The 230,686-nt window shown below is 65.3% G+C and carries 183 protein-coding genes, 3 tRNA genes, 3 rRNA genes and 1 riboswitch (2 of these 190 cut by a window edge); of the genes, 88 read left to right on the plus strand and 101 right to left on the minus strand.

All coding sequences use genetic code 11. The features are described from left to right. Together argS and radC are read right to left on the minus strand one after the other, a co-directional pair. Positions 1–913 carry the 5' portion of an arginine--tRNA ligase gene (gene argS, locus ACNR9O_RS21435; RefSeq protein ID WP_473684942.1) on the minus strand. It extends 779 nt beyond the left edge of the window, so only the first 913 of its 1,692 coding nucleotides appear in the window; its start codon is at positions 911–913; its stop codon lies beyond the left edge, outside the window. Between the two features lie 494 nt (positions 914–1,407). After that, positions 1,408–2,079 (minus strand): RadC family protein, encoded by a 672-nt coding sequence (gene radC, locus ACNR9O_RS21440; RefSeq protein WP_473684940.1) that lies wholly within the window; start codon positions 2,077–2,079, stop codon positions 1,408–1,410. Positions 2,080–2,175: 96 nt separating this feature from the next. Here radC and coaBC point away from each other — a divergent pair, with 96 nt between their 5' ends. From coaBC to ACNR9O_RS21455, 3 genes are read left to right on the plus strand one after another with little or no spacing between them, the layout of a single operon-like run. Further along, positions 2,176–3,381, plus strand: coding sequence for a bifunctional phosphopantothenoylcysteine decarboxylase/phosphopantothenate--cysteine ligase CoaBC (coaBC, locus tag ACNR9O_RS21445; RefSeq protein WP_473684938.1), 1,206 nt, complete (start codon positions 2,176–2,178; stop codon positions 3,379–3,381). Between the two features lie 14 nt (positions 3,382–3,395). Continuing rightward, the gene (gene dut / locus ACNR9O_RS21450) at positions 3,396–3,851 is read left to right on the plus strand and encodes a dUTP diphosphatase (RefSeq protein ID WP_473700830.1); all 456 of its coding nucleotides are present in this window, start codon (positions 3,396–3,398) and stop codon (positions 3,849–3,851) included. 26 nt (positions 3,852–3,877) lie between these two features. Then, the gene (locus ACNR9O_RS21455) at positions 3,878–6,199 is read left to right on the plus strand and encodes a phosphomannomutase/phosphoglucomutase (protein ID WP_473684934.1); all 2,322 of its coding nucleotides are present in this window, start codon (positions 3,878–3,880) and stop codon (positions 6,197–6,199) included. A 68-nt stretch (positions 6,200–6,267) separates the two neighbouring features. Here the strand turns inward: ACNR9O_RS21455 and ACNR9O_RS21460 are convergent, their stop codons facing one another. The 3 genes from ACNR9O_RS21460 to ACNR9O_RS21470 form a co-directional block, all read right to left on the minus strand. Next, a complete protein-coding gene (locus ACNR9O_RS21460; RefSeq protein ID WP_473684932.1) occupies positions 6,268–6,906 on the minus strand; it encodes a hypothetical protein in 639 nt (212 codons plus the stop codon). 102 nt (positions 6,907–7,008) lie between these two features. Beyond that, the gene (gene pyrE, locus ACNR9O_RS21465; protein ID WP_473684930.1) at positions 7,009–7,656 is read right to left on the minus strand and encodes an orotate phosphoribosyltransferase; all 648 of its coding nucleotides are present in this window, start codon (positions 7,654–7,656) and stop codon (positions 7,009–7,011) included. A 25-nt stretch (positions 7,657–7,681) separates the two neighbouring features. Further along, positions 7,682–8,176: a GNAT family N-acetyltransferase gene (locus tag ACNR9O_RS21470; RefSeq protein WP_473684928.1), complete on the minus strand. Its 495-nt coding sequence runs from the start codon at positions 8,174–8,176 to the stop codon at positions 7,682–7,684. A 35-nt stretch (positions 8,177–8,211) separates the two neighbouring features. Here ACNR9O_RS21470 and ACNR9O_RS21475 point away from each other — a divergent pair, with 35 nt between their 5' ends. The 3 genes from ACNR9O_RS21475 (at position 8,212) to ACNR9O_RS21485 (ending at position 10,726) form a co-directional block, all read left to right on the plus strand. After that, positions 8,212–8,982, plus strand: a complete 771-nt coding sequence (locus tag ACNR9O_RS21475) for an exodeoxyribonuclease III (RefSeq protein ID WP_473684926.1) — start codon at positions 8,212–8,214, stop codon at positions 8,980–8,982. Beyond that, positions 8,972–10,285: an AmpG family muropeptide MFS transporter gene (locus ACNR9O_RS21480; RefSeq protein ID WP_473700683.1), complete on the plus strand. Its 1,314-nt coding sequence runs from the start codon at positions 8,972–8,974 to the stop codon at positions 10,283–10,285. The genes ACNR9O_RS21475 and ACNR9O_RS21480 overlap by 11 nt, the downstream gene beginning before the upstream one ends. Positions 10,286–10,420: 135 nt before the next feature. Next, the gene (locus ACNR9O_RS21485) at positions 10,421–10,726 is read left to right on the plus strand and encodes a hypothetical protein (RefSeq protein WP_473684922.1); all 306 of its coding nucleotides are present in this window, start codon (positions 10,421–10,423) and stop codon (positions 10,724–10,726) included. On the opposite strand, the gene ACNR9O_RS21490 is transcribed toward ACNR9O_RS21485, so the two are convergent. Continuing rightward, positions 10,718–11,836 carry an anhydro-N-acetylmuramic acid kinase gene (locus ACNR9O_RS21490; protein WP_473684920.1) on the minus strand — a complete coding sequence of 373 codons (1,119 nt, stop codon included), beginning with the start codon at positions 11,834–11,836 and terminating at the stop codon, positions 10,718–10,720. The genes ACNR9O_RS21485 and ACNR9O_RS21490 overlap by 9 nt on opposite strands. 14 nt (positions 11,837–11,850) lie before the next feature. Further along, entirely contained in the window at positions 11,851–13,293 is a 1,443-nt protein-coding gene (locus ACNR9O_RS21495; RefSeq protein WP_473684918.1) for an OapA family protein, read from the minus strand. Between the two features lie 181 nt (positions 13,294–13,474). Between ACNR9O_RS21495 and tyrS the strand changes: the two genes are divergently transcribed. The 8 genes from tyrS (at position 13,475) to ACNR9O_RS21535 (ending at position 21,508) form a co-directional block, all read left to right on the plus strand. Next, entirely contained in the window at positions 13,475–14,686 is a 1,212-nt protein-coding gene (gene tyrS / locus ACNR9O_RS21500; protein WP_473684916.1) for a tyrosine--tRNA ligase, read from the plus strand. Positions 14,687–15,127: 441 nt separating this feature from the next. Next, a 16S ribosomal RNA gene (locus ACNR9O_RS21505) occupies positions 15,128–16,672 on the plus strand. A 112-nt stretch (positions 16,673–16,784) separates the two neighbouring features. Next, positions 16,785–16,861, plus strand: a tRNA-Ile gene (locus ACNR9O_RS21510). A gap of 6 nt (positions 16,862–16,867) precedes the next feature. Further along, positions 16,868–16,943: transfer RNA gene (locus ACNR9O_RS21515), tRNA-Ala, on the plus strand. Positions 16,944–17,155: 212 nt separating this feature from the next. Continuing rightward, a 23S ribosomal RNA gene (locus ACNR9O_RS21520) occupies positions 17,156–20,035 on the plus strand. A gap of 119 nt (positions 20,036–20,154) precedes the next feature. Further along, positions 20,155–20,267, plus strand: a 5S ribosomal RNA gene (gene rrf / locus ACNR9O_RS21525). Together the 16S, 23S and 5S rRNA genes with 2 tRNA genes alongside form the textbook arrangement of a ribosomal RNA operon. Positions 20,268–20,488: 221 nt before the next feature. Next, complete coding sequence (locus ACNR9O_RS21530; protein ID WP_473684914.1) at positions 20,489–21,172, plus strand: rhomboid family intramembrane serine protease; 684 nt, start codon at positions 20,489–20,491, stop codon at positions 21,170–21,172. A gap of 9 nt (positions 21,173–21,181) precedes the next feature. After that, positions 21,182–21,508 carry a DUF1820 family protein gene (locus ACNR9O_RS21535; protein ID WP_473684912.1) on the plus strand — a complete coding sequence of 109 codons (327 nt, stop codon included), beginning with the start codon at positions 21,182–21,184 and terminating at the stop codon, positions 21,506–21,508. Positions 21,509–21,510: 2 nt separating this feature from the next. Here ACNR9O_RS21535 and ACNR9O_RS21540 read toward each other — a convergent pair whose 3' ends face one another. Together ACNR9O_RS21540 and tfpB are read right to left on the minus strand one after the other, a co-directional pair. Then, entirely contained in the window at positions 21,511–22,239 is a 729-nt protein-coding gene (locus tag ACNR9O_RS21540; RefSeq protein WP_473700831.1) for a glutamine amidotransferase, read from the minus strand. Between the two features lie 7 nt (positions 22,240–22,246). Next, on the minus strand, positions 22,247–24,067 hold the full coding sequence (gene tfpB / locus ACNR9O_RS21545) for a type IV pilus assembly ATPase TfpB (RefSeq protein WP_473684908.1): 1,821 nt from the start codon (positions 24,065–24,067) through the stop codon (positions 22,247–22,249). A gap of 93 nt (positions 24,068–24,160) precedes the next feature. On the opposite strand from tfpB, the gene glyQ reads away from it, so the two are divergent. Beyond that, complete coding sequence (gene glyQ, locus ACNR9O_RS21550) at positions 24,161–25,078, plus strand: glycine--tRNA ligase subunit alpha (protein ID WP_473684906.1); 918 nt, start codon at positions 24,161–24,163, stop codon at positions 25,076–25,078. After that, complete coding sequence (gene glyS / locus ACNR9O_RS21555; protein WP_473684904.1) at positions 25,075–27,222, plus strand: glycine--tRNA ligase subunit beta; 2,148 nt, start codon at positions 25,075–25,077, stop codon at positions 27,220–27,222. The genes glyQ and glyS overlap by 4 nt, the downstream gene beginning before the upstream one ends. 67 nt (positions 27,223–27,289) lie before the next feature. On the opposite strand, the gene ACNR9O_RS21560 is transcribed toward glyS, so the two are convergent. Then, a complete protein-coding gene (locus ACNR9O_RS21560) occupies positions 27,290–27,856 on the minus strand; it encodes a helix-turn-helix domain-containing protein (protein WP_473684902.1) in 567 nt (188 codons plus the stop codon). A gap of 298 nt (positions 27,857–28,154) precedes the next feature. On the opposite strand from ACNR9O_RS21560, the gene ACNR9O_RS21565 reads away from it, so the two are divergent. Together ACNR9O_RS21565 and ACNR9O_RS21570 are read left to right on the plus strand one after the other, a co-directional pair. Then, on the plus strand, positions 28,155–31,178 hold the full coding sequence (locus tag ACNR9O_RS21565; RefSeq protein ID WP_473684900.1) for a TonB-dependent receptor: 3,024 nt from the start codon (positions 28,155–28,157) through the stop codon (positions 31,176–31,178). Between the two features lie 342 nt (positions 31,179–31,520). Then, a complete protein-coding gene (locus tag ACNR9O_RS21570) occupies positions 31,521–32,396 on the plus strand; it encodes a DUF1481 domain-containing protein (protein WP_473684898.1) in 876 nt (291 codons plus the stop codon). An 86-nt stretch (positions 32,397–32,482) separates the two neighbouring features. On the opposite strand, the gene ACNR9O_RS21575 is transcribed toward ACNR9O_RS21570, so the two are convergent. From ACNR9O_RS21575 to mnmG, 4 genes are all read right to left on the minus strand, one after another. Beyond that, on the minus strand, positions 32,483–34,327 hold the full coding sequence (locus tag ACNR9O_RS21575; protein WP_473684896.1) for an autotransporter domain-containing protein: 1,845 nt from the start codon (positions 34,325–34,327) through the stop codon (positions 32,483–32,485). A 119-nt stretch (positions 34,328–34,446) separates the two neighbouring features. Continuing rightward, a complete protein-coding gene (locus ACNR9O_RS21580) occupies positions 34,447–36,783 on the minus strand; it encodes a Tex family protein (RefSeq protein WP_473684894.1) in 2,337 nt (778 codons plus the stop codon). Between the two features lie 172 nt (positions 36,784–36,955). Beyond that, a complete protein-coding gene (locus ACNR9O_RS21585) occupies positions 36,956–37,732 on the minus strand; it encodes an RDD family protein (RefSeq protein WP_473684891.1) in 777 nt (258 codons plus the stop codon). Positions 37,733–37,807: 75 nt separating this feature from the next. Then, on the minus strand, positions 37,808–39,682 hold the full coding sequence (gene mnmG, locus ACNR9O_RS21590) for a tRNA uridine-5-carboxymethylaminomethyl(34) synthesis enzyme MnmG (RefSeq protein ID WP_473684889.1): 1,875 nt from the start codon (positions 39,680–39,682) through the stop codon (positions 37,808–37,810). Positions 39,683–40,260: 578 nt separating this feature from the next. Here mnmG and ACNR9O_RS21595 point away from each other — a divergent pair. Beyond that, positions 40,261–40,446 carry a hypothetical protein gene (locus tag ACNR9O_RS21595; RefSeq protein ID WP_473684887.1) on the plus strand — a complete coding sequence of 62 codons (186 nt, stop codon included), beginning with the start codon at positions 40,261–40,263 and terminating at the stop codon, positions 40,444–40,446. A 45-nt stretch (positions 40,447–40,491) separates the two neighbouring features. Here ACNR9O_RS21595 and pepN read toward each other — a convergent pair whose 3' ends face one another. Then, complete coding sequence (gene pepN, locus ACNR9O_RS21600; protein ID WP_473684885.1) at positions 40,492–43,143, minus strand: aminopeptidase N; 2,652 nt, start codon at positions 43,141–43,143, stop codon at positions 40,492–40,494. Between the two features lie 66 nt (positions 43,144–43,209). On the opposite strand from pepN, the gene ACNR9O_RS21605 reads away from it, so the two are divergent. Together ACNR9O_RS21605 and ACNR9O_RS21610 are read left to right on the plus strand one after the other, a co-directional pair. Next, complete coding sequence (locus ACNR9O_RS21605; RefSeq protein WP_473684883.1) at positions 43,210–44,214, plus strand: aldose epimerase family protein; 1,005 nt, start codon at positions 43,210–43,212, stop codon at positions 44,212–44,214. After that, the gene (locus tag ACNR9O_RS21610) at positions 44,211–45,161 is read left to right on the plus strand and encodes a pyridoxal-phosphate dependent enzyme (RefSeq protein WP_473684881.1); all 951 of its coding nucleotides are present in this window, start codon (positions 44,211–44,213) and stop codon (positions 45,159–45,161) included. The genes ACNR9O_RS21605 and ACNR9O_RS21610 overlap by 4 nt, the downstream gene beginning before the upstream one ends. Positions 45,162–45,202: 41 nt before the next feature. On the opposite strand, the gene ACNR9O_RS21615 is transcribed toward ACNR9O_RS21610, so the two are convergent. After that, the gene (locus ACNR9O_RS21615; protein ID WP_473684879.1) at positions 45,203–46,084 is read right to left on the minus strand and encodes a DMT family transporter; all 882 of its coding nucleotides are present in this window, start codon (positions 46,082–46,084) and stop codon (positions 45,203–45,205) included. Positions 46,085–46,336: 252 nt separating this feature from the next. Between ACNR9O_RS21615 and ACNR9O_RS21620 the strand changes: the two genes are divergently transcribed. The 3 genes from ACNR9O_RS21620 to ACNR9O_RS21630 all read left to right on the plus strand — a co-directional run bounded on the left by ACNR9O_RS21620 (position 46,337) and on the right by ACNR9O_RS21630 (position 48,636). Beyond that, entirely contained in the window at positions 46,337–47,104 is a 768-nt protein-coding gene (locus ACNR9O_RS21620) for a hypothetical protein (protein ID WP_473684877.1), read from the plus strand. 133 nt (positions 47,105–47,237) lie between these two features. Next, complete coding sequence (locus tag ACNR9O_RS21625; protein WP_473684875.1) at positions 47,238–47,978, plus strand: MHYT domain-containing protein; 741 nt, start codon at positions 47,238–47,240, stop codon at positions 47,976–47,978. Positions 47,979–48,063: 85 nt separating this feature from the next. Then, positions 48,064–48,636: a DNA-3-methyladenine glycosylase I gene (locus tag ACNR9O_RS21630; RefSeq protein ID WP_473684873.1), complete on the plus strand. Its 573-nt coding sequence runs from the start codon at positions 48,064–48,066 to the stop codon at positions 48,634–48,636. Here ACNR9O_RS21630 and ACNR9O_RS21635 read toward each other — a convergent pair whose 3' ends face one another. Beyond that, the gene (locus ACNR9O_RS21635) at positions 48,637–49,800 is read right to left on the minus strand and encodes an alpha/beta fold hydrolase (RefSeq protein ID WP_473684871.1); all 1,164 of its coding nucleotides are present in this window, start codon (positions 49,798–49,800) and stop codon (positions 48,637–48,639) included. 84 nt (positions 49,801–49,884) lie between these two features. Beyond that, positions 49,885–50,187, minus strand: coding sequence for an ArsR/SmtB family transcription factor (locus ACNR9O_RS21640; RefSeq protein WP_473684869.1), 303 nt, complete (start codon positions 50,185–50,187; stop codon positions 49,885–49,887). A 104-nt stretch (positions 50,188–50,291) separates the two neighbouring features. Here ACNR9O_RS21640 and ACNR9O_RS21645 point away from each other — a divergent pair, with 104 nt between their 5' ends. From ACNR9O_RS21645 to ACNR9O_RS21655, 3 genes are read left to right on the plus strand one after another with little or no spacing between them, the layout of a single operon-like run. Further along, a complete protein-coding gene (locus tag ACNR9O_RS21645) occupies positions 50,292–51,179 on the plus strand; it encodes an MBL fold metallo-hydrolase (RefSeq protein ID WP_473684867.1) in 888 nt (295 codons plus the stop codon). Next, a complete protein-coding gene (locus ACNR9O_RS21650; protein ID WP_473684865.1) occupies positions 51,176–51,598 on the plus strand; it encodes a YeeE/YedE family protein in 423 nt (140 codons plus the stop codon). Before ACNR9O_RS21645 ends, ACNR9O_RS21650 begins: the two co-directional genes overlap by 4 nt. Beyond that, entirely contained in the window at positions 51,595–52,020 is a 426-nt protein-coding gene (locus tag ACNR9O_RS21655; RefSeq protein WP_473684863.1) for a DUF6691 family protein, read from the plus strand. The genes ACNR9O_RS21650 and ACNR9O_RS21655 overlap by 4 nt, the downstream gene beginning before the upstream one ends. On the opposite strand, the gene bioC is transcribed toward ACNR9O_RS21655, so the two are convergent. Genes bioC through bioB form a run of 5 tightly spaced genes read right to left on the minus strand, consistent with a single transcriptional unit; the run spans position 52,017 to position 56,713 of the window. Next, positions 52,017–52,898, minus strand: a complete 882-nt coding sequence (bioC, locus tag ACNR9O_RS21660; RefSeq protein ID WP_473684861.1) for a malonyl-ACP O-methyltransferase BioC — start codon at positions 52,896–52,898, stop codon at positions 52,017–52,019. The two genes, ACNR9O_RS21655 and bioC, sit on opposite strands and share 4 nt — an antisense overlap. After that, positions 52,895–53,665 (minus strand): pimeloyl-ACP methyl ester esterase BioH, encoded by a 771-nt coding sequence (bioH, locus tag ACNR9O_RS21665; RefSeq protein ID WP_473684859.1) that lies wholly within the window; start codon positions 53,663–53,665, stop codon positions 52,895–52,897. The genes bioC and bioH overlap by 4 nt, the downstream gene beginning before the upstream one ends. Next, positions 53,662–54,417 carry a sulfurtransferase gene (locus tag ACNR9O_RS21670; RefSeq protein ID WP_473684857.1) on the minus strand — a complete coding sequence of 252 codons (756 nt, stop codon included), beginning with the start codon at positions 54,415–54,417 and terminating at the stop codon, positions 53,662–53,664. The genes bioH and ACNR9O_RS21670 overlap by 4 nt, the downstream gene beginning before the upstream one ends. A gap of 25 nt (positions 54,418–54,442) precedes the next feature. Then, positions 54,443–55,636, minus strand: coding sequence for an 8-amino-7-oxononanoate synthase (gene bioF, locus ACNR9O_RS21675; protein WP_473684855.1), 1,194 nt, complete (start codon positions 55,634–55,636; stop codon positions 54,443–54,445). A gap of 30 nt (positions 55,637–55,666) precedes the next feature. Beyond that, the gene (bioB, locus tag ACNR9O_RS21680) at positions 55,667–56,713 is read right to left on the minus strand and encodes a biotin synthase BioB (RefSeq protein ID WP_473684853.1); all 1,047 of its coding nucleotides are present in this window, start codon (positions 56,711–56,713) and stop codon (positions 55,667–55,669) included. Positions 56,714–56,854: 141 nt separating this feature from the next. On the opposite strand from bioB, the gene ACNR9O_RS21685 reads away from it, so the two are divergent. Beyond that, positions 56,855–57,061, plus strand: a complete 207-nt coding sequence (locus tag ACNR9O_RS21685) for a hypothetical protein (protein WP_473684851.1) — start codon at positions 56,855–56,857, stop codon at positions 57,059–57,061. Between the two features lie 17 nt (positions 57,062–57,078). Further along, on the plus strand, positions 57,079–57,792 hold the full coding sequence (locus tag ACNR9O_RS21690) for a double zinc ribbon domain-containing protein (protein WP_473700832.1): 714 nt from the start codon (positions 57,079–57,081) through the stop codon (positions 57,790–57,792). A 58-nt stretch (positions 57,793–57,850) separates the two neighbouring features. Here the strand turns inward: ACNR9O_RS21690 and ACNR9O_RS21695 are convergent, their stop codons facing one another. The 6 genes from ACNR9O_RS21695 to ACNR9O_RS21720 all read right to left on the minus strand — a co-directional run bounded on the left by ACNR9O_RS21695 (position 57,851) and on the right by ACNR9O_RS21720 (position 68,857). After that, positions 57,851–60,778: a TonB-dependent receptor plug domain-containing protein gene (locus ACNR9O_RS21695; protein ID WP_473684847.1), complete on the minus strand. Its 2,928-nt coding sequence runs from the start codon at positions 60,776–60,778 to the stop codon at positions 57,851–57,853. Positions 60,779–61,031: 253 nt separating this feature from the next. Then, positions 61,032–62,558 carry a CehA/McbA family metallohydrolase gene (locus ACNR9O_RS21700; RefSeq protein WP_473684845.1) on the minus strand — a complete coding sequence of 509 codons (1,527 nt, stop codon included), beginning with the start codon at positions 62,556–62,558 and terminating at the stop codon, positions 61,032–61,034. Beyond that, positions 62,555–63,715 (minus strand): phosphatidylinositol-specific phospholipase C1-like protein, encoded by a 1,161-nt coding sequence (locus ACNR9O_RS21705; RefSeq protein WP_473684843.1) that lies wholly within the window; start codon positions 63,713–63,715, stop codon positions 62,555–62,557. Before ACNR9O_RS21705 ends, ACNR9O_RS21700 begins: the two co-directional genes overlap by 4 nt. Before the next feature lie 37 nt (positions 63,716–63,752). Beyond that, on the minus strand, positions 63,753–66,257 hold the full coding sequence (locus ACNR9O_RS21710) for a TonB-dependent receptor (protein ID WP_473684841.1): 2,505 nt from the start codon (positions 66,255–66,257) through the stop codon (positions 63,753–63,755). A 322-nt stretch (positions 66,258–66,579) separates the two neighbouring features. Then, on the minus strand, positions 66,580–68,124 hold the full coding sequence (locus ACNR9O_RS21715) for an MFS transporter (RefSeq protein ID WP_473684839.1): 1,545 nt from the start codon (positions 68,122–68,124) through the stop codon (positions 66,580–66,582). Next, on the minus strand, positions 68,117–68,857 hold the full coding sequence (locus tag ACNR9O_RS21720; RefSeq protein ID WP_473684837.1) for a 3-oxoacyl-ACP reductase family protein: 741 nt from the start codon (positions 68,855–68,857) through the stop codon (positions 68,117–68,119). The genes ACNR9O_RS21715 and ACNR9O_RS21720 overlap by 8 nt, the downstream gene beginning before the upstream one ends. A gap of 104 nt (positions 68,858–68,961) precedes the next feature. Between ACNR9O_RS21720 and ACNR9O_RS21725 the strand changes: the two genes are divergently transcribed. Then, positions 68,962–69,576 carry a TetR/AcrR family transcriptional regulator gene (locus ACNR9O_RS21725; protein WP_473684835.1) on the plus strand — a complete coding sequence of 205 codons (615 nt, stop codon included), beginning with the start codon at positions 68,962–68,964 and terminating at the stop codon, positions 69,574–69,576. 7 nt (positions 69,577–69,583) lie between these two features. On the opposite strand, the gene ubiA is transcribed toward ACNR9O_RS21725, so the two are convergent. Then, complete coding sequence (ubiA, locus tag ACNR9O_RS21730; protein WP_473700833.1) at positions 69,584–70,513, minus strand: 4-hydroxybenzoate octaprenyltransferase; 930 nt, start codon at positions 70,511–70,513, stop codon at positions 69,584–69,586. Between the two features lie 195 nt (positions 70,514–70,708). On the opposite strand from ubiA, the gene ACNR9O_RS21735 reads away from it, so the two are divergent. Then, positions 70,709–71,065, plus strand: coding sequence for a VOC family protein (locus ACNR9O_RS21735; protein ID WP_473684831.1), 357 nt, complete (start codon positions 70,709–70,711; stop codon positions 71,063–71,065). 102 nt (positions 71,066–71,167) lie between these two features. Here the strand turns inward: ACNR9O_RS21735 and ACNR9O_RS21740 are convergent, their stop codons facing one another. The 14 genes from ACNR9O_RS21740 to ACNR9O_RS21805 form a co-directional block, all read right to left on the minus strand. Beyond that, positions 71,168–73,699 carry a TonB-dependent receptor plug domain-containing protein gene (locus ACNR9O_RS21740; protein ID WP_473684829.1) on the minus strand — a complete coding sequence of 844 codons (2,532 nt, stop codon included), beginning with the start codon at positions 73,697–73,699 and terminating at the stop codon, positions 71,168–71,170. A 235-nt stretch (positions 73,700–73,934) separates the two neighbouring features. Beyond that, positions 73,935–75,488, minus strand: a complete 1,554-nt coding sequence (gene ilvA, locus ACNR9O_RS21745; RefSeq protein ID WP_473684827.1) for a threonine ammonia-lyase, biosynthetic — start codon at positions 75,486–75,488, stop codon at positions 73,935–73,937. Next, complete coding sequence (ilvN, locus tag ACNR9O_RS21750) at positions 75,485–75,733, minus strand: acetolactate synthase small subunit (RefSeq protein WP_473684825.1); 249 nt, start codon at positions 75,731–75,733, stop codon at positions 75,485–75,487. The genes ilvA and ilvN overlap by 4 nt, the downstream gene beginning before the upstream one ends. Before the next feature lie 11 nt (positions 75,734–75,744). Continuing rightward, positions 75,745–77,622 carry a biosynthetic-type acetolactate synthase large subunit gene (gene ilvB, locus ACNR9O_RS21755; protein WP_473684823.1) on the minus strand — a complete coding sequence of 626 codons (1,878 nt, stop codon included), beginning with the start codon at positions 77,620–77,622 and terminating at the stop codon, positions 75,745–75,747. 62 nt (positions 77,623–77,684) lie between these two features. Further along, positions 77,685–78,707 (minus strand): ketol-acid reductoisomerase, encoded by a 1,023-nt coding sequence (gene ilvC / locus ACNR9O_RS21760; protein ID WP_473684821.1) that lies wholly within the window; start codon positions 78,705–78,707, stop codon positions 77,685–77,687. Then, entirely contained in the window at positions 78,704–80,410 is a 1,707-nt protein-coding gene (ilvD, locus tag ACNR9O_RS21765; protein ID WP_473684819.1) for a dihydroxy-acid dehydratase, read from the minus strand. The genes ilvC and ilvD overlap by 4 nt, the downstream gene beginning before the upstream one ends. 180 nt (positions 80,411–80,590) lie before the next feature. Next, on the minus strand, positions 80,591–81,688 hold the full coding sequence (leuB, locus tag ACNR9O_RS21770; RefSeq protein WP_473684817.1) for a 3-isopropylmalate dehydrogenase: 1,098 nt from the start codon (positions 81,686–81,688) through the stop codon (positions 80,591–80,593). Continuing rightward, positions 81,685–82,269: a 3-isopropylmalate dehydratase small subunit gene (gene leuD, locus ACNR9O_RS21775; RefSeq protein WP_473684815.1), complete on the minus strand. Its 585-nt coding sequence runs from the start codon at positions 82,267–82,269 to the stop codon at positions 81,685–81,687. Before leuD ends, leuB begins: the two co-directional genes overlap by 4 nt. Next, entirely contained in the window at positions 82,266–83,681 is a 1,416-nt protein-coding gene (leuC, locus tag ACNR9O_RS21780; protein ID WP_473684813.1) for a 3-isopropylmalate dehydratase large subunit, read from the minus strand. The genes leuD and leuC overlap by 4 nt, the downstream gene beginning before the upstream one ends. Then, positions 83,678–84,619 (minus strand): branched-chain amino acid transaminase, encoded by a 942-nt coding sequence (locus tag ACNR9O_RS21785; RefSeq protein WP_473684811.1) that lies wholly within the window; start codon positions 84,617–84,619, stop codon positions 83,678–83,680. The genes leuC and ACNR9O_RS21785 overlap by 4 nt, the downstream gene beginning before the upstream one ends. Further along, on the minus strand, positions 84,616–86,223 hold the full coding sequence (locus ACNR9O_RS21790) for a 2-isopropylmalate synthase (protein ID WP_473684809.1): 1,608 nt from the start codon (positions 86,221–86,223) through the stop codon (positions 84,616–84,618). Before ACNR9O_RS21790 ends, ACNR9O_RS21785 begins: the two co-directional genes overlap by 4 nt. A gap of 703 nt (positions 86,224–86,926) precedes the next feature. Next, complete coding sequence (gene thrC, locus ACNR9O_RS21795) at positions 86,927–88,270, minus strand: threonine synthase (protein WP_473684807.1); 1,344 nt, start codon at positions 88,268–88,270, stop codon at positions 86,927–86,929. Next, the gene (locus tag ACNR9O_RS21800) at positions 88,267–89,250 is read right to left on the minus strand and encodes a homoserine kinase (RefSeq protein ID WP_473684805.1); all 984 of its coding nucleotides are present in this window, start codon (positions 89,248–89,250) and stop codon (positions 88,267–88,269) included. The genes thrC and ACNR9O_RS21800 overlap by 4 nt, the downstream gene beginning before the upstream one ends. Next, positions 89,247–90,311, minus strand: coding sequence for a homoserine dehydrogenase family protein (locus ACNR9O_RS21805; RefSeq protein ID WP_473700834.1), 1,065 nt, complete (start codon positions 90,309–90,311; stop codon positions 89,247–89,249). Before ACNR9O_RS21805 ends, ACNR9O_RS21800 begins: the two co-directional genes overlap by 4 nt. Before the next feature lie 253 nt (positions 90,312–90,564). Between ACNR9O_RS21805 and ACNR9O_RS21810 the strand changes: the two genes are divergently transcribed. Together ACNR9O_RS21810 and ACNR9O_RS21815 are read left to right on the plus strand one after the other, a co-directional pair. Then, entirely contained in the window at positions 90,565–90,723 is a 159-nt protein-coding gene (locus tag ACNR9O_RS21810) for a hypothetical protein (protein ID WP_473684801.1), read from the plus strand. 56 nt (positions 90,724–90,779) lie between these two features. Then, the gene (locus ACNR9O_RS21815) at positions 90,780–91,313 is read left to right on the plus strand and encodes a DUF2501 domain-containing protein (RefSeq protein WP_473684799.1); all 534 of its coding nucleotides are present in this window, start codon (positions 90,780–90,782) and stop codon (positions 91,311–91,313) included. A 238-nt stretch (positions 91,314–91,551) separates the two neighbouring features. Here the strand turns inward: ACNR9O_RS21815 and ACNR9O_RS21820 are convergent, their stop codons facing one another. After that, complete coding sequence (locus ACNR9O_RS21820; protein ID WP_473684797.1) at positions 91,552–93,534, minus strand: bifunctional 2',3'-cyclic-nucleotide 2'-phosphodiesterase/3'-nucleotidase; 1,983 nt, start codon at positions 93,532–93,534, stop codon at positions 91,552–91,554. A gap of 213 nt (positions 93,535–93,747) precedes the next feature. Between ACNR9O_RS21820 and ACNR9O_RS21825 the strand changes: the two genes are divergently transcribed. Further along, a complete protein-coding gene (locus tag ACNR9O_RS21825) occupies positions 93,748–95,451 on the plus strand; it encodes an LTA synthase family protein (protein ID WP_473684795.1) in 1,704 nt (567 codons plus the stop codon). A gap of 110 nt (positions 95,452–95,561) precedes the next feature. Here ACNR9O_RS21825 and ACNR9O_RS21830 read toward each other — a convergent pair whose 3' ends face one another. From ACNR9O_RS21830 to napE, 7 genes are all read right to left on the minus strand, one after another. After that, positions 95,562–97,583: an alkaline phosphatase family protein gene (locus ACNR9O_RS21830; RefSeq protein WP_473684793.1), complete on the minus strand. Its 2,022-nt coding sequence runs from the start codon at positions 97,581–97,583 to the stop codon at positions 95,562–95,564. A 109-nt stretch (positions 97,584–97,692) separates the two neighbouring features. Beyond that, entirely contained in the window at positions 97,693–98,292 is a 600-nt protein-coding gene (locus ACNR9O_RS21835; RefSeq protein WP_473684791.1) for a NapC/NirT family cytochrome c, read from the minus strand. A 1-nt stretch (position 98,293) separates the two neighbouring features. Next, positions 98,294–98,872: a nitrate reductase cytochrome c-type subunit gene (locus ACNR9O_RS21840; protein WP_473684789.1), complete on the minus strand. Its 579-nt coding sequence runs from the start codon at positions 98,870–98,872 to the stop codon at positions 98,294–98,296. A gap of 10 nt (positions 98,873–98,882) precedes the next feature. Further along, a complete protein-coding gene (gene napA / locus ACNR9O_RS21845) occupies positions 98,883–101,378 on the minus strand; it encodes a nitrate reductase catalytic subunit NapA (RefSeq protein ID WP_473684787.1) in 2,496 nt (831 codons plus the stop codon). Next, positions 101,375–101,668 (minus strand): chaperone NapD, encoded by a 294-nt coding sequence (locus ACNR9O_RS21850; protein ID WP_473684785.1) that lies wholly within the window; start codon positions 101,666–101,668, stop codon positions 101,375–101,377. The genes napA and ACNR9O_RS21850 overlap by 4 nt, the downstream gene beginning before the upstream one ends. After that, a complete protein-coding gene (gene napF / locus ACNR9O_RS21855; RefSeq protein ID WP_473684783.1) occupies positions 101,665–102,171 on the minus strand; it encodes a ferredoxin-type protein NapF in 507 nt (168 codons plus the stop codon). Before napF ends, ACNR9O_RS21850 begins: the two co-directional genes overlap by 4 nt. A gap of 2 nt (positions 102,172–102,173) precedes the next feature. Beyond that, positions 102,174–102,332: a periplasmic nitrate reductase, NapE protein gene (gene napE, locus ACNR9O_RS21860; protein WP_473684781.1), complete on the minus strand. Its 159-nt coding sequence runs from the start codon at positions 102,330–102,332 to the stop codon at positions 102,174–102,176. Between the two features lie 252 nt (positions 102,333–102,584). Between napE and ACNR9O_RS21865 the strand changes: the two genes are divergently transcribed. Continuing rightward, entirely contained in the window at positions 102,585–103,082 is a 498-nt protein-coding gene (locus ACNR9O_RS21865; RefSeq protein ID WP_473684779.1) for a molybdopterin-dependent oxidoreductase, read from the plus strand. 16 nt (positions 103,083–103,098) lie between these two features. On the opposite strand, the gene nagA is transcribed toward ACNR9O_RS21865, so the two are convergent. The 4 genes from nagA to ACNR9O_RS21885 all read right to left on the minus strand — a co-directional run bounded on the left by nagA (position 103,099) and on the right by ACNR9O_RS21885 (position 107,740). Then, on the minus strand, positions 103,099–104,259 hold the full coding sequence (gene nagA / locus ACNR9O_RS21870) for an N-acetylglucosamine-6-phosphate deacetylase (RefSeq protein WP_473684777.1): 1,161 nt from the start codon (positions 104,257–104,259) through the stop codon (positions 103,099–103,101). After that, positions 104,259–105,293 carry an SIS domain-containing protein gene (locus tag ACNR9O_RS21875; RefSeq protein WP_473684775.1) on the minus strand — a complete coding sequence of 345 codons (1,035 nt, stop codon included), beginning with the start codon at positions 105,291–105,293 and terminating at the stop codon, positions 104,259–104,261. The genes nagA and ACNR9O_RS21875 overlap by 1 nt, the downstream gene beginning before the upstream one ends. Positions 105,294–105,332: 39 nt before the next feature. Further along, a complete protein-coding gene (locus ACNR9O_RS21880; protein ID WP_473684773.1) occupies positions 105,333–106,415 on the minus strand; it encodes a LacI family DNA-binding transcriptional regulator in 1,083 nt (360 codons plus the stop codon). Between the two features lie 92 nt (positions 106,416–106,507). Then, entirely contained in the window at positions 106,508–107,740 is a 1,233-nt protein-coding gene (locus ACNR9O_RS21885; RefSeq protein WP_473700835.1) for a sugar MFS transporter, read from the minus strand. 522 nt (positions 107,741–108,262) lie between these two features. Here ACNR9O_RS21885 and glk point away from each other — a divergent pair. The 5 genes from glk to ACNR9O_RS21910 all read left to right on the plus strand — a co-directional run bounded on the left by glk (position 108,263) and on the right by ACNR9O_RS21910 (position 117,635). Further along, entirely contained in the window at positions 108,263–109,312 is a 1,050-nt protein-coding gene (glk, locus tag ACNR9O_RS21890; protein ID WP_473684769.1) for a glucokinase, read from the plus strand. A 111-nt stretch (positions 109,313–109,423) separates the two neighbouring features. Then, positions 109,424–112,147 carry a TonB-dependent receptor gene (locus ACNR9O_RS21895; RefSeq protein ID WP_473684767.1) on the plus strand — a complete coding sequence of 908 codons (2,724 nt, stop codon included), beginning with the start codon at positions 109,424–109,426 and terminating at the stop codon, positions 112,145–112,147. 247 nt (positions 112,148–112,394) lie between these two features. Further along, positions 112,395–114,737, plus strand: coding sequence for a family 20 glycosylhydrolase (locus ACNR9O_RS21900; RefSeq protein WP_473700684.1), 2,343 nt, complete (start codon positions 112,395–112,397; stop codon positions 114,735–114,737). Further along, positions 114,734–115,804, plus strand: a complete 1,071-nt coding sequence (locus tag ACNR9O_RS21905) for an acyltransferase family protein (RefSeq protein WP_473684763.1) — start codon at positions 114,734–114,736, stop codon at positions 115,802–115,804. The genes ACNR9O_RS21900 and ACNR9O_RS21905 overlap by 4 nt, the downstream gene beginning before the upstream one ends. An 85-nt stretch (positions 115,805–115,889) precedes the next feature. Continuing rightward, positions 115,890–117,635, plus strand: coding sequence for an alkaline phosphatase family protein (locus ACNR9O_RS21910; protein ID WP_473684761.1), 1,746 nt, complete (start codon positions 115,890–115,892; stop codon positions 117,633–117,635). Between the two features lie 52 nt (positions 117,636–117,687). On the opposite strand, the gene ACNR9O_RS21915 is transcribed toward ACNR9O_RS21910, so the two are convergent. After that, a complete protein-coding gene (locus ACNR9O_RS21915; protein ID WP_473684759.1) occupies positions 117,688–118,743 on the minus strand; it encodes a hypothetical protein in 1,056 nt (351 codons plus the stop codon). Positions 118,744–118,838: 95 nt separating this feature from the next. Between ACNR9O_RS21915 and ACNR9O_RS21920 the strand changes: the two genes are divergently transcribed. The 9 genes from ACNR9O_RS21920 (at position 118,839) to ACNR9O_RS21960 (ending at position 133,086) form a co-directional block, all read left to right on the plus strand. Further along, complete coding sequence (locus ACNR9O_RS21920; protein WP_473684757.1) at positions 118,839–119,621, plus strand: AraC family transcriptional regulator; 783 nt, start codon at positions 118,839–118,841, stop codon at positions 119,619–119,621. Positions 119,622–119,795: 174 nt separating this feature from the next. Beyond that, complete coding sequence (locus ACNR9O_RS21925; protein ID WP_473700836.1) at positions 119,796–122,060, plus strand: TonB-dependent receptor; 2,265 nt, start codon at positions 119,796–119,798, stop codon at positions 122,058–122,060. An 86-nt stretch (positions 122,061–122,146) separates the two neighbouring features. Continuing rightward, positions 122,147–123,241, plus strand: a complete 1,095-nt coding sequence (locus ACNR9O_RS21930; protein WP_473684753.1) for a glycerophosphodiester phosphodiesterase — start codon at positions 122,147–122,149, stop codon at positions 123,239–123,241. 63 nt (positions 123,242–123,304) lie between these two features. After that, a complete protein-coding gene (locus ACNR9O_RS21935) occupies positions 123,305–124,633 on the plus strand; it encodes an alkaline phosphatase family protein (RefSeq protein WP_473684751.1) in 1,329 nt (442 codons plus the stop codon). A gap of 445 nt (positions 124,634–125,078) precedes the next feature. Further along, the gene (locus ACNR9O_RS21940; RefSeq protein ID WP_473684749.1) at positions 125,079–127,361 is read left to right on the plus strand and encodes a TonB-dependent receptor; all 2,283 of its coding nucleotides are present in this window, start codon (positions 125,079–125,081) and stop codon (positions 127,359–127,361) included. 190 nt (positions 127,362–127,551) lie between these two features. Further along, a complete protein-coding gene (locus ACNR9O_RS21945) occupies positions 127,552–128,292 on the plus strand; it encodes a lysoplasmalogenase (RefSeq protein ID WP_473684747.1) in 741 nt (246 codons plus the stop codon). Then, entirely contained in the window at positions 128,289–129,533 is a 1,245-nt protein-coding gene (locus tag ACNR9O_RS21950) for a sterol desaturase family protein (RefSeq protein ID WP_473684745.1), read from the plus strand. Before ACNR9O_RS21945 ends, ACNR9O_RS21950 begins: the two co-directional genes overlap by 4 nt. A 79-nt stretch (positions 129,534–129,612) precedes the next feature. Then, positions 129,613–131,046: an amino acid permease gene (locus ACNR9O_RS21955; RefSeq protein ID WP_473684743.1), complete on the plus strand. Its 1,434-nt coding sequence runs from the start codon at positions 129,613–129,615 to the stop codon at positions 131,044–131,046. A gap of 141 nt (positions 131,047–131,187) precedes the next feature. Continuing rightward, positions 131,188–133,086: a M61 family metallopeptidase gene (locus ACNR9O_RS21960; protein ID WP_473684741.1), complete on the plus strand. Its 1,899-nt coding sequence runs from the start codon at positions 131,188–131,190 to the stop codon at positions 133,084–133,086. Positions 133,087–133,173: 87 nt separating this feature from the next. On the opposite strand, the gene ACNR9O_RS21965 is transcribed toward ACNR9O_RS21960, so the two are convergent. Then, positions 133,174–133,767 carry a porin family protein gene (locus ACNR9O_RS21965; RefSeq protein WP_473684739.1) on the minus strand — a complete coding sequence of 198 codons (594 nt, stop codon included), beginning with the start codon at positions 133,765–133,767 and terminating at the stop codon, positions 133,174–133,176. A gap of 268 nt (positions 133,768–134,035) precedes the next feature. Here ACNR9O_RS21965 and ACNR9O_RS21970 point away from each other — a divergent pair, with 268 nt between their 5' ends. The 3 genes from ACNR9O_RS21970 to ACNR9O_RS21980 all read left to right on the plus strand — a co-directional run bounded on the left by ACNR9O_RS21970 (position 134,036) and on the right by ACNR9O_RS21980 (position 137,569). Then, positions 134,036–135,934 (plus strand): M61 family metallopeptidase, encoded by a 1,899-nt coding sequence (locus ACNR9O_RS21970; RefSeq protein WP_473684737.1) that lies wholly within the window; start codon positions 134,036–134,038, stop codon positions 135,932–135,934. 182 nt (positions 135,935–136,116) lie between these two features. Then, positions 136,117–136,193, plus strand: a tRNA-Arg gene (locus tag ACNR9O_RS21975). A 161-nt stretch (positions 136,194–136,354) separates the two neighbouring features. Beyond that, the gene (locus tag ACNR9O_RS21980) at positions 136,355–137,569 is read left to right on the plus strand and encodes a tyrosine-type recombinase/integrase (RefSeq protein ID WP_473684735.1); all 1,215 of its coding nucleotides are present in this window, start codon (positions 136,355–136,357) and stop codon (positions 137,567–137,569) included. 353 nt (positions 137,570–137,922) lie between these two features. Here ACNR9O_RS21980 and ACNR9O_RS21985 read toward each other — a convergent pair whose 3' ends face one another. Further along, entirely contained in the window at positions 137,923–138,261 is a 339-nt protein-coding gene (locus ACNR9O_RS21985) for a helix-turn-helix domain-containing protein (protein ID WP_473684733.1), read from the minus strand. Positions 138,262–138,448: 187 nt separating this feature from the next. On the opposite strand from ACNR9O_RS21985, the gene ACNR9O_RS21990 reads away from it, so the two are divergent. From ACNR9O_RS21990 to ACNR9O_RS22000, 3 genes are all read left to right on the plus strand, one after another. Beyond that, positions 138,449–139,489 (plus strand): toxin-antitoxin system YwqK family antitoxin, encoded by a 1,041-nt coding sequence (locus ACNR9O_RS21990; RefSeq protein ID WP_473684731.1) that lies wholly within the window; start codon positions 138,449–138,451, stop codon positions 139,487–139,489. Between the two features lie 149 nt (positions 139,490–139,638). Further along, positions 139,639–140,595, plus strand: coding sequence for a DUF932 domain-containing protein (locus tag ACNR9O_RS21995; RefSeq protein ID WP_473684729.1), 957 nt, complete (start codon positions 139,639–139,641; stop codon positions 140,593–140,595). 13 nt (positions 140,596–140,608) lie between these two features. After that, positions 140,609–141,061, plus strand: a complete 453-nt coding sequence (locus ACNR9O_RS22000; RefSeq protein WP_473684727.1) for a hypothetical protein — start codon at positions 140,609–140,611, stop codon at positions 141,059–141,061. Positions 141,062–141,562: 501 nt separating this feature from the next. Here the strand turns inward: ACNR9O_RS22000 and ACNR9O_RS22005 are convergent. Then, positions 141,563–142,972 carry a DUF3987 domain-containing protein gene (locus ACNR9O_RS22005; protein ID WP_473684725.1) on the minus strand — a complete coding sequence of 470 codons (1,410 nt, stop codon included), beginning with the start codon at positions 142,970–142,972 and terminating at the stop codon, positions 141,563–141,565. A gap of 7 nt (positions 142,973–142,979) precedes the next feature. After that, complete coding sequence (locus ACNR9O_RS22010) at positions 142,980–143,336, minus strand: hypothetical protein (protein WP_473684723.1); 357 nt, start codon at positions 143,334–143,336, stop codon at positions 142,980–142,982. 385 nt (positions 143,337–143,721) lie between these two features. Between ACNR9O_RS22010 and ACNR9O_RS22015 the strand changes: the two genes are divergently transcribed. The 7 genes from ACNR9O_RS22015 to ACNR9O_RS22045 all read left to right on the plus strand — a co-directional run bounded on the left by ACNR9O_RS22015 (position 143,722) and on the right by ACNR9O_RS22045 (position 157,062). Beyond that, positions 143,722–143,916 carry a helix-turn-helix transcriptional regulator gene (locus ACNR9O_RS22015; RefSeq protein ID WP_473684721.1) on the plus strand — a complete coding sequence of 65 codons (195 nt, stop codon included), beginning with the start codon at positions 143,722–143,724 and terminating at the stop codon, positions 143,914–143,916. Between the two features lie 178 nt (positions 143,917–144,094). After that, positions 144,095–145,384 (plus strand): YagK/YfjJ domain-containing protein, encoded by a 1,290-nt coding sequence (locus ACNR9O_RS22020; protein WP_473684719.1) that lies wholly within the window; start codon positions 144,095–144,097, stop codon positions 145,382–145,384. A 241-nt stretch (positions 145,385–145,625) separates the two neighbouring features. Then, positions 145,626–148,508, plus strand: coding sequence for an SNF2-related protein (locus ACNR9O_RS22025; protein ID WP_473684717.1), 2,883 nt, complete (start codon positions 145,626–145,628; stop codon positions 148,506–148,508). A gap of 31 nt (positions 148,509–148,539) precedes the next feature. Next, positions 148,540–151,335, plus strand: a complete 2,796-nt coding sequence (locus tag ACNR9O_RS22030) for a TrlF family AAA-like ATPase (RefSeq protein ID WP_473684715.1) — start codon at positions 148,540–148,542, stop codon at positions 151,333–151,335. 11 nt (positions 151,336–151,346) lie between these two features. Further along, on the plus strand, positions 151,347–153,044 hold the full coding sequence (locus ACNR9O_RS22035) for a site-specific DNA-methyltransferase (RefSeq protein WP_473684713.1): 1,698 nt from the start codon (positions 151,347–151,349) through the stop codon (positions 153,042–153,044). Between the two features lie 94 nt (positions 153,045–153,138). Further along, a complete protein-coding gene (locus ACNR9O_RS22040; protein ID WP_473684711.1) occupies positions 153,139–155,868 on the plus strand; it encodes a DEAD/DEAH box helicase in 2,730 nt (909 codons plus the stop codon). 15 nt (positions 155,869–155,883) lie between these two features. Next, positions 155,884–157,062, plus strand: coding sequence for a hypothetical protein (locus ACNR9O_RS22045; RefSeq protein WP_473684709.1), 1,179 nt, complete (start codon positions 155,884–155,886; stop codon positions 157,060–157,062). Positions 157,063–157,292: 230 nt separating this feature from the next. Here the strand turns inward: ACNR9O_RS22045 and ACNR9O_RS22050 are convergent, their stop codons facing one another. From ACNR9O_RS22050 to ACNR9O_RS22060, 3 genes are read right to left on the minus strand one after another with little or no spacing between them, the layout of a single operon-like run. Further along, on the minus strand, positions 157,293–158,198 hold the full coding sequence (locus ACNR9O_RS22050; protein WP_473684707.1) for a plasmid partitioning protein RepB C-terminal domain-containing protein: 906 nt from the start codon (positions 158,196–158,198) through the stop codon (positions 157,293–157,295). Beyond that, entirely contained in the window at positions 158,195–159,094 is a 900-nt protein-coding gene (locus ACNR9O_RS22055) for a plasmid partitioning protein RepB C-terminal domain-containing protein (protein ID WP_473684705.1), read from the minus strand. The genes ACNR9O_RS22050 and ACNR9O_RS22055 overlap by 4 nt, the downstream gene beginning before the upstream one ends. After that, the gene (locus ACNR9O_RS22060; protein ID WP_473684703.1) at positions 159,091–160,647 is read right to left on the minus strand and encodes a recombinase family protein; all 1,557 of its coding nucleotides are present in this window, start codon (positions 160,645–160,647) and stop codon (positions 159,091–159,093) included. The genes ACNR9O_RS22055 and ACNR9O_RS22060 overlap by 4 nt, the downstream gene beginning before the upstream one ends. Before the next feature lie 505 nt (positions 160,648–161,152). Between ACNR9O_RS22060 and ACNR9O_RS22065 the strand changes: the two genes are divergently transcribed. After that, positions 161,153–161,581, plus strand: a complete 429-nt coding sequence (locus tag ACNR9O_RS22065) for a hypothetical protein (RefSeq protein ID WP_473684701.1) — start codon at positions 161,153–161,155, stop codon at positions 161,579–161,581. Here the strand turns inward: ACNR9O_RS22065 and ACNR9O_RS22070 are convergent. The 7 genes from ACNR9O_RS22070 to ACNR9O_RS22100 form a co-directional block, all read right to left on the minus strand. Continuing rightward, positions 161,560–162,138 (minus strand): GIY-YIG nuclease family protein, encoded by a 579-nt coding sequence (locus ACNR9O_RS22070; protein WP_473684699.1) that lies wholly within the window; start codon positions 162,136–162,138, stop codon positions 161,560–161,562. The genes ACNR9O_RS22065 and ACNR9O_RS22070 overlap by 22 nt on opposite strands. Before the next feature lie 750 nt (positions 162,139–162,888). Beyond that, a complete protein-coding gene (tsaA, locus tag ACNR9O_RS22075; protein ID WP_473684697.1) occupies positions 162,889–163,299 on the minus strand; it encodes a tRNA (N6-threonylcarbamoyladenosine(37)-N6)-methyltransferase TrmO in 411 nt (136 codons plus the stop codon). A 33-nt stretch (positions 163,300–163,332) separates the two neighbouring features. Next, positions 163,333–165,120, minus strand: coding sequence for a GGDEF domain-containing protein (locus ACNR9O_RS22080; RefSeq protein ID WP_473684695.1), 1,788 nt, complete (start codon positions 165,118–165,120; stop codon positions 163,333–163,335). Between the two features lie 57 nt (positions 165,121–165,177). Beyond that, the gene (locus ACNR9O_RS22085; RefSeq protein WP_473684693.1) at positions 165,178–165,474 is read right to left on the minus strand and encodes a hypothetical protein; all 297 of its coding nucleotides are present in this window, start codon (positions 165,472–165,474) and stop codon (positions 165,178–165,180) included. Between the two features lie 194 nt (positions 165,475–165,668). Then, the gene (locus tag ACNR9O_RS22090) at positions 165,669–166,478 is read right to left on the minus strand and encodes an SAM-dependent methyltransferase (protein WP_473684691.1); all 810 of its coding nucleotides are present in this window, start codon (positions 166,476–166,478) and stop codon (positions 165,669–165,671) included. A 160-nt stretch (positions 166,479–166,638) separates the two neighbouring features. After that, complete coding sequence (locus ACNR9O_RS22095) at positions 166,639–167,763, minus strand: hypothetical protein (RefSeq protein ID WP_473684689.1); 1,125 nt, start codon at positions 167,761–167,763, stop codon at positions 166,639–166,641. Between the two features lie 440 nt (positions 167,764–168,203). Then, positions 168,204–168,458, minus strand: a complete 255-nt coding sequence (locus ACNR9O_RS22100; RefSeq protein ID WP_473684687.1) for a hypothetical protein — start codon at positions 168,456–168,458, stop codon at positions 168,204–168,206. 1,023 nt (positions 168,459–169,481) lie between these two features. On the opposite strand from ACNR9O_RS22100, the gene tviB reads away from it, so the two are divergent. Together tviB and ACNR9O_RS22110 are read left to right on the plus strand one after the other, a co-directional pair. Continuing rightward, positions 169,482–170,759 carry a Vi polysaccharide biosynthesis UDP-N-acetylglucosamine C-6 dehydrogenase TviB gene (tviB, locus tag ACNR9O_RS22105; RefSeq protein ID WP_473684685.1) on the plus strand — a complete coding sequence of 426 codons (1,278 nt, stop codon included), beginning with the start codon at positions 169,482–169,484 and terminating at the stop codon, positions 170,757–170,759. Beyond that, positions 170,759–171,769, plus strand: a complete 1,011-nt coding sequence (locus ACNR9O_RS22110; RefSeq protein WP_473684683.1) for an NAD-dependent epimerase — start codon at positions 170,759–170,761, stop codon at positions 171,767–171,769. The genes tviB and ACNR9O_RS22110 overlap by 1 nt, the downstream gene beginning before the upstream one ends. A 45-nt stretch (positions 171,770–171,814) precedes the next feature. Here the strand turns inward: ACNR9O_RS22110 and ACNR9O_RS22115 are convergent, their stop codons facing one another. The 3 genes from ACNR9O_RS22115 to ACNR9O_RS22125 form a co-directional block, all read right to left on the minus strand. Next, positions 171,815–172,393, minus strand: coding sequence for a hypothetical protein (locus ACNR9O_RS22115; protein ID WP_473684681.1), 579 nt, complete (start codon positions 172,391–172,393; stop codon positions 171,815–171,817). 145 nt (positions 172,394–172,538) lie between these two features. Then, positions 172,539–173,363, minus strand: a complete 825-nt coding sequence (queF, locus tag ACNR9O_RS22120; protein ID WP_473684679.1) for an NADPH-dependent 7-cyano-7-deazaguanine reductase QueF — start codon at positions 173,361–173,363, stop codon at positions 172,539–172,541. Between the two features lie 42 nt (positions 173,364–173,405). After that, entirely contained in the window at positions 173,406–174,398 is a 993-nt protein-coding gene (locus ACNR9O_RS22125) for an aldo/keto reductase (RefSeq protein ID WP_473684677.1), read from the minus strand. Between the two features lie 118 nt (positions 174,399–174,516). Here ACNR9O_RS22125 and ACNR9O_RS22130 point away from each other — a divergent pair, with 118 nt between their 5' ends. Further along, complete coding sequence (locus ACNR9O_RS22130) at positions 174,517–175,419, plus strand: LysR family transcriptional regulator (protein ID WP_473684675.1); 903 nt, start codon at positions 174,517–174,519, stop codon at positions 175,417–175,419. 33 nt (positions 175,420–175,452) lie between these two features. Here the strand turns inward: ACNR9O_RS22130 and ACNR9O_RS22135 are convergent, their stop codons facing one another. Next, a complete protein-coding gene (locus tag ACNR9O_RS22135) occupies positions 175,453–175,842 on the minus strand; it encodes an acyl-CoA thioesterase (RefSeq protein ID WP_473684673.1) in 390 nt (129 codons plus the stop codon). Positions 175,843–175,899: 57 nt separating this feature from the next. Between ACNR9O_RS22135 and ACNR9O_RS22140 the strand changes: the two genes are divergently transcribed. The 3 genes from ACNR9O_RS22140 to ACNR9O_RS22150 all read left to right on the plus strand — a co-directional run bounded on the left by ACNR9O_RS22140 (position 175,900) and on the right by ACNR9O_RS22150 (position 179,159). Next, complete coding sequence (locus tag ACNR9O_RS22140; protein WP_473684671.1) at positions 175,900–176,256, plus strand: SMR family transporter; 357 nt, start codon at positions 175,900–175,902, stop codon at positions 176,254–176,256. Continuing rightward, complete coding sequence (mdtI, locus tag ACNR9O_RS22145) at positions 176,246–176,578, plus strand: multidrug/spermidine efflux SMR transporter subunit MdtI (protein WP_473684668.1); 333 nt, start codon at positions 176,246–176,248, stop codon at positions 176,576–176,578. Before ACNR9O_RS22140 ends, mdtI begins: the two co-directional genes overlap by 11 nt. A 262-nt stretch (positions 176,579–176,840) precedes the next feature. Then, positions 176,841–179,159 (plus strand): S9 family peptidase, encoded by a 2,319-nt coding sequence (locus ACNR9O_RS22150; protein WP_473684666.1) that lies wholly within the window; start codon positions 176,841–176,843, stop codon positions 179,157–179,159. 196 nt (positions 179,160–179,355) lie between these two features. Here ACNR9O_RS22150 and ACNR9O_RS22155 read toward each other — a convergent pair whose 3' ends face one another. The 3 genes from ACNR9O_RS22155 to ACNR9O_RS22165 are packed head-to-tail and all read right to left on the minus strand — an operon-like array spanning position 179,356 to position 182,735. Beyond that, a complete protein-coding gene (locus ACNR9O_RS22155) occupies positions 179,356–180,243 on the minus strand; it encodes a hypothetical protein (protein ID WP_473684664.1) in 888 nt (295 codons plus the stop codon). A gap of 34 nt (positions 180,244–180,277) precedes the next feature. Continuing rightward, entirely contained in the window at positions 180,278–182,347 is a 2,070-nt protein-coding gene (locus ACNR9O_RS22160) for a M56 family metallopeptidase (RefSeq protein ID WP_473684662.1), read from the minus strand. 1 nt (position 182,348) lies between these two features. Further along, positions 182,349–182,735 (minus strand): BlaI/MecI/CopY family transcriptional regulator, encoded by a 387-nt coding sequence (locus ACNR9O_RS22165; RefSeq protein ID WP_473684660.1) that lies wholly within the window; start codon positions 182,733–182,735, stop codon positions 182,349–182,351. Positions 182,736–183,131: 396 nt separating this feature from the next. Here ACNR9O_RS22165 and ACNR9O_RS22170 point away from each other — a divergent pair, with 396 nt between their 5' ends. The 3 genes from ACNR9O_RS22170 (at position 183,132) to ACNR9O_RS22180 (ending at position 185,043) form a co-directional block, all read left to right on the plus strand. Further along, positions 183,132–183,329: a hypothetical protein gene (locus tag ACNR9O_RS22170; protein ID WP_473684658.1), complete on the plus strand. Its 198-nt coding sequence runs from the start codon at positions 183,132–183,134 to the stop codon at positions 183,327–183,329. A gap of 4 nt (positions 183,330–183,333) precedes the next feature. Beyond that, a complete protein-coding gene (locus ACNR9O_RS22175; RefSeq protein ID WP_473684657.1) occupies positions 183,334–184,215 on the plus strand; it encodes an SPFH domain-containing protein in 882 nt (293 codons plus the stop codon). A gap of 165 nt (positions 184,216–184,380) precedes the next feature. Continuing rightward, positions 184,381–185,043, plus strand: a complete 663-nt coding sequence (locus ACNR9O_RS22180; RefSeq protein ID WP_473684655.1) for a DUF2076 domain-containing protein — start codon at positions 184,381–184,383, stop codon at positions 185,041–185,043. A gap of 174 nt (positions 185,044–185,217) precedes the next feature. On the opposite strand, the gene ACNR9O_RS22185 is transcribed toward ACNR9O_RS22180, so the two are convergent. From ACNR9O_RS22185 to ACNR9O_RS22200, 4 genes are all read right to left on the minus strand, one after another. Next, complete coding sequence (locus tag ACNR9O_RS22185; RefSeq protein ID WP_473684653.1) at positions 185,218–186,222, minus strand: ribonucleotide-diphosphate reductase subunit beta; 1,005 nt, start codon at positions 186,220–186,222, stop codon at positions 185,218–185,220. A gap of 29 nt (positions 186,223–186,251) precedes the next feature. Beyond that, a complete protein-coding gene (locus ACNR9O_RS22190; protein ID WP_473684651.1) occupies positions 186,252–186,479 on the minus strand; it encodes a hypothetical protein in 228 nt (75 codons plus the stop codon). A gap of 16 nt (positions 186,480–186,495) precedes the next feature. After that, positions 186,496–188,997: a ribonucleoside-diphosphate reductase subunit alpha gene (locus ACNR9O_RS22195; RefSeq protein WP_473684649.1), complete on the minus strand. Its 2,502-nt coding sequence runs from the start codon at positions 188,995–188,997 to the stop codon at positions 186,496–186,498. A gap of 155 nt (positions 188,998–189,152) precedes the next feature. Beyond that, positions 189,153–189,374, minus strand: a riboswitch (cobalamin riboswitch). 175 nt (positions 189,375–189,549) lie between these two features. Next, the gene (locus ACNR9O_RS22200; protein WP_473684647.1) at positions 189,550–189,930 is read right to left on the minus strand and encodes a hypothetical protein; all 381 of its coding nucleotides are present in this window, start codon (positions 189,928–189,930) and stop codon (positions 189,550–189,552) included. Between the two features lie 65 nt (positions 189,931–189,995). Here ACNR9O_RS22200 and ACNR9O_RS22205 point away from each other — a divergent pair, with 65 nt between their 5' ends. Continuing rightward, positions 189,996–190,841: an alpha/beta hydrolase family protein gene (locus ACNR9O_RS22205; protein WP_473684645.1), complete on the plus strand. Its 846-nt coding sequence runs from the start codon at positions 189,996–189,998 to the stop codon at positions 190,839–190,841. Between the two features lie 5 nt (positions 190,842–190,846). Here the strand turns inward: ACNR9O_RS22205 and ACNR9O_RS22210 are convergent, their stop codons facing one another. The 4 genes from ACNR9O_RS22210 to ACNR9O_RS22225 all read right to left on the minus strand — a co-directional run bounded on the left by ACNR9O_RS22210 (position 190,847) and on the right by ACNR9O_RS22225 (position 194,408). Continuing rightward, positions 190,847–191,449 (minus strand): glycoside hydrolase family 25 protein, encoded by a 603-nt coding sequence (locus ACNR9O_RS22210; protein WP_473684643.1) that lies wholly within the window; start codon positions 191,447–191,449, stop codon positions 190,847–190,849. Positions 191,450–191,516: 67 nt separating this feature from the next. Next, on the minus strand, positions 191,517–192,635 hold the full coding sequence (gene zapE / locus ACNR9O_RS22215) for a cell division protein ZapE (RefSeq protein ID WP_473684641.1): 1,119 nt from the start codon (positions 192,633–192,635) through the stop codon (positions 191,517–191,519). A 59-nt stretch (positions 192,636–192,694) separates the two neighbouring features. Continuing rightward, complete coding sequence (locus tag ACNR9O_RS22220) at positions 192,695–193,705, minus strand: lysozyme inhibitor LprI family protein (RefSeq protein WP_473684639.1); 1,011 nt, start codon at positions 193,703–193,705, stop codon at positions 192,695–192,697. A 4-nt stretch (positions 193,706–193,709) separates the two neighbouring features. After that, entirely contained in the window at positions 193,710–194,408 is a 699-nt protein-coding gene (locus ACNR9O_RS22225; protein WP_473684637.1) for an alpha/beta hydrolase, read from the minus strand. A gap of 57 nt (positions 194,409–194,465) precedes the next feature. On the opposite strand from ACNR9O_RS22225, the gene ACNR9O_RS22230 reads away from it, so the two are divergent. Next, entirely contained in the window at positions 194,466–195,053 is a 588-nt protein-coding gene (locus ACNR9O_RS22230; RefSeq protein ID WP_473684635.1) for an acyl carrier protein phosphodiesterase, read from the plus strand. A gap of 129 nt (positions 195,054–195,182) precedes the next feature. On the opposite strand, the gene ACNR9O_RS22235 is transcribed toward ACNR9O_RS22230, so the two are convergent. Continuing rightward, positions 195,183–195,704: a c-type cytochrome gene (locus ACNR9O_RS22235; RefSeq protein WP_473684633.1), complete on the minus strand. Its 522-nt coding sequence runs from the start codon at positions 195,702–195,704 to the stop codon at positions 195,183–195,185. Between the two features lie 368 nt (positions 195,705–196,072). Between ACNR9O_RS22235 and ACNR9O_RS22240 the strand changes: the two genes are divergently transcribed. The 5 genes from ACNR9O_RS22240 to ACNR9O_RS22260 all read left to right on the plus strand — a co-directional run bounded on the left by ACNR9O_RS22240 (position 196,073) and on the right by ACNR9O_RS22260 (position 204,929). After that, positions 196,073–197,338: an efflux RND transporter periplasmic adaptor subunit gene (locus tag ACNR9O_RS22240; protein WP_473684631.1), complete on the plus strand. Its 1,266-nt coding sequence runs from the start codon at positions 196,073–196,075 to the stop codon at positions 197,336–197,338. Positions 197,339–197,443: 105 nt separating this feature from the next. Next, complete coding sequence (locus ACNR9O_RS22245) at positions 197,444–200,689, plus strand: efflux RND transporter permease subunit (RefSeq protein WP_473684629.1); 3,246 nt, start codon at positions 197,444–197,446, stop codon at positions 200,687–200,689. 208 nt (positions 200,690–200,897) lie between these two features. Then, a complete protein-coding gene (locus tag ACNR9O_RS22250; protein ID WP_473684627.1) occupies positions 200,898–204,035 on the plus strand; it encodes an efflux RND transporter permease subunit in 3,138 nt (1,045 codons plus the stop codon). Positions 204,036–204,135: 100 nt separating this feature from the next. Then, the gene (locus ACNR9O_RS22255; protein WP_473684625.1) at positions 204,136–204,429 is read left to right on the plus strand and encodes a LysM peptidoglycan-binding domain-containing protein; all 294 of its coding nucleotides are present in this window, start codon (positions 204,136–204,138) and stop codon (positions 204,427–204,429) included. A 14-nt stretch (positions 204,430–204,443) separates the two neighbouring features. After that, complete coding sequence (locus ACNR9O_RS22260) at positions 204,444–204,929, plus strand: hypothetical protein (RefSeq protein ID WP_473684623.1); 486 nt, start codon at positions 204,444–204,446, stop codon at positions 204,927–204,929. Positions 204,930–205,007: 78 nt separating this feature from the next. On the opposite strand, the gene ACNR9O_RS22265 is transcribed toward ACNR9O_RS22260, so the two are convergent. Then, entirely contained in the window at positions 205,008–205,511 is a 504-nt protein-coding gene (locus ACNR9O_RS22265) for a cupin domain-containing protein (RefSeq protein WP_473684621.1), read from the minus strand. Between the two features lie 311 nt (positions 205,512–205,822). Here ACNR9O_RS22265 and ACNR9O_RS22270 point away from each other — a divergent pair, with 311 nt between their 5' ends. Beyond that, complete coding sequence (locus ACNR9O_RS22270) at positions 205,823–208,054, plus strand: NADP-dependent isocitrate dehydrogenase (protein ID WP_473684619.1); 2,232 nt, start codon at positions 205,823–205,825, stop codon at positions 208,052–208,054. 55 nt (positions 208,055–208,109) lie between these two features. On the opposite strand, the gene ACNR9O_RS22275 is transcribed toward ACNR9O_RS22270, so the two are convergent. Beyond that, entirely contained in the window at positions 208,110–209,183 is a 1,074-nt protein-coding gene (locus tag ACNR9O_RS22275; RefSeq protein ID WP_473684617.1) for a zinc-binding dehydrogenase, read from the minus strand. Between the two features lie 84 nt (positions 209,184–209,267). On the opposite strand from ACNR9O_RS22275, the gene ACNR9O_RS22280 reads away from it, so the two are divergent. Together ACNR9O_RS22280 and ACNR9O_RS22285 are read left to right on the plus strand one after the other, a co-directional pair. Further along, positions 209,268–210,173, plus strand: coding sequence for a LysR family transcriptional regulator (locus ACNR9O_RS22280; protein ID WP_473684614.1), 906 nt, complete (start codon positions 209,268–209,270; stop codon positions 210,171–210,173). Between the two features lie 85 nt (positions 210,174–210,258). Then, the gene (locus ACNR9O_RS22285) at positions 210,259–210,942 is read left to right on the plus strand and encodes an ArsR/SmtB family transcription factor (protein ID WP_473684612.1); all 684 of its coding nucleotides are present in this window, start codon (positions 210,259–210,261) and stop codon (positions 210,940–210,942) included. 59 nt (positions 210,943–211,001) lie between these two features. On the opposite strand, the gene ACNR9O_RS22290 is transcribed toward ACNR9O_RS22285, so the two are convergent. Continuing rightward, complete coding sequence (locus tag ACNR9O_RS22290) at positions 211,002–211,928, minus strand: DUF2167 domain-containing protein (protein WP_473684610.1); 927 nt, start codon at positions 211,926–211,928, stop codon at positions 211,002–211,004. A gap of 127 nt (positions 211,929–212,055) precedes the next feature. Then, the gene (locus ACNR9O_RS22295; protein ID WP_473684608.1) at positions 212,056–213,009 is read right to left on the minus strand and encodes a LysR substrate-binding domain-containing protein; all 954 of its coding nucleotides are present in this window, start codon (positions 213,007–213,009) and stop codon (positions 212,056–212,058) included. 208 nt (positions 213,010–213,217) lie between these two features. On the opposite strand from ACNR9O_RS22295, the gene ACNR9O_RS22300 reads away from it, so the two are divergent. From ACNR9O_RS22300 to ACNR9O_RS22310, 3 genes are read left to right on the plus strand one after another with little or no spacing between them, the layout of a single operon-like run. After that, positions 213,218–214,324 carry a DmsE family decaheme c-type cytochrome gene (locus ACNR9O_RS22300; protein ID WP_473684606.1) on the plus strand — a complete coding sequence of 369 codons (1,107 nt, stop codon included), beginning with the start codon at positions 213,218–213,220 and terminating at the stop codon, positions 214,322–214,324. A gap of 12 nt (positions 214,325–214,336) precedes the next feature. Beyond that, a complete protein-coding gene (locus ACNR9O_RS22305; protein WP_473684604.1) occupies positions 214,337–216,934 on the plus strand; it encodes an MtrB/PioB family outer membrane beta-barrel protein in 2,598 nt (865 codons plus the stop codon). An 11-nt stretch (positions 216,935–216,945) separates the two neighbouring features. Beyond that, positions 216,946–217,653, plus strand: a complete 708-nt coding sequence (locus ACNR9O_RS22310; protein ID WP_473684602.1) for a c-type cytochrome — start codon at positions 216,946–216,948, stop codon at positions 217,651–217,653. Between the two features lie 3 nt (positions 217,654–217,656). Here ACNR9O_RS22310 and ACNR9O_RS22315 read toward each other — a convergent pair whose 3' ends face one another. The 5 genes from ACNR9O_RS22315 to ACNR9O_RS22335 all read right to left on the minus strand — a co-directional run bounded on the left by ACNR9O_RS22315 (position 217,657) and on the right by ACNR9O_RS22335 (position 222,000). Then, positions 217,657–219,066, minus strand: a complete 1,410-nt coding sequence (locus ACNR9O_RS22315) for a DUF2867 domain-containing protein (protein ID WP_473684600.1) — start codon at positions 219,064–219,066, stop codon at positions 217,657–217,659. 65 nt (positions 219,067–219,131) lie between these two features. Further along, positions 219,132–219,461 (minus strand): metalloregulator ArsR/SmtB family transcription factor, encoded by a 330-nt coding sequence (locus tag ACNR9O_RS22320; protein WP_473684598.1) that lies wholly within the window; start codon positions 219,459–219,461, stop codon positions 219,132–219,134. A gap of 79 nt (positions 219,462–219,540) precedes the next feature. Further along, positions 219,541–220,260 (minus strand): pseudouridine synthase, encoded by a 720-nt coding sequence (locus ACNR9O_RS22325; protein ID WP_473684596.1) that lies wholly within the window; start codon positions 220,258–220,260, stop codon positions 219,541–219,543. Positions 220,261–220,267: 7 nt separating this feature from the next. Then, positions 220,268–221,044 carry an ABC transporter permease gene (locus ACNR9O_RS22330; RefSeq protein WP_473684594.1) on the minus strand — a complete coding sequence of 259 codons (777 nt, stop codon included), beginning with the start codon at positions 221,042–221,044 and terminating at the stop codon, positions 220,268–220,270. Further along, positions 221,041–222,000: an ABC transporter ATP-binding protein gene (locus tag ACNR9O_RS22335; RefSeq protein ID WP_473684592.1), complete on the minus strand. Its 960-nt coding sequence runs from the start codon at positions 221,998–222,000 to the stop codon at positions 221,041–221,043. Before ACNR9O_RS22335 ends, ACNR9O_RS22330 begins: the two co-directional genes overlap by 4 nt. A gap of 91 nt (positions 222,001–222,091) precedes the next feature. On the opposite strand from ACNR9O_RS22335, the gene ACNR9O_RS22340 reads away from it, so the two are divergent. Together ACNR9O_RS22340 and ACNR9O_RS22345 are read left to right on the plus strand one after the other, a co-directional pair. Then, on the plus strand, positions 222,092–222,838 hold the full coding sequence (locus ACNR9O_RS22340; RefSeq protein WP_473684590.1) for an FAD-binding oxidoreductase: 747 nt from the start codon (positions 222,092–222,094) through the stop codon (positions 222,836–222,838). 319 nt (positions 222,839–223,157) lie between these two features. Next, on the plus strand, positions 223,158–223,490 hold the full coding sequence (locus ACNR9O_RS22345; RefSeq protein WP_473684588.1) for a hypothetical protein: 333 nt from the start codon (positions 223,158–223,160) through the stop codon (positions 223,488–223,490). 14 nt (positions 223,491–223,504) lie between these two features. On the opposite strand, the gene ACNR9O_RS22350 is transcribed toward ACNR9O_RS22345, so the two are convergent. The 5 genes from ACNR9O_RS22350 to ACNR9O_RS22370 all read right to left on the minus strand — a co-directional run bounded on the left by ACNR9O_RS22350 (position 223,505) and on the right by ACNR9O_RS22370 (position 229,745). Continuing rightward, complete coding sequence (locus ACNR9O_RS22350) at positions 223,505–224,440, minus strand: fimbrial protein (RefSeq protein ID WP_473684586.1); 936 nt, start codon at positions 224,438–224,440, stop codon at positions 223,505–223,507. A gap of 108 nt (positions 224,441–224,548) precedes the next feature. After that, on the minus strand, positions 224,549–225,580 hold the full coding sequence (locus tag ACNR9O_RS22355) for a fimbrial protein (RefSeq protein ID WP_473684584.1): 1,032 nt from the start codon (positions 225,578–225,580) through the stop codon (positions 224,549–224,551). After that, positions 225,580–228,339, minus strand: coding sequence for a fimbria/pilus outer membrane usher protein (locus tag ACNR9O_RS22360; RefSeq protein WP_473684582.1), 2,760 nt, complete (start codon positions 228,337–228,339; stop codon positions 225,580–225,582). The genes ACNR9O_RS22355 and ACNR9O_RS22360 overlap by 1 nt, the downstream gene beginning before the upstream one ends. After that, complete coding sequence (locus tag ACNR9O_RS22365) at positions 228,336–229,073, minus strand: fimbrial biogenesis chaperone (RefSeq protein ID WP_473684580.1); 738 nt, start codon at positions 229,071–229,073, stop codon at positions 228,336–228,338. The genes ACNR9O_RS22360 and ACNR9O_RS22365 overlap by 4 nt, the downstream gene beginning before the upstream one ends. Positions 229,074–229,205: 132 nt before the next feature. Then, positions 229,206–229,745, minus strand: coding sequence for a fimbrial protein (locus ACNR9O_RS22370; RefSeq protein WP_473684578.1), 540 nt, complete (start codon positions 229,743–229,745; stop codon positions 229,206–229,208). 441 nt (positions 229,746–230,186) lie between these two features. On the opposite strand from ACNR9O_RS22370, the gene ACNR9O_RS22375 reads away from it, so the two are divergent. Next, a protein-coding gene (locus tag ACNR9O_RS22375; RefSeq protein WP_473684576.1) for a hypothetical protein crosses the window boundary here: on the plus strand, positions 230,187–230,686 show its 5' portion. It continues 109 nt past the right edge of the window; 500 of the gene's 609 nt are visible here — the first part of the coding sequence; its start codon is at positions 230,187–230,189; its stop codon lies beyond the right edge, outside the window.

The following is a 230,686-nucleotide window of genomic DNA, read 5'->3' on the forward strand; positions in this document are numbered from 1 at the left end:
TGTCGTCGCCGAAATCGGTGGAACGCAGCCACAGTGCGCCACCTTCTTCATAGGTGTGACCGTGGGCGACAAGTTCGCGCACGGTCTCTTCCACCTTGCCGTCGATGTACAGCGAAGACTCCAGGAAATAGGTATCGAAGCCGACGCCGAAGGCCTTCAGGTCCAGATCCTGTTCGCGGCGCAGGCTGGCCACGGCGAAGTGACGGATGGCGTCGAGGTTGTCGGCATCCTTGGCGCCGGTGACCGTCTGGCCATCGGCCACCACCGATTCGCCGGCCATGTAGGCGCGAGCCACGTCGGCGATGTAGTCGCCGCGGTAGCCGTCCTCCGGCCAGCCGGCATCGCCCGGGCCCAGGCCGCGTGCGCGCGCCTGCACCGAGATAGCCAGGTTCTGGATCTGCACGCCGGCGTCGTTGTAATAGAACTCGCGCTTCACGTCCCAGCCGTTGGCGTCGAGCAGCCGGCTCAGGCAGTCGCCGATCGCCGCCGCGCGGCCGTGACCGACGTGCAGCGGACCGGTGGGGTTGGCCGAGACGAACTCGACGCCCGCGGTGATGCCCTTGCCGCTCTGGTTGCGGCCGTAGGCATCGCCTTCGCCGAGGATGCGGCGCAGCTCGGCATGGTAGGCGGCCGGCGCAAGGAAGAAATTGATGAAGCCCGGGCCGGCGATCTCGACCTTTGCCACCTGTTGGTTGGCGGGCAGGGCAGCCACCAGCTTCTCGGCCAGCTCACGCGGCTTGGCGCGCGCCGGCTTGGCCAGCAGCATGGCCGCGTTGCTGGCGAAATCGCCGTGGTCGCGGTTGCGCGTACGCTCGATCACGAAGCTTGGCACTTCGAGGTCGGCGGGCAGGGTGGAGTCGTTCTGCAGGGCCTGGATGGCCTGCAGCAGCAATTCGCGCAGCGCTTGTTTCACGGGCGTGGTCTGGCTTCGATGGAACCGGCAATCCTAGCAGAGCCGGCCCACCCTCTCCGAGGGGCGCGCAGCCCCGTGCGGCGGGCTTTCCCGGCATGCTGCGGCGCGCCGTCCCGCCTGTGGATAACTCTGTGGGGAAAGTACGGCGCTCTTGGCGTTACGACGATCTTCGCGGCATGGAAACCTGGATGTCACGTAATTTTGCAGCTTAAATCAATGGCTTGAATGACACTCTTGATGGTCTTCGGCGAAGTGCTCTCTAAAAGCCCTTTCAAGGCCGATGTGCATAAGTCGCGCCGGCCGCATGGCGTGAAGGGGCCGCCAAGACGTCACGCTCCTGTCATGCCGCGTCGCGACAATGGCGCCCGTACCCCAAGCACCCTCCCCGCTGGCGGGTACGCGAGATGCCGTCACTCTCACCCTCCCCAAAAACGGCCTGACGGCGCGGTCCCCACCGCGCCGTTATTTTTTTCCGGATCAAACGTTGCGCTCTCTCAGAGCATGCCGAGGGCCGCCATGGACACTGGCTCTTCCGCGCCGATCACGAGATGGTCCAGTACGCGCACTTCGATCAGTTGCAAAGCCTCGCGGAGGCTGCGGGTAATGGCCCGGTCGGCCCCGCTGGGCTCGGCCACGCCGGATGGATGGTTGTGCGCGAGGATTACCGCACTGGCGTTGTGCTTGAGGCAGGCGCGCACCACTTCGCGCGGATGCACACTGGCACCGTCGACGGTGCCACGAAAGAGCTCTTCGTAGGCCAGCACGCGATGGCGGTTGTCGAGATAGAGGCAGGCGAACACCTCGTATGGCAGGTGGCGCAGCTTTGCGCGGAGGAATTCGCCGCTGTCGCGCGGGTTTTTCAATGAGGTCCGCGCCGCCAGTTGTTCGTTCAAGGAGCGGCGCGCCAGTTCCAGCGCGGCGATGAGGCGTGCGCGCTTGGCCGGCCCGATGCCGCCAAGGCGTGCGGTGGCGCCGGGATCGGCCAGCAGCGCATGCAGACCGCCGGCCTCGGTGAGCAGCTGGCGGCCAAGGGTGAGTGCATCGGCTCCGGCGACGCCGCTACCCAGCAGTACCGCCAGCAACTCCGCGTCCGACAAGGCCGCCGTGCCGCGGTCCAACAGTTTTTCTCGGGGGCGTTCGCCCTCGGGCCAATCGCGAATGCTCATTCGTTCACGATGCCGCAACGGCGCCGACGCTTGGAGCGGAGGACGGAGTCGATTCCGGTAAGCTAGGCGTCTGCCAGTTTGTCAGGCCAGTCCTACATGCAACTCGCCAACCGTCGCATCCTCCTCGGCGTGTCGGGCGGCATCGCCGCCTACAAAGCCTGCGAACTGGTCCGCCGCCTGCGCGACCTGGGTGCACAGGTGCGTGTGGTGATGACGGAAAGCGCCACGCATTTCGTCAGCGCCACCACCTTCCAGGCCCTGTCCGGCGAGGCCGTGCGGGTCAGCTTGTGGGACGAGCAGGCGGAGATGGCGATGGGCCATATCGAGCTGGCGCGCTGGGCGGAGCGAATCATCATCGCACCCGCCAGCGCGGACATCATCGCGCGCCTCGCTCATGGCATGGCCAACGACCTGCTCACCACGCTATGCCTGGCCAGTGCCGCACCGCTGTACGTGGCGCCGGCGATGAACCAGCAGATGTGGGCGCATCCGGCGGTGCAGGAGAACGTGGACACGCTGCGCCGCCGTGGCGTGCATCTGCTGGGTCCGGCCTCGGGCGACCAGGCCTGTGGCGATATCGGCTCCGGCCGCATGCTCGAGCCGTTGGAGTTGCGCGAGGCTCTGGTCACTTCCTTTGGCAGCGGTGCGCTGCGTGGTCTTAAGGTGGTGGTGAGCGCGGGGCCGACCTACGAGGACATCGATCCGGTCCGCTTCATCGGCAATCGCAGCTCGGGCCGCATGGGTTTCGCGGTAGCCGAAGCGGCCGCGCAGGCCGGCGCCGAGGTGACCCTGGTGGCCGGACCGGTGCACCAGGCGACGCCGCCGGGCGTGGCTCGCCGCGTGGACGTGCGCAGTGCGGCGCAGATGCACGCGGCGGTGCTGGCCGCCGCGGCCGGCGCGGACATCTACGTGGCCGCCGCCGCGGTAGGTGACTACCGGCCGGCGAGCGTGGCCGGGCAGAAGATCAAGAAGCATGACGGCGTCGGCCTGACCCTGGAGCTGGCCGAGAATCCGGACATCCTGGGCAGCCTGTCGGCGCAAACCGTGCACCCTTTCCTGGTCGGATTCGCCGCGGAAACGCATGATGTGGCGGCATACGCGCAGGACAAACTGCAGCGCAAAGGATTGGACATGATCGCCGCGAACCAGGTGGGGGACGGCCTCGGGTTCGAGGCCGCGGACAACGCATTGAACGTGTACTGGCCGGGCGGTGGCGCCGAGCTGCCGCGCGCTGGCAAGGACCAGCTGGCGCGCCAGCTGGTGGAGCGGATCGCCGAGCGCTACAAGGCGGTGCGCTCATGACGGGTCGGCCGGGTATGGTCGACGTCGAACTGAAGGTCCTCGATCCACGGCTGGGCGACACCATCCCGCTGCCGCAGGCAGCAACCGTCGGCAGCGCGGGCATGGACCTGCGCGCCGCCGTCGAGGTGCCGCTGACCCTGGCGCCCGGCGAGAGTGCGCTGGTGCCCAGCGGGATCGCCATCCATATCGGCGATCCGGGCTGGTGCGCGCTGATCGTGCCGCGATCCGGGCTGGGACATAAGCATGGCCTGGTGATGGGCAACCTGGTGGGCGTAATCGACGCCGACTACCAGGGGCCGCTGATGATTTCCTGCTGGAACCGCGGCGCGCAGCCGTACACCATCGGCGTGGGCGACCGCATCGCCCAGTTGCTGCTGGTACCGGTGGCGCAGGCTCGCTTGAACGTAGTGACGGAATTCGCGCCTTCACAGAGGGGTGAGGGCGGCTTCGGTTCGACCGGCGTGAAGTGATACGCCTGCAAGAGGGGACACTGGGCATGGCGATGGACATCGCGAGGGGGATGCGCGAGCGGATGTTCGACTGGCGGCGCCTGTTGCCGCTGGCGGGCGGAACGCTGCTGGTCGCAGGCGGCCTGTTCTGCGCCTGGCAGACATGGCTGGTGGCAGACGAGAACAATGCCATCGAAGGCGTGCATCGCGCACAGGATCTGGCCGTGCAAGCGGTGGCCGGCGAAGTGTCGCGGCAGCGCCATGTGTTGCAGCAGGCGCTGGATACACTGGACCCGTCCGTGGTTCAGGCTGATCCGGCATATGCCGCGACACTGCTGAAGGGCAAGCTCCCTCAAGCGGACAAAGTGGAGTTCTACAGCGGCGCGCTGGATGAGGTGCTGCACGCCAACTACCGCGAGTTCGGCTACGCCAAGGCCGCCCAGCTGATGGCCGCGCAAACGGCCGATGGCGAGACGCTGGCGCAATCGCTGCCGACGGATGCGCATGGTCGCCGGCTCACTTTCGTGCTGCCGATGGGCGCGCGCCAGCGGCCCAGCGCCTGGGTGTGGTTCGAGCTTCCGTTCGCTCCGATCGAGGAACGTTTCAACACCGTTCCGCCGGCAGGCGGCAGACTGGAACTTCGCCAGGGCGATGATCGCGGCGACCTGCGGCTGCTCGCCAACGGTGCCGCTTCCGCTTTGAGCGAAGCGGCCGGCAAGACGGTGGCCGGAAGTAACCTCAGCGTGGTGGCGGCCCTGCCCGGGGCTTACATCGTGCTGCCGCGATCATGGCCCCTGGACGCGCTGTTGACGCTGCTGTGCCTGGGGGCCGGCGCATATTTGTTGTGGCTGCGCGCCCACCCGCGTGGCCTGGGCAAGCTACCAACCGAGGAACCGATTTTGTCCGACCTGATCGAAAATAACCCCGAGCCGGCCAAGCCGGAGGCCCCGCGTCCCGCCAAGCCGGTCGCGGCCGCTCCTGCGCCGGTCACGGTGGATCCGACCATCTTCCGCGCCTACGACGTGCGCGGCATCGTCGGCAAGAGCCTGACCAAAGATGTCGCCTTCCTGCTCGGCCAGTCCGTCGGCACGGTGATGCGCGAGAAGGGATTGCGCGAGATCGTGGTGGGCCGCGACGGCCGACTGTCGGGCCCGGAGCTGGCCGGTGCGCTGTCAGATGGTCTGCGCGAGGCCGGCATCGATGTGATCGACGTGGGCGCCGTGCCGACACCGGTCGTCTATTACGCAGCCTATCGCTTCAATACCGGCAGCGGCGTGGCCGTTACCGGCAGCCACAATCCGCCGGACTACAACGGCTTCAAGATCGTAGTGGGCGGCGAGACCTTATCCGAAGGCGCCATCCAGGATTTGTATCGCCGCATCGCGGCGGGCGAGCTGGAGCGCGGCGGCAAGGGTAGCCTGCGCCATATCGATGTGGTGCCGGACTACATCGAGCGCATCACCTCCGACGTGCAGGCGGGTCGCCGCATGAAGGTCGTGGTGGACTGCGGCAACGGCATCCCAGGCGCGGTGGCGCCGAAGGTGCTGGAGGGGATCGGCTGTGAAGTGATCGAGCTGTACTGCGATGTGGACGGTACCTTCCCGAATCATCATCCGGATCCGTCGGACCCGCATAACCTGGAAGATCTGATCGAGGCCGTGCGCGCCACCGGCGCGGACCTGGGCGTGGCCTTCGACGGCGACGGCGATCGCCTGGGCGTGGTCACCAAGACGGGCGAGATCATCTTCCCCGACCGCACGCTGATGCTGTTCGCGCGCGATGTGCTGTCGCGCCAGCCCGGCGCGACGATCATCTACGACGTGAAGTGCACCGGCCACCTGAAAGGCCAGATCCTCGACGCCGGCGGCAGCCCGCTGATGTGGCGCACCGGTCACTCGCTGATCAAGAGCAAGATGCGCGAGACGGGCGCGGAACTGGCTGGCGAGATGAGCGGCCACTTCTTCTTCAAGGAGCGCTGGTACGGCTTCGACGACGGTATCTACGCCGGCGCCCGCCTGCTGGAGATCCTTGCCGGCGACCTCGACGAGCGCACGCCCGAGGCGATCTTCGCGACCTGCCCGAAGGGCGTGTCCACGCCTGAGCTGAAGATCGAGATGAAGGAAGGCGAGCACTACCAGTTCATCGAGAAGTTCCGTCAGAGCGCGAGCTTCGGCGACGCTGCCCTCACCACGATCGATGGTGTGCGCGCCGACTGGCCGGATGGCTGGGGCCTGGTGCGCCCGTCCAACACCACGCCGATCCTGGTGCTGCGCTTCGATGCGGACAACGAAGCGGCGCTCAAGCGCATCCAGGCGGTGTTCCGCGAACAGCTGCATGCGGTAGATCCGTCGCTCAAGCTGCCGTTCTGATTGGCCGCTCTCGGGAACAAAAAAACGCCACGCAATGCGTGGCGTTTTTTTTAGAAAGCGCGACGGCTTTACTTGTCCTTGGCCTGGGCTGCCTTCAGCTCGCGATAGTGCTGGAGCTGCTGCTCCATCCTGGTGCTGGCCGCGTCGCGGGCCGCCTGCTGGCGATCCAGCGTGGCGCGCTGGCCGGCGACCACGTTGCGCTGCTTGGCGATGCTGTCGGTGAGGAACTTCGGCACCGGTTGCTTGGCGCGTTCGAGATCGCCGGCGCGCGTGAGCAGGTCGGTCAGCGCTTTTTCCTGGCTATGCAGGTTGATCTGCGTGGTGCGGATCTGCTGGTCGATATTGTCCACTTCCTGCTGCAGCGTGGCCTTGTAGTCGTTCTCGTTGGGATAGGCGGCCAGCATCTGCGAATCGCCGCGGGCGCGATCCTGCGCCGCGCGATCCTGAGCGGCCTTCTCGTCCGCGGCTTTGCGGGCCGCGGCGCGTTCTTCGGGATTGAGCTGGCGGTCGACGTGCTTGATCACGAGGCCGCGGTCGTTGACGACGTCGTAGCCGTACTTGATGGCCTCGCCGGTGAGGCTGTCGCTGTAGTGCGGCAGGCCTTGGGCGTCGCGCCATTTGTAGCGCACGCCGTTGTTGTCGTTCTGCGCCGCATGGGCGCAGCTGCCCGCCAGAATGGCGGCGAGGATGAGGCTGGTTTTACGCATGGACTTCCCCCTGGAGAGCGGAAGTATAGCCTTCGTATGGGTATCGTCCGATGCGGACGTGTTCGCGGATGTGACGCGGTTCGCCACGTGACGCGCGAGGCCTCAAGCGGCCACGCCGTAGCGTTCCCGGTAGGCCTGCAGGCGCTGGAATTCGTCGGCCAGGTCGGGGCGTTCGCCGGCATAGGCCATGACATCCGCCAGGCTGGTGATGGCGATCACCGGGATGCCGTAATCGGCCGCCACTTCCTGTGCGGCGGACAGCTCGCCCTGGCCGCGCTCCTGGCGATCGAGCGCAATCAGCACGCCTGCCGGCGTCGCACCCTGGGCGCGGATCAGCCCCAGCGACTCGCGCACGGCCGTGCCGGCGGTCATCACGTCGTCCACGATCAACACGCGGCCCTGCAGCGGCGCGCCGACCAGCACGCCGCCTTCGCCGTGGTCCTTGGCCTCCTTGCGGTTGTAGGCCCAGGGCAGGTCGCGGCCATGCTGATCGGCCAGGGCGATGCCGGTAGCCGCAGCGAGCGGGATGCCCTTGTAGGCGGGGCCGAACAGCATGTCCACGGCCAGGCCGGAGTTGACCAGGGCGGATGCGTAGGCGCGGCCGAGGCGGGCCAGCGCGGCGCCGGAGTCGATGCGGCCCATGTTGAAGAAGTAAGGGCTCTGGCGGCCGGACTTCAGGGTGAAGTCGCCGAAGCGCAGCACGTCGCGCTGCAGAGTGAGTTCAATGAAATCGCGCTGGTAGTCGTGCACGGCGGGTCTCGCTGCGGTCGGGGTCTTAAGGAAGAGGGCGCCACATCAGGTGTTGCGGCCCGGAGCGGCCGCCATGGTACAGCTCGCCGCTGTCGACGAACCCGGTCCGGCGGTACAGCGCCAGGGCGGCGAGGTTGCGGCAATTCACGGTGAGCACCAGCAGGCGGGCGGAGGAATGACGGGTTGCCACGTCGGCGAAGATCGCCTCGAGCGCGGCGGTGGCGAAGCCCCGGCCCTGCCATGGCAGGCCGATGAAGAACGAGCGCAGGCCGAGCGCGGGCACCTCGAAGGCGCGGCCGGCCACCGTTGCCGCGTCGTGCTCGATCCGATAGAAGCCGACCGGCATGTCTCCATGGAGGATCGCCATGGGCGTGCTGCCGTGCGACTGCTCGGCATCGGCCAGCGAGGCGTCGATCGGGCTGACGAAGGCGTACTGTTCGGCGTGGACGCGCAACGCGAGCACGCCTTCCCGCAACGAGGCCGTGACCGGCGCGACATGGATGGAGGAGGACTCGGACATGGTTGCTATGATGGCCCATCACACGAGGAACCCGCATGCGCATCGTCAGCCTGAACGCCAATGGCATCCGATCGGCCGCCAACAAGGGCGTGTTCGAATGGCTACGCAAGCAGAAGGCCGATGTGGTCTGCCTGCAGGAGACCAAGGCGCAGGAAGACCAGCTCAGCGATCCGATGTTCCGTCCCGACGGGCATCACTGCTTTTATCGCGACGCCAGCACCAAGAAGGGGTATAGCGGGGTGGCCATCTACGCCCGCAAGGAACCGGATCAGGTGCTCACCTCGCTGGGCTGGGCGCCGTTTGATGACGAAGGGCGCTATATCGAGGCTCGCTTCGGCAATCTGAGCGTGGTGTCGCTGTATATCCCGTCCGGTTCCTCGGGCGACGAACGTCAGCAGTTCAAGTTCAAGGTGATGGAGTGGCTCACGCCGATCTTCCAGAAATGGCTGGAGAGCGGGCGCGACTACGTGCTGTGTGGCGACTGGAACATCGTCCACACCAAGAACGACATCAAGAACTGGACTTCCAATCAGAAGAACTCCGGCTGCCTGCCCGAGGAGCGCGCCTGGCTGGATCTGCTGTTCAAGGAGCGCGGCTGGGTGGACAGCTTCCGTGCCGTCAAACCCGACGCCGTGGAATACACCTGGTGGTCCAATCGCGGTCGTGCCCGTGAGAACAATGTGGGGTGGCGCATCGATTACCAGGTGGTGACACCTTCGCTGCGCGAGCGGCTGAAGGCATGTTCGGTCTATCGGGACGAGCGCTTCTCCGATCATGCGCCGTATACGGTCGACTATGCCGACTGAGGCGGGTACGGAGGCCGCGGGCAAGGCTTCCATCTGGCGTGCGTTCGCGCAGCCGTCGGCATGGACGATGTGCCTGCTGGGCTTTTCCTCGGGCCTGCCGTTTCTGCTGGTGTCCTACACCTTGTCGTTCTGGTTGAAAGAGAACGGCATCGTGCTGAAGGACATCACGATGATCGCCAGTGCGGGCATGACTTACGCGTTCAAGTTCGTCTGGGCTCCGTTGCTGGACCACTGGCGCCTGCCGCTGTTCGCACGGTTGGGGCAGCGGCGTGGCTGGCTGCTGCTGGCCCAATTGGGCGTGGTGATCGGCTTGCTTCTTATGGCGTCGCTCACGCCGACACAGCTGGTGCCGTTCGTCGCGGCGACATTGCTGGTCGCATTCATGGGAGCCACGCAGGACATCGCAGTCGATGCCTATCGCATCGAGATCGCGCCGCCTTCGGCGCAGGGTGCCTTGGTGGCCACGTACGCGCTGGGTTATCGGCTGGGGCTGCTGGTATCTGGCGCGCTGGCGCTGATCATGGCCGACCATATCCATTGGGCGCAGATCTACGTGCTGATGGCAGCGGCAATGCTCGTGCCTATCATCACTACGTTGCGGATGCGCGAACCGGAGGTGCGAAGGGTGGTGCCTTCGTCGTGGGGCGAGGCGATGCGCGAGAGCGTGATCGACCCGTTCACCGATTTCTTCCGGCGTTACGGCTGGACCATCGCCTTGCTGACGCTGCTTTTCATCCTGCTGTTCAAGATCCCCGAGCAGGCGATCATCGGTGGCGTGATGGGGCCATTTTACCGCGATATGGGCTTCTCCAAGACGGAGATCGGCGCTGTCACCAAGATCTATGGCATCTGGATCGGCATCCTTGGCGCCTTCGCCGGCGGCGCCGCGGTGGCGCGCTTCGGTGCTTGGCGGACGCTCGGCGTATGTATCGCGCTCGGCGCAGTCAGCAATCTGCTCTATCTGTTCCTGATCGCCCATCAGGGTGAGCTGGCCATGTTGACTTTGGCCATTTCCGGCCAGAACTTCTTCGAAGGGATGTTGGGGCCGCCGACGGTTGCATTTCTATCGACGCTGGTGAATCGCCAGCACACCGCGACGCAGTACGCCTTGCTCAGTTCATTGGTGAACCTGCCGGGCAAGGTGCTGGGTTTCTTCGCCGGAGGCATCGTCGCTGCGTCGGGATATGGCGGGTATTTCGTCATTACCGTGCTGGCCGCGCTTCCAGCGATGCTCTTGTTCGCCTATCTGTGGTCGTTCCACCGGGGAGTCGAGCGGGAGAGGGAGGCCGAGGGCGGCGGCTAGCCGGCGTCGGTGGATCGGCTGCCGGGTTTGCCAACCATTGCGCGGATTTGGCCGATCGGCCGACTTGCCAGGCGGCGAGCCGCTGTCCACCATGTGCTCCGTCAGGGGGCTCATGCGTGGAACGGAGAAACGCCTGTGCCGGACATCGTAATTCGCCATATTGACAGCCTGATGGCCGAGCGCATCAAGTCGCTGGCCAAAGAGCGGCAGTGGTCGATCAATGACGTGGTGCTGCATGCGCTGCGCCATGGCCTTGGCATGGCCCAGGGCAACGTGTTCGCTGAAACGCTGCTCGATCCGGGCGAGCTGACCGTGCTCAGCGGGCAGTGGGATGCGCGGGAGAAGGCCGCCTTTCAGGAGGCCATCCAGGCCTTGTCGATGACGCGGCCGACCCAGCTGTCGCCGGCGAATCTGTCGTTGGCGGAGGAGCCCCTAGGCTGAAGCGGGATAGAGCGCACCCAGCACGCGCGGGCCGCGCGCACCGGTCACCGCGGGTAGATTGCCAGGGCGCTTGAGCAGGCGCTGGCGGGCCAGCCATGCGAAGGCCGTGGCTTCCAGGTAATCCGGATCGATGCCTTCTTCGGCGGTGCTGCGCATCGCGCAAGGCGACAGCAGTGCGGCCAGCCGTCCCATCAGCACGGCGTTATGCACGCCGCCGCCACAAGCCAGTACGTCCACCGCACCAGGCGCATGGGCCGTGATCGCTTCGACCACGCTGCGGGCAGAGAACTCCAGCAACGTGGCCTGGACGTCGGCAGGGCCAAGCGTGGCCACCCGCGAGTGGCGATCGAGCCAGGCCAGGTGGAAATGTTCTCGTCCGGTGCTCTTCGGTGGCGGCAGGGCGAAATACGGATCGGCGAGCAACTCAGCCAAGAGAGGTTCGTCGACCTTGCCGCTGCGGGCGAATGCCCCGTCGCGGTCAAAAGCTTCGCCTTGATGGCGCAGACACCATGCGTCCATCAGGCCATTGGCGGGACCGGTATCGAAGCCGAACACATGGCCGTCCGCGCGCAGCACCGTGATGTTCGCGATGCCGCCGAGATTGAGCACCACGCGGGTTTCGCCCTGCCGGCCAAGCAGCATGGCATGCACGGCCGGCAGCAGGGGGGCGCCTTGACCTCCTGCGGCCACGTCCGCGCGCCGGAAGTCCGCCGCCACATCGATGCCGCAGCGCTCGGCGATGACTGAAGGGTCGCCCACTTGCAGCGTAAAAGGGTGGTCGCCATGTGGCCGATGGCGCAGTGTCTGTCCGTGCGAGCCGATCGCATGCACGGCCCGGGGCGACGTGCCGCTATGGCGCAGCAGCTGGAGTGCCGCCTCGGCGAAACGCTGGCCGATGGCTACATCCAGGCGACCGTAGGCGTCGAGATCGAGGCGGGTTTCGTCCTGCGCGACAGCGAGGATCTGGCTCCGCAGATCCGCCGGCCAAGGATAAGTAAGCGCGGCGACGAGTTGCGGTTTGTCCAGTTCGAAGCGGACCAGCGCGGCATCGATACCGTCCGCGCTGGTGCCAGAGATCAGGCCGATATAGAGCGCCGCGGCGTCATTCACGCAGAGATCGCGGCTCAATCGTCGTTGCGCTTGGCGCCGTCCACGCGGGCCAGCTTGATGTTGGCGTCCAGCGCTTTCAGACGCGCCAGCTGCGGCTGCACGACCTGGGCCTTGAACTTGGCCAGCTGCGCGGCGGGAAGTGGTTCCGGCTTCGGCAGGGTGACCTTCTGCGGATCGCGCTGGACGTTGTTGACGCGGAATTCGTAATGCAAATGGGGCCCGGTGGCCAGGCCGGTCATACCTACGAAGCCGATCACCGAACCCTGGCCCACATGCTGGCCCACCTTGATGTTGGCGAACTTCGACATGTGGCCGTAGGCCGTGCTGATGGAGCTGTTGTGCTGAACGATCACGAAGTTGCCGTAGCCGTTCATCCAACCCTTGAACTTCACCACGCCGTCGCCCGCCGCATGGATCGGCGTGCCGGTGGGGGCGGCATAGTCCACGCCCTGGTGCGCGCGCATGCGGCCAAGGATCGGATGCATGCGCGCCGCGCTGAACTGCGAAGAGATCCGCGTGAAGTCCACCGGAATGCGCAGAAACGATTTCTGCAGCGGGCGTCCGTCCTCGCTGAACCAGCCGTAGTTGCCGTCGTCCTTCTTGAAGCGATAGGCCGTGTAGCGCTCACCCTGGTTGACGAACTCCGCGGCGACGATATCGCCTTCGCGCAGATAGGCCCCGTCGCGATAGATGTCGTCATAGATCACGGTGAAGGTGTCGCCTTCGCGCAAGTCCTGCACGAAGTCGATGTCGTATTTGAAGAGGTCGGCAAGCTTGAGCACCATCGCCGTACTCATGCCAGCCTTGGCGCCGGCGGCGAACAGCGAACTGTCGATGCTGCCATGCGAGACATGCTCGCGGCGCTCGACCTCGCGCGCCTGCGCGGTGACCGCGGCCTTGTCGCCCTCGAAGCGGACGGTCACACGGCTGGCTTCGTCCTTGTCGAAGCGCACGCCGCGCAGGCCGCCATCGCTGCCGAGGAGGAAATCGAATTCCTGGCCAGGACGAATGTTGTGCAACGCCTTCGATGCGTCGCCCGCTTCGTCCATCACTTTCTGCAGGTCGGCGAGGCTCAGGCCCTGGCCTTGGAAAATGTCGGAGAGCGTCTGACCGGGCTGCACCTGCACGATGTGCCAATCCTCGACCGTCGGTGCATGCACCGTCGTGGGCAGCGCCTTGGGCAGGGCGAGCGGAAGAAGGGCATGAGCGGTGGAAGTCGGATCGGGCCGCATCGCGCTGGCCCAGGCGGGGATGATGAAGCCGGACAGTGCGGTAATCAGCAACGCGGTGCCTGCCAGCATCCAGCGTTCGCGATGCCAGCGGATCGGCTCGGCATCGGTGTGATTGCAGAAGGACCAATGAGAGAAGCGTTCGTAGAAGTGAGAGTGCCGGCGCTGTGCCTTGCGGCGGATAGCCTGCTTGCGCGCCGCGCGCGCGATCTTTCTTGCCTCTCCCATGCCCTGCGTGCCCCGCGGTACAAATTTATGTAATGCGGCGTACCATAACGGCCCTGTGCAAAGGGCGTCAATGCCTTTTCTATCAAGGGTTTGCGCGATCTTTCCGATTAACGCACAATTAACGGCAAGCGGGCGGCCGCCACTTCCCTGGCCGCCTCAATAACCACGATTTGAGGCATACATGAGCGAGCTCGAGCAGGCGCTGGCGACCATTGCGCGCGGCGCCGACGAAATCATCAAGCAGGAAGAACTCATCGAGCGGCTGAAGACAGGGCGCCCGCTGCGCATCAAGGCGGGCTTTGATCCCACTGCGCCGGATCTCCATCTGGGGCATACCGTACTGCTGAACAAGATGCGGCAGTTCCAGGATCTGGGCCACCAGGTGATTTTCCTGATCGGCGACTTCACTGGAATGATCGGCGACCCGACCGGCAAGAACGTCACCCGCAAGCCGCTCACCCGCGAAGACGTATTGGCTAACGCGGAGACCTATGCGGAGCAGGTCTATAAGGTGCTGGACCGCGACAAGACGGAGCTTCGCTTCAATTCCGAGTGGTTCGGCCAGATGAGCGCGGCCGACATGATCCGGTTGGCCGCACAGCACACGGTCGCGCGCATGCTGGAGCGCGACGATTTCGCCAAGCGCTATGCGTCGCAGCAGCCGATCGCGATCCATGAATTCCTTTATCCGCTCGTGCAGGGCTACGACTCGGTCGCGCTCAAGTGCGACGTGGAACTGGGCGGTACTGACCAGAAATTCAATCTATTGATGGGGCGGGCGTTGCAGGAGCACCACGGTCAGCCGCCGCAGATCGTCCTGACGATGCCGTTGCTCGAAGGTCTGGACGGTGTCAACAAGATGTCCAAGTCGCTGGGCAACTACATCGGCATCAATGAGCCCGCCATCGACATCGTCACCAAGACCATGAAGGTCGACGATGACCTGATGTGGCGCTGGTTCGAGCTCCTCAGCTTTGAAGTCTCATTGGACGAGCTAGCCCGAATGAAGCAGGCCATTACTGGCGGCGCCCTGAACCCCCGCGACGCCAAGCTGCGCCTGGCGCGCGAGCTGGCGGCACGCTTTCATGGTGCCCAGGCAGCTGAGCAAGCCATTGCGGGCTGGCACGCCGTGGTACGAGGGGAGGGCGACACGAGCTTGCTCCCGTTGATGGAGATCATCGTGCCGGCGGAGGGCTTGCGGCTTGCGGCGCTGCTAACAGCGGCGGGACTCACCGCCAGCAATTCAGAGGCGAATCGCAAGCTCAAGGAGCGCGCGGTACGTATTAATGCCGAGGTAGTTGAGGACGCGCAGCGCTCGTTCGAGGCTGGCTTTGAGGCTGTTCTGCAGGTGGGCAAACGCAACTTCGCTCGAGTTCTCCTCAAGAACGCTTGATATGAGAGGTCAAAACAGTCGCCTTCAGGCGACTGTTTGCCGGCTAAACAAATAGTTAGCAAAAAGATCGAAAAAAGTTCACGAAATCGCTTGCCAGAGCAGGGGCTCCTTCCTATTATTCGCCCCCCGCCGCTGGCCAACGCCTTCCGACGGCAACACAACGAAGCAGAAAATCTTCTTCGAAGGTGTTGACGGATAGGAAAGACGATGTATAGTAAGCGGCTCACCCGGGACGAAACGCCTCGGGGCGATCTGAAGAAAGGATCGCAAGTGATTGATCTTTGACAGTGTGCGCAGGTGACTTGTGTGGGCGCCTTGCGGTGGATGGGAAATCTGTCCATATATGCAAGCGTCTAACCTAAGAGTCAATTCAAAAGCTTGACGTTTTACGGTTAGGACAACGCTTCAGAAAGATAGATCGACTTCGGTTGATCGAAAACTTAAGTGAAGAGTTTGATCCTGGCTCAGATTGAACGCTGGCGGCATGCCTAACACATGCAAGTCGAACGGCAGCACAGTGGAGCTTGCTCCATGGGTGGCGAGTGGCGGACGGGTGAGGAATACATCGGGACCTGCCCAGACGTGGGGGATAACGTAGGGAAACTTACGCTAATACCGCATACGTCCTACGGGAGAAAGCGGGGGATCTTCGGACCTCGCGCGGTTGGATGGACCGATGTTCGATTAGCTAGTTGGTGAGGTAATGGCTCACCAAGGCGACGATCGATAGCTGGTCTGAGAGGATGATCAGCCACACTGGGACTGAGACACGGCCCAGACTCCTACGGGAGGCAGCAGTGGGGAATATTGGACAATGGGCGAAAGCCTGATCCAGCAATGCCGCGTGTGTGAAGAAGGCCTTCGGGTTGTAAAGCACTTTTATCAGGAGCGAAATGCCATTGGCTAATACCCGGTGGAGCTGACGGTACCTGAGGAATAAGCACCGGCTAACTTCGTGCCAGCAGCCGCGGTAATACGAAGGGTGCAAGCGTTAATCGGAATTACTGGGCGTAAAGCGTGCGTAGGCGGTTTCTTAAGTCTGCTGTGAAATCCCCGGGCTCAACCTGGGAATGGCAGTGGATACTGGGAAGCTAGAGTGTGATAGAGGATGGTGGAATTCCCGGTGTAGCGGTGAAATGCGTAGAGATCGGGAGGAACATCAGTGGCGAAGGCGGCCATCTGGATCAACACTGACGCTGAGGCACGAAAGCGTGGGGAGCAAACAGGATTAGATACCCTGGTAGTCCACGCCCTAAACGATGCGAACTGGATGTTGGTCTCAACTCGGAGATCAGTGTCGAAGCTAACGCGTTAAGTTCGCCGCCTGGGGAGTACGGTCGCAAGACTGAAACTCAAAGGAATTGACGGGGGCCCGCACAAGCGGTGGAGTATGTGGTTTAATTCGATGCAACGCGAAGAACCTTACCTGGCCTTGACATGTCTGGAATCCTGCAGAGATGCGGGAGTGCCTTCGGGAATCAGAACACAGGTGCTGCATGGCTGTCGTCAGCTCGTGTCGTGAGATGTTGGGTTAAGTCCCGCAACGAGCGCAACCCTTGTCCTTAGTTGCCAGCACGTAATGGTGGGAACTCTAAGGAGACTGCCGGTGACAAACCGGAGGAAGGTGGGGATGACGTCAAGTCATCATGGCCCTTACGGCCAGGGCTACACACGTACTACAATGGTCGGTACAGAGGGTTGCAATACCGCGAGGTGGAGCCAATCCCAGAAAGCCGATCCCAGTCCGGATCGAAGTCTGCAACTCGACTTCGTGAAGTCGGAATCGCTAGTAATCGCAGATCAGCTATGCTGCGGTGAATACGTTCCCGGGCCTTGTACACACCGCCCGTCACACCATGGGAGTGAGTTGCTCCAGAAGCCGTTAGCCTAACCGCAAGGAGGGCGACGACCACGGAGTGGTTCATGACTGGGGTGAAGTCGTAACAAGGTAGCCGTATCGGAAGGTGCGGCTGGATCACCTCCTTTCGAGAACGACAGATCCTCCTCCGCAAGACGTCCACACAAGACACCTGCACATCCCGCATGCCGACTGGCATGCCTGGCCCATCCCATCTGATGTGGGGGCCTATAGCTTTATGGGTCTGTAGCTCAGGTGGTTAGAGCGCACCCCTGATAAGGGTGAGGCCGGTGGTTCGAGTCCTCCCAGACCCACCACTTTATGGGGCCATAGCTCAGCTGGGAGAGCACCTGCTTTGCAAGCAGGGGGTCGTCGGTTCGATCCCGACTGGCTCCACCAGTGACCAGGCTGTAAGCGGATGTGTAGCGCACACGACAAGATTTGAAACGAGACGGCACTGTGGCCGGTCTTGTGTTCTTTGAAAATGTAAACGAGTGACAAGCGTCTTGGTTCGAAACCGAATCGAGATGTGTCGTTGAGGCAATTAAGCGAACGCGTTGTTTGGCATGCCATTCGAAAGAATGGAGCCCTGAGGCGACTTGGGGTTATATGGTCAAGCGACCAAGCGTATACGGTGGATGCCTTGGCGGTCAGAGGCGATGAAGGACGTGGCAGCCTGCGAAAAGTGTCGGGGAGCTGGCAACAAGCTTTGATCCGGCAATGTCCGAATGGGGAAACCCACTGCGTAAGCAGTATCCAGCACTGAATTCATAGGTGTTGGAAGCGAACCCGGGGAACTGAAATATCTAAGTACCCGGAGGAAAAGAAATCAACCGAGATTCCGTCAGTAGCGACGAGCGAACGCGGACTAGCCCAAAAGCACAGCATGTTTTAGCCGAACGGTTTGGAAAGGCGGCCATAGCAGGTGATAGCCCTGTAGGCGAAAAGGCACGTTGTGTGAAATTGAGTAAGGCGGGGCACGTGAAACCCTGTCTGAACATGGGGGGACCATCCTCCAAGGCTAAATACTCCTGACCGACCGATAGCGAACAAGTACCGTGAGGGAAAGGCGAAAAGAACCCCGGAGAGGGGAGTGAAATAGACCCTGAAACCGTATACGTACAAGCAGTGGAAGCCCGCAAGGGTGACTGCGTACCTTTTGTATAATGGGTCAGCGACTTACTGTCAGTGGCGAGCTTAACCGTCTAGGGGAGGCGAAGGGAAACCGAGTCTGAATAGGGCGCATAGTCTCTGGCAGTAGACCCGAAACCGAGTGATCTATCCTTGGCCAGGTTGAAGGTGCGGTAACACGCACTGGAGGACCGAACCCACATCTGTTGCAATAGATGGGGATGAGCTGAGGATAGGAGTGAAAGGCTAAACAAACTCGGAGATAGCTGGTTTCTCCTCGAAAGCTATTTAGGTAGCGCCTCGTATGTATCTTCCTGGGGGTAGAGCACTGTTATGGCTAGCGGGTCATCGCGACTTAGCAAACCATGGCAAACTCCGAATACCAGGACAGACTGTACGGGAGACACACGGCGGGTGCTAACGTCCGTCGTGAAAAGGGAAACAACCCAGACCCGCAGCTAAGGTCCCAAAGTTAGTGCTAAGTGGAAAACGATGTGGGAAGGCATAGACAGCCAGGAGGTTGGCTTAGAAGCAGCCACCCTTTAAAGAAAGCGTAATAGCTCACTGGTCGAGTCGGCCTGCGCGGAAGATTTAACGGGGCTAAGCACTACACCGAAGCTCGGGGTGCACACGCAAGTGTGCGCGGTAGAGGAGCGTTCCGTAAGCCTGTGAAGGTGGGTTGAGAAGCCTGCTGGAGGTATCGGAAGTGCGAATGCTGACATGAGTAACGATAATGCGGGTGAAAAGCCCGCACGCCGAAAGCCCAAGGTTTCCTCGCGCAACGTTCATCGGCGCAGGGTGAGTCGGCCCCTAAGGCGAGGCAGAAATGCGTAGTCGATGGGAAGCCGGTTAATATTCCGGCACTTGTCTGCAGTGCGATGTGGGGACGGAGAAAGTTAGGTCTACCGGGCGTTGGTTGTCCCGGGGAAAGGCGGTAGGTGGTGATCTTTGGCAAATCCGGGATCACATACACCGAGCACCGAGACGAGCCCTTTTGGGCGAAGTGACTGATACTACGCTTCCAGGAAAAGCCACTAAGCTTCAGCTGCAGAGAAACCGTACCGTAAACCGACACTGGTAGGCAGGGTGAGAATCCCAAGGCGCTTGAGAGAACTCGGGTGAAGGAACTAGGCAAAATGGCACCGTAACTTCGGGAGAAGGTGCGCCCTTTTTGGTGGCTACATGCGTAGCTGAGCTGAGAAGGGTCGCAGTAACCTGGCCGCTGCGACTGTTTATCAAAAACACAGCACTCTGCAAACACGAAAGTGGACGTATAGGGTGTGACGCCTGCCCGGTGCTGGAAGGTTAATTGATGGGGTCAGCCGCAAGGCGAAGCTCTTGATCGAAGCCCCAGTAAACGGCGGCCGTAACTATAACGGTCCTAAGGTAGCGAAATTCCTTGTCGGGTAAGTTCCGACCTGCACGAATGGCGTAACGACAGCGGCGCTGTCTCCACCCGAGACTCAGTGAAATTGAAATCGCTGTGAAGATGCAGCGTTCCCGCGGCAAGACGGAAAGACCCCGTGAACCTTTACTACAGCTTCACACTGAACGTTGAGTTCTTCTGTGTAGGATAGGTGGGAGGCTATGAAACCGAGACGCTAGTTTCGGTGGAGCCATCCTTGAAATACCACCCTGAAGTGCTTGACGTTCTAACCTAGGTCCGTAATCCGGATCAGGGACCGTGTGTGGTGGGTAGTTTGACTGGGGCGGTCTCCTCCCAAAGAGTAACGGAGGAGCACGAAGGTACGCTCAGCGCGGTCGGACATCGCGCACTGTGTGCAAAGGCATAAGCGTGCTTGACTGCGAGATCGACGGATCAAGCAGGTACGAAAGTAGGTCTTAGTGATCCGGTGGTTCTGTATGGAAGGGCCATCGCTCAACGGATAAAAGGTACTCCGGGGATAACAGGCTGATACCGCCCAAGAGTTCATATCGACGGCGGTGTTTGGCACCTCGATGTCGGCTCATCACATCCTGGGGCTGTAGTCGGTCCCAAGGGTATGGCTGTTCGCCATTTAAAGTGGTACGCGAGCTGGGTTCAGAACGTCGTGAGACAGTTCGGTCCCTATCTGTCGTGGGCGTTGGAGATTTGAGGGGGGCTGCTCCTAGTACGAGAGGACCGGAGTGGACGTTCCGCTGGTGTTCGGGTTGTCATGCCCATGGCATTGCCCGGTAGCTACGAACGGAAGTGATAACCGCTGAAAGCATCTAAGCGGGAAGCACGCCCCAAGATGAGATCTCCCGAGTCCCAGAGACTCCTTAAGGCCCCATCTAGACTAGGTGGTTGATAGGCGCGGTGTGGAAGTGCAGCAATGCATTGAGCTTACGCGTACTAATGAGCCGTGCGGCTTGACCATATAACCCCAAGACGCTTCGTGAGACGTCGCTTCAACTCACATCCCGATTCACCAGACGCTTGTCACTCGTTTACCCCTTCTGCCGGACCGGCGCTCATAGCGCTGTCCTGCACCCTTTCCCTGGCGACGATAGCGCTGTGGCCCCACCCGATCCCATCCCGAACTCGGAAGTGAAACGCAGCTGCGCCGATGGTAGTGTGGCTTGCCATGCAAGAGTAGGTCATCGCCAGGGGCTTTATCCTTAAAACCCTCACCTCATCGGTGAGGGTTTTTTCTTGGGCGCTACCACGCTGCTTTGCACGGCACGGCGCAAAAATCCGATCAGCGCTGAGATGAGGCCTAACGCTTATTCAAGCGAACGGAGATTGTTGATCCTGCATAGCCTGTCTTGTCGCCTTGCGCGCGTGTCCTATGATGCTGCTGACCCAGGCGCTCTGACCAAGGGAGTCCCGCGTGTTCGTTCAAGTCGAAACCCGGCGTCGCCAGCGGGTGCAGTGGGTCACCATGCTGCTCGTGTTGCTGTGCGTCCTCAGTTTTATCGGCTTGGCGCTGATGCCGCCACGGCAGCGGCTTTCGATACTTCTGGAATGGGGCACGGTTCCGGCAAATATCTTCGACGCCCACGAACCTATTCTGGCTCAGCTTCACGATCCTTCGTTGCTGCGATTGGTGACGGCCCTGTTCATCCATGTGGCGTGGTTGCATGTACTGGGCAACATGCTGTTCCTCGTGATCTTCGGATTGCCTTCGGAGCGCACGCTAGGTTCAGCTCGCTTCTTCCTACTGTTTTTGCTGGGAGGCATCGTGGCCAACCTCGTTGGCGCGTTGTCACTGGCTGGTGTGCATTCGCCCATCATCGGATGCAGCGGCGCCGTATCAGCCGTACTCGGGGCATATATCGCGTTATTTCCCCGCGAGCGTCTTGGCTTGGTCCTGCCGCTCGGACTGTATCTGGAGTTCGTACGTGTACCGGCGTTCCTGCTAATTGGTATCTGGGTATTGCTCCAGTTACTTTTCAGCTACGCCGGCCCTCGTTATGGAGCCGTCGTCTGGTGGACTCATATTGCGGGATTCCTCTTCGGCGTGGTTTTCGCTTTGCTATCGCGCGAAGCCGTCGTCCGCCGGTTGCGGAGATAACATCGAATCATGCGCGGCAAGAAACTTTTCAAGGTCACCTTTCTGCATCTCGGGAAGAGCTACGAGCTATATGCCAGGCATGTGGCATCGAGCGCTCTATGGGGATTCACCGAGGTTGGCGAACTGGTGTTCGAGCCGGCAGGCGAGGGCCTCGTGGTGGACCCCACGGAGGAAAAGCTGCGTGAGGAGTTCAAGGACACGCGTGTGCTGCATCTACCAATGCAAGCGGTGGTGCGCATCGAAGAAGTCGAACGCAGGGGCGCCTTGGCCATTCGCGATGCCAGCGATGGCCAGAAGGTCACTCCCTTTCCCATGCCTCCCCGTAGCGGCCGCTAATATCAGCGACGGCCTATTGCCATGCCGTGATGACGGGAAAAGTGGCGAAGGAATCGCCTGGCGATCGGCGTGGCGGCCACCTGGCGAAAGGTGTGGTGCGGGTCGAACCCTTCCCTGTGCATATCCGCGCGCTTGCGCCGAATATAGGCGCGCATCACGTCGGCATTGAATTCCGGATGGAACTGCACACTCACGGCGTTCTTTCCGTACCGGAGCAGGTGATGAGGGTCGCGAGCAGAACCGGCCAGTACCGTGGTGCCCTTGGGAATCTCCAGAACGCTCTGCTCATGCGTCGTATGCGCGCGAAATAACGAGGGGAGCGCCACCGCCAGCGGATCCTGCGCCGCCTGCTCGGCCACATGGATCGGCACCGTGCCGATCTCGCGCCCGCCAGGCAGATAATCCACCCGTCCACCCAGTGCATGCGCCATCAACTGATGGCCGTAGCAGACGCCGAACAGCGGCAATTCGGCATCCATCGCATCGCGGATCCAGCCGGCCGTGCGTTCGCTCCAAGCCGCGCGTTCCGTCACCATGGCGGCCGAGCCGGTAATCCAGGCACCCGCGACTTCCGCAGGCGGCGGCAATGCCTCGCCGGCCGCTACATCGATGATTCTTATGCGTTCGGGCGCGAGCGCTGCACCCAGGCGAAACCAGTGCGGAAAATCGCCGTATCGGGCGCGGATGGGATCGGGCGCGCGACCGGTACGGATAATGAGAACGGACTTCATAGGCGGTTTAGTGGGATTGGCCTTCAGGCAATTCAATTGGCGGTAGCACGGTCAGCACTTCCTGGACGGTGGTCAGGCCGCGCGCGACCTGGGTTGCTGCCGAAATGCGCAAGGGACGCAGGCCTTCGGCCAGCGCCGAGTCGCCGAAGCGGCCGAGGTCGAGCTGAGCGGAAATCAGTCCGCGCAGTCGCGGCGACAGCGTCATCATCTCGTAGATGCCGGTGCGGCCCATGAAACCGGTATTGCGACATTCCAGACAACCCACCGGCTTGAACACGGTTTCCGGAAGCGGAACTGACCAGCCGTGAGTCAGCGCGGTCCACTCGTGCGAATCCTGCTGTGTGGGCTGCTTGCAATGCGGACAAAGCGTCCTGACCAGACGCTGTGCCACTACACCCGTGAGCGTCGATTGGATGAGGTAATGCGGCACGCCAAGATCCAGCAGGCGAGTCACCGCACTGGGTGCATCGTTCGTATGCAGCGTGGAAAGCACCAGATGGCCGGTCAGCGATGCCTGCACCGCCATCTGCGCCGTTTCGAGATCGCGGATTTCGCCGATCATGATGATGTCCGGATCCTGGCGCAGCAGCGTGCGCACGCCCGCCGCGAAATCCAGATCGATCGATGCCTGCACCTGCATCTGATTGAGCTCGGGCGAGACCATTTCGATCGGGTCCTCGACCGTACAAACATTCAACTCGGGCGTGGCCAGATGCTTGAGCGTCGAATACAGCGTCGTGGTCTTGCCCGAACCCGTGGGACCGGTCACCAGCACGATGCCGTGCGGCCGCTCCACCATGCCGCGCCAGCTGGCGTCCTCTTCCGGTGAGAAACCGAGCTGTGAAAAGTCCTTCGCCACAATGTCCGGATCGAAGATACGCATCACCACTTTCTCGCCGAACGCGGTCGGCATGGTCGAAATGCGCAGCTCCACTTCGCGGCCGCCGGACGAACGCGTCTTGATGCGGCCATCCTGCGGCCGACGTTTCTCCGCCACGTCCATGCGCGAAAGGATCTTGATGCGCGCGGTGACGGCCGTCATCACCGGCGGCGGCAGCTCGAACACCTTGTGCATCACGCCGTCGATGCGAAAACGCATCTGCCCCGCCTCGCGGCGTGGCTCCAGATGGATATCCGAGGCGCGCTGTTCGAAGGCATACTGCAGCAGCCAGTCCACGATGTGGACGACGTGCCGATCGTCCGCGCCCACTTCGCCGCTCTTGCCCAGTTCGACCAGCTGTTCGAAGTTGAGAATGGCCGACGAGTCATAACCTGTGGTCTTCGCATCCTGCGCCAGCTGGATCGAGCGCTGCACGCCGTAGAACTCGAGCAGGTAGCGGTTGATGTCCAACGGATTGGATACCACGCGCTTCACGTCGCGACGGATCATGTGCGCCAGGTCGGCGGCCCATCCCGCATCGAAAGGTTCGCAGCTGGCGAAGGTCACCTCGCCAGGCGAGGCAGCCACCGGCAGGATGCGATGGCGGGTGGCATAAGCGTGGCTGACTACCTGTGTGACGACGCCGACGTTGATCTTCATCGGGTCGATCTTCATGTACGGCAGGCCGGCATGCGTCGCGAGCCATTCGGTCAATGCTTCCAGGCTCAGCGGGCGGCCTGGATCGCGTTGATTCGGAAGCTTGGCATTGGCGATCAGCACCAGCGGATGCAGCTCGACCGTCGAGCGGCCGCCACGCACGCCCATGCGCACCTGCTTGGCGTCATCCGCCAGCAGGAACCCGTCCACCACCAGGGCGGCCAGCACGTCATCGAGCGTGAGCTTGCCCCTTCTGCCGAGCAAGGAAGCGATTTGGGGTGAGGCGGCCATGCAGCGGATTCCCCTCGGTTTTTGGCGCGCGATCGGGCCAGCGAGCAGGCCCGCCGCTATACTAACCCGCTTTATTCCAGGTCACGGAAAGCCATGTCCGCACGCACCTTCCAGGATGTGATCCAGACCCTCAACCGCTACTGGGCGGCGCAGGGTTGCGTGTTGCTGCAGCCGCTCGATACCGAGGTCGGCGCCGGCACATTCCATCCCGCCACCTTCCTGCGCTCACTGGGTCCGGAGCCCTGGGCCGCCGCCTATGTCCAGCCCTCGCGCCGCCCCACCGACGGCCGCTATGGCGAGAATCCCAACCGCCTCCAGCACTACTACCAGTACCAAGTGGTGATGAAGCCCAATCCCGAGAACATCCTGGAGTTGTACATCGGCTCGCTGAAAGAGCTTGGGCTCGATCCGCTGGTACACGATCTGCGCTTCGTCGAGGACAACTGGGAGTCCCCCACCCTGGGCGCCTGGGGCCTGGGCTGGGAGGTATGGCTGAATGGCATGGAAGTCACCCAGTTCACTTACTTCCAGCAGGCCGGCGGCCTGGAGTGCCGGCCTGTAACGGGCGAGATCACCTACGGTCTCGAGCGTCTGGCGATGTACTTGCAGAACGTGGACAACGTCTACGACCTGGTCTGGACCGACGGCCCCCATGGCACGGTGACCTATGGCGACGTTTTTCATCAGAACGAAGTCGAGCAGAGTACGTACAACTTCGAGCATGCCAACGTCCCCGAACTGCTGCGCTGGTTCGATGTGTGCGAGGGCGAGGCCAACAAGCTGGTCGCTGCCGGTCTGCCGTTGCCGGCTTATGAGCAGGTCATGAAGGCCAGTCATACCTTCAACCTTCTCGACGCGCGTCGCGCGATCAGTGTGACCGAACGTCAGCGCTACATCCTGCGGGTGCGTACGTTGGCCCGCAGCGTGGCCGAGACCTACGTCGCGCAGCGCGAAAAGCTCGGTTTTCCGGGCCTCAAGAACCACAAGCTGTCCAAGGAGCAGGCCGCATGAGCGCCGCCAAGTCACTGCTGATCGAATTGGGCACCGAGGAACTCCCACCCAAGGCGCTGGACGAACTGGCCGCTGCCTTCCAGCGCGGCATCTGCGACGGACTGGCCAAGCGCGGCGTGGAAGCCGGGCTCGACCTCGCCGCCACTTACGCGTCGCCGCGACGCCTGGCGGTGCACATTCCGCAGGTGGCGGTGAACCAGCCGGAGCAGACCATCGAGCGCCGCGGCCCGGCGGTGAACGCCGCGCTGGATGCCGACGGCAACCCGAGCAAGGCCCTGCAGGGTTTCGCGCAGTCCTGCGGCGTTTCCGTGGAGCAGCTTGAGAGGTTGGAGACGGACAAGGGCACCTGGTTCGTTTTCCGCGCGGTGAAGCCGGGCCAGCCGGTCGCCGTTTTGCTGCCGGAAATCGTCGAGGAGGCGCTCAAAGGTTTGCCCATTCCGAAGCCGATGCGCTGGGGCGATCACGATTACAGCTTCGTGCGTCCCGCGCACTGGCTGGTCATGTTGCACGGCGCCGACATCATCGATGGCGAAGTGCTCGGGCTGGCCAGCGGCCGCAAGTCGCGCGGTCATCGCTTCATGCATCCGCACCCGGTCCACGTCGCCGATGCCGACAGCTGGCTCGATGCGATGCGTGCCGCCAAGGTGCTGGCCGATCCGGCCGAGCGCCGCCAGCGCATTCATGAGGAGGTGGCCAAGGCCGCCAGGCAGACCGGCGGACAGCCGCAGCTGGACGAAGCGCTGCTAAATGAAATCGCCAACCTCACCGAGTGGCCGGTGGCGATTGCTTGTGCGTTCGAGCGCGAGTTCCTCGCGGTCCCGCCGGAGGCGTTGGTCACCACGATGGAGACCAACCAGAAATTCGTGCCGGTGTTCGACGCCGCCGGCAAGCTGACGGAGCATTTCATCGGCATCGCCAATATCGAGAGCAAGGATCCGGCCGAGATCCGCAAGGGCTACGAGCGTGTGATCCGTCCGCGCTTCGCCGACGCCAAGTTCTTCTGGGACGAAGACCTCAAGACGCCGCTCGCCGGCTACCAGGACCAGCTGAAGAACGTCACCTACCAGCAATCGCTGGGCAGCCTGTGGGACAAGAGCGTGCGCGTGGCGGAACTGGCCCGGATCGTGGCCAACCGGGTCGGCGTGGACGCCGGCCAGGCGACCCGCGCGGCGGCCCTGTGCAAATGCGATCTGCTGACCCGCATGGTGGGCGAATTCCCCGAGCTGCAAGGCGTGATGGGGCGTTACTACGCGCATGGCCACGGCGAAGCGCCGGCGGTCGCCGATGCACTGGACAGCTACTATCAGCCGCGTTTTGCCGGCGACGCCATCGCCGAAGGCAAGGTCGGGCAAGTGCTCGCGGTGGCTGAGCGCCTGGATACGCTGGCCGGCATCTTCGCGGTGGGTCTCAAGCCCAGCGGCAACAAAGATCCCTTTGCATTGCGCCGCGCCGCGCTCGGCATGGCACGCACCCTGGTCGAGGGCCGGCTGGATCTCGACCTCAAGGCGATCTTCACCGAAGCGCTGGAATTGATACCGGAGACCGCCCTCGTCGCCGGTCTCAAGCCCGGCAAGGACGGCAAGCCGCCCGCGCTGGACGCCGGCAAGCGCCGGGTCATGCTCGTCGAAGAGCTATACGACTTCGTGATCGAGCGCCTGCGTGGCTATTACGCCGAACAGGGATTCACTGGCGAGCAGTTCGAGGCCGTGTTGGCGGTCGCTCCGGCATCCCTGGCCGATTTCGATCGCCGTCTGCGCGCGGTAGCCGAATTCGGCCGTCGCCCGGAGGCGCTCAGCCTGGCTGCGGCCAACAAGCGCGTAGCCAATATTCTGCGCAAGCAGGCTGAAGAGGCTGGCGCTCCCGCCGTCGGCGCGGCGGTCGATCCGGCTCACTTCCAGGCGGATGCCGAGCGCGATCTGGCAGCGGCGCTTCAGGCCGCCAAGGCGGAGACCGCTGTGGCTCTGGCCGATGGCGACTACACGGCCGTGCTGGCAAGGCTCGCCCAGCTGCAGTCTCCTGTCGATGCGTTCTTCGACAGCGTACTGGTCAATGCGGAGGAGCCCGCCGTGCGAGCCAATCGCCTGGCGCTGCTGGGCCAGCTGCAGGCGCAGTTCACGGCGATCGCCGATATCGCCCGGCTCTGAGTCGACTAGGCCGGGCATAGAAAAACGGCAGCCTTTCCAGGCTGCCGTTTTTCGTTTGGGAAATCGCTCAGACCGCGTGGCGGTCGCGCTTCAGGCGATCGGCCAGTCGATGGTTGAAAGCGACCATCGCCGTGGCGTCCACGTCGTTGCCGCCCGGCCCGAGGATCTCGTAGAGATCGGCCAGCAGATCGGCATTGTCCGCCAGGGACAAGTGGCTCTCGGCAAGGTCCAGCTCCGATTGCAGGATCCGCAGCGCTGTATTGAGACGGTGAGGGTCCATGGCCACGCCGCTGGCATGCAGCGTATCGGCGGCGGTGCGCAGCTTGCTGCGCTGGCGATTAACGAGCGACGTCTCGGCGCCGGATTCCTCGCCCGAGGTGATGGCCTCGGACTGGATCATCGAGCCCTCGCCGGCAACCAGCCAGACCAGGGAAATTCCCATCGTCTTGGCCAGGGTCACGCAGCGGGCGCGGGAGGGATCGGTATTGCCGTCGCGCCAGCTGCGCACGACGCCTTCGGAGAAACCGCACATTCGCGCGATTTCGGTAACGCTGCCCACACGCTGGATCAGCACTTTGACGCGATCTGCAAAAGTGCCCCCGGACGGCGGCGTCGTAGTTAATTGCGTGGCCATGGGGCTCTCCTAGGCGGTTCGGCAGTTGACTTTTACAAAAAATGCTTTCGAAACCCTTACACCGAGGCGAAATAAGCCACGGCAAATTGTTACGGAGTTGTTGACCTTCATGTGATCTTCATCTAGCTTCGTAATTTCATACGGGATGGATCCGTAAGAAAAATCAATCTCTGAGCGGGGAAACGCACGAGTCTCGATCTGGAGTACTCGGTCGGCGCAGGGATTGCGGTTGCGGCGCTAAGCCGCCGCGTTTGGGGTCGGCTTTTGGCCGGCTCGTCTTCAAAGGGGAGAAAATCGAATGCTTTCTCGCAACACGTCTGCCGTTTATCGGCTGCGTTATGCTGCCTTGGCCGCAGCCGTCAGTCTGAGCCTGGGGGCGGGAACCGTCCTGGCCCAGTCCACTTCCGGCGACATCGCCGGTACCGCCACCTATGCCGCCGGCGAGACGGTGGTGATCAAGAACCTGGACTCGGGTCTGTCGCGCTCGGTGGCCGTGCCGGCCGATGGCAAGTTCCGCGCGTCATCGCTTCCGAGCGGGCGATATGAAGTGCAGCTCATGCAGGACGGCAAGGTCATCGGCACCACCAATATCACCGTGGTCGCGGGCCAGACGGCGCAGGTCAATCTCGCGACCGCCTCCGAGCATCAGGCGACCAGCCTTTCGAGCGTCACGGTGACGGCCAATGCGATTCCGGCGATTGACGTGAGTACCATTGAAAGCCGTACGACGTTTACGGCCTCGCAGTTGAACTCGCTGCCGGTGCCGCGCGATATCGTCAGCGTGGCGACGCTTGCGCCCGGCGTGGTCAAAGGTAACGCGATATTCGGCAATCTGCCTTCGTTCGGCGGCTCTTCCGTTGCCGAGAACAGCTATTACGTCAACGGCTTCAACGTCACCAACCTTTACAACAATCTGTCGTTCGGTCAGGTGCCCTTCCAGGCAATCGATCAGCTCGACGTGCAGACAGGCGGCTACGGCGCGCAGTACGGGTTTTCCACCGGTGGCGTCACAAGCGTCAATATCAAGCGCGGTACCAATGAGTGGAAAGGCGGCGCGAGCTGGGCCATCGTGCCGGCATGGACACGCGAGAACCAGCCGACGGTCAAGCGGAGCAACGGCACGACCTTCCGCAACTACGAGAAGAATTCCAGCGACAGCAACGTGTACTCAGCTTGGTTGGGCGGTCCGCTTATCAAGGACAAGCTGTTTCTTTTTGCAATGGGCGAGTTCACGAGGGCCAGGACGACCACCTACGGTGCAGCCAGCACGACCAGTCGTAGCAACACGTTCAACAATGGCAGCGCTTATGACTCCACGACGGATAGCCCGTACTGGGTAGTCAAGCTTGACTGGAACATCAACGACAGCAATCACCTCGAATACACCGGTTTCAATAACACCGACAACACCAAGTACAACTACTACAGTGCGGCCTATCGGGATGGCGTGCCCACCAAGACGGGTTATGTCGGCGACATGCACACCAAGTTCGGTGGGCTCACCAACATCCTCAAGTACACGGGCTACTTGACCGACACGCTCACGCTCACCGGTCAGTACGGCAAGATGGACAGCAAGAACTCCACCTATACCGTGAGTCCGGACGGCACGGAAACGAAGTACAGCGGCAATATCAATGCGCCTGATGTCGGCTGCCCGTATGTGGTCTACAACGGCACTCCCTGGGGGCCACGCGGCTGCTACATCACCAGTGACTTCGGCCTTTATGGCGGCAATGACCAGCGCAAGGCATGGCGCCTCGATGTGGACTGGAAGCTGGGCAGCCATGACATCGGCTTCGGTTATTCCGATGAGCAGTGGAGTTCCGACGCCGGTACGGCGTACTCGGGCGGCCACTACTATCTGTATCTGGACCCGCCGACCGCCGACGGTCCGGGCACGGTGGACGACATCGTGTTCAGCACGGGAGGCAAGGTCAAGGTCAGCCAGAAGTCGTGGTATGTCGAAGACCACTGGCAGATCAATGATAAGTTCATGCTGTACGCAGGTATTCGCAACGATAACTTCGACAACAAGAACGGTGATGGCGAGACCTTCGTCAAGCAGGACAATATCTGGCAGCCCCGCTTGGGTTTCTCGTGGGACGTGCTGGGCGATTCGTCATTCAAGGTCTTCGGTAGTGCGGGCAGATATTCGCTGCCTTTGGCCGCAAACGTGGCATTGCGTGCAGCGACCGCTTCGTACTTCGTCGAGCACTACAGCTTGTACTCCGGCATCAATCCTGATGGTTCGCCGATCCTTGCCGGTCCCCGTGGCGGCGAAGGCATCTATGTCAGCAACGGCGAGGATGGAAGCACGCCGGATCCGAAGTCGGTCAGCAGCAAGGGGCTGAAGCCATATGTGCAGGATGAGTACATCCTGGGCTTTCAGAAGACCCTCAATAGCGACATCAAGTTCTTCGATAACTGGACCTTGGGTGCCAAAGCCACCTACCGCAAGCTGCGCAATTCCATCGACGACACCTGCGATTCACGGCCGCTCTATGCGCTCGCGCAGCAGCAGGGATTGGATGGTGCGTGGGACAACGAGTGGTCTGTGCCGAGCGGTATGCCGGGTTGCTGGATCTTCAATCCTGGCAGCTCGCTTAAGCTCACGACTTCGCTGGACGGTACATCCAAGAAGTTTGACGTGACGATTCCCGGCAACCAGCTCGGTCCTGCGGCTAAGCGTTCTTATCAAGGTATTGAGCTGAGCGCTGAAAAGACCACGGACAAGTACTACGTTAATGTGTCTTACACATGGTCGCGTAGCTACGGCAACACCGAAGGTCTGGTGAAGTCGAACAACGGCCAGGATGACACCGGCACCACAGCTGATTTCGATTTTCCGGAAATCATGCAGGGTGCCAATGGCTATCTGCCCAACGATCGTCGCCATAGCTTTAAGCTGTTCGGCGGCTACAAGTTCACACCCGAATGGTCGGCCGGTCTGAACATGCTGGTGCAGTCGGGCACGCCGATTAGCTGCTACGGTGGCGGTCGCGGGTCGCTGGATACCCAGTTTGGCTATGGTGCCCAGTTCCACGTCTGCAATGGCAAGATCCGGCCGGAAGGCGGCGAGGGTCGCACTCCATGGATCTGGACCGTCAGCCCGAACGTAATGTATTCGCCGTCGTGGGCGAAGGGGCTGAGCATGCAGCTGTCGGTGATCAACCTGTTCAATAACGACAAGCCAGTCTTCGTTTACGAGCAGTATGAGAACCTCAATAACGGTTCCAAGTACACCAATTACAAGCTGCCGAAGTACTTCAACACGCCGCGCTACGCTCGGTTCCAGGTGCAGTACGACTTCTCGCTCTAAGTACGTCACGTCCTAGACGTCGAAAGGCCGCCGGATGTCCGGCGGCCTTTCCTTTTGTCAGGAGAAGCATTCTTCCGTGTATTCAAGCGGATAGGGGGCGAAAGACAGGGAGGGGGAGCGAGTCGCTTAACCAGTATTTTATGGACGTCCAAACGCTTCGGCCCGGCTTAGGGCGCCTGCGCCTGTCTCCCTCCGTAACCGTATGGAAGTCAAAGCTCCTATTGACTTTTCTGCCTGCTTATTTTTCCGGTATGCTTCGAGCCTCCCCCGCGAAATACTCTGCTGGCGCCTGACGCCGAATGCTGTTTCGCGCCCTTGTTACTAGATCGATTGAGGTTCCACATGCGCAGGTTGGTTTGGTCGCTGGTGTCGGTAGCAGCGCTGGCTCTCGCCGGTTGCAATTCGTCTGATTCGTCGCAGCCCGCGGCACAGGGTGGCGAGTCCGCGCCGGCGGCTTCGGCGCCCGGCCAGCAGCCGACCAAGGCCAATGCGGTGAGCGGTACCGTTGCGCTGCGTGATGCTGGCGCCCAGGTTTCTCCGCAGGCCAAGCTCGAGATCAAGCTGCTCGATCCGGCGCAGGAAGGCACGCCGCTGGCCAGCAAGACGATCGATCCGGTCAGCAGCCTGCCGCAGTCGTTCGAGCTGGAGTTCAATCCTGCCGACGTCAACCCGAACAGCATGTACATCGTGCAGGCCGTGCTGACCGACGGCGATCGCCGCTACACCGCGCCGCTGCAGTCGCCGGTGCTGACCAAGGGGGCGGGCAACCAGGTCTCCATCCAGCTGGTGGGCGAGCAGACCCCGGGCGAGAAGGAGCTGGCCGCGTTCAGTGCGGTGCAGAAGCAGATCGGCGGCATGAAGATCACCAACGGCACCAAGCTCGAGGACAAGGTCTCCCGCGGCTGGCAGGTGTTCCGTGAAGCGGGCGAAGTGAAGTTCATCCGTGAGCAGGTGGACTACGGCGACAAGGGCTTCACCACCACCGACTATGCCTACAAGGACGGCAAGCCGTGGGTCGTGGTACAGCAGAAGAAGTCCAGCAAGGACGCCAAGGCCAGCTCCACCGAGCGCGCGGGTTGGAACAACGAAGGCGCACTGGTGCTGAAGCAGCAGCAGGCCGGCAGCAAGACCGAAGCGCTGAGCGACGATGACGCCGCCAGCCTGCAGAAGCAGGCCGTGGCCATCCTTAGCCTGGCGACCGGCGGCAAGAACAAGTAAGTCGCCCGGGCTAGAGGTCAAAGAAAAAAAGCCGTCCGCGCAAGCGGACGGCTTTTTTTGTTTCCTGTCGCGTGGGAAGAGCCGGCTCAGAAGCCGACTTTCACACCCAGGTTGACGCTGTTGTACTTCTGACTGTTGTCGCTGAAGCGACCGCTGTAGCCGAGCCAGCCAGTGACGTTCTCGCTGAACTGCGCGGACACGCCGACATCGGCGCTGCCCCAGGTCTTGTCTGGCGTGAAGCCGGCAAGCGCAAAGGTGCCCGGCATGCTGTTGACGCCAGCCGTGATCAAGCGCGGATCGGCTTTGCTGTCGTGGTTCCATGCCACTTCGGCGTACGGCGACAGCATCATGCTGCCGGCTTGCCAATGACCCTGCAGGCGCCAGCCAAGGGTGGAGATCAGCGCGTCACGCTGCTGGCGTCCGAACCACATCGCCGTGCTGTCGTCGCCGCTCTCGCTGTAGCCGTTGACCTTGATCGTCTGCCATTCGACCGTCGCGAACGGACCGGTGCGCAGCGCGTCGAAGTTGAACCACCAGCCACCGGTGAGGCCGCCGCCGAGGCGATTGCCGTCGGCCTTGCCGCTCTCGCTGCGCGACGCATTGCCCAGCTGGATGCGACGGTCGATATCCGAGAAGTTCGACTGCGCGAAGTTCACGTAGCCGCCGACGTAGCCGCCGCCGTTGTGATAGGTCAGGTAGCCCAGGCCGCTGATGTCCTGCAGCTTGTAACCGCCGCCGCCGGTGAAGTCGGCGTTGTGCTGCCCGATGCCAAGCGCCACGCCGAAGTTGAAGTGCTCGCTGGCGCGCACGTCGGCGCCCACGGTCAGATTGACGTTGTTGCTGGTGGTCTTGGGCGAGCTGCTCTGCTGGTCGAAGCGCTGGTGGGCATAGTCGACATTGGCGAAGAAGCGCGTGTCGCTGCCGATCGCATCGGCCAGCATCTCGTTGCGGATGGCGCGGGTCTGCGCAGCGGCTGCCGCCAGCGGCGCTTCGCCGAGCATCGATACCTGGCCCGGAGCCTGGATCAGCGACACCACGTACTGGCTGAGCATGGCGTGCGCGGCGGTCGTCGGATGCACGCCGTCGGCGAACAGGTAGGTCTTGTCCGTGCCCGCCGCATAGCTGAAGGGCAGGCCGGACCCGGCCGGACCGCACTGTACCGAACTGCCGTTGCAGGCAGGCGTGGTGACATTGGTGAAACCGTAGGCGGACGGATTGGCGATCACCTCGTTGAGCAACTGGAAGGTGTTTACCGGAATCACGTTCAGGCCGTTGTTGCTCAGCTGGGTGATGCCAGCACCGAGCACGCCGTTGAAGGCCAGGGAGAGCTGGGTGGCACCGGCCGAAGCGGCTGGGCCGCCGGCCAGGCCGGACGGCGTCTTGCCGATATCGGGGAGGTTGTAGACCACCACGTACTTGGCACCAGCGGCCTGCAGCTGACCGAGCAAACCGACCTCGGTCTGCGCGGCCGACACGGCGCCGGCAGCGAGCACGTTCGGATTCGTCGTCGAAGAGGTCAGGTAGAAGATGTCGTTGGCGCCGCCCCAGACCTGGTGCAGGGCATTGGGATCGGCCTTGCCGCCGTTGGCGGCCAGGTACATCTGCAGCTGCTGCGGCAGCAGCGGCACGCCGGCCGGCGTGCCCGGCGAGTTGTGCTGCAGGCCGGCGCCGCCGAAGGCGTAGTCGGTGCCGCCGGAGAGCGACGCGGTGACCGGCATGCCCAGCGCCGCGGCGACGTTCTCCGCGGTCGTGGTGCCCGGATTGGTGGTGAAGCGCAGCGGCACCGGCGAGCCGGACAGCTTCGCGATGTTGCCGGCGTCGCTGAGGCTGTCGCCGATCACGACGACCTTGCTGAAGTCGGCAGCCGAAGCGGCGGTACTGAGAAGCAGGCCGGCGGCGATGGCGCCGGCGAGATGGCGGATGCGGGGCATGTTGGTAACGCTCCTTGAGCCGGGATGGCCTTTGTTATTCCTGCGTTACGTTAATGCAAGCCCATACGTAAGCGCATGCTGCGCTGCATCGCAGCGCAGCATGGTCCAAACCGCTTGGCTCAGCGCTTCATGGCGCGCGAGAACGCATCCGCGAAAGCGCTGTTGGAGGGGGCCGGGGCCTGTTTCGGCTGGCCGCCGCCGGGCCGCTGGCCACCGCGGCCGCTGTCGCGCTGGCCACGCGCGTCGCTGTTGCCGCCACCACCGGCACGTCCGCCGCGGGCCTGGCCCGGTTCGTCGTCCAGGCGCATGGACAGGCCGATGCGCTGGCGCGGCAGGTCCACCTCCATCACCTTGACCTTGACGATGTCGCCGGCCTTCACCGCGTCGCGCGGGTCCTTCACGAAGGTATGCGACAGCGCGGACACATGAACCAGACCATCCTGGTGTACGCCGATGTCCACGAACGCGCCGAACGCGGCCACGTTGGTCACGCGGCCTTCCAGGATCATCCCGGGGCGCAGATCTTTCAGTTCCTCCACGCCTTCGGCGAAGCTCGGTGCGACGAATTCCGGGCGCGGGTCGCGGCCGGGCTTCTCCAGCTCCTTCAGGATGTCGCGCACGGTCGGCACGCCGAAACGCTCATCGGTGAACTGTTCGGCCTTCAATCCGCGCAGGAAGCCGGTATCGCCGACGATGCTTTTCACCTCGCGGCCGCACTGGGCCATGATGCGCTCCACCACGGGATAGGCTTCCGGATGCACCGAGCTGGCGTCGAGCGGGTTGTCGCCATTGGGAATACGCAGGAAGCCCGCGCACTGCTCGAATGCCTTCTCGCCCAGCCGCGGTACCTTGAGCAGGGCCACGCGATTGGCGAAGGGGCCATTGGCGTCGCGATGCTTGACCACGTTCTCCGCCACGCTGGCCGACAGGCCGGCCACGCGCGAGAGCAGGGCGGCCGACGCGGTATTCACGTCCACGCCCACCGCGTTCACGCAGTCTTCCACCTTCGCGTCCAGCGCGCGCGCCAGCTTCACCTGATTGACGTCGTGCTGGTACTGGCCCACGCCGATCGCCTTGGGCTCGATCTTCACCAGTTCCGCCAGCGGATCCTGCAGGCGGCGCGCGATGGAGACCGCGCCGCGCAGGCTCACGTCCAGCCCGGGGAATTCCTTGGCGGCGATTTCCGATGCGGAGTACACCGAGGCGCCCGCTTCGCTCACCACGATCTTGGACAGCTTCAGGTCGGCGTGCTTCTTGATCAGCTCGCCGGCCAGCTTGTCGGTTTCGCGCGAGGCGGTGCCGTTGCCGATCGCGATCAGGTTCACGCCATGCTGCTTGCCCAGCACGGCGAGGCGGGCGATGGACTGGTCCCACTGATTGCGCGGCTCGTGCGGGTAGACGGTGTCGGTGGCGAGCACCTTGCCAGTCGGATCGACCACCGCGACTTTCACGCCGGTGCGGATGCCCGGGTCCAGCCCCATCACCGTCTTGGCGCCGGCCGGTGCAGCCAGCATCAGGTCCTTGAGATTGTCGCCGAACACGCGGATCGCCTCGTCCTCGGCGCTTTCGCGCACGCGTCCGAACAAGTCCAGGGTGAGGTGCAGGTGCAGCTTGACGCGCCAGGTCAGGCGCACGGTCTCACGCAGCCATGCATCGGCCGGCCGGCCACGGTCATGGATACCGGCATGGGAAGCCACGCGGCCCTCGCCTTCGAGATGGCCTTGCTCGGCCTCGAGGGCGGGCAGGAGGTCCAGTTCGATGACGCCTTCGTTGCGCGCACGCATCAACGCGAGCAGGCGATGGGACGGGATCTTCGCGATCGACTCCATGTGATCGAAGTAGTCGCGGAACTTCGCACCTTCGTGCTCCTTGCCCTCGACCACCTTGGCGCGGATCTGGCCTTTGTCCCACAGCCAGTCGCGCAGTTCGCCCACAAGGTGGGCGTCTTCGGCGATCGTTTCCATCAGGATCGCGCGTGCGCCGTCGAGCGCGGCGCGCACGTCGGCCACACCCTTCTCCGCATCGACGAACGAGGTGGCGAGCGCCTCCGGCGACTGCGAAGGATCGTTGCGCAGGCCCGTGGCCAGCGGCTCGAGCCCGGCCTCGCGGGCGATCTGCGCCTTGGTGCGGCGCTTGGGTTTGTAGGGCAGGTACAAGTCTTCCAGGCGGGCCTTGGTGTCCGCTTCGAGGATGTCTTTCTTCAGTGCGTCGGTGAGCTTGCCCTGTTCCTCGACGCTGGCCAGGATCGCGTCGCGGCGTTCTTCCAGTTCGCGCAGGTAGCGCAGGCGCTCTTCCAGCAGGCGCAACTGCGTATCGTCGAGGCCGCCGGTGACTTCCTTGCGGTAGCGCGCGATGAACGGCACGGTCGCGCCGCCGTCCAGCAGGTCGACGGCGGCGACGACCTGATCCGGCTTGGCGGCGATGTCCTGGGCAATGCGTTGTTCGATGCTGAGCATGAGGCTGTAACGATTCCTTGAGACGACAAAGGCGGCGCGGTGCGCCCGCGCCGGGCGTGGAACCCCGGATGATAACAAGCGGGCCGTCACGCGCCGCCTCGTTGATACGGGGCGGCGATCTGAGTGGACGCGTGGATATCGCAAGCCGCCGGCGAGGCGCCGGCGGCACGCTTCATGCGTTGAACGAGCCGCGATCCTGATCGCTCTGGCCGTTGGCGGCCGAAGGCTGCTTCGAGGCCGCCAGCTCGCTGGCGCGGCCGTTCAGCACCAGGGTGTTGGCGATCAGGTCGTGCAGGCCTTGCTTGCGCTGGGTGAAGGCCACCATCAGATAGCCGATGCACAGGATCATGCCACTGAGGATCTTGGCGAAATGGCGGCCCGTGGCGCGCAGAAAGCTGATGCGGCCTCCCTGCATGTCCACCACGCGGATACCGATGGCCAGCTTGCCCAGGGTGGCCTGCCAGGCCGAGCTTTCGCACAGGGCGAAATACAGCCAGGCGAGAACGGTCTGGATCAGGATCGCCGGCAGCATGGCGCTGTAGAACGCAGCGTAGGCCGACAGCATGTTGTGCGGATCGCTCTGCACGCTCTGCATCAGTGCCTGTTCCGCCGCGGCCGAACCGAGCATTTTGCCGATCAGCAGGTTGGGGATGTACAGCACGATGCCGTCGATGATGTAGGCGGCCACGCGCTTCCAGAAGCCGGCGTAATCCTCCAGCGCCTGGGCGCGGTCGGGTTCGCCCTGCAGCGGCGCCTTGGGTGGTGTATAGGCGCGCTCGAGCGCGGGCGGTTCCTGGGGAAACAGTTTCGACAGCGGCTGCCAGTCGCTCAGTCCCTCATGCCAACCCAGGTCCTGCGGGCTGAGCCGACCGGTGCGCAACCATTCGCGCACGTCGGCTTCCGAATAAGGGCCGTGACGCTCGCCATCCCGGCCGATCCATACTTCCATTTTCGTGCTCCCGTCGGTGGAGCGCGCATGATGCCATGGCTCGGCGCCAGGCACGGGACGACCTTGAACAGGCTCTCAGGCGGCGCGGCGCTTCAGGTGCACCAGCAGCAGCGAGATCGCCGCGGGGGTGACGCCGCTGATCCGGGAGGCCTGGCCGATGGTCTCCGGCCGCGACCGCTTGAGCTTGAGCAGTACCTCGGCCGACAGCCCGCGCACCTTCTCATAGTCGAAATCCGCGGGGATCGCGGTCTGCTCGTGGCGGCGCTGGCGCTCGATCTCCTCGCGCTGGCGCTCCAGGTAGCCGGCGTACTTGGTCTGTACTTCCACCTGTGCCGCCACATCGGCGTCCGCGACGCACGGGCCGAGTTCGTCCACGCTGGCGAGGCGGGCGTAATCCAGTTCCGGGCGGCGCAGCAGATCCAACGCATTGGTTTCGCGGCTCACGGCGATGCCCAGGCGCCGCTCGATCGCTGCGCCCAGCGCATTGTTCGGCGCCGCCCACAGCGCGCCCAGGCGCTGCGTTTCCCGCTCCACCGCCTCGCGTTTGGCGCGCAGCGCGTCGAAGCGCGCCTGCGGCACCACACCAAGCGCGTGGCCGGTCTCGGTGAGGCGCAGGTCGGCGTTGTCCTCGCGCAGGTGCAGGCGGTATTCGGCGCGCGACGTGAACATGCGGTAGGGCTCGATGGTGCCGTTGCTGGTCAGATCGTCGATCAGCACGCCGATGTAGGCCTCGTCGCGGCGTGGATACCACGGCGCCTTGCCCTGCGTGGCGAGCGCAGCGTTGAGGCCGGCGATCAGTCCCTGCGCGCCGGCTTCCTCGTAGCCGGTCGTGCCATTGATCTGGCCGGCGAAATACAGCGCGGGAATGGCCTTGGTTTCCAGCCACGGATGCAGGCCGCGCGGATCGAAATAGTCGTACTCGATCGCATAGCCCGGGCGCGTGATGTGCGCGCGCTCGAACCCCTTGATCGAATGCACCAGTGCAAGCTGCACGTCGTAGGGTAGCGAGGTGGAGATGCCGTTCGGATAGATCTCGAACGTATCCAGGCCTTCCGGCTCGATGAAGATCTGATGCGAGTTCTTCTCGGCGAAGCGCACCACTTTGTCCTCGATCGAAGGGCAATAGCGCGGGCCCACGCCTTCGATCTGGCCGGTATAGAGCGGCGAGCGATCCAGTGCGCCGCGGATGACCTCATGCGTGCGCTCGCTGGTGTGGGTGATCCAGCAACTCACCTGGCGCGGATGTTCGTCGCGCGAGCCGAGGTAGGAGAACACCGGCGCCGGGTCGTCGCCCGGCTGCTCTTCCAGGCCGGTGAAATCGATGCTGCGCAGGTCGATGCGCGGTGGCGTGCCGGTCTTCAGGCGGTCCGCCGCCACCGGCAACTCGCGCAGACGCTGGGCCAGGGTGGTGGCCGGTGGGTCGCCCGCACGGCCGCCGGCGTACTGCGCCTGGCCGATGTGGATCTTGCCGGCGAGGAAGGTGCCCGCGGTCAGTACCACGGCACGGGCGTGGAAGCGCAGGCCCATCTGGGTCACCACGCCGGCGACGCGGCCGCCGTCGAGGATCAGGTCGTCCACCGCCTGCTGGAACAACTCCAGGTTGGGCTGGGTCTCCACGATCCGGCGGATCGCCGCCTTGTAAAGCGAGCGGTCCGCCTGGCAGCGAGTGGCGCGCACGGCCGGTCCCTTCGAGGCGTTCAGCGTGCGCCACTGAATGCCGGCGCGATCCGCCGCATGCGCCATGGCACCGCCCAGCGCATCGATCTCCTTCACCAGATGGCCTTTGCCGATGCCGCCGATGGCCGGGTTGCAGCTCATCTGACCGATGGTCTCGATGTTGTGGCTGAGCAGCAGTGTGCGCGCGCCCGTGCGGGCGGCGGCGAGGGCGGCTTCGGTGCCGGCGTGGCCGCCACCGACCACGATGACGTCGTAGTGGGTCGGATGAAGCATGGGAAAGGCCGCCTCGGTGGCGGGAAATAACTGTTGATGGGGCGATATGGTAACCCGGTCAGTGCCTTATGACGCCGATAAGGCGAGCTGGCACGGAACCTGCTTTTGTCGTAGGGCACTTTCACCGGGCAGACGCTGCGCGGAAACGCGCGCCGAGGCCGAACGGACAGGGGTTCGGTCGCGTGCCGGGGAGAGGAAGCAAGACGGCGCCCCTCGGGGCGCCGTCGTTTTTTCTGCCGTTTGTATATCCGCGGCCAGATTAAGATCTGGCGCCCGGCGGTCTCAGGAACAGGGGGAATCCAGGATGACCGTGTTGCCGGGCGCCAGAAACCGTGAATGCGGTGGGCGCAGGCGGCGTCTGCCGCCTCGTCGTGCGGTGGATATTTACCCCTCCAGCGTGAACATGGGGTGACTAAAACGGAGGTTTGTGCCGGATCGCGGCATGAGCTGACGCATTACGTCATTTCGTGATCTGCGCCCAGAAATTTCGTGACTCAGTTCCGAGCCGATCACGCGGCCGATCACATGGCATGCCCGTTGCTTCGTTGCCTTATGCCCGGCTTCGAAGGAGCAAAGCCATGGACGTGTCCCCCAATTTGCGTCAGTTCTATCCGCACCACGACCTGCTGATCGAAATCGGCCGGGTCGAAATGGCCATGGATCATCTGCGGCAACGCGCCGAGGATGAGCAGCGCACCCTGCGTCCGCGCCTGGAGTCGCGCATGGATCGCCTGCGCGACGAGCTGGCCCATCTGGAAGTCTGAGATCTAGGGGGCGCTGCGCGACTACGCCGGCGACGCCCCTTAATCTCAATCGTGCAGCATGCTTTGCACGATCTCCATCAGGTTGCGCGACAGGCCCGGCCGTTCCGCCAGCGACGCGATCGCTGCGCGCGCCTGCATTCGGCGCCCCGGTTCGAGCCGCCGCCAACCGTTGAGCACGGTCGCCAGCCGCGCGGCGATCTGCGGGTTGAGCGCATCGAGCTGGCCCAGGCGATCGGCGAGCAAGCGGTAGCCCGCGCCATCGGCGCGATGGAAGCCTGAGGGGTTGCCACGTGCCCACGCACCGAACAGCGCGTTGACGCGGTTCGGATTCTTCAGCGTGAAGGCCGGATCGCGCTCCAGCGCTTCCACCGTCGCGAGCGCCGGCGTTCCGGGGTGCTGAGTCTGCACCGAGAACCATTTGTCCAAGGCCAACGGATTGTCCGCGTAACGCTGGCGGAAATGCGCGAGCGTGTCCGTCGCCTGCGGCGCGCCGGTGCGCACCAGCACCGACAGCGCGGCGAGCCGGTCGGTCATGCCAGGCGATCGCTCGTATTGCTTCGCGGCGCATTGTTGTGCCCGCGCCACATCCAGCAGCGCGATCAATTCAAGCACGCGGCGCTTCAACCGGCGCTGCGCCTGGCTTGTGGCATCCAGGCTTTGCGTCGTGGCATCGGCCAGCGCCTGATAGCGAGCGGCCAGCGCGTCGCCGCCGATGCGTTCGGCCAATCGCAGCTGCAGTTGTTGACGCAAGGCATGGATGCGCTCGGGGTCGGCCTCCAGCTCGCGTTCGGCCAGCTCCACCTCGCCGGGCGGCGTCATCAGTTCCGCCAGCAGCGCGTCGTCCACCGCGCCTTCGATGAAGAGGCTGGCCAGGGCGTCGCACCAGGCGTGCACCGCATCTTCGCCACGACCGTCGCGCAACGCCTGGTAGGCGCAGCCGGCCAGCTGCTGCCCGGCCTGCCAGCGATTGAAGCCATCCACGTCGTGACGCAGCAGCAGGGCCAGCTCCATGGCGCTGTCCAGGCCTTCGAGGATCACCGGCGCGGAGAAGCCGCGCAGCAGCGAAGGCACCGGTTCGCTTTCCACATCGTGGAACACGATCTCCTGCTCCGCCCGATCGGCGACCACGACCAGTTCGCTCTCGCCCGATGCCGGGTGGCCTTCCAGGTGCAGCGGAAGCATCCGTCCGTCGCGCGCGAACAGCGCCAGCTTCACCGGGATAGGCAGCGGCTGCTTCTCTGTCTGTCCGGGTGTCGGCGGCGTGTGCTGCGCGAGCGTGAGCGTGTAGCGGCGCGACGCCGCGTCGTAGCGGCCGCTGGCGCGCAGGCGCGGCGTGCCGGCCTGGGCGTACCAGGCCAGGTAGGGCGAGAGATCGGCACCATTGGCTTCGCCCAGCGCGGCGAGGAAATCCTCCAGCGTCGCGGCGCGGCCGTCGTTGCGCTCGAAATAGCGGTCCATGCCGCCACGGAAACCGTCATGGCCGAGCCGTCCCGCGATCATGCGCACCAGTTCGGCGCCTTTCTCGTACACCGTGGCGGTGTAGAAGTTATTGATTTCGCTGTACTGCGCCGGTCGCACCGGATGGGCGAGCGGACCGGCATCCTCGGGGAACTGCGCGCGCCGCAGCAGCGCCACGTCCTCGATGCGCTTGAGCGCGGGCGAATTCATGGCCGCCGAGAACTGCTGCTCGCGGAACACGGTGAGTCCCTCCTTGAGCGACAGCTGGAACCAGTCGCGGCAGGTCACGCGATTGCCGCTCCAGTTGTGGAAATACTCGTGCGCCACCACGGCCTCGACCGCACGGTACTCATCGTCGGTGGTGGAGTCCGGGTCGGCCAGCAGGTACTTCGCGTTGAAGATGTTGAGGCCCTTGTTCTCCATCGCACCCATGTTGAAATCATGCGTGGCCACGACATGGAACACGTCCAGGTCGTAGTTGCGCCCGTACGTGCGTTCGTCCCAGCGCATGCAGCGCTCCAGTGCCTCCATCGCATAGTGGCAGCGATCGATCACGTTCGCCTCGGACCAGATCACCAGCGTCACCGGGCGGCCTTCGGCGGTGACGTAGTCGCGCTCGATCTTTTCCAGTCGTCCGGCGACCAGCGCGAACAGATAGCTGGGCTTGGGATGCGGATCGACGAAACGCGCCCAATGGCGACCATCGGGCAACTCGCCGGCGCCGTCCGGATTGCCGCCGGCCAGCAGCACGGGAAAGCGCGTCCGGTCTGCGCGGAGCGTCACCGTGTAGCTGGCGAGCACATCCGGGCGGTCGGGAAAGAAAGTGATGTGGCGGAAGCCTTCGGCTTCGCACTGGGTGAGCAGGAAGCCGGCGTCGCGCGAGCCGGACAGGTACAGGCCTTCCAGCGCCGTGTTCGCCGCCGGTTTCAAGCGTACGCGGGTTTCGAGCACGCTGCCGTCGCGCGCGCCATCCACTTCCAGACCGGCTTCGTCCTGACGGTAGCGCCCGGCTTCCACCGGCTGGCCGTCGAGCACGATGGACAACAGTTCCAGTCCCTCGCCATCGAGCCGCAGCGGTTCCAGCTGTGTGGGATCGCGGCGCAGGTGCAGGCGCGAGATCACCTCGGCGGCATCGATACCGAGGTCGAACTCCAATTCGACCCGCTCCACGCGCCAGGCCGGCGCGCGGTATTCGCTCAGGCGGATCAGGGGCGTGGAAAGCTGGTCGCGTGCATTCATGGCGAGAAAGAATTCGGGAGAGATGGTTCAGGCTAACATGCGGTGTTTCCTTGGCAGGACAAGCCGATGGCGGCATACCGTACCGAGCGGGGCACCGTGGGGCCCCATGAGATCGTCACGCTGGAAGACCCCGCGCGCGGGCGCCGGGTGCGCATCGCGCGCCGCGGCGCCACCGTGATCGGGCTAGAACAGACCCTGGGCGCGGCCACGCTCGACCTCGCCGACGGCTATCGCGACGCGGCCGAGCTGGACAGCCGCCCGAGCTCGCGCTTCGCCATCATGGCGCCGTTCGCCAACCGCATCGCCGATGCGCGCTACGTTTTCGACGGCCAGCCGTACGATCTGCAGCCGGGCGTGGAAGGCACTCAGCGCGCCGCGCGACATGGCTTCGTGCGCGGTGTCGATTTCGAACTGGCCGCGCATGGCGCCGACGAGCTTGGCGCACGCGCCGAATTCCGCACCAGCGCGATCCGGCCCGGTGTGCATCCGGGCTATCCCTTCGCGATCGACCTGACGATCGGCTATCTGCTCGACGAACACGGGCTGACGCTGGAAGCACGCATGCGCAACGTCGGCGATATCGCCGCGCCCTGCTTCTTCGGCTGGCATCCCTATTTCCGCCTCGGCGATGCGCCGATCGACGGCTGGGAACTTCAAGTGCCGGCGCAGACCCTGGTGCGCACCGATGCTGACTACATTCCGCTGCCGGGTCCCCAGGCGCACGTGCTCATGCAAGAGGAGCCCGCGCTCGATTTCCGTCGTCCGCGTCCGATCGGCACGCACGAGATCAATCACGCCTACGCGCAGTTGCAGGTGGATGAGGATGGCCGCGCGCGTACGCGCTTGCGCGATCCGGCGAGCGGGCTGGGCCTGGCGGTGTGGCAGGAGTCGGGCGTGATGCTGGTGTTCACCGCGGACACGGTCACGCGCGACGTGCGCCGCGCCGTGGCGCTGGAGCCGATGGAGAGCTGGGCCGATGCGTTCAATCGGCCCGACTGCGCGGATGCGATCCGCCTCAAGCCCGGCGCGGAGCGCCGCTTCCGTTGCGGTGTGGAGATCGAATTGCCATGAGCCTGGCCTTGCCCGAACTGGAACAGATCCGCGACGCCGCGGCACGCATCGCGCCCTACGCGACGGTGACGCCGGTGCTGCGCAGCGCACGCCTGGATGCGCTCGCCGGTGCGCAGCTGCACTTCAAGTGCGAAAACCTGCAGCGTGGCGGCGCCTTCAAGTTCCGCGGCGCGTGCAACGCGGTGTGGTCGCTGGACGACGACCAGGCCGCACGCGGTGTGGTCACCCATTCTTCCGGCAACCACGGCAACGCGCTTGCCATGGCGGCGGCTACGCGCGGCATTCCTGCTCACGTGGTCGTACCCGAGGGAGCCGTGCGCGCCAAGCTGGAAGCGATCGAGCAGGCCGGCGCGGTACTGCATCGCTGCGCGCCGACGCAGGACGCGCGCGAAGCCGCGGCGGCGGAGATACAGCGGCAGACGGGTGCCGAAATGGTGCATCCCTACGCGGATGCGCGCGTGATGGCCGGCCAGGGCACGATCGTGCTCGAGCTGCTGCGCCAGGTGGAGCGGCTGGATGCATTGATCACGCCGATCGGCGGCGGCGGCCTCGGTGCCGGTTGTGCGATCGCCGCGCATGGACTGGATCCGGACATCGCCATGTTCGGCGCCGAGCCCGCCGGTGCCGCCGACACGGCGGCCTCGCTGGCGCAGGGTTCGCGCATCGACGGCTTTCATCCGGACACCGTCTGCGACGGCTTGCGCGCACTGATCGGCGAGCCGAACCTCGCTGCGTTGCACGCGCATCGCACCCAGGTGGTGACCGTAAGCGACGAGGAGACCATCGCGGCGATGAAGCTGCTCTGGCGCGAACTGAAACTGGTGGTCGAAGTCTCCAGCGCGACCGTGCTCGCCGCGGTCCTGAAGCAGCCGGAGCATTTCGCCGGCCGCCGCGTCGGTCTCGTCCTCACGGGCGGCAACGTCGATCTCGACGCGCTGCCCTGGTGATGGCACGCGTCCCGTAGGCCAGGGCGGACGTCCGCCCCGGTCTATCCCCTGCGTATCCGCAGGCCGGTCACGGCCATGAGACCCGTCAGCACGAACACGATGCCCACGCCCTCCATCGTCGAGGGCCGTTCGTGCAGGATCGCCCACGCCAGCAACACGCTGACGATCGGCACGCCCAGGCTGGACAAGCTGGCCACCGCAGTGGGCAGGCGTTGCAGCACCAGCAGCCACAGGCCCCAGGCGATGCTCGAGGCAAACACCACGCTGTAGGCCAGTCCGGCGACGAAGCCCCAACTCCATTCGATCGGCCGCTGCGGCACCAGCAGTGCCACGACGCAAAGGCCGAGGGCACCGAACAGCATCTGCCACGCGGTGAGATTGAGCGGTGTCGGACGATGCCGCTGGAACATGCGCTTGCTCAGCACCGTGCCCATCGCCCAGGCCGCGCCGGCGCCGATGGCCAGCAGGCTGCTGCCGCCGCCACCCAGGCCGCGCCACGGCTCGATGATGCAGACCAGGCCTAGCGCGGCGAGCACGAGGCCGACCCAATGCCGCGCCGTGGGTTTTTCGTGCAACAGGATCCAGGCCAGCAGCACCGCCCAGAACGGCATCGTGTAGGCGAGCAATGCGACACGTCCGGCGCCGCCTTCCACCAGGGCCCATTGCCCGAGGCCCTGGAACGCGGCGGTCTGGCACAAACCGATCAACGCCGTCGGCAAGACCGGCGGCGGACGCAGCGATTGCCGCGTCGCGAGCAGCGCGCCGAACAGCACGAGCGCGCCGAGCAGATAGCGCAGCGCGGAGAATTGAAACGGGCCGGCGTGCTGCAGCACCTGTTTCATTACCACCCAGCTGTAGGCCCAGATCAGGATGGTGACGAGCATCGCGACGATGGCGCCGCGTCGGGAAACATTCGTGGACATGAAGTGGTCGCGAGAAAGTGCGGCGTATGTTGCCGCCGTGCGCCGCGAAGAGCGAGTGCGTCAGCGCGTCGAAAGCTTAGCGAATGATCAGCGCGAGGCGCCGTGTGAAGGCGGTGTGTAGACGTTGCGCCCAGCCCACCATTGAAAAGCGATACGCGATGCGCGTTTCTAGAGAAGCATCACACTTTGATGCAGCCGCATGCCGCATGTTGCCGTTCACAATAAAAACCAGCATCGACCACAGGGGGACGAATGATCGAGCTGGAGGTGCAGGTCCTGTCGGACCGCCGCGAAGGATTGCTGGTGGAACTCGGCCGCGTGGTGGTCGCCAACGGCTATACGCTGTTACGTCAACGCTTGTCGCAAGACAGCCGCGGTGCGTGGCTGACCATGATCGTGCGCGGTCCAGGCGAGCGGCAGCTCGCGCTCGAGGAAGCGCTCGCCACGCATAGCCGCGTGCTGAGTTTCGAGGCCAGTCTTTCCGAAGGTGGATCCGCACCGGCGCCGGCCATGCAGGCCGCGCCGCGGCCCGCACCGGCCGCGACCATGGCGCCGCCAGCGACTACGCCTTCGGCCGGTCCTGACGTGAATCAGGTCGAGAGCACGCTGCCGCAGCTGGCGCGCGATTACCCGAAGATCTATCCGTGGTTGCGCAGCCTGGAGCATGCCGTCGCGCCCGAGGCGCGCGAGGCTTCCCTGCTGCTCGCGGGGCGTCGTACCGGAGCATGGGTCTTCAAACGCGACTACGCCATGGGCGCCAAGCTCGGCCTGGTCGACGCGATCAAGCGCATCGCCGTGCCGGCCATGCGCGAACTGGCCACCGTCGATTGGCGTGACGGCCAGCTGCATATCCAGAACAGCCCGCTGTGTTCGCCCGGCAGCCATTCCGGCTGCCGCTTCTTCAGCGGCTATCTCGAAGGGGTGCTGGGGGGATCGGTAGCACCGCAGACCGTGTTCGTACGCAGCCTGTTCTGCCGCAGCAGCGGCGCGGCGAGCTGCATTCTCGAAATCTCGCACTGAGTTCGACAGGTACGACCGAGTACGACAGGGGGTCCGGCGCACCCGGCGGCCGGGTCCATGGCAGGGACGGACCGGCGCATCGCGCCGGCGGCGAAGTGTTCTTCATTTTTCACGCGACACTAGGAGAAGCGCCATGGCTGCGCATCAGAGCTACAACTGGTTGCTGGTCATTCTTTCGTATCTGATTTCGGTGCTCGGTTCGTACACCGCGCTGCAACTGGCGGTGGGCATCCCGATGGCGCAGGGACGCCAGCGCACGATGGCGATCCTCGCCGCGGGCGCCGCGATGGGCGTGGGCGCGATCTGGGCGATGCACTTCATCGCGATGCTCGCCTGCGATATGGGCATGCCGGTGACCTACGACCTGGCGCGCACCGCCTTATCGGCGGTGCTTGCCTTCGCGGCGTGTTCGGCGGGGCTCGCCATCGCCGGCAGCGGCGCCTTCAACTGGCCGAAGCTGGTGGCCGCCGGTGTCTGCATGGGCCTGGGCGTGGCGGGCATGCATTACCTGGGCATGGCGGCGGTGCTGATGGGCGCCTTCATCACCTACGACGTGAGCATCGTGGCCACTTCCGTGCTGATCGCGGTGGTCGCCTCGATCGTCGCGTTGTGGCTGGCTTTCAACCTGCGCGGCATGGCACAGATGATCGGCAGCGCGCTGGTGATGGGCGTGGCGGTGTGCGGCATGCATTACACCGGGATGTCCGCGGTAAACCTCGAAGACAACGGCGGCCAACTGCCCGCCGCCTACGCCAGCGGGCTGCGCGGCGACAACCTTGGCATCGGCATCTTCGCCGTGGCGCTGGTGCTGCTGGTGGTCGTGCTGGTGCTCAACCATATGCGCCAGCGGCGGCGCGAGGCGATCACGATCTGAGTGGGTGAGCGGGCCGCCGCGTCCTGGTGCGCGGCGGCCCGCTCGATCCCGCTATGCTGAGTGCCTTTATACGGAGGCACGACGCATGGCCGACCACCTCCATCGCTGCGCCTGGGCCAACGGCAGCGATATCGAACGCGAATACCACGACACCGAATGGGGCGTACCGGTGCACGACGACCGTGCGCTGTTCGAGTGCCTGATTCTGGAAGGCGCGCAGGCCGGCCTGTCCTGGCGCACGGTGCTGGCCAAGCGCGAGCGCTATCGCGAGGTGTTTCACGGCTTTGAGATCGAGCGCGTGGCCGCAATGAAGGATCGCGAGCTGGAAAAACTCATGCTCGATCCGGGCATTGTGCGCAATCGCCTCAAGCTTTCGGCCACGCGCGGCAATGCGCAGGCGGCGCTCAAGCTGATGGACGAAACCGGCAGCCTCGACGTGCATCTGTGGTCATTCGTCGGTGGCGAGCCGGTGAAGAACCGCTGGCGTGATCGCGGCCAGGTGCCCGCGAGCACGCCCACGTCCGACGGCATGAGCAAGGACCTGAAGAAGCGCGGCTTCCGCTTCGTCGGCACCACCATCTGCTACGCCTTCATGCAGGCCACCGGCATGGTGGACGACCACATCGTGGGCTGTTTCCGCCACCCTTCCGGGAAGTGATCATCCTCGTTCCGGCTCCAGCGCCTGCAGCCGCTGCCTGGCGTGCTGGTTGGCCGGATTGAGCTGCAGCGAATGCCGGTAGTTGGTGATGGCCTGTGCCTTGTCACCGATCGCCTCGTAGCCTTCGGCAAGGCTGTCGTAGACATTGGCGCTGCCGGGATAGAGCGCCGCGGCGAGCTGGAATACGTCGACGGCGATCCGCTTGTCGCCGCCGGCCAGCAGCTGATAACCCCAGGTATTGAGATCGTTCTCCGAATGGCGCCGCTTGCTCTCGCGCTGCAAGGCCTGGTCGGCCGCGTCGAGGTTGTAGGCAAAGCTGCGTTCCAGCAGGGCCTGCCGCGCTTTTTCATCCAGCGTGGAGGCATACATCTTCGCAATGGCGTTGACGACCAGCGACGGATTCGCCTTGTAGACGTAATGCGCGCTGCCATGGGCGACGATGCTTTCGCGGTTGTCCGCGGCCGCAGCGAAACTGCGATGGCAGGTCTGCCAGCGCGCTTCGTCGGCCTGCCCGGGAAAGGTTTCCTCCGCGACGATGTCGATGACCGGCACCTGCACGGGGAACGGCGTCGCCCGCATCAGTTCCACGCTGTGGGCGAACTCCAGGGACTGGTAATAAAGGCCGGGTCGTGTCTCCTTGTACGTCGCGCGCTTGCGCTCGTCTTCCGCGCGCAAGGCATCCATGAAGGCCGGGGTGAAGTAACAGGCGACATTGGCGTCGATCATCACGGCGCCCTGCACGCGGTCGGGATGGCGGGCCGCATACAGCGTGGCGAAGAAGCCGCCCAGCGAATGCCCGACCAGGATTACCTTGCCGTCGTAGCCCAGACGCTGCAGGCCCGTCTCCAGCGCCGCGATGTTGTCGAGCATGCGTGGCCGACGGGGATCGAGGCCGCTCTGGCCGAACCCCGGCCGGTCGTAGGCGATCAGCGTCGCCCCAGTCACCTCGGCGACCGCCGGCAGCAAGTCGTTCCAGACGGTCGCGTCGTCGCCGCCGCCGGTTTCGAACAGGATCGGCAGGCCCTGACCTTCGACGATGTGGAAATGCAGCGCATAGCCGCCGACGCCGACCAGCCGATCCGATGCCGTGGTGGCGGCCGATGCGGCAGCCGGATACAGCGCCGCGGCCGCCAGCAGCGGCCAGAGCGAGAGCAGTCTGTTCATGTCGTGCGGCCTTTCCCACGGGAGTGAACCCACCCGGAAAGGGATGCCCTTGATCGATCCAGGGTTTAAAGCCGAGCGTCGCCCTCAGCGGCGACGCGGCCCGCCGCAATAGGCATCGTGCAAGGCCTGCATCACGCCGAGCGCGGGACTGGACCGCAGCGAGTAATACACCGCTTGCGCCTGCCGGCGGGTGTCGACCAGGGCTGCCTCTCGCAGCACTGCCAAATGCTGCGACAAAGCGGACATCGACAGGCCCGACAGCGTCTGCAGCTCCGACACGGTCGCTTCGCCTTCCACCAGCCGGCACAGCACCAGCAGGCGCGCGGGATGCGCCAGCGACTTCAGCAGGCCGGCGGCCGCCTCCGCATGGCCGGACATGCGAGCCATGTCGGTTTTCCGGAGGTGGAGGGGCGTGGTGGCAGGCATGGCTTGACTGAGGCTTTAGGTGAATCTAATTTAGATAAATCTAAACAAAGGCGCAAGGCTCCACGATGTCCGCAACCGATCAACCGATCCGTCCCGAGGTCAAGGCGTTCTTTCACGCCGATACCTGCACGTTCACCTATGTCGTACATGAGGGCCGCTCGGCGGTCGTCATCGATCCGGTGCTCGATTACGACGCGGCGGCCGCGCACATCTCCACGCCTTCGGTCGATGCGCTGCTGGCCTACGTGAGCGAACACCGGCTCACCGTCGAATGGATTCTGGAAACGCACGCCCACGCCGATCACCTGAGCGCGGGCGACCATCTGCGCGACGCGCTCGGCGCGCGACTGGCGATCGGCGAAGGCATTACCGGCGTACAGGCGCGCTTCAAGACACTGTTTGGCCTGGGCGATGAATTCGTGCCGGACGGCCGCCAGTTCGATCGCCTGCTGCGCGACGGCGACACGCTCCACGTCGGCGTAATGGAGATCCGCGTCATAGCGACGCCGGGCCATACCGACGACAGCCTCACCTATCTGATCGGGGACGCCGCCTTCGTCGGCGACACCATCTTCGCGCCAGAGATGGGCACCGCCCGGTGCGATTTCCCGGGGGGCGATGCGGCGCGGTTGTATGCCTCGATCCAGAAGATCCTCGGGCTGCCGGCGGACACGCGCCTGTTCCTCTGCCACGACTATCCGCCCGCCACGCGCGCGCCGGAACCGGAAACCAGCATCGATGCGCAGCGCCGCGGCAACGTGCACATAAAGGATGGCGCCAGCGAAGCTTCATACGTCGCGATGCGCACCGCGCGCGATGCGACCTTGCCGGTGCCGCGACTGTTGCTGCCCGCCCTGCAGGTCAACATCCGCGGCGGCCGCCTGCCGCCGATGGAAGCCGATGGCGTGCGTTACCTGCGCTTGCCGCTCAACCGTTTCGGAGCCAAGCCATGAGTGCATGGCTTTCCGCTCTGGCCGGCGGAGCATTGATCGGCGTGGCGTCCACATTGCTGCTATGGCTCAACGGGCGCATCGCCGGCATCAGCGGTATCGCCTTCGGGCTGTCGATGCCGGAGCCAGGCGCACGCGGCTGGCGGATTGCATTCCTGCTGGGTTTGCTCGGGGCGGGTGGCCTCGCTTTTCGCGCCATCCCGCAGGTGTCATCGCGGGAAGGGTTTCCGCCGCTATGGCTGGTGGCGGCCGGCCTGATGGTCGGCATCGGTACCGCGATGGGTGGCGGTTGCACCAGCGGGCATGGGGTGTGCGGGCTGGCGCGCCGGTCCGCGCGTTCGCTGGTCGCGGTACTCATATTCATGGCGACGGCGTTCGCCACGGTGTATGTCGTGCGGCACGTGCTGGGAGCAGCCAGATGATGGCCCGCTGGTTCGCCGCCCTCGTCGCCGGCTCGCTGTTCGGACTCGGTTTGGTGATGTCGCGTATGAATGATCCGCGCGTCGTCCTGGGCTTCCTGGACGTGGCTGGTGCGTTCGACCCGACGCTGATCTTCGTGCTGGCCGGAGCGGTGGGCGTGGCCACGGCCGGTTTCCGGCTCGTGCTGTGGCGTCCGCGTCCGGTTCTGGACGATGCATTCCACTTGCCTGCGAAGCGCGCGATCGATGCCAGGCTGATACTGGGGACCGCCATGTTCGGCGTGGGCTGGGGGCTGGCCGGCTACTGCCCGGGGCCGGCGCTGGTCGGATTCGGTAGCGGCCTGCGCGAGGCGCTGTACTTCGTGCCGGCGATGCTTGCCGGTGGCATGGGTTATCGCTGGTGGGCGGCGCGGCGCGCTTTTTAGCGCCGCCGCGAACCGCGCAGGCTGTCCACCGAGAAGCTGGCGATCTCGCCGCCGCCCTTCATGCGGCGTGACTGGCCGGACGCAGGGCCCCATGCGTGCGCGGTCACCACTTCCCAGGTAGCGGGAATGCGTCCGTCGACGCGCATCGCTTCGTAGGCCTCCAGCATCTGGCGGTAGTGCCGCTTGCCGGTGAGGCCGCGCTCACGCGTGGTGTCGGCATTGGTCGCGCCCAGGCCCCGCAGTTCCTTGAGCAAGAGGCGCGGCTCGCTGTAGGTGAGGGTGTAGCGGTCCACGTCCAGCACCGGGTCGCGCAAGCCGGCGGCGATCATCGCGTCGCCCAGGTCATGCATGTCCAGGAAACGGCTCACGTGCGGCTGGCGGTCGGCGCTGGCCCAGGCGGCGCGCAGCTCCTTGAGCGTGTCCGGGCCGAAGGTGGAAAACACCAGGAGGCCACCGGGCTTGAGCACGCGCACGCATTCGCCGAACAGCGCGCCGAGATCGTCGATCCACTGAAAGCACAGGTTCGAATGCAACACATCCACGCTGTGGTCCGGCAACGGCAGCGCCGTGGCTTCGGCGCATACGCGCTGGAACGGCTTGAGCCAGCTGGCATGCTGCCTGGCCGCGCGCAGCATCGGCAGCGCCAGGTCCATGGCGATGACCTGCGCCTTGCCATAGCGCTTCTTGAGCAGCGCGCTGCCGCGGCCGGTGCCGGCGCCGACATCGATGACCCGCTCGGGCGTTTCCAGATAGAAGTCCAGACGCTCCAGCAGCGTGGTCTGCACCTCGCGCTGCAGCGCGTCGTGTTGCTCGTAGGTGCGGGCGGCGCGGCCGAAATTGCGGCGCACCTGGCGCTTGTCGATATGGAACTCGCTCATCGCCAGGTATCCAGCAGCGGGGAAAGGGCCTGGGCCACGGCGTCGGCATAGCCGATGAAGGGCGCATGGCCGGCGCGTTCGATCTCGCTGAAACGGCCACCGCACTGCGCGGCGGACCATTGCATGGCCTGCGGATGCACCAGGCGGTCGCGGCGGCCGGCCATCCACGCGCTGGGCACGGCCAGGTCGGGCAAGGCCGCGCGGCGATCGGCCTCTTCGAGGATGCGGATGCCTTCCTGCAGGATGCGCAAATCCGGCTCGCCGCGATCGAAGGTCAACGTGCGCAGGTGACGCAGTTCGGCGCGCGGGTTCGGACTGCCCATCGCTTCCAGCGCGAGGAAGCGTTCCAGCGTCGCGTGGTAGTCGGTTTCCAGGTCGGTCGCCAGCTGATGCACCAGGGCGGCGTCGTTGCCGTAAGGCCAGGCACCGTCGCGCACGAACTTCGGCGTGGCGCACAACATGGCCAGGCCGCGCACGTGGCGCGGCCGATCCAGCGCCGCGGTCAAGGCGATCAGCCCGCCCAGCGACCAGCCAAGCCACAGCGCCGGCGGCGTCGCCGCGGCGATTGCCGCGGCACAGGCCGAGGGCTCCAGCGGCACGCCGCAATCGCGCGAGTAGCCGTGTCCCGGCAGATCGACCACATAAACGGTGCAGCGCTCCTCCAGCGCTTGCGCCAGCGGCGCCATCACGCCGCCATGCATGGCCCAGCCGTGCAGCATCACGACCGGCACGGGGCCGTTGCCGCGCGTTTCGACGTACAGGCTCATGCCTCGGGCTCTCCGTCGGGAAGTGCGGCCGGCAGCAGCGTCTTGTCCACCGCGCCGCGCTCGTCGAACACGAAACAGTCGCCGCGCCAATGCGCGCCGTCGGTTTCCTCGAAATATTTCAGAATCCCGCCTTCCAGCTGGAAGACGCGTTCGATGCCCAGGTCCTGCATGTGCAGCGCGGCCTTTTCGCAGCGGATGCCGCCGGTGCAGTAAGACACCACGGTGCGGCCTTCGAAGCGCGCGCGGTCCGCGGCGACGGCAGCGGGGAATTCGGTGAAGCTGGCGATGCGGTAATCCACGGCGCTTTCGAACAGGCCCACATCGGTCTCGTAATCGTTGCGCGTGTCCAGCAGCACCAGCTCGCGACCTTCATCGTCGCGGCCCTGCGCCAGCCAGCGGCGCAGCGTAGCCGGCGCGACCGCCGGCGCACGGCCGCCTTCAGGCCGGATCGTCGGCATGCGCATGGTGATGATTTCCTTCTTCAGGCGTACGCGCATGCGACCGAACGGCACGCCATCGGAAAGCGACTCCTTCGGCACCATGTCGGCGAAGCGCGCGTCCTCGCGCAGCCACGCCATGAACGCATCCACCGCCTCGCGCGATCCGGCCAGAAACAGATTGATGCCTTCGGGCGCCAACAGGATCGTGCCCTTCAGCGCCAGCGCATGGCAGCGTTCGAGCATGCGTTCGCGCAGCCCGGGAGGATCGTCCAGGCTGATGAACTTGTAGGCGGAAAGATTGACGATCGACATGGGGACGGCTGCGGCAAGCGCGCCATTATACGGGCGGGGTGCCGATGCCGCCCGCTACCAGACCGCTGAGCGCTTCCAGCAGCAGGTCCACGTGCTCTTCCTCGTGAGCGGCCGACAGGGTGATGCGCAGCCGCGCCTTGCCCGCCGGCACGGTGGGCGGGCGGATCGCGCCGACCAGCAGGCCGCACTCCTCCAAAGCCCCGGCAGCGGCCATCACGAGAGGGGCATCGCCCAGCAGCAGCGGCTGGATGGCGGTATCCGAGGGCATCAATGGCAAGCCCAGCTCGCCGGCGCCGGCGCGGAAGCGGCGGATCAGCGCGGCGAGCTTCTCGCGCCGCCAGGTTTCCGCGCGCGCGATCCGCACCGCGGCCAGCGCGGCGGCGGCGACCGCCGGCGGCATCGCGGTGGTGTAGACATAAGTGCGCGCGCATTGCAGCAGGCCTTCGATCAGGCCGGCGGCGCCGGCGACGAAGGCGCCGTGGCAACCCAGCGCCTTGCCCAGCGTGGCCATCAGCACGGGGACATCGCGCTGGCCGAGGTCGAGCATGCTCAAGCTGCCGGCGCCGTCTTCGCCGAGGACGCCCAGGCCGTGCGCGTCGTCGACCATCAGCGTGGCGTCTTCGCGCTCGCACAGATGCGCCAGCTCGCGCAGCGGGGCGAGGTCCCCATCCATGCTGAAGACGCCATCGGTAGCGAGCAGCGCGCCGGCTTCCGCGCGGCTGCCGAGCTGACGCGCGGCGCCATCCACGTCACCGTGCGGATAACGCTTGAGTTCCGCGCCCGCCAGCGTGGCGCCATCGAGCAGGCAGGCGTGATTGAGCTTGTCCTGCACGCACACGTCGCCGCCGCGCAGCAGCGCTTGCATCACGCCGAGGTTGGCCATGTAGCCGGTGGAAAACAGCAGCACGCGCTCGCGGCCGGTCCAGTCGGCCAGCGCTTCTTCCAAGGCCGCGTGTTCGGCGCGATGGCCGCAGATGAGGTGCGCGGCCGTGCTGCCCACGCCTTCATCGTCGGCCGTGCGCTTGAACGCGGCGATCACCTGCGGGTGCTGGGCCAGGCCGAGGTAGTCGTTGCCGCTGAAGCCGAGCAGGCGTCGGCCGCCGCTTTCCAGCCACGGGCCTTCGACATGCTCGACCGTGCGCAGCCGGCGCAGCAGGCCGGCCTGCGCGCGGTCGTGCGTCGACTGGATCAGCCGTGCGGAAAGGGACGGGCGTGACATGGGAAGCCGGGCCGGATCGGCCCGAAACCGTCAGGCCGCCACGCCGCAGCCGCAGCCCGAGCCGCAACCTCCGGCTGCTGCCGTCGACTCGAACAGATCCGCGTGCGCGCTGGCCTGTTCCTCCACCAGCTCCAGCGGGCGCAGATCCAGCCGCTCGAACAGCTCGCGGTCATGAGCCACATCCGGGTTGCCGGTGGTAAGCAGCTTCTCGCCGTAGAAGATCGAGTTGGCACCGGCGAAGAAACACAGCGCCTGCAATGCATCGTCCATCTGCTGGCGCCCGGCGGACAGGCGCACTACCGAGGCCGGCATCAGGATGCGCGCGACCGCGACGGTGCGGACGAACTCGAACGGATCGATCGGCTCGCGGCCTTCCAGCGGCGTGCCGGGAATCGCGATCAGCTGGTTGACCGGCACCGACTGCGGATGCTCGGGCAAGGTGGCCAGCGTGTGCAGCAGGCTGGCGCGCTGCGAGCGTGTCTCGCCCATGCCGACGATGCCGCCGCAGCAGGTCTTGAGGCCCGCCGCGCGCACGTTCTCCAGCGTGTCCAGGCGATCCTGGAATTGCCGGGTATGGATGATCTGGCCGTAGAACTCCGGTGCCGTGTCCAGATTGTGGTTGTAGTAGTCCAGGCCAGCCTGCTTGAGCGTCTGCGCCTGACCGCCGCTGAGCATGCCCAGCGTCACGCAGGTTTCCATGCCGAGCGCTTTCACCGCGGTGACCATCTCGGCCACCTTGGCGACATCGCGGTCTTTCGGGCTGCGCCACGCGGCGCCCATGCAGAAACGGCTGGCGCCGGCCTGCTTGGCGGCACGCGCGCGCTCGACCACGGCCTCCACCTCCATCAGCTTTTGCGCCTGCACGCCGGTGTCGTAGCGGGCGGCCTGAGAGCAGTAGGCGCAATCCTCGGGGCAGCCGCCGGTCTTGATGGAGAGCAGCGTCGAGATCTGCACGGCGTTGGGATCGTGATGCTCGCGGTGCACCGTGTGGGCGCTATGCAGCAGTTCGTTGAACGGCAGCGCGAACAGCGCGGCGACCTCGTCGCGGGTCCAGTCGTGGCGGAGGGCTTGAGTCATGGGGATGGCTCTGGCGAGAAAGGGCGACAGTCTGGCAGCGTCGTGCCGTCTGTCAACCATGAAGATGGTCATAAGGTTGACGATGCGGGTACGTATGGCTGCGCTACGATCAGTGCCATTCGCCCCTCCCGGAGCCATCGCATGACCACCGGACAAGGCAGCACCGGCAACGTCCTGGCAGCCATCTGCAGTTTCTTCATCCCCGGCCTTGGCCAGCTGGTGCAGGGGCGCCTGCTGATCGCCATCGTGATGTTCGTGCTGGCCGGCGTGCTGTGGATCGTGTGGCTGGGCTGGATCATCCACCTGTGGTCCATCCTCGACGCGGCGATGTTCAAACCCAAGAGCTGAGGGCACTGCCCATGCGCATGGATGCGCCCTTCCGTTTGCTTGGCGCCGGCCTGCACGGCCTGCTGCTGCCGTGGCGCTGCCTGCTGTGTGGTGCGCCGGGCGGACAAGGCCTGGATGTATGTGAGGCATGCGCGCGCGACCTGCCGCGCAACCGCCGCTGCTGCGCGCGCTGCGCCCTGCCGCTGCCGGTCGCCGCCGAGCGCTGCGGCGAATGCCTGCGCCGCGAGCCGCCATGGGATGCCGCCTGGGCGCCCTTCCGCTACGGCTGGCCGCTGGACCGGCTGGAAACCCGCTTCAAGTTCGCCGAGAGCCTCGCCGCCGGGCGCTCGCTCGCCACGCTTTGGCTGCGCGAACCCGCGCCGGCGGAACTCCCCGAACTGATCGTGCCGGTGCCGCTGCATCGCGCCCGCCTGCGCCGGCGCGGCTACAACCAGGCACTGGAACTGGCGCGCCCGCTGGCCCGGGCGCTGGGCATACCTTGTCGCTTCGATCCGCTGAGCCGCGAGCGTGACACCTCCGCCCAGACCGAACTGGACCGCGCCGCCCGCCGCCGCAACGTCCGCGGCGCGTTCCGCCTGCGATCCGGCATCGCCTTGCCGGCCCATGTCGCCCTGCTTGACGACGTGATGACCACCGGCGCCACGCTGGCCGAATGCGCGCGCGTACTCAAGCGCGCCGGCGTGAAGCGGGTGGACGTGTGGGCGCTGGCGCGCGCACCGGCCGGGCGCTAGCCCATAAAAAAGGGCCGGGAGAACCCGGCCCTTGTCGAATGCGGCGAACCGCGCGTGCTCAGAAGTTGTAATTGATGCCCGCGTAATAGCTGCGACCGAGCGCATCGTACAGCGCCGAACCGAAGCCCGTTCCGAACAGGTTCACCGGTGGCTTGCGGTCAAACACATTGGTGATACCAAGGTAAGCCTGCAGGCCGCTCTTGCCGAAGGTGTAACTGGCCTTCACGTCGTTGAAAAAGCCCGAGCTGGCGCGGATCGGCGTGGTTTGGCGTGGGTTCGACTGATAGCTCTCATTGCTGACACGCAGCATCGAGGAGAAGTAGCGCGCATTCCAATTGAAGATCCAATCGTTGAGCGTGTAGGTCGCGCGCAGCGAGGCCTTCCACTTGGGATAGCCCAGCGTGCCGTTGTCCTGCACGGCATTGCTCGGATCGTCCTGGAACGGGTGCTCGGTGTAGGCGATTACCTTGGTCGCATCGATCGCCCAGTTCATCTTGCCGCCGAACAGCGGATGCGAGTAATACGCGCCGAGATCCACGCCAGAGGTACTGAGCGAAGAGATGTTCTGGTTGATCGAGCGGATGAAGGTCAGCTCGTGCGTATCCGGATCGCGCAGTGCGTTCTGGCAGTACACGTTGCCGATGCCGGTGGTTGAATCCACGCAATGGTTGGCGGTATCGGAACCGCTCGGGGCGGAGATCGCATCGGTCAGCTTGATGTTCCAATAGTCGGCGGTCAGGCCGAAGCCACTCAGGAATTCAGGCGTGAACACGAAGCCGGCGGTCCAGGTGCGACCCACCTCGGCCTTGAGGTTCGGGTTGCTGCCGGATACCCCGTCGATGGTCGCGCCATTGCTGGACTGCCAGCCGGCGGGGATACCCAGCGCCAGGCAGTTGGCCGCGCGCACCTGGGGATTCGGCGCGTTCTTCAGCTGCAGCACCGAACAGGGATCGGTGATACTGAAGAAGTTCTGCGACTGGCCGCTATACAGTTCGCCGATGTTAGGCGCGCGCACCGCACTGGACACCGTTCCGCGCAGGCGGATGTTATTGTCGATCGCCCAGTCCAGGCCCCAGCGCCAGGCTTTGGTGTGGCCGACGGTGCTGTAGTCCGAGAAACGCGCGGCCGCGTCGAAGGTGAGGCTCTGCGCGAACGGCCGGCCGGTCAGCAGCGGCAGCGCGGTTTCCACGTAACCTTCCTTCACGTCGTACGCTCCGCTGGAGGGCGGGATCGCATTGAGGAAGGTCAGGCCGGACACGTCCAGCGGGTCGGTGACCTGGCGGCTGGTCTCGCGGCGGAACTCAACGCCTGCGGCGACGCTTGCCGCGCCCGCCTCGAAAGGCATCTGGAACAGGTTGTTGTTGGTCACCGAGCCGCCGCCCACGAACTGGGTCAGGCGCGAGGTGGTCGTGGTAGTGGTGTTGAACCACGCGGCAGCGGCGGGATTGATCGCGCCGGCGCCGAAGATACTGGTCGGCACGCAGCCGCCGCCCAGTGCGATCGGATCGAGCGGACCGCCTGCGTTCGGATTGATCGCGTTCGGGTTCAGCGTGGAACGGCAAACGATATTGCCTTTACTGTCGCGAACTGCGTCGATCGACGCATAGAAACGATCGTTGATGCGATTGTTGAGGTTGTGGCGGGTCTCATCGGTGACGCCATAGTTCACCGAAGCATCGTATTCCCAATCGCCGGTGATCACGCCCTTGGCGCCGATCACGCCTCGGGTAGTGTTGCGTTTGGTGTCTTCGCCGCGCAGTCCGGCGTCCACGTCGAAGCGGGCCACGCGGATGCTCTTCTTGCCGTTGGCGTCCATCAGTGCCGCTAGGCCAGGCGAGATGAAGGCATTGTCGCGGGTGATGATGTACGCACTGCCGCCGCTGCCGAACGCGGGCTGGCCGTAGCTCTTCACGTCGACATGGCTGTAGGTGCCTTCGGCGTAGAGCTGGTGCTCCGGCGTGATGTTGAAGCTTGCCACGGTGCTGAGGGTGGTGCGGCCGTAGCGTGGCTCCAGCTGGGCGATGTGGTTGGCATCCAGACGATCGCAATCGGAACAGCGCCCGGTGTTGTCGTAGATGCCGCCGAAGCGCTGCTTGCGCACGCTGCCATCGGGATCGAACACGTAGCGCTTGGAAACGTCGGTTGACGAGCCCAGCGAGAACGTGCCGCCATCGGTGATGGTGTAGCTGCCAGCGTTGGGGAACAGGGCGGTGTCGGTCGGGCCGTTCGGCGTCTTGATGGTGGCGTAAGCCTGATGGCCGTATACGTCGCGGAGCCAGAGTTGGTCCTGGTTGCTGTGCTCGACGGACACGGCGACATTGCCGCGGTCCTGCGCAAAATTCATCCCGCCGGTCAGCGAGATCATTTTCTTGTCGAAGCCGCCGTGCTCGGAGGTGCCGTACTGCACGTGCAGGTTGGCGCCCTTGTAATTCTTCTTGAGAATGAAGTTGACCACGCCCGACACGGCGTCGGCGCCGTACACCGCCGATGCTCCGCCGGTGATGATCTCCACGCGCTCGACCCAGTCGGCAGGAATCAGGTTTACGTCCACGCCGGTGTCGCCAGCGCTGGAGCCGACGAAGCGGCGGCCGTTGACCAGCACCAGAGTGCGGTTGGTGCCCAGATTGCGTAGATCCTGCTCGGCCACGCCCGCAGTGCCGATGAAGCGGCCGGAGTTACCCATCGTGAACGTGGTGGCCAGCTGCGGCAGCGTGGTCATCAGGTCGCCGATATTGATCGCGCCGGTGGCCTTGATGTCGGCCGCGCTGATCACGCTGATCGGCGTGGGTGAAATGATGTTCGGGTTCGAAATGCGGCTGCCCGTGACCGTGACGGTCTCCAGGTTGGTTGCCTTCTTCTGAGCGTCGTCCTGCGACGGCGCTTTATCCTGCGCCATCACCGGACCGGCACCGAGCGCGGCGACGCAGGCGAGCGCCAGGATATTGCGGACAAAGGGGTGCTTCTGAGCAGACGGGTTGGAAACCACGGCACGTTCTCCCTACGGCTGGTTTTCGATGGCAGCGACGCCATGGGCAGCTCGTAGAGGGCGTCCATGCCGTCACCGGGGGATCACGCAGCTGTCATGGGGGTGACAAGTTCCTGCGTGTTTCACATAACTAACACGCGGAACTGACGTCAAACTTGCGGCAAAAACTTGCGACGGAGCCGTGTCCGCCTCACCTTCTCTCCGCTCCAGCGTTGCCAAGGGCGGCTCGGCCGCATGGCGCGCGGAAGCTGCGCTATCGCAAAGGATTCAGATAGATCGGATTCCCCACCAGCAGCGGCTTGCCCGCCGCGTCGCGTACTTCGACGCGCAGCCAGTGCGGCTTGCCGTCGCTGTGCCAGGTGAAGGCGCGGCGCAGGTCGTCCATTTCGATCCGCGCGTCGACCGCTGTCGCCAACGGCTTGCCGTCGAGCAGCACGGCAAGCGTGGCGCCCTTGGCGTGGGCGATATGCGCCTCGAACGAGGCGGAGGCGTCCGCGGGTACATGCAGGGCATCGCCCATGATCGCCTTCGCGCCATTCGCTTCGCCGCTCAGCTCCAGCAGGCGATCCCGGCTGCCTTCCGTGTCGACGAATACGTGGCCGGCGCGGATGCCATCGAGGATCGCCGGCATCGACAGCTCGCGCGCATACACCACGGTGGCGGGCACGCCGGTCGGATTGGTGCCGACGCGCTGCTCGTTCTGGAACGCTTCGTGGTTGTCGCTGCCGCCGATCGCGGTGAGGCGATAGCCCTTGGCCAGCTGCGATTCCCAGAACGGCAGGCCGGAAATCGCCGTACCCGCATCGCTGCCGTTGACGGCCTCGATCGCCTGCACCAGACCGAGGTCCGCCGGCGGCTGTGCGACCCAGCCGCAGCCCATGCACACCTCGCCGCTGGGGCGGATCGCATGGTTGATGGAAATGACGCCATGCAGCGGCGCGATCGCCTTCAGCAGCGCATTCCAGTCCGGCACGTCCTTGCTGCCCACGCGGAAGTCCACCGACGCCGTCGTGCCGAACAGATTGGCGTGGCCGGTGAACGTGGTGATCTCGCGGCCGGGAATCAGCAGCAGCTTGTCGAAATACGGTTGCAGCTCGCGCATGGCATTGGCATGCGAGACGGTGTTGTGGTCGGTGATGGCGATGAAATCCAGTCCGCGCTGCGTCGCCGCCTGCACGGTGAAGAACAGCGGGCAGGGCACGCGCTGGCCGCCCTGGCTCTTGCAGCCGCCGTCGCTGTGCGCGGTGTGCATGTGCAGATCGCCGCGGTACCAGCCGGCCTCCTGGCGCAGCGGCGGATGCAGCACCGCCGGTTCCCATGCGGGATCGTTCGCATGGCCGAACCAGATGTTGGCGGTGTAGCTGTCGTGGCTGTCCTTGCGAATATTCGGGATGCCCAAAAGCAGCTGCCAGCGGCCAGGCCGGATCGCGCCGGGCAGGTACGACGGCGTGGCATCCGTGGCCGACACGGTGAACAGTTTCTTGGTGCCGCCGCTCCAGCCGCGGAAACCGTCCTGGCCGCGAAAGCCGTCCGGACCCAGCAGGCCCAGGTCCACCGTGGTCTTTTCTTCGCGGCCGCTGTAGTCGAACTGCACGGTGATGCGGGTGACGCCGGCCGGCACCACGAAGGGCAGCATGCGGTAGGTCTGGTTGTCCTTGCCGCTCAACTCGCCGCGCAGCACCACGTCGGGTTTCTCCGCTTCCGCCGCGTAAAGGGTGGCGGCGGGGAGCAGCATGCAGGCGAAGGAGAGAACCAGGCGGCGAAACCAGCGGATGCTCATGGCGTAGCGGAACCTTGCGATGAATGGCAATCGGGAAGCCGGACAGGATTGCAGCGCGCGACCGCGCCGCCGGGCAGGCGCACGCGATAGTCGCCCAAGCGCGCGTCCGGATGCATGTAGTCGGTGGAAACGTACTGCGCGCCGCCGGCAAAGGCCGCTTCGCGTCGCGTGGTGTCGTTGCGTCGTGCTTCGGCGGTATCGGCGTCGGCACGCGTGCGCACCAGGAAGCCCGCCGCCACGTCGCGACGGATACGCTCGCCGTCGCGCACCGGATCGTTGAGCGTGAGGTAGGCGGCGGCCGGCGAGGATTCGTCGGTGTTGACGAACATGACGCGGCCCTCCAGCGAACGGCGCCGGCCGCGGTACAGCGCCACCTTGGCTGCGTCTTCGTCCAGCACGAAGAACACCTTGCCGCGCGCGGCACCCAGTGCAGGCCATGCGCCGGCGCGCACGGCCTCGCGCAGGCTGCCGTGCCGGCCCTGCACGTCATCGGGCGTGATGAGTTCGGCAGGCGCGAACACCGCGCGCGCTTCGGCGTCCAGCGCGTCGAACGCCCGCTCGTCGAACGGCATCGGCGTGGCTGCGCCAGGGCCGCCGTGGCCGTCCTTCGCATTGAGCAGGATCATGATCGGCACGTGCCGCGGGTGCGCGCGCGACCAGTCGCGGATCTGCGTCAGGCAGACAACGAACGTCTGACAGCTGCTGCGGAAATCGATATCGGCCAGGTGCATCACCTTGAAGCCCGGGCGCAGCATCTGCGCGGCCTGCTCCAGTGGCCATGGTGGCGTGGCATAGCCTTTGCGCAGCGCGCCGGGCGGGTGGGCGAAATGGCCGCCTTGCGGGTCGTAGTAGACGTCGAGCTCGATGGTGCGCGCGCCTTCGTCGAGCTGAGCGGGCAGCGGCGGGTGCGCGTAATCGATGCCATCGGCGCCGGCCGCGTCGAGCGCGCGGTGCGCCGCCAGTTCGGCCGGCGGCATCGCCTGCTTGTAGCTGTTGTGCGTACCGACGGTCTGCAGGTCGTTCAAATGGAGCTGGCGATCGAGCGCGGCCAGATCACAGCCCGGGCCACCGCGCTCCAGGTCGCAGGTCGCGGCCTGGAGGGGCGCCGAGGCGAGCATCGCCGCGGCGAGAAGGTAACGAAGCGAAGTCCTTGGCATGGAAAGCAAGGGCCTGGCTCGTGCCCGGCCCATCGGCTCAGAAGCGGTACATGATCGCCGCGCGATAGGCGCGACCCAGGATCGGACGGGCGATGAAGGTGTTGGCGCCCGCATCGGCGCTCGCCAGCTCGCCCGCGCGCGGGTTGCCTTCGGTCAAGCCCAGCGAGTTGGTGATGTTGTCCGCGTAGAAGAACAGCGAGCACATCTGCGAGATGTCATAGCGCGCGCTGGCGCTCCACACGTCGTACGAGGGCAGCTTCACCGAGTTGGCCGTGTCCACGTAACGCTGGCCTTCGTATTCGTAAGCGATCTGCAGACGCAGCTTGCCGCCCAGCAGGTTCACGCCCGGCACCACGCGGTAGCTTTGCTTGGGTACGCGGATCAGCTGGTTGCCCTCGTAGTCGCGCAGCACCGGCGCGCCGGAGACCAGCTCGGTGTAGCGCAGGCCCTTGTACTGCGGATCCTGCACGGTGGCGGTCACCTGCACGTCGAACCAGTCCACCGGATACCAGGTGCCTTCCAGCTCCAGGCCCTTGGTCTTGGTATCGGCATAGCCTTGCTGCACCGTCGACGTGTTGCCGTTGGCATTGAAGACGTAGTTGCTGAAGCCGACGTTGTTGTACTTGGTGTAGAACGCGGTGGCGTACAGGTCCAGCTGGCGATCGGTGTACTTGTAGCCGATTTCGCCCAGCTTCATGGTCTGGGTCACCGGCGTGGCGGTGGGGTTGGTGATGTAGGTGCTGAGATTGGGCAGGCGGAAGGTCGGCGTCCAGCGCGCGAACACGCCCGAGCGCGGCGAGAACTGCCAGTTGGCGCCCAGCGTCCAGCCCAGTTTGTTGAAAGTGTGGTCCCACGGCACGAACTGCCCGGTGCCAGTGATGATCTGGTTCGCCGGTGCCGGTCCAAGGTTCACCGTCTGCTTGGTTTCCGTCTTGCCCCTGGTGTTGACCTGTTCCCAGCGCGCGCCGCCGTCGATGCGCAGCTCATCGGTGACCTGCCATTCGTCGGAGAGGTACACGGCGTTGGTGGTCGAGGTGCCGGTGGCGTTCTCCCATTCGTAGCCGTAGCGGGTGATGCCGTGGTCGGACAGCGTGGAGACCGGCTGGCCGGCGGCGTTTACCGCCACCACGTCGAGCAGGCGTGCGTTGTTGGTGGCGTCCAGCAGGGCGACCGAGGAGTAGCGGCTGAAATCCTGGTCGAAGCGGGCGTAGTAATAGCCCAGCGTCACGTCGTGGCTTTGGCCGCCGATATCGAACTTGCGCAGCAGACGCGTATCGTTGATGAACTCCTTCACCGGCATGGTCACGCCGCGCAGGCCACCGACCACCACCAGGCCGTTGCCGTTCTGGTTGGCGTTGTTGAACACCTGGTCGGGATTGTCCACGTAGCGCAGCTGCAGGCCGGCGGCGCCAGCCGGCACGGTCTGCTGCGAGAGGTACTTGGTGGCGCTCATCAGCGAGTTGGGGAACACGCCGTTGCGCTGCGTGTGGGTATCGTCGTAGCGCAGCGACTCGGCCAGCTTCCAGCCGGCACCCAGGTCGTAGTCGAACTTGAGCGTGAGCTGGTCGCGCTTGACGTGCGTGCCTTCGCTGTTGTCGAAGTTGTACAGCCCGCCGTTGCCCATCTTCATCAGCACATGCTCGGTCTCGGGGCCGGCCAGCGTGCCGTAGTTGCCGTCGAAGCCGGGCACCGCGCGGATGTCGCCGTTGGCCGTGGTGCGCATCGGGATGCCCAGGTACAGCGCCACCTTGTCGTCCATGTGCTTGACGTCGGCGCTGAAGCTGCCGCGCTCGAAATCCTTGGACAGGTTCAGGCGGATCTGGCCGCCGTCGTTGGCATTGAACTTTGGATCGCGGATGCCGCTGTCGGTGCGGTAGAAGCCGCCCACGCCGAGCTTCCAGCCGTCGCCGACCGGCGTGCCGGCCCAGAAGTCGCCGCGGGTGAGGCCGTAGTCGCCGACGGTGAACTTGACCAGGCCTTCGGCCTTGTCGCCGACCTTGCGCGGAATGAAGTTGATCGCGCCGGCCGGCGCGTTCGAATAGAACACCGAAGACGGACCGCCGCGTACCACTTCGATGCGCTCGATCGTCTCGTCGAGACGGAATGCCTGGTCGGCATTGAGATAGCCCAGCGCCGGGTCGTGCTGCACCGGCACGCCGTCTTCGAGCAGGTTGACCGAGCCGAAGCCGTCCACCGGGATACCGCGCGCGCGGATGTTGCCGCTGGCTTCGCCGCCGGAGGCTTCCACCCAGAAACCCGGCACGGACTTCATCGCTTCGGTCACCGACGTCGGTGCCTGCATGCGCAGCCGATCCTCGTCGATGGTGGTGATGGAGTAGCTGGTCTCCGCCTTGGTACGAGTCTCCACACCGGAGCGCGCCGTCACCACGATGCCGTCGAGGTTCTTGGCCTTGTCGGCGGCGGGTTTGCTTGCGTCCGCCGCGGTGCCGTTGTCCTGGGCAAGCAGCGTGGGAGAGAGGGCGCCGAGAAGGCCGCCGAACAGGGCCAGGCCGATGGCGCGGCTGATGATCGAGGTACGCAAGGGAGTCGCTCCGGATAGTCAGTCGGCGAGCCATGCGCGATCGGAAAGCAGCGATGCCGGCGGCGACCCCCGCCGTCGGCATTCCTATCGATAGAGAGGCATCCCTGCCTGCGTTGCGATCCCAATCTCTACACAGGCTCTTAACAACAGGCTAGGGGATATGCGTGACAGCGAGACTCCGCACAGATGACCGAACGTCGACGAAAACGTTTAGACGTCTAAAAACGGTCATGTGGGCGGAAGAAACCGACGCCTAGATGACAGAAACGGTGTCGACATCGCGTGCATGCGGCGGGGACGCGATGCACCTGGACGCCCTCGGTCAGCCCGCCGAGCAGGATTCACCGGCGATCCGCGGCGCCGCCGCACGCGGACGGCGCAGCAGCACGAACGAGAGCAGAGCCAGCAGCAAGGTCAGCGCGGCGAGCCCGGCGAGCAAGCTGCCGAACGCGCCGGCATAGCCGTTGAGCAAGGCATCGCGGCCGATCGCGGGCGCCACCTGCGTCGCATGCGCCATGCTGCCGGTGGCGAGGTTCGCCGCTGCCGCCAAGGCCTGTTCGTGCGACGCCGGCGCGAGGCGCGCCTCGATCAGGCCAGTCAGCACGGTGCCGGCGGCAGCCATCGCGACCGCTTCGCCCGCCACGCGCATGGTGGTGAAGAAGCCGGTCGCCATGCCGGCGCGTTCCTTCGGCACCACGCTTACCGCCAGATCGTCCATCAGGCCCCAGGGCAACCCCGAGCCGGCACCGATCAGCAACAGCGGCCACGCCAACGCATCCCAACCGGCATCCGGTACCGCCGCAGCGGTGCGCAGCCACAGCAAACCCGCGGTCGCAACGCCCAGGCCGATGGCGCAGAGCAGCCCGGCCGACAACCAGCGCGTCAGCAACGCGCCGACAAAGGGCACCACCAGCATCGGCGCCGACAGCGGCACCATCAGCAGACCGGCAGCCACCTCGCCGCGTCCTTCCACGCCGACGAAGCGCAGCGGCAGAAAGATCAGCAGCACCACGTAACACAGCGCCGTGGCCAGCGGCAGCGCCTGCGCGCCGAGGAAGCGCGGGTTGCGGAACAGCGACAGGTCCAGCATCGGGCGGCGCGCGCGCCGCTCCACCCAGACGAACAAGCCGAGCATCGCCGCCGCCGCGCCGGTCAGCAGCAGCGGCAGATGCCCGCCCTGTGCATGGCGCGGTGCCTCGATGATGCCGAACGTAAGCAGGGCCAGCGCCGCGGTGAAGCTGAGACTGCCTGGCAGATCCAGCCCTTGTGCCTGCGGATCGCGCGTCTCGCGCATGCGCGGCACGCCGACCAGCAGCACCAGCGTGCCCAGCACGGCCGTGGCGAGAAAAACCGCGCGCCAGCCCAAGGCCTCGATCAGCCACGCGCTGAGCAGGGGGCCGAACGCCAGCCCCAGCCCGAACGTGGTGCCGAGCAGGCTATAGGCGCGGGTTCGCGCGTGACCCTCGAATTCCTGTGCCAGCGAAGCGGCGCCGGCCGACATGGTCAGTGCCGCCGCGACGCCTTGCGCCGCGCGCCCGAGATCCAGCCACCACAGGTTGCGCGCCAGCGCCAGCACGATCGACAGGCCGGTGAACAATGCGATGCCGAGGGTGAAGATGCGCTTGCGGCCGTACTGGTCGGCCAGCGCACCGGCTGCCATGACGCTGCCGCCGAAGGCGAGGATGAAAGCGTTCACCGTCCACGACAGCAGCAGCGGATCGCTGCCCAGCGCTCGCCCGATCGCGGGCAGGGCAATGGCCGGACCGGTGAAGCTCAGCGGCATGCCCAGCCCTGCCAGGCACACCGCTGCCAGCACCAGCAGCCGATCGGTCAGGCCATGCGGCCTGGCGGCGTGCGGCTCAGGCATTGGCGCCACCGTCGATGGTGAATGCCGCGCCGTTGGCAAAGCGGCCTTCCTCGCTCGCCAGCCAGGCCACCATGCCGGCGATGTTGGCGGCGTCGCCGTAGCGCTTGATCGCCATGCGCGCGCGCTGCTCTTCGGCGTGCGCACCGTCGGCCGGGTTCATGTCGGTGTTGGTGGAGCCGGGTTGCACCAGGTTCACCGTGATGCCGCGTTCGCCGAGATCGCGCGCCAGGCCCTTGGTGAAAGCGGTCAGTGCCGACTTGCTCATCGAGTAAAGGGTGATGCCCGCCGACGGCACGCGCTCGGCCAGGCAGCTGCCGATGCTCACGATGCGGCCGCCTTCGCCCATATGCCGCACCGCGGCCTGCGAAGCGACGAAGACCGCGCGCACGTTGACCGCCATGGTGCGCTCGTAGTCCTCCAGGGTGGTGTCCTCGAACACGCCGCCGAGGAAAATGCCGGCGTTGTTGACCAGAATGTCCAGCCGCCCGAAGTCCGCGGCGGCGCGATCGACCGCCGCGCGCAGCGCCGCCGGATCGCCCGCGTCGGCCTGATAGGCGCGCGCCTTGCCGCCGGCCGCTTCGATCTCCTGCGCCAGGGCCTGGGCCTTGTCCGGGGAGCTGACGTAGGTGAATGCCACCGCCGCGCCGTCCCGCGCCAGCCGCCTGACGATCGCCGCGCCGATTCCGCGCGAGCCGCCGGTTACCAGTGCCACCTTGCCATCGAGAGTGCTCATGCGCCTGCTTCCTTTTATGTAGTGATCGATACATAAATAGGAGCAGTCCTTGACGGGGGCTGTCAAGAACTTTATGTATTGACCGCTACAGAAAGGTGCGCCCGATGATGGCTACGACGAAAGAGCGGGGACGCCCGCGCAAATTCGACCGCGACCAGGTTCTGCGCCAGGCCATGGAGGTGTTCCTGGACCGCGGCTATGACGGGGCTTCGGTGGGCGACCTCACCGCGGCCATGGGCATCAACGCCCCGAGCCTCTATGCGGCCTTCGGCTGCAAGGAGGCGCTGTTCCGCGAGGCGCTGGATCTGTACGTGACCGCATCGGGCCCGCGCACGCTCGATCAGCTGGAAAAGCGCGGCGTCTCCACGCGCGCCGCGGTGGAAGCGATGCTGCGCGAGGCCGCGCGCAGTTTCGGCAATGGCCGCGGGTGCCTGGTCGTGCTCGGCGCGACGCATCGCACGGCAGACAACGAGGCGGTGTTCCAGGACCTGGCCGAGCGCCGCAACGAAACGCAGGCCTTGATCCGACGCCGCCTGAAGCAGGGCATCGCCGACGGCGACGTGCCGGCGGCGACCGACGTCGGTACCGTCGCCGCCTTCTACAGCACCGTGCTCAACGGACTCTCGCTGCAGGCGCGCGACGGCGCGTCGCGCAAGCAGCTGATGGGGGTGGTGGATTGCGCGATGAAGGCGTGGGACGGATTGGTCAGCCCGGCCTAGGCAGGCGTCACTTCACCGCCAGCGCCAGCACGATCCCCACCCACAGCACCATGCCCAGCCAGTTGTTGTTGCGGAATGCCCACAGGCAGGCCGCGCGCTCGCGCGTGCGGATGCGCCACAGCTGCCAGCCGAACAGCCCAACGGCGCCGGCCAGGCTCAGCCAGTAAGGCCAGCCCAGCATGGCGCGCTGGCCGACGAACAGCATGGTCAGCACGAACGTGCCGCACAGGATGCCCAGGATCGGCAGATCCGCGTCGCCGAACAGAATGGCCGTGGACTTGGCGCCGGCCTTCAGGTCGTCGTCGCGGTCCACCATGGCGTACTGCGTGTCGTAGATCACCGACCACAGGATATTGCCGATGAACAGCAGCCAGCCCAGCGGCGGCACGGTGCCGCTCACCGCGGCGAAGGCCATCGGGATCGACCAGCCGAACGCCGCGCCCAGTACCACCTGCGGCATATAGGTGTAGCGCTTGGTGAACGGATAGAGCGCCGCCAGCGCGGCCCCGGCGAAGGACAGCTTGATGGTCAGCGCATTGGTGAACAGCACCAGCACGAAAGCGAACGCCAGCAACGCGGCGAACACGATCAGCGCTTCGCGCGGTGTCACCCGGCCGGCGGCGATCGGCCGGCCGGCGGTGCGCTCCACCTGCGGGTCCAGCTTGCGATCGGCATAGTCGTTGATGGCGCAGCCGGCGGCGCGCATGGCGAACACGCCCAGGGTGAAAATCACCAGCGCCTTCGCCGGCGGGAAATCGCCGGCGGCGAGCCATAGCGCCCACCATGTCGGCCATAGCAGCAGCAGCGCGCCGATCGGACGATCCATCCGGGTCAGCACCAGGTAGTCGTGCGCCTTCTCGCGATAGCGTGGCGGCAGCCATTGCAGCAGCACGTCCAGGACGCGCGCGGCGCGGGTGGAGCTGTCCGCCGGACGTATCGGCTGGGGAGCGGCCGGACGCGGCCGCGCCGTGCCGGTGGAGGGAGTGCGCCGCTGGCGCTTGCGGGAAGACGGTGAGGCCATGCGCTTCAGTTTAACGTGCGATCCCGCCGGGAGAGGCGTGACCCGCGCCCTGAAACGGATTTGTCACCCGCTTCGCGCGCATACTCTGCCCGGTCCGCCCGAGGAGCCGCCATGCCCAAGGCCATCAGCCACATTGCGTTGATCGTGCACGACCCCGACCAGACCGCGCGCCTGCTCACTGCGGTGTTTCCCGATGCGCGTGTTGTGGAAGTCGACCATGACGGCGCCAGCCACCATCAGGAAACCCACGTGGAGCTGGCCGGTATCCGCTTCGCGCTGGTCAAAGGCATGGGGCCGGCTACCCGCCACGGCGACCACATCGCCTTCGCCGTGCCACCGGACGAACTGCGCGTCTGTGCCGAGCGCCTCACGGTGCTCGGCGTGGAGTATCAGCTGGCGCGCGGCGAGCGCGCGCTGTACTTCAGTGACTACGACAACCACGTGTTCGAGCTGGACGCCGATACATGACGCGCAGGTCGGGGTGAGCCATCGGCGAACCCCAACCTCGCTACCTTCAAGCGCCACGCATGCTGCGGTTCGCCAGGGGCTCACCCGACCTGCGCGTGCGTTTCAGAACTTGAAATCCAGACGCGCGTAGTAGTACCCGCCGTTCACGCCGAACGGCAGCGTCTCCCAGCCATAGGTAAAGCCCAGTTGCGGGAACGGCGCGCCCGTTTTCGGATTCCATTTGTCGGGATACGTGTCGAACACGTTGTCCGCGCCCACCGTCAGCTTGGCATTGGCGGAGAAGCGATAGCCCACCGCCACGTCGGCCAGCCATTTGCCGCTCCAGGTCTGCTTGACGCCCGGCGTGAAGCCTTCGCCGCTGACCGGACCGAAGTAGTTGCCGCGCAGGGTGAAGTCCCACGGCCCCGTGCGGTAGATGCCCTGCAGCACGTGGTGCACGCGCGGCTGGCCCTGCTCGATCAGCGTCACTTGCGTGTCGTCGAACAGCTTGTCCGGCGGCAGGATGGCCGACTGCGACTTGCGTTTGGTGACATCGGTCTTGTTGTAGTTGAGCAAGGCCGTGAGATCGAGGACGGAAGCATCGTCGAAGCGGAAGCCCTTCTGCGCGACCACGTCCACGCCCTTGGTGCGGGTATCGATGGCGTTGGTGAAGAACAGCACCTGGCCCACGCCGAACGGCGCCAGGATCGCCCGGATCGGGCAGTTGGCATTGTTCGCCGCGCAGGCGTTGCCATCGGTGCCCACGCTCTCGGGCACGATATTGCTGGAGAAGATGATGCGGTTCCTGATGTCGATGCGGAACACGTCGACGGTGAGGGTGAAGTCGTTGCCCGGCTTGTAGACGATGCCCGCGGTGCCGCTGCGCGAGGTCTCCTGCTTAAGCGGCTGGATGCCGAAGGCGCGCGTCACCGCGCTGTCCTGTCGCGCGGTCAGCGTGTCGGTCAGCTTGCCGCTGGGGTCGAGGTTGGTGGAGCGCTGGCTGTAGAACAGCTGCTGCACGCCGGGCGCGCGGAAACCGCTGGCGAGCGTGCCGCGCACGGCGAACGTGTCGTTCGCGTCGAAACGCAGCGACAGCTTGCCGGTGGTAGTGCCGCCGAAGTCCGAATAGTGCTCGTGCCGGACGGCCGCGCCCACCAGCAGGCGCTGGGTCAGCTGCGACTCGGCATCGACATAGAAGGCGATGTTGTGGCGCCCCAGGTTCACCGCCTCGTTCGGCGAGAATCCGGGGAAGCCTTGCATGCCCGGCTGGGCGATGTCCCCGGTCTGGCCATAGATGGGGATGTTGCGATTGTCGGTGCGGCCGTAGGTGTAGGAGACCGGGTCGCCCGGCAGGATCTGGTAACTGTCGCGGCGCCACTCGAAACCGGCGGCGAGATTGAGCGCGTCGTGGCCCACGCCCCAGTCGATCGGGCCGCGCACGTCGGCGTTGAAGGTGGTTTCGTTGAGGCGCAGCGTGCCGGTGTTGGCGGCGGTCGGCGATTGAGCGTAGATGCCCGCGGCCGGATTGGCGGGATCGCGCGGCTCGTACCACCAGCTCACGTTCGCCGACCGGCGTTCGTCGAAGCCGAACTGGCTGCGGCCGTGATTGAGCGAGACATCGTAGTCCCACTTGTCGCCGAGCGGCCCGCGGAAGCCCACGGCCAGCGATGCGTCCTTCACGTTCGTCGCGATATTGGGCAAGAAGCCATCCGGATACAGCGCGGGAATCGTGCGGTTGTCGGCGGCGGGGCGGAAGAAGCCGAACGAATCACCCTTGCGCTGCGAGATGCCGCCGAACCAATACAGCTCGCCGCGCGCGATCGGCAGGCCGCCGTTGAGCCAGAAGTAGGCGTCCTTGGTGTCCGCGTCGCCCAGTTTCTGGGTGACGCGCGGCGGATCCACGCGCAGCGTATCGGGGCCGGCGCGGTTGGTCGGATCGCGATGGCGATACTCGGCGGTGAGGTTGAGATAACCGTCGCGGCCCAGGCGCACGCCGGTATTGATGCCGCCCTGGCGCGTGAAGCCATCGCCCTTGTAGGTCTTGCCGCCGGTCAGCGACACGTCGGTCTCGCCGACCTGCTTCTTCAGCACGATATTGATGACGCCGGAGATCGCATCCGAGCCGTACTGCGCCGCGGCGCCATCGCGCAGCACTTCGATGCGCTCGATCGCCGAGATCGGAATCGCATTGATGTCGGTGCCGGCCGAGCCGCGGCCGATGGTCTGTTGCACATTGACCAGCGCCTGCTGGTGCCGCCGCTTGCCGTTGACCAGCACCAACACCTGATCGGGGCCCAGGCCGCGCAGCGTCGCCGGGCGGATGGTGTCGGTACCGTCGCTGACGAAGGTGCGCGAGAAATTGAAGCTCGGCTCCAGCATCTGCAGCGCCTGGCCGACCTCGACCACGCCGGCGCTCTCCAGCTGCTCGCGTCCGATCACATCCACCGGCGCCGGCGTTTCGGCCGCGGTGCGGTCCTTGGCGCGCGAACCGACGACCTGCACACCTTCGAGCGTCTTGGCTTTCTGCTGGTCGGCCGGCGCGGCATCCTGCGCATCGGCGGCGAGCGCCATCGACAGACCGATGAGTGCCACTCCCCATTGGCGCGCACTGATCCACGCGCGTCCTTGCGGACGCGACATATAGCGACGTGACATGCATGACTCCCATTGAACGTCGTGCGAGACGACGACCGGGCGGCCGCGAAAACGCAGCCACCGCCTCCCGGGCCCGAACCTGCGCCGCAGGAAAATGCATGTCAACGCGAACATCGTCAAAGCGCGAACGCGATCATCAAACACCGGCATGCTTCACGTTGCCGCGACGAAATGCGTTCGTGCTTACATATTCATGTTCGCGCACGCGCGCGCGAAAAGCGCTGTAAGCCCCGCGTCAGCCGCCGAGCAGCAGGCGATACGCTTCGTTGGCGCTCTCGTTGCAGTGCGGATAGCCCAGCGTGGCGAGAAAGGTCTCGAACATCGCACGCTCGTGCACTGGTACCTGGATGCCGACCAGGATGCGGCCATAGTCCGCGCCATGGTTGCGGTAGTGGAACAGGCTGATGTTCCAGTCCGGATGCATGTGGCCGAGGAAACGGGTGAGCGCGCCGGGGCGCTCGGGAAATTCGAAGCGGTAGAGCAGCTCGTCGCGCGCCAGCGGCGAACGGCCGCCGATCATATGGCGCAGGTGCAGCTTGGCGAGCTCGTCGTCGGTGAGGTCGAGCACGCCGAAGCCTTCGGCGACGAACGCGGCTGTCAGTGCTTCCCGCTCGTCGCGCTGGCGGATCTGGATACCGACGAAGATATGCGCGCGCTCAGCGTCGCCGATGCGGTAGTTGAACTCCGTGATCGAACGCTGGCCTAGCGTCGCGCAGAAGCGGCGGAAGCTGCCGCGCTCCTCGGGGATGCTGACGGCGAACACCGCTTCGCGCTGTTCGCCCACCTCGGCGCGTTCGGCCACGAAGCGCAGCCGATCGAAGTTGAGGTTCGCGCCGGACACGATTGCGACCAGCGTTTCGTCGCGCAGTCCGTGTTCGATGGCGTACTGCTTCAGGCCGGCCAGGGCCAGCGCGCCGGAAGGCTCCGGTACGCAGCGGGTTTCCTGGAATACGTCGCGGATGGCCGCACAGATGGCGTCGGTATCGACGCGCACCATCGCATCCACGTGGCGGCGGCACAGCGCGAAGGTCTCCGCGCCCACACGCTTGACCGCGGTGCCGTCGGCGAACAGGCCCACTTCGTCCAGCGTGATGCGTTCGCCATGCTCCAGCGAACGCGCCATGGCATCCGAATCGACCGTCTGTACGCCGATCACCTTCACGTCGGGGCGCAGGGTCTTGATATACGTCGCCACGCCGGCGAGCAGGCCGCCGCCGCCTACCGGCACGAATACCGCATGCAGCGGGCCCGGGTGCTGGCGCAAGATCTCCATGCCCACGGTGGCCTGGCCGGCGATCACGTCGGGGTCGTCGAAGGGATGCACGAAGGTGTAGCCGTGCGCCTGTTCCAGTCGCGCCGCTTCCGCCTGGGCATCGCTATAGGAGTCGCCGGCCAGCACGACCTCGACCCCGCTGCCGCCGAGGCGGCGCACGGCATCGATTTTCACCTGCGGCGCGGTCACCGGCATGACGATGGTCGCGTGCAGGCCGAGCTTCGCCGCCGCCAGCGCCACTCCCTGCGCGTGATTGCCGGCCGATGCGGCGATCACGCCGCGCGCACGCTGCGCCGCATTGAGGCCGACCATTTTGTTGTAGGCGCCGCGCAGCTTGAACGAGAACACCGGCTGCTGGTCTTCGCGCTTGAGCAGCACGCGCTGGCCGAGGCGGGCCGACAGCAGCGGCGCGGCTTCCAGCGCCGATTCGCGCGCTACGTCGTAGACGCGTGCACCGAGCGTGCGACGGAGCAGGTCGTGGTCGTCTGCCGCCGGAGGGGCGGCCACGGCGTTCACTGCAGCGCCTCCGCGGCCGGATGGCTGACCTCGATCACATCGACCAGCTTGCGCGTCTGCTTGATGAGCTGATCGACCGCGTCGTCGGCGGCGTGCATCACCAGGGTCAGCTGCGAGACCGCCGGATCCTGCGTGGCGGCCACGGTGAGCGAGTCGATATTGAAGCCGCGCGCAGAAAACAGCCCGGCCACGCGCACCAGTGCGCCGGCCTCGTTTTGCAACAGGATGGAAAGCGTGTGTTTCATGGCCGTCTCGCTCAAAACATGTCGCTCGCGGCGCCATCGGTATTCACCGCGTCGCGCGAGGCGATGTGGTCGCCGGTGATCATCTGCGCATAGGTCGCGCCGGGACCGACCATCGGGTACACACCGGCATCCGGGTCGATCATCACTTCCAGGAAGGCCGGGCCAGGGTGTGCGAGGAAGTCGGCGATCGTGGCGGCCAGCTCCTCCTTGCGCTCCAGTCGCCGCGCCCATTCGAATCCGTCGGCCTGCGCGGCCTTGATAAAATCCTTGCGATGCAGGCTCTTGTCGGAGGACGCGAAGCGGCCGCGGAAGAACAGCTTCTGCCACTGCCGCACCATGCCGTCGCCGATATTGTTGAGCACGACCACTTTCACCGGCAGGCCGTAGGTCGTGACGGTTTCCAGCTCGCCGAGATTCATGCGGATGCTGGCATCGCCATCGATGTCGATCACCACCGCGTCGCGCCGCGCGAACTGCGCGCCGATCGCCGCGGGCAATCCGAAGCCCATCGTGCCCATCGAGCCGGAACTGAGCCAATGCCGCGGCTCGCGGAAGTCGAAGTACTGCGCCGCCCACATCTGGTGCTGGCCGACGCCGGTGCTGATCACCGCGCGGCCCTGCGTATGACGATTGATCTCTTCGATCACCGCGTAAGGCTGGATCAGCGGGCTGGCGCGGTCGTAGTCGAGGGCGTGGGCGCGCTTCAGCTCCGCCACATGGCGGTGCCACGGTGCGTAGCGTTCGGCCAGCCGGTCGCGCCAGCCGTGACGCTCGCCCCACGCACGCAGCTGGGTGAGGGTGCGCGACAGGTCGCCGGTGTGATGCCAGTCGATCGCCTTGACCTTGCCGATCTCGGCGGGATCGATATCGATCTGCGCGACGAACCTCGCCAGCGGCGCGAACTTGTCCGGCACGCCGGCGACGCGATCGTCGAAGCGTGCGCCCAGCGCGAACAGGAAATCGCAATCCTCCACCGCGTAGTTGGCGTAGGCCGTACCGTGCATGCCCAGCATGTGCAGCGCGAGAGGTTCGGTCGTGTCGTACGCACCCAGGCCCATCAGGGTGGTGGTGACGGGCAGGCCATAGTCGGCGACGAACGCGCGCAAGGCCTCGGCGGCTCCGGACGCGATGACGCCGCCGCCGGCGTAGATCAGCGGGCGCTTCGATTGCGCCAGCGCTTCGAAGAATGCCGTGCATTGCGCGTCGTCCAGGACGGACTGCTCCAGCCGTTGCAGCCGTGCGCGATAGCCGGGCATCGGCAGCAGGCCCTCGCCGTGGAACGGCAGCAAGGTGTTCTGCACGTCCTTGGGGATATCCACCACCACCGGGCCGGGCCGGCCGCTGCGCGCGATTTCGAAGGCGGTGCGCAGCGTGGCTTCCAGCTTTTCCGCGTCGGTGACCAGGAACACGTGCTTGGCACACGCGCTCATGATGTTGGAGATCGGGGCCTCCTGGAACGCATCCGAACCGATCGCGGTGGTCGGCACCTGGCCGCACAACACCACCATCGGCACCGAATCGGACATCGAATCGCGCACCGGCGTGACCATGTTGGTGGCGCCGGGCCCGGAGGTGACGATGGCCACGCCGACTTTGCCCGACGCGCGCGCATAACCGGCGGCCATGAAACCCGCACCCTGTTCGTTGGCCGGCACGATCAGCGGCATCGGCTCGCCGCCGTTGGGCCCGATGTGCGTGGCGTTGTAGCGGAACACGGCGTCGTATACCGGCAGGATCGCGCCGCCGGAATAGCCGAACAGCACGTCCACGCCCTCGTCAGCCAGTACCTGTACCACCACCTCGGCGCCGCTCATACGCAAGGCATTGAGGGGATGAGTGGCGTCGTCGGCGTGCATGGCGTCGGCGATGTCCGGCAGCAGGGCGTTCATGGTGTCGCGAATCCTCATCGAAAAAGAAAGCCCCTCGCCGTCGTGGCGAAGGGCGGGGCGGGTCAACCGGTTTTCTTCAGCGGTTCGGCCGCGGGCTTGGCCGCCGCGGCGCCGGCCTGCAGCCACGACATGCGCGCGCGCAGCTTGGCGCCGACCTGCTCGATCGGGTGCTCCAGGTCCGCCTGCTTGAAGCGCTTGTAGTTGGGCAGGCCCGCCTGGTACTCGGCGATCCAGTTGCGCGCGAAGGTGCCGTCCTGGATGTCCTTGAGCACGTCCTTCATGCGCGCCTTGGTGCCGGCGTCGATCACGCGCGGGCCGCTGACGTAGTCGCCGTACTGCGCGGTCTCGGAGACGAACTCCAGCATGCGCGCGATGCCGCCTTCGTAGAACAGGTCCACGATCAGCTTCAGTTCGTGCAGTACTTCGTAGTAGGCGATCTCCGGCTGGTAACCGGCTTCCACCAGGGTCTCGAAGCCGGCCTGCACCAGCGAGCTGGCGCCGCCGCACAGCACGGCCTGCTCGCCGAACAGATCCGTTTCGGTCTCTTCCTTGAAGTCGGTCTTGATCAGCAGCGCGCGACCGCCGCCGATGCCGTCGGCGTAGGCCTTGGCCTTGGCTTCGGCTTCGCCGGTGACGTCCTGGTGGATCGCCCAGATGCTCGGCACGCCGCGGCCGATCTCATACTCGCGACGCACCAGCGCGCCGGGGCCCTTCGGCGCGACCAGGATCACGTCAATGTCCTTGCGCGGCTCGATCTGCTTGAAGTGCACGTTGAAGCCGTGCGCGAACAGCAGCGCCGCACCGGGCTTGATGTTCGGCTCGATCGCTTCCTTGTAAAGCGCCGGCTGCACCATGTCGGGCGTCAGCACGGCGACCAGGTCGGCACCGCGCACGGCGTCGCCGGGCTCGGCCACGTTGAAGCCCTCGGCGCGCGCCTTCTCCCACGAAGGGCCGCCCTTGCGCAGGCCGACTACGACGTCCAGGCCGGAATCGCGCAGGTTGAGGGCGTGCGCGCGGCCCTGGCTGCCGTAGCCGAGCACCGCGATGCGGGCACTGGCCAGGGTGTTGTTGGAAGACGTGCTCATGCGGTGACTCCTTCGGTAGCGGTGACTTGGACGTGTTTGGGGGTGGAGACAGCGGTGTCGGGATGGGTGGTGGCGCCGTCGGAGGCGGAGCCGACCAGACGCGCGTACTTGGCCAGCGCGCCGGTAGTGACCTTGGGCGCGGGCGGCGTCCAATGCTTGCGTCGTTCGGCCAGATCGGCGTCGGTCTCGATCTCGCGCAGGCCGGCATCGATGCGGATGCGATCGCCGTCGCGCAGCAGCGCGATCGGGCCGCCGCGCACCGCTTCGGGCGCCATGTGCCCGACCATGAAACCGTGCGTGGCGCCGGAGAAGCGGCCGTCGGTGATCAGCGCCACGTCGTCGCCCAGGCCACGTCCGATCAGCGCGGCGGTCACGCCGAGCATCTCGCGCATGCCGGGGCCGCCGGCAGGTCCTTCGTTGCGGATCACGACCACGTCGCCCTTGGCGATGCGGCCCTGCTGCACGGCGGCGAAGGCATCCTCTTCGCTTTCGAACACGCGCGCGGTGCCTTCGAAATGCGTGGCGCCCTTGCCCGCAAGCTTGAGAATGCAGCCCTCCGGCGCGAGGTTGCCGTACAGGATCGAGTAGCCGCCGCGCGGCTTCAGCGGCTTGGCGATCGGATGGAACACATCCTGCTGTTCGGCGCGCGGCGCGGCGGCGGCTTCCTCGAACAGGCTGCGGCCGGTGACGGTCGGCGCGTCGTCGAGCATGCCGGCGGCGATCAGCTCCTGGGCCACGCGCGCGCTGCCGCCGGCACCGAACATCTCCACCGCGGTGTAGCGTCCGCCCGGCAGCAGGTCGGCGATCACCGGGGTGTGCCTGGAGGCCGGCTCGAAGTCTTCCAGTGTCCACCGCGCGCCAGCCTCGCGGGCAATCGCCAGCAGATGCAGCACGGCGTTGGTGGAACCGGCCGTCGCGGCGACCATGCGCGCGGCATTGCGCAGCGAGGTGCGATTGATCAGCGCGCGCGGCGAACGCTGCTCGCGCAGGCAATCCATCACCAGTTCGCCGCAGCGGCGTGCTGCCGCGGCCTTGGCCGGATGCGTGGCGGGGATGTCGTTGAAGCCCATCGGCGACAGGCCCAGCGTGGTCAGCACCATCGCCATGGTGTTGGCGGTGAACTGGCCGCCGCAGGCGCCGGCGCCGGGACAGGCGTCGCGTTCCACCGCGGTGAGCTCGGCATCGTCGATCTTGCCCGCGCCGTGCGCGCCGACCGCCTCAAACACTTGCTGGATGGTGATCGGATGGTTGTCGTGCGTGCCATGCGCGATGGTGCCGCCGTACAGCGCCACCGCGGGGATGTCCAGACGCGCCATCGCCATCGCGGCAGCCGGGATGGTCTTGTCGCAGCCGCACAGCACCACCATCGCGTCCAGACAGTGGCCATCGACGGCCAGCTCGATCGAGTCGGTAATGACTTCGCGGCTGATCAGCGAGGCACGCATGCCCGGCGTGCCCATGGCGATGCCGTCGGTCACGGCGATGGTGTTGAACTCGATCGGCGTGCCGCCGGCGGCGCGGATGCCTTCGGCGACGTGCTCGGCCAGCTCGCGCAGGTTGAGGTTGCAGGGGCTGACGTTGGACCAGGTATGCACCACCGCCACCAGCGGCTTGGCGATGGCGCCGTCGTCCAGTCCGGTGGCGCGCAGCATGGCGCGCGCGGGGGCGCGGCCGGCGCCGGTCTTGATGAGGTCACTGCGCATGGAAAGAAAAACTCCCGGTTGCATAACAGCGTGTGGCGGGAAAGGTTGCTCCCCCTGCGCGCAGGGGCACGCGGGACAGGGCGCGGGGAGTGGCGGTCACTCGGGGCGGAGTGAGCGGCGCCCTCGATTCCCGCTGCGCGCAGGGAGAAGCAGACGGCGCGGAGGCCGCGTGGGCGAACGTCAGCCGCACGCGCGTGCTCCGCTGAAAAAGGCTTCCGAGTTGGCGACGTGTTCGTCCAGCGCCGCCACGACCGCTTCGCGGATCGCCGCGGTGCCGGCGTCGCCACCGATGTCGCGGCTGCGCGGGCCGTGTTCCAGCACGTGCTCGATCGCCGCCTCCACGGCCCCGGCCTCTTCTTCCAGGCCCAGCGAATGGCGCAGCAGCATCGCGGCGGACAGGATCGCGCCGACCGGATTGGCGACGCCCTTGCCGGCGATGTCCGGCGCCGAGCCATGGATCGGCTCATAGAGACCGCGCGTGCCGTCGCCCAGCGAAGCGGAAGGCAGCAGTCCCAGCGAGCCGGCCAGCGCGGCGGCTTCGTCGGTGAGGATGTCGCCGAACAGGTTCTCGGTGACCACCACGTCGTAGTTGGCCGGCTGGGTCAGCAGCAGCATCGCCATCGAATCGACCAGCTGATGTTCCAGCTTCACATCCGGATACTCGGCAGCGATGCGCTGCACCGTGCTGCGCCACAGGCGCGAGGTTTCCAGCACGTTGGCCTTGTCCACCGAGGTGACTTTGTGGCGGCGGCCGCGCGCCAGCTCGAAGGCACGGCGCACCACGCGCTCGACCTCGGCCACGGTGTACTTGCACTCGTCGGTGGCGGTGTCGGCGGTGCGCGTCTTGGCGCCGAAGTAAGCGCCGCCGGTGAGTTCGCGCACGAACAGCACGTCGACGTTGCGCAGCTTGTCGTTCTTCAGCGGCGACAGCGCAGCCAGCGCCGGGTGCACCTGCAGCGGACGCAGATTGGCGTACACGCCCAGGGCGGCGCGCAGCGCGAGCAGGCCCTGTTCGGGGCGCACCTGCGCCGACGGATCGGACCACTTCGGACCGCCCACCGCGCCCAGCAACACCGCGTCGGCGGACTGGCAGGCGGCCAGCGCGGCGGCCGGCAGCGGTTCGCCGGTGGCGTCGATGGCGCAACCGCCGATCAGGTGCTCTTCGTACTCGAAGCTGTGGTCGTAATGAGCGGCGACGGCGTCCAGCACAGCCACGGCGGCGGCCGTGACTTCCGGGCCGACGCCGTCGCCGGGCAGGGTGACGATGCGAGCTTTCATGCGGCTTGCTCCAGATGCTGTTCGTAACGAGTGATGGCGTCGCCGTGCTGCAGCAGGTAGCCCAGCTGGTCGACGCCGTTGAGCAGGCAATGGCGGGCGAAGGGTTCGAGCTGGAACGGAATGCGCCCGCCGTCGGGCAAGGCGATGTACTGGCCTTGCACGTCGATGGTCAGCTCGGTGCCGGGATGCGCCAGCAGCCAGCGGTGCTCGGCGTCGGACACCACGATGGCCAGCAGGCCGTTCTTCAGCGCGTTGTTGCGGAAAATGTCGGCGATTTCGCTGCACAGCACCGCCTGGATGCCGTAGTCGAGCAGCGCCCACGGCGCGTGCTCGCGCGACGAGCCGCAACCGAAGTTGCGGCCGGCGACCAGGATCGAGCAGCCCTTGGCTTGCGGCTGGTTGAGCGGAAACGCCGGGTTGTCGCTGCCGTCGGGCAGATAGCGCCAGTCGTTGAAGCACAGCTTGCCCAGGCCGGCGCGTTCGGTGGTGGTGAGGAAGCGCGCGGGGATGATGCGGTCGGTGTCGATGTTCTCGTCGGCCAGGACCGCAGTGCGGGAATGGATGCGGGTGATCGGCTTCATGCGGCGGCGGCCTCATTCATGTATTCGCGCGGATCGGCGATCGAACCGGCCAGCGCGGAAGCGGCGGCGGTGGCCGGGCTGGCCAGCACGGTGCGCGCGCCCTTGCCCTGGCGGCCTTCGAAGTTACGGTTGGAGGTGCTCACCACCAGCTGGCCCGGCTGCGCCAGGTCGCCGTTCATGGCGATGCACATCGAGCAGCCCGGCACACGCCATTCGGCGCCGGCCGCGGTGAACACGTGATGCAGACCTTCGCGCTCGGCATCGCGGCGCACCGCTTCGGAGCCGGGCACCACCAGCATGCGCACGCCATCGGCGATACGGCGGCCGCGCAGGATTTCGGCGGCTTCGCGCAGATCCGACAGGCGCGAGTTGGTACAGCTGCCGACGAACACTACGTCCACCGGCGTGCCCTGCATCGGTTTGCCCGGCTGCGCGCGCATGTAATCCAGCGCGCGGGTTTCCTGCGGCGAACGCGCGGCCGGCACGGGCGCGTCCATGGCGATGGCCATGCCCGGGTGTGTGCCGTAGGTGACCGTGGGCTTGACCTTGCTGGCGTCGATGCGCACTTCGCGGTCGTAGCTGGCGCCGGCATCGGTGCGCAGCGTTTTCCATCGGGCGACCGCCGCCTCCCACGCCGCGCCCTGCGGCACGCGCGGGCGGCCCTTGAGCCAGGCGAAGGTCGTGTCGTCCGGTGCGATCAGGCCCGCGCGCGCGCCGGCTTCGATCGACATGTTGCATACCGTCATGCGCTCTTCCATCGACATCGCTTCGATGGCTTCGCCGCGATACTCGATGACGTGGCCGGTGCCGCCGTCGACGCCGATCTCGCCGATGATGTGCAGGATCAGATCCTTCGCGCCCACGCCGCGGGGCAGTTGGCCGTCGACGTAGATCGCGAGCGTCTTGGCCTTGCGTTGCAGCAGGCACTGCGTGGCCATCACGTGGCCCACTTCGGTGGTGCCGATGCCGAAGGCCAGGGCGCCGAAAGCACCGTGGGTGGAGGTGTGGCTGTCGCCGCAGACGATGGTCATGCCCGGTTGCGTCGCGCCCAGCTCGGGGCCGATCACATGCACGATGCCACGCTCGCTGCTGTCCCAGCCGTGCAGCTCGACGCCGAACTCGCGGCAGTTCGCTTCCAGCTGCGCGACCTGGGCCTTGGCCTCGTCGTTCGCGTAGGGGCGCTCGCCCTTGTCGTTGGCGGGCAGGGTCGGCGTGGAGTGATCGAGCGTGGCCAGCGTGCGGTCCGGGCGGCGCAGCTTCAGGCCACGCTCGCGCAGTTCGCTGAAAGCCTGCGGCGAGGTGACTTCGTGCACCAGGTGCAGATCGATGTACAGGATCGCCGGCGTATCGGCGGTTTCGGGCGCGACCAGATGCGCGTCCCACAGCTTCTCGAATAGAGTGCGTGCGCTCATGCGGCCACCTGCTCGGCGGCGTGCGCGTGCACGGGCGTCAGCCAACCCCAGCGGTCATCCGTCGTGCCGTCGAACAGGCCGAAGAAGGCTTCCTGCAATGCGCGGGTGATCGGGCCGGGACGGCCGGTGCCGACGGGCTTGCGGTCGACCGAACGCACCGGGGTGATCTCGGCGGCGGTGCCGGTCATGAACACTTCGTCTGCGGTGTACAGCGCTTCGCGCGGCAGGTCGCGCTCTTCGACCTTGATGCCCAGATCCTCGGCCAGGGTCATCACCGTGTCGCGAGTGATGCCGGCCAGGATGCCGGCGCTGGTCGGCGGCGTCAGCAGCTTGCCATTCTTCACCACGAACACGTTCTCGCCGGCGCCTTCGCTCAGCAGGCCGTTGTGGCCCAGCGCGATGCCTTCGGCGTAGCCGCCGCGGCGCGCTTCCAGGCCGATCAGCTGGCTGCTCAGGTAATTGCCGCCGGCCTTGGCCCAGCTCGGCACGGTGTTCGGCGCCGGACGCTGCCACGAGGACACGCACACGTCCGCGCCCTGTTCGCGCGCATCGCCCAGGTACGCGCCCCATTCCATCGCCATGATCGCCACGTCCACGGGCGCGCCGGGCTTGGGCAGCACGCCCAGGCCGCCAGCGCCGCGGAACACGATGGGACGCACATAAGCGGACCCCATGCGGTTGGCACGGATCACTTCCATGCAGGCTGCATTGATTTCGTCTTCGCTGAAGCCGATCTCGATTTCGTACACGCGTGCCGATTCGAACAGGCGGCGCGTGTGATCGGCCAGGCGGAAGTAGGCCGGCCCCTGCGGCGTGGCATACACGCGCTCGCCCTCGAACACCGAGGAACCGTAGTGCAGCGCGTGCGTGCTGACGTGGACGGTGGCTTCGGTCCACGGCTTGATGTGGCCGTTGTGCCAGAGGAAAGGCGTGGTCATGCGGTGACTCCTTGGGCTTGCGGTTGCGTGGCGGGCGCCGGTGGCGCTTGTCGCTCGATGCGGTTGACGATGGAAAGCGCGGCCAGCGCGGTGGCCTCGACGATGTCGGTACTGACGCCGTTGCCGCGCCAGTCGCGGGTGGCATGGCGGGCGGTGAGCTGGGCCTGGCCCTGCGCGTCGCCGCCTTCGCTGACGGCGCGCACCTGGAACTGGGTGAGCTCCAGGCCGGTGCCGGTGGCGCGTTCGATCGCGCGCAGCACCGCGTCGACGGGACCGTCGCCGATCGCCGCTTCGCCGATCTCGCGGCCGTCGTCGTGAGCCAGGCGCACTGATGCTGATGCGCTGCCGCCCAGGTGCGACGTGGTGTTCAGCTGCACGATGCGCCACGGACCGGCGGCGTCCGGATCCTGGCCCAGCGCCAGGGCTTCCAGGTCTTCGTCGTGGACTTCGCGCTTTTTGTCGGCAAGCGTCTTGAAGCGGGCGAAGATGCCGTCCATCGCCGCTTCGTCCGGGCTATGGCCCAGTGCCTGCAGGCGCGAGCGCAGCGCATGGCGGCCCGAATGCTTGCCCAGCACCAGCTTGGTCTCGCCCATGCCCACGTCTTGCGGACGCATGATTTCGTAGGTGCCGCGATGCTTGAGCATGCCGTGCTGGTGGATGCCCGATTCGTGCGCGAACGCGTTGTCGCCGACAATGGCCTTGTTGCGCGGCACGGCCTGGCCGGTCAGCTGGGTCAGCAGGCGTGAAGTCTGGTACAGGCGGCGCGCATCGATGCGCGAATCCACGCCGAAGTACGGGCCGCGCACGCGCAGCGCCATCACCACTTCTTCCAGCGAAGCATTGCCGGCGCGCTCGCCGATGCCATTGATGGTGCATTCGATCTGCCGCGCGCCGGCGCTCACTGCGGCGAGGCTGTTGGCGACGGCCATTCCTAAGTCGTCATGGCAGTGCGAGGAGAACACCACGCGCTCGGCGCCTTTCACGTGCTGGCGCAGATAAGCGAAACGCTCGGCGATCTCGGCGGGGGTGACGTAGCCGACCGTGTCGGGCGCGTTCACCGTGGTGGCACCGGCGGCGATGGCGGCGCTGAACACTTCGGCCAGATAGTCCGGTTCGGTGCGCATCGCGTCTTCGGCGGAGAACTCGACCTCGTGGCACAAGGCTTTCGCGCGTTCGACGGCGGCGACGGCCGTATCGATCACCTGCTGCTTGCTCATGCCCAGCTTGTGCTCGCGGTGCAGCGGGCTGGTGGACAGGAACACATGGATGCGCGAGTGATGGGCCGCCTGCAGCGCGCGGCCGGCCGTGTCGATATCGCCAGGCTGGCAGCGCGCCAGGGCGCAAACGGTGGAGTGGCGCACGGCCCTGGCGATCTCGGCGACGGCGGCGAAATCGTCGGGCGACGCCTGCGGAAAGCCGGCTTCCATCACGTCCACGCCGAGCGCTTCGAGCGCATGCGCCATGCGCAGTTTGGCGCGTCGGTCCATGCCGAAGCCGGGCGCCTGTTCGCCGTCGCGCAGGGTGGTGTCGAAGATGCGCACGCGATCATCGGCTACTACGCCGTCCTCGCTGCTGTCGTTGCTCTGCTGGGTTTCGTGGTTCATGTCGGCTCCGCTGCTGGCGCTTCGCCGAGGGCAACAAAAAACCCCGCATCCTTGTCGGGTGCGGGGTTCTTTGGGGTATCTAGGTCAGTTTTGCTTTACCTGGACACACGCCCTCAGCCCGCACCTCCGTTGGTAATAAGGAGTACGAGTACAAGGGCAAGAAGGAGGTTGCCGCGAAGCCGCAGCAAGCCACCCGCCGTCGGAGGACGGCTCTTCTTGGGGGTGCTGGCGGTGGTGTTGCGATGCGACATGCAGTCGACCCTAAGGGGCCGGTCCGGGTGTGTCAACAGTTTCTTATGAAATAATCAAAAAAAGTTTGCTCGATCACATTTGGACGTCCAGATGGCTGGATGAGCATCCGCGACACTCGACGTCATCTATGGGGTACGTACCGTGGCGTACGTAGAAAGTGCTGAAAATCCCGGGGAATGGCGCGAGGCGCGCCGGAGGATCGCTGGTCAATTCGCCGTGGATCAGCAGCTTGCCAGGATTGGTACGGCAGGTTTTGGCGCGGTCGAACGAGACCGGCCATCGTCTTGGAAAGACCAAATCCGGCATGCCGGGCGGGGCTGCCGCGGAGCACAAAATAAAGCCCCGGCCGATATCGGCCGGGGCGCAGGTCGAACATCAGGCCGGGGCTCGGTGCCTGGCCGCGCGGTCGTTCACCAGAACCAGGGTTGGAGATCGCCCATCATGAGTGCTCCTACGAGTTCGCCGAGACGTGCATCCTGACCGGCGCGCGTGCCGTGGTCATATCGAGCAACCAGGCCTTCAGCGCTTCGTCGCTGGCCTCCAGCGGTTCGGCGTGCGCTGGCCGGGCGAGCATAGCGGCAAGTGCGGGCGGCGTGGGCACGCTGCGTCCGATCAGCGGTTCGATGACGCTTTCGAACTTGGCCGGATGCGCGGTCGACACCACGGCCCAGTCGTCCTGGCGCTCACGCTGGTCGAGCTGGTGCATGGCGGTGGCCGTGTGCGGGCAGAACACTTCGCCGTGCGCGGCGTGCTCGAGCACGGTGGCGCGAATGGTCGCGTCGTCCACGCTGTGGGAAGAAAGTCGACGGCGCAGTTCCTCATCGTGCGGAAAGGTCCAGCGCAGGCGTTCGAAATTGCTCGGCGCGCCGACGTCCATGGCATTGGCCAGCGTCGCCACTGCCGGCCGCGCCGCATAGGCGGTGCCGGCGAAGTAATCGGGCAGCGTGCGGTTGGCATTGCAGGCCAGCTCGATCGCGCCAACCGGCAGTTCCATCTCGCGCACCCAGGCGCAAGCCAGCGCATTGCCGAGGTTGCCGGTGGGTACGATGAAGTTGAGCGGACGGCGATGCTCGCGCCACCAGCGCAGCGAGGCGTGCGCGTAGTAGGCCATCTGCGGCAGCAGACGGCCGAGGCTGATGCTGTTGGCGGACGACAGCGGTCGACGCGCCTGCAGTCGGGCATCGTTGAGGGCGGCCTTGACCATGCGCTGGCAGTCGTCGAAGCGACCGGCCACGCGCAGCGCGCGCACGTTGTCGCCGAAACAGCCGAGCTGGTGTGCCTGGCGTGGCGAGACGAGGCCGTCCGGGTAAAGGATCACCACTTCTACACCAGGCTGACGATGGAACGCGGCCGCCACCGCCGCGCCGGTATCGCCGGAGGTGGCGACCAGGATGGTCAGCGGCGGCGCACCGGCCGAGCGCAGGCGGCGGAAACAGCTGGCCAGAAAGCGCGCGCCGAAATCCTTGAACGCCGCGCTGGGCCCGTGGAACAGCTCCAGCATCGCCGCGCCCGGGTGACGGGCGAGCGGGCGCAGCGGTGCATCGAAGGAGAACGCCTCGCGGCAGATCGCCGGCAGTTCGGCCGCCAGCGGATGGCCGGCGAAGAACGGCCGCAGCAGCTGCGCTGCGGTATCGGCGAGGCTTGCGTCCGGGTCGAAGCTGGCCGGATCGAGCCGCGGCAGCGCCTCTGGCACGTACAGTCCGCCGTCCGGCGCCAGGCCCGCGGCGATCACCTCGCCGATGCCGGCGTCGCCGGCCGCGCCGCGCGTGCTGTGATAAAGCAAGGGTTCGCTCATGCGCCATGCTCCGCGTCGACCAGCGCGGCGGCCGGTCCGTTGATCGGAGACACCAGCGTGTCGCTGCCCAGGCCGGCCTCGGCGAAGGCGGCGGCCATGGCCGCCGCGGCCGCCTGCGCTTCCTCGCGCCGTTCGAACCAGCCGAACACGCTGGGGCCGGCGCCGGAGATGCTGGCGCCCATTGCGTGATGATCCATCGCCGCCTGCTTGACCCGCGTGAAACCGGGGATCAGCGGCGCACGGCGCGGCTCGACCAGCACGTCCTCCAGGCCCTCGCGCACCAGGGTGGCGTCGCCGCGCCAGCAGCCGGCCAGCACCAGTGAGAGGTTGGCGCTCTGCGCGACGAACTCCTTCAGCTCGTACGCACCGGCCAGCGCCGCGCGCGCCTTGCGCGTCTCCAGCACCATGTGCGGATGGACCAGCGCGCAGTGCCATGCCTCCGGCACCGGTACGCGTACAAGGCGGTCGCGCGTGGCCAGCACCAGGCCACCCAGCAGCATGGGGCCGACGTTGTCGCCGTGGCGGCCGCCACTGGCCACCGCTTCGCCTTCCAGCGCGAAGCCGTAGAGCGCTTCGGCCGGCAGTGGCCGTTCCAGCAGCGCGTTGGCGGCGACTAGCGCGGCCACGCAGGAAGAGGCCGAGCCGCCCATGCCCGAACCCAGCGCGATGCCCTTGTGCAGCACCAGCTCGAAACCGTGGCGCAGACCCAGCGCCTTGCGCAGCGCCATCAGCGCCATGCCGGCGGTGTTCTGCGCGGCGTCCAGCGGCAGGTCGCGCACGCAGCCTTCGATGGCGGCGATGCGCACCACCGGCTCGTCGATGCGGCGTACTTCGGCGCGGTCGCCGGCGCCGGCCACGCTGTGGCCGAGAATGTCAAAGCCGATACCCACGTTGCCGACACTGGCCGGCGAGAGGGCTTGGGCGGAAAGAGCGCGGCGGGGTGAGCGGGCCATCGGTTCCATCATCAGTTGAGCGTTCATGCGCGCGCCTCCAGCGACTCGGCGATGCGCAGCAGGTCGCCGAACACGCCGGCAGCCGTCACTTCCGGCCCGGCGCCCGGTCCCTGCACCAGCAGCGGATTATCGTGGTAGCGGCGCGTGGTGAATTGCACCACGTTGTCGGTCAGCCGCGTGTGCGCGAACGGGTGAGATGCGGGCAGCACGGCCAGTTTCACGCTGGCGCGGCCGGCGCGATCCAGGCTGGCGACGTGGCGCAGCACGCCACCTTCGGCGCGCGCGCGCGCCAGGTGCGCCGCCATCGGCGCGTCGAGCTCGTGCAGGCGAGCCATGAAGGCTTCGGCATCCAGCGCGGCCAATTCGGCCGGCACCAGGCTCTGCACGTCCACGTCGCCCAGCGACAGCGCCCAGCCCGCTTCGCGCGCGAGGATCACCAGCTTGCGCGCCACATCCAGGCCGGAGAGGTCGTCGCGGGGATCAGGCTCCGTATAGCCCAGCGCATGCGCTTCGCGCACCAGCGCCGAGAACGGATGCGCACCATCGTGGCGGTTGCACAGCCATGCCAGCGTGCCGGAGAACATGCCATCGACGGCGAGCAGCTCGTCGCCGGTATCGAGGAGGTCGCGCAGCGTCTGCACGACCGGCAGACCCGCGCACACCGTGGCTTCGTAGCGCAGGCGCGCGCCGGCGCGGCTGGCGGCGCGGATCGCATGCCAGCGCTCCAGCGGGCCGCTGGCGGCGAGTTTGTTGGGGGTGACCACGTGAACGCCCTCGGCCAGCCATTGGGCGTAATACGAGGCCACTTCTTCATTGGCGCTGCAGTCGATCAGCATGGCGTGGCGTCCGTCGTCGCCGAGTACGTGCCGCGCGAACTGGCGCAGGTCTGCGGGACGCCAGGTCTGGGCGCGGTCGCAGCGATAGTTGAGGTCCGGGTCGTCGCAGTCCAGCCACATGCGCTTGCTGGCGGCGACGCCGCATAGTTTTAGTTCCAGGCCGGCTTCGGCGAGGCGACCCTGCGCCGCACGCAGCTGAGTGAGCAGGGCGCTGCCGACACGACCGGGGCCGATCAGACCCACGGCCAGCATGCGGCGGCGGGGAATGGTCGTCGGCAGCGCCCGGGCAAGCACGGGCTGTTTGGGATGTTCCAGTTGAGGGGCGAGGGCGTTCACGGTGGTCTCCTTGGGTCGGGAGCCCCGTTTCTCGCTGGCGGTTCGGTGTGGGCCGGCCCGCCTCTTCGAGAGGGCGGGGCCGTTGCGTGTGAGAGGTTACTCGCGCGCGGACACCCACCCGTGGCCGGTGGTACCGGTACCGGTGGTAATGGTCGTGGCGGAGGAAATCATGGCGCCGGCCAGCGGCATGCGCCCGGTGCGAACCGGGTTCGAAGGCATGCGAGCGGGCGAAAGAAGAGGCGGCATGGAATCGACCATACGGGTCATGCTGCACCGCAGTCAACAGGTGCAGTTGAAACTTTACGTGTACGAATGTGTTCCGGCCTGACACGGACATAACGGGTCCGGGTGTTGAATGCGCGCACCTTGTGGACGGAGAGACCCATGAAAAAGCGCATCGGCAGCGTCGCCACGGCCGGCCTGGCCCTCGTTCTCGGCCTGGCCTGCGGGACGGGCAGCGCGCAGGACCTCGGCAAGCTCGGCGGACTGCTCGGCGGCGGTGGCGGTTCGATGGCGTCGGGCAGCATGGGCAACGTCGCCGGCCTGCTGCAGTACTGCGTGAAGAACAACTATCTCGGCGGCGATTCCGGCGCGTCGGGCATCAAGGACCAGCTGCTCGGCAAGCTGGGCGCAGGTGGAGGCGCGGCCTCCAGCAGCAACGCCTCGTCAGGCGGCAGCGACATGCTCGGCAGCCTGATGGGCGGCAAGAAAAAGAAGGGCGCGAGCGCCTCGTCGGGCGGCGATCCGACCCGTGATCCGAGCTATCTCAGCGGCGCCAAGGGCATCCTGCAGGGCAGCAACGGCAAGAGCCTGGACCTGTCCAGCGTGGGCGGCGGCTCGAGCGACCTGAAGTCGCAGCTCACCACCAAGGTGTGCGACACGGTGTTGAAGCAGGGGAAGGGGTTTCTGGGGATGTAAGGCGGTCCGGCGTGAAATCCTTCTCCCCTCCGGGGAGTACGCGGGGAGAGCACATGGATGTGCTCTGCTCTGAGGAGCGAGGAAGGTGGCGGCAGCCGGATGAGGAGTGGGTGCTCGAGAAAGAAGTTCTACGGAGCGAGGCACGCTCAGGCGTTCCCGCTTCTACGCTCCGTAGGTCCCCCTCACCCCGACCCTCTCCCCGCAGGGGAGAGGGTGGTGGAGGGCGGGGCTCGGTTGCTTACTTCGACAAATCGATCGCGTACACGGCCGTGCCGTCGCCGTTGTCCTTCAGCTGGCGCACGTTCTTCAGGCCGACTTCCCGCGCCACCTCTTCCTTGCCGGCGGCGCCCTTGAATACCACCGGGCCGCGCGTCTTCACCGGCGCGAAGCGCCAGGACGTCTTCGGCAGGCTCTTCGCATCGAGCGTGTGCTGGCGCTCCAGCCATTTGGCCAGGATCTCGCGCGTGCCATCCGGCGCGGCGAGCACGACGTTCTTGCCGTCCAGGCCGGGGAAGTTGCCGCCGCCGCTGGCGCGGTAGTTGTTGGTGACCACCACGAACGGCTGTTTCGGATCGACCTTCTTGCCCTTCCAGCGCAGGTCGACGATGCGTTCGCCTTCCGGCCGCGTCACGTCGATGACGTAGCTGATGTCGCCCTGCAGCTGGTCGAAGTTGTAGCCGGGCATGCGGTCGTTGAGCAGCGGCTGCTCGCCGGCGGCGGCCGGATCGATGCGGCGGAAGCGTTCGGCCGATTTCTCCAGCCACGCCTTCAGCCCGGCGCCGTCGGTTTTCACCGCGGCCAGGGTGTTGGGATAGAAGTACAGATCGGCCGCGCTGCGCAGGCTCAGCGGGCCGGCCGGCACGTCGGTGTAGTCGTCCGGGCCGCCGAAGCCGGTGCGGAACGCGGCGGCGGATGCCACCACCGGCACGCCGGCCAGTTCGGGATGAGTCTTGGGCAGTTCCGCCTGCACGTAGTCGCGCTGCGCGGCGTTCACCGCGGCCAGCGCGGTCATGTTGCCCACGTCGGCGAAATAGCTGCTCAGGCGCAGGCGGGTTTCGCCGATCGGCGTGCTGACATGGGCCACCGCCGCTTCGTGCGCCTTGGCCACCAGCGGAGCGATGGCCGGGTCGGCCGGCACGCAATCGTTCTTCTTCGGGCAGATCGGACGCACTTCGCTGTGGGTGTTGTCCTTATCGATCGTCCAGTGGCCGTCGCGGCGCGCGAGCGCCAGCTTGACCACGCCCAGGTCCTTGCCGAAGAAGCCGCCCATCACCGCCGGCACGCCGCGCACGAAACCGCGCTCGGCATCCACATCCTGCATGCCCTTGTAGTGCGGCCCCGGGAACTCGGTGTGCGAGTGGCCCAGCAGCAGTACGTCGATGCCCGGCACCGCGGCGAGGTACCAGCCGCCGTTCTCCATCTCGGAGGTGTAGGTGGCCGTGTTGAGGCCGCCGTGCAGCACGGCGACGATCAGATCGGGATGCTGCGCTTGCAGTTCCGGCAGGTATTTCTTCGCCGCTTCCACCACGCCGGTGACGGTGACCTTGCCTTCCAGATTCTGCTTGTCCCATTCCAGGATCGGCGGCGGGGTGAAGCCGATGATGCCCACCCGCAGCGGCACGCTGCGTTTGCCGTCCGGCGTATCGACCTGGATGGTCTTCTCCACTACCGCCCACGGCTTGAAGATCGGCGCGCCGTCGCGGGCGCTGAACACGTTGGCCAATACCAGCGGGAAGTGCGGACCGGCGCAGCGATCGGTGCGGCCGCCATCCACGTTCATCGCCGTGCCGGTGACCTGCGACAGGAACGGCAGGCCATAGTTGAACTCGTGGTTGCCGGCCGTGCCGCCGTCGTAGCCGACGGCGTCCATGGCCGCGTACATCGCCAGCTCCTCGCCGCAGCCCACCGGCTTCACCTGGGCCTGGTAGTCGGCCAGTACGCTGCCCTGGATGGTGTCGCCGCTGTCGAACAGGAAGCTGTTCGGAAACTGCTGGCGCGCCTGGCGGATCAGGGTGGCGGTGCGCTCGTAGCCCACCGAGGTGTCCGGCTTGAGCTTGTAGTAGTCGTAGCTCAGCACGTTCGAATGGATGTCGGTGGTCTCCAGGATCGCCACCTCGGCGCGACTGCCGTCCGGCAGGCTCACAGGCTTGGTCGCCTGGCTGGCGCAGCCGGCCAGCAGCACGGCGGTGAAGGCGGCGAGGGGGAGGCGGCGGAACGGCATGGTGGATTCCCTTGAAGACGAACAAGCCGGCCAAGCTAGCAGATCGGCATGTCCGGCGACGCTCCGTCGCTGGCAACGGCGGCTGAACCCTTTCCTGGCGCGGCCTGACCGTTACCTCCGGTTCTGTCTGTGAAGGAAATGAGAACGTAAGATGGCGCCCCGATGACACGCCGGCCGGAACAGGGGGCCACGCAACCTATGTCGAGAATCCCGTTGCGCCTCACGCGGAACAGCGTGGCGTGGCTGTGCGCGACCCTGTTCTTCGCCGGCTGCGTGCGCGCCACCGCCGGCCAGGAGCCGGTGCTGCAGCAGCAGGGCTTCGTGTTCGCGTTGATGCTGTGCACCTTCGGGGTGCTGCTGTTCGCCTTCGCCCGCGTGGCCACCGCGCTGGTGGTGAGCGGCGCGCTGTTCCTGGGTCTGGATTTCATCTCGGAGCTCAAGCAGCAGTATCTCGACGCGCCGCTGATGCCGTCGGATTTCGTCTATTACCTGCGTTCGAGCCTGGTCGAGACGCTGGCGCACTATCCGCATCTGTGGGAGCTGGCGCTGGGCGTGGTGATCCTGGTCCCGCTCGGGTTGTGGCTGGTGTGGCGCGGCGATCGCCACATGCTGGCCGGCCTGTCCAGGCCCAGGGCGTTCGCCGTGCGCCTGGGCGGCGCGGCGGCGTGCGCCCTGGCGTTCTGGGTCTGCCTGCTGCCGAACGGGCCGTTCGCCCAGGTGCACGCGAGGAACGCCTGGCAGAAGCTGTCCGACGAAGCGCAGCTGACCAACTTCTTCGTCAACCTGCAGGACTCCAACGTCACCCTTCCGCCCATGACGGACGACGCGCTGGCCGAGCAGGAATGGGGCGCCACGGCTCATGGCGGCCCCGGCGCGGCGCAGCCGCCGTATCCGGACATCGTGCAGGTGCTGGAGGAAAGCACCTTCGATCCCTCCAACTTCACCGCGTGCGACGTGCCGCAGTGCCGTGCGCAGATGTTCAAGCCGGACCAGCGCACCGTGGCGCACGGCCCGCTGCGCGTGCATACCTTCGGCGGCGGCACCTGGGTGAGCGAGTTTGCCGTGCTCACTGGCATGCCGCAGGACATCTTCGGCCCCGGCGGCATGTACGCACCCTACGTGCTGTCGCCGCACGTGCGCGACGCGCTGGCGCAGCAACTGCAGCGCCTGGGTTATCTCACCGTGGCGATCTATCCCACCAACGGTGCCTTCCTCAACGGCCGCAACGCCTATACCGCCTATGGCTTCGACCAGTTCTACGACGCCAAGGACCTGGGCCTGGACGAGTGGGAGGAAACCGATGCGCAGATGTTCGAGGCGGCCAAGCGCGCCTACGACAAGGTGAAGAAGCCGGGACAGCCGGTCTTCATGATGATCCTCACCCTGGCCCAGCACGGCCCGCACGACCTGGATCCGCTATCCACGCTGCCGGCGCCGTTCAATCGTCCGCTGCTCAAGAGCCTGGCCGAAAAGCCATCGTTGAACTTCAACACCTATCTTTCCAACCTGCGCCAGTCGGATCTGGCGATGACGCAGCTGGAGAAGATGTTCCTGGATCGCCCCGAGCCCACCGTGCTGATGCACTTCGGCGACCATCAGCCGTCCTTCAACGGGTTGATCCGCGAGATGGCGCGCACCTGGCCGGCGCCGCTGCAGTCCTACAAGGACTACCTGACCTACTACATGATCAAGAGCAACGTCCCCGGCCGCCGCCTGCCGGATTACCCGATGCTCGACATCGCGCATCTGCCCAACATGGTGCTGCAGGCGGCCGGCGTGCCGATGGATCCGTACTTCTCGGCTGCGACCGTGCTGCGCGAGCGCTGCAATGGCCTGTACACCGACTGCATCGACCAGGATCTGGTCAAGTCGTACCACGCGTGGACGTTCAATCACCTGCACGTCTACGAAGAATGAGCCGCGCTTCGCGTAGGGTGGGGTGAGCCGAGGGCGAACCCCAACGCGAAAGCCTCATCTATATCGCCATGTTGGGGTTCGCTTACGCTCACCCCAACCTACGCGATGCGTCAATGCCGCTCGGGCTTGGCGTAGTCGAAATACGTCCAGCGCTTGCCGTCCGCACTCTCCAGCTGCTTGAGCTGCAGCGTGAAGCTGTAGCTGGAACCCGACAGCGCCGTGCCGTCCACACGCTGCATGCTGAGGCCGGTAGCGGGTTGGGCGGGATGCAGCGCCGTCGGCGTCACGCGGTAGCTGTCCGCCGTCTTGCCCTGCGCACCGCTCAGCGCTTCCTGGAGCACGCGACCTTGCGCCTGCGGCAGCTTCAGGCCCAGCAGGGCGGCGATGGTCGGCGCCACGTCGACGTTGCCGCTGGGCAGCGTGTCGCGGAAGCCGCCGCGGAAATTCGGGCCCGCGGCGAGCAGGGTGTTGTGCACGTCGATCGGGCTGAAGCTGCCGTGCTCGCCGCGCTCGCTGGGCGACTCGGGAAACACGGTGGAGTACTCGGTACCGCGGAAGCCCTGGATCGTCGCGTCGGCATCCCAGGCGTAGCTGACGATGATGTCCGGGCCGCGCGGTGCGTTCTCCAGATGCACGTTCTCGGCCGGCAGCGTGCCGGGCAGGTTGCCGTAGCGCTTGGCCACGAACACCGCCGCCACGTATTCGCGCGACTGCAGGAAGCGCACCGCACGCTTCACCACGTCGGCATTGTGCTCGGGCTGGTAGAAGTACTCGGTACCGCCGTTCGGCGCGGTCACCAGCGCGCCCTTCGGCAGAGTCTCGGGCACCACGTAGCTGGGCGTGGTGTACGGACCGGGCTTGCCGCAGAGGCGACCGTCGTCGTCGAAACGCGTCGGCACGAGCTGCGTGCCGTCGGCGCGGATGCCGCTCATCACCGGCGAATAGACGCAGCCCAGGCCGTCGAAGGCGGGAATGCCCGCGCGCGTGGTCAGTTCGTGCGCCATGCGGATGCCGCCGGAGACCGAATAGCCCCAGTCGTTGTCCACGCCGGCGACGCGGCCGTCGTTGATCTGGCGTAGCGGAAACAGATCGCGCGGACCGGCGATGTTGCTGTGGCCATGATCGGAGACCACGATGACGTCGGTGTCTTCGGCCATCCCCAGCTCGCGCAGCTTCGCCTCCAGCTGGCCGAGCAGCGCATCCTGAGCCTGCAGTGCGAGATGGAATTCCGGCGAGCCGACGCCGTAGATGTGCTGGGTGGTGTCAGGGTTGCGCATCCACACCACGCTGAGGTCCGGCTTGTGCCGCGGCAGCACTTCGTCGAGGTAGACCTTCATCATCCAGGCGTTGGCCGCGGTAGGCGGCGTGTCGCCGCCGGCAGTAGCGTCGCTGGTGGCGCCGTCCTTGAGCTTGGCGGCCTTGCCGCGCTCGGTCGGGTCTTCGTTCTCTTCGCGCAGGGCGACCTCGCCGTCGGCGTAGACGTTCGGCGTGGTCTTGGGCAGCGGATAGCCGGCCTGCTGCAGTTCCTTGGCGAACGACAGCGGCAGCGCGGTCTTCTCGTCGAGCAGCAGGCCGACCTTGTCCGGATCGCCATGGTTGGGCAGGCGGTAGTTCTGCAGGAAAGCCGCGCCGGATTTGCCGATCGCCGCGGTCTTCAGCCCCGCCTTCTGCGCGGTGGCGAACAGCGTGGGCAGTTCCAGCAGATCGCCCTTGCTGGCCTTGTCGATGGCGCGCAGCACCAGGTCGTCTTCCACGTAAACCGCATTGCGGAAGTTCACGTCCTCGCCGCCGGAGGTACGGGTGCTGGGTGTGGTCTTCAGGCCGGTCTCGCGCGCCGCCCAGAAGCGGTTGCCGTAGAAGCCCAGCGGACCGGGAAAACTGCCCGTAGCGAAGGTGGAGGCGTTGGCCATGGTGAAGGTGGGATAGGTCGAGTGGTTGTCCTCGAACCAGGTGCCGCGCTTGGCCAGCGCCAGCAGGTTGGGAGTGTCTTCTTCGCTGACCGCGTCAGGGCGCATGCCGTCCCAGACGAACAGGATCACCCGGTGCGGAGCCGCCAGGACGGGGCTTGCGGCCGCAGTGGCCAGCAGGACGGTGGCCGCGGTCTTCAGGGCGCGGCGGCAGAGCGGAGACATCGGAACCTCGGCGGTGAGAAGCGGAGCCAGCCGGCCATGCTGGGCAAGGCATGTTGCAGTTTGGTGTCGGTAGGTGAGTCCTTCTCCCCTCCGGGGAGAAGGAACGACGCTACCCCTGCGGTATGCCCCGCATGTCCGGCAGGTGATGCGCGATGCCCTTGTGGCAATCGATGCAGGTTTTCTCACCCGTGCCGAGCCAGCGTTTGTGGATCGCGGCCGAGCGCGGCGATTGCCGTGTCAGGTCCATCGACGCGTAATTGTGGCAGTTGCGGCATTCGAGCGAGTCGTTCGCTTTCAGCCGCGCCCATTCGTGTTCGGCCAGCACGAGCCGTTCGTCCAGGAATTTCTGCCGCGTATTGATGGTGCCGAAGATCTTGCCCCAGACCTCCTTGGAGGCCTGCATCTTGCGCGCGATCTTGTTGGTCCACTTATGCGGCACATGGCAGTCGGGACAGGTGGCCCGTACGCCGGAGCGATTGCTGTAGTGGATCGTGCTCTTCAGCTCCTGGAACACGTTGTCGCGCATCTCGTGGCAACTGGTGCAGAACGCTTCGGTATTGGTCGCTTCCAGCGCCGTGTTGAACGCGCCCCAGAACATGATGCCGGCGATGAATCCGCCCAGCGTAAGGAAGCCCAGGCTGTAGTGGACGCTGGGCCGGCGCAGCGTGTGCCAGAAGGCGATCGCCCATCGCTTGATCCATGCCCACATGTCAGTTCGCCTTCTGCTCGGACAGCACGGTGTCGATGTCCTTGAAGCCGTTCGCCACCAGCGGCTTCGCATCGGTCTGCACGACGTGGCACTGGTTGCAGAAATAGCGGCGCGGGGAAATGGTGGCGAGGAACTGGTCGTCGCGGTCCATGTAATGGGTGACGCTGATCGGCGGCGCCTGGAACTTGTCGGCGTTGGCGCGCGCGTGGCAGAGCATGCAGCGGTTGGAGTTGCGGTCGATCTGGTAGTTGTCGATGGTGTGCGGGATGGTCGGCGGCTGCATCGGGTAGGCGCGGTTGCGCTTGATGTCGGCGTTTTCCACCCGCGCCATCGGCGGCGGCGCGATCTCCTGGTCGAGGGGCGCGCCGCGGCGGAGCGCATCGAGCCCCGCACCGGCCGGCACGGCGGTGCCGGGCGGCGCCTGTGCCACCGGCGCGGCGGAAGCGGCCGCGCCGGGCACGGCGGCCTCATGCGGTGCACCGGCAGGGCCTATGGGTTTGTGCGAAGCCACGAAGGCCAGGACCGAAGCCAGTGCGAGGACCACGACGGCGCTGGCGACCAGGCGAGACGTTTTGGACATCGGGGCATCCTCAGGCGGGCAGGACCTTGACGGCGCACTTCTTGTAATCGGTCTGCTTGGAGATCGGATCGGTGGCGTCGAGCGTGACCTTGTTGATCAGCTGCCCCGCGTCGAACCACGGCACGAATACCAGTCCGCGCGGCACGCGGTTGCGGCCGCGCGTCTCGATGCGCGACAGCATCTCGCCGCGCCGCGACACCACGCGTACTTCGTCGCCGCGCTTGAGGCCGCGGGCGACCGCGTCGTCGGGATGCATGAACACCACGGCCGCGGGGAAGCTGCGGTAGAGCTCCGGCACGCGCATGGTCATCGAGCCGGAGTGCCAGTGTTCCAGCACGCGGCCGGTGCACAGCCACAGGTCGTACTCGGCATCGGGCATTTCCGCGGGCGGCTCATAGGGCAGCGCCCAGATCACCGCGCGGCCATCCGGATTGCCGTAGAACTGGAAACCGGTGCCGGCCTTGACGTACGGGTCGGCGCCTTCGCGGTAACGCCAGCGCGTCTCCTTGCCGTCGACGACCGGCCAGCGCAGGCCGCGCGCCTGGTGGTACGCGTCGAACGGTGCCAGATCGTGGCCATGCCCGCGGCCGAACTCGGCGTATTCCTCGAACAAGCCTTTCTGCACGTAGAAGCCGAACGCGGCGGCCTCGTCGTTGTGGAAGCCCGCTTCGATGTCCGCCACCGGGAACTTGTCCACCTTGCCGTTGCGGTAGAGCACGTCGTACAGCGTCTTGCCCTTGAACTGCGGGTTGGCGGCGAGGATATCGGCTGGCCAGCACTCGTCGGTGGTGAAGCGCTTGGCGAATTCCATCAGCTGCCACAGGTCCGAACGTGCGCCTTCCGGTGCGCTTACCAGCTGGTGCCAGAACTGCGTGCGGCGTTCGGCATTGCCGTAGGCGCCTTCCTTCTCCACCCACATGGCAGCGGGCAGGATCAGGTCGGCTGCCTGCGCGGTGACGGTGGGGTAGGCATCGGAAACCACGATGAAGTTGTCCGGGTTGCGGTAGCCCGGATAGGTCTCCTCCAGCATGTTGGCGCCGGCCTGCATGTTGTTGTTGACCATGACCCAATAAGCATTGAGCTTGCCGTCGCGCAGCGCGCGATTCTGCTCCACTGCGTGATAGCCGGGCTTGGGATCGATGATGCCGTGCGGGATATTCCAGATCTCCTCGGCGTGCCTGCGGTGTTCGGGGTTGGTGACCACCATGTCCGCCGGCAGGCGGTGGCTGAAGGTGCCCACTTCGCGCGCGGTGCCGCAGGCGGAGGGTTGGCCGGTAAGGGAAAACGGGCTGTTGCCGGGCGTGGAAATCTTTCCGGTCAGCAGGTGGATGTTGTAGACCATGTTATTGGCCCATACGCCGCGCGTGTGCTGGTTGAAGCCCATGGTCCAGAACGACGTGACCTTGACCTTGGGATCGGCGTACAGCTCGGCCAGCTGCTCCAGCCAGCCGCGCTCCACGCCGGTCATCTGGACCGCCTTCTCCAGCGTGTAGGGTGCGACGAAGGCGGCGAATTCCTCGAAGGTGATCGGCTGACCGTCATTGGCGTCCTTGGCATGCCTGGCCTTCAGCTCCAGCGGATGGTCCGGCCGCAGTCCGTAGCCGATGTCGTCGTTGCCGCGCTTGAAGCTGGCGTACTTGCCGACGAAATCCTTGTTGACCCGTCCGGACTTGATGATGTGGTTGGCGATGTAATTGAGGATGACCAGATCGGTCTGCGGCGTGAACACGATCGGGATGTCGGCCAGCTCGAAACTGCGGTGCTCGTAAGTGGACAGCACCGCCACCTTCACGTGCGGGTTGGACAGGCGCCGGTCGGTCACCCGCGTCCACAGGATCGGGTGCATCTCGGCCATGTTCGAGCCCCACAGCACGAAGGCATCGGCGGCCTCGATGTCGTCGTAGCAACCCATCGGCTCGTCCATGCCGAAACTGCGCATGAAGCCCATCACCGCCGAGGCCATGCAGTGGCGCGCGTTCGGATCGAGATGGTTGCTGCGGAAGCCCGCCTTCATCAGCTTGTTGGCGGCATAGCCTTCGAAGATGGTCCACTGGCCGGAGCCGAACATGCCTACCGCGCCGGGGCCCTTGGCCTTGAGCACCTTCTTGAACTGCGCGGCCATCACGTCGAAGGCCTCGTCCCACGATACCGGCGTGAACTGGCCTTGCTTGTCGTAGACGTCACCGGTCTTGCGCAGCAGCGGCTGGGTGAGGCGGTCGGCGCCGTACATGATCTTGGAGAGGAAGTATCCCTTGACGCAGTTGATGCCGCGGTTGACCTCCGCGTGCACGTCGCCGTGGGTGGCCACCACGCGGCCGTCCTTCACCGCCACGTTGACGCCGCAGCCGGTGCCGCAGAAGCGGCACGGCGCTTTGTCCCACTTCAGCTGGGTGAGGTCGCCTTCGGTCACCACGTTGCTGGCGGTCGCGGGCAGCGCGATGCCCGCGGCGCTGGCCGCGGTGGCGACCGCCGTGTTGCGGATGAATTCGCGTCGCGTCAGGGTCATGCGTCGGCTCCTTGCAGCGGGCGCGCGGGCATCGGGCGTTCGAGCTCGGCGCGGGGTTCGGCGTGGTGATAGATCAGCGAGACATTGATGACACCGGGCAGGACAAGCATGGCGTTGATCAAGTCGAGCACTTCGCGCTGGTGACCGGTTTCGCACAGCAGGACGCAGCGATGGTCGCCGCGCGCGGCGATCTCCACGGCGGCATGCACGGCGACGAAGGCCTCCAGCGCCGGCATCGCCTCCGGCCTGTGCTGGACCAGCAGGCTGGAGATATGCAGTTCGTCATTCATGGCGTGGCCTCCGCGGCCAGGCTGACCGCCGTGACGGGACAGGCGCCTACGCAGGCGCCGCAGCCGGTGCAGGCCGCCGCATCGACCATGGGGGTGCGCCGCGCGCCCACGGGGGGATCGAAACGGATCGCGCGTTCCGGGCAGGCATCCTGGCAACTGGCGCAGATGATGCCCTGTGCGGCGAGGCAGGCTTCGCCGCGCACTTGCGCCCGCAAGGACCAGGGCGGGGTTGCCTCGGCGCGATCCAGCGCCTTGCTGGCGCAGACACCGGCGCAGGTGCCGCAGAACGTGCATTCACCACGCGCGGGATCGAATTCGGGATAGCCGCCGGCGCCTACGACCAGCACCTGTTGAGGACATTGCCGCACGCAGTCGCCGCAGCGCGTGCAGGCGTCGAGGAAATGCGGTTCAGCCAGCGCCCAGGGCGGCCGATGAACGGGCGGTGCGTGCATGCGCCCGCGCAGAAAAGCGCGTCGTCCCGCATGGAGCGTATCGGCAGGCACGGTCAGCCGCCCGGCGGGCCGTTGAACATTTGCCAGACCCACACGGCAAAGCCGTAGGACGCCACCAGCAGAACCGCGAGAATGGGGAACAGCGCGACGGTGAGAAGCAGGAACACCATGCGTTCCTGGCCTTTGCCGGCGTGCTCCGTTGGCCGTTCCATAGACACCCCTCATGGGCGGGTTCGCCATGCCGGCGACCGGCCCGATGTTACCGGCGGCTGGCCGGCATGCCCTTGATGCCGATCAAGCGGGAAACGTTCGGGGAGCTACTGTGCCGTCGCGTAACGTGCATGCTTTGTGAAGCACCGGCCATCTCGGCATGATCGCCATGCGGCCTGGACATCCGGAACGATGCCGGCTGGACGCCGGGTCCGCGACGCAGAACCCCATCGATGGCAACGGAGAGCAGGATCGTGACGTTCCGACCCTATAGATATGCGTGGTTCGTACTCGGCTGCCTGCTGGCATGCGCGGTGCACGCGGCCGAGCCCGCCCCGGCGATCCGCCTGGTGGTGGACGGCAAGACGACTGCCTTCGATCAGGCCGCGCTGGCGAAGCTGCCGCAGGCCCAGGTGACGGCCGCGGTCCACGACGAAAAACCCGCCGTGTGGTCGGGCGTCGCCCTGGATGAGCTGCTGCGCCGCGCCGGTGCGCTGGACAAGCCGTTGCGCGGCAAGGCGCTGACGCGTTTCGTGCGCGTCAGCGCCAGCGACGGCTATCAGGCGGTCTTCGCGCTGGCGGAGCTGGATCCTTCGATCGGACACAAGACCGCGTTGCTGGCCGGCGCGCGCGACGGCCAGCCGCTGGCCGGCGACGGCCCGTTCCGCCTGGTGACGCCGGACGACAAGCGCGCCGCGCGCTGGGTGCGTGGCGTGGTCGCGATCGAAGTGGTGGACGGCGCCGCGCCATGAGCGGGCGCCGGATGGATCAGGCCGCGTAGCGCACGCCGCCGATCCAGGTCTCGTGCACGACGAAGTGATCGTCGAGCACGGCGAAATCCGCACGCTGGCCGGTCACGATGCGGCCCTGTTCGCGCTCCAGCCCGAGCCATGCGGCGGGATAGGCGCTGGCCATGCGCGACGCTTCGGGCAGCGCCACGCCCACCATCTCGACCAGGTTGCGCACGCCCGTGGCCATGTCCAGCGCGGAGCCGGCCAATACGCCGTCGTCGCTCTGGCAGATGCCGTCACGGGCGACGATGGTCTGCCCGTTGAGCACGTAGGTCGGATCGTCCGAACCCACCGGCGGCATCGCGTCGGTGACCAGCACGCTCTTGCCGCGCGCTTTGGCCGCGATGGCGACACGCAGGCTGACCGGGTTCACATGATGGCCGTCGACGATCAGGCCGCACCAGCTGTGCGGATCGTCCAGCGCTGCGCCGACCACGCCCGGCTCACGACTGCCCAGCGGCGTCATCGCGTTGTACAGATGCGTGAAACCGCTGACGCCCGCATCCAGCGCGGCTCGGGTGGCGGCGTAGTCGGCGGCGGTATGCCCGGCGACCACGATCACGCCGGCGGCGGCGAGCTGGCGGATGGCCTCCAGCGGTACGCGCTCGGGCGCGAGCGTCATCATCACGACGCCACGGTGCTTCGCCGCGATCGCGGCGATATCGGCCGCATCCGGCAGGCGAAACAGGCCGGCGTCGTGGATGCCCTTGCGTCCCGGCGCGAGGAATGGCCCTTCGAGATGGATGCCCAGGATGCCGGGCACGCCTTCGGCGATGGCCGCATCCACCGCATCCAGCGCGGCGTGCATCACTTCGGCGGTATCGGTGATCAGCGTCGGCAGCAGGCCGGTGGTGCCGAACTTGCGGTGCGCCGCGGCGATGCCGCGCAGCGTGTCTACCCTGGGCGCGGCATTGAACAGCAGTCCGCCGCCACCGTTGACCTGCACGTCGATGAAGCCGGGCAGCAGCAGGCGGCCTTGCAGATCGTGGCGCTCGGCGCCGGCGATGGCCGGATCGCCGGCCGGCACCAGCGCTTCGATGCGGGCGCCGCGCACCAGCACGGCGAGATCGTCGCGCAGCCCGTGGTCCGCCATGACGCGACCGTTGACCAGGGCGAGGAGAGGTTGCGTCGCACCCATTACACGGTCTCCGTCACCTTGCGCAGATGCGGCGGCACGTCCGGATCGAAGCCGCGCGCCAGCGCCAGCGCGCTGGCCGCGCGATAGAAGCTCTGCACCGCCAGCAGCGGCGTCACGATCGAATCCATGCCCGCCGGCAGCGGCAGCATGTCCGCGCCGCTGGCGCCGGGCTTGGCGACCCACACGCGCGCGCCGCGCGAACGGAATTCCTCGGCCACGGCCAGCGTGCTGTCCAGCGTGTCGTCGCCCTGGGCGAAGAACAGCACCGGGAAGCCTTCGCCGACCAGCGCCATCGGGCCGTGCTTCACTTCGGCGGCGCTGAACGCCTCGGCGTGCAGGCCGCAGGTTTCCTTGAGCTTGAGCGCCGCTTCCAGCGCCGCGCCGAAACCGTAGCCGCGGCCCACCACGAACAGGCTCTGCTTGTCGCGCAGGCCATCGCTCAGTGCGCTCCAGTCGGCGTCCCAGCCGCGGCGCAGATCGGCCGGCAGGCGCGCGACGTCGGCGTGCAGCGTGTCGTCGCCGCTCCAGTGCGCGGTCAGCTGCAGGATCGCCGCCAGCGTGGCGAGATAGCTCTTGGTCGCGGCCACGCTCACTTCAGGACCGGCGCGCAGCGGGATCACCGTATGCGCCAGGGCGGCCAGCGGCGAGTCCTCCACATTGACCATCGCCACCACCAGCGCGCCGGCGTCCTTCGCCGCCTGTGCACTGCGCAACAGGTCGGGGCTCTTGCCCGATTGCGAAATGGCCAGGAACAGCGCGCCGTCCATCTTCAGGTCGGCATCGTAGATCGAGGCGATCGAGGGCGAGGCCGAGGCGGTGATCAGGCCGAGCTTGGTCTCGAACACGTACTTGGCATACGCCGCCGCATGATCGGAACTGCCGCGCGCGCAGGTGACGATGAACCGTGGCGGCTCGGCGCGCAGCCGCTCGCCGAGCGCCTTGAGCACGTCGGCATTGGCGGCGAGCTGGCGCTCGACCACGTCGGCGGCCTCGTGGGCCTCACGGAACATCAGGGTATCGCTGGCTTGCTTCATGGATGGCGTTCTCGGTGGCGTGCGCAACGCCGCGCGGCTTCAGGCCTTGCGCGACGTCGCCTCGCGGGGTGGCGATTTCTTGGGCGTGTTGTTCTTCGGCGGGGCGGTCGAGCCGCGCACCACCAGTTCGGGGACAAAGCATTCGTTCGGCGGCTCCGTCGCGGCGTCGCCGTTCTCGCGTTGCAGGTCGGCCATCAGGTGCAGCGCGGCGTGGCGGCCGATCTCGCCGGTGGACTGGCGCGCGGTGGTCAGCGCTGGCCAGGCCTGCTTGGAGAACGGGCTGTCCTCGAAGCCGGCGATGGACAGATCCCACGGCACGTCCAGTCCGCTGGAGCGTGCCGCGGCGAGCACGCCGGCGGCGATTTCGTCGTTGCTGCCGAAGATCGCGGTCGGCGGATCTTTCAGCGCCAGCAGTTTGCGCGCGCCGCGGAAGCCGTCGTCGAAGGCATAGCGGCCGGGCAGCACCAGCTTCTTGTCGAGCGGGATGCCGTAATCCTTCAGCGCATCGGCATAGCCCTGGTAGCGCTCCGGGCTGGAGCGGTGATGCGGCTCGCCCCACAGGAAGCCGATGCGCTTGTGGCCGAGCTGGATCAGGTGTTCGGTGATCGCGTAGGCCGCGCTGCGGTCGTCCACGTAGACGCAGGGCGAGCCGTCGTGCGGGTCCTCGCGCGAGGAAATGATGCGCACCAGGTCGATGCCGTGCTTGGCCAGCGTGCCCACCAGCTCATGCTGCTCGGACATGGGTGGCGCCAGCACCAGGCCGGCCAGGCGATTGCGCTCGACCAGCGCGATCAGTTCCTTCGCCAGGCCGGGCGACGAGGAGTCGCAGGGATGGATCTGCAGGCCGAAGCCGCGCTCGCGACAGGCCGACAGCACGCCTTCCTGCATGCTGATGACGTAGTGCGCATTGGGATTGTCGTAGACCAGGCCGATCGCATACGCATGCGTGCTGCGCAGGCCGCGTGCGGACGGATTCGGCTGATAGCCGAGCGCTTCGATCGCGCGCTCCACCTTCTCGCGCGTGTCGGTGCGCACCGAAGCCTCGCGGTTGATCACGCGGGAGACCGTCTTCAGCGAGACGCCGGACCATTTGGCGACGTCCTTGATGGTGGGGTTGCGCAACGGAAGGAGCTCCGGGAAAACGGGATGGGCATCGTAGCCCAGCGGAACGCGGCGAGGATGGCGAAGCCGTGACAGCGGCTCCGCCGCCGGCCTCACGAGGCGTGCTGACCCACGCGGTGTCCGCGCAGTCCGTAAAACAGGATGTACAGATAGCAGGGCACCATCAGCAGCATGAAGACCAGCTGGAAGTCGTAGTGCTGCTTCAGATGCACGAAGGCCTGCGGCACCAGCGCGCCGCCGACGATCGCCATGATCAGCAGCGCCGAGCCGGCCTCGGTCCAGCGGCCCAGGCCCTTGATCGCCAGCGGGAAGATCGCCGGCCACATCATGGCGTTGGCGAAGCCCAGCGCCGCCACGAACGTCACCGAGGTGTAGCCGGTGGTGAGCCAGGCACCCACCGTGAAGATCGCCCCCAGCACCGCCGACACCGCCAGGTAGCTCTGCTGCGAGATCACCTTCGGAATCAGCACCAGGCCGGCCAGGTAACCCAGCAGCATCGCGAACAGGGTGTACGACGTGAAATGCTTGGTCGCGTCCAGCGGAAGGCCCAGGCCCTGGCCGTAGGTGCCGATCGCGTCGCCGGCCATCACCTCCACGCCCACGTACAGGAACAGGCACAGCACGCCCAGCCACAGATGCGGGAAGCTCAGCAGGTTGCCCTTGGCGTGGCCGATCTCTGCTTCGCTGTTGGCGCCGGACGGCTTGATCTCCGGCAGCGGCGAGCGCAGCACCCATACCGCCAGCACCACCAGCAGGCCGGCCATGGCCAGGTAGGGCATGTGCACCTTGGCGGCGAATGTGTTGAGCAGCGCTTCGCGCGCTTCCGGTGTCGGCGCGGCCTTCACCTGTTGGTCGAAGGTATCGATGCCGCTGAGTACCAGCCAGCCGAACACGAACGGTGCCAGCGCACCGGCCACCTTGTTGCAGATGCCCATGAAGGCGATGCGCTGCGCCGCGCTGTCGATGGGGCCGAGAATGCTGATGTAGGGATTGGAAGCCGTCTGCAGCAGCGCCAGGCCCGCGCCGATCACGAACAGGCCGGCGAGCGCGCCGCCGTACACGCGCATCGATACGAACTGGCCGAACAGCACCGCGCCGACCGCCATCACGAACAGGCCCAGCGCCATGCCTTTTTTCATGCCGGTGCGCTTGAGCACGGCCGACGAAGGCAGGGCGAGAAAGAAGTACGAGCAATAGAACACCATCGGCACCAGGAAGGCGTTCACGTCGTCCAGAGAGAACGCCAGCTTGACGAAGGTGATCAGCGGCCCATTGAGCCACGTGACGAAGCCGAAGATGAAGAACAAGAGGCCGATGATCAGCATCGGCACGAAGTTCGAATGGGGCGAAGCCTGCGATTGGCCCGCGGCCAGCGTTGTGGACGACATGAAGTGACTCCCCGAGTGTGCCGATGGCGGCGCCGGCCCTGCGAACAGCCGCAAAGGCCGCGTGCCGCGTCTCCCGTCCCGTTTTATCGGCGCTAACTAGCAACGTTGTCAATCAGCGGCGGGGAGAGAGCTTCCGCCGGGCCGCGGCGAGTCTCGGGTGCCGGTCGCGGTTTCGCGGGGGATGCCGCAGCGCGGCAACCCCTGCAGGAACCCGCCGAAAACTATGCCGAACGGCTCGGTGGCGGGGTTTTTGGCGGGTCCCGGCAGGCCGGCGCGAAACCTGTCGCGGCTGCTTTGTTGCGGCGCGGGGCAAGACCCGGACGACTAGGAAAGAGGATCAGTTGACAACGTTGTCATCACGCTCCCATATTCCGCGGCATCCGGGGGCTGTGACAGGCGCATGACGCCGGCATGACGGCTTCCATATCGCCAAGAGCGACAAGGAAAAGGGGAGGGGTTGTGGCGGAACTGGCCAATCAAGGCAGCGGGCTCAACGGTGCTTCGCTGGGCGCGCCTTTCCTTGCGGCGGACATCGGCGGCACGCATGCGCGCATCGGCCTGGTGAGCCGGCGCCCCGACGGCGTGCGTCCGGTCGACGTGCTGCAGTACCACCGCTACGCCTGCGCCGAATGGCCCAGCCTCACCGCGGTGCTCAAGGATTTCGTCAGCCAGCTCGGCGGCGCCGTGCACGTGGACCAGTGCGCGGTAGCCAGCGCCGGCTACGTGCTGGGCGACGCCATCGTCAACGACAACCTGCCCTGGCCGGTGTCCATCCGCGACATCCGCGACAGCCTGGGCATCGAGCGGCTGGCGGTGGTGAACGATTTCGAGGCGGTGGCCTATGCCACGCAGTTCCTCGCCCAGGCCGACACCACGCCGGTGATCGAGGCGGTGACGCCCGGCGGCGCCGGCCCGGTGCTGGTGATGGGCCCGGGCACCGGTCTCGGCTCGGCCGTGCTGCTGCCCGGCAAGCCGCACGCCACCGTGCTGGCCACCGAGGCGGGGCAGATCGCCCTGTCGCCGGGCAACGACCGTGAAGTGGAACTCCTGCGCCTGCTGGCGAAGGACCGGCCCTACGTGTCGTTCGAGCATGCGCTGTCCGGCCCGGGCCTGCTGAATCTTTATCGCGCACTGTGCGTGCTGCGCGGCAAGCCGGCCGTGCTGGCCAAGCCCAGCGACGTGACGCGCGCGGCGCTGGAGTACAGCGACGACGCGGCGGTCGAGGCGCTGGACGTGTTCTGTGGCCTGCTCGGCAGCTTCGTCGGCGACCTCACCCTGCTTTACGGCGCGCGCGGCGGCGTGTTCCTCGCCGGCGGCATCCTGCCGCAGATCCGCGAGGTGCTGCTGGCCAGCAGCTTCCGCGAGCGCTTCTTCAACAAAGGCGTGATGCGCGCCTTCTTGCAGCAGGTGCCCGTGCGCCTGATGGAACACGGCCAGCTCGGCGTCATCGGCGCCGCTGGCATGTACCTCGACGGCCAGGCGCCGGCGGGGGACGCAACCAGGCAGTGAATACGAAGGAAGCAGTACCACGAGGAAACCGGGGGCCAAGGCCCGACAGTCACACCGCGCCAGGGCTCTCGGCCGTTGCGCGGAACACATAAGCCTTTGAGGGAGGTTTACATGTCGCACCGTAGAACAATGCTTGCCGCCAGCATCATCGCCAGCCTGTGTATGGCCGGCGCGATCCATGCCCAGGACGCCAGCGCGCAGAACAAGAGCAGCCAGACGCAGCAGGCTGACCAGAGCAAGGCTCAGGACCTGCAGGGCGTGACCGTCACCGGCATTCGCGCCAGCCTGCAGCAGTCGCTGGACACCAAGCGCAACGCCGACGCCGTGGTCGAGGCGGTTACCGCCGAAGACATCGGCAAGTTCCCCAACACCAACGTCGCCGAGGCGATGGCGCTGATTCCGGGCGTGACCATCGACCGCCAGTTCGGCCAGGGTGACCGCGTCAGCATCGACGGTACCGACCCCAGCCTCAACCTCACCTTCCTCAACGGCCAGCCGATCTCGCAGACGCCGTGGCAGTACGGCGCGCAGCCGAACCGCGGCTTCGACTTCACCATGCTGGCACCGGAAATCGTCGGCCGCCTGGAGGTGTACAAGAGCCCCGAGGCGCGCCTGACCGAAGGCAGCCTGGGCGGCACCGTGCTGCTGCACACGCTGCAGCCGCTGGACCTGGCGCCCAATACCTGGCGTGGCTCGTTCGGTCTCAACTACAACGACCAGGCCGAGAAGCATCGTCCGTCCGGCTCGCTGCTGTACAGCTGGCACAACGATGCCAAGACCTTCGGCGTAATCGCCTCGGCGCAGCACTTCGAAGAGAAGATCGACCGCCAGGGCATCGAGATCTTCGGCTACCACCCGGTCTCCGACTACGCCAAAAGCCCGGCCGTCGCCGCCGGCATCGCCAACGGTTCGCTCAACCCCAACGCGCAGGTGCCGGACGAGATCAACTCGGCCTTCTTCCAGCAGGAGCGCAAGCGCGACACGGTGACGCTGGGCTTCCAGCTCCGCCCGACGAACAACTGGGACATCGACTTCACCAGCCTGTACGTGCGCGAGAACTTCAACAACTGGAACCAGTCGCTGTATCCGTTCACGCACGCCACGCCGGGCCAGATCACCAGCTTCACGCAGAACGGCAACATGGTCACCGGCGGTCATGTGTGCGGCAAGCTGGATGATCCGACCTGCGGCGACATCGCCCAGGGCACGTTCGACAGCAACATCCGCCACTCGGTCGTGCGCACCACCGCGTTCGATCTCAAGAGCACCTATCGTGGCGAGGGCTGGACCATCGGTGGCGCGGCCGGCTACAGCAAGGCCAACAACAACGACATGTCGCAGGTCGCCATCGAGCCGGTGTACGGCGGCGGCTACACCTGGGATATCAATCGCGGCTTCAAGTTCGACAGCCCCAACCTCGCGCGCGATCCGGCCAACTGGCACATCGGCGACACGCCGGGGCTGGGCGGCTGGCCGGGCAACTACGGCGTGTTCCGCGCCAATGCGAAGGACTACTACGGCCAGCTCGATTTCACCAAGGACTTCGACAGCTTCGTCAACACGGTGCTCGCGGGTGTGCGCTACAACCGCCATGAAGAGAGCATGGTGCAGCACGTGTATGGCCCGAACGCGCCGATCTCGCTGGCCGACCTGGGCACCTGGGGCTTCACCGATACGCTTGGCGGCTTCTCCGGCATGCTGCCGGACGCGCGCAGCCACGTGCAGCCCGATCGCGATGCCGAATGGAACTGGGTGCGCAAGACCAATGGCGGCAACGACGATCCGGGTTCCTACCTCAACGGCACCTGGAAGATCGTGGAGAAGACCACGGCCGCGTATCTGCAGGCGGACTTCGGTTCCGGTCCGTTCCGCGGCAACGTCGGCGTGCGCTACGTGCACACCGTAGACGACGGTAGCGGCTTCAATTACAGCGGCGCTCCCGTGTACCCGGCACCGGCCGGCTGGTGGCAGACCCAGTCGACCACGCATAACGATTTCCTGCCGTCGCTGAACATGTCCTACGACGTGACCGACAGCGTGGTGCTGCGCTTCGCGGCGGCCAAGGTCATTGCCCGCGCGCCGTACAACATGCAGGTGAACAACCTGTTCCTCAACGATTCGGTGCTCAGCGGCTCGGGCGGCAACTCCAAGCTCAACCCGTACAAGTCGACCAACTACTCGGTCTCGGCAGAGTGGTACTTCGCGCCGCAGTCCGTGCTGGCCCTGACCGGCTTCTACAAGAACATCGGCAACTACATCTTCATCGACTCGGCTGTCGAGCAGCATTACAACTCGGCCCGCGACAACGATCCGACCACGTTCGCGCGCCTGGTCGCCAACGGCCAGTGCACGGCCGACGGTTTCTGCGGCTATGACATCAGCCGTCCGCGCGACGTCGGCGGCGGCAAGGTGAAGGGTTTCAGCCTGTCCTACCAGCAGCCGTTCGCCGATACCGGCTTCGGCGTGGTGGCCAACTACACCTATGCCGATGCCAAGCTCGACAGCGGCGGCGCGCTGCCGTACAGCTCGAAGAACTCGTACTCGCTCAGCCCGTACTACGAGAAGGGTCCGTTCAGCGCCCGCCTCACCTACAACTGGCGCAGCTCCTACCTCGCCGGCGGCTACATCGCCGGTGCGCCGCCGGCCACCACCGGTTCGTACAAGGATCTGGGCGCGTCGCTGGGCTACAAGCTCAACGAGAACATCTCGTTCACCCTGGACGGCATGAACCTGCTCAACTCCAAGTACGTGCAGTACCTGCAGACCGAGTCCATGCCGCTCAACAAGTACACGACGGGCCGCCGCTACATGCTCAGCGCCCACGTGAACTTCTGACGGTTGCCGCGTGCCGGGCGCTGCGCCCGGCACGCGCATCCGCCGCAGCTCCCCAGGGAACGACTGGCCAGGATGGCCCGCTCGATGTGGAAACAGCCGCCTTTTGAGGGGCGGCGCGCCGCTGTGGTGAGCGGTGCGCCGGAGGCGGTGCCACCGCCACGTCGAACGGAAGGCTTGCCGGTGGCAGACTGAGCGACAAAGCTCCCCATTTGGGCCCGGCATGTCCGGGCCCTTCTTTGGGAGGCGCATGAGCTATCGAAAAGAAGGAATACAGCCAGTGACTTTCACTCCACGCCTTGGCCGGGCCCTGTTGCTCGCCGCGCTGACCCTCCTTCCGCCGCTCGCCCTGGCGGCTCCCGGGCAAAGTTCCGACGCTCCTCTGTCGCTGATTCCGCTGCCGGCGAAAGTCGAGCGCGGCAAGGGCGCGCTCGTCGTCCGCGCCGATACCGTGCTGGTGGCCCGCGACGCCGACGATCGCCGCACCGCGACCTGGCTGGCCGAGCAGATCAAGCACAGCCTCGGCCTGGATCTGCGTATCGTGGACAAGCCTGCCGGCGCCGGTGCGATCGTGTTGCGACACGACGCCAGATCGTCCACGCCGCCCGGCGGCTACGTGCTGGATGTCGACGCGAAGGGCGTAACGATCGCTGCGCACGATGGCGAAGGCGTCTTCCATGGCGCAGTCACGCTGTGGCAAATGCTGACCCAGGGCGATGCGCAGGCCGCGGCGCCGTTCGTGCATGTCGAGGATGCGCCGCGCTTCCGCTGGCGCGGCCTGATGCTGGATTCGGCGCGCCACTTCCAGAGCGTCGCGGAGATCCGCGCGCTGATCGATCAGATGGCGCTGCACAAGCTCAACGTGCTGCACTGGCATCTCACCGACGACCAGGGTTGGCGCATCGAGATCAAGCGCTACCCCGAGCTGACCCGCATCGGCGCCTGGCGCACGCCGCCGGATGCCGGCAAGGACGGCGAGCCGACGCGTTATGGCGGTTTCTACACGCAGGACGAGATCCGCGCGCTGGTCGCCTATGCGCAGGACCGTCACATCACCATCGTTCCCGAACTGGACATGCCCGGCCACGCGCAGGCGGCCGTCGCCTCGTATCCGGAGCTCGGCGTGACCGGCAAGCGCCCGCCGGTGTCGGTGGACTGGGGCGTGCACACGTATCTGTATAACGTGGACGATGCCACCTTCACCTTCATGCAGCACGTGCTGGACGAAGTGATGGCGCTGTTCCCCTCGCACTACATCCACGTCGGCGGCGACGAGGCGGTGAAGGACCAGTGGCAGGGCTCGCCCGCGGTGCAGGCAAAGATGCGCGCGCTCGGCATCAAGAGCGAGGACGCGCTGCAGGGCTGGTTCATCGCGCGCATCGGCACGTATCTCAAGGCGCACGGGCGCAGCCTGGTCGGCTGGGACGAGATCCTCGAGGGCGGCGTGCCGGCTGACGCCACGGTGATGTCGTGGCGCGGTATCAAAGGCGCGATCGAGGCGGCGCAAAAGGGGCACGACGTGATCTCGTCGCCCTCGCCCGATCTCTATCTCAACCAGTTGCAGAGCGCGCGCGCCGACGAAGGCGCCGGCCGCGAACCGGTGCAGGACCTGGCCAGTGTGTACGCGTTCGAAGCGGTGCCCAAGGAGCTCGATGCGGCGCAGGCGCGTCACGTGCTCGGCGCCCAGGCCAACGTGTGGACCGAATACATCACCAGCGATGCGCACCTGCAGCACGCGATCTATCCGCGACTGGATGCGCTGTCCGAAGTGCTGTGGTCGCCCGCGTCCACGCGCGACTGGAAGGGTTTCCTGGCGCGCCTGCCGGCGCAGCTGGCGCGCTATCGCGCGCAGCGCGTGGCCTATGCCGACAGCGCGTTCGCACCGTCGGTCGAGGTGGACCGCAACGCCGCGCTGGCCAGTGGCAAAGCCACCATCAGGCTCGCCAACCAGACGAAGTTCGGCGCGCTCCATTACACGCTGGACGGCAGTGCGCCCACCGCGCAGTCGCCGCGCTACGAAGCGCCGTTCGAGGCCGGGCTACCCGTCACCGTGCGCGTCGTCGCCGTGGATGCGGCGGATCAGCCGCTCGCCGCGCCGCGTGAGCGGGTGCTGGATCAGGCCCATCTGCTGACGCGCGAGAACGTCGATCTGCCCAACTGTCCCGGCAGCGACTTCCGCCTGCGCGTGCAGCCCATGCCCGACGCCACCAGCATGCTGCCGGCTTACGGCGTGAACATCTTCGACACCTGCCAGCGCTATCCCGAGGCGCGCCTGGACGGCATCGCTTCGATCCAGGTCGAAACCGTGCGCCTGGAGCGCAACTTCCAGCTCGCCCATGAAGCGAAGCTGGTCGTGTCGCGTCCGGCCAGCACCGCGCATGGCGAGCTGGTGATACATGGCGATCGTTGCGACGGCCCCGTGCTGGCCACCGTGCCGCTGCCCGATCCGTCCGGCCCGCGGCGCTTCCGGCTCGATGCCGCACTGCCCGCGCAGAAGGGCGTGCACGATCTCTGCCTGATCTTCACCGCGCCCACCACCGGCCCGCTGTACGGCATCGAGAGCGCCAGCCTGGTGCCGGCATCGAAGCGGTGAACGCGGCGCCCCGCTTCGCCTCGGTCGACGCGCTGCGCGGCTGCACCGTGGCGGCGATGCTGCTGGTCAACGATCCGGGCGACTGGGGCCACGTGTTCTGGCCCCTCGAGCACGCGGACTGGCACGGCTGCACGCCGACCGACCTGGTGTTCCCGTTCTTCCTGTTCGTGGTCGGCGTGTCGGTGGCGCTGGCGATCGCGCCGCGCATGGAACAAGGTGCCGAGCGTTCCGCCTTGATGCGTGCCGCGCTGGTGCGCGCGCTGCGCATCGTCGGGCTCGGCCTGCTCATCAATATCGCCGCGTGGCTGATCTTGCCGGAGGCGCCTTTGCGCATCCCCGGCGTGCTGCAGCGGATCGGCGTGTGCTTCGCGGCGGTCGCGGCGTTCCAGCTTTACGCCGGCAGTCGCGCGCAGTGGGGCGCGATCGCGATCCTGTTGGCCGGCTATGCGGCGTTGCTCGCATTCGGCGGCACGCTGGAGCCCTTCGCGAACATCGTCAGCCGTACCGATACCGCGATCTTCGGCCGCTTCGCCTATCGCTACTTTCCGGCCACCGGCCTGGGCCACGATCCGGAAGGCCTGCTCGGCACGCTGCCCTCCATCGCCACCGCGCTGCTCGGCGTGCGCGCCGGCCACTGGCTGCGCCGCGACGACAAGCGCGCACTGCTGCTGAGCGGCGTGGCGTTCGTGCTTCTCGGCGCGCTGTGGTCGTTGCTGCTGCCGCTCAACAAGAATCTGTGGACGCCATCGTTCGTGCTGTGGACCGCCGGCTGGGCGACGCTGGCGTTGCTGCTGTTCCACCGGCTGGTGGACGAGCGCGGCTGGCCCGCACTGGGCCGGCGCTTCGGCGTCAACGCGGTGGCGGCTTATGCGGGTTCGGAATTCATGCAGATCCTGCTGCCGGGGCTGGGCATCCAGGAGCCGCTGTATCGCCATGCCTTCGCGAGCTGGATCACGCCGCTGGCAGGACCTTACGTCGCATCGCTCGCTTACGCGTTCGCCTTCGTCGCCGTGTGGTGGGGCATCGTGCGCGCGATGGATCGCCGGCGGATCTACCTCAAGCTCTGATCGAGCCGCGCCTTCCTGCCACCCTTCGCGCTTGGGCTATCATCGCCCGCTTGCTGACTTGAAGCTGACGATGAAGGGGTAAGCCATGATGCGTTCCATGCCCGCGCGCCGCGGACTGATGCTTTGCGTGTGTGCGCTGCTGACCGCGTGCGCCAGTCAGGCGGTGACGCCGCCGGCGCAGAACCACGCCGCTGCCACGGTCGAGGTGCCGTCGATCAAGCGGCCCGAGGGCGAGACGCCGCAATGGTGGTTCCGCAACGGCGCGGCGCAGGCGGCGCAGGTGTCGGCGCAGGCCGATGCCGGCGGCCAGCAGGCGAAGAACGTCATCGTGTTCCTCGGCGACGGCATGAGCATTCCCACCATCGCGGCCGCGCACGTGCGCGCGGGCCAGCGCAAGGGCGTGGATGGCGAGAGTTATCGGCTCAGCTTCGAGCAGTTTCCCTTCAGCGCTCTGAGCCGCACCTACGAGACCGACCAGCAGACGCCCGACTCGGCCGGCACCATGACCGCGATCATGACCGGCGTGAAGACGCGCGCCGGTTTCATCGGCACCTCGCAGGTGCCGCGCCGTCAGGATTGCGCGGCCGCCAAGGGGCAGGAACTGGTGACCACGCTGGAGCTGGCCGCGGCCGCGGGCATGAGCACCGGCGCGGTGACCACCACGCGCATTACCCATGCCACCCCGGCGGCAACCTATGGCCATCTGCCGGAGCGCAACTGGGAAGTGGATGCGGAGCTGACGCCGGAAGCCAAGGCGCAGGGCTGCAAGGACTTCGCCGCGCAGCTGGTCGACTTCCCCGCGATCGACGGCCTCACCGTGGCGATGGGCGGTGGCCGCACCGAATTCATGCCGGCGGGCGAGACCGATCCGGAGTACGCCAACAAGGTGGGCCAGCGCCTCGATGGCCGCGACCTGATCGCCGAATGGAAGACGAAGCATCCGGACGGCGCCTATGTGTGGAACGACAAGCAGCTGAAGGCGCTGGACCTCTCGCGCACGCCGCGCCTGCTCGGGCTGTTCGAGCCTTCGCACATGAACTACGAGCACGAGCGCGCCAAGGACAAGGCCGGCGAACCCAGCCTGGCCGAGATGACGGCCAGTGCGATCGAAGTGCTCAAGCGCAATCCCAATGGCTTCTTCCTGATGGTCGAAGGCGGCCGCATCGATCATGCGCTGCACGCCGGCAACGCCTACCGCGCGCTGGACGAGACCATCGCGTTCGCCGACGCGGTCGAGGCGGCGCTGGCGCATACCGATCCGAAGGACACGTTGATCGTGGTCACCGCCGACCACGCGCACACGCTGACCTTCTCCGGCTATCCCAAGCGCGGCAACGACATCCTTGGCCTGGTACAGGGCCATACCGACAGTTACGACGAAGAGGGTGGCGCGGGTCTCGCGCGCGATGCCGCTGGCAAGCCGTACACCACCTTGGGCTTCGCCAACGGCCCGGGCTACACCGGCGCGAGCAATCGCCAGCCGGAAGGTGCCAAGCGCTACCCGCACAACCCTAGCGAGTACTCGCACATCACCAAGGGGCGGCCGGACCTGACCAAGGTCGACACCACCGATCCGGACTACATGCAGGAATCGATCGTGCCGATGAAGGCCGAGACGCACGGCGGCGAAGACGTGGCGATCTTCGCCAACGGTCCGGGCGCGCAGGCGTTCCACGGGGAGATCGAGCAGAACGCGATCTTCCACGTGATCGTGCAGCATGCGCCGCGCATCCGCGCCGAGCTGTGCAAGCTCGGCAGCTGCAACGCCGATGGCGTGCCGGTGGATCGCCCGACGTACGAGGCGTGGGTGAAGCAGGTGAGCGCCAAGTAAGTTGGCGTCTTCGGGCCTGGGTCGGATGGACGACCCGGGCCGATCCGGGCGCTCACGTCAGCAGATGCGCATACGGATGAGCGCCGAATGGCGACGCGGCATCCACGCGCAGCGCGGCGGCGAGATACGCCCATAGCGCTTGCGGCGGCGCGGCGTCTGCCGGCGGCGAACCATCCGGCAACTGCCGGCCGCCACTGCCCGTTCTGACATATTTCCCGATCACCGTCGCCGTCCCTCCTTTGGCGTGATCGGCCCCCGGCAGCGTGCGACTGAACTCGCCGGTCAGCAGGGTGACCACGTTGCGTCCGCGCATGGCCAACGTGCGTTGCAGGAAGATCGCGAGGCTGGGGGTGATCGGCGCCATGATCCCGCGCGCCACTTTGCCGGCGTCGTCGTGATGCGTGTCGAACTGCCGGTCTTCCCGGCCGGTGAAGGCCGGCTGCGCGAAGACCACGCCGGCATCGGCCTGGATCAGGGCTTCGATCGCGGCGAAGGTAGCGTTCTGATCGTCCACCGCTGTGCGCCCGGGGCTCACGCCATAGACATGGCGTATGTCATCCAGCGCTGGCGCGGACAGGCCGGCGCGAGCTTCGGCGAACGTCCGGACGAGCTGACAAGCGATGCCGTTTTCCATCGGCGGATCGGCGCTGACGCCCACCGGCAAACCGAGCCGGTTGACGATCGCGCAGGGCATGGGCCCAGCCGGCAGTGCCGCCGCCATGCGCAGCAGCTGGCTGCGCGTTCCCGCCTGCAGCATCGCGGCGCGCGCATCGTTGTGGCTGTACTGGCCATGCCGGAACGGCACCGCTGCCATATGCGCAAGCGCGATGGCGGGCAGCGCGCCGAACGACGCGCCGTCCACATACAGTCCTTGGCCGAGCGCGCGCACGTTGGACGGCGCCACGCCGAACGCCCCGTTACCGAGAAAGGCATCCGCGCTGTTGAACAGGCCGGCCGGTCCCCCGTTCAACCACAGCACGACCAGCGCCGGCCGCTCGCGCGGATGCGCCAGTCGCGCCCACGCATCGAGGCCGCCGAAGGCGAGCGCACCGGTCATGGCAAGGCCGGCTTTCAGCACGGTGCGCCGGGAAAGAGAGGGAGCGGACATGACAGGCTCTGCCTTATGCAAGGGACGTTGCCGAGCAGCCTTCGCCGGCACAGACTTAGCCTAGGCCTGTCCATCCACCGAACGGAGGCCATTCTGTGTCGCGTTTCAGACAGGGCGCCGCGGGCGGCGCATGGCCGCTAACAGCGCTCGCCAAGGAATATCCGCGCGGCTGCCACGTGCCACCGCACCGCCATCGGCGCGGGCAGCTGATCTACGCGGCGAGCGGCGTGATGCAGGTGACGACGCGCGAGGGCATCTGGATCGTGCCGCCGCAGCGCTCGCTGTGGATACCGATCGGCATGCCGCACGAGATCCTGATGGAAGGGCGCGTCGCCGTGCGCATGCTGTATCTGGATCGCGCCAGCAGCGCCGTCTTCGGACCGCATTGCCGCGTGCTGGCGGTATCGCCGCTGCTGCGCGAACTGATCCTCGCCGCCGTGCAGGCCTATGGGGAAAGAAACGCCACCACGATGAAGCTGGCGACGCCGCTGCTGCTGCACTCGCTGCAACAGGCGGACGAAGCGCCTTTCCGCATCCCCGTGCCATCGGACCCACGCCTGAAGAAAGCCTGCCAGCGCCTGCTCGATGACGCCTCTCGGCCGGATACGCTCGAACAGCTCGCGGCGCGCGCCGGCGCCAGCAGCCGTACGCTGGCGCGCCTGTTCGAGAGCGAGCTGCGCATGTCCTTCATCCGCTGGCGGCAGCACGTGCGCTTGGCCCGGGCGATCAGCCAGATGAGCCTGGGGCGGCCGATCAAGACGGTGGCGCGCGATGCCGGTTACGCGAGCTGCAGCGCCTTCTGCAGCATGTTCCACCGCATCGTCGGCGTCAGTCCCACCGATTACCTGCGGCAGGTGGACGGGCGGGCCGCGCTCTGACGCAGGCTTTTGCGCTGCGTCATCCCATCGTCAAAGAACCGACATGTGGCGGCTTCACGATATCTGAACATCCGCGCCCTCACGCGATGTCCCGATCCCCTGGAGTCCCACATGCAGAAGAATCTCCTGGCGATGGCTACCGCCATCGCGCTCGCCGCTTTGTCCCATGGCGCCATGGCAGAGGACCTGCCCGCCGCCGACGCGACGGCCAAGCCCGATGCCGCGAAGAATCTCGAAGGCGTGTCGGTGATCGGCCAGGGCGAGACCCGCCAGGTACAGCGCGTGACGACCAAGGACGTGACGGTGCTGCCGGCCGGCACCAGCCTGCAGAAAGTGCTCAACCGCATGCCCGGCGTGAACGTGCAGTCCAACGATGCGTTCGGCGCCAACGAGGAATCGCAGACCATCAGCCTGCGCGGCTTCAACGGCCAGCGCCTGGGCTACACGCTGGACGGCCTGCCGCTGGGCGACAACGCCTACGGCAACTACAACGGCCTGAACATCAGCCGCGCGCTGATCGCCGAGAACGCCGCGGGCGCGGAGCTGGCGCAGGGCATCGGCAGCCTGGGCATTGCTTCCACCAGCAATCTCGGTGGCACCATCCAGTACTTCTCGGCCGACCCGCTGCCCACCTTCGGCGGCCGTTTCTCGCAGACCTTCGGCACCGATCAGAACCGCCGCACCTATCTGCGCCTGGACACTGGCGACATCCATGGCTTCTCGATGTACCTGTCGGGCGTGCGCGCCACCGCCGACATGTGGGCGCGCCCGAATTCGCCGACCACCACCAAGCAATTCAACGGCAAAGCCGTGTATCAGTTCGACGGCGGCCGCATCACCGCCTTTGCCGATACCTCGCGCACCTCGCAGGCGGACTATGCCTACCTGTCCAAGAGCGGCATGACGCGCGGCCTGGGCTGGGACTGGAATCTCTATGCGCCGGACTGGAAGCGCGCGCTGGCGGCGGCTTACTGCGCGCCGGCCTATACGGTGAAGGGCGTGAAGGACGCGCGCTGCGCCTTCTCCGGCGGCGTGGACAATATCGACGACGCCTACTACCAGAGCCGCGCGCTGCGCCGCGACGATCTGTATTACCTCGCCGGCGATTTCTATCCGAGCGACGCGCTGACCGTGCATGCGCAGGTCTATCACCACGAGAACGCCGGCCAGGGCCATTGGTGGTCGCCGGGCCAGAAGTCGAACCCCGGTACGGCGCAGGAACTGCCGATCTCGATCCGCAGCACCAACTACAAGATCAACCGCAACGGCGCGCTGGCTTCGCTGGGCTGGGACGTGGGCGGGCATCACCTGGAAGGCGGCGTGTGGTACGAGCAGAACCACCACAACGTCGAGCGCAACTTCTATTACATCCCCTATACGCTCACCAGTCCGATCAGCGATGACACCTACCTGAGCGACCCGGATCGCCGCCTGTTCAATCAGGCCTACACCATCACGACGCGCCAGGCGTATCTGCAGGACAGCTTCAAGCTGCTGGACGATCGCCTGAGCGTCGACGTGGGTGTGAAGAGCCCCCACGTGACCATGACCGCGCGTCAGGCGCCGGGCAACTACGAGGCGCCGGTGGCCAACGGCACGCTCAAGGCGGAGAAGAACCTGCTGCCGCAGATCGGCCTGGGCTACAAGCTCGATGCGGGCCAGGAGCTATTCCTCTCATACGCGAAGAACATCGCGGCGTTCCAGGGCGGCGGCGCGAGCGGCCCGCTGCTGGTGACGCAGGCGTCGTTCGACGCTACGCGCGGCAATCTCAAGCCCGAGCAGTCGCGCACCATCGAAGGCGGCTACCGCATCGTGCAGCGCGAGTTCGAGGCCTCGGCCGCGGTGTATGACGTGAAGTTCGACAACCGCCTGCTCTCGCTCAATCCCTGCCCGAGCATCCAGCAGGGCACCACGCCGGCGTGCACCACGCGCTTCTACAACGTGGGTTCGGTCAGCAGCAAGGGCGCGGAGTTCACCTTCATCTGGAAGCCGTTCGAGCATTTCCAGTGGTACAACTCGGCCTCGTTCAACCGCTCCACGTATGACGACAACTACGTGCAGAACGGCGCGGTGGTGCCGACCAAGGGCAAGACCACGGTGGACACGCCCAAGCGCATGTTCGCCAGCGAGATCGCCTGGACCTACGGCCCCTGGAACCTGAGCCTGCGCGGCAAGTACACCGGTACGCGCTACTACACCTACACCAACGACCAGGGCTTCGGCGGCTACACCTCGTTCGACTTCGGCGCTGGTTACGACTTCGGCGCGGCCTGGTTCGCGCAGGACGTGCGCCTGTCGCTCAACGTGACCAACCTCACCGACAAGCGCTACGCGTCCAACCTGACGGCCTTCGCCAACACCGATCCGAACGGCCGCCAGCTGTCGTTCCACGCCAGCGCGCCGCGCCAGAGCTTCCTCACGCTGGACGTGAAGTTCTGAGCCGCAACGATTAAAAAGGGGGCGGGCGGGATGGCGGACGCAGTTGTCCGCCATCCCTAACCCGTATGCCCCCGAGGAATCCATCGATGAAGACGCTAAGCTGTGCGGCCCTGGTGCTGATGACGCTGGCCATGTCCTCTCCGCTTCACGCCAACGAGCGCCCGCTCGTCGCCAAGCCGCTGGTGATGGGGCATCGCGGCGCCAGCGCGCTGCGGCCCGAGCACACCCTGGCCTCCTACGCCAAAGCCATCGCCGACGGCGCCGATTTCGTCGAGCCGGATCTGGTGATGACCCGCGATGGCGTGCCGGTGGCCCGGCACGAGAACGAGATCGGCGGCACCACCGACGTGGCGGCGCATCCGGAGTTCGCCGGACGCAAGACCACCAAGACCATCGACGGTCACAGCGTCACCGGCTGGTTCACCGAAGACTTCACGCTGGCGGAACTGAAGACCCTGCGTGCGCGCGAGCGCCTGCCGGAGTTCCGCGGTACGAAATACGACGGACAGTTCCAGATCCCGACGCTGGACGAAATCATCGATTTCGTCTCCGCCGAATCGGCTGCGCAAGGCCGTGTGGTCGGGCTGATTCCCGAGATCAAGCATGGCACGTATTTCCAGAAGGCCGGGCTGCCGATGGAGGATCGCGTGCTGGCCATCCTCGATGCGCATGCCTATACGCGCACCGCTCCGGTGGAGATCCAGTCCTTCGAGATCGCCAATCTGCGCTACCTGCGCGGCAAGCTGGGCAAGGGCCACCCGAACGTGCGCCTGCTGCAGCTGCTGGACGATCCCAAGGAACAGCCGTACGACGTGGCGGCCGCGGGCGGCAAGCTGACCTACGCCGACATGATGAAGCCCGCCGGCCTGCGCGACGTCGCCGGCTATGCCGATGCGATCGGCCCGAACATCCGCGCCATCATTCCGTTGAATCCGGACGGCACGCTGGGCAAGCCCACCGCGCTGGCGCACGATGCGCACGCGGCGAAGCTGGAGCTGCACCCGTATACGTTCCGCCCGGAGAACCATTTCCAGGCGAAGAATTTCTGGCAGGGCACGGATCCCAAGGCGTTCAACGAGGCCGGCTCGATCGCGGAGATCCGCGCCTACCTCGACGCCGGCATCGATGCCTTCTTCACCGACGACCCGGCGCTCGGGCGCAAGGCGGTCGACGGTCGCTAAGCCGACATCACGCTGTCACCGGAAGCGGGTTCACTCGCGGGCCCGCTACCGCTCGGTGACTCCATGCGTCTGCAACATTGCTTCGCCGCCGGCCTGATCGGCCTGGCCTCCTTCGCGCCGGCCCATGCCGTGCCAGTGCTGCTGATCTCCATCGACGGCCTGCGACCGGCCGACGTGCTGCAAGCCCAGAAGCGCGGCCTGCAACTGCCGAACCTGCGCCGCTTCCTGACCGATGGCAGCTACGCCAGCGACGTGCGCGGCGTGCTGCCGACGCTGACCTATCCCAGCCACACGACCTTGTTGACCGGCGTGTCGCCGGACAAGCACGGTATCGGCGGCAACCTCACCTTCGATCCCACCAACAAGAACCAGCAGGGCTGGGCCTGGTATGCCAGCGATATCCGCGTGCCCACGCTGTGGGACGCCGCGCACGCTGCCGGGCTGAGCACGGCCAACGTGCACTGGCCGGTAAGCGTGGGCGCGCAGGTGGACTGGAACCTGCCGCAGATCTGGCGTACCGGCTTGCCGGATGACCGCAAGCTGCTGGGTGCGCTGGCGACACCGGGTCTGTTGCCGGCCATGGAGAAGACGCTGGGGCCCTACGCCGACGGCATCGACGAAACCCTGGCCGGCGACGAGAACCGCACGCGCTTCGCGGTGAAGCTGCTGGAGGAACGCCAGCCCGCCTTCATGACCGCCTACCTCGCTTCGCTCGATCATGAGCAGCACGCCAGCGGCCCCGACACGGCGGAGGCGAAGCGTACGCTGGAGCGCATCGACGGCCTGGTCGGCGAGCTGGTCGAGGCGGCGCGGCGCGTGCATCCGGATGGCGTGGTCGCGGTGGTCTCCGACCATGGCTTCGTGCCGGTGCAGCAGGACGTGAATCTGTACGCGCCTTTTATCCAGGCAGGCTTGATCAGCTTGAAGGACGGTGCGGTGGCGGACTGGCAGGCGATGCCGTGGAACGACGGCGGCAGTGCGGCGATCGTGCTCAAGTCACCCGGCGACGAGGCCGCGATGACCAAGGTGCGTGCCCTGCTGGCGCAACTGCAGGGCAACCCCGCCTACGGCATCGAGCGTGTGCTGGATCATGCGCAGCTGGTCGAGCAGGGCGGCGTCGCACAGGCGTCGTGGTTCGTACTGTTCAAGCCGGGCTACGAGATGGCGATCAAGCCGGACGTGCCGCTGCCGGCGCCGAGTCACTACCGTGGCATGCATGGCTACGATCCGGCATGGCCGCAGATGCGCTCGACGTTCCTGATCGAAGGCCAGGGCGTGCCGGCGGGCAAGAACCTTGGCGCGATCGACATGCGCGACATCGCGCCGACGCTCGCACGCTCGCTGGGCGTGTCGCTGCCGGATGCGCAAGGGAAGGCGCTGTTCTCGCCGTAACACGCTTCTACTCCCTCTCCCCTGCGGGGAGAGGGCTGGGGTGAGGGGGATCTACGGAGCGTAGAAGCGGGAGCTTTTCTTCAAAGCAAGTCTTGCTTCGTCGAGCCTCTTGCGCGAGCACCCGCCCCTCATCCGGATGTGACCGAAGGGAATCCCTGTGGGACCGGCACCTTCTCCCCGGAGGGGAGAAGGAAATCACGATGTGACTTGCATGGAACTTGCGCGTAACTGTCGCCATTCGCGCTGACACGCAGATGTAAATTCGATTTCACAAATCTCCACCATGCTTGTGCGCACGGCTGCTGGCGATGCGCGTCGAATGCCCGTCCAGCGAAGGACGGCATGGGGCGACGCGCTCGCCGAGGGGGCGGCCGTTTCTTTTTCCCAATTCACACGCCGACGTGGCTCCCCGCGAGGGGAACGGCTGCGCAAAGGAAACGTACGCATGTCAGTCCGCAAGGGTTCCATCCGCCTTACCGGCCTCGCGCTGGCGCTGTTCGCGGCGCTGCACGGCAGCGCCATCGCCGCGCCGAACGACAACGACGCCACGCCCGCCACGCCGGCGGATGCGAATGCGGCCGACAAGGCCAAGACGCTCGATTCGGTGTCCGTGATCGGCCAGGGCGAGGCGCGCCAGGTGCAGCGCATCACTAGCGAGGACGTGAAGGTCCTGCCGCCGGGCACCAGCGCGCTGAAGGTGCTGGCGGGCAAGCCGGGCGTGCATTTCGAGTCGTCCGATCCGTTCGGCAACTACGAGTGGTCGACGCGCTTCAGCCTGCGCGGCTTCAATCAGAACCGCCTGGGCTTCACGCTGGACGGCATCCCGCTGGGCGACATGAGCTACGGCAACAACAACGGCCTGCACATCAGCCGCGCGCTGATCGCCGAGAACCTCGGCAGCGCCGAATTGGCCGAAGGTATCGGTGCGCTGGGCACCGCGTCGACCAGCGACCTGGGTGGCACGGTGCAGTTCTATTCCTCCGACCCGCTGCCGAACTACGGCGTTCAGTTTGCCCAGGGCTTCGGCACCGATGCGGCGCGCCGCACCTTCGTGCGCCTGGACACCGGCAACGTCAACGGCTTCGCCATGTACATCTCCGGCGCCTACTCCACGGTGGACAAGTGGAAGGGCGACGGTGCGCAGGAGCAGATGCAGTTCAACACCAAGGCCACCTACGATTTCGGCGACAGCCGCATCGGCGCGCTGCTGACCACTTCCGACCGCGACGAGACCGACTATCAGGATCTCTCGCTGGACATGCTGCATCGCCTGGGCTGGAACTGGGACAACTACGCGCCGGACTGGAACCGCGCGGTGAACGCGGCCAAGGGCATCTACACCGGCGGCGTGAACAATCCCGACGACGCGTATTACGCCGGTCGCGGCGTGCGCAACGACCGCATCGCCAGCGTGTTCGGCGACTTCGCGCTGGCCGAGGGCCTGCGCCTGAAGGCCACCGGCTACTACCACAACGATCGCGGCCAGGGTCACTGGTTCACGCCGTACCAGGCGTCGTTCCCGGGCACGGCGCAGGAGACGCCGATCTCCATCCGCACCACCGAGTACGGCATCGACCGCGCCGGCGGCACCGCCGCGCTGAACTGGGACATCGGCGCGCATCATCTGGAAGCCGGCGTGTGGTACGAGGACAGCAACCACAACGTGCAGCGCAACTACTACTTCATCACCGGCCCGGTGGACGACCGCAAGTTCCTCAAGAACCCGGATCTGCGCCTGTTCTACCAGCACTACGAAACCACCACGCGCCAGTTCTACGTGCAGGACAGCATGCACTTCCTGGACGATCGCCTCGCCATCGACGTGGGCTTCAAGGCACCGCGCACCGAGGTGGAAGCGCGTAGCCTGCCGGGCACGGTCAAGACCTACGCCACCGGCGATCTCGTGGCCAAGAAGAACTTCCTGCCGCAGGTCGGCGCCAGCTACCAGCTCGGTGGCGGCTTCGAAGTGTTCGGCTCGTACGCCAAGAACATCGCCGCGTTCCAGGCCGGCGTGAGCGGTCCGTTGGCTACCACGCAGGTGGCGTTCGATACCTTCGGCCGTTCGCTCAAGCCCGAGCAGTCGCGCACCTTCGAGGGTGGCCTGCGCGCAGTGTCCGACTTCTACGAAGCCTCGCTGGCGCTGTACGACGTGAAGTTCGACAACCGCCTGCTGGCGATCTCCCGTTGCAGCGGCATCGTCGGCTGCCCGAGCGCCTACGCCAACGTCGGCTCGGTGACCAGCCGCGGCGCGGAGCTGGCGCTGAACTTCAAGCTGACGCAGGAACTGCGCTGGCGCAACTCGTTGTCCTACAACCGTTCGCGCTACGACGACGACTACGTCGACGGCGGCACGGTGGTGCCGACCAAGGGCAAGACCGTGGTGGACAGCCCCAAGCAGCTGTTCTTCACCGAACTGGCCTGGGTGTCCGGCCCGTGGGATCTGCGCGCGTCGGCCAACTACACCGGCAAGCGCTACTACACCTATGTCAACGATGCCTCGGTGCCGTCGTACTGGCTGTTCAACGCGTCGGCCGCCTATGACGTGGGCCGGCTCGGCGTGGTGCAGGACTTGAAGCTGGCGCTCAACGTGACCAATCTGGCCGACAAGAAGTACTTCGGCTCGATCGGCACCAACGGCTTCATCGCCAGCGATCCGCAGGGCCAGTTCGCCACCCTGCAGGTGGGCGCGCCGCGTGCGGCCATGCTTACGGCAACCTTGCGGTTCTGAGCGATCCGTTCCGGTTGCACGACCGAACCTCTCGCCCTCCGGTGAATCGGAGGGCGAGGGGTTCATGGCTCGGCCGTCGGCGCCTCGGCCCGCCAAACGCGACGGATACCCTGAAAACACCAAGGGACGATTCCGGGAACGCCACGCCCAACATATGATCGCCGGCGTATCTGTCGCCCGATCCGCCCGCATGGCCGTCATTCCTTCCGTCGTTCCGTTCCACGCCGTCCCTCGCTGGATGGCCGCAGGCGTCCTGTTGTCCGCGCTCGGGGCCATCGCCGGCGCGATGCTGGCCGATACCGAGGGCGGCAGCCAATGGATGTGGCTGCACTGGGCCTGCAAGCCGCTGGCGACGTCGCTGGTGTTCTGGCTGGCCTGGCGCGTGCGCGAACCGGTCTCGGCACGCTACCGCGCCTGGGTGCTCGGCGGGCTGGGCCTGGCGCTGGTCGGCGACGTGTTGCTGATGCTGCCGCAGGACCTGTTCGTGGAAGGGCTGGTGGCGTTCCTGTTCGCGCATCTGTGTTTCCTGGTCGCCCTGTGCGGCGATGCCCGTTTCGGCGCCAAGCCGCTGGCCCTGCTGATCTGCCTGGCTTATGGGGCGCTATGTCTGTGGTCGCTGTGGCCGACCCTGCCCGAAGAGCTGTACTTGCCGGTCGTGGTCTACACCGTGGTGCTGGCCACGATGGGCGGGCAGGCGGTGGGGCGAGCGTGGCATCACGCCATGGCGCGCGACGCGCTGGCCGGACCGGCCTGGCTGGCCGGCGCCGGCGGCGTGCTCTTCATGATGAGCGACACCTTGCTGGCCTGGAACCGTTTCCGCCTCAGCCTGCCGTGGGCGGCGGTGTGGATCCTGGGCAGCTACTTTGGCGCGCTGTGGCTGCTGGCCCGCTCGGTGACGACCGCGTCGCCGGAGGATCTGGCGGCGGCGTGAACACCCAGGAAGTCATCATCGGCTGGGCCACGCCGGCGTTCTTCGTGCTGATCGCGCTGGAGTTGCTGGTGGCGCGCTGGCGCGGCCGCCGGGTCTACCACGTGAGCGATGCGATCGGCAGCCTGTCGCTGGGCGTGATCTCCCAGATCGTCGCGGTGTTCGCCAAGCTGCTGACCCTGGGCATCTATGCCTGGTGCGCCGCGCATCTGGCGCTGTTCGCGCTGCCGGCGGATGCGTGGTGGGTGTGGGTGTCCGGCCTGCTGCTGTATGACTTTCTGTATTACTGGCTGCATCGCGCCGGGCACGAGGTGAACATCCTGTGGGCCGCGCACGTGGTGCATCACCAGAGCGAGGACTACAACCTCAGCACCGCCTTGCGCCAGACCGGAAGCGGCGTGCTGCTGGGCTGGCTGTTCTATCTGCCGATGGCGTTGCTGGGTTACCCGCTGGAAGTATTCGCGGTGGTGGCGCTGATCGATCTGCTGTACCAGTTCTGGGTGCACACCGAGCTGGTCGGGCGGCTGGGCTGGTTCGACCGCGTGTTCTGCTCGCCCTCCAACCACCGCGCGCATCACGCGGTGAACGACCGCTACCTGGATCGCAACTACGGCGGCATCCTGATCCTGTGGGACCGCCTGTTCGGCACCTTCATCGAAGAAGACGACACCGACCCGCCGGTCTACGGCACGCGCGCGCCGCTGCGCAGCTGGAATCCCTTGTGGGCGAACGCCGAGGTGTACTGGGCCACCTTGAAGGACGCATGGCACGCGCGTCGCTGGCGCGACAAGCTGCTGGTGTGGATCAAGCCGCCGGGCTGGCGGCCGGTCGACGTGGCCGCGCGGTTTCCCAAGCCGCCGTTCGATATCCGGCGCGAACGCTATCTGCCGCCGCTGCCGCGCGGGCTGGCCGCCTATGGTGTGGTGCAGTTCGCGCTGCTGCTGGCGATGGGCGTGCAGTTCCTCGATCTGGCCAAGCGCTTGCCGGCTTCCGGCCTGCTCGCGTATGCGGTCTTCCTGTCGCTCAGCCTCACCGCGCTGGGCGTGTTGCTCGAAGGTCGCCGCATCGGGGTCTGGTTGGAACTGGCTCGCCTGGCCGTGACGGGCACGGTGGCGGTGGCGATGGATGGCTGGTTCGGATTGGTTAGTCCCTATCTCAAATTCGCATTTGCGATGGTGGCGATCAGCCTGCTCAGCGCCACCGCATTGTTCGCCATCCGCGGGCGTACGCCACGAGCGGTCTGAGGTTTCGCGCGGCCGCAGCATGGCGGCAGAGGAGCCTTTCGCTATGATCGCCGTTCCTTTTTCCCCGGGAACCTGAGCGATGAGCGTGGTCAGCAAGCTGTTTCGCCACAAATCGGTCGAGCAACTCCAGGCCGATGTCGGCAAGCGTGGCGATTTCCGCCGCGTGCTGGGCCTGTGGCAGCTCACTGCGATCGGCATCGGCGGCATCATCGGCGTGGGCGTGTTCGTGCTGGCCGGCCAGCAGGCGGCGCTCAACGCGGGCCCGGCGGTGGCGATCTCGTTCCTGATCGCCGGCATCGCCAGCGCGGCGGCCGCGCTGTGCTATGCGGAATTCGCCGGTCTCATTCCCGTGACCGGCAGCGCCTACACCTACGGCTACGCGGTGCTGGGCGAGCTGGCGGCATGGCTGATCGGCTGGGACCTGCTGCTGGAGTACGCGCTGATCGTGGCGGTGGTGGCGATCGGGTGGTCCGGCTATGTGCAATCGGCGCTGGCGAGTATCGGCGTGGATCTGCCGACATGGGCCAAGGGAGCCATCGGCACTGGCGAAGGTCACGTGTTCAACGTGATCGCAGCGCTGGTCACGCTGGGGGTATCGGCATTGCTGATCTTCCGCACCGAATGGGGCGCGCGCTTCAACACCGTGGTGGTGGCGATCAAGGTCGCCGCGGTGGCGCTGGTGATCGGCATCGGCGCGTTCTATGTGAAGCCGGAGAACTGGGTGCCGTTCATTCCGGCGCGTGTGATCGGTCCTGATGGCGTCGGCCATTTCGGCTTCCAGGGCGTCGCTACCGCCGCAGCGGTGGTGTTCTTCGCCGTGTTCGGCTACGACACGCTGACCACGGCGGCGGAAGAATCGAAGAACCCGCAGCGCGACCTGCCGCGCGCCGTGCTGCTGTCGCTGGGCATCTCGATGGCGATGTACCTGGCGGTATCGCTGGTGCTGACCGGCATCGCGCACTACACGACGCTGAAGACCGACGCGCCGGTGGCGGATGCGTTCAAGGGACTCGGGCTGCATTGGGTGGCGTTGACGGTATCCGTGTCGGCGGTGTTCGGCCTGATCAGCGTGCTGTTCGCCTTCATGCTCGGCGCGACGCGCATCTGGTTCGCGCTGGCGCGCGACGGGCTGCTGCCGGGCTGGTTCGCCAAGCCGCATCCGCGCTACGGCACGCCGCACCGGCCGACCGTCGTGCTGGGCGTATTCACGGCGCTGGTGGCCGGACTGCTGCCGATCGAGGAAGTGGCGAAGCTGGTCAATATCGGCGTGCTGTCGGCCTTCATCGTGATCTGCTCTTCGGTGCTGATCCTGCGCAAGCGCAAGCCGGATCTGCATCGCGCCTTCCGTACGCCGTTGGTGCCGCTGGTGCCGCTGGTCGGCATCGGCTTTTCGATCTGGCTGCTGGCGGAGCTGCCGTGGGTGACCTGGGAGGTGTTCCTGATCTGGGTCAGCATCGGCCTGGTGGTGTATTTCGGCTACGGCATGCGCCACAGCAAGCTGGAGAAGGCCTGACCCGGGCGTTCGTGGTTTCGTGCGCTCCGCACAAGTCGGAGCCTGTGTGTGAGGTCGCCTTTCACGTGACCAATGGCATGCGGTCTTGCGACCGCATCGGCCTAGCATCCCCCGGCATCACTCACCGTGGGGAGGCGCCGTATGTTCGCGAGGACGTTGCTGGGGTGGTCGGTGGCATTGGCCTTGGGAGGCGCGGCGCAGGCGCAGACGGCCGAGCCGGTGGACCAGCCCTATCCGGGGACGCTGGCCCTGAAGCTGGATCTCACCCAGGCGCCGAAGAAGATCTATCGCATCGTCGAGACGATCCCGGTCAAGCCCGGGCCGCTCTCGCTCTACTACCCGCAATGGATTCCGGGCGAGCACATTCCTTCGGGGCCGATCAATAACGTCAGCGGGCTGATCATCACGGCCAACGGCAAGCCGCTGCCGTGGCGCCGCGATCTGCGCGACATGTACACCTTGCACCTGGATGTGCCGGAAGGCGCCGGCACCGTGCAGCTGGAGTTCCAGTTCCTGGCGCCGGGCGAAGAGGGCGGCGGTCTGTATGGCGCGACGGGTTCGGCGACGCCGAAGCTGGTGGACATCGAATTCAACCAGGTGCTGTTCTATCCGGCGGGCTACTACGCCAGCCGCATCGAGGTGCAGCCCACGGTGACGCTGCCGCGCGACTGGAAGTTCGCCAGCGCGCTGGACGTGGATGCGCAGACCGGCGCGCAGGTGGCGTTCAAGCCGGTGAGCCTGGAGAAGCTGGTCGATTCGCCGATGGTTGCGGGCGAGTACTTCAAGCGCGTGCAGCTGAGCACGGACACCAAAGGACCGGTGTACCTGGACATGGTCGCCGATGATCCGGGTAACCTGAAGCTCAGCGACAAGCAGGAGACGCAGCACAAGGCGCTGGCCGCGCAGGCGGTGAAACTGTTCGGCGCGCGCCATTACGCGCACTACGATTTCCTGCTGACGCTGTCGGACCACAACGGTTCGTTCGGCCTGGAGCATCAGCAATCCAGCGACGACCGCCTGCCGCCGTCGTTCCTTACCGACGACAACATGTACCTGGCGGCCGCCTTCGTGCTGCCGCACGAGTTCGTGCATTCGTGGAACGGCAAATTCCGCCGGCCGCACGATCTGTGGACGCCGCACTACAACATGCCGATGCAGGGCGACCTGCTATGGGTCTACGAAGGGCTCACCAATTACTACGGCGAAGTGCTGACCGCGCGCTCGGGCATGTGGACGGCCGAGCAGTATCGCGACTGGATCGCCGAGACGCAGGCGGCGATGACCTACCGCACCGGCCGGCAATGGCGCTCGCTGCAGGACACGGCCGATGCCGTGCAGTTGACGTCCCATCAGGGTGCCTCGTGGGCTAATCGCATGCGGAACGTCGACTATTACCCGGAGGGCACCTTGCTGTGGCTGGATGCGGACAGCAAGATCCGCGAACTCAGCGGCGGCAAGCGTTCGCTGGACGACTTCGTGCGCGCTTTCCATGGCATCGAGGATGGTAGCCAGGTGCCGCACACCTATACGTTCGACGACGTGGCGGCGACCTTGAACAAGGTGCAGCCGTTCGACTGGGCGGCCTTCCTGCATGCACGCCTGGACTACACCGGCGACAAGCTGCCGGAGCAGGGCGCAGAAAGCGCGGGCTGGAAGCTGGAGTTCAACGATCAGCCGTCGTCGATCCAGAAGGCGATCGAAGCCGTGCGGCATTCGGCCAACCTGATGTACGGCGCCGGCTTCTCGGTCAACCAGGGCGGCAAGCTCATCGACGTGCTGTGGGGCGGCCCGGCATTCAAGGCGGGGCTGGTACCGGGCTTGAAACTGATCGCGGTGAACGGCCGGGATTACTCCGCCGATGTGCTCAAGGACGCCGTGAAGGCAGCCAAGGGCAAGGGCGGTCCCATCCAGTTGCTGGTGAAGAACAATGAGTTCTTCGAGACCGTGTCGCTGGACTATCACGATGGCCTGCGCTATCCGCACTTGTCGCGCGCCGGCGGGGCGGATCGGCTGGGCCAGATCTCCGCGCCGTTGAAGTAGGAACGGCTGGCGGTCCGTCCAAAAGAAAAGGGCGCCCGAGGGCGCCCTTTTTTGCTTGCTTGCGCAGCGGTCGCGAAGGACCTTCGCTTAGAAGCGGTACTCGAGCGAAGCCGAGTAGGCCGCCACGTTGACGTTGGCCTGCGACTGGCTGGCGCCGGCACGGCCGTACTTGACGTGGTAGTTGTCGTAGTTGATGGCCAGCGCGACGTTGTCGGTCACGTTGTAGCCCACGCCCACGCCGGCGTACCAGCCATTGTTCCAGCTCTTCTCGGTGAAGCGGCTGTCGCCATAGGTGGCGCTGGCGGTGGTGCGCGAACGCAGGTAGCCGCCGTGACCGGAGACGAACCACGGGCCGTAGAAGTCGTACTTGGCGTTCACGCCCAGGATCACGGCCTTCGGCTGGAAGCCGAAAGTGGACTGGCCGATGTAGGACTTGCCCTGGCCGAGCGAGGTGTAGCCGACTTCGGCGCCGACGATGTTGTTCCAGCGCCAGCCGAAGCGCACGCTCTGGAACACGTCGCTCTTGTCGGACAGGCCGCCGACGCGGTAGTTGCTCTGACCGAGGTTGCCGGTCACGAAGAAGTTGTTGAGCTGGTTGCCGCTGGCGACGTCATCGGCCTTGGCGGCGAACGGGGACAGGGCAGCCACGGCCAGCACGGCCGAAAGCAAAGTCTTGTTCATGGGAGAACTCCATTCTTTTTTTGGGGTATTTCCGACGCGACGACCTTAGGGGGATGTCGTCGCAACGGCCGCGCGGGGTAACGCGAGCCAAAAGGATAAGGGCTTTTTTACATTTCCCAAGGCTCTTGGGATTTTTGGTCGGGGAAAGGTTCAGCCTGTGTCATGACCTCTGGCAGGGGGTGTGGCGTGTCGCCGCGGTCTAGCATCGTGCGGTCATGTTCCGTTCAACGTCCGCTACGGACGTGCGGTTTTGCCACAGGAGACCGTTTTGAAAGCTTCGCGCCTCGCTTCCGCCATCCTTGCCGCGGGCCTCGGCCTGTGCGGTTTCGCCGCCCATGCCGACGTGCCGGCGCCGCAGGACGTTGCCTTCAACGGCACGCTCAAGATCAGCGTCGACGCCACCGACATCGGCCGCCGCATTTTCCGCGTGCGCGAATCGGTGCCGGCGCAGCCGGGTCCGCTGACCCTGCTGTATCCGCAGTGGCTGCCGGGCAACCATTCGCCCAGCGGTCCGATCGACAAGATGGCGGGTCTGAAGGTGTCGGCCAATGGCAAGGCGCTGAAGTGGACGCGCGATCCGCTCAATGTGTATGCCTTCCATGTGGACGTGCCGCAGGGCGCCAGCAGCGTGGATGTGGAGTTCCAGTACCTCTCCCCGCAGGACACCCGCCAGGGCCGCGTGGTGATGACGCCGGAGATGCTCAACCTGCAGTGGAACACAGTGACGCTGTATCCGGCCGGCTACTACGCCAGCCGCATCCAGGCCGAGGCCAGCGTGAAGTTTCCCGCCGGCTGGCAGTTCGGCACCGCGCTGGAGGAAGCCTCGCGCAGCGGCGACACGGTGACCTTCAAGCCGATCAAGTACGACGACCTGGTCGACTCGCCGATCTACGCGGGCAAATACTTCAAGCGCGTGGATCTCGACCCGGGCGCCAAGACGCCGGTGCACCTGAACATCGTGGCCGATGATCCGAAGTTCCTGGAGATCAAGCCCGAGCAGCTGAAGGCGCACCAGAACCTGGTGCAGCAGATGTACAAGATGTACGGCGCGCACCACTACGACCACTACGACTTCCTGTTCTCGCTCAGCGACAAGATGAGCGGCAATGGCCTGGAGCACCATCGTTCCAGCGAGAACGGCGTGGGTACTGGCTACTTCACCGAGTGGGACAAGAACGTGCTGGCGCGCGACCTGCTGCCGCATGAGTTCAACCATTCGTGGGACGGCAAATACCGCCGCGGTGCGGACCTCTCCACGCCCAACTTCAACGTGCCCATGCAGGACAGCCTGCTGTGGGTGTACGAAGGCCAGACCCAGTTCTGGGGCTATGTGATGGCCGCGCGTTCGGGCCTGTGGAAGCAGGACGAGGCGCACGACATGCTCGCCGCCGTCGCCGCCAACTACGACAAGGGCCGCCCCGGCCTGCAGCAGTGGCGCAACATCCAGGACACCACCAACGATCCGATCATCGCCCAGCGCCGGCCGTTGCCCTATCGCAACTACCAGATGAGCGAGGACTACTACTCCGGCGGCCAGATGATCTGGCTGGACGTGGACGGCAAGCTGCGCGACCTGTCGGGCAACAAGAAGTCGATCGACGATTTCGGCAAGGCCTTCTTCGGCATGAAGAACGGCGAGTGGGCGGTCAACACCTACACCTTCGAGGATGTGGTCAAGACCTTGAACGACATCCAGCCGTACGACTGGGCCAGCTATCTGCGCGAGCGCCTGGACGGCCATGGCCCGATCACCGGCGGCATCGAGGCCAGCGGCTGGAAGGTGGTCTACAACGATAAGCCTTCGCCCGCGGTGAAGGCGGCCGAGGCTCGCTTCGGCGGGGCCAACCTGGTGTATTCGCTGGGCGTGTCGCTGGGCAAGGGCGGCGACATCATGGACGTGCTGTGGGACGGCCCCGCCTTCAAGGCCGGCTTGTCGCCGGGTATGAAGATTGTCGCCGTGAACGGCAAGGAGTTCTCCAGCGACGCGGTCAAGGACGCGGTGACCGCGGCGTCGAAGGACAAGAACCAGCCGGTGGAACTGCTGGTGAAGAACTTCGACCAGTACCAGACCCTGCGCATCGACTACCACGACGGTCTGAAGTACCCGCACCTGGAGCGCATCGAAGGCAAGCCGGACCGCCTGTCCGAGCTGCTGAAGGCGCGTTGAGTCCATTGGCGTCCCGCCGTCCGGCGGGACGCCGACGCTCAGGCAAGCGAGGGGCCCGTCCGACCGGTCGATGCCGGGGGCGGGCCCCTTCGTTTGCAACCTCGTCGCGCGGCCGCGTCCGAGCCGCTATACTCCGCCCTTCGCCGCGCCGGGAACTGCCCGCACGGTGTCCGCTTCACCACGCGCCCGTAGCTCAGCCGGATAGAGTAGTGGCTTCCGAAGCCATTGGTCGGGGGTTCGAATCCCTCCGGGCGCGCCATATTCAAATCCAGAGTTGTCTAGGTTAATCCAAAAAGCCCGGCAAAAGCCGGGTTTTTTTATATCTGGCGTCCAAGGTTGTCCACAAGCGCCTATTGAAATCCGGTCCATTTGGGGGCATAGATGGGGGCATCTAACCGCTGGAAAAGTCGAGATGCCCCCATGCCCCTGAGCGATGCAGCCATACGGAAAATGAGGCCTTCAGACAAGCCTCAACGTCTGTTTGATGGTGGAGGGTTGTACTTAGAGGTCGCCCCTTCCGGCGGAAAGCTATGGCGCTGGAAGTATCGTTATGCAGGAAAGGAAAAGCGGCTGGCACTCGGCATCTATCCCGATGTTGGTCTGGCGGAGGCACGGACCAAGCACATCGAAGCTCGTAAGCTGCTGAACTCCGGCATTGATCCTGGTGAGCAGCGCAAAGTCGAGAAGCTCGCACGGCTGGATCGTTCGGAGACCAGCTTCGGCGCAATTGCGCAGGAGATGCTGGCGATGCGGGCCAAGAAAAGCGCTAAGTCCACAGCGGTACGTAATGCCCGAATCGTGGAGAAAGATCTGAATCCCTACATCGGCGGCAGACCGATCACGGAAATATCCGCCCCGGAACTTCTGGCCGTATTGCGCAAGATGGAAAAGCGTGGCGCCGTAGAAACCGCCCACCGCGCTCGCGGCATTGCCGGGATGGTCTTTCGCTATGCAATCGCCACCGGCAGAGCTGAGCGAAATCCGGCCTCCGATTTGATTGGTGCGTTGGAGTCGCCCCAGACGGAACATTTCGCCAGCCTCACCGAGCCTGTACATGTTGCCCCACTGCTGCGCGCCTTGTGGGGGTATGACGGTAGTGCCGTGGTTTGCGCTGCATTGAAACTGGCGCCGATGCTGTTTGCTCGCCCAGGTGAGTTGAGGGCAGCGCGCTGGTCAGGCATTGATTTGGACGCAAGGGAGTGGCGCTATATGGCCACCAAGACCGGAACTGCGCACATCGTCCCTTTATCCAGCCAAGCGGTTGAAGTGCTGCGCGACTTAACGCCACTAACGGGGCGCGGTGAGTACGTTTTCCCAAGCCTTCGGGGCAGGGGACGCCCGATGAGCGAAAATACCATCAATGCAGCCATGCGGCGAATGGGGTTTGATTCCAAAACGATGACAGGGCATGGTTTCCGAGCGATGGCGCGCACTATCTTGGATGAAGTTCTGGGCTTTAGGCCGGATTACATCGAACATCAATTGGCACATGCGGTGCGTGATCCAAACGGGCGGGCTTACAATCGCACTGCACACCTGGTCGAACGCCGAAAGATGATGCAGGCATGGGCGGACTATTTGGACAGTTTGCGAACTGGAGCCAAGATCATCCCCTTGGCCCGGCATAAGGCATGACGTTCGGAGATGCCTTCTTCGATCCCATCCGATTTCAGACCTATAACACCTGAGTGAAGCCAGTGGAAACTGGCTTTGCGCTTCGGCACACCGCCTGATGTGTCTGCAACGGGGTGTTCAAACTGTGATGAGAAAGAACCTGGATCTGATCTACTGCGTCCTTGTCGTGGCCGTCGCAGTCCTGTCGAGTATTCGTAAGTCCCCAGGTAGCGGTAAGCCCAAAGTCCCTTGAACCAATGCAATTGGACCATAAACACCCAAACCCCGGTCCTGCCAGGGTTTGGGTGTTTATGTCGTCGACAGAATCAGAAGATCATGGTCAGAAGTGAGCAGGGCTGGCTAACGAAGTGCAGCTACGGCTCTTTTTTCGAATGTCCGCTGGCCAGCTGTTTGGCTTGTGCCAGCAGCTTGGATCGTTCTGCCTTTGAGAGTCGCGTAAACGCGAGAAGCAGCTCAGCTTGATCGTCTTCTTCGGCGAAGAGGTAGGCCAACGGTACATTTAACGCTTTGGCCAGCGCCGCCGCCGTGTCCATGTCTGCACGATTGACTTCTCGCTCGTAGCGGTTGATCAGGACGCCGCCGTTGCTTTTGCTATCCGACACGAGTCCTCCCAGCGCACGTTGGGAGAGGCCACGCAAAATGCGTGCAGCCTTCAGGCGCTTGGCAAAGATGGCGGCGATGGACTCGGACAATTGACGGCAGAGGTAACTGAACCCCTACCAGCATCGCCCAAGCCTTCCGTCGGCAATAGTCTATACTGAAACAGTATATATCCAGGCGAGCAATAGCGTGCTGGAGTAGATGAGTGCAGTCGTAGGGTGGCAGCCCCGGTAATCAATGGCGATCTACTCAAAAAACCAAACAAGACAGGGGGATCAAATGAAGCGGATTCATAGTTGTACCTTGGTGTGCATTGCGCTCGGTCTTGCCGGGTGTGGCGGCGGGGAAATCGACTATCGCCAAACCAACACGGTCAATGGCCTTCTCTACAAAATCGGTGACCAGGAGCCCTTCACTGGGCGTGTCCTGAAGAGCCCGATGTCCGTCAACATCTTCCGAGTGGGAACTTGTGACATCGAGGTCAAAAAAGGCGTACTCGATGGCAAAACGGTCTGCTCGACGAATGACGGGAAGAAGATCGCAGAGGCGAACTATTCGAAGGAGTTGAAAGACGGCGCCGAACGCCGTTGGAGTCCCGACACCAGTAAGTTGATCTATGAAGCCGGCTGGTCATCAGGAAAGATCGACGGTATCGAAAAGGTCTTCAATGATGCGGGTGATGCCCTCATTCACGAGACACATTGGAAGGACGGAAACAAAATCGGCTCCGAAAGAATTTGGGACACTTCTGGCAAGACGCTTCTGGCAGACCTGAATTGGATCAACGGCAATGCCAACGGTCATCAGAGGACAAGCACCGAGGATATGACCTGGAAGGACGGTCGAAAGGACGGCCCCTACAAACACACATCGGATCTTGGAGAAGTGTTTGAAGAGGGACAGTATGCCGATGGCAAGAAAGCCGGCATATGGAATGAATTTGGACCCTCCGCCAGTTTCGAGCTACTCAACGCCAAAAACCTTGGTGTCGAATCGTTCAAGGCCATGGATATCCTTGATAACGTCAAGAGAGCCGCCGTTAAAGCGACCGTTACTTACATCGACGATCAGCGGAATGGCCCAATCAGGGTTTGGGACGCTGGTGGTCATTTGATCTTTGAAGGAGCGCTTTTAAATGACAAGTTTGATGGGCAAATCGTTGCGACGGACTTCGCACGAAACCAAACTGTCCGGTTGAAAGCCGTCGGTGGCGACGGCCATGTGATCTCCATTGACGTTCCGGGTGAAGACAGCAACACCTCGCGTACGGGTGGGGAGCCAAGTTCCGAGGCACCAATGGGCGGAGGGGGAGGCCGCTAGAGCCAAAATCTACCTGGCCTGACTTTCGCCCGGACACTTGGCAACTTCGCTCTCGAAGACCTAGATAGCTTTTCCCATCCCAAGCAGCACAAAGAGCCCGGCACATGCCGGGCTCTTTGCTTTTATGCCTTTCCAAATAGGAGATCCCCATGCACCTCGTGCAAACCATGGCTTACGCAGGCGAACGCCCGTGGCATGGACTTGGCAACCAATTAGCCCCGCAGCAACCCCTTGAAGATTGGAAAAGGGCTGCCGGTATGGACTGGTCCATCGAAGCATCCGAAGTTCGCTACATCACCGCCAGCAACCAAATCGGCGTCAGCAATGCCTTCCCGGAACAGAAGGTGTTGTACCGATCGGACACCAAGGCCCCGCTGGCCGTGGTGTCCAAACGCTTCCAGGTGGTGCAGCCCGGCGAAATCCTGGAGTTCTACCGTGACCTGACGGCTTACAACGGCTTCGAGCTGGAAACGGCTGGTGTGCTCCGTGAGGGCCGCAAGTTCTGGGCACTCGCCAGGACTAGCCAAAGCACCACACTTAAGGGCCGTGACCGCGTCGATGGCTACTTGCTACTGGCCACCGCTTGCGACGGTACGCTGGCGACCACGGCGCAGTTCACGTCCGTGCGGGTGGTTTGCAACAACACGCTGTCCATCGCACTGGGCAACGCCAACGGTGCAATAAAAGTGCCGCACCGCAGCCAGTTCGACCCGGACGCCGTGAAGCGTCAGCTCGGTCTTACCGTGTCCTCGTGGGATGGTTTCGTGGCACGCATGAAGGCGTTAGCGGAACGCCCGGTCGATCCGGATTCGGTCGAAGGACTGCTGCGGCGTGTACTGATCTATCAAACGCAAGAAAACAAGGCCACCGTAGTCAACGAGCAGGCAGTCGCCAAAGCTCGCGCCCTGTACGAAGGTGGTGGACGGGGTGCGCTGATGGCATCCAGTCGCGGTACGGCATGGGGGCTACTCAATAGCGTCACTGAGTTCGTGGACCACCACAGGCGCGCACGCAGTAGCGATCACCGCCGTGATGCCGCGTGGTTCGGCCAAGGCGCGCAGATCAAACAGCGTGCCTGGGACGAAGTGATGAAACTGGTCGCCTAAACGAGGGTAAACCGTGGGTTTGGATATGTATTTGGAAGCAAGGCTCTATCTGCCACCCTACAGTAAGGAGTTTAAGCCTATCCGCGAAGCCATCGGGCGAGCCGTTGGCTACACCCCGCCAACTGAAAAGCTCGACAACGATTCGACCTTGATGGAAATCACTGGTGTCACCGTGCGGGTGGGCTACTGGCGAAAGTTGACGTCTCTACACCGATGGTTTGTAAACAACGCTCAGGATGGTCATGACGATTGCAGGCCCGCTTACGTTACGCCAAATCTCTTGGTTGAGTTGACGGATAGGATCGGCCAGGGAAGTGTTCGTCCGGAGAGTGTCGGTGATCACTTCGCCAATCATGACGATGACTCGATGACCAAGGATTGCATTAACTACACGTTGAAGGTGATAGCGCATGCTAAGCGTTTTCAGGAGCGCGGCTGGGACATCTACTACCGCTCAAGTTGGTAGTAGCACGCTGTAAGAATCCAAGCTAACGCCAGGCTAGTACCTGCGTCGCTGGGTTTCGTTCGCCTGGGGAAAATCGAGATCCGAGCAAGAGAACGTAGCGACGCGCGTAGAAAGGGTGCCCAGAAGCAGTTGAACGGGCGGTGCCCCGAAGTGCACAAGAACAGCATCTGACGCTCGGATGCGGCCGTGGGTATTGGCCAAGGGTGGTTGACTATCAACAACGAGGTGAAGAGATGACTTTCCGTGTGATCGGGGGAATTGTGGTCTATGGGTTGGCACTTTACGGCGTGGCGAAGCTCCTGAGCCGATCGAGGATGGAAAAGAACATCGACCCCAGCCAAAGCTAGCGGCCGATGGAACGGGCCGCTAGTGTGTCATGCGCAGATCCCGTCGTAGGTCAGGGGCATCGGTCGTCTTTCTAAATCTTCGAACCCTGTGGGACGGAGGAGCCACGGCTCCTCCGTCCCACAGGGGCTCAGCTTTCTTTCTTTGATGCCGCGACTAAATGCTTGGGAAGAAAGGGGGAGGTCCCTGAAGCGCACACACGGAATGAGGGCGTGCCTGGCGGATAGTCGCGCTGTCGCCGGTACCCCTAATCTCCACATAACTGCCGGTGATCAGCCACCTGATAGTCTTCATGAAGCGAGCGTCGTGAAATCCTGAGAGAAGCATGATCTCCGACAAAAGTGCCTCTCCGTTCCGGTTGTAGCGCGCATGAACGTCAATGGCATTAAGCACGAACTGCATGTCTTCTTCCAGCCTCCGCTGGTGATGCGGAATCTTTGGCGGTCCCATGAGCCTATGCTTGTCGAGTTTCGGCTGCGGTGTGATGGCTTCGACAAAAATCTGCTGGTGCTGTGAGAGTGACCATTCGACGATGATCCAGGCGCGTTCGACCATCTCCAAGCTGATCTCACCTTCGCCACGGCAGACGACCTGGAAGACAGCTGCCAAGCGGAGCGTATTCTCCCATGCACGCGCCACCGCTTCGCCGATATCGCCAGCCTCGGCATGGCGCCATTGCTTCAAGCGGAACTTAAGTTCATGCATGAATGCCGAAGCCTGCGCGTCGAGCGCCACAACATCCCTGTCGACTGCACCTGTCGCCTGGCGCTTGTCCGCCGCCACCAGCAGCTCTTTCAGTCGAACCCCAAATTCAGTCAGCCCCCCACCAGACCTGGGCACGGACATGAGGGTCACCGGCGTCTGAAATCGCTCGGGATCGTAACAGGCAGCAATCGCACGGGGCCAGAAACCTTGGTGGAAGCTGGCATTGCCCGTCTTCTTGAGAAAAGGATAAAACAGCTTCGGTTGGATCCGGAAGGCAATGGAACATCGACTACCAATAGCAAAAAGGTCTGCTCGATGAACCTTATGCTTAAGCGGTGGGTCGCCGCTCCAGAGCTGTGTCAGCTTGTCGACGTACTTCCGGATAAGGTCGCTCTGCAAAAAGCTACAACCGTCTTCGTGCTGGATGGCGGTGTTGCGGTTTGTCCCATGGAGATATTCCATCAAGCCGCGATAGCTGACCTCTTGAAGAATCATTCCGTCGGGTTCCTGGACCTTCTCCTTTGTCGCTCCCTGTGCTTGCTCATTCCGGGCGTTTATAGCTCGAAGTTGGACTTGGTTGGTATAGGTGTTGACGGCTTGGAGGAAGAGGGAGAATGACGAGCCCTTCCCAATTCCGCTTGGCGCGAGCCCGATGGTGTTAACCGTCGTCGGCATGGTGCGAGCATCAAGGCCCCGTACATCGTGGCTGCGTTGCACTGGGATCACGCAGGCAGCAATGACATCTGTCAGCAGGATCTCGGCCGGAACATCATTCTCAAAGGTGCGGACTTCGTAGGCTGCGTTGTAGAGGAGTTGGGGAAGAGCCTCGATCGGGCAGTTCATATATGGACGGAAATACATGTGAACCCTATCGGTGGACGGTCTCGTTGGCCGGATGAGGGCTATCGGGTGGAGCTGAGCCGCTCGAGGCCTGTTTCTTGGGGTGCCCAGCGAATGCCTGCGCGAACACGCCTTGCGGCACACCTTCAGTGTCCTCGTCGTCTGAGCCATCCAGAAGGCGACGAAACTGCTCCGGAGACAATTTGATGCCCGTGGCGCGATTGATCTCCCGTCGGATAGCTGCGCTGGTAATGCCGCGCTCGATAGCGTTACGAATAGCCGGTTTTGCGGCAGACAGGAGGGCCGTGCTCTCGGGCCCGAGATTGTCCAGGCCCTTTACCAGTGCAGCCAGCACGTCAGCGTTGTAGATGTCGTTCGGTGGCATAAAAGCTCTCGGTTCTGTGGGAGCTGATTTATATCGATAGGAAATGCCACTTCGCCAACTATCCCGGGAAAGTTCGAACTATCCACATGCGTAAGTGCCAGTCACCGTCCTTACCAACGCAGAAGCCTCGAGCCGCATGGACGTTACTGGACTGTGTCGAGTTACCCCGTAGAGGTGTTCTTGGTCGCAGGGTGGAAGCTATTCGAACCGTGAAACTGGCGGGAGACATTTCACTGGCCTCGAGGGTTGATGTATTGGACGTCCTTTCTCCCCTGGCGATGAAATCGGAAAGTTGGGAACTTTCCCAGGAAAGAATGCAGCCACCCATTTGGGGCTGGCAGAGTGCGCACCGCCACGGAGTTGTGGCGCAACTCGGAGGGGTGCGATGGGCGCCCAATCAACGATCACCATCCTGCGTCGGCGCCAGGTCGAAGAAATTACGGGCTTCGCGCGTTCGACGATCTATCTGCTCATGAAGCAGGGCAAGTTCCCCAGGCAGCGCAAGCTGGGAACGCGCGCCGTCGGCTGGCGTTCCGACGAAATCTTCCAGTGGGTGGCGGAACGGGAAATCGCTGCCTGAAGGCTACGAAACGGAGGGCTATCCCGACAAGGCACCCAACACGTCGATATTCGGGTTTCGCTGGGACTTTTGAGCATCGAGAGGGAGGTTATTCCGGCAAGTGACGCATGCCGAATTCCGGTTATTTATCTAATGTCAATTCATGACAGTGGAGATCATCCAGTACTAAGGCAGTCTTATGCATGACCAAACACTTCCTGGCATTTCTGAGAGCACTGATGAGGAAGACACTAGTTACGTAGGCCAAACCATAACGGACATCATTCATCGTGAGTCGACTCACGAGTTGTTTGCAGAGAAGCTGCTGTGCATTCAAACGCCTGATGGTCAGAAGTTCGGCTACAACACCGATGACCAGCTTCTGTTGAGCTACATGCCGCAGTTACGTCGCCTGTACGTCGCTCTCATGGCGAGCGGCGAGCCCCCAGTTGAGGAAATTTTTGTTCGGTGGGCGAAGCGCCCTGGATTCAAGCTGACGAACTTGGGAAAGATGGTTCTGAATGTCTGCAAGTATTTTGCGGCCAGAGAAGATGAGCGTCGCAATTGGCAGCAGGTGTATGTTCACCACCAGTTTCATCCAGTCATTTCGGTGATGCTGGAGGCAGTCACCCGTTGGTGGCAGCCGATTTGCGTGTGGTGGGATGGGAAGCCCTTGGCACAGGACGGGCCGGATACGGAAGCCGTAGAGGGTCTGCGGCACTATGTGGACTTCGTCCGCCGCGAATGCCGGTCTCAGGCCTTCCAGAACGATCTGAACGACCATGAGCACAAGGAGAGAGATAACTTCCGAAGTGCTTGCGACTACATCACCGATTTGTTCGAACGACACTCGCGCTTGCTGGTGCTGCGCATCGATCTGTACTTTCGACCGGATGCCAAGGGATGGGGATACGGCATTGCAGCAAATGAGGCCTTGACCAATTACCTGCGCGCGCTTCGATCAGGGCGCATTGTGCCCGGCTACCTTGGCTTCATCATCAAGCGGGAGAACGGCATCAGTCGTGGTATGCACTACCACCTGATGGTGCTCCTTGATGGGCACTTGCATCGCGGTGCTTATCACCTGACTCAGCGCATGGGGAAGGCTTGGATCAAGCGCGTAGGAGAGGACAAAGGAAGCTACTTCAACTGCTATGCCAAGAAGGACCGCTACCGCTACAACGGTCTTGGTCTGGTACATGTTAGCAACGTGGAGAAAGTGCTCGGTATCCGCATTGCCCTGTGGTACATGAGCAAGCAGGATTCGGAACTGAAAGTGGATGGCTCTAAGGTCAAGAACTTCTGGCGTAGCTGGAAAATTAGGGGCGACGGCAACCGGGGAGCTCCTCGCAAGAATGGCGACGGCATGAACATGGTGCGGCGCTTGCTGGGTGGGGAGCGAAGCAAGTACCCGCGGGGCTTTGAGCCGCAGAGGAACGAGCGGGCAGGCAATAACGGGATGAAACCACCGTTTGTCGCCGCCGCGTAAGGCAGGTGGCTCTGGCCTGGATGCGATCCAGAGGAAATAGCCAGGGGCTGCCCTGGCTATTTGCCTGTCGGTGGATGAGACGCAGGCGCCTGAATTTAAAGAAGGAAATTTGGGACTTCGGATATTGCCCCAAGGCTTGAGAGAGGCGCCAATCCTTCGGTGGCCGGGCAGCATGGGAAATTTCGTTCCCTACTCCTAGAATCCCTTCAGGAACCTTAACGACTCGGTCCACGCAGCCCTGATGCCCAAGCCATTGTTGACCCAACATCAAAGCCAGTACGTCGCTTGGCTGCTGACTCGCCGTGCTGCGGGCGACACCGTGGAATCACTCGCTTCCACCCTCGTCGACTCGCAAGTAGATCTCAACCCGCACCAGGTTGATGCAGCTCTCTTCGCCTGCCGAAACCCGCTGTCGCGCGGCGTAATCCTTGCCGACGAAGTGGGCCTGGGCAAAACCATCGAAGCAGGCCTGGTCATCAGCCAGCGATGGGCCGAGCGCCGCCGCAGGCTTCTCATAATAGTTCCTGCCAATCTGCGAAAGCAGTGGCATCAAGAATTGCAAGACAAATTCGGCCTGCAAGGCCTGATCTTGGAGACGAAGAACTACAACGCCCTTCGGAAGCAGGGGCAGTCGAATCCGTTCCAAGGGGCTACGGGACCGATCATCTGCTCCTACCAGTTCGCCAAGGCGAAGGCGGCAGATATCCAGGCGATTGCGTGGGATCTGGTGGTGCTCGATGAAGCGCATCGCCTGCGCAATGTCTATAAGACCAACAATGTCATCGCCCGGGTGCTCAAAGATGCGATGGCACATGTGCATTCCAAGGTACTTCTGACGGCTACTCCGTTACAGAACTCACTGTTGGAGCTCTACGGGCTGGTCAGCATCATCGACGACCGGGTGTTTGGCGATCTGGACAGTTTCCGCGCACAGTTCACCGCTCAAAGCCGCGAGCAGGCCTTTGGTCAACTGCGCGAGCGGTTGGCTCCCGTTTGCAAGCGAACTCTGCGCAGGCAGGTACAGCCCTATGTGTCCTATACGGCGCGCAAGGCCATCGTCCAGGAGTTCACGCCGTCCAGAGAGGAGCAGGAGCTGTCGCGGCTGGTGGCCGAGTACCTGCGCCGTCCGAATCTGTGGGCGTTACCGGAAGGTCAGCGCCAACTGATTTCGCTGGTGTTATGGAAGTTGTTGGCGTCCAGCACGCATGCAATTGCCGGTGCTTTGGAAACGATGGGCAAGCGCCTACAAGGTGTGCTGGATCGAGTTCCTGTTAGCGACCTGACCGAAGAGCTGGACGATGACTACGAAGGGCTCGATGAACTCGCCGATGAAGAGGGCGAGGGTGATGCCGCGCATGACTTGGTGGAGCCAGCGACGCTCTCTCGGGAGGAGCGCGAAGCACTTTCGTCCGAAATCGAGGAGCTACACCGGTTCAAGACACTGGCGACAAACATCCACGACAACGCCAAAGGAAAGGCACTGCTGACGGCTTTGGACAAAGCCTTTGCCGAACTGGAGCGGCTGGGCGCCGCCAAGAAGGCAATCATCTTCACTGAATCCAAGCGAACGCAGGAATACCTACTGCACCTATTGTCCAGCACGCCCTACGGTGAAGGCATCGTGTTGTTCAACGGCACGAACAGCGACAAGACAGCGCAGGCCATCTATAAGGACTGGCTAAAACGGCACGAGGGTACGGATCGCATCACCGGCTCCAGGACGGCAGATACTCGTGCTGCGCTGGTCGAGCACTTCAAAGAACGCGGCACAGTGATGATCGCCACGGAGGCCGGTGCGGAAGGCATCAACCTTCAGTTCTGCTCATTGGTCATTAACTACGACTTGCCGTGGAATCCGCAACGCATCGAACAGCGCATTGGCCGCTGCCATCGCTATGGCCAGAAACACGACGTAGTAGTGGTGAACTTTGTCGATCGCAGCAATGAAGCCGATCGCCGTGTGTACGAACTACTCGAGCAGAAATTCCGGCTCTTCGATGGCGTGTTCGGTGCAAGCGACGAAGTGCTTGGAGCCATCGGATCCGGGGTGGATTTCGAGCGGCGCATTGCTGACATCTATCAGAACTGCCGCGAGTCAGTAGAGATCAGGGCCAGTTTCGAGCAACTCCAACTTGAATTGTCCGGAGAAATCAACGAGGCGATGGTCAGGACGCGCCAGGTACTGCTGGAAAACTTTGACGAGCAAGTACAGGAAAAGCTCCGCACCAGTGCTGATGAAAGTAAGAACGCTCGCAGTCGCTACGAGCGGATGTTAATGGACTTGACTCGCACCGAGCTGGGCGAACTTGCTAGCTTCGACGAGGAGGGTTTTACGTTGCATCGAGCTCCTAACGGCATCACGCCTGCGAGTGTGAGTCCAGGACGCTACGAGCTGCCACGTCGCACCGGCGAGGCACATCTGTACCGCATAGGTCACCCGCTGGCGGTGTGGCTGTTGGAGCGTGCCAAGGGGCGCACTTTAGAAGGCGCGAAGCTGGTCTTCGATTACGAAGCCCACGGCCAGAAGGTCAGCACACTGGAGCCATACCGTGGCAAGGCAGGTTGGCTCACAGTGAAGCTGATCGAGGTTCGGGCGCTGGGCAACATCGAGCAGCATGTGCTGGTAGCCGCCAGTACAGCCGAAGGTCAGGCAATGGTCGAAGACGATCCGGAGAAGCTGCTTCGCTTGCCCGCGACGCAGACGTCGGGTGGATCTTTCACCACTGACAACACATTGATTGGCGATACGGAAAACCGCAAGACCGAACTGCTTCGCCAGATCAATCAGCGCAACATCGGTTACTTCGAGCAGGAAGTGCAGAAGCTAGATGCCTGGGCGGATGATCTGAAGCTTGGCCTTGAGCAGGAGATCAAGGAAATCGACCGTGAGATCAAAGAGGCCCGTAACACGGCAGCGATTGCTCCGACACTTGAAGAAAAGCTGTCGTGGCAGAAGAGGCAGCGTGAACTGGAAGCCAGGCGCGGCAAATTGCGGCGTGATTTGTTCGCCCGCCAGGATGAAGTGGAAGAACAGCGCAATAAGTTGATTGGTGAACTGGAAGAGCAGCTTCAGCAGCAGGTCGATGAACGATCTTTGTTCACATGCGAGTGGGAGCTGATTTGACGGATTTAGCTCTTGTATGGGGGAACGATTGATGAAGTATCCGGGCTCGAACTGGTGGTTGTTCGATTTCCACAATCACACGCCAGCGTCGAGTGACTACGACGCAGGTGAGCGCGCAAATTTGACCGCGCGGGACTGGTTATTGGCTTACATGCGATCAGGTTCTGATTGCGTGGCTATTACTGACCACAATTCAGGAGCCTGGATTGATTCTCTGAAGGAAGAGCTTGCTTCAATGGCAAGTGAGAAGCCTCGGCATGCTGACTTTCGCGAGCTTCATCTTTTTCCCGGGGCAGAGCTGACTTCATCGGAAGGAATCCACATCTTGGCAGTGTATGGACCTGAAGAAGGTGCCGCCAAGATTCACGGGCTTCTGGCATTGGCTCGATACAACAACGATGCAAACAATGCTCACGGCCTGTGCCAAGAGGGAGCATCAGCCATTTGCGACCATATTCACCAAACAGGCGGTGCGGTCGTATTCGCCCATGCGGAGGAAATCAATGGCATCTTTCATGGCACTGTAGACGCTGCAGGGCAATTCACTCCTACACGTGCTGCCCGCTCGATAGAGCAACTGCTTGAAAAGGCGGATGCCTTGGAAGTCCATGCGGAGAACGCGCCGGCGATCCTGCATTTTGTAGACAAGCTGAAAGGTCGAGCCATCGTTGATGGCTCCGATGCACACCGGACGGGCAAGGCAGGTACCCGTCGCGTATGGCTGAAAATGGCACAGCCAAGCATCGAAGGATTGAAGCTGGCGTTACTGGACCCGACGAGCTCGTTGCTGCGTGCGAACGACAAGCCCGCTGCTCCCCGGCATCGCATTACTTCATTGCACTTGGAGCAGCTTCACCTGCGCCGTCAGTCGCTAGATATTGCATTCAGCCCTTGGTTCAACGCCATCATTGGTGGGCGTGGTAGTGGCAAGTCAACACTACTGGAGGCCCTCCGGCTGGCGGCAGCACGCGAGGCGGATATTCGAGAGCTTGGCACTGCACAGGAGAGCGATGTTGTCCGTGCATTCGATCGCTTCCGCACCCCAGGCGGTGCAAGGGGCAATTCGGGCATGGTTCGGCAGGCAACTGTGCTTGTTGCTACCGTCGAAAAATACGATCCGTCAGCGAACACCAACGAAACGTATTCGTTCACATGGCGGCCGACTGGGTTCGAGGTACGGCGGCTGGAGGCGGGTGTTTGGGAAGACACAGGTTTGAATATTGAGCAGGCGGCAAAGCTCTTCCCGGTCAAGGTGTTCAGTCAGAAGCAGATTTTTGAACTGGCGGAGCGCCCTAGTGCCCTGCTTAATTACATAGACCGCGCTCCAGAAGTTGGGTTCCAAATCTGGAAGGAGAGGAACGAAGAACTGTGCCGTTCCCTGCGAGATTTGCGAGGCAGAGAGCGTGTTTTGCTGCAGTCCGTCGAAAAGAAGGCGGCGCTGGAAACCGAGCTTCGTGAGGTTTCGCGCAAAACACTAGCTTATCAGCAGTCCAGCGTCGCTCAGCAAGTCATGGTGTACCGGGAGAATCAGCAGGCGCAGAAGGCTGTTCAAGAATTTCTTGAGGCGCTATCAAAACCTATTCAAGACTTGGATGCCGTGCTAGAGCAGCAGAGTCCATACGGGAAGATTCGGCTGGGAGACATTGCGTTGCGATCGCCCGACCCCTCCGGTGTCCAGCAGGAATCTGTTGCGGTAACGAGCGATCTGGATACCAAGTATCAGGCTGTGCGTCAGGTAATCGCTGAAATGCAGCAACGGGTTGATGGGTTCCAGCAGAGTCAGCCTGTTGTGGATTACTTGCAGGAAACCGACAAGGCAATCTCGACTTACCGAGATGAAGTCGCGAAGTTGCGGGATCAAGGTGTAGGCACGGCACAGGAGGCCGAGGCAGCCTTGAGGCGCAAGCAAGAGTTGGAGATCGCTCTAGCTCAGATTGCCACTCAAGAGACACAACTCGCAAAGCTACAGAAGAACCTTCTTAAGGCTTACGCAAAATTGAAGTTGCATCGACGGAGGTTGACACGGCTTCGCCGGAAGTTTGTCAACGACGTGTTGGTGTCCAATCCGAATCTGAAAATTACGATTGACGAACAAGCGGACGTGGAGCAGTCCAATGACGAGTTCCGTTCCATCCTGCGATTGCAGGATGGAACCTTTGTCGAAGATATTCTTTCGGCTGATGACGAGACGGGGCAAAAAGCTGGGCTGCTTGGAAAGTTGGTTGCCGATGGACTGCTAGATCCAACACACAAGCGCGTCACCAGCCTGAAGGCTGGAATTCTGGATCGTAGGAAAGAAATTCTTGGTCACAGTCTGCATGGAAGGCTTGTAGCTGCTATCGGCAGATTGAATGATGACGATGATGATGCGTTACTCGAATGGTTCCCGAATGACTTTGTGAAAGTCGAGTTCAGGCGCAACCGGAACGACAACTTTCAGTCATTGGAACGCGCTTCCGCAGGTCAGAAGACCTCTTCCATTCTTTCTTTCCTGCTTTCTCATGGCGATGAGCCCCTATTGTTGGACCAGCCAGAAGACGATCTGGACAATGCGTTGGTTTCCGAACTGGTGGTCGATCAGGTTCGCAACAACAAGTCGCGTCGCCAGATCATCGTCGTTACCCACAATCCGAACATCGTGGTCAATGGCGATGCGGAGCTGGTGTTGCCGATGGTGTTCATCAACGGGCAAATTCAGCAAAACGATGCGGGTGGGTTGCAGGAACGCGCTGTGCGTGAGCGCATCTGCAATATCATGGAAGGCGGTCGCGATGCGTTCCGCCAACGCTACAAGCGCATCCTTGAAGACTTGGATGCTACCGGTTAATTGGAAGAAATATGTCAAAGAACCAGAAACTCGAACTCACCTGGATTGGGAAGGAAAAGCGACCGAAGCTGGAGCCGCGCATCCTGCTGGAGGATGCGTTGCTGTCCTATCACGCGAAGCACCGGTTATCGGATGCGGACATCTTCGACAACCGGCTGATCTTCGGTGACAACCTGCTGGCGTTGAAGGCGTTGGAGCAGGAGTTTTCGGGCAAGGTGAAGTGCGTGTTTATTGATCCTCCGTACAACACTGGTAGTGCGTTCGCGCATTACGACGACGGGTTGGAGCATTCGATCTGGCTTGGGTTGATGCGTGATCGGCTTGAGGTCATCAGGCGGCTGATGGCGGACGATGGTTCGTTGTGGATCACGATTGATGACAATGAGGCGCACTACCTAAAAGTGCTGTGTGATGAGGTGTTCGGTCGCGCCAATTTTGTTGCAAATTGCTTGTGGCAAAAGGTTTACAGCGAGCGTATGGATGCGAAAGGATTTAGCGTCTCGCATGACCATGTGCTTGTTTATAGGAAAACCGAACAGTTCTCTCCGAGACAGCTTCCTAAAGACCAGAACGCTGCGCAATTTGGTTTCTATGATGAAGCGGAAGGAAAATATTATCGACGTCGATCTTTGCGAAAAGAGGGTTCTGAATCGCTCAGGCAAGATCGTCCTTCTATGTGGTATGCGATTCGTGCGCCTGATGGTTCAGATATTTGGCCCATTAAGCCGGATGGAACAGAGGGTCGCTGGCGATGGAAAAAGGAGAATGTTCCAGAGAATCTTCCTCAGCTTGATTTCATCCAGAAAGATGGTCGATGGGAAATCTATGTCAAGCAATATATCGAGGAAAATCCTTCACGCCCTCCAGCAACTTTTTGGCCAAGTGAGGAAGTTGGTCACAACCATGAAGCCAAACTTGAAGTTCGTGCATTTAACAGTGTCGATGTCTTTAGTACGCCGAAGCCAGAGAGGTTGTTGAAGCGCGTGCTCGATATTGGAACCAGAGCGGGTGACCTTGTGCTTGATTCCTTCGCCGGGTCGGGCACAACGGGCGCGGTTGCGCACAAGATGGGCAGGCGCTGGATCATGGTCGAACTGGGGGAGCATATCCACACGCACATCATCCCGCGTCTGAAGAAGGTGATTGATGGCCAGGACAAGGCAGGCGTGACTGGAAGCACTGGCTGGCAGGCTGGTGGCGGTTTCCGCTACTACAAGCTCGCGTCGAGCCTAATCGTCAACGACCGTTGGGGCAATCCGATCATCAACCCGGAATACAACGCCGCAAATTTGGCCGAGGCCTTGTGCAAGCTAGAAGGATTCCACTACGCACCATCTGAAACCCGCTGGTGGCAGCACGGACATTCCAGTGAGCGGGATTTCCTCTACGTCACCACCCAAAACCTGTCGGCTGACCAGTTGCAGGCCTTGAGCGATGAAGTCGGCGCCGAACAAAGCTTGTTGGTGTGCTGCTCCGCCTTCCATGGTGTCAGTGTGGACAAGGCGGCGGAGCGCTGGACGAACCTGACCCTGAAGAAGATTCCGAAGATGGTGCTGGCTCGCTGCGAATGGAGCCATGATGATTACAGCTTAAACGTGGCGAATCTGCCGCTGGCTGAACCTGATGCGGCTCCAGCGGTGGCAGTCACGCCTGTGCGCAAAAGGCGCACGGCCAGTACCGGGCCTGACCTGTTCGGCAACGGAGAGTGAGGCGCGTGATGAGCCTGGGCGCCATTGTGCGGCCGGTCAAGCAGCTTGAGCAAAGCAAAAAAGCTTTGCCAAGAAAGAAGGACAAGGGGAAGAAATGAGTTCGCAAAAATTGCACCATGTCATAGGCCGTCTGTCGCTTCGCCCGCCGCAGGCCGAATCGCTGGCAAGGTTGAAGAAGGCACTAGATGCAGCACCGGGAGTGCTGAAACAGGGGCAGGATGTTTCCGCCATTCTGTCCACTTTGAAGGCGCAGTTCACTACTCTGGAGGAGTTCGAGCGCGATTTCCCTTCGCTATGCTTCGCCTTAGCTACCGGTGTGGGCAAAACTCGTCTGATGGGCGCTTTTGTCTCCTATCTGCATCTGGCGCACGGCATCAATAACTTCTTCGTGCTCGCTCCGAACCTGACCATCTACAACAAGCTGATCGACGACTTCACCCCAAACATGCCCAAGTACGTGTTCAAGGGCATCGGTGAGTTCGCCATCAATGCCCCACGCGTCATCACCGGCGACAATTACGAGCAGCAGAACCTGACCGGTGGCGAGTTGTTCAGTGAAGTCCGCATCAACATTTTCAACATCTCCAAGATCAATTCCGAAGTGCGCGGTGGCAAGGAGCCGCGCATAAAGCGGATGCGTGAAGTGCTGGGTGACAGCTACTTCAACTATCTGGCGAGCCTGCCGGACTTGGTGCTATTGATGGACGAATCGCACCGCTACCGTGCCAGCGCGGGCGTGCGCTCCATCAACGAATTGAAACCTCTGCTCGGCTTGGAGTTGACTGCCACCCCCTTTGTGGAATCCACGCGCGGACCCGTGCCGTTCAAGAACGTGGTGATGGACTACCCTTTGGCGCAGGCGATGGAAGACGGCTTCGTCAAGGAGCCGGCGGTCGTCACCCAGCGTAACTTCGATCCGAAAGCACATACACCGGAAGCACTGGAGAAGACCAAGCTGGAAGACGGCGTACGCCTGCACGAAACCACTAAGGTCGAATTGCTCACCTATGCCCGCGAGAACGGCGTAAAGCAGGTCAAGCCGTTCATGCTGGTGATCGCACGGGATATTACGCATGCGGCTCAGTTGCTCTCTCTGCTTGAATCGAAAGACTTTTACGAAGGCCGCTACAAGGGCAAGGTCATCCAGGTCGATTCCAGCCGTTCCGGTGCGGAAGAGGAGGAGATGATTACCCGCCTGCTGGCAGTGGAAAACGTGGACGAGCCGACCGAGATCGTCATCCACGTCAACATGCTTAAGGAAGGTTGGGACGTGACCAATCTATACACCATCGTCCCGCTGCGCGCCGCCAATGCCCGCACGTTGGTGGAGCAATCCATCGGTCGAGGTCTGCGCTTGCCTTATGGAAAGCGCACAGGTGTGGAAGCAGTGGATCGGCTAAACATCATCGCCCATGACAGGTTTCAGGAAATCATCGATGACTCTCGCAAAGGCGATTCGCCGATTAAACTAAAGCAACTCATTCTCGATGCACCCAGCATTGAGGACAAGAAGGCCAGTGTGCAGGTGTTATCCGGCGTTGAAGATCGTCTTGGCCTGAACACTTCGCCGCAAGCGGTGCCCACGGCCCCAAAGGCCGCAGGAGGTGCGGAAAAGCCAGCCCTCCCATCGGCTCCGGTCTTCAATAACGATGCGGAAAAGGCCGCTGCGCGCGCCACGTTGGAAGCTATCAAGGAACTGGAAACCGATAAGCAACTGGTTCCCAACAGCGGTGCGCTGACCAATCTCGACGTGCAGAAGAAGCTAATCGAAAAGGTCGTAGAGAGGCTGAAATCAAAGCAGGGGAACCTGCTGGGCGACGCTGACGAGAACGCCCAGCCCATCGACATTGCGGCTGTTGTGGAGGCCACCTCGAAAGTGGTGGTGGAAGGAACGATAGATATTCCCCGCATCGCGGTGGTGCCCACTGGTGAAGTAACTACTGGCTTCCACCCTTTCGAGTTGGATGTCAGTCAGCTGAATCTCCAGCCTGGCCAGCGCGAGATCATTATTCACAACCTGCATACCGACGAGCAGGATACGCTTTCGGTGGAGGCTGGTCTGACGGAAAAACGGCCCGAGGACTATATCGTCCATGCTCTCATCAACTTCGATGACATCGATTACTTCACCCAGGCCGAACTACTGTACGACTTGGCAAACCAGATGGTGGCGCATCTGCAAAGCTATCTGTCGAAGTCCGAAGTGATCGAAGTTCTGGACAGGGATCGGCAGTTGATTGCGAAGCAGATCCACGCGCAAATGATGGCCCACTTCTGGGAGCAGGCGGCTGACTACGAAGTGCAGGTCAGCCGAGGCTTCACTGAACTCAAGCCCTGCAACTACACCACCACGGCAGGCCAGCCGCCGCGGCACTACAAAGACACCGAATTTGAGTTGAGCAAGATCAAGCAATATTTGTTTGGCGGCTTTCAGAAGTGTCTGTATCCATTCCAGAAGTTCGATTCGGATTCGGAGCGTCGTTTCTCCGTCATTTTGGAGCGCGATTCGCTCAAGTGGTTCAAGCCTGCCAAGGGGCAATTTCAGATGTACTACAAGCTCGGCATCGAGCAACCGGAGTACATCCCCGACTTCGTCGTGGAAACAGACAAGGCCATCCTGATGGCAGAAACCAAGAAGAAAGACGACATGCAAACGGCAGAAGTGAAGGCCAAGGCAGGGGCGGCGGCAAGGTGGTGCAAGTACGCTTCCGACCACGCGCTGACACTTGGCGGTAAGCCGTGGAAGTATCTGCTGATCCCGCATGACGAAATCGTCGAGAACAAGACGCTTACTGATTACATGCGGTTCGAGTGCAAGCCGTAGTTTGGGTGGGGCAAAATGTCTGAACGAATGTTGCCTTTTTCAGGGATTGATTGGGCTGAAGTAACGACTTCAACCGAGAGCCCCATCAAGTTGTGTTTGCGTAAGGGCGTTCCCGTCTATATCAAAGTGAGAAGAGATAGTCAGGTTGTATATCGTCATCATCTCGCATCCATCGGGCTCCACGAAAAGCTCAGTTTTCAGCTTATAGATAAATTTTCTCTACTCGGGCCTGCCTGGAAAGCCGGGTATGTTCCAGCTGACAAATTTCCCTTCAAGGGATTTTGCGAGGAGCTCGCTTTTCTGGCTCTCGATGACGAATCGCTAGCAGAGATCGACATTTCTCGATCCTGCCATGTTTCAAGTTTTTCAGGCTGGGGCTTTGCCATTCCCCGTCCTTATGAGATCACGGGCTACTCGCGTGGTGGGCTTGCTAATAGGAAGCCTTTGAGGATCGAGGTTCCCACCCTGACTAGAGTTGAGTTTGAGCGAGCGCTCATTGTCGACAAGAAGGCCCGAGAGGAACCTCTGGCGAGGACAGCTCGGATAAATGCGACGCCCCCTGAGCATTTCGCTATCCAAGTCGAGGTTCGTGAGGACGATTTGTATCTCACTTCGACCGACTTCGAGGAGCTAAAAGGGGGGATGCGGCAGAACTATGAGCTGGTCGACTATCCATTCGATCACGCCAATCGCATGCCAGGTATCTACTGGATGTTCCAGGCAGCATACGCGCTGAACAACCAACACTTGATCGGCGAGAATGAGGTTTTAGAGTGGCTTAGAGCTAAATGCGCCGGGGCTGTATTCCGAGGTAAGAAAGGCGCCTTTGCCGCAAAGCTCATCCCAGTGAAATTGGATCGGGCAAAAGGGCGAAAGCGCGGACCCATGCCGCTGAAGATATGGGACTTGAAGAATTGGGCGAACAGTCCCGAGCTGTTGACGTTCCCGTTTGTTAGCGACGGGTTGACGTTGACACTAGCCGTCGCAGAGTGGTGGGTGGAGCGGCTGGAGCAAGACCCGAACGTGTCGAGGGTCGTGTTGGCGAAGCAGGTGTACGAACAGAACTTCGACAAGACGGAAACCGACTACGTTGTTCGCCTGATCGACGGGGTTGGGCTTTCCAAGGATCAGGAACTCGAGTTTGGAAAGTGGGCGAACGAAAAGGACAAAAGGGTCAAGTCCAAGGCGTTATAGCCAGGTAGATCCTAAATAAGTGAGTAAGATTGTGAGTAATGAAGGCCTACGGCATGGGAAATAACGCTTACAATCAATGTATTGGCGTTTCTATGTGAATGATGGTGGGGCCGGGTTTGCCCAGCGAAATCCAGGAATTTGGTTAAACCGGCGGAGTCAAAACTACAGCGCTGACCAATGCAGAGAAGCGGCCCCGATCCCTAACCCAGCTCGAAGGGCATATCAGCCCATCAACCTTGCGCCACATCCTCCACTTCGGCGATCTTCTGGAACTCACGCAGATATTCAGGCCGATTTCGCGCCAGCCATTTGACAACAGCATTGCTGCCAAGCAGTTGGGTCAGATGTCCGCGCAGTAACGTTAGGTCGACGACATCCCGGCCATAAGTCTCGGAGACAGTGCTTGTCTTCATTTGAAGAGTGCTCAGCTCTCGCTCCACCCTTGCCATGGCAGAAGCGGTCTCTGTTCGCCTGCGCCCCTTCTCGGCTCTAGGCGAAAGGAGTTCGTCCGATGTGGAGGCCAAGAGAGCCTTTGCAAAGGGAATGCTGAAATTCTGGCTCGCCGCCATCAGCTCAACCGCCTCGATCTGCCGGACGGGTTTGAGCATCTTCAGGACGGCAATGGTCGCCGCTGAGCAGTGTGTGTCTGCCAGTAACGCGGCGGCATCATCACAGATGCCTTCGAGGAGACGTGCGCGTCTTCGAATCGTATCTGGGGACCGCGCAAGCGCCTTTGCAAGGCGCTCGACCGACACCCCCGAATCGATCACCCGAAGAATCATCTTGTGGTCCTGCACTGCCGAAATGCGATTGACCAGTGTATTGAATGTATAGGTGTCATCCGTCTCCGTTAGAAGACAGTCGACGGTTGTTCTTCCAAGATCCCGAAGAGCCTCGATGCGCACGTGCCCATCCACGAGATGGTAGTAGCCCTTCTTCTCCGGGGCGTGCCTGATGACCGGCAGCTCAACCAATCCTTCTTCCCGAATAGAGGAGAAAATCTCTTGCCACTTGGAGGTATTTTTTAGTGATCGGGGAAGGAGTTTGAGTGGCTGTATGCGCTCCAGAGGGACTTCAATTGTCAGAGAAGCAAAGGCTGTTTTAAGCGGAGGCTTGGTATCTAACTGCGCATTCATGGCATGACCCCCATCCGCTCAGCAAGCATCTTGGGCATGGTGTCTAGTTTTTCCGCTTTGATTAGCATGCGAAATTCGGGGACGGCTAGGAGCTCCTTGATGGCGGTTACACAGAAGGCCAGATGTTCGTGCACATACTCAGCCTTTTTAGCCACCAGCCTTTGTTTTTCAGCCTCCTTCTCAAGCAGTCTTCGAAGCTCGGTCGTCGATACTTTTCGCTTTTCAGCTCTAACTGCCGGACGGTACCCACCCCGAATCTGAGGCGATCGATGTGCGCGGGCCTCAAGTAGGCGACGAAGTCGCCCCATCCGCTTACCTCGGATACCTTGCGTATACGCTTCACTCAAGATGTTCTGAATTTCCGGCGTACTGGCCCTAGCGATGTCGACAGCCATGGCAAGGCTAATAACGCCAGTCTGGACGCCCACCAGAAGCCTCTCCTCGCCCTTATCCAGTAGGCTGCCCACCATGTTTACCCAGGACGGACTCGTACCTATGAGTTCGCCAATTTCCGTATCCGTGTGCCCGCGATCACGCAGCCGGCCCACTTCCCTCATGATGTCGATGGGAGACGGCGAGCGCCGGGCGATATTCTCAATGAGACTCATGACAAGGCAGTCTTCTCCATCGGCTTCGACGATAACGGCGGGGATGTGGGTGTGCCCGAGGGCAATCAGCGCTTCCATTCGCCCCTGGCCACAAACGAGGTCGTATTGTTCACCCCCGTCCTTTCGAATATGTCGGCTGACAGTAATGGGGCGTCTGAGTCCAGTGGACCGGATACTTTCCATGATGTTCCGGTGCTGAGTTCGGTCACGCATGCGAGGGTTGAGTACCTGGATCTGGTCGATAGGTATCGATTGGACATTCTGATTGTGGCGGGTGTCTGCTTTCATGCGACCTCCGGATAGCGGATACGTGCAGCAAGGCGGCCCAGGTCCTCAAGGGAGTCCTGCCGGTAGCTATCGATCAAAGGGGAATTTTCGAATCCCAGGTGCCTTGGCCACATGCCAAGGTCAAGCCGGGGGATGAGGTAATAGTCTTGGATGTCCTGACCGGAAGGGCCAAGCCTGCATGCCAGGGTCAAGTCGGGGCAAAGCAAGGTGTCAAAGTGGACACGCCAGCGTAGCCCGCCGTCACGCCTCGCGGAGCAGGGAGCCAGGACCACCGATAATGTCCACTCTGCATTCACGCGGAGAAGATCAGTTCCCGGGTGACGGTCCACCACGCCGCCACCAACATGCAGGGCCGTGACGACCATATCCACGACCTCGGGCCGCCACGCCCGAAGTCGTCGATTGAGTTCGAGAAAGTCGTAGTTCCGGCCGGGGTCGTAACCAATCAGGCGATAAGCGCGGATAAGTCCACCGAAACGGCTTCGGTAGGCGCTGCTGGATGGAAGATCTTCCTGTTCGTCGATAAGGAAACCCGAGAGATCTCCCACCTTGTTCAGCAATCGCCGCAACAAATCGAGCATCTGGATGTCGGACAACTTTTCTGAGCGCGCTGCGATTCGTCTCCGGGCCTCTATGAAGACATCCCGAGAGACGATGCCAGTAAATGCGCCATCGCACCTCACCCATTTCTCTGGTGGATTAGGCCGCGACGGCTGCCTGAGCTTTCCTGAACGACGAGCGTAGACGTTACTCCCTACGTATTTCTCGTTGGTCAGGAGCTGATGGACTGTGCCCCTTGTCCATGGCCTTCCTAAATCAGTGAGGATGCCGCGGTCGTTCAAGTACTGGGCAATCGTCACTTCCGGCAGCTCGTCCTCGATGAACATGCGGTAGACGTCTTGCACGATCCGAACCTCATCTTCAGGGCCCGGTACAAGGATGACCCTATCGGTTTGGATGCTCTTGCGTTCGCCGCGTGCGAGCATTCCCTTCGGTCGTCGCTGACTGTCGATGAGTGACCGTCTCAGACCAAAGCCAGCGGGCCCTGCCTGGTGAAACCCCAAGCCAGCGAGGCGGCACTGGCCGGCGAATACCTTGCTCGAGAGTTCGCGGCTGTACTCGGCAGCCATTGAGCGTTTGACGCCCTTGACGATGGTCGCAAGAGGGCTCCCATCATTGTCGAAAGGCTCGGCAACATAGATGACTCGCACTCCCACGCGGGTACAGCGGTACTCGTAGAAGGCCGCTTCGTCACTGTTTTGGAAACGACCCCAGCGGGAGACGTCGTAGACAAGTACCGCCTCAAAAGGAGCACTCCCCGTCTCGATCTGGTTGAGAAGTTGCTGGAGCGCTTCGCGCCCGCCAATGTCGAGACCGCTCTTGCCCTCGTCACGGAAGGTGCGGACAACATCCATCCCATGGGTAGCCGCATAAGCGTGGATGGCGTCCGACTGGTTCTCGGTACTGTACCGCTGATGGTCGGTGGACATGCGCACGTATTCGGCCACTGGGGTGGCCAGATCAGCCCTGTCAGAGGCTGCTCGGTGTGCCATGACGTTGACTCACGACAGGGCTCAGCGAGCCCGTGGAACCAGAAATGTAGTCCGTTCTTTTCTGCGTAGGAAGCTGTCTCAGTGGAGTTACAGGATGCAAAAAAAGGACCACAGGCAGGCTGCGATCACATGCGGGACGTATCTCTGAGGTTCAATTGATACCGAGAGCTACTTTGCTTGCTTGGCGCTTTGCCTCCGGTGAGAGCTGATAGCTCGCAGCACGAAGGACCTGATCGCCGAACACCGCGCCAAGAAGGCCTTGGCCCAGGCAGAGGCACCCAAGGCATGCGCCAACCGCCCGTCGATTTCTCGTTCGTCGGTTGGCGGCGCGCGACCGGATCGGATCACTGGCACGCGGACAGCCGTGAGTCGGAGCGTCTCAGCTAAGTCTTCCTCGACGGCTACATGCTCGGGCGCCAGGAACGAGACCGGGCAGGGCTGATGGGAACGTGCGACCCATCCGCAGGCGTGCTAAAAATTCAGGCCGAAGGACAGGGAGCGACCGATGCAAGACTCATTCGATCTTGTGATGAAGATGGGGGACGAGCGAATTCGTCCCTTCCTCAACGTGCAGAAACTTGTTCAAGCGCCCCTGTTTCGGGAAGCCCTGACCTACGCGATCGAGCACCACGACAAGCATGGTGACACGCGGTTCATTGCGGAACTGTTTGGCCGCTACAACCGCAGCAACACGCGACGATTCTTGACCGGTTACTTCCGCACCCATGCCGCGCTCCATGTCTCGGTCGAGGACGGCCTAGTGATGCTGGCGAAAGTGACTGAAGAAAGCGCGGCCGTGCTCGCACCTAAGCGAGCCAAGAAGCCCGGTCCTGCGGTCGAGGTCACCGTGAAGAAGCGCAAGACGCCCAAGCGCGTGGACCTGATGGCTCCGTGGATCCGCATGCCGGGGCATTACGGCGGGAAGGGACGTTGAGGGGGCCGGGCCGCGGACAGCCGGATGGCCGTGGGCGTCAGCACGTCCACCTGCATCAGCGCATCGCGTTCCAAATTACCTTGGATCCAGTCGCGCAGCGCCTTGCCCCCGAAGATCCGGGGTGATCGGTTCGTGTTGGCCCGGCGGTTGATATAGCCCAGGATGGGTTCCGGGGCATCTCCGCAATAGATGCTCAGCGTTTCACCGTCGCCGGCCAACGCCTGGGTGCCTTGGCAGCCGGTGTTGAAAAAACCCCGGTCCAGGTAAGTGGCTCCGATCTTCACCTGGATGCTTTCGCGCGCGGGCAACGCGAGGATGCCCACGTGATCGGTGGACGGCAGCGGCAGCGGCGTCCCATTGCCCGTGACGGGCGCAACCTTGGCCCGCTTGCCGCCGTTCCACTCGGGCTTGACGACATTGATAATGCTGTCTTCCAGCCCCGCCGCCAGGTTGAGGTGGAAGTCCCCGATCCGGTGCAACTCGGTGTCCGGGAGTGCGTAGATTTCCACCGCGTGCGCCTGGTTCAAGGCATCCACAATCAACTGGGCGATGCGCACGTTGGTCGTGTCCGTCCTCGGACTCGCCCCCTTGTGTAGGCCGTTCGCGTAGTTGATCAAGCGAGCCCGAAGGGTGCGGGTGGTCTTGCCGACATAGACCACCACGCCGTCCAGGACAAAGGCATACAGCGTGTGCGGGTAGGGCGCCGCAGTGCGCAGGTACCTCGCACCCGCGCCTTGATCAACACATCCTCAGCTGCCCCGTTGTGTCGGCGGCTCCGATCGTTGACCGTGAGCGCCGACAGGCAGTTGCCGACGTCGCTCGTCGGCACCCCAGGGAATCTGTCTTCCAGCCATTCCTGTATCTGCTGGATCGAGCACGGACGCTCCAGATCCCTGATCGCGTCCAATACCCGTTTCCGCTTCGTTGGCACCGTCATCCGTGTTCCCCTGATCGAACGCGCTCATTGTGCCGGGAGCACGCTCAGAGGGCGAGACAGCCTCTTGCCGGAAATTCGACCAGGCCGATTCGCTCGATTTTTGACAAAGGGGAGGGAGACCGAGATGCGTGCGTTGATCGTTGGTGCCAACCGCCATTGCTGATCACAGCAAACCGATCCTCTTGATCAACTTCATCGGAGTGCGCATCCAATGGCATCCACGGTTGTCTTTGTGATCTGGGGGCACTATTGGGGGCATCCTCGATTGCTCTTGTGATATTCATTCTTTAAATACAGAGACATATGTCCATTATGAGAATCCCTCCGGGGCGCCATTTTCTTTCCATGCCTCGCGCATGCTCTCTTCCTCTCAGCGCCTGCCGATATCCGCTTCCAAGGCGGGCTTGAGGTCGATCACCGGCGTACCGTCCAGCGCTTCGAGTTGTGCCACCCGCACGCACGTACCTTCGATCGCCACCACCGTGGTGTGATGCAGGCCGATCGGGTTGGGGCGATGTGGTGCGCGCGTGCTGAACACGCCTTCGCGCGGGCGCGCGGTGTCGCCGCGCGGATGCACGCTGAGTACGTCGCGGCGGGCGCGGTCCAGCCAGGTGAGCACGACCACCGCATCGCCGGGGCGCAGGTTCTGCAGGGCTTCGTGCATGTCCGGCTCGAAGATCAGCCACGCGTCGGGCGCGCCTTCGTCGGGTTGGCGCGGCGCGGTGGCCGCGTCGGTTAGCGGTGATTCGACCCGACCGATGGCTTTCAGCTCGAAGGACATGTGCGGGATCCGGTGAAAGGGAAAGAGAAGGGCTCAGGAACCTGCGCCGGCGCGCCGCATTGGGCCGAGGGCGCCGTGCGCGAGTGTCTCGTCCAGCCAGGTGGCCACCACGCGGTTGCGGCCGTCGCTCTTGGCCCGGTACAGCGCGTGGTCGGCGCGCACCAGCAGCTCGCCGACGTCGTAACCGAAACGCAGCGTGGTCGCCACGCCGAGGCTGGCCGATACGGCCAGCTCGCTGTCTTCCATCGCCGGTATCGCGCCGATCGCTTCGCGCAGCCGCTCGGCGCGCGCCAGTGCCTGCTCCGGCGTGCAGTCGGGCAGCAGCACGGCGAATTCCTCCCCGCCGAGGCGGCCGAACACGTCGCGCGGCCCCAGCAGCGGTTTGCAGGCGGCCACCGTTTCCTGCAGCACCTGGTCGCCGACCACATGGCCGTGGGTGTCGTTGACCTGCTTGAAATGATCCAGGTCGATGATGATCAGCGCCGCGGGCTGGCGCGCCTTCTCGGCCTGGCGCAGCGCCAGTTCCGCTTCTTCGAGGAAATGCTTGCGGTTGCAGATGCCGGTGAGGCTGTCCAGCCGTGACAGCCACATGAAGCGCAACTGCGAACGCTTGAGCCGATACACCCACAGCGCGATGAAACCGAGCACCGTGAGCAGCAGCGCGATGTAGAGGCGGCCGTTCTCTACCGCCTTGCGGTCGAGTGCCTGTTGCAGCCTGAGGATCACATTCTGTTTGTTGAGCGCATCGAGCTGCTGCTTCTTGGCCAGCACCTGCTGGCTGACGATCTGGTAGGCCAGGGATACGGCCGAAAGATCGTCCAGATACCCCTTGTCGGCGGCCATGTATTTTTCGTGGTAACCCAGCGCGGCCTGGTATTCGCCGCGTCGATTGGCGACCTGATAGAGCACGCGGTATGCCGCGCTGGCCGGTTCGGCCGAATAGCTCTTGTTGTTGCTCTCGATGGTCGACTCGGCGAATTTACCGGCTTGGAGCAGGTCGTCCTGCAACAGATAAGCCTGCGCGAGCAGTGCTTCGACGCGCGCGGTCACCGGCGGGTACTGGTCGCGCAGCACGTCGGCGTAGTGGGCGCGCAGCAGGGTGATGGCCTCCTGCGCGCGGCCCTGGCGCAGGAGCAGGCCGGCGATATCCGCACGCATGGCGTTGGAGATCACCGATTCGCTGGATTTCACGCATTCGCTAACGCTCGATTGCAGCGAAGCATCGTCGGGCAGCGCCTTCAGCCGACTGCCGTGATAGGCGGCATGCAGCTTGAAGTACGTCGCCTTGCATGCGTCCTCGCCGGCGGGGAGGCGTGCGAGCATCTGGTCGGCGTAGTTGATCGCCAGCTCGTACTGGCCGGCGGCAATCAGCAATTGCGAGATCTCGCCCAGTCCCTGGTAGCGGATGGTGTCGTCGCTGATCTGCGGAAGCTGGTCGAGCATCTGGCTGAGCAGGGTGAACGCTTCCTGGTAGCGATGCTCCTCGCCCAGGATATTGAGCAGCGTGGCCGAGGCGCGAAAACGCAGCATGGGGTTGCCGGAACCCTGGCTCACTTCGGACAGCAGCTGTCTGGCCTTCGCGTAGTCGCCGCTGTAGGTGGCCTGCCAGGCTTGCAGGTAGCGCAGCCGCCATTGCTCGTCGGGATTGAGTCCGGCCTTGCCCTGCTCGAGCTGATCCAGCAGGCGCAGAAAGGCGTCGTGATCGGAAAGCTTGAGATTGCTGTCCGCCTTGGCCAGCAGGGCGGACAGCGTCGATGAACCGGGCGCGATCTGGGCGGGTGCGGCGACGGCCGCACCCGCCAGGGCAATCAGCACGCACATCAGAGCCCCCTCGGCGACACCGCGTAACCGGTGCATCCAGCGAGGGGCGCTCATCGCTCAGGCCGCGGCGAGCATCGGGCCATGGCGAAGGCTCTGTTCCTCGCCTTCACGCGAAGGCGATTCTTCGCCCTCGTCTTCGTCTTCCTGCTCTTCGTCCTCATCCGGCATCAGGATGCCGAACAGGGCGCCGGTAGCGAGAAGGCGCTCCAGTTCGCCGGCGTCGCCGGCCAGGATCGCGGCGCGCGCGGACGGTTCGATCCCGGCTTGCGCCAGGGCCCGTTCGAGTTCGTCTTTGCGCGCTTCGCGCAACGTCGCATCGCTTCCCATGCGTTCCAGAAATTCGACCACGTCCACGTGTGTTTCCCCCTTATCGTTTTAGATGAATGCGCCCCCGCACATCCGTGACGCGCAGCGCCGTTTCCAGCACCGCCCCCGGGCGTCACGCCGGCCATCATAGCCGGCCTGCCGATGGACTGGCGTCAACGGAACCGCCGGCGATCGAAGGCTTCCCGCCGGCACGTTGCGACGGGCAGCACGTTTTGTGCCAGTCAGCCGACGACGGCCGCGGCACGATCCAGCGCCTCCAGCCGGGCCCGGATCTCCGGCGCCGGCTGCATCGCCTGCGCCGGCGGGATCGCCAGCGTATCGGCCATGCCCAGCGCGACCCCGGGCAGCCGGCCCAGGGTGGTGTGCTCGATGCGCGGACGCTGGAACGGCAGCGTGGCGGCGCGATAGATGATCACCTTGTGTTCTGGCGGATAGTCCTGCGCCAGCACGTCCACCAGCACCTGGCGGTAAGCCGGACCGGTGGCGAAGCGCGTCTGCGAGCGGTCGCCGACCAGTCCCGCCTGCCACAGCACCAGCCATGCGCTGGGATCGATGCGGCGGTGGTAGTAAAGGATCTGGCTGGCGGCGAAATGCTGGCAGCCGCGCGTGCCCGGATCGATGCCCAGGTCGGCGTAGAGGCAGTCCTCGGCAGAAATGCCCGGCTCCATGTGCGCGCGGAAACCCTCGGCGCGCGCCACCTCGATGGCCTTGTGCGGTGCCCAGGCGAACACGCCGGGGTGGCCGTAGAACACGCCGCACACGCGCTTGCCGGCGCGCACTTCGGCCAGCAGCGCGGCGACCATCTCGCGATAGGTCTGCGGGCGCGGCTTGCCCTCGGCGTAGTACGGCTGGAGGCTGCGCACGTCCGGATGCATGCGTGCGATCCACTGCTCCACTACACCGTCGGAGACGCCGGCGAACACCACGTCGGCTTGTTCGATATGGCTGCGCGCCAAGGGGCTGATATGCGAGCCCAGGGTCATTCCGATGCCGACGCAGACCAGGCTGCCGGCCGGTTCCTGCGTTCCCATGCGGTATCCCCTGTCACAGCGCCCGACCGAAAGAGGGACGGAGTATCCGCCGGGCATCCGTCATCGGCAACGCGGTTCGCGCGAAAGACACGGGGCCGCTTTCGCGGCCCCGTGGGTGACATGCGGCAGGCCGTACAGCGTCCGGCCCTGCCGCGCTAGGTCATTGCACGACCGGATGCGTGATATCGCAGCGGTTGGTGTCGTTGGACCAGGTGCTCTGCATGGCGAAGCTGCCGGTGGCCATGCTCACGTTGGCGCTGGCGCCCTGGCCGCTGCTGATCCACGCGCACTCGTCGCCGTTCTCCTGCCCCTTGGAGGTGGAGTGCGTGTGGTTGGTCCAGCCACCGGCCGGGTTCTGGTCGGTCACGGTCTCGGCGTACTCGTGGCCGTTGACGATCGAGAAGCCGTCCAGCAGGCCGGCGCCGCCGCTGTTGACGAAGTTCTGGCCGCAACTCGAACCCATGTCGGTGACGTAGGGCATGTTGGTGAAGGCGATATCGCCATACGGCGAGGTCACGCCGGCATCCTTGTTGTAGTCATGCCATGCGCAGAACTGGCCGGTGGAGGTGTTGAAGCCGTCCGGGTGCGTGCCGGTGGGCGACAGGATCACGTACTGCACGTAGCGGTTGGACGCGGCCGTGGTGTTGCCGAAATGCGCGGCGGCGTTGATCGCTTCCTGCGCCAGCTGGGCGGCGGTCGCGTTGCTCGGCGAGGCGACCGAGTTGTCGTACCAGATGCCGGCGAGGGCGCCGCCGGTCGGATAGCCGATGTGCGTCACGCCGCTGGTCGGGCAGGACGTGGCGAGCTTGGCCAGGCCCGAGCCGTCGCAGTACTGGGTCATCACGCCGGACCACAGCTCGTTGTTGGTGCCGAGCCCCTTGAACAGCTTCTGCAGGTAGGGCACGGCGCCATTGAGATCGCCGGAGAGCGTCATGTTGCCGCTGGCATCGGTGCCGGCGGTGCCCCACTGGCTGCCGTACACCACGATGTACACCTTGGGCGTACCGCTGGTGACGCCGATGCCGTCGATGCCGCCGCCGTAGCTGAGCGTCTTGGTGCTGGTGCTGGCGGCCTTCACCAGTGCCTGCTGCGCCGCGTACTGCGTCATGCGGCTGTGCGCTTCGCGCGTGGGCACGGCGCCGTGGCGATACGGATGGCCGTACGACGGCGCGAACGGATTCTCCCAGCCGGGATTTTCCGTGCCGTCATTGGATGCGATCGCGGCGGTGGCGCTCATGCCCATGACAGCCAGCACGGCGGCGATATTCAGAAAACGAGACTTCATGCACTCACTCCCCAGTTCGATGATCTGCAAGGCGCACGAACCTGATGCGGCGCGTGGCCCCATGCAAGGAAACCGCACTCGCGTGCGGCGGATTTTTTGGTGCAGTGCCGATTCCCTCGTTCCGCCGGTGAAAGCACCCGGGCCTCCTGTCAGGCCGCCGGCGGATGAAATGACGGACGACGCTCCCTCCCGATCGCGTGATCCCGGAACCGTCCGCCGTGCCCCCACAGGCGGACGCGCGGACCGTAGGCGAGATAATCGCGACGGTCAACTGGAAAAAATCCAGTTTTGGATACGCGTTTAGGTAATCGAGGAATTGGATCGATATTTCGAAAGTTAATACGTGAAAATCGAAAAAACAAAATCAGAAATCGCTTAGTCGGTCGCCTGCAAAATCGCCAGGTCGCCGTCTCAGCGGGGGTCTCGCCCCGTCGCGCGTTTCAGTGGACGCGATGCCAGATCGCCGACGGCTCCGGCGGATCGTCCGGCGCTTCTTCCAGGTACCGGAAGAACACGATCGGTGCGCCACGCAGGTGGCAGGCGATGCCGTCGAGCAAGGCGAGCCAGTTGCGACCCGGCAGCTGATAGCCGCGCGAGGAAGCGTTGTTTCGCGTGACGGCTGCCGTCTTGCGCCTGGGCGCGGATGGCGGCGATAGCCAATGGAACTCGATGAGAACGACCGGCGTGTTGCGCATGGCATCCACCTCCCCCTTCGGTGATGGAGCGGCCGCCGCCTTGCGGCGGGACTCGATGAGGATTCTGCGCGACCTCGCGCGAAAAACCTCTACCACTTGCCGGCTATGGCTTTCATCCGATGCGATGCGAAGCGAAGCAGTGCTGCGCAACCACGGCAGGATAGTCGGCGCATGCGCGTCACGGGTGATAGATAGATACCGCCTTGCTCCGAATCGCGCGTGACAGAGTTGCCCTACGTTTGCATCGTGACGAAAGCACGCTGCGATAACCGGATGGCGAAGAGGCGAGATTTTCCTTACGCACGATCGTGTTCGTACGCCGCGACGGCCGCCGCGGAATCATCATCGGCAAGCGATGACGAATAGACGTCTGAATGGCCGTGTCGCCAGGTGCCATATCCTGCGGACGCGCCGTGCCTTTCCATGGCATATCGCTGGAAGCAATCCGGGGCGAACCCGCTGGCTGCTTCGCAGGTTTCGTAGACGCAGGGGGATAATCGGGCACGTCGGCGCTTGCGCCGCTGCGGATTCGCATGGGCTGTTTCCTGTCGATCGGCGGCCGGGGATGCGTTTGCCGCCGGCGCCGCTCCCACCGGTTGGCGTCGCGGTAATTAGCAGCGAAGGTGGCGGTAACTATCTAAAGATTGGCCCGTGCAGGCAGTGCACACGCGTCGATTCGCAGGAACGACAGGCGAGTAGCGAGGGCGCCGTCATGCGTCGCGCGCGGCGGCCGGTTCACCGACAGGAGCCTCGCGACGCGCCGGGCGGCGTGCGCGCACAGGCTTGTGCCCTCGTTACTCGCCTCTCGTGCCTCGTGGCGTCGGCTCGGATCGAGCCGTGCACCACGCTATGCCGCGCATGCAGGCATGTCGATGTCACTTAGGTGAGAGCCGCCCTAGACCGAACGTCGCACGGCGACCGGACGATGCGCAGGCGATACAGCTCGCCGATCCCAAGCGACGCGCACCCTGCTAGCCTTGGCCGACACGCGCCAGCGTGGGTACACCACAGGGCCTCGCAAGCATGCACAACCTCGAAGACACCCGGATCGCCGTGATCGGCCTGGGCTATGTAGGCCTTCCCCTGGCCGTGGAATTCGGCAAGAAGTACGACACGGTGGGTTTCGACATCCGCGGTGCGCGGGTGGAGGAGTTGCGTGCGGGGAAGGACGCGACGCTGGAAGTGGAGGCGTCGGAGCTGGCCTCGGCGACGCGGCTGCGTTATAGCGCTGCGCTGGAGGATCTGCGCGACCGCAACGTGTACATCGTGACGGTGCCCACGCCGATCGACGCGGCCAAGCGGCCGGACCTGACGCCGCTGGTGCGGGCGAGCGAGATGCTGGCCAAGGTGCTCAAGCGCGGCGACGTGGTGGTGTACGAATCGACGGTGTATCCGGGCTGCACGGAAGAAGTGTGCGTGCCGCTGCTGGAGGCGGGCTCGGGCCTGACGTTCAATCAGGATTTCTTCGCCGGTTACAGCCCGGAGCGGATCAACCCGGGCGACAAGCAGCACCGGGTGACGAGCATCCTGAAGGTGACCTCCGGCTCGACGCCGGAGGCGGCCAGCTACGTGGATGCGCTGTACTCGAGCATCATCGCGGCCGGCACGCACAGGGCCAGCAGCATCAAGGTGGCCGAGGCGGCGAAGGTGATCGAGAACACGCAGCGGGATCTGAACATCGCGCTGGTGAACGACCTGGCGATGCTGTTCAACAAGCTGGGCATCGACACGCTGGAAGTGCTGGAGGCGGCGGGAACGAAGTGGAACTTCCTGCCGTTCCGCCCGGGCCTGGTGGGCGGCCACTGCATCAGCGTGGACCCGTACTACCTGACCCACAAGGCGCAGGAAGTGGGCCACCACCCGGACGTGATCCTGGCGGGCCGTCGCACCAACGACGGCATGGGCCCGTACGTGGCCGGCGAGGTGGTGCGGCTGATGGTGCGCAAGGGCATCAACCCGGTGCGGGCGAAGGTGCTGGTGCTGGGCCTGGCGTTCAAGGAGAACTGCCCGGACCTGCGCAACACGCGGGTGATCGACATCGTGCAGGCGCTGCGCGGCTACAACGCGCAGGTGGACGTGCACGACCCGTGGGTGGACGCGGCCGAGGCGGCGCACGAGTACGGGCTCGAACCGATCGGCGCGCCGGCGCAGGGCGCGTACGACGCGGTGATCGTGGCGGTGGGCCACCGCGAGTTCACCGCGCTGGGCGGGGCGGGCATCCGCGCGCTGGGCAAGCCCGCCTCGGTGGTCTACGACGTGAAGTACGTGCTGCCGCGCGAGGCGGTGGACGGGAGGCTGTGATGAAAGTGCTGGTGACCGGCACGGCCGGCTTCATCGGATCGCACGTGGCGCTGAAGCTGCTGGCGCGCGGCGACGAGGTGATCGGGCTGGACAACCTCAACGACTACTACGACGTGTCGCTGAAGCAGGCGCGGCTGGCGCGGGTGCAGGCGCACGCGGGCTACACCCACGTGCACGCCGACCTGGCCGACCGCGACGCGATCGAGCGGTTGTTCGCGCAGCACCGGCCCGAGCGCGTGGTGCACCTGGCCGCGCAGGCGGGCGTGCGCTACGCGGCGACCAACCCGCACGTGTACGTGAGCAGCAACGTCACCGGCTTCCTGCACGTGCTGGAGGGCTGCCGCCATCACGGCGTGCAGCACCTGGTGTTCGCCTCGACCAGCTCGGTGTACGGCGCCAACACGGACCTGCCGTTCTCCGAGCACCGCTCGGCCGAGCATCCGCTGACGCTGTACGCGGCGACCAAGAAAGCCAACGAGCAGATGGCGCACAGCTACGCGCATCTGTACGGGCTGCCGTGCACGGGGCTGCGCTTCTTCACGGTGTACGGCCCATGGGGTCGGCCGGACATGGCGCTGTTCCTGTTCACCAAGGCGATCCTCGCCGGCGAGCCGATCCCGGTGTTCAACGAGGGGCGGCACAAGCGCAGCTTCACCTACATCGACGACATCGTCGAAGGAGTGGTGCGCACGCTGGACCAGGTGCCGGGCAAGGATGCGTCGTGGGACGGCCGTCATCCGGACCCGGCCACCAGCGGGGTGGCGCCGTACCGGCTGTACAACATCGGCAACGAGCGTCCGGTGGAACTGCTGCGCTACATCGAGGTGCTGGAGCAATGCCTGGGCCGCAAGGCGACGCTGCAACTGCTGCCGCTGCAGGCCGGCGACGTGCCGGCGACGGAGGCGGATGTGTCCAGCCTCGCCGCCGCGGTGGGTTACCGGCCGACGGTGTCGGTGGAAGAGGGCGTGGCCGCTTTCGTGGATTGGTATCGCGAGTACTTCAAGGTGTGACCCCGCGTTGCCCCCTCTCCCCTGCGGGGAGGGGTTGGGGTGAGCCTAGCTTTTGGTGATGTCGAAATTCTGCGTCGCCACCGTCTTCCCATCCAGCGCGATCACCACCTGGTACTTGCCCGTCGGCCACAGGTTCGGATTGCGGATCTCGAACGTGGTCACCGCCGGCCCCGTGGTGGCGATCGACTGGCTGGTGCTGACGATCTGCCGCGACTGGCCTTCCAGATAGCTCCAGGTCGCGCTCAGGGTGGCGTTGTCCGTGATGCCCTGCGTTTCGACGGCGGCATAGATGACTTTGCCGGTCGGCGCGAAGCGCGCCTTGGCCTGGGTGACGCGGTGATCCGGCGCGACCTCGTCGCCGACGGTGACGCCGGCGACGTGGAAATGCGTGTCGGCGGGTGCGGTGGCGGTGGTGGCTGGCGCCGCCGGAAGCGTGGCCGGCGAGTGTGGTGTCGCGGCCGGCGCCGGCGCCGGTGCAGGTGTGCTGGTGGCGGGTGCGGGCGCCGGTTTCGCGCTGGCCGCGCCTGCGGGTGCGTTCGCGGGCGGCGCTTCGTGTTTGCCGCAGGCGCCGAGCGCGAACGCCAGGACGAGGCACGCGATGGCGTGGCGGAGGAGGCGATGCATGGGCGGTCTCCTTCGTGTCGTGAATGGTGCGGCGTGCGCCGAGCGCTGCGCTCCAGGCGCCAAGGCTAGGAACGCCGCCATGAAGCGGCGATTAGCGGCGGCACGCATTTTTTACCTACGCTTCGCGGCGCCTGATCGCTTTGTCTTACTGGCGCGCGCCGCGCGGATTGCCGGGCGTCGCTTGCGCATCGCTGCTGCGGAACGGATTGATGTCCAGGCCGCCGCGGCGCGTGTACCGAGCGTAGACGCTCAATTGCTGCGGGGCGCAGTACCGCGTCACATCCATGAAAATGCGCTCCACGCATTGCTCGTGGAATTCGTTGTGATTGCGGAACGACACCAGATAGCGCAGCAGCCCGGCGCGGTCGATGCGCGGGCCGCGATAGCGGATCTGCACGCTGCCCCAGTCGGGCTGGCCGGTGACCGGGCAGTTGGAGCGCAGCAGATCCGAGACCAGCGCTTCCTCGACCAGGTCGCTCGTATCCGCGGCGAGGTAGGCCGCCTTGGGCGGGCCGTAGTCGTCGATGTCCAGGTCGAGCGCGTCGATTGATGCGCCCTTCAGATCGGTCATCGCATGGCCGCGCGCGCTGGCGTCGCTGAGCAGCAGGCCGACCTCGGCGCCGGCGGCGGCGGAGAGGTCCTTGCGCAGGATCGCGGCGAGCGCGTCGGCGCTGTCCATGCGCTCCTGCGCGAAACCGTTGAGGTAGAGCTTGAAGGATTTCGATTCGATGATGTTCGGCGAGGATGCCGGCACGCGGAATTCCGCCAGCGCCACGCGCGGTTTGCCGCGCGCATCCAGCCATGACAGCTCGTAGGCGTTCCAGATGTCCACGCCGTGGAACGGCAGCGGCATGCTCACGCCGATCTCGTCGCGCTTGGCCTGGCGCGGGATGGGGAACAGCAGGGAGGGATCGTAGCGGTCGACGTAGACCGTGGTCTTGCCGAGGGGCGAGTGTTCGGGAGTGCTCATGGCAGGCATTTTACCCGCCATGAGCGGCCTTGCCGCGCGTGCTCAGGCGTTCAGCAGCTTGAGCATCGCCTCGGCATAGCGCGGGCCCGCCACGGCGTCCGGCGGGAAGATCGCGTCGATCGCCTGCCGTTCGGCCTTGCCGAAGCTCACGTCCAGGGCGCCGAGATTCTCGTCCAGGCGGTCGCGGCGCTTGGTGCCGGGGATGGCGATGATGTCTTCGCCCTGCGCCAGCACCCAGGCCAGGGCCAACTGTGCGGGCGTGCGGCCCTGTGCCTTGGCCAGTTCCTTCACCTTGTCGACCAGTTGCAGGTTGCGCGTGAAGTTTTCGCCCTGGAAGCGCGGGCTGTGGCGGCGATAGTCGTCGGCCTCGAAGTCGTCGGGACTCTTGAACGCGCCGGTGAGGAAGCCGCGGCCCAGCGGCGAGTACGCCACGAAAGCCACGCCGAGGCGACGGCAGGCATCGAGTACGCCGTTTTCCTGCGGGTCGCGCGTCCACAGCGAGAATTCGCTCTGGATCGCCGTGATCGGATGCACGGCATGCGCGCGCTCCAGCGTTTCGGCGGAAACCTCGCTCAGGCCCAGGTAGCGCACCTTGCCGGCGCGCACCAGGTCGGCCATCGCGCCGACGGTTTCCTCGACCGGAACCTTCGGATCGAGGCGGTGCTGGTAGTACAGGTCGATCTGCTCGATGCCCAGGCGCTTGAGGCTGCCTTCGACCGACGCACGCACATATTCCGGGCGGCCGTTGACGCCGCGCACCTGCGCGTCGGCCGGATCGCGCACGATGCCGAACTTGGTGGCGACGAAGGCCTGTTCGCGGCGGCCGCGGATCGCCCGGCCGACCAGTTCCTCATTGATGTACGGGCCGTACATGTCGGCCGTGTCGAGCAAGGTGATGCCGCGGTCCAGCGCGTGGTGAATGGTGGCGATCGATTCGGCGTCGTCGCGCACGCCATAGAAATCGCTCATGCCCATGCAGCCGAGGCCGAGGGCGGAAACCTTGGGGCCGTTGCGGCCAAGCAGTCGTGTCTGCATTGCTTGTCTCTCAGATAGGGGCGGGAAAGTGGCGCCTATCCTGCGCTTGCGCGGTTGGCGGATAAATGCTCAATAATCGCCATATCTGTTTCAAAATCTCCAACAATGGGAAAAGGCCATGGACCAGTTGCAGGCCATGCGGGCGTTCGTACGCATCGTCGAATTGGGCAGTTTCACGCGCGCGGCCGACGACATGAACCTGCCGCGCGCCACGCTCACCCACACCATCAAGCGGCTGGAGGCCCGACTGGGCGCGCCGCTGCTGCAGCGGACCACGCGCAGCGTGCGCCCGACCCGCGACGGCGAGACTTATTACGGCCATTGCCTGCGCCTGCTGGCCGACGTGGACGAGGTGGAGTCCACCTTTCGCCAGGCCGCGCAGCAGCCGCGCGGGAAATTGCGCGTGGACGTGCCGGGCAGCGTGGCGCGGCATGTGATCGTGCCGGCGCTGCCGGCTTTCCTCGCGCGCTATCCCGGCATCGAGCTGGACCTGGGCACCAGCGACCGCTTCGTCGACCTCGTGCAGGAGGGCGTGGACTGCGTACTGCGTTCGGGCGAACTGGGCGATTCCACCTTGGTCGCACGTCGCGTGGTCTCGCTGCCGCAGGTCACCGTGGCCAGCGCGGCCTACGTAAAGAAGCACGGCATGCCGGCCACGCTGGCGGATCTGCAGCAAGGCCACGCGGCAGTGAACTGGGCGCCGGCGAGTACGCGCCGTACCTCGCCGCTGGAATTCATCGTCGGCGGCAAGCTGCGCGAAGTATCGATGCCGGCGCGCATCACGGTGAACGGCTCGGACGCCTATCTGGCTTGCTGCGAAGCCGGCCTGGGCATCGCGCAGTTCCCGCGCTACCGCATCGAAGAAGCGCTGGCCAAGGGGCGGATCAAGGAGCTGCTGCCGCAATTCCCTTCGCCGCCGCTGCCGGTGAGCGTGCTGTACCGCCGCCAGGGTGTGCTGCCGCCGCGGCTGCGCGTGTTCATCGACTGGCTGGCGGAACTGATGGCGCCGCTCGGCGCCTAGGTTGGGGCGAGGCGCAGGCGTGCCCCTTGCGTGTTACGCCAGTGGCGGCACGTGAGTGGGCGAGCCGTTGGAATCCAGCGCCACCATCACGAAGCGACCGGTGGTGCACACGCGGCGGTCGCCGGTAAGCGGGTCTTCGGCGGTCATTTCCACTTCCACGTGCATCGAGCTGCTGCCCACTTTCACGATACGGGCGAGCAGTTCCACCAGCTGGCCCTTGCGCACCGGTACGCGGAAATTGACTTCCTCCGAACGCGCCGTGACGACGGTGCGGCGCGCGTGGCGCGAGGCGACGATGAAGGCCGCCTTGTCCATCCAGGCCAGCGCCTGGCCGCCGAACAGCGTGCCCAGATGATTGGTGTGGTCGGGAAAGACCATCTCCAGCAAGGTAGCTTCGGGCAGGGCTGCGGCGTTGCTCGTCATGGGCGGGATCCGGCGTGAGGATTAGGATGGCGCAGGGGTGGCCACAAGGAGGAACGGATGCGTTACTGGCTCTTCATGGCGGCGGCTATTCTGACGGAAGTCGCCGGTACCTTGGCGATGAAATACGGCGCGGCGCACGACGTTCGTGCCGCGGGCCTGGCCGTGATGTACGTGATGCTGGTGCTCTCCTACACCGCGCTGGCCATGGCGGTGCGCAAGATCCCCCTGGCGGTGGCCTACGGGGCCTGGGAAAGCCTGGGCCTGGTGCTGATCACCTTGTGCAGCGCGTGGCTGTTCGGCGAATCGCTGAGCCCGACCAAGCTGGTCGCCATCGCGGTGATCATCGTCGGCATCGTGCTGCTGGAGCAGGGCACCGAGGAAGCTCCGGCGAAGGAGGCGCGCGATGCTGCCTGACTTCGCTCCGATCCATCTGCTCTATCTGGCGCTCGCCATCGCGCTGGAGATCGCCGCCAACGTGCTGATGAAGCAATCGCACGGCTTCGCGCGCAAAGCGCCAGCGGTGGCGGCCATTGCCTGCGCGCTGGCCGCCTTCACCGCGCTGAGCTATGCGGTGGAGGGGATCGAGCTGTCCGTCGCCTACGGCGTGTGGGGTGGCGTGGGCCTGGTGGCCACCGCGGTGCTGGGCATCGCCATGTTCGGCGAGCGCCTGCGCGGCAAAGGATGGCTGGGCCTGGCCCTGATCATGGGCGGCGTGATCTTGTTGAAGTTCGCTTGATGCGGGGAGCCGCGTGCGCCTTTCGCGTCGCGAAGCTGGCAGGCGTCTTACCTGGCCAGCGCCGGCACCAATGCGTTCGCGGTGCTGATCCTCCACTGGCGCTTTCCCCTTTCCGAGCACCCGGGCACAAGGGCGGCGGGACTTCTGGCAGGGGTCGGAGCATGACCTCCGGACTACGATCCCGATCTTTGGATGGCCGGACCTCATAGCCGGCGGGCCACGGTGGGCCTCGCACAGCGCCATTTCTCGGGGAGTCGACGCAATGAGTTGGAAGGTGAATGGGCCGCGCCTGCTGGGCGCGCTGGCATGGAGCGTGCTGTCGGCCGGCGTCGCCGCGCAGACCAGGATGCTGACGGCGAACGATTACGCCAGCGCCGAGCGTTTCATGAGCTACCGCACGGCGCCGCTGGTGGACCATGCGGTGCAGAGCGTCACCTGGCTCGACGACGGCCACTTCTGGTACCGCGACCACGATGCCCAGGGCGATCATTACCTGCGCATGGATGCCGCTACCGGCAAGGCGGAACCCGCCTTCGACCAGGCGAAGCTGGCCGCGGCGCTGGGCAAGGCCGCCGGCAAGCCGGTCGATGCGGCCAAGCCCGGCATCACAGACTTCAGCGTGGCCGCCGATGGCCGCCTCGACGTCAGCCTGCGCGACAAGCACTACCTGTGCGACCTGAAAGGCGAGGGCGTGTGCGCGGCCGACAAGAGCAGCAAGGAGCCCGGCGTGCTGTCGCCGGACAAGCACAGCGAAGCCTTCATCCGGAACTGGAACCTGTGGTTGCGCGACGTCGCCACCGGCAAGGAGACCCAGCTGACCACCGATGGCGTGGAGGATTTCGGCTACGCCACCGACAACGCCGGCTGGAAGCACACCGATAACGCCATCCTGGTGTGGTCGCCCGATTCGAAGCAGATCGCCACCTTCCAGCAGGACCAGCGCAAGACCGGCGACATGTACCTGGTCACCACCAACGTGGGCCATCCGAAGCTGGAGAAGTGGAAATACCCGCTGGTCGGCGACGAGCACGTCACCATGATCGAGCGCGTGATCATCGACGTGCCGGGCAAGAAAGTGCTGCGCCTGAAGATGGCGCCGGACCAGCACCGCTCCACCCTGTGCGACGACATCAGCTGCGGCCGCGACGGCGGCTGGGACGACGTGCAGTGGGCGCCGGACGGCAAGACGCTGGCGTTCGTGTCCACCTCGCGCGATCACAAGCAGTCGTGGTTCCGCATCGCCGATGCGAAATCCGGCGAGGTGCGCACCGTCTTCGACGAGAAGGTCGCCACCTACTACGAGAGCGGCAACGACAAGGTCAACTGGAGCTACCTGCCGGAGACGCACGAGGCGATCTGGTTCAGTGAGCGCAACAACTGGGGCAACCTGTACCTGTACGACCTCGACACCGGCAAGCTCAAGCGTGCCGTCACCACCGGCGAAGGCAATGTCACCCAGGTGCTGCGCGTGGATCCGAAGTCTCGCACGCTGTGGTTCCGCGGCGTGGGCCGCACGCAGGGCGTGGACCCTTACTATCAGCAGTTCTGGAAAGTGAGCCTGGACGGTGGCGCCCCGACGCTGCTGACGCCGGAAGCCGCCGATCACACCATTTCGCTATCGCCCGACGGCAAGCTGTTCGTGGATGCGTACTCCACCAACACCACGCCGCCGGTGACGGTACTGCGCAGCAGCGACGACGGCCGCACCGTGGCGCAGGTCGCCAAGGCCGACATCAGCCGCCTGCTCGCCACCGGCTGGAAGGCGCCGGAGCCGTTCACCGTGAAGGGGCGCGACGGCAAGACCGACCTGTACGGCCTGATGTACAAGCCGACGCATTTCGATCCGAAGAAGAAGTACCCGATCGTCGACTATGTGTATCCCGGTCCGCAGACCGGCTCGGTGGGTTCGCGCAGCTTCGGCGTCGGCCGCCTCGATCATCAGGCGCTGGCCGAGCTGGGTTTCATCGTGGTGGCGATCGACGGCATGGGCACGCCGTGGCGTTCCAAGGCGTTCCATGACGCGTACTTCGGCAACATCATCGACAACACCCTGCCGGACCAGGTGGCGGGTCTGAAGGAGCTGGGCAAGCGCTATCCGTGGATCGACATGGATCGCATCGGCATGTGGGGCCACTCCGGCGGCGGCAATGCCACGGTGGGCGCGATGTTCATGTATCCGGACTTCTTCAAGGTCGGCATCGCCGAAAGCGGCAACCACGACAACCGCAACTACGAGGACGACTGGGCGGAGAAATGGCAGGGCCTGCTGGTGAAGGACAAGGACGGCAATAGCAACTACGACAAGCAGGCCAACCAGGCCTATGCCGACAAGCTCAAGGGCCATCTGCTGCTGGCGCACGGCACCATGGACGACAACGTGCCGCCGTACCAGACGCTGCTGGTGGTGGATGCGCTGATCAAGGCGAACAAGGATTTCGATCTGCTGCTGATCCCCAACGCGCACCATGGCTACGGCTCGGCGAGCCTGTACATGACGCGCAAGCGCTGGGACTACTTCGTGCGCAACCTGATGGGCGCGACGCCGCCGAAGGAATATGAGTTGAAGGCGCCGAAGGATTGACGAAAAACGGGCCCGCGAGGGCCCGTTTTTTTCTCTCCTCTCCGCGACGAGGAGAGGGGTGAGGGTGCGGGAGGAGCGTAGAAGCTCGCGCAGGGCGGGGTCGCAGCGAACCCCAACGCAGCGATTGCGCGAGAGGCCTGTTGGGGTTCGCCGATGGCTCACCCCAACCTACGCCGTTTTCCGCTTCGTTGAATGGTCAACTCGCCTCTGCCGGCTTCGCCACGCCCTTGGCCAGCGCGTCCTTGAGCAGCGCATCGAGTTGCGCCCGCGCCTTCTCGCCGGCGAGCTTCTGCCGCTGAGCCAAGGCCTGCTGCTTCGCGCCCAGCTCGGCCTGCTGCTTGCCGAGCGCTTCCTGATCGCGCCCGATCGCATGCTGCTCGCGTTCCAGCGCCTGCTGCTGTTCTTTCAGCCCGGCGCGTGCCGACGCGATGGTCTGCCGCTGTCCGGACAGATCGCCTGCGGCTTTGCCCTGCGCTTCCAGCGAGGCGAGCTGCGCCTCCTGGCTGGCCAGCATGGCCTCCTTGCTGGCGAGACTGCCCTGGCGTGCGCCCAGCGTGCCTTGCCGCTGACCAAGACTGCCCTGCTGCGCGCCGAGGTTGCTCTGCTGGCCGCCGAGCTTGCCTTGCTCCTTGCCTAGCGCTTCCACCTCGGCATAGGCGGCCTTGGCGCGGTCGAGGTAAGCCGGGTCGCGGATCACCCAGGATTGGCCGCCGCGGCGAAACCACAGCAGCGCACCCTTGCCGTCCTGCAGCCGGCGCACCGCTTCGATGTCGCGATCGGAGCCCTCGAGCATCGCCGAGTCGTCATCGATCAACGCGAAGCCTTCGGCAGCGCCGTCGTGGGTGTGGATGGAAACGTGTCGCGCGCCGAAGCCACCGAAGTCAGCAGGCGGCGGCGGAGGTGGCGTGGGCGGAACGGGCGGAACTGGCGGCGGCGGTGGTGCCGGCGGCATCGCCGGTGGTGGCGGGGGTGTGGCCTGTGCGGCCAGCAGTGCCATGGGAGCGGCGAACAGCAAGGCCGAGAAGATGACCGTTCGCCAGTCGGCCCGGCGCGGCAATCGAAAGGACAGCGGGAGCGGCTTCATCGATGAGGTCTCGTGCGCGGGATAAAGTGATCGATCAATGGTTCTGGCTGGGTTGCGCCTGACCGGTGGCGACGGCTTCGTCGATCAGCCGGTCGAGCTGCCGGTCGACCTGGCGGGCGACGTCGCGCTCATGCCTGGAGATATCGGCTTGCTGGCGTGACAGGTCCGCCTGGTGGCGATGGAGGTCGGCCTGCTCGCGGTCGATGTCGGCGCGCTGGCGATCGAGATCGGCCAGCTGTTCGTCGATGCCCTTGAGGCGGCCATCGAACGAGGCAAGCACGCCGACGGTCTCGGCGTTGTCGCCCTGGTGCCCGGCACGCAGCTTCGCGCGTTCGCCGCTGATCGCCACGCGTTCGCTGTCCAGCTGCACGCGGCGCATGGCCAGCGCGGATGTGCGCGCCGCCAGGCCGCTCTGCCGTCCGGCAAGCTCGCCTTGCCGTCCCGCCATCTGGCCTTGCTCGCGGGCCATTTCGGTCATCGGCGCATAGGTTTCCTTGGCTCGCTGCAGCAGGGCACGATCGCGCACCACATAGGCGTCGTTGCCGCGGCGGATCCAGAGCAGCGGTTCGTCGTCGCGCTGAAGCGCGCGGGCCGAGGCCAGATCGCTCTCCGTGCCCTGCAGAGTGATGTAGTCCGGTTCGATGATGGCGAAGCCGCGCGGCGCGCCGGCTTCGATATCGACGTCCACATGGGTGGCGTGGCCGATGCGCACCGGCGAAGCCGGCGCCACGGGAGCCGGCGGGGGCGAAGGCGGAGCGGGTGGTGCGGCAATCGAGCCCATGGGTGTCATCGGCGCCATGGGCGCGGGCGGTGCGGCAGGGATCGATGCGAGGGCGACCATCGCGCGCACGGCAGGTTTTGCAGCCGTGGCCGGGCGCGCTGGCGTCGCGACGGGCGCCACCGGTGCGGGAGACGCCGCGGCGACGGCACGCATCGGCGGGACATCAGGGGCTGGTGCGGGCAACGCGGGTGCGGCTTCGGCCATCGGCAGCACGCTCGGCGTTGCGGCAGGAGATATCGTCCGCGGCTCGTCCCCCGTGGCAGCACCGTCGGCATGCACGGTCAGGTCCATGCCACGCGCGGTGACGCGATAAGGCAGGGCGCCGGCGAGCGCGACCAGCGCGACCAGCAGCCATGCGCCAAGGCGCGGCGGCACCCGATCGGTCTGCTGCAGCAGGGTGAGACGCCGCTTGAGATTCTGGTACGTGGGCGACGCGCCGGCGAGGCCGGAGGACACCGGAAACGCCACGCCCAGGCGCAACAGCAGGCGGCCGTACTCCTGCGGCGCGGCGCGCGAGCGGTCGAGCACCTGCGCGTCGCAGGCGGCCTCACGGTGGAAGGCGTATTCGCGCATGGCCCAGCGCACGAGCGGATGGAAGAAGAACGCACGCTGCGCGAGCGCGGGAATCCAGCCCAGCCAAAGATCGCCGCGGCGCAGATGCGCCAGTTCGTGCGCCAGCGCCATGGCGCATTCGGCGGGCGCGAGCGTGTGTTCCTTGGGCAGCAACACGATCGGGCGCCACAGGCCGGTGACCTGCGGCGACACGATGACCTCGGAGCGAAGCAGCTGCGGGCAGCGGCGCAGGCCGAGCGCGCGCGCCTGCTCGGCGCACTGCGCTTGCAGCGTCGCGTCGCGCACCGGTTCGGCGGTACGGATCACCGCGCGGGTCTCGCGCCATTCGCGCAGCGCGGCGAGGATCTGCCATGCCATCGCGATCAGCCACAGGCCGGCCAGCGCTTCGCGCCAGGGCCACGGCGCGGAAGGGTAAGCGTCGGCGGTCTTCGCCGCCGCGGTCACCGGCGTGGGCGCCGCTATCCACGGATTGTCGGAGACGGATGTCTGAATCGCGTTGGCCTGTTCCGGCGGCAAGGGCGCGGATGCGGCTTGCGGCGCCAGCAGCGGCAGCTCCAGCGGGCGGCCCAGCGCGAGCCCGAGCACCAGCTGCAATCCGACCAGCCACCACAGCAGGCAACGCATGGCCGGCGACCAGCGCGGCAGCCAGCGGCACAGCAGCCACACCGCGCCGATCAGCAAGGCGGCCTGGATGGACGTCCAGGCGAGACGATCGAGCAGGACGTCGGCGAAACGCAGATAGGCCGCCATGTCATTTCTCCTTGCGCCGCGACTGCAGCTGGTTCACCAGCGCCTCGAGTTCGGCCAGCTCGTGATCGCTGACCTCGGCCTTCTCGGACATCCACGCCACGAACGGCGACACCGAACCGGCCAGCGTCTTCTCCACGAACTGATCCACCGCTTGTCGCATTGCTTCGCCGGGACCGGTAGCGGTGCTGTAGCGATATACGCCACCTGCCTGGCGGCGGCGCAGGTAACCCTTGCCGCGCAGGCGTTCCATCATGGTCAGCACAGTGGAGCGCGCCAGGCCGCGCGCTTCGCCGAAGCCGAGCGCCACTTCGCCGACCGAAGCGGGTTCGTGCTCGGCCAGGTAATGCAGCAAGGCGAGTTCCTGGTCGCCGATAGATGGCTTGGACATAGCGGTCATTCCTGTGACTACAGATGTAGGCACGCTACCCTTGACTACAGACGTAGTCAATAGGTCGGAAAGGACGTCCCGGCTGTCATCTGTAACGATGTAGCGTTTTCGCGCCGGCGCGAAAAAGCGGGAGTAGAATGCGCCGCCACCACCCCTCCCCCGCGCACTGGAGTGCGCATATGAAGACGTTCGACATTCGTCGCCTGGCTTCCTCTCCCTCTCGCGTTCCTTCGCGGAACGGCATCGTCCTTCGGACCTGAGACCGCCCACCATCCCCTAGGCCGCCGCCGAAACCATCGGCGCATCGCCTGTCGCTCGTGACGCGTCCGCGCGCGGCGAGCGGCGATGCGCGGATCGCTTCGCATCCGCCATGACTTTCTGCAAGGAGTCGCCGCCATGAAAGCGCTGTTCGCGCGAGCGCTGGCCAGTCCCTGGCTGCTCGCGTTGTGCCTGCTTCTGTACGTCGGTTTCGTCGGCCCGCAGCTGATCTCCGCCACGAGCACGTTCGCCGTGATCGTGGGGCTGTTGCTGCTGGGCCTGCTCGCGGCATGGAGCTATCGCGTGCTCCGCCGTTTTCTTCGCGACAAGGAATGATCGTATGAATCGCTCGATGAAACGTCTTTCGATAATGGCCGTCGCGCTGTGCGCGCTATTGCTGAGCGCCTGCGACAAGGTGCCCGCCGGACACGTAGGTGTGAAGTTCCAGCTCTATGGCGACGGCAAGGGCTCACTGCAGGAGTTGCCGCCGGGACGCTACTGGGTCGGCTGGGGCTACGAGATGTACACGTTCCCGACCTTCACTCAGACCTATACCTTCACTCGTTCGGCCAACGAAGGCCGGCCGGTGGATGAGTCGCTGAGCTTCCAGACCGCGCAGGGCCTGATCGTCAACGCCGATGTCGGCCTCACGTATCACATCGATCCGGCCAAGGTGACGCTGATCTTTCAGAAGTACCGCAAGGGCATCGATGAGATCACCGATATCTACCTGCGCAACATGGTGCGCGACGCGCTGGTGAAGGAGGCCGCGAGCCTGGATATCGAATCGGTGTACGGCAAGGGCAAGGCACGCCTGATCGACGCGGTGCAGAACGATGTGGCCGCCGAGGTCGCCTCGGTGGGCATCGTGGTCGAGAAAATCTACTGGGTCGGCGAGCTGCGCCTGCCGGATAACGTGGTGCAGTCGATCAACGCCAAGATCCAGGCCACGCAGATGGCTGAGCAGCGTCAGAACGAAGTGGCGCAGGCGCAGGCCGAGGCGCAGAAGGTGGAAGCGGAGGCAGAGGGCAAGGCCAAGGCCGCGCTCACCATCGCCGAGGCCGAAGCCAAGGCGATCTCGCTCAAGGGCGACGCGCTACGGCAGAACCCGAACGTGGTGCAGATGTCGGCCATCGAGAAATGGGACGGCCATCTGCCTACGTACAACGGTGGCGGCGCCTTGCCGTTCGTGAACCTGCAGGCGCACGAGGCGTCGAAGTGAACGAAGCGGCGGAGCCTGCGGGCTCCGCCGTCCGCAAGTTCTTGTCCACCTGAACGTGCGCAGCCCAACCGATGGCATGGTGGCCTTGATGTCATCCGCCGCACGCATACTTCCACCCCTACGCCAGCGGATACGCCGCTATTCCACTCACGAGGTAGCACCCCCATGACTCCCCAGGAACAGCAACTCCTCGACGATTTCCTGCAGCGCCTGGCCGCCGTGCGCGGCGTGTCCAAGGACACGCAGGCCGACGCGCTGATCCAGCAGCGCCTGGCCGGCCATCCCGACGCGCTCTATCTGCTGGTGCAGCGCAGCCTGTTGCAGCAGCAGGCGCTGGACAATGCGAAGGCGCAGATCGCGCAGCTGCAGGCGCAACTGGGCGGGCAGGGCGGCGGCAGCTTCCTTGGCGGCCAGGCCGGCGCCTGGGGACAGCCGCAGCCGTCGACACCACCGCCGATGCCGCAGCAGCAAGCCGCGCCGGGCTGGCGCGAACGCCTGTTCGGCGGCGCCGCGCCCGCGCCACAGCCCGCCGCGGCCCCGAGCTTCCTTGCCAGCGCGGCGACCACTGCCGCGGGCGTGGCCGGCGGTATGTTTCTGTTCAACGGCATCGAAAGCCTGATCGGCGGGCACCACGGCGGCGGCTTCTTCGGCGGCGGCGGGCAGGAGACCGTGGTGGAGAACATCACGCAGAACAACTTCTACGACGACGACAACGGCGCGCTGCAGAACGACCATGCGTTCTCGGACAGCAACAACGATTTCAACGGCGACCTGAGCGATATCGGCGACGTCGGGTTCGACGACGACAACGACAACAGCTGGGTGTGAGGCCCGTAGGTAAAACCCTTCTCCCCTCCGGGGAGAAGGTGTCCCGCAGGGGCGAATGAGGGGCGGGTGTTCGCCGTGGAGGCTCTACAGAGCGAAGCGTGCTTCTGACGCTCTTCCGCTTCGCCCCCTTATCCCAGCCCTCTCTCTCTCCGAAGGGGGAGAGGGGGCATGGGTTCAGAACGCCATGTCGAACGCCACTTCGCCCTCGACGCCCACCTGATACGCCGACACGCGGCGTTCGAAGAAATTGGTTACTTCCTGCACGTCCTGCAGATCCATGAAGTCGAATGGATTCTTCGCGCCATACTTCTTCGGCAGGTCGAGCTGGGTCAGGCGCTGGTCCGCGCAGTACTCCAGGTACTGGCGCATGTCCTTGACCGACAGGCCCGCCACGCCGCCGGACAGCACGTCCTCGGCGAACTGGGTTTCGCAGGCGATCGCCTCTTCCAGCATGTCCTCGACTTGCGCGCGCATGGCCTCGTCGAACAGGTCCGGCTCTTCCGCGCGCACCGTGCGCACGACTTCGAAGGCGAAGCCCATGTGGCCGGACTCGTCGCGGAACACCCAGTTGGTGCCGGCGGCCAGGCCGTGCAGCAGGCCGCGCGAACGCAGGAAATACACGTAGGCGAAGGCGGCGAAGAAAAACAGACCCTCGATGCAGGCGGCGAAGCAGATGAGATTGAGGAGGAACTGGCGCCGCTGTTCGCGCGTCTCCAGGCGCTGCAGGTTCTGGATCGAGTCGATCCACTTGAAGCAGAACTCGCCCTTCTGGCGGATCGAGGGAATGTTCTCGATCGCGTCGAAGGCCTTGTGACGCTCGGCCGGGTCGGGGATGTAGGTGTCCAGCAGGGTGAGATAGAACTGCACGTGCAGTGCTTCCTCGAACAGCTGCCGCGAGAGGTACATGCGTGCCTCGGGCGCATTGATGTGCTGATACAGGTTCAGCACCAGGTTGTTCGCCACGATGGTGTCGCCGGTGGCGAAGAACGCCACCAGGCGATGGATCAGGTGCCGGTCGGCATCGCTCATCTTGGACTTCAGGTCCGTCACATCCAGCGAGAAGTCCACTTCCTCCACCGTCCAGGTGTTCTTGATGGCATTGCGGTACATCTCGTAGAACTCGGGGTAGCGCATTGGGCGCAGGGTGAGTTCGAAACCGGGATCGAGGATGTGGGGCATAGGAGTTCCTTGGTGCGCGCCGCCGGCGCTCAATCGAGCTTGCGCGCGTAGCGCTCGCGCACGAAGCGGCTGATGTAGGTGGATAGGCCCAGGCCCGCCGCGGCGAGCTGCTGCATGTTGCGCACGTGCAGGCGACCTGGCCTGGCGTCGGTGTATTCGTAGGTGCCGTCGTGAATGAAGCGCACCCGGATGAAGCCCTCGCCGCTTTCGTAGGCGGCGACTCCGGATTTCCCGCTGCGGTTCCGGTAGGGCTTCATGGGTGCGCGTGGCGTGTTACTGGCAGGCCTCGCAGTACTCCGGATTCTCCAGCGAGCAGAACACCGCCGCGGTCGCCTGCTCCTGCTCCGCCTGCGGCGCCGCCTTGGCGACAGGCGCGGCGGAGACCGTGGTCTTGGCAATCTTGGTGGCCGGGCGCGAGCGCAGGTAGTAGGTGGTCTTGATGCCGGACTTCCATGCGTACATGTACATGGAGCTGAGCTGGCCGATGTTCGGGTTCTCCATGAACAGGTTCAGCGACTGGCTCTGGTCGATATAGGCGCCGCGCGCGGCGCCCAGGTCGATCAGCGCCTTCTGCGGCAGTTCCCACACGGTGCGATAGACCTGCCGCAGGCGTTCCGGAATGGCCGTGATGCCCTGGATCGAACCCTCGGCCAGCTTGATGGCGTCGCGGACCTCGGGCGTCCACAGGCCCAGCGTCTTCAGCTCCTCGACCAGGTAGCGGTTCACCACCAGGAAGTCGCCGGACAGCGTCTCGCGCTTGAACAGATTGCTGACCTGCGGCTCGATGCACTCGTAGCAGCCGGAGATCGAGGCGATGGTCGCCGTCGGCGCGATGGCGATCAGCAGCGAGTTGCGCAGGCCATGCTCCTTCAGGCTTGTGCGCAGGCTTTCCCAGCGCGCCGGGTCGTGCGGCTTCGCCTGCGGCCAGTAGTCGAACTGCAGCTCGCCGTTGGCGGCGCGGCTTTCGCCGAAGCCCGGGTGCGCGCCGTACTGGCGGGCCAGCTCGTTGGACATCGACAGCGCGTGGAAATAAATCTCCTCGGCGATGCGCGTGGACAACGCCAGCGCCTCGGCCGAGTCGAAGGGCAGGCGCAGCTTGAAGAACACGTCCTGCAGGCCCATCACGCCCAGGCCCACCGGACGCCATTTCATGTTGGCGGTGCGCGCGGTGTCGATCGGGTAGAAGTTCAGGTCGATCACGCGATCCAGCTGGCGCACCGCGGTGCGCACGGTGGCGGCGAGCTTGTCGAAGTCGAACACGCCATCCACCACGTGACGCGCCAGGTTCACCGAGCCGAGATTGCACACTGCCGTCTCGCCGGCGTTGGTCACCTCGAGGATCTCGGTGCACAGGTTGGACAGGTGGATGACGTTCTCCGCCTTGGCCGTCTGGTTGCTGGTGGCGTTGCTGCGGTCCTTGAAGGTCATCCAGCCGTTGCCGGTCTGGGCCAGGGTGCGCAGCATGCGCGCGTAAAGTTCGCGCGCCTTGACCTTCTTCGTGGCCAAGCCCGCGGCTTCCGCCTCGCGGTAGGCGCGCTCGAACGTCTCGCCCCAGCTGTCGACGAAGTGCGGCACGATCTTCGGGTCGAACAGCGACCATTCGCCGTCGCGCTCCACGCGACGCATGAACTCGTCGGGGATCCAATTGGCCAGATTGAGGTTGTGCGTGCGGCGCGCTTCGTCGCCGGTGTTGTCGCGCAGTTCGAGGAACTCCTCGATGTCCGCGTGCCAGGGCTCCAGGTACACACAGGCCGCGCCCTTGCGCTTGCCGCCCTGGTTGACCGCGGCGACCGAGGCGTCCAGCGTCTTCAGCCACGGCACCAGGCCGTTGGAGTGGCCGTTGGTGCCCTTGATCAGCGAGCCGCGCGAACGCACGCGCGAGTAGGCCAGGCCGATGCCGCCGGCGAACTTGCTGAGCTTGGCCACGTCGCCGTACTTCTCGTAGATCGATTCCAGCGAATCGGTGGGCGAGTCGAGCAGGAAGCAGGAGCTGAGCTGCTCGTGCGCGGTGCCGGCGTTGAACAGGGTGGGCGAGCTGGCCATGTATTCCAGCGAGGAGAGCAGGCGGTACAGCTCCAGCGTCTCGCCGATGTCGTTGCCGCCCAGGGCGCAGGCGATGCGCATGAAGAAGTACTGCGGCGTCTCGACCACCTTGCGCAGCTGCGGGTGGCGCAGCAGGTAGCGGTCGTACACGGTGCGCAGGCCGAAGTATTCGAAGCGACGCGTCGCCAGCGGATCGATCGCGTCGTTGAGCTTGCGCGCATGGGCAGCGACGAAGTCGCGCAGGCGGTCATTGAGGATGCCGAGCTCCGCGCCGCGCGCGATGGATTGCGAGAAGCTCTGGATTTCCTGGCCGCTCACTTCCTTGTCGATATAGGCGCCGAGCAGGCGCGCGGCGAGCTGGCCGTACTCGGGCTCTTCCGCCGTGAGTGCGGCGGCGGTGCGGATCGACAGCTCGTCCAGCTCGCGCGTGGTGGCGCCGTCGTACAGGCCGCCGATGGTCTTCAGGGCCACGCGCAGCGGGTCGACCGCGTGCAGGCCTTCGCCGCTGCGGGTGACCGCGCGGACGATCTTGTTGACGTCCACCACTTCCTGGCCGCCGTTGCGCTTGGTCACGCGCATCTGGCCGGGGTTGTGCGGCGGGGTCAGGGCGAATGGGGTTTCCGCGACGGGTTCCATGCGCGCAGGTTCGGCGCTGGCCGCGGCGACAGGGAAAGCGGATGCGTCCGCGCGGTCGTCAGTGCGCTCGCGCGAGTCGGTATCGATAGGTTGCATGGCGGCATCGCTCCAGGCCAAGGGCTTCAACGACCTGCTCCCGCGCGCAGGGCTGAGGCGAAGGCGTTTTCAGCGCGGACGGCCGGGCGACGGAGCGGATGCCCCGTGCCACGGCGCGCCTCCCCGCGGAAGCCGCCATCACTCACCGCGGCAGAGAAGGCCGCGGCGTGTCGGCAGGTCTTCGGACTCGCGGACATGGATAGTTCGTCGCCGAACGATCCGACCTACTCGCCCCCGCTTCCCAGCCTGACGGCCAGTGCGATAGGAGCTTTCGTTTCCGCTTACCGCTGCGGGGCAGTCCCGGATTTGCACCGGATTCCCTCAAGCCGCTCGTCAGATAAAGATCTGGGAGAGGCACCGACGGGGCACAACATATCGGGGGTGTCCGGCTCGGTCAACCCAACCACTTGTGCATAGATCGGTGGATAAGTGCCCTGGTGCGAGGCGTGGCGGGGCTTGCCGGGCGTCGAAAAAATCCCAGTGAGCCTTCGGGGCTCGGGCAAGGCTACGGCGTGGGATCAGGCCCTAGGGATTTCCCCGTCCGGGGAGCCTTCACTGGGTGATCGTGAAGTCCACCTCGATGGGGTAAGGCACCGGGTCGGCCGGCGGCGCGGGCAGCTTCCAGGCGGCGAACTGGCTGAGCAGGCAGGTGGCCACGTCGGTGGGGGCGCGCACTTCGACGCGACCCAGGCTGCCGTCCGCGTGCACGTCGGCGACCAGGGTGAAGGGGGCCTTGTTCGGCTTGGGCAGGGAGGCGATGCAGCCTTTGAGGGCATCGGTAGTGCGGTCGCCGATCGCGTCCCACATTTTCTTCTGGTACTCGGAACCGCCCTTGGCGGCCTCCGTCAACTTCGCCTGCTGCACCCGCGTTGAGAAATCATCCGCCGGCATGCCGGGTGCGGACAGCAGGGCAACGAAGAGCAGGCTGGTCATGGCGCGGTTCCTTGCGGGAAAGGCCGCCACGTTACCGCAGTGCGAGCTGCCATAGGGGAGGGGATATGTCGAAGCCGCTGAAGATCGCCGCCGTGCTGCTGGCCTTGCCCACTGCTCATGCGTGGGGTGCGCAGCGCACCGAAGCGCCGCGCGCCGACGGCGCGAGCACGCCTTTGATGGTGTACGAGCCGGCCGCGACGCAGGCTTGTCCGCCCTTGCTGCTGGTCTCGCACGGCGCCGGCGGCAGCGAGCAGGGTTTGCGTTATGTAGGTGAAGCGTTGAGTGCCGACGGCTGGCGAGTGGTGGTGATGGGCCATCGCGAGAGCGGCCTGCCGGTGCTCAAGCAGGACATGCGCGAGGACGGCTTCAAGGGCGGTCTTGCCGCGCTGGTGACCGATGCATCGGCATATCGCACGCGCTTCCAGGATGTCGATGCGGCGCTGGCCTGGTCGGAGCAGCGATGCCGCGCGCCGTTCAAGGCGCTTCTGGGCCACTCCATGGGCGCGATCACGGTGATGCTGGAGGCTGGTGCACGCAACAAGCTGGGGCTGGCGCCGAAGGGTGGTTTCGATGCCTATGTGGCACTTTCGCCGGAAGGCCCGGGGCCGGTGTTTCCCACCGGCGCGTGGGCGCCGATCCGTGCGCCGATGCTGCTGGTCACCGGTACGCGCGACCAGGGACTGGGCGGGGACTATCGCTGGCGCATGCAAGCATTCGACGGACTCGGGCCTGGTTGCCGCTGGCTGGCGGTGGTGGATGGCGCCAATCACATGAATTTCGGCGGCGGCCAGTTCGCCGCGACCGTGCAACGCGATACCACGAAGCTGGCGACGGCATTTCTGGATGCGTTGCGAGCGGGGCGCTGCGGCCAGGCGCCGTCGTTGCCCGGCGTCACGCTACGCACGAAGTGAAGTGCTTACGTAAACGGCCAGCGTTGCCGCAGTGTGGCATCGCTGCCACGGAAGCGGTTGCGGTCGACCTTGCTCACGCCCTGGATGCCCTGCTCGCGATCGGTGAATTGCCACAACGTGTAGTCCTTCCAGCCAGGCGGCAGCACGGCGGTGGGGCCGTACTGGGCAAGCCACAGCGGGCATTGCGTGAGTAGCGCGTCGGCATGGCCGCCTAGCTGCTGCTTCAGCCAGTATCCACCGTAGAGGACCGGGTTACGGCCGGTGCGTCCCTGAAAGAGCCCGACGAAATCGCGAGCCTGGCTCAGTGTCATGCTGGCGCCGTGCGGGTAGGGTTCGAAATCCAGGCAGACCAGGTCGCCGTCGCCAGGCTGGGCCTGGGCCAGGTAGTTGTCGATCTGAGCGGCCACGTCGTCGCCGGTGCCGAAATGATACGAACCCCACAGCAGGCCCTGTGCAGTGGCCTGCTGGCGGAATCTCGCGTAGGCGGGATCGGTTCCCGTCGCGCCCTGACTGGCTTTGGCAATCACCGCGACGATGCCGGCGTCGGCCACCTTGCCGAAATCCACGGGTTCGTCCCAGTGCGAGACATCGATGATGCTGTCGGTCATGAGCGGTCCCGCGTGCGGAAGCGAACGCGGGGATGGTACGCCCGGGAAGGCGAGGCCGGGTGGATGGTCAGTCGGCCCGATGCTCGGACGCCAGGTACTCCTCGCTCTGCATTTCGATCAGGCGCGACTCCGTGCGCCCGAATTCCGCGCGCAGGCGCTCGCCGTCGTACAGCTCGGTAATGGGTGCGGCAGCGGAGAGGATCAGCTTGACGTGGCGGTCGTAGAACTCGTCGACCAGCAGCACGAAACGCCGCGCGGCATCCTCGCTGTAGACGGTGAACTGGGGCACGTTGGACACGATCACGGCCGGACCGGCCTTTGCGATCTCGATGTAGTCGGCCACCGCGCGCGGGCCTTCGCACAGCGCGTCGAAATCGAACCAAAGGATATTGTCGGCGCGTTTGCGCACCGGAATCGGCCGGTCATTGACGACGATATCGCCGCCCTCGACCGGCTCGCCTTGCGCCTGGGTCGCGAAGATCCGCGCCAGCGAGCGCTCGGCTTCGACGCTGGGCGGTGTGAAGTACACCGGAGCCTGGGTCAGCGCGCGCAGGCGCCAGTCGCGCGAGGAGATCATCTCCACCACGCGGCAGTATCGTTCGATCAGCGCGATGGCCGGCAGGAAGCGCGCGCGCTGCAAGCCGTCCTTGTAGAGATTCGTCGGCTGCGTGTTGGAGGTGGTAACCAGGCCCACGCCACGTGCGAACAGCGCTTCCAGCAGCGTGGCGAGGATCATCGCATCGCCGATGTCGTTGACCAGGAATTCGTCCAGGCACAGGACGCGGCAGCGCGCGGCGATGCCGTCGGCCACCTCCAGCAGCGGATCCTGGCGGTTGCCCAGTTCGCGCAGGCGCTCATGCACTTCGCCCATGAAGCGGTGATAGTGCCGGCGCAGCGCGACGCCATGCGGCAGGCTGGCTACGAACAGATCCATCAGGAAGGTCTTGCCGCGCCCCACGCTGCCCCACAGGTACAAACCCTGCACGGCTTCGCGCGACTCGCCGCCGAGCAGTGACTTCAGCCGTCCGAACAGGCCGCCGTTACCGGTCTCCGGCGCCGCGCACAGCGCCGCATGCATGCGATCGAACTCGGGCAGCACGGCCAGTTGGGCAGGGTCGCTTTCCCAGCGGTGCGCGGCGATGCCTTCGTGGTAGCGCGCGCTCGGGGTGAGGAAGGTGTCGCTCATGAAAATCTTCGGGGACGTTGCGGACCGCGCGCGGGCAGGCCGGCGCGGGCGTAGGGTGTTCAGGGCATTTTGTCGATCGGCAGCGCTGCATCGTGCTGGTCGTGCCAGGCCTGGATGGTCCTGGGCAGCTTCTGTTTCCACGCGGGGACATTGGTGTAATAGCGCATGCGCGACCGATTGCGCTCGTCGAACACCAGCAGGCCGATCCACAACTGGGTGCCCTTGGCCATCATGACGGCGGCGTTGGTATTGGCCAATCCGCGCACGAAGCAGTCGGTGACCTTGGCGCCGAGACCGTCCTTGTCGTCGATCCCGCCGCACAGGTTGGCGGTGGCCAGCAGCGTGTCGTAGTCCTGCTTGCCCAGCAGGCGGCGCGCGGCCTCGTTCTGCGCGGCGTCCAGCAGCTTCATGCTGGCCAGGTCGGGCTGGGGACGCGCCGCCGCTACGCGGGCCGGAAGGTAGTTGCCGCCGAAGTAGACGCCCATGCCCGCGCCGCAATCGGTCTGGTGCTGATCGAGCGTGAGGCGCTGTCCGTGGAGAGTGAAGTCGAGGCGGCAGGCGGGCGCATCCTCGCCGCCCTTGAAGCTGGCGCGGCCGTTCGCCACCGTGAAGTCGCCTTCCAGCGCGCCGGTGTTGGCGCCGTTGTTCGCCGAGAGAGAGAAATGATAGGCGGGGCCGTTGCCGGTGATGTCGATGACGCCGCCAACCGACGCGGCGCGGCTATCGAGTTCCCACTGCCCTTGCCATGCGTCGCCGGCAGCGGTCGTGCCGCGACCGGCGATGTCGCTCAGGCGCCGCTCGTAGCTTTGCCGCAGACAGGCCTGGTCGGCACCGCAGGCATCGCGCTCCTTCAGCCAGGCGCGCTGCGCGGAACGCAGCGCGGCGGGGTCGGCGGTGGCGGTCACGGCTCGCGCGTAGGCCTTGCCAAGATCGCTGTCGAGCCGGGATAGCTGCTCGTCGGCGCATACCGCTTTCTCCGCGGCGCTGCCGGCCTTGGCGCAGGCGAAGCTGGCGGCATGCGCGCACAGCGGCAGGAGCAGCATCGCAGTGGCTGCGAGTCGCATCTTCATGGGTTCAACTCCGCAGTGGCGGCAGCCAGTCTTGCACGGCGTGCTTGATGGCGCCGCGCAGATCCATCAGGCGGCGATGAAAGAAGTGCCCGGTGTCGGGCATGCGCACCAGCTCGGGCTTGTTCGTCTCGGGCAGGCTGTCGATCCAGTCGAACACGGCTTGCGGATCGACCACTTCGTCGGCCTCGCCCATGACCACCAGCCAGGGGCACTGCGGCAGCGCGATGGCATCGAACTCGTAATGGCGGCGTGCGACCGGCGGCGCGATGCTGATCAACGCGTCGGCATGCAGCGACACGGCATTGCGCAGGCTGACATAGCTGCCGAAGGAGAAGCCCGCCAGCCACAGCGCGTCGCCGGGACGCACCTTGCGGACCCAGCGCACCACGGCGGCGAGGTCGTCGCTTTCGCCGTTGCCGTAGTCGTGCTGCCCTTCGGATGCGCCGGTGCCGCGGAAATTGAAGCGCACGGTGTCCAGTCCGCGTTCGCGCAGGCTGCGCTCCACCATGGTCACCACCTTGTTATGCATGGTGCCCCCTTCCACGGGGTTCGGATGGCAGATCACGGCCACGCCGCGGCGAGCCTCGGCGGGGTCGGCGACGTCGGTGATCGTTTCCAGCTTGCCGGCCGGGCCGGCGAGCGCGAAGCTGGCCGCTTCTCCGGGGAACTGATCCGGATCATTGGGAAAGGCGATGGGAGTCATGCGCAGGATGATAACCGCCGGCCGGGCGCGCCGCCTGTCCGCACCGGTGGAAGCGACGTGAACCATCTGGCCCACGCCCTGCTGGCGGGCGACGAGGACGAGCTGCGCCTGGGCGGCATGCTGGGCGATTTCGTGCACGGCAAGCTCGACGCCGGAGATTTTCCTCCGCGCGTGATCGATGGCATTCGCCTGCATCGTGCGATCGATGTGTTCACCGACACGCACGACGAGGTCGCCGCGGCGCGGCGACTGCTGCCGCCGCCATATCGGCGTTTCGGCGGCATCCTGCTCGACATCTGGTTCGACCATCTGCTGGCGCGCGATTTCGCCCGCTGGAGCACGCAGCCGCTGGCGATCTACTCGGACGATCTGCGCGCGCTGCTGCATCGGCGCGATGCGCTGTTGCCGGACGGACTGAAGCGCTTCCGCGCTTACATGGACGCGCACGACCTGCCGGCCGGCTATGCCGAGCGCGAGCAGATCGGGCGGGCGCTGCTGGGCGTGTCCGGTCGCTTGAGCCGGGCCAATCCGGTGGGTACCGCGCTGCCGGTGCTGGTCGAGCTCGAAGCGCCGCTGCAGGTGCATTTCGAGGCGTTCTTTCCGCAGTTACGGGAGTTCGCGCAGGCGTGGAGAGGTGCGGCCTGAGACCGAGGGATGGAGGCTGCCACGAGCACCCGCCCTCGTCCCAACCTTCTCCCCGGCGGGGAGAAGGGGCGAACGAAAAACGCCGCCCGGAGGGCGGCGTTCTGGTTTGACCTTATTAAAGCGGCTGGCTTACTTGGCCTGGTCGACGATCCAGTGCACGGCGTTCTTCACCTGCTCGTCGGTGAGCGCCGGGTTGCCGCCCTTGGCCGGCATGAAGTTGCCGTCCGGGCCGTGATAGCCCTCGATGGCGTGCTTGACCAGCGTGTCCACGCCCTGCGCGATGCGCGCGCCCCATGCGCCCTTGTCGCCCAGCTTGGGCGCGCCGGCCACGCCGGCAGTGTGGCAGCTGTGGCACAGGTTGTCGTAGATGGTCTTGCCATCGGTGCTGCCGCCGTAGGCGACCTGCGAGGCGGCGGCCTTGGCGGCGGCGTCGGCGGCGGCCTGCATGGCGGCACGGCCGGTGTCGCCTGCATATACCGCGCCGGCCGGAGCGATGCGCTCGGCGACCTTCTTGACGGCCTCGGGATTGGTTTCCTTGGGCTCGGCGTTGTAGATCATCCAGGCGCCGCCGATCAGGAGCACCGTCAGCACACCCAGGCCAGCGATCAGCAACGAGAAGCTGCGCATGAAGCTCTGGTCGGACTTGGTCATGGAACCGCTCACGCAAATACTCCCGGTTTCGGTGGGCGAACCGTCGGGCCTGGCCGGACCGCGGGTTCAGGCAAGAAGCCCGGGATTATAGACGAAGGCGGCGTCAAGTCTTCCAGGGCATCCGGGCGCCGCGAGCCGGGAACCGGGACGCGCCGCCCGGGTCCGAACCCTCGCCGGACACCGGGCCGACACACGCCAGCCGCATAGTGGCGCGGTTCATCCCTGCCATCGGTCATGCGGCACCCCTGTCAACTGGCATTGTCCATTTTCGTTGAACTGCCCCTATCCTTCCGTCGTCGTACCACATGCGCGCAAGCCGCGCGGGCGGGGTCGGGTGGCCCGCCCTATATCATCCAGGAGCTTTTTTCATGTCGCGTTTTTGGAAGATCGCGCTGATCGTCATCGCCGTGATCGTGGTGGGAGCGGTCGGTTTCCGTCTGATGCACAAGCCGGGCGGTGGCCAGGGGGGTGCCGAGCAGGCGGCCAATGGCCAGGGCAAGGGCGGTGAGGGCAAGGGCGATGGCAAGGACACGCCGCCTGTCCCGGTGACGGTGGAGCCGGTGGTCAAGCGCGATGTGCCGGTCTTCCTGACCGCGCTGGGCACGGTGCAGGCGCTCAACACGGTGACCATCAATCCGCAGGTCGCCGGCCAGATGCTCAGCCTGAACTTCACCGAAGGCCAGGAAGTGAAGAAGGGTGACGTGCTCGCCCAGATCGACCCGCGCACGTTCCAGGCCACCTACCAGCAGGCGGTGGGCAAAAAGGCGCAGGACGAAGCGTTGCTGGCGACGGCGCGCTCCACCCTGGCGCGCAACCAGAACCTGGCGCCCCAGGGCTATGTGTCCAAGCAGGACATCGACACCTTCCGCAACCAGGTGTCGCAGTACCAGGCGGCGGTCGAGGCCGACACCGCGGCGATCGCCAGCGCGCAGGTACAACTGAGCTTCACCAAGGTGATCTCGCCGATCGACGGCGTCACCGGCATCCGCGGCGTGGATCCGGGCAACCTGGTCACCACCACCAGCAATATCGTCACCATCACCCAGCTGCATCCGATCTACGTGATGTTCACGCTGCCGGAGCAGAACCTGGAGATGGTGCGCAACGCCGTGCGCACCAGCACCGATCCGCTGCAGGTCACCGCGCTGGACCGCGTCGACGCGCACCCGATCGCCGAAGGCGGCGAGCTGAAGGTGATCGACAACCAGATCGATACGACCACCGGCACGTTCCGTCTGCGCTCGCAGTTCGGCAACGAGAAGAACGATCTGTGGCCCGGCCAGTTCGTCAACGTGCGGCTGAAGGTGCGCACGGTGGCCGGCGGCCTGGTGATTCCCGCGCAGGCGGTGCAGCGCGGTCCGGATGGCGATTACGTCTACCAGGTGCAGGGCGACAGCACGGTCAAGATGCAGTCGGTGAAGGTCGCCGGCGAAGTGGGCGACAGCCACGTGATGATCGGCAGCGGCCTCAAGGAAGGCGACCAGGTCGTCACCGAGGGCCAGTTCCGCCTGAAGCCGGGCAGCAAGGTCAAGGCGCTCAAGCCCGGCGAAGTGCCGGCCGCGCCGACGGCCGAAGAGCTGCAGCAGCAGGGCAAGAAGGGTCAGCAGCGCGGCGGCGGCCGCCGCGGCGGCTAAGCCAAACCCGCCGGGCGCGCGCTTGTCGCGCGACGCCCGGCGCCACGCGCGGCGCATAGACGCGCCGCGCCCTGAAGTCCACAACGGACGGCCATCCAGGTAACCATGGGATTCTCGACGCTCTTCATTCGCCGACCGATCGCCACCTCGCTGCTGATGGTGGCGGTGATGCTGCTCGGCATCCTGGGCTATCGCCAGCTGCCGGTTTCGGCGCTGCCCGAAATCGATGCGCCCAGCCTGGTGGTCACCACACAGTATCCGGGCGCCAGCGCGTCCACCATGGCGGCGCTGATCACCACGCCGCTGGAACGCAACTTCGGCCAGATTTCCGGCCTGGCCATGATGACCTCCGACTCGTCCGCGGGCCTGTCGACCATCGTGCTGCAGTTCGCCATGGACCGCGACATCGACATCGCCGCGCAGGACGTGCAGGCGGCGATCAACCAGGCCAAGGGCACGCTGCCGAACAACCTGCCGTACCCGCCGGTGTACAACCGCGTGAATCCGGCCGACGCGCCGATCCTCACGCTCAAGCTCACTTCCGACAGCCTGCCGCTGCGCGATATCAACAACATCGCCGATTCGATCCTGGCGCAGAAGCTCTCGCAGGTGCAGGGCGTGGGCCTGGTCTCGATCGCCGGCAACGTGCGTCCGGCCGTGCGCATCCAGGTGAACCCGGCGCAGCTGTCCAACCTCGGCCTGACCATGGAGGACGTGCGCAGCGCCCTCACCCAGGCCAACGTGAATGCGCCCAAGGGCACGCTCAACGGCAAGACCCAGAGCTACAGCATCGGCACCAACGACCAGCTGGTCGACGCGGCCGAGTACAAGAACACCATCATCAGCTACAAGAACGGCGCGCCGGTGCGCCTGTCCGACGTGGCGCGCGTGATCGACGGCGTGGAGAACGACCAGCTCGCCGCGTGGGCCAACGGCAAGCCGGCGGTGCTGCTGGACATCCGCCGCCAGCCGGGCGCCAACATCGTGCAGACGGTCGAGCACATCCGCTCGATCATGCCGGAGCTGCGCAGCGTGCTGCCGGCCGACGTGCACCTGGATGTGTTCGCCGACCGCACCGTCACCATCCGCGCCTCGGTGGAGGACGTGCAGTTCACTCTGATCCTCACCGTGTTCCTGGTGGTGGCGGTGATCTTCGTGTTCCTGCGCCGGCTGTGGGCCACGATCATTCCCTCGGTAGCGGTGCCGCTGTCGCTGATGGGCACGTTCGGCGTGATGGCCTTCGCCGGCATGTCGCTGGACAACCTGTCGCTGATGGCGCTGACCGTGGCCACCGGCTTCGTGGTGGACGATGCGATCGTGATGATCGAGAACATCGTCCGCTACATCGAGCAGGGCAAGAGCGGCAAGGAAGCGGCCGAGATCGGCGCGAAGGAAATCGGCTTCACGGTGCTGTCGCTGACCGTCTCGCTGATCGCCGTGTTCCTGCCCCTGCTGCTGATGCCCGGTGTCACCGGCCGCCTGTTCCATGAGTTCGCCTGGGTGCTGACCATTGCCGTGGCGATCTCGATGCTGGTGTCACTGACCCTGACACCGATGATGTGCGCCTACCTGCTCAAGCCCGACGCGCTGCCGGAAGGCGACGATGCGCACGAGCGCCACGCCGCGGCCGGCAGGCGCACGGTGTGGTCGCGCACGGTGGACCTGTACGACCGCACCCTGGGCTGGGTGCTCGCGCACCAGCGCTTCACCATGTTCGTCGCGCTGATCACCGTGGTGGTGACGGTGTTCCTGTACATCGTGATTCCGAAGGGCCTGCTGCCCGAGCAGGACACGGGCCTGATCACCGGCGTGGTGCAGGCCGATCAGAACGTGGCCTTCCCGCAGATGGAGCAGCGCACCCAGGCCGTGGCCGAGGCGCTGCGCAAGGATCCGGCGGTGAGCGGCGTGGCCGCCTTCATCGGCGCGGGCTCGATCAACCCGACGCTCAACCAGGGCCAGCTCAGCATCGTGCTGAAGGAACGCGGCGAGCGCGGCGGCCTGGATGCCATCCTGCCGCGTCTGCAGCAGGCGGTGTCCGGCATCCCGGGCGTGGCGCTGTACTTGAAGCCCGTGCAGGACGTGACGCTGGACAGCCGCGTGGCCGCCACCGAGTACCAGTATTCGATGTCCGCGGTGAGTTCGACCGAGCTGGCCGGCTATGCCAACCAGATGACCCAGGCCATGCGCCAGCGCCCCGAGCTGTCCGACGTGGACAACAATCTGGCCGACAGCGGCAACGCGCTGAAGCTGACCATCGACCGCGAGAAGGCCAGCCGCCTGGGCGTGCCGGTGCAGACCATCGACGACACGCTGTACGACTCCTTCGGTCAGCGCCAGATCTCCACCATCTTCACCCAGCTCAACCAGTACCGCGTGGTGCTGGAGGTGGCGCCGGAGTTCCGCACCAGCCAGGATCTGCTCAACAAGCTCACCGTGCGCGGCAACGGCAACGGCGCGCTCACCGGAAGCAACGCCACCACCTTCGGCCAGGTGGCCTCGAGCAACTCGGCCACGCCGGCGGGCATCGGCAACACCGGCAACATCGGCTTCCAGGTCGGTGCCGGCGGCACCATTCCGATCGCTTCGCTGGCCAGCGCCCAGGTCACCAGCGCACCGCTGGTGGTCAGCCACCAGCAGCAGCTGCCGGCGGTGACGCTGTCGTTCAATGTGGCGCCGGGCTACTCGCTGTCCGATGCGGTCAAGGCTATCCACGAGCTGGAGCAGCAGCTCAACTTCCCGCCGCAGGTACGCGGGCAGTTCATCGGCAAGGCGGCGGAATTCTCCTCTTCGCTGGGCGATGAAGTGCTGCTTCTGCTCGCCGCGATCGTGGTGATCTACATCGTGCTGGGTGTGCTCTACGAGAGCTACATCCACCCGCTGACCATCATCTCCACTCTGCCGCCGGCCGGCGTGGGCGCGCTGCTCGCGCTCATCCTGTGCGGCATGAGCCTGTCGGTGGACGGCATCGTGGGCATCGTGCTGCTGATCGGCATCGTGAAGAAGAACGCGATCATGATGATCGACTTCGCGATCGAGGCGCAGCGCACCGGCATGAGCGCGGCCGAGGCGATCCGCCGCGCGTGCCTGCTGCGCTTCCGCCCGATCATGATGACCACCGCCGCGGCCATGCTCGGTGCCCTGCCGCTGGCGCTGGGCAACGGCATCGGCGCGGAGCTGCGCCGGCCGCTGGGCGTGTCGATCGTCGGCGGCCTGCTGTTGTCACAGCTGGTCACCCTGTACACCACGCCGGTGATCTACTTGTACATGGAGCGCTTCTCCGACTGGTTGAAGGTGCGGCGCGAACGCCGCGCATTGGAACGCGCAGCCACCGGTGGAAGCGCGGCGGCGTGAAGCCGCCGCCAATGCAACGACGCGGTGACGCGACGAAGGGGTGGGGCCGGGAGGCTCCGCCCCTTTCGGCGTCCTGGGGTGCCTCGCCAGTGCCAGAAGGCCCCCGCTCGTTCGTTCAACCGATCCACGTCCGGCGCGTTGAGTCCTGGATATCCCGCCTCACCCGGCGCCTGCGCTGCGCCGGCCGTTCTCCCGTTACGCTAACCGCATGAACATCTCCGGTCCGTTCATCCGCCGTCCCATCGGCACCTCGCTGCTCGCCATCGGTGTGTTCGTTCTCGGCGTGATCTGTTATTCGCTGCTGGGCGTCGCCGCCCTGCCGGAAATCCAGTTTCCGGTGATCTTCGTGCAGGCCAGCCAATCCGGCGCCGACGCCAGCAACATGGCCTCCACCGTGGCTGCCCCGTTGGAGCGCCACCTGGGTCAGGTGCCGGGTATCGACACGATGCGCTCGCGCAGTTCCGAAGGCAGCGCGTCGGTATTCATGATTTTCCAGAGCGGGCGCAACCTGGATTCGGCCGCGCGCGACGTGCAGGCGGCCATCAATGCCGCCCAGCCGGATCTGCCCAGCGGTCTGACCAGCCAGCCGAGCTACCAGAAGGCCAATCCGAACGACGACCCCATCATCGCCTTCGCGCTGACCTCCGACACGCAATCGGCGGCGACGCTCTACAACGTGGCCGATTCGCTGCTTGCCCAGCGCCTGCGCCAGCTCGACGGCGTGGCCTCGGTGGATATCGCCGGCGCGGCGACGCCGGCCATCCGCGTGGATCTCAATCTGCGCGCGGTCAACTCGATGGGCCTGTCGCCCGACCAGATCCGCAACGCGCTGATCGCCGCCAACGTCACCTCGCCGCAGGGCTTCCTGTCCAACGGCGTGACCACCATGGCGATCACCGCCAACGACAATCTGCACACGGCCGAGGAGTTCGCCGACCTGGTGATCGCCACGCGCAACGGCACGCCGGTGCGCCTGTCGGACGTGGCCAAGGTCTATGCCGGCCAGCAGGACGCTTATCAGGCCGCGTGGTACCAGGGCAGGCCGGCGGTGCTGATGTACGTGTACAAGAAGGCCGACGCCAACGTGATCGCCACCGTCGACGCGGTGCGCGATCTGATTCCTACGCTGCGCAGCTTCCTGTCGCCGGGCACCCGGTTGATGCCGTATTTCGACGGCACGCCGACCATCCGCGCCTCGCTGCACGAGGTGCAGGCCACCTTGCTGATCAGCCTGGCCATGGTGGTGCTCACCATGGCGCTGTTCCTGCGCCGGCTGGCGCCGACGCTGATCGCCGGCGTGGCCGTGCCGCTGTCGCTGGCCGGCGCGTTCGTGTGCATGTACCTGCTCGGCTATACGCTCAACAACCTCACCCTGCTGGCGCTGGTGATCGCGATCGGCTTCGTGGTGGACGATGCGATCGTGGTGATCGAAAACATCATCCGCCACATGGACGAGGGCGTGCCGCGCTTCCAGGCCACGCTGCTGGGTGCCAGGGAGATCGGCTTCACCATCGTCTCGATCACCGCTTCGCTGGTGGCGGTGTTCATCCCGCTGCTGTTCGCCAGCGGCTTCACCGGCCTGTTCATGCACGAGTTCACGCTGACGTTGGTCGCCGCCATCGTCATGTCGATGCTGGTGTCGCTCACGCTCACCCCGTCGCTGTGCGGCCGTTTCCTGCGTGCGCACGACGACAGGAAGCGCAAGGAGCCATCGCGCCTGGACCGCGCGCTGGACAAGTTCCATGAGGGAATGCTCGCCATCTACACCACGGCGCTGAACTTCTCGCTGCGCCACGCGCTGCTGTTCGCGCTGACGCCGCTGGCGCTGATCGTGGCCACCGTGTTCCTCGCCGGCTCGGTGCGCTCGGGCCTGTTCCCGCCGCAGGACACTGGCCTGATCTGGGGCCGCTCCACCTCCAGCGCCACAGTGTCCTTCGGCGAGACCATCAAGCGGCAGGATCGCATCACCGCCATGTTGCTGGCCGATCCGGCGGTGAAGTCGGTAAGTTCGCGCCTGGGTACCAGCCGCACCGGCACCAGCGGCTCTTTCAGCATCGAGTTGAAGACCCGTGCCGAAGGTCGTCGCGAAACCACGTTCCAGGTGCTGGACCGACTGAGCGCGAAGGCCGCCAAGTATCCGGACCTCAACATGCGCCTGCGCCCGTTGCAGGATCTTCCCAGCGGCGGCTTCGGCGGCGGCGGGCAGGGCGCGCAGTACCAGATCTCGCTGCAGGGCAACGACATCGGCGAATTGCAGGCCTGGCTGCCCAAGCTGGTCAACGAACTGAAGAAGAACCCCAAGCTCAAGGACGTCGGCTCGGACATCGACGATGCCGGCCTGCGCCAGAACATCGTGGTCGACCGTGACAAGGCCGCGCGCCTGGGCGTAGGCATCGGCACCATCGACAGCGCGCTGTACAACGCCTTCGGCCAGCGTCAGATCTCCACCATCTACTCGGATATCAACCAGTACAAGGTGGTGCTCAACGCGCTGCCCAACGAGACGGCCACGCCCGAGGCGATCAATCGCATCTACGTGGCCAACAGCAAAGGCGAGATGGTGCCGCTCACCGCGTTCGCGCGGCAGGAGCCGGGCGTGGCGCCGTCGACCATCTCGCACGAGGACCAGTACTCGACGATGGACCTGAGCTTCAACCTCGCTCCCGGCGTGAGCATGGGCGAGGCGATGCAGATCGTGCAGGCCACCGTGACCAACATGCGCATGCCCGGCGACATCCGCCTCAATGTGGGCGGCGATTTCCGCCGCTTCCAGCAGTCGCAGAGCGGCATGCTGCTGTTGCTCGCCGCGGCCATCATCACGGTGTACATCGTGCTGGGCATGCTCTACGAGAGCCTGATCCACCCGGTCACCATCCTGTCCACGCTGCCGGCCGCCGGCATGGGTGCGCTGCTGGCGCTGTGGATCACCGATACGGAGCTGTCGATCGTCGCGCAGATCGCGCTGGTGCTATTGATCGGCATCGTCAAGAAGAACGCGATCATGATGATCGACTTCGCCCTGGTGGCGCAGCGCGAACACGGCAAGTCGCCGCTGGAGGCGGCGCGCGAGGCCTGCATCGTGCGCTTCCGCCCGATCATGATGACCACCATGGTGGCGATCCTCGCCGCGCTGCCGATCGCCATCGGCCTGGGCGAGGGTTCGGAGCTGCGCCGTCCGCTCGGTATCGCTCTGATCGGCGGCCTGCTGATTTCGCAGAGCCTCACCCTGCTCAGCACGCCGGCCTTGTACGTCATCTTCAGCTGCCTGGCCGATCACTGGAAGGCGTGGCGTTCGCGCCGGCGCGAGCGCCGGGCCACGCGACGAGACGTCGCGCGGGCCTCCTGAACCGCGGGCCCGGCTGGCCTTGGCGAGCCGTCGGCCTATCACAACGCGTTAACTTCATTGCCGGATACTGGCCGCTCCATACGGGATGGAGGAGTGTTCGATGGGCAATGAAACGGGCAAACCCGATTTCTCCAACGTGCAGAGCGAGGTCCAATCCACGGCGCCCGACGCGCCGAAGGCGGATTTCAGCAACGTGGAGAGCACGGTCGCCTCGACCGCGCCGGATGCCGAGCAGACATACACGGTGCAGTCCGGCGACAACCTCTCCAAGATCGCCAAGCAGTTCTACGGCACTGCCGACTGGAAGCGCATCTTCGATGCCAATCGCGACCAGCTGAGCAATCCGGACCTGATCAAGCCCGGTCAGGTGCTGAAGATTCCCGCCAAGGCCTAACGGAGGAGACACGCATGAAGTTCACCACCCCGCACCTGATCGCGTTCGCACTGGCCGCCACCCTGGCCCTGACCGCCTGCGGCAAGAAGGAGGAGGCGGCCACGCCCGCCGCGCCGCCCGCGGCCGCCACCGCCGCGCAGCCGGCGGCACCCGCCGCGCCTGCGCCCGTGCAGGCCGCGGTCAGCCTGGCTTCCATCGACCTGGGCAGCGCCGTCGGTCCCGACCAGAAGGTCAGCACGGCCACCACCACCTTCAGCCCGAAGGACAGCATCTATGCCGCGGTCAGCACTACCGGCAGCGGCACCGCGACTATCGCGGTGAAGTGGACCTACCAGGACGGCCAGACGGTGAAGGAAGACAGCAAGACCATCGCGCCCACCGGTCCGGCCACTACCTCGTTCGAGATCAGCAAGCCGGACGGCTGGCCGGCCGGCAACTACAAGGTGGACGTCACGCTCAACGGGCAGCCGGCGGGAACCAAGGACTTCTCGGTGAAGTAAGCAGCACGCCCGAAGGTACGTCGTGAAACAAAGGGGCGCGGCCATGCCGCGCCCTTTCTGTTTCCGGTTCGCAGGTTCTCAGGAGGACGGGGCCTGCCGCTGCCGGCAGGGCACGGCCTGCTGCGCCGGCGTGGCGCCGGCGGGCAGGATGTCCGGCACCGTGATGTCGCTGCCTTCGGTGCCGGCGTAGAACACGATCAGCGTCGCCGGCTCCGCGCCGGTGTAGCCGCGATGCACCTGGTTCACCAGTTCGGGCAGCACCTCGCCCGCGGCGATCGAGCAGGCGTCGCCGGGTTTGCCGTCGCTCCCGCGCTTCTCGACCGTGAGCGCGCCCTGCAACACGTAAGCGGCGTTGATCACCGGATGGTGATGCCAGGCCAGCGTGCTGTGGGCCGGAATGAGAATGCGCAGCACCGTGATCTCGGGCTGAGTCGCGCCGTAGGGCGGATATGGCTTGCCGTCCCAGGACCGCGTGGTCTTGAGCAGGACCTGGCTATCGGCGGCGTGGCCGGGCAGCGCGCAGATGGCCAGCATCGTGGCGACGGCGAGCGATGCCGGGAGATTCCGTGTTGAACGGGGCATGGCTTTTCCTTCCAGGGACATGGGCGAGGTCGCGCCCATCGTCGGCGGTGACGCGTGAAGGTACCAGCGAGGCGCGGGTGGCATCGCGTGTCCATATCGCACGACATGGCAAGGGCACTTGCCCATACCTCGCCGTACGTGCGTGTGCTGGCTGGAGGATCGGGCAAGACCGCCGGGCGGTTCCGTCCCCTGGCCGAAAACGCGACAATGCTTGGCTTTCGCGGACTCGCCGCCATGTCGTCGGTTCCGCGCGCCGCCGGACGACGGCGCTTCCCTACCTGTCAACGTCGTTGCAAGAGGCCACCGCAGATATGTCCAACACGCCGAAGATCATCTACACCCTCACGGACGAAGCGCCGTTCCTTGCAACGCAGTCGCTGCTGCCCATCGTCAAAGCCTTCGCCGGCGCCGCCGGCATCGCGGTGGAGACGCGCGACATCTCGCTCGCCGGCCGCATCCTGGCGCTGTTCCCCGACCAGCTGAAGCCGGAACAGAAGATCGCCGACGACCTCGCCGAACTGGGCCAGCTGGCCACCACGCCGGACGCGAACATCATCAAGCTGCCCAACATCAGCGCCTCGGTGCCGCAGCTGAAGGCCGCGATCAAGGAACTGCAGCAGCAGGGCTACGCGCTGCCGGACTATCCGGACGAGCCGAAGAACGAGCAGGAGAAGGACGCCAAGGCGCGCTACGACCGCGTCAAGGGCAGCGCGGTGAATCCGGTGCTGCGTGAAGGCAACTCCGATCGTCGCGCGCCGCTCTCGGTGAAGAACTACGCACGCAAGCACCCGCACAAGATGGGTGCGTGGAGCAAGGATTCGAAGTCGCACGTGGCCCATATGGACGGCGGCGATTTCTACGGCAGCGAGAAGTCGACCACCGTCGACCAGGCCACCTCGGTGAAGATCGAGTGGTCCGGCAAGGATGGCAGCACCACCGTGCTCAAGGACAAGACCGCGATCAGCGCCGGCGAGATCATCGACGCGGCGGTGATGAGCCGCAAGGCGCTGGCCGCCTTCATCGACGCGCAGGTCGCCGATGCCAAGCAGCAGGGTGTGCTGTTCTCGCTGCATCTGAAGGCCACCATGATGAAGGTCTCCGACCCGATCATGTTCGGCATCGTGGTCAGCGAGTTCTACAAGGACGTGCTGGCCAAGCACGCCGATACGCTCAAGCAGATCGGCTTCGATCCGAACAACGGCATCGGCGATCTGTACGCGCGCCTCAATGCGCTGCCGACGCAGAAGCAGGCGGAGATCACCGCCGACATCCAGGCCGAATACACCCGCCGCCCGGCGCTGGCGATGGTCAACTCCGACAAGGGCATCACCAATCTGCATGTGCCCAGCGACGTGATCGTCGACGCCTCGATGCCGGCGATGATCCGCGACTCCGGCAAGATGTGGAACGCCGAAGGCAAGCTGCAAGACACCAAGGCGGTCATCCCCGATCGCAGCTATGCCGGCGTGTACCAGGTGGTGATCGAGGACTGCAAGGCCAACGGCGCGTTCGATCCGGCCACCATGGGCAGCGTGCCCAACGTGGGTCTGATGGCGCAGGCGGCCGAGGAATACGGTTCGCACAACAAGACCTTCCAGATCGCCGCCGACGGCGTCGTGCGCGTGATCGACGAAAACGGCAACGTGCTGCTGGAACAGCCGGTGGAAGCCGGCGACATCTGGCGCATGTGCCAGACCAAGGATGCGCCGGTACAGGACTGGGTGAAGCTCGCGGTCTCCCGCGCGCGCCTGAGCGGCACGCCGGCGGTGTTCTGGCTCGATCCGCAGCGCGCGCACGATGCGCAGTTGATCAAGAAGGTCGAGCGCTACCTCAAGGATCACGACACCAGCGGCCTGGACATCCGCGTGATGTCGCCGGTGGAGGCCACCCGCTTCTCGCTGGAGCGCATCCGCAAGGGCCAGGACACCATCTCGGTGACCGGCAACGTGCTGCGCGATTACCTCACCGACCTGTTCCCGATCATGGAACTGGGCACCAGCGCCAAGATGCTGTCGATCGTGCCGCTGATGGCCGGCGGCGGCCTGTTCGAGACCGGCGCGGGCGGTTCGGCGCCCAAGCATGTGCAGCAGTTCCTGGAAGAGGACTACCTGCGCTGGGATTCGCTGGGCGAGTTCCTGGCCCTGGCCGCCTCGTTCGAGCACCTGGGCAACCGCTACGGCAACGCCAAGGCGGGTGTGCTCGCCAAGGCGCTGGACCAGGCCAACGGCAAGATCCTGGACAACAACAAGTCGCCCGCGCGCAAGGTCGGCGAGCTGGACAACCGCGGCAGCCACTTCTACCTCGCCATGTACTGGGCGCAGGCGCTGGCCGAGCAGAACGAGGACGCCGAGCTGAAGGCGATCTTCGCGCCGGTGGCCAAGGCGTTGACCGGGAACGAGGCGACGATCATCGCCGAGCTCAACGGCGCGCAGGGTAAGGCGGTGGACATCCACGGTTACTACCACCCGGACATCGCGCTCCTGGGCAACGCGATGCGGCCGAGCACCACCTTGAATGCGGTGGTGGATGGGCTGGCGAAGTAAGCATCGCTCGCACGGCAAGAAAAAAGGCGCCTTCGAGGCGCCTTTTTTTCGTGTATCAGCCCGCCAAGGCAACCACGGTCGATCGCAGACTCTGCAGCGTCTGCGCATCGTCGATGGCCCGCTCTAGGTCCTCGAAGCCGAAGCGCCGCACTTCCACGTCATCCAGCGGCAACAGGCCGGACCGCACCAGCGACACCAGCGCCAGGTAGTCGGCGCGGGTGTACATGAAGTGCCCGATCAGCTCCCAGTTGTTGATCAGCATCTGCCCGTACGGCAGTGGCAGCTCGCCCTGCATGCTGCCCATCAATACCAGGCGGCCGCCGCGGCGCAGGCTGTGCAGCGTGGCGAGGGTGCTGTGGGGATCGCGTGCCTGGCCGACCATGTCGAACGCCAGATCGATGCTGCCGCCCGCCGCGTCGCGTATCGCTATCGCATCCGCTGGCGCGTCGCCGCTGAGCACAACGGGCAGCACGCGGCCGCGGCCGAGTTCGACCAGGCGTTGCAGTGCCTCGGGCCGACGTGCAATCGCCACGACCTTTGCCGCGCCCATCGCCAGCGCGGCGAGCACCGCGCCCGAGCCGAAGTTGCCGGCGGCGCCGTTCACCGCGACGGTTTCGCCCGCGGCGAGCCGCCCGCGACGCAGTCCGCCGAAGGGCACCGCGAACTTCGACAACGTCGCCAGGCGCTCGGCCGGCAAATGTTCCAGGCCATCCAGCGGCACCAGCGTGGACGCAGGCATTTCGGCGATTTCGCGCAGGGTGCCATGCGGAAACGCGGCCAGCATCGCAGCGCTGTCGGCGCTGATGCCGGTAAGGCCGAGCAGGGCCTGCGCGGGTTCCGTCACGGCTTCATCGGCGATCCAATAAGGGTTAAGCGCTACCCGCTGTCCCGCGTGGAAGTGATGCACGCCCGCGCCGACCGCCTGCACCGTACCGACGCCATTGGTCCCTGGCGTGAACGGACCGGGCGGATACGCGTAGGGCAGGGTGCCCTCGAGATAGGCGCGGGTATAGCTGAGCAGCGGGACGGCTTCCATCTTCACCACCACCGCACCAGGGCGCGCTTGCGGAGCGTCGACGTCACGCAGGGCGAGCGGCTGTCCAGGCTGATCGAGGAACCAGGCTTTCATGGCGGATCTCCGTGAGGGCTGGTTGCCACCTTAGGGAGCGCCGACCTATCTTTGAAATGAATAGTCGAGATAGGACCTATCAACATGATTGATTTGCGCGGCCTCGATCTGAATCTGCTGCTTACCCTCGACGTGCTGCTGGCCGAGCGCAATGTCACCCGCGCCGCCGAGCGCCTGCATCTCACCCAGCCGGCGGTGTCGACCCAGCTGTCGCGGCTGCGTCACGCATTCGGCGATCCACTGCTGATTCCCGCGGAGACCGGCCGCGGCATGGTGCCCAGCGCACACGCGCTGGCTTTGGCCGAGCCATTGCGCGTGGCCTTGAAGGACCTGGAATCGGTGCTGCGCTACCGCTCCACCTTCGATCCGCGCGAAGCGAAGCGCCGCTTCGTCATCGCCGCCAACGACAACGCCTTCTCGGTGCTCGGCCTGCGCCTGATGGAGCAGCTGTCGCACGAAGCCGGCCCCGGCGTCGGCCTGGCCTTCGTGGCACCGGAGCTGCCACGTATCGCCGCGCAGATGGAAAGCGGCGAGGTCGATCTGCTGCTCGGATCCGAGCGCATGGTGCCGGCGAGCATGAAGGCGCGGAAGCTCTACGACGAACGCTTCGTGATGGCGCAACGCAAAGGTCATCCGCGTGGCACGCGTCCGCTCACCCTGGCCGGCTACTGCGCGCTGCGCCACGTGCTGGTGTCGACCAGCGGCGGCAGCTTCCACGGCTTCATGGACGAACATCTGGAAACGCTCGGCCGCAGCCGCGACGTCGTCGCATCGGTGCAGAGCTTTGCCATGGCCGCGGAGCTGCTGTGCGCGACGGACTACGTTTCCACTCTGCCGTCACGCCTCGGCGCACGTTACGCCGATCGCCTGGACAGCTTCAGGCTGCCGTTCAAGGCCCAAGGCTTCGCACTCTCCGTGGCCTGGCACCCGCGCAACCATGCCGACGCCGGCCTGCGCTGGCTGCTGGATCTTGTCAGCGCGGCGGTTTGACAGGCGCATCGCTATCGTTTCGTCTGGTAGCGAAACGTCCGCGTGCTGTGGCCACTAGACTGCCCGTATGACCGATGCCCCCGCCATGAACCGCTATCAGCTAGCCGAAGTCGGCGCGCTGCTCGCCGAGCCGGCGCGCGCGGCCATGCTGCTGGCGCTGTCCGATGGCACTGCGCGTCCGGCTGGCGAGCTGGCGCACCTTGCCGGCGTGGGCGCGGCGACCGCGAGCGCGCATCTGAAGCGTCTGCTGGACGGCGGCCTGCTCGCGCTGCACGTGCAGGGCCGCCATCGCTACTACCGTCTCGCCGACGACGAAGTGTCGGCGATGCTCGAAGCGCTGGCCATGCCGCGCGCCCGTGGCGCGGCCATCAAGCCGGTGGCCGATGCAGCGGTGCGGCGGGCTCGCACCTGCTATCGCCATCTGGCCGGCCAACTGGGCGTCGCGTTCTGCGAAAGCATGCTCCAGCGCCATTACCTCGAGGCGGCCAGCGAAGGCTTGCGCCTGCGGCCTGCCGGTGCGCATGCCCTGATCGATGCCGGCCTGGACGCCGATGCCGCGGACGGTCTGCTGCGCCTGCACGGTCGCAGTTGCCTGGACTGGACCGAGCGCCGCCTGCACGTAGGCGGTCCGCTGGGCGTGGCGATGACGGCGGCGATGCTGGACGCGGGCTGGCTGCGCAGAGCGGCGCAGGGGCGCGCGCTGGTGCCGAGCGCCGACGGCCTGCGCCGGCTGGCGTTGCTCGGCGTGCGGCTGGACGGGACGACGTAGCGCATGAAAAAAGCCCGACCCGCAGTGCGGACCGGGCTTTCGTGCGCGCGAGAGGCGACTTACTGCGCCTTCTTGCGCCCGAACAGCTTGCGCAGCGCGGCGCCGACCGCGATCACGCCGGCGACCAGCACCTTCTTGAATGCCAGCAGCAGCGCGCCGAGCTTGGCGAACAGGCCGGCCTTGGCGGCGATGCCGCCGGCCACCAGCGCGCCGATACCGTAGGCCGCGACCTTGTCGGTCTTGGCGTTGTAGTCGGTGTAGCGCTCGCCGTCGTTGAACTCGGTCATCTGCAGCACCTTCGGCATGTCCGCGCGCACCTGGGCGAGCTGGTCCATCGGCGCCAGCGCGTTGAGCGAGAGGTAGCCGCGGCGGCCGAGCACGCGAATGTCGTAGTTCAGCGAGGCGCCTTCGGGCGAGCCGTCGGATTTCTTGAAGCGCAGATTGCGCGCCCAGTAAAGCTTGTGGCTGTTCGCGTCGTAATGCGGCGGTTCGGCCCAGCCGACCAGCTCGATCGCCGGATAGCCCTGCTTGAGGCGCTCGGCGTTCTCTTCCTTGGTCCCTTCCTGCATGTCCTTGAGCATGTCGTTGTAGTCGATCTTGGCCGCATCCTCATCGGACACATAGCCCTCGTCGACGAAGGTCACGACCACCGCCCAGGCCTTGTCGTCGACCAGCACCTGCATGTCCTCGCTGGGCAGGATCATGCCGAGCACTTCCTTGTCCGGCGGGTTGTTCCACAGGCGCGTCAGCACTTCCTGCGCTTCCTTGGCCGACAGGAAGCTGTAGCCCTTGTCGAGTTTGAGCGTGGCCTGCGCGCCGGGGATGGCGACATTGCCGGTGGCGGGGTGCAGCGACTTGAGGAAGACCTCGGTGTCGGCGGAGGTGCCTTCTTCGGCGGCCGGTTCGTCGGCGGGCGCGGCGAGCAGCGGCGCGCTCCAGGCGAAGGCGGCCAGCAGGCCGAGCGCCGGCAATAGCTTGATTTTCATGAGCGGATCCCTGGGTATCGTCCGTTGATTGCGGGTGCGTCCGATGCGGGCGCGTGAGCCATCGCGCCCCCTGTGGAGCGATGGATGCGGAATTTTCTCAAGTGAGCTGGAGCTTGACCAGCCCCGCTCAGGCCACCGCGAGCAGCGGTTTCACGTCGCCGCCGGGAACGCCGCGCTGGGTCCGCGCGAGCACGTCGGGCAGGTGTTCGGCCACATAGTCGACGAAGCAGCGCATCGCCGGCGTCTGCCCGTGGCGCGAGGGATAGACCGCGTGCACGTTGCCCGGCGGCAGGCTCCACGCCGGCAGCAGCGGAACCAGCTGACCGCGCGCGATCGGGTCGCGGCAGATGAAGCGCGGCAGCTGGGCGATACCCAGTCCGCCGGTGACCGCCTGATACAACACCTGCAGATCGTCGCTGACCAGGCTGGGGTGATGCTCCACGCGCTGCGCATGGCCGGCGGCGTCGAGCAGGGTCCAGAAATGGCGCCCTTCGCAGGAGAGCACGCTCATGCTGGGCACGTGGCTTAGGTCGGCCGGCTGCTGCGGCGGCTCGATGCGCTGCAGGAGATCGGGGCTGGCCACCAGCATCTGCGGATCCATGCCGAAGCTGCGCACCACGAGGCTGGAATCCTGCACCGCCGAGCGCACGCGGAAGGCGATGTCGTAGCCGTTCGCCACCACGTCCACCTGGTGATGGCAGATGTCCAGATCGATCTGCACATCCGGGTGGCGGCGCAGGAAACCCACCAGCACCGGTGCCAGCAGCAGCTGCGCGAACATCACGGGGCAGGCCACGCGCAGGCGTCCGCGCGGAATGGCCTGGGCATCGTCGATGACTTCCTGCGCGCGGTCGGCGGCGGCCAGCATCAGGCGGCACTGGTCGTAGTAGCGGCGGCCGATCTCGGTGACGTGCGAGCGGCGCGTGGTGCGCTGGATCAGCCGTACGCCCAGGTTCTCCTCCAGCCGCGCGATGCGGAAGCTCAGCTGAGACTTGGCGACGCCGAGCGCCCGGCTGGCGGCGGTGAAGCTGCCCTGTTCCACCACCTGCACGAAATAGAGGATGTCATTGAGATCCTGCATGTCCCGGGCTCTCCATGGTGCGACGCGCTTTTTCAGGCTACCGCAAGGTCGTGCGGCCCGATGGTGCGTCGCGGCAAGTCGCGATTGTTCTTACGGGCTGGACAATTATTTTCGACTCAAGGGCTTATCCGCGGCTTGGTGAGGGTGAATACTCCCAATCGGTGCCGGCCTTGCCTGGCGCCTCACGCTAGCCAAGGGATTCCAAGCCATGCGTGTGTGCCCGTTTCCGCTCGGGATGTTGCTTTGCGTGGCGCTCGGCCTGGCTGGCACGCTGCGCGCCCAGGATGCCCCGGCCCGGCAGTCGCCACCGGTCGGACCCTCGGGCATCAGCCAGAGCGACATCGCGCGGATGCTGCCGGCGACCGACATGGGCGCCAACGACGCACGCAACCGCGACCCCCATCTGCGTCCCGTCAGCGATTCGCCCGCCACGCCGTTCGACGCCGCCCCCATTCCGAAAAACCCGCTGGCGCCGGATGCCGATGCCATCGGCGCAAAGACCTGTATCGCCTGCCACGCGCTGGAGAACGTGCAGGCCTCGCACTCGCTGCACGTCGCCTCGTTTCGCGTTGGCGCCGCGCACTCCGGACCCCAGGCGGCCTGCGAGACCTGCCACGGACCGGGTTCGGTGCATGTGAAGAGCCCCGCGCAGAAGGGTTCGATCATCGCTTTCACTCACGATGGCGGCACGCCGGTGCAGGCGCAGACGCAGGTCTGCCTCGGCTGCCACGCCGGCGGCGCGCGGCAGCACTGGCTGGGCTCGGTGCACGAGAACCGCGGCCTGTCCTGCTCGGATTGCCACAACCCGATGGCACGGCTGTCGCCGGAAGGCGTGCTGGCCAGGCCGACCATCAACGAGGTGTGCAGCACCTGCCACCAGGACATCCGCGCCAAGTTCAACCGCCGTTCGCACATGCCGCTGCCGGAAGGCCAGATGGCCTGCACCGATTGCCACAACCCGCACGGCACCATCACCAAGCCGCTGCTCAAGACCGATACGGTCAACGAGACCTGCTACACCTGCCATGCCGAGAAGCGCGGGCCGTTCCTGTTCGAGCACGCGCCGGTGCGACAGAACTGCCTCAACTGCCACGACGTGCACGGCTCCAACCAGCAGACCTTGCTGGTCGCGCCGATTCCGATGCTGTGCCAGCAGTGCCACACGATGACACGGCATCCGAACGACCTGCAGACCGTCAACGGCCTCGGTACCGGCGTGTCGCCGGACGAGCGGATCATGGGCCGCGGCTGCCTGACCTGCCATACCAACATCCACGGGTCCAACAACCCGTCCGGACCGAAGTTCCACAAGTGAGGGAGGCGGACGATGCGCAAGCTCCAGTTCCTTCTCCTCGCGCTGCCAGGCCTGGCAGCGGGTACAGCATCGGCCCAGGTCGCGGATGGCAGCGACACCATGCGCGTGGGCGACATGCAGTACGGCAATGCGCTCGATCCGCGCGGCTGGACGCCGACGCTGACACCGGTGCAGGACGGCTTCTCATGGCTGCACGCGGGCATGAAGCGCACGCCGACGGGCGCCTTGTATCCCTATCCGCCGCAAGCCGATGACGGCACGCCGCTGGCGCCCGGCAGCGACTGGACTTACCGCGGCCTGCTGCAGCTGGGATACATCCATTTGAATGGCGACCGCAACGCGGAGTTCTTCCGGCAGTACAGCGATTGGAAGAACGGTTTCGCGCTGGGCTATCTCGGGCTGATGTTCGACAACCGGCGCACCGGCCAGTACGTGGAGTTCCGTGGCAGCCGGCTCAGCGCCGACGATCAGTACTACCGCCTGCGCGCCGGCAAGTACGGCAGCTACAAGCTGGAGGCGTTCTATCGCGACATGCCGCATACGGTGTCGACCAACGCGTTTCCGATCTGGAACGGGATCGGCAGCAGCAATCTCACGCTGCCGGCATCGCTTACGCCGGGCGGGAGCACGCCGGCGCAGATCGCCGCGGCATCGGCCGCCGCGCCGCGCCGGACCATCGGGCTTACCCGCACGCGCAGTGGCCTGTCCCTGGAAGGCGAGGTTTACCGCGGCTGGATCGGCACGGCTGCGATCAGCAACGAGGAGCGCAAGGGCACGCGCCTGTGGGGCGGCCCGATGTTCTTCGCGTTCGACCAGATCCAGGGCGGCGTCAACGAGACGGTACGCCCGATCGATTTTTCCACCACCGACGTCAATCTCGCCCTACGCAAGGTGGGTAAGGTGTGGCGCTTCGTCGGCACCTATACCGGCTCGTTCTTTCGCAACCATAAGGATCACCTGGACTACCAGAGCCCGTTCCAGCTGCAGAACGTGCTGGGCGTGACGCAGGTGGCGAACATCTACCAGGGCGAGTTCTCGCTCGAACCGGACAACGACTACCACAACCTGCGCCTGGATCTGTCGCGCGAGCTCAAGGGCAACGGCCAGTTCAGCGTCGCCGCCGCGTGGGGCACCATGCGCCAGAACGACGCGCTGCGCCCTCCGGTGACCTGCACCGGCGTGCTCGGCATCGACATGACGCCGATCGGCGGCCCCAACTACACCTTGCCTTGCGCCAACTGGAACACAACCGCCGCGCTGTCGCAGAAGAACGCCAACGCACGCATCGATACCGGGCTGTTCGACGCGCGCGTGAGCTTCCATCCCTCCGCCAACTTCGGCTGGCATGCCGGCCTGCGCTGGTACCGCGAGGACAACAAGACGCGCTATCTCGCCTACAACCCGCAGACCGGGCAGTACGGCTACATCTCCGAGAACGGTTCGCAGGGCAGCATCGTGCCGGGCGAGGTCGGGATATTCGATCCACGCAATCCGCTGTACTGGTCGTCCAACGTCACTGTGCGCAACGTGCCCTACGGCTACGACGATACGCTGTTCGAACTGGGCGGCGACTGGCAGCCGGGCCGGCGCGACAGCCTCGGCGTCACCTATACCTTCGACCATAACGAACCGAAGTATCGCGAGCGCAAGTGGGTGGACGAGCATCGCGTCAAGGTGTCGTGGGTGTCGCGTTCGTTCGGCGACGCCACGTTGCGCGCCAGCTACGAGTTCGCGCGGCGGCGCGGCGGCACCTACAACTACGATCCCTATGCGCAGTTCTTCTCCGAATCGTTGCCGGGTTTCGTCGACCCCGCCACCGGCCTGCCCGCACACACCGTGGCCGACATGCGCAAGTACGACCTCTCAGACCGCGACGAGAGCAAGGCGCGGCTGATCGTCACGTATCCGTTCGGCGACGCCACCACGGTGTCGGCCACCTTCTATGGCAACCGCGATCAGTACGCCACGCCGATCGGCCGGCAGGACACGCGCAGTACCGGCACCACCCTGCAATGGGATTGGCAGCCCACGGCGCGCATCACGGCCAGCGCGTATCTCGGCATCGAGACCTCGCGCATGGGTATCGCCAACGTGGGCGATGCCGATGGCGGCGCGGCCGGCGGCGCGCTCGGCACGCCGGCGCAGACCAATCCCCATCTTGGCGGGCCGCTGTATCCCTATGCCAATCAATGGTGGGAATTCGATCGCGAGCGCAACAGCAATGCAGGCTTCACGCTGACGCACGATTTCGGCCGCGTGCGCGCCGACCTCAGCTACAACTACAGCGGCTCGCTCGGCCATGTCGGCTATAACTTCGCTTCGCTCGGTTCGCTCGCCTATCGCGGCTCCGACGCGATCGCCGCCGCGGGCGAGGGCTTCCCCGACAACAAGTACCGCAGCAACACGTTGGACCTGGGATTCAATGTCGATTTCACACGTCGCTTCGGCATGCGCCTGTTCGGTCGCCGCGAAACCGGCAGTTTCACCGACTGGCATTACCTGGGTTTCGACCAGACGCTCAGCTATGGCCAGCGCATCTATACCGACAAGGGGCCGCAGAAGCGTTATGGCGTCACCTTGCTCGGTGCCATGTTCAACGTGAAGCTGTGAGGAGGGCCGCGATGATCCGCCAGCTTCTGCTCGTCATCCTCGCGCTGGCCATGTCGTGCATCGCCGACGCACAGGAGGCACCTGCGAGCGCGTCGAGCGCGTCGACCCGGCCGGTGGCCTTGCTCGACGTGCGTGCGCAGCCGCCGATTCATGGCGATGCGGGGGCCGGCGCGGGCAAGGCCGCCGTGTGCGCTGCCTGCCACGGTCCGCAAGGCATCGCCATCGCGCCAAACTTCCCGAATCTGGCCGGCCAGTCGGCCACCTACATCTACCTGCAGCTGAAGGCCTTCAAGCAGGGGCAGCGCAGCGATGCGGTCATGACCGGGCAGGCTGCGGCGCTCAGCGACCAGGACATGCGCGATCTCGCTGCCCACTATGCGGCGCTGCCAGCCAAGCCCGTCGGCAAGCCGGATGCATCGTCGCGTGGCGCGCAGCTGTTCCTCGCGGGCGATCCGGCCAAGGGCGTGCCGCCGTGCCAGGGTTGTCACGGTCCGGCGGGGCAGGGGCCGACTACCATCTGGCGCGGTGCGCCGGATACGCCGTGGCATACCTTCCCGCGACTGGGAGGACAGTCGGCGTTCTACATCGGGAAGGAGCTGGGCGATTACCGCAACGGCAAGCGTGTCGGGGTCAGCAACGGCAAGGTGATGGAGGGCGTAGTGCAGAACCTGGACGAGGCCGATATCCAGGCCCTGGGGGCCTACATCGAATCGCTTTGACGCTCAGGACGACAGCACGCGCAGCGGCGCGTGCCGCGGGGCTTCGCGCAGGAATGCATGCTCCGCCGCCAGGCGCAGCATGGTCGGACTGACATGCTGCCGGTGTACGCGTTCGATCAGCGCGATGTACACGTGGCCAAACGGGTTCTTGCAGTGCACGCGAGTGCCCAGGCTCAGCTCGATGCCGGCGCCATCGACGATGCGTACCGCCACGCACGAGCGGAAGCGCAGGTGCTTGTCGTCGGCGCCGAGAATGACCTGCGCATGCCGCGCATCCGTCGCCAGCGCCAGTACCGGAAAGCGGCCATCGAAGCGCTCGCCCGGCTGATGCGACAGCAGCGAGGACACCGGGCAACCCAGCGTCGACGTGCGCAGGCCCAGCGGACGCACGAGCGTATTGCGCAGCCTCATCATGCGCGACACGCTCGATGGCGGATTGCGCAGGAAACCGTCCAGCAGCTCGGCCAGCAGGCGAGGCGCGCCGAGCCGGGCCAGCATCGGATCGTGCAGCCGGATGCGCACCATGTCCTCGTGCTGATAGATGCGCTCGAGCTGCGTGCGCAGCAGGGAATCGGCCGGCGGATCGATCGGCTGTACCGGCAGGCGCCCTCGCGTTTCCCACAGGAAACCGCCGGCGCGGCGGCAGGCGGCGACGAGGCCGCGCAGTCGTCCGAGCGTACCGCGCGCAAAGGCGCACAGGCGGCTCTGCAGCGAACCCGGCGCCGCATCCAGCGCAAGCGCGATGGTGGGGATGTCCTGCGGCATGGGTGGATTCGCGGCCAGCCAATCGATCACCGCGTTCGGCAGCGTCTCGGTCAGTGCCGGTATCGACGCGGTGCCGGCCAACACCTGCTGCCGCAGCGTATCGCTCAGGGCGCCGCCCAGCTCGTTGGTGTGGCAGGAGATGGCGAACAGCGCCGGATGCGCGGAGCGCGCATCGAGCGGCGCGAACTGGTGCCAAGTCGCGCCATCGAAGCGCACGGTGAACAGGCAGTCCGGCGGAATGTCGACGTGGTGCAGGCCGCGCACGAAATGCGCCGGATCAGCGGCCAGTTCGTCCAGCGTGGCGGTGGAGAAGCGCAGCTGCGCGCCGCCGCTGCCCGACACGGCGGTGAACACCCGGTGCCCGGCGTGCCGGTGGAATGGATGTCCCTTGGCGCCGACCGAAAAGGTATAGAGCGCGGTGGCATCGCCCTTGGCGACATCGGTGCCGCCCAGCGTGGTGGACGGTTCGTCCAGCGCATCGATAAACGCTGGATGCGCGCGCTGCCGCGCCGTGGCGCCGGCATGCATCTGGTCGCCGACGCCGTGTCCCAGCTGAGCGATCAGCGTGACCTCCACCGGCAGGCCGCCGTGGGGCGAGGGAATCACCGCGGCGGGAAAGCTGCCGGTACTGCGTGCCTGTGTCGCCATGACGCACTCCTCCTGCGGCGAAGCGCGCGGCATCGCCGGTCTGGTTCATCCGTGTCGTTGTTCCCCTAGCCGTCGCCCGTCTTGCTGCGTGCGGCGGCGAGCTTGCGGGATTCGCGCTTGAGCGGACCGGCCTTGGGACAGACCTCGAAGGCGAAACCGGTGAGCGTGTTCACCAGGTTGTCCTTGTTGAGCCGGTACACCACGTACTGGCCGCGCCGCTCGCTGCTCACCAGGCCGGCGTTTTCCAGCAGGGACAGGTGGCGCGAGATCGCCGGCGCGCTCATCGTGAAACGACTGGCGATCTCGCCGGCACTCAGTTCCTGGGCCGACAGATAGGCCAGGATTTCACGGCGGGGGCGGGAAGCCAGCGCTTCGAAGATCAGATCGACGGCCATCAGCTCTTAAGCAATTAAGATATTAGTTAAATATATAGGCCTTGGCCGAACCCATGTCAAGCGCCGCGACGACGGCGCCTCACCATTGCGTGCGGTTGGGCAGCAGGCCCTTGAGTTCGGCGTCGGTGAGATTGCGCCACTGACCGGGCTTGAGATGGCCGAGCTTGACGTTGACGACGCGTACGCGGCGCAGCTGGGTGACGCGGTAGCCGAAGGCCGCGGCCATCAGGCGGATCTGCCGGTTCAAGCCCTGGGTCAGCACGATGGCGAAGCCGAACCTGGCGATCTTGCGGGTGCGGCAGGGCTTGGTCATCTGGCCGTGGATGCGCACGCCCTTGGCCATGCCGGCGAGGAATTCGTCGGTGACCGGCTTGTTCACCGCCACCAGGTATTCCTTCTCGTGATTGTTCTCGGCGCGCAGGATCTCGTTGACGATGTCGCCGTTGCTGGTGAGCAGGATCAGGCCTTCCGAATCTTTGTCCAGGCGGCCGATCGGGAAGATGCGCTGCGGGTGGTCGACGAAGTCGACGATGTTGCCGGACACGCTCTGGTCGGTGGTGCAGGTGATGCCCACCGGCTTGTTGAGCGCGATATAGACGGCGCGCTTGGCCGCCGGCGTCGAGGCGAGGACCCGCGCCTTGACGATCTCGCCGTCCACGCGCACTTCGTCGCCTTCCAGCGCCTTCGCGCCGGTACTCACCACCTCGCCATTGATAGTGACGCGGCCGGCCAGCAGCAGCTCGTCCGCTTCGCGGCGCGAGCAGAGACCGGCTTCGCTGATGTACTTGTTGACGCGCATGCCCTGGTTACGAACGCAGTCCGACGCCGCGCTTGAGCAGGTACAGCGCGACCGCCGACAGGCCCGCCACGAACAGCAGCATTACGCCGAAGGCGACGCCGATGTGCACGTCGCTGACGCCCAGCACGCCGAAGCGGAAGGCGTTGACCATGTACAGGATCGGGTTGACGCGCGAAATGCTCTGCCACGGCTCGGCCAGCATGTTTACCGAATAGAACACGCCGCCCAGGTAGGTCAGCGGGGTGAGCACGAAGGTCGGCACCAGCGCGATGTCGTCGAATTTCTTCGCGTACACGGCATTGACGAAGCCGGCCAGCGAGAAGATGGTCGCGCCCAGCAGCACCGAGGCGATGGTGATCAGCGGATGGGCCACCTGCAGATGGGTGAAGAACAGCGCGATGATCAGCACCAGCGCGCCCACGACCACGCCGCGCGACACCGCGCCGGTGACGTAGCCCAGCAGGATCACCCAGTTAGGCATCGGCGATACCAGCATTTCTTCCACCGCGCGGCTGAACTTGGCGCCGAAGAACGAGCTGGAGATGTTGCCGTAGCTGTTGGTGATGATGCTCATCATCACCAGGCCGGGCACGATGTACTGCATGTAGCTGAAGCCGCCTTCGATGGTGCCGATGCGGCTGCCGATCAGCTTGCCGAAGATCACGAAGTACAGCGTCATCGTGATCGCCGGTGGAATCAGCGTCTGGGTCCAGATGCGCATGATGCGCACGATTTCGCGACGGACGATGGTGCCCAGCGCGACGAGGTTGGCGGAGGCGTTCATGCGGCCTGCTCCTTGGCGCTGCGGCCTTGCTCCACCAGGCGGACAAACAGTTCTTCCAGGCGGTTGGTCTTGTTGCGCATCGAGGTGACTGTGACGCCGTGCGAGGACAGCGCGGTGAACATGGAGTTGAGGTCGTGGGCGCGGGACATCTCCGCTTCCAGTGTGTGGTCGTCCATGCGGCGCAGGTTCACGCCGGGCAGGGCCGGCAGCTCGCCGGGCACGCCGGCGACATCGAGCACGAAGGTTTCCGAATCCAGCGTGGCCAGCAGGCCCTTCATCGTGGTGTTCTCCACGATGGTGCCACGGTCGATGATCGCGATGTTGCGGCACAGCTGCTCGGCTTCCTCCAGGTAATGCGTGGTGAGGATCACCGTGGTGCCGGCCGCGTTGATGCCGCTGACGAACTGCCACATGGAGCGGCGGATCTCGATGTCCACGCCGGCGGTGGGCTCGTCGAGGATGAGCAGCTTGGGCTCGTTCATCATCGCGCGGGCGATCATCAGGCGGCGCTTCATGCCGCCGGAAAGCGTGCGCGCCGGGTCCTGGGCCTTGTCCCACAGGCGCAGCTCGCGCAGGTACTTCTCCGCGCGTTCGGTGGCGATGCGCCGGGGGATGCCGTAGAAGCCGGCTTCGTTCACGCAGATGTCGAACGGCTTCTCGAAGACGTTGAAGTTGATTTCCTGCGGTACCAGGCCGATCAGCTGCATCGCCTTGCCGCGCTGCTGGTTGACCGACACGCCGAAGATGCGCGCGTCACCGCCGGTGGCGTTCACCAGCGAGGACAGGATGCCGATCAGGGTGGACTTGCCAGCGCCGTTGGGGCCGAGCAGGGCGAAGAAGTCGCCAGGCTCGACGGTCAGGCTGACGCCCTTGAGGGCTTCGACGCCGTTGGCGTAGGTCTTGCGCAGGTTGTCGACGACGAGAGCGGGAGCGGATGAAGATGGCGGGGTGGGCATGGGCTGCACCGAAGGGGCCAGCCTCCTATTATAGCGGGCTGGTTCCCGCCGGCCGGTTCCGCCGGGCGCACTCACTGTTTCCCGGATTCCCATGGCCGATCACTTCACTCTCCGCCTCGTCGACAGCCACATGCTCGCACCCACCGTGCGCCACCTGGTGTTCGAGCGCGCGGACGGGCAGGCGCTGGCCTTTGTGCCCGGACAGTTCCTGCAGGTGCATTTCCAGTACGAGGACGGCACGCCGACCAAGCGCAGCTATTCGATCGCCACCGTCGGCGATGGCCATTCGCCGGTACAGCGCATCGAGATCGCGGTGAGCTACGTCGAAGGCGGCGCGGCTACCAAGCTGCTCGGCAGCCTGGAGCAGGGCCAGACCATCGAGGCCAGCGGCCCCTACGGGCGTTTCTGCCTGCAGCCGGGCGACGCCCACCCGCGCTACCTGCTGCTGGCCACCGGCACGGGCGTCACGCCCTACCGCGCCATGCTGCCGCTGCTGCGCGATCTGCTGGCCAAGGGCGGGCGTGAGGTGGCCTTGCTATACGGCGCGCGCAACGAGACCGAGCTGCTGTACGGCGAGGAATTCGAAGCCTTCGCCCACGAAAATCCCGGCTTCTCCTTCCATCCCTGCCTCAGCCGCGAGCCGCGTGCGGTGCCGCGTCCTCACGATCGCAGCGGCCACGTGCAGGGCGTGCTGGCGGAGCTTTCGCCCAGCGCGGACCGCGATATCGCCTATCTCTGTGGCAATCCCAACATGGTGGACGGCGCCTTCAACGCGCTGAAGGAATACGGCCTGCCGGTGCCGCAGATCAGGCGCGAGAAGTACATCTCCTCCCGCTAAGCTGCCCCTTGCCGCACCGCCGCGTCTCTACGTCGCGGTGCGCCCCGTTTTCTCCGTCGATCGCTCCGGCGGTAAAGCCCTGCATTGGCAGGCCTCTAGGCGCGCTACCACGGTCCGATAGCACGACATTGATGTAAGTCACTGACAGGCCTAAAACCTTTGGGCATAGGCCTGACGACATACGCTTGCGCATTGTGATGTTCATCACAAATCCAGACGGCCATCGGGATTGCCATTAAAGCCCGGTCGCCGGCAGCCGACAGACCGGAAAAGCGCTCATCCGTTTCAGGGGGCGCGGGAGGGCGGTATGCGGATCTGGATGCGCAAGACGCTGATGGTCGGTCTGGTCGCGGTGGCAGGGTTGCCCGCCGCGGCGATGGCCGATGGCGGGACAATCGTTTTCTCCGGCGCGGTCGTCGAACCCACGTGCGCGGTCGGAGTCCAGCGCATCGGCGATGCGCAAGGCCACGTTGCGCCACGCCGCTATCACTGTTCCGAACGCACCGATGCCACGCCCGGCCAGCTCGCCCAGTCCTATGCGCTGTCGGTGAGCGACACCATAGGTACGCCGCTCGCCTCAGACCCCTTAATCGTCTATTTCGCCCAATACTTGAGCGCGCAGCCGAAGCTGGTGACGCAGACCTACGACTGATATCCGCCTCGCGCTCATCGGTAGGACAGGGTGAAGGTTGCGGTCGCGTTCACCGTGCCCGGCGTGACCGGCGCTGCCGTCTGGTAATACCGCGCGTAGTAGGTCAGGTCCAACGGACCGTCCGGCGTCGTGCCGACGCGCGAACGCGTGCCGAACGCGACCGGCACGAAGCCCTGATCGACCAGCTGCACGCCGACGTTCCTGGCCCGGCCACTGCCCGTCGCCGGCGCGATCACCCCGGTCGAGCCGCTGGCCGGCGTGGCCGTATCGAACTGGATGAAGAGCTGGCTGCCGGCCGAGCACTGCAGGGATAACGGCACCACCGTCGCGCCGGCCACGGTGCCGACGCCGTTGAACGCCGTGTTGGACACCGTGGGCAAGCTGACGTTGATGACGCTCGTGTTCACCGAGCAGGACGGGTAGACGAAGGTCAGCGCGGTCTTCAGATTGAAATTCTCGACCCGCAGGTTGTTGGCATATCGCCAGTAACCCAGCGTGCCGGTGCTCAACGTCGCGCCGTTGGCGATGGCCCCGGTCTTGACGAACTCCAGGCCCGAGGTCACCGACATGCTGTAGCTGCCCGAGGCGATCGAGCCGCCCGGATACGCGCGCAGATAGTTGGACGTATCCGGATGGGTGACCCGGTAGCCGATGCCGGCCACGCTCGTGGGAAAGACCGAGGATGACGCCGATGGCTGGCTGCCGACCAGGTTCGTCACGCCGGTCGACGTCGTGCCGGTGCAGCTGATCTGCGAGATGGGCGAAGGCGTGAACTGAGCCGAGCTGACCAGCGTCGCGCCCACCGGCAGGTTAGGGTCGATGGTGATGGTGGCGTTGCCGAAACTGATGTCGACGTTGGACGTGCTGCCGCTGGTGAAACGGCAACTGGCGTGCGCGCTCAGCGGCAGTCCGAGCATGGTGGCCGCCAGCAGCGGAATACGGCGAATCAAGATGTTTGCCCCCTGCATGTACCTGGCTTTCTCTTGTGCATCGCGGCGGCCGCTCCTGGCTGCCTGCGACCGCCGGCGATGCCGGCGACGTGACCCGTGTTCGATGCGCTATTGGTAGGTCAGCGTGTAAGTGGCGGTCGCATTCACCTGGCCGCTGGTGATCGGCGATCCCGTCCGGTAGTACTGCGCGTAGTACGGAATGCTCAGCGTGCCGTTGGGTGTCGCGCCCAGCGACTTGGTGCTGTTGAACGTCACCGGGCTGAGGCTGCCATCCAGCAACTGGACGCCGATGTTCTGCGCCTGCCCCGTGCCGGTGGAGGGCGCGATGACACCGGTACCCGCGCCCGCATTGGCGGTACTCAGCGTGATGGATACGTTGGAGCCCGACTGGCAGCTCAGGTTGATCTTGAAGCCGGTGCGTCCGGCTGTCGCAGTGGCCGAGGGCAGCGCATTGGTGCTTACGGTCGGCAGCGTGATGTTGAGCGTCTGGGAGTCGGTGTTCACGGAGCAGGCGATCACCGTGACATTGCCGCCGCTGAAGGAAAGGCTGGAGAGCGGACCGACGCTGGCCGTCTTGCCGTAGATGTACCACCAGAACTGCATCAACTGGATCGTACCCAGCGGGCCGGGCGTGATGGGGCCGGTCTTTACCAGCTTGGCGCTGAAAGTGGAGGTCGCGCTGGTGGTCGGATAGTTCACCGTCACCGCTTCGAAGCCCGCCGTGCTGCCGGGGCCGCATCGCAGGCAGCTGTTGTCGGAGGCCTGCACCGGCGACGCGGTCACCACCAGCGCCACGCCGGGCACGTTGGTGGCGAAGGCGATGCCGCCGCCGCTGGGCGGATCGGTGGCGTCGCGCGGGGCGAGGTTGCCCGCCTGCATCGTCACCACTTTGCCCTGCGTGGTGTTGTCGTACGGCATGCCGGTGCAGCTGATGGTGATGGCAACGTTGGCGGAAGTGGCCAGCACCGAACCCACCGGCAGGCTGGGCGACACGCTGATGTTGCCGAAGCTCAGCGTGTTGTTGGTGATGTTGCAGCTGACCGCCGCGCTGACGCCCAGCGGCAACAGACACAGCAGCAGCGCCAGCAGCGCAAGGACGCCGAGGCGGCGAGGCAGGGAGGACACTCGTTGGGTGCGCATCAGGGCTGACTCCCGCTGCCGGACGCCACCATGCAGGTAGCGTCGAGCTTCTCGTAACTGTCCGTGCCCTTGGCGGCCGCGGGCAACTGGTAGGGGAACTGGCAGCGCAGCGCGGTCTCGTCGGCGGCGTGCCACTGCACGCTCAGCACGCCGCGGTCGCGGGCGCCGCGCACCAGGATACGTCCGGCCTGGCCGACCACGCCCACGCTCTTGCCCTGCTCGTCCAGCACATCGGCGCCGAACGGCACGCTGCGGCCGTCGGCCTGCTTCACGCGCACGATCATCGAGCGGCCGCTTTCGGTCTTGTAGCGCAGCATCACGACAGAGCCGGCGTGCGGCGCGACCTGTGCGCTGGTGGTTTCCAGCTGCACCGACAGCGGCAGGCCCTTCGGATCGATCTGCACGGTATTGAGGTTGTACGGCGTCAGATAGGGCACGAGCGCGTAGCCGGCGCCGTTGATGCGCACGCCGGCGGCATTGATCACGCGCGCGCCCTTGGCATCCGGCGCGGAGACGATCGCTACCGTGTCGCCCATCGGCTGGCCGAAGGTCACGCCGCCCGGATGCGCCACCACGGAGCCCGCGATGGTGAGCGAGCCCTGCGAGTAGCCGCTGCCCTTGCCGTAGCTGGCGTTGATCTGCGCGAACGGGCCGCGGTAGCCCCCGTACACGGTGCCGGCATTGCCGGACGCCGCGCCGTTGCCGCCGTTGTCGTGCGTCGCGGTGGCGCCGTAGCTATATTCGTTGTCGATGCCGGCCGTGCCGCTCAGCGTGCCCTGGGTCAGCGAATGGCCATCGCTGTCGTGGCTGACGGTCGCGCCGAAAGTCGGCGCATGCATGCCGTCGCCCAGCGGGAGGGAAATGCTGGCGAAGAACTGGCTGCTGAAGCGGCCATTGACGTCGCGCACGCGCGTGGCCGACAGGTTGTAGCTGAGGCGGCGGAAGACATTGTTGTAGCCCAGCTGGAACTGCACGTCGGTGCCGTTGCGGTTCCAGTAGTCCACGGCGGAGCCGGTGACATAGATGGTGCCGCCGCGCTGGCCCAGGCGCTGGTTGACGTTGATGTCGAAGCGGCTGCGCTGGCGGTCGAACTGGCTGGTGAAGGTGCTGAAGTTGTTCGACGCGCCCTGCAGCGCCTGGCGCTGCGCGGGCGTGAGCAGGTTGTTCGTAGCGACGCCGTCCACGGTGGTGAGCGTGGTCGGATCCACATAGCGATAGCCACGCGCGAGGTCGCGCGTCAGCAGCGCGTCGCGCAGCCCGAGGTAGCCGCTGGTCGAATAGCGGTACGTGGCCACGCTGAAGGACGTGTTGCTCTCGGGAATGATCTTGCTGTAGCTCAGCCGCACGCTCTGGCCGTCATGGCTGGACTGGCCGGGAATCTCGGTGCGCGCGGCGGTGACGTCCAGCGCCAGCGCGCCGTAGCGCGTATTGAAGGCGCCGCCGACCTGCACCGCGCCGTAGCCGGAGGTGCCGACGATGCCCGCATAACCGGTCAGCAGATTGCTGAAGCCATGCTGCATCGTTGCCTGCGCGATCGCCGGGCGCGCATGGATCGCCGTGTCGTGCAGCTCGCCGGCCACCAGCGAGAAGCGCGTGACGCCGGGACGCAGCAGCTGCGGCACCGACGCATACGGCACGGTGAAGTTGCGCACGCGTCCGTCGGCTTCGGTGATGGTGACCGCGAGGTCGCCGCCGTAGCCGGTCGAATACAGATCCGAGATCACGAACGGACCCGGCGCCACCGTGGTTTCGTACAGCACGATGCCGTTCTGGCGGACCGTCACCTTCGCGTTGGATTCGGCCACGCCGCGCACGGTCGGCGCGTAGCCGCGCAGCGAATCGGGCAGCATGCGGTCGTCGGTAGCGATCTGCACGCCGCGGATGTTGACGCTGTCGAACAGTTCGCCGCCGGTGTACGAGTCGCCGATGGTGAGCTGCGCGCGCAGCGAGGGCAGGTCGCGGCGCACATAGGTGTCGATGTTCTGCCAGTGGCGGCGCGAGGGCGCGCCGGCTGCGCCGGACTGCATCAACAGCGTCGAATCGTGGCGCAGCTGCCAGCCGCCCAGGTTCAGGCCCGCGTTGAGGCCCAGGAACGAGGAGGTCTGGCTGATGCCGCCGCTGCGCGTGCGGTAGCTGTTGAAGCTGTAGTTGAGCAGCGCGGCGTTGACGCCGCGGTCCCAGTTCTCCGGGCTCACGTAGCCGCGCGCGCGTGTGCCCAGCCAGGCCTGGGGCACGCTCACGTCCAGGCGCAGATTGCCCTGGTCGAAGGTCATCGTCGCCGCGTCGATGACGTTGCCGATATCGGTGCAGCCCTGCGTGTCGGCCAGCTTGGCCTGCTGCTCGGGCGAGAGCTTCTGCAGCGGCAGGCCGAGCCGGTCGAACAGCTCGCGCGACAGGCAGGGGATGGCGTTGGCATTCGGCGAGGGCGCCGCGAAGCGCACGTCGCCGCGGGCTACCCAGGCGCCATTGAGGAAAATGTCAGTACGGTAGTTGCCCGGTGCGATCACCTGGCCGCGCTCGAAGCGGCTGATGTCGCCGGTGTTGCGGCCGGCACCCGACAGCAGGTTGCGGTCGAAGCTGGCATCGATCGGCGCCGCATCGGCGGAAGCGGCGGACGCGCCGCCGGCCGCGGGCGCGGCGGCGAGCGCATCGACGCTCCAGCCGCCCAGCACACCGGCGATCGCCACGCACAGCAGCGCGCGCCGGGCCAGCTGGCCTCCGGTGCGGGCGTTGCCGTCCGTGGCGCGCACGGAACTCACGGAGCGACGGTGCCCGTGTAGTTGTCGGCGGCGCCGTAGTCGTTAATCGCGGTGTACTTCACGGTGCTGCCGGCGACCGCCTTCGGCGCGCCGTCGTGCAGCGGCAGGCGCAGGTCGGACAGCGGCGCGACCATGCCCAGCTCGGCGCTTACCGACTTGCCGCCGATCGTCACCGCGAGCTCGGAAATGGTCACGTGGAAAGGCGTGGGGTTGTGCGCTACCAGGGCCTTGCCGTCCGCCTCGACCTTCCAGGTCAGCTGGCCCGGCGCCTTCAGCGGATCGCCCTGCAGGCCGGCCGGGCGATAGAACAGCTTCAGCCGCGAACGCAGCGCCAGCTGCAGCAGGTTCTGGCCTTCGGCCTGCGGGCCGGTCGGCTTGGGCGGCACTTCCAGCACGTTGAGCCAGAACAGCGACTCGCGGTCGGCCGGCAGCTGCTCGTGCGTATAGACGATGCGCAGGCTCTGTTCCTTCTTCGCCTCCATGCGGAACAGCGGCGGCGTGATCAGGAACGGCACATCGACAGATTCGGGGGTGGAATGCACGTCGCCGCGATCGATCCACGACTCGACCAGCACGGGGTGATCGTTGTCGTTGGTCAGGCGGACGGTGACTTCGCCGTCTTTCGCGGGAAAGACCACGCGCGTGCCGCCGATCAGCACATTGGCCTGCGCGGCCGGAGCGCCAAGACACAGGGCCAGCAGGCCCGCGCCCAGGGCGCAGACGAACTTCCTCATGGGATTCCCTCGCTGCGAAGAACGGTTCCGCCGCGTGGCGGCGGAGTTTGCGCCGGACCCGCTGGGGGGTACCGGCGCCGACTTGCCTCTTGCTTCTTGCGTCGGCCCGCGTCGCCGCGGGCCGGGCGGTTCTTACTGGTAGAGCATCGTGAACTGCACGCTGGTGCTCACGGTGCCGGCGCCGGCGGCGGCGGTCGCGAAGTACTGCGCGTAGTAGTTCAGGGAGCCGGCGCCGCTGGTCAGCGTGGCCTGCTGCGAGGACTGCGTGGAGGCCGTGCCGGCCAGGTTGATCGCGCTGAAGTCGCTGTTGAGCAGCTGCACTTCCACGCCGGTGGCGGTGCCCGCGGCGTTCTTCAGGTTGCCGTCGGCCATGATGGTCGGGCCCGGCTCGAAGAAGGTCTGGGCCTTGGTCAGCGAGCCGCAGTTGGTCAGGTTGAGCGCGAAGGCGGTGCGGCCGGCGGTGACGCCGGCGGCGCCCAGCGAGGTGGTCGACACGGTCGGCAGGGTCACGTTGACCGTGGCCGGGCTGGCGCCGCCGTTGATCTTGCAGGTGGAGGCGTTGACGGTGCCGGTGATGTTGATGGTGCCGTCGGCGGCGGAAGCCTGGTTCGGCGCCAGGGCGGCGAAGCCCAGGGCGGCGATCAGGGCGGTGGCGATAACGTTCTTGCTCATCGGGCCTTAGTCCTTAAACGGTTGGGTGGAATGCGGCAGGTTCGGTGCGTTCCGGACGCGGGCTCGGTGTCTCTCCCCCTGCGTCTTGCCGGCATCGAGGGGTGCGGGCCTGCCGGCCGTCCCTCGTTTGGCGAGCGGCATCATGCAGAAGCCGTGCCAAGAAACGTGACCTAGTTAACGCTTAGTTCTGCGATACATCTCACAGAATTTTCCAAGTCGGCGTTCAGCTGCGTCAATCCTTCGTCAAAGTCGCGCAGCGTCAAAAAGTGACCATGGGCGGCCAAGCCTTTGCTCCGATTAACAAATCGCATCAAATCGCCCCCTGTTACAGATGGGCTGTCAAGCTTGCTTGACATTGAGCAGGGCGGTGTCTAGCATGCTGTCAAGCTTGCTTGACATGGCGAGCGCGCAAAGCCACGGGGGTGGCCGATGGAGGGGAGCATGGAAAGTCTCACGCGGCGCATCGCCGCCTGGCCGGCCTGGCGGCGCCGTACGCTGGTCGTGCTGACAATCGGGGCGTTCTGGGCGGTGCTGGTGCTGACCTTGCGCTGGCCGGGCCTGTGGCCCCGCGCGCTGTGTCTGATCCTGCTGGCGATGCTGATCTGGTGGTTCGCCTACGTGATCCGCGCGGCCGCCTGCGTGGAGGCGCAGGGCGAACTGCGCCGGGAGGATCGCCGCTACCTGCGCGAATTCGTGCCGGCGATGATCGCGTACTTCGCGATCATGCTGTTCGTGTGGCCGCTGCATAAAACCGCCGACGCGACATGGCTGAAGGGGTTGATCGCGCTGCTGCCGGCCCTGCCGATCGCCGGCGTGGCGGTGTCCATGTTCCGCTACGTCACCGCCAGCGACGAATTCATGCAGCGCCTGCACCTGCAGGCGCTGGCGGTCGCGGCCGGCGTGATCGCGGTGGGGAGCATGGCGGTGGGGTTCCTGAGCTC

The sequence above is a fragment of the Dyella sp. CR10 genome, from assembly GCF_055814425.1.

Bases quoted from the DNA above. Each gene is read 5' to 3' on its own strand.
- ACNR9O_RS22005 (WP_473684725.1), bottom strand. From the start codon at position 142,972: ATGTATTTCCGTCCATATATGAACTGCCCGATCGAGGCTCTTCCCCAA.
- ACNR9O_RS22010 (WP_473684723.1), bottom strand. From the start codon at position 143,336: ATGCCACCGAACGACATCTACAACGCTGACGTGCTGGCTGCACTGGTA.
- ACNR9O_RS22095 (WP_473684689.1), bottom strand. From the start codon at position 167,763: ATGAAGTCTCGTTTTCTGAATATCGCCGCCGTGCTGGCTGTCATGGGC.
- ACNR9O_RS21725 (WP_473684835.1), top strand. From the start codon at position 68,962: ATGATGGCTACGACGAAAGAGCGGGGACGCCCGCGCAAATTCGACCGC.
- ACNR9O_RS22200 (WP_473684647.1), bottom strand. From the start codon at position 189,930: ATGACCAGCCTGCTCTTCGTTGCCCTGCTGTCCGCACCCGGCATGCCG.
- ACNR9O_RS22175 (WP_473684657.1), top strand. From the start codon at position 183,334: ATGAATCGCTCGATGAAACGTCTTTCGATAATGGCCGTCGCGCTGTGC.
- ACNR9O_RS21850 (WP_473684785.1), bottom strand. From the start codon at position 101,668: ATGAATGACGAACTGCATATCTCCAGCCTGCTGGTCCAGCACAGGCCG.
- ACNR9O_RS21875 (WP_473684775.1), bottom strand. From the start codon at position 105,293: ATGAAGCAAGCCAGCGATACCCTGATGTTCCGTGAGGCCCACGAGGCC.
- ACNR9O_RS22110 (WP_473684683.1), top strand. From the start codon at position 170,759: ATGAAAGTGCTGGTGACCGGCACGGCCGGCTTCATCGGATCGCACGTG.
- ACNR9O_RS21935 (WP_473684751.1), top strand. From the start codon at position 123,305: ATGCGTCTGCAACATTGCTTCGCCGCCGGCCTGATCGGCCTGGCCTCC.
- mnmG (WP_473684889.1), bottom strand. From the start codon at position 39,682: ATGCTTCATCCGACCCACTACGACGTCATCGTGGTCGGTGGCGGCCAC.
- ilvN (WP_473684825.1), bottom strand. From the start codon at position 75,733: ATGAAACACACGCTTTCCATCCTGTTGCAAAACGAGGCCGGCGCACTG.
- ACNR9O_RS22160 (WP_473684662.1), bottom strand. From the start codon at position 182,347: ATGGCGGCCTATCTGCGTTTCGCCGACGTCCTGCTCGATCGTCTCGCC.
- dut (WP_473700830.1), top strand. From the start codon at position 3,396: ATGGTCGACGTCGAACTGAAGGTCCTCGATCCACGGCTGGGCGACACC.
- ACNR9O_RS21800 (WP_473684805.1), bottom strand. From the start codon at position 89,250: ATGAACGCTCAACTGATGATGGAACCGATGGCCCGCTCACCCCGCCGC.
- ACNR9O_RS22020 (WP_473684719.1), top strand. From the start codon at position 144,095: ATGCATGACCAAACACTTCCTGGCATTTCTGAGAGCACTGATGAGGAA.
- ACNR9O_RS22345 (WP_473684588.1), top strand. From the start codon at position 223,158: ATGCGCAAGACGCTGATGGTCGGTCTGGTCGCGGTGGCAGGGTTGCCC.
- ACNR9O_RS22135 (WP_473684673.1), bottom strand. From the start codon at position 175,842: ATGACGAGCAACGCCGCAGCCCTGCCCGAAGCTACCTTGCTGGAGATG.
- ACNR9O_RS21885 (WP_473700835.1), bottom strand. From the start codon at position 107,740: ATGCTGATCATCGGCCTCTTGTTCTTCATCTTCGGCTTCGTCACGTGG.
- ACNR9O_RS21720 (WP_473684837.1), bottom strand. From the start codon at position 68,857: ATGAGCACTCTCGATGGCAAGGTGGCACTGGTAACCGGCGGCTCGCGC.
- ACNR9O_RS21835 (WP_473684791.1), bottom strand. From the start codon at position 98,292: ATGTGGGCATGGATCAAGCGATGGGCGATCGCCTTCTGGCACACGCTG.
- ACNR9O_RS21605 (WP_473684883.1), top strand. From the start codon at position 43,210: ATGGCGGCATACCGTACCGAGCGGGGCACCGTGGGGCCCCATGAGATC.
- ACNR9O_RS22090 (WP_473684691.1), bottom strand. From the start codon at position 166,478: ATGGGAACGCAGGAACCGGCCGGCAGCCTGGTCTGCGTCGGCATCGGA.
- ACNR9O_RS22255 (WP_473684625.1), top strand. From the start codon at position 204,136: ATGGGCAATGAAACGGGCAAACCCGATTTCTCCAACGTGCAGAGCGAG.
- ACNR9O_RS21475 (WP_473684926.1), top strand. From the start codon at position 8,212: ATGCGCATCGTCAGCCTGAACGCCAATGGCATCCGATCGGCCGCCAAC.
- glyS (WP_473684904.1), top strand. From the start codon at position 25,075: ATGAGCGCCGCCAAGTCACTGCTGATCGAATTGGGCACCGAGGAACTC.
- ACNR9O_RS21635 (WP_473684871.1), bottom strand. From the start codon at position 49,800: ATGAACAGACTGCTCTCGCTCTGGCCGCTGCTGGCGGCCGCGGCGCTG.
- tyrS (WP_473684916.1), top strand. From the start codon at position 13,475: ATGAGCGAGCTCGAGCAGGCGCTGGCGACCATTGCGCGCGGCGCCGAC.
- ACNR9O_RS22260 (WP_473684623.1), top strand. From the start codon at position 204,444: ATGAAGTTCACCACCCCGCACCTGATCGCGTTCGCACTGGCCGCCACC.
- ACNR9O_RS21960 (WP_473684741.1), top strand. From the start codon at position 131,188: ATGTTCGCGAGGACGTTGCTGGGGTGGTCGGTGGCATTGGCCTTGGGA.
- ACNR9O_RS21830 (WP_473684793.1), bottom strand. From the start codon at position 97,583: ATGTCTCCGCTCTGCCGCCGCGCCCTGAAGACCGCGGCCACCGTCCTG.
- ACNR9O_RS21685 (WP_473684851.1), top strand. From the start codon at position 56,855: ATGACCACCGGACAAGGCAGCACCGGCAACGTCCTGGCAGCCATCTGC.
- ilvB (WP_473684823.1), bottom strand. From the start codon at position 77,622: ATGAACGCCCTGCTGCCGGACATCGCCGACGCCATGCACGCCGACGAC.
- ACNR9O_RS21915 (WP_473684759.1), bottom strand. From the start codon at position 118,743: ATGTCCGCTCCCTCTCTTTCCCGGCGCACCGTGCTGAAAGCCGGCCTT.
- ACNR9O_RS22225 (WP_473684637.1), bottom strand. From the start codon at position 194,408: ATGACTCCCATCGCCTTTCCCAATGATCCGGATCAGTTCCCCGGAGAA.
- ACNR9O_RS22290 (WP_473684610.1), bottom strand. From the start codon at position 211,928: ATGAAAATCAAGCTATTGCCGGCGCTCGGCCTGCTGGCCGCCTTCGCC.
- ACNR9O_RS21595 (WP_473684887.1), top strand. From the start codon at position 40,261: ATGGACGTGTCCCCCAATTTGCGTCAGTTCTATCCGCACCACGACCTG.
- ACNR9O_RS21810 (WP_473684801.1), top strand. From the start codon at position 90,565: ATGGCGCCGGCCAGCGGCATGCGCCCGGTGCGAACCGGGTTCGAAGGC.
- ACNR9O_RS22155 (WP_473684664.1), bottom strand. From the start codon at position 180,243: ATGAAGCCGCTCCCGCTGTCCTTTCGATTGCCGCGCCGGGCCGACTGG.
- glyQ (WP_473684906.1), top strand. From the start codon at position 24,161: ATGTCCGCACGCACCTTCCAGGATGTGATCCAGACCCTCAACCGCTAC.
- ACNR9O_RS22065 (WP_473684701.1), top strand. From the start codon at position 161,153: ATGCAAGACTCATTCGATCTTGTGATGAAGATGGGGGACGAGCGAATT.
- ACNR9O_RS21930 (WP_473684753.1), top strand. From the start codon at position 122,147: ATGAAGACGCTAAGCTGTGCGGCCCTGGTGCTGATGACGCTGGCCATG.
- ACNR9O_RS22170 (WP_473684658.1), top strand. From the start codon at position 183,132: ATGAAAGCGCTGTTCGCGCGAGCGCTGGCCAGTCCCTGGCTGCTCGCG.
- ACNR9O_RS22190 (WP_473684651.1), bottom strand. From the start codon at position 186,479: ATGAAGCCCTACCGGAACCGCAGCGGGAAATCCGGAGTCGCCGCCTAC.
- ACNR9O_RS22055 (WP_473684705.1), bottom strand. From the start codon at position 159,094: ATGAAAGCAGACACCCGCCACAATCAGAATGTCCAATCGATACCTATC.
- ACNR9O_RS22040 (WP_473684711.1), top strand. From the start codon at position 153,139: ATGAGTTCGCAAAAATTGCACCATGTCATAGGCCGTCTGTCGCTTCGC.
- ACNR9O_RS22130 (WP_473684675.1), top strand. From the start codon at position 174,517: ATGGACCAGTTGCAGGCCATGCGGGCGTTCGTACGCATCGTCGAATTG.
- napA (WP_473684787.1), bottom strand. From the start codon at position 101,378: ATGACCCTGACGCGACGCGAATTCATCCGCAACACGGCGGTCGCCACC.
- ACNR9O_RS22150 (WP_473684666.1), top strand. From the start codon at position 176,841: ATGAGTTGGAAGGTGAATGGGCCGCGCCTGCTGGGCGCGCTGGCATGG.
- ACNR9O_RS22195 (WP_473684649.1), bottom strand. From the start codon at position 188,997: ATGCAACCTATCGATACCGACTCGCGCGAGCGCACTGACGACCGCGCG.
- ACNR9O_RS22165 (WP_473684660.1), bottom strand. From the start codon at position 182,735: ATGTCCAAGCCATCTATCGGCGACCAGGAACTCGCCTTGCTGCATTAC.
- ACNR9O_RS21560 (WP_473684902.1), bottom strand. From the start codon at position 27,856: ATGGCCACGCAATTAACTACGACGCCGCCGTCCGGGGGCACTTTTGCA.
- bioC (WP_473684861.1), bottom strand. From the start codon at position 52,898: ATGAGCGAGTTCCATATCGACAAGCGCCAGGTGCGCCGCAATTTCGGC.
- ACNR9O_RS21610 (WP_473684881.1), top strand. From the start codon at position 44,211: ATGAGCCTGGCCTTGCCCGAACTGGAACAGATCCGCGACGCCGCGGCA.
- ACNR9O_RS21705 (WP_473684843.1), bottom strand. From the start codon at position 63,715: ATGCCAAGGACTTCGCTTCGTTACCTTCTCGCCGCGGCGATGCTCGCC.
- ACNR9O_RS21540 (WP_473700831.1), bottom strand. From the start codon at position 22,239: ATGAAGTCCGTTCTCATTATCCGTACCGGTCGCGCGCCCGATCCCATC.
- ACNR9O_RS21995 (WP_473684729.1), top strand. From the start codon at position 139,639: ATGCACCTCGTGCAAACCATGGCTTACGCAGGCGAACGCCCGTGGCAT.
- ACNR9O_RS21790 (WP_473684809.1), bottom strand. From the start codon at position 86,223: ATGAACCACGAAACCCAGCAGAGCAACGACAGCAGCGAGGACGGCGTA.
- ACNR9O_RS21650 (WP_473684865.1), top strand. From the start codon at position 51,176: ATGAGTGCATGGCTTTCCGCTCTGGCCGGCGGAGCATTGATCGGCGTG.
- ACNR9O_RS22325 (WP_473684596.1), bottom strand. From the start codon at position 220,260: ATGCGCGTCAACAAGTACATCAGCGAAGCCGGTCTCTGCTCGCGCCGC.
- ACNR9O_RS21640 (WP_473684869.1), bottom strand. From the start codon at position 50,187: ATGGCTCGCATGTCCGGCCATGCGGAGGCGGCCGCCGGCCTGCTGAAG.
- ACNR9O_RS21645 (WP_473684867.1), top strand. From the start codon at position 50,292: ATGTCCGCAACCGATCAACCGATCCGTCCCGAGGTCAAGGCGTTCTTT.
- bioF (WP_473684855.1), bottom strand. From the start codon at position 55,636: ATGTCACGCCCGTCCCTTTCCGCACGGCTGATCCAGTCGACGCACGAC.
- ACNR9O_RS22310 (WP_473684602.1), top strand. From the start codon at position 216,946: ATGATCCGCCAGCTTCTGCTCGTCATCCTCGCGCTGGCCATGTCGTGC.
- ACNR9O_RS21815 (WP_473684799.1), top strand. From the start codon at position 90,780: ATGAAAAAGCGCATCGGCAGCGTCGCCACGGCCGGCCTGGCCCTCGTT.
- ACNR9O_RS21965 (WP_473684739.1), bottom strand. From the start codon at position 133,767: ATGAACAAGACTTTGCTTTCGGCCGTGCTGGCCGTGGCTGCCCTGTCC.
- ACNR9O_RS21670 (WP_473684857.1), bottom strand. From the start codon at position 54,417: ATGTCGATCGTCAATCTTTCCGCCTACAAGTTCATCAGCCTGGACGAT.
- ACNR9O_RS22140 (WP_473684671.1), top strand. From the start codon at position 175,900: ATGCGTTACTGGCTCTTCATGGCGGCGGCTATTCTGACGGAAGTCGCC.
- leuB (WP_473684817.1), bottom strand. From the start codon at position 81,688: ATGAAAGCTCGCATCGTCACCCTGCCCGGCGACGGCGTCGGCCCGGAA.
- ACNR9O_RS21980 (WP_473684735.1), top strand. From the start codon at position 136,355: ATGCCCCTGAGCGATGCAGCCATACGGAAAATGAGGCCTTCAGACAAG.
- leuC (WP_473684813.1), bottom strand. From the start codon at position 83,681: ATGAGCGCACGCACTCTATTCGAGAAGCTGTGGGACGCGCATCTGGTC.
- ACNR9O_RS22355 (WP_473684584.1), bottom strand. From the start codon at position 225,580: ATGCGCACCCAACGAGTGTCCTCCCTGCCTCGCCGCCTCGGCGTCCTT.
- ACNR9O_RS22370 (WP_473684578.1), bottom strand. From the start codon at position 229,745: ATGAGCAAGAACGTTATCGCCACCGCCCTGATCGCCGCCCTGGGCTTC.
- ACNR9O_RS21805 (WP_473700834.1), bottom strand. From the start codon at position 90,311: ATGCTGGCCGTGGGTCTGATCGGCCCCGGTCGTGTCGGCAGCGCCCTG.
- ACNR9O_RS22285 (WP_473684612.1), top strand. From the start codon at position 210,259: ATGAACCGCTATCAGCTAGCCGAAGTCGGCGCGCTGCTCGCCGAGCCG.
- ACNR9O_RS22125 (WP_473684677.1), bottom strand. From the start codon at position 174,398: ATGCAGACACGACTGCTTGGCCGCAACGGCCCCAAGGTTTCCGCCCTC.
- ACNR9O_RS21460 (WP_473684932.1), bottom strand. From the start codon at position 6,906: ATGCGTAAAACCAGCCTCATCCTCGCCGCCATTCTGGCGGGCAGCTGC.
- thrC (WP_473684807.1), bottom strand. From the start codon at position 88,270: ATGAGCGAACCCTTGCTTTATCACAGCACGCGCGGCGCGGCCGGCGAC.
- ACNR9O_RS21580 (WP_473684894.1), bottom strand. From the start codon at position 36,783: ATGCTCAGCATCGAACAACGCATTGCCCAGGACATCGCCGCCAAGCCG.
- ACNR9O_RS22210 (WP_473684643.1), bottom strand. From the start codon at position 191,449: ATGACCGACAGCATCATCGATGTCTCGCACTGGGACGAACCCGTGGAT.
- ACNR9O_RS21895 (WP_473684767.1), top strand. From the start codon at position 109,424: ATGTCGCACCGTAGAACAATGCTTGCCGCCAGCATCATCGCCAGCCTG.
- bioB (WP_473684853.1), bottom strand. From the start codon at position 56,713: ATGACTCAAGCCCTCCGCCACGACTGGACCCGCGACGAGGTCGCCGCG.
- ACNR9O_RS21480 (WP_473700683.1), top strand. From the start codon at position 8,972: ATGCCGACTGAGGCGGGTACGGAGGCCGCGGGCAAGGCTTCCATCTGG.
- ACNR9O_RS22300 (WP_473684606.1), top strand. From the start codon at position 213,218: ATGCGTGTGTGCCCGTTTCCGCTCGGGATGTTGCTTTGCGTGGCGCTC.
- radC (WP_473684940.1), bottom strand. From the start codon at position 2,079: ATGAGCATTCGCGATTGGCCCGAGGGCGAACGCCCCCGAGAAAAACTG.
- ACNR9O_RS22035 (WP_473684713.1), top strand. From the start codon at position 151,347: ATGTCAAAGAACCAGAAACTCGAACTCACCTGGATTGGGAAGGAAAAG.
- ACNR9O_RS22250 (WP_473684627.1), top strand. From the start codon at position 200,898: ATGAACATCTCCGGTCCGTTCATCCGCCGTCCCATCGGCACCTCGCTG.
- ACNR9O_RS21785 (WP_473684811.1), bottom strand. From the start codon at position 84,619: ATGACCACGCCTTTCCTCTGGCACAACGGCCACATCAAGCCGTGGACC.
- ACNR9O_RS22050 (WP_473684707.1), bottom strand. From the start codon at position 158,198: ATGAATGCGCAGTTAGATACCAAGCCTCCGCTTAAAACAGCCTTTGCT.
- ACNR9O_RS22315 (WP_473684600.1), bottom strand. From the start codon at position 219,066: ATGGCGACACAGGCACGCAGTACCGGCAGCTTTCCCGCCGCGGTGATT.
- ilvC (WP_473684821.1), bottom strand. From the start codon at position 78,707: ATGAGCACGTCTTCCAACAACACCCTGGCCAGTGCCCGCATCGCGGTG.
- zapE (WP_473684641.1), bottom strand. From the start codon at position 192,635: ATGAGCGACACCTTCCTCACCCCGAGCGCGCGCTACCACGAAGGCATC.
- tviB (WP_473684685.1), top strand. From the start codon at position 169,482: ATGCACAACCTCGAAGACACCCGGATCGCCGTGATCGGCCTGGGCTAT.
- ACNR9O_RS22330 (WP_473684594.1), bottom strand. From the start codon at position 221,044: ATGAACGCCTCCGCCAACCTCGTCGCGCTGGGCACCATCGTCCGTCGC.
- ACNR9O_RS22270 (WP_473684619.1), top strand. From the start codon at position 205,823: ATGTCCAACACGCCGAAGATCATCTACACCCTCACGGACGAAGCGCCG.
- napE (WP_473684781.1), bottom strand. From the start codon at position 102,332: ATGGAACGGCCAACGGAGCACGCCGGCAAAGGCCAGGAACGCATGGTG.
- ACNR9O_RS22235 (WP_473684633.1), bottom strand. From the start codon at position 195,704: ATGACCAAGTCCGACCAGAGCTTCATGCGCAGCTTCTCGTTGCTGATC.
- ACNR9O_RS22080 (WP_473684695.1), bottom strand. From the start codon at position 165,120: ATGTGCGTGCTGATTGCCCTGGCGGGTGCGGCCGTCGCCGCACCCGCC.
- ACNR9O_RS22305 (WP_473684604.1), top strand. From the start codon at position 214,337: ATGCGCAAGCTCCAGTTCCTTCTCCTCGCGCTGCCAGGCCTGGCAGCG.
- ACNR9O_RS22265 (WP_473684621.1), bottom strand. From the start codon at position 205,511: ATGCCCCGTTCAACACGGAATCTCCCGGCATCGCTCGCCGTCGCCACG.
- ACNR9O_RS22060 (WP_473684703.1), bottom strand. From the start codon at position 160,647: ATGGCACACCGAGCAGCCTCTGACAGGGCTGATCTGGCCACCCCAGTG.
- ACNR9O_RS21575 (WP_473684896.1), bottom strand. From the start codon at position 34,327: ATGCCCCGCATCCGCCATCTCGCCGGCGCCATCGCCGCCGGCCTGCTT.
- ACNR9O_RS21495 (WP_473684918.1), bottom strand. From the start codon at position 13,293: ATGGGAGAGGCAAGAAAGATCGCGCGCGCGGCGCGCAAGCAGGCTATC.
- ACNR9O_RS22340 (WP_473684590.1), top strand. From the start codon at position 222,092: ATGGCCGATCACTTCACTCTCCGCCTCGTCGACAGCCACATGCTCGCA.
- ACNR9O_RS22015 (WP_473684721.1), top strand. From the start codon at position 143,722: ATGGGCGCCCAATCAACGATCACCATCCTGCGTCGGCGCCAGGTCGAA.
- ACNR9O_RS22030 (WP_473684715.1), top strand. From the start codon at position 148,540: ATGAAGTATCCGGGCTCGAACTGGTGGTTGTTCGATTTCCACAATCAC.
- ACNR9O_RS21740 (WP_473684829.1), bottom strand. From the start codon at position 73,699: ATGTCACGTCGCTATATGTCGCGTCCGCAAGGACGCGCGTGGATCAGT.
- tfpB (WP_473684908.1), bottom strand. From the start codon at position 24,067: ATGGCCGCCTCACCCCAAATCGCTTCCTTGCTCGGCAGAAGGGGCAAG.
- ACNR9O_RS21900 (WP_473700684.1), top strand. From the start codon at position 112,395: ATGAGCTATCGAAAAGAAGGAATACAGCCAGTGACTTTCACTCCACGC.
- ACNR9O_RS22045 (WP_473684709.1), top strand. From the start codon at position 155,884: ATGTCTGAACGAATGTTGCCTTTTTCAGGGATTGATTGGGCTGAAGTA.
- ACNR9O_RS21840 (WP_473684789.1), bottom strand. From the start codon at position 98,872: ATGTCCAAAACGTCTCGCCTGGTCGCCAGCGCCGTCGTGGTCCTCGCA.
- ACNR9O_RS22275 (WP_473684617.1), bottom strand. From the start codon at position 209,183: ATGAAAGCCTGGTTCCTCGATCAGCCTGGACAGCCGCTCGCCCTGCGT.
- ACNR9O_RS22205 (WP_473684645.1), top strand. From the start codon at position 189,996: ATGTCGAAGCCGCTGAAGATCGCCGCCGTGCTGCTGGCCTTGCCCACT.
- ACNR9O_RS21955 (WP_473684743.1), top strand. From the start codon at position 129,613: ATGAGCGTGGTCAGCAAGCTGTTTCGCCACAAATCGGTCGAGCAACTC.
- ACNR9O_RS21820 (WP_473684797.1), bottom strand. From the start codon at position 93,534: ATGCCGTTCCGCCGCCTCCCCCTCGCCGCCTTCACCGCCGTGCTGCTG.
- ACNR9O_RS22335 (WP_473684592.1), bottom strand. From the start codon at position 222,000: ATGCCCACCCCGCCATCTTCATCCGCTCCCGCTCTCGTCGTCGACAAC.
- ACNR9O_RS21925 (WP_473700836.1), top strand. From the start codon at position 119,796: ATGGCAGAGGACCTGCCCGCCGCCGACGCGACGGCCAAGCCCGATGCC.
- ACNR9O_RS22115 (WP_473684681.1), bottom strand. From the start codon at position 172,393: ATGCATCGCCTCCTCCGCCACGCCATCGCGTGCCTCGTCCTGGCGTTC.
- ACNR9O_RS21940 (WP_473684749.1), top strand. From the start codon at position 125,079: ATGTCAGTCCGCAAGGGTTCCATCCGCCTTACCGGCCTCGCGCTGGCG.
- ACNR9O_RS22180 (WP_473684655.1), top strand. From the start codon at position 184,381: ATGACTCCCCAGGAACAGCAACTCCTCGACGATTTCCTGCAGCGCCTG.
- ACNR9O_RS22365 (WP_473684580.1), bottom strand. From the start codon at position 229,073: ATGAGGAAGTTCGTCTGCGCCCTGGGCGCGGGCCTGCTGGCCCTGTGT.
- ACNR9O_RS21735 (WP_473684831.1), top strand. From the start codon at position 70,709: ATGCCCAAGGCCATCAGCCACATTGCGTTGATCGTGCACGACCCCGAC.
- ACNR9O_RS22025 (WP_473684717.1), top strand. From the start codon at position 145,626: ATGCCCAAGCCATTGTTGACCCAACATCAAAGCCAGTACGTCGCTTGG.
- ACNR9O_RS22100 (WP_473684687.1), bottom strand. From the start codon at position 168,458: ATGCGCAACACGCCGGTCGTTCTCATCGAGTTCCATTGGCTATCGCCG.
- ACNR9O_RS21620 (WP_473684877.1), top strand. From the start codon at position 46,337: ATGATCGAGCTGGAGGTGCAGGTCCTGTCGGACCGCCGCGAAGGATTG.
- ilvD (WP_473684819.1), bottom strand. From the start codon at position 80,410: ATGCGCAGTGACCTCATCAAGACCGGCGCCGGCCGCGCCCCCGCGCGC.
- ACNR9O_RS21630 (WP_473684873.1), top strand. From the start codon at position 48,064: ATGGCCGACCACCTCCATCGCTGCGCCTGGGCCAACGGCAGCGATATC.
- ACNR9O_RS22295 (WP_473684608.1), bottom strand. From the start codon at position 213,009: ATGCAGGATCTCAATGACATCCTCTATTTCGTGCAGGTGGTGGAACAG.
- ACNR9O_RS22320 (WP_473684598.1), bottom strand. From the start codon at position 219,461: ATGGCCGTCGATCTGATCTTCGAAGCGCTGGCTTCCCGCCCCCGCCGT.
- ACNR9O_RS21910 (WP_473684761.1), top strand. From the start codon at position 115,890: ATGATGCGTTCCATGCCCGCGCGCCGCGGACTGATGCTTTGCGTGTGT.
- ACNR9O_RS21655 (WP_473684863.1), top strand. From the start codon at position 51,595: ATGATGGCCCGCTGGTTCGCCGCCCTCGTCGCCGGCTCGCTGTTCGGA.
- ACNR9O_RS21535 (WP_473684912.1), top strand. From the start codon at position 21,182: ATGCGCGGCAAGAAACTTTTCAAGGTCACCTTTCTGCATCTCGGGAAG.
- tsaA (WP_473684697.1), bottom strand. From the start codon at position 163,299: ATGTCCTTCGAGCTGAAAGCCATCGGTCGGGTCGAATCACCGCTAACC.
- mdtI (WP_473684668.1), top strand. From the start codon at position 176,246: ATGCTGCCTGACTTCGCTCCGATCCATCTGCTCTATCTGGCGCTCGCC.
- ACNR9O_RS21700 (WP_473684845.1), bottom strand. From the start codon at position 62,558: ATGAGCATCCGCTGGTTTCGCCGCCTGGTTCTCTCCTTCGCCTGCATG.
- ACNR9O_RS21455 (WP_473684934.1), top strand. From the start codon at position 3,878: ATGGCGATGGACATCGCGAGGGGGATGCGCGAGCGGATGTTCGACTGG.
- ACNR9O_RS21715 (WP_473684839.1), bottom strand. From the start codon at position 68,124: ATGCCTGAGCCGCACGCCGCCAGGCCGCATGGCCTGACCGATCGGCTG.
- ACNR9O_RS22280 (WP_473684614.1), top strand. From the start codon at position 209,268: ATGATTGATTTGCGCGGCCTCGATCTGAATCTGCTGCTTACCCTCGAC.
- nagA (WP_473684777.1), bottom strand. From the start codon at position 104,259: ATGGGTGCGACGCAACCTCTCCTCGCCCTGGTCAACGGTCGCGTCATG.
- ACNR9O_RS22245 (WP_473684629.1), top strand. From the start codon at position 197,444: ATGGGATTCTCGACGCTCTTCATTCGCCGACCGATCGCCACCTCGCTG.
- ACNR9O_RS21625 (WP_473684875.1), top strand. From the start codon at position 47,238: ATGGCTGCGCATCAGAGCTACAACTGGTTGCTGGTCATTCTTTCGTAT.
- bioH (WP_473684859.1), bottom strand. From the start codon at position 53,665: ATGAGCCTGTACGTCGAAACGCGCGGCAACGGCCCCGTGCCGGTCGTG.
- ACNR9O_RS22220 (WP_473684639.1), bottom strand. From the start codon at position 193,705: ATGAAGATGCGACTCGCAGCCACTGCGATGCTGCTCCTGCCGCTGTGC.
- ACNR9O_RS21585 (WP_473684891.1), bottom strand. From the start codon at position 37,732: ATGGAAGTATGGATCGGCCGGGATGGCGAGCGTCACGGCCCTTATTCG.
- ACNR9O_RS21615 (WP_473684879.1), bottom strand. From the start codon at position 46,084: ATGTCCACGAATGTTTCCCGACGCGGCGCCATCGTCGCGATGCTCGTC.
- ACNR9O_RS22240 (WP_473684631.1), top strand. From the start codon at position 196,073: ATGTCGCGTTTTTGGAAGATCGCGCTGATCGTCATCGCCGTGATCGTG.
- ACNR9O_RS21470 (WP_473684928.1), bottom strand. From the start codon at position 8,176: ATGTCCGAGTCCTCCTCCATCCATGTCGCGCCGGTCACGGCCTCGTTG.
- ACNR9O_RS21570 (WP_473684898.1), top strand. From the start codon at position 31,521: ATGCGCAGGTTGGTTTGGTCGCTGGTGTCGGTAGCAGCGCTGGCTCTC.
- queF (WP_473684679.1), bottom strand. From the start codon at position 173,363: ATGAGCACTCCCGAACACTCGCCCCTCGGCAAGACCACGGTCTACGTC.
- ACNR9O_RS21690 (WP_473700832.1), top strand. From the start codon at position 57,079: ATGGATGCGCCCTTCCGTTTGCTTGGCGCCGGCCTGCACGGCCTGCTG.
- ACNR9O_RS22185 (WP_473684653.1), bottom strand. From the start codon at position 186,222: ATGCCCCACATCCTCGATCCCGGTTTCGAACTCACCCTGCGCCCAATG.
- pepN (WP_473684885.1), bottom strand. From the start codon at position 43,143: ATGAATGCACGCGACCAGCTTTCCACGCCCCTGATCCGCCTGAGCGAA.
- coaBC (WP_473684938.1), top strand. From the start codon at position 2,176: ATGCAACTCGCCAACCGTCGCATCCTCCTCGGCGTGTCGGGCGGCATC.
- leuD (WP_473684815.1), bottom strand. From the start codon at position 82,269: ATGAAGCCGATCACCCGCATCCATTCCCGCACTGCGGTCCTGGCCGAC.
- ACNR9O_RS21565 (WP_473684900.1), top strand. From the start codon at position 28,155: ATGCTTTCTCGCAACACGTCTGCCGTTTATCGGCTGCGTTATGCTGCC.
- ACNR9O_RS21990 (WP_473684731.1), top strand. From the start codon at position 138,449: ATGAAGCGGATTCATAGTTGTACCTTGGTGTGCATTGCGCTCGGTCTT.
- ACNR9O_RS21945 (WP_473684747.1), top strand. From the start codon at position 127,552: ATGGCCGTCATTCCTTCCGTCGTTCCGTTCCACGCCGTCCCTCGCTGG.